Annotated in this window: 209 protein-coding genes, 5 tRNA genes and 1 riboswitch (2 of these 215 cut by a window edge); of the genes, 140 read left to right on the forward strand and 74 right to left on the reverse strand. The window is 71.3% G+C overall.

What is annotated here, in order from left to right:
- On the forward strand, positions 1-187 hold the final stretch of the coding sequence (locus HQQ88_RS11755; protein WP_123294045.1) for an ABC transporter permease. It extends 662 nt beyond the left edge of the window; the window shows 187 of its 849 coding nt (coding positions 663-849); its start codon lies off the left edge, out of view; its stop codon occupies positions 185-187.
- 70 nt (positions 188-257) lie between these two features.
- Here the strand turns inward: HQQ88_RS11755 and HQQ88_RS11760 are convergent, their stop codons facing one another.
- Both HQQ88_RS11760 and HQQ88_RS11765 read right to left on the reverse strand, forming a co-directional pair.
- Positions 258-920, reverse strand: coding sequence for a response regulator transcription factor (locus tag HQQ88_RS11760; protein WP_123294044.1), 663 nt, complete (start codon positions 918-920; stop codon positions 258-260).
- Positions 917-2,155 carry an ATP-binding protein gene (locus tag HQQ88_RS11765; protein WP_173169533.1) on the reverse strand — a complete coding sequence of 413 codons (1,239 nt, stop codon included), beginning with the start codon at positions 2,153-2,155 and terminating at the stop codon, positions 917-919. Before HQQ88_RS11765 ends, HQQ88_RS11760 begins: the two co-directional genes overlap by 4 nt.
- Positions 2,156-2,269: 114 nt before the next feature.
- On the opposite strand from HQQ88_RS11765, the gene HQQ88_RS11770 reads away from it, so the two are divergent.
- The 4 genes from HQQ88_RS11770 to HQQ88_RS20190 all read left to right on the forward strand — a co-directional run bounded on the left by HQQ88_RS11770 (position 2,270) and on the right by HQQ88_RS20190 (position 6,967).
- Positions 2,270-3,667, forward strand: a complete 1,398-nt coding sequence (locus HQQ88_RS11770) for a PspC domain-containing protein (protein ID WP_159574147.1) — start codon at positions 2,270-2,272, stop codon at positions 3,665-3,667.
- Positions 3,668-3,678: 11 nt separating this feature from the next.
- Positions 3,679-3,945 (forward strand): hypothetical protein, encoded by a 267-nt coding sequence (locus tag HQQ88_RS11775; protein ID WP_148058357.1) that lies wholly within the window; start codon positions 3,679-3,681, stop codon positions 3,943-3,945.
- 155 nt (positions 3,946-4,100) lie between these two features.
- Positions 4,101-6,002, forward strand: coding sequence for an amino acid transporter (locus tag HQQ88_RS11780; protein ID WP_216834741.1), 1,902 nt, complete (start codon positions 4,101-4,103; stop codon positions 6,000-6,002).
- On the forward strand, positions 5,999-6,967 hold the full coding sequence (locus HQQ88_RS20190; protein ID WP_173169535.1) for an EamA family transporter: 969 nt from the start codon (positions 5,999-6,001) through the stop codon (positions 6,965-6,967). Before HQQ88_RS11780 ends, HQQ88_RS20190 begins: the two co-directional genes overlap by 4 nt.
- 57 nt (positions 6,968-7,024) lie before the next feature.
- Here HQQ88_RS20190 and HQQ88_RS11790 read toward each other — a convergent pair whose 3' ends face one another.
- Positions 7,025-8,710, reverse strand: coding sequence for a long-chain-fatty-acid--CoA ligase (locus tag HQQ88_RS11790; RefSeq protein WP_173169536.1), 1,686 nt, complete (start codon positions 8,708-8,710; stop codon positions 7,025-7,027).
- A 126-nt stretch (positions 8,711-8,836) separates the two neighbouring features.
- Here HQQ88_RS11790 and HQQ88_RS11795 point away from each other — a divergent pair, with 126 nt between their 5' ends.
- Positions 8,837-9,760 (forward strand): oxygenase MpaB family protein, encoded by a 924-nt coding sequence (locus HQQ88_RS11795; RefSeq protein WP_123673206.1) that lies wholly within the window; start codon positions 8,837-8,839, stop codon positions 9,758-9,760.
- Positions 9,761-9,854: 94 nt separating this feature from the next.
- Here the strand turns inward: HQQ88_RS11795 and HQQ88_RS11800 are convergent, their stop codons facing one another.
- The 4 genes from HQQ88_RS11800 to HQQ88_RS11815 form a co-directional block, all read right to left on the reverse strand.
- Positions 9,855-10,781: an aldo/keto reductase gene (locus HQQ88_RS11800; protein ID WP_254067093.1), complete on the reverse strand. Its 927-nt coding sequence runs from the start codon at positions 10,779-10,781 to the stop codon at positions 9,855-9,857.
- A gap of 146 nt (positions 10,782-10,927) precedes the next feature.
- Positions 10,928-11,494: a TIGR03086 family metal-binding protein gene (locus HQQ88_RS11805; protein ID WP_111086825.1), complete on the reverse strand. Its 567-nt coding sequence runs from the start codon at positions 11,492-11,494 to the stop codon at positions 10,928-10,930.
- Between the two features lie 606 nt (positions 11,495-12,100).
- Complete coding sequence (locus HQQ88_RS11810) at positions 12,101-12,661, reverse strand: YceI family protein (RefSeq protein ID WP_111086826.1); 561 nt, start codon at positions 12,659-12,661, stop codon at positions 12,101-12,103.
- 109 nt (positions 12,662-12,770) lie between these two features.
- Positions 12,771-13,703, reverse strand: a complete 933-nt coding sequence (locus HQQ88_RS11815) for a hypothetical protein (protein WP_173169538.1) — start codon at positions 13,701-13,703, stop codon at positions 12,771-12,773.
- Positions 13,704-14,195: 492 nt separating this feature from the next.
- Here HQQ88_RS11815 and HQQ88_RS11820 point away from each other — a divergent pair, with 492 nt between their 5' ends.
- The 8 genes from HQQ88_RS11820 (at position 14,196) to HQQ88_RS11855 (ending at position 23,326) form a co-directional block, all read left to right on the forward strand.
- Complete coding sequence (locus HQQ88_RS11820) at positions 14,196-15,200, forward strand: aldo/keto reductase family protein (RefSeq protein WP_131845390.1); 1,005 nt, start codon at positions 14,196-14,198, stop codon at positions 15,198-15,200.
- A gap of 265 nt (positions 15,201-15,465) precedes the next feature.
- On the forward strand, positions 15,466-15,936 hold the full coding sequence (locus tag HQQ88_RS11825) for a GtrA family protein (RefSeq protein WP_235036072.1): 471 nt from the start codon (positions 15,466-15,468) through the stop codon (positions 15,934-15,936).
- Positions 15,933-17,477 carry a glycosyltransferase family 2 protein gene (locus HQQ88_RS11830; protein ID WP_173169539.1) on the forward strand — a complete coding sequence of 515 codons (1,545 nt, stop codon included), beginning with the start codon at positions 15,933-15,935 and terminating at the stop codon, positions 17,475-17,477. Before HQQ88_RS11825 ends, HQQ88_RS11830 begins: the two co-directional genes overlap by 4 nt.
- Positions 17,474-19,462 carry a glycosyltransferase family 39 protein gene (locus HQQ88_RS11835; protein ID WP_132099623.1) on the forward strand — a complete coding sequence of 663 codons (1,989 nt, stop codon included), beginning with the start codon at positions 17,474-17,476 and terminating at the stop codon, positions 19,460-19,462. The genes HQQ88_RS11830 and HQQ88_RS11835 overlap by 4 nt, the downstream gene beginning before the upstream one ends.
- A 239-nt stretch (positions 19,463-19,701) precedes the next feature.
- Positions 19,702-20,523: a DUF4397 domain-containing protein gene (locus HQQ88_RS11840; protein ID WP_123294030.1), complete on the forward strand. Its 822-nt coding sequence runs from the start codon at positions 19,702-19,704 to the stop codon at positions 20,521-20,523.
- 101 nt (positions 20,524-20,624) lie between these two features.
- Positions 20,625-21,779: a glycosyl hydrolase family 8 gene (locus HQQ88_RS11845; protein ID WP_131921632.1), complete on the forward strand. Its 1,155-nt coding sequence runs from the start codon at positions 20,625-20,627 to the stop codon at positions 21,777-21,779.
- A complete protein-coding gene (locus HQQ88_RS11850) occupies positions 21,776-22,486 on the forward strand; it encodes a class F sortase (protein WP_173169540.1) in 711 nt (236 codons plus the stop codon). Before HQQ88_RS11845 ends, HQQ88_RS11850 begins: the two co-directional genes overlap by 4 nt.
- 45 nt (positions 22,487-22,531) lie before the next feature.
- On the forward strand, positions 22,532-23,326 hold the full coding sequence (locus tag HQQ88_RS11855) for a polyprenol monophosphomannose synthase (RefSeq protein WP_123294027.1): 795 nt from the start codon (positions 22,532-22,534) through the stop codon (positions 23,324-23,326).
- 200 nt (positions 23,327-23,526) lie between these two features.
- On the opposite strand, the gene treZ is transcribed toward HQQ88_RS11855, so the two are convergent.
- Genes treZ through glgX form a run of 3 tightly spaced genes read right to left on the reverse strand, consistent with a single transcriptional unit; the run spans position 23,527 to position 30,010 of the window.
- Positions 23,527-25,281, reverse strand: a complete 1,755-nt coding sequence (gene treZ / locus HQQ88_RS11860; RefSeq protein WP_173169541.1) for a malto-oligosyltrehalose trehalohydrolase — start codon at positions 25,279-25,281, stop codon at positions 23,527-23,529.
- Positions 25,278-27,779 (reverse strand): malto-oligosyltrehalose synthase, encoded by a 2,502-nt coding sequence (gene treY, locus HQQ88_RS11865; RefSeq protein ID WP_173169542.1) that lies wholly within the window; start codon positions 27,777-27,779, stop codon positions 25,278-25,280. Before treY ends, treZ begins: the two co-directional genes overlap by 4 nt.
- The gene (gene glgX / locus HQQ88_RS11870) at positions 27,776-30,010 is read right to left on the reverse strand and encodes a glycogen debranching protein GlgX (RefSeq protein WP_123294024.1); all 2,235 of its coding nucleotides are present in this window, start codon (positions 30,008-30,010) and stop codon (positions 27,776-27,778) included. Before glgX ends, treY begins: the two co-directional genes overlap by 4 nt.
- A gap of 129 nt (positions 30,011-30,139) precedes the next feature.
- On the opposite strand from glgX, the gene HQQ88_RS11875 reads away from it, so the two are divergent.
- The 4 genes from HQQ88_RS11875 to HQQ88_RS19925 all read left to right on the forward strand — a co-directional run bounded on the left by HQQ88_RS11875 (position 30,140) and on the right by HQQ88_RS19925 (position 34,433).
- The gene (locus tag HQQ88_RS11875) at positions 30,140-30,460 is read left to right on the forward strand and encodes a hypothetical protein (RefSeq protein WP_111086838.1); all 321 of its coding nucleotides are present in this window, start codon (positions 30,140-30,142) and stop codon (positions 30,458-30,460) included.
- Positions 30,461-30,558: 98 nt separating this feature from the next.
- Positions 30,559-30,670: riboswitch (TPP riboswitch) on the forward strand.
- Complete coding sequence (locus HQQ88_RS11880; protein WP_123294023.1) at positions 30,666-31,304, forward strand: ECF transporter S component; 639 nt, start codon at positions 30,666-30,668, stop codon at positions 31,302-31,304. Its footprint overlaps the riboswitch before it by 5 nt.
- A 2-nt stretch (positions 31,305-31,306) precedes the next feature.
- Positions 31,307-33,871 (forward strand): ATP-binding cassette domain-containing protein, encoded by a 2,565-nt coding sequence (locus HQQ88_RS19570; protein ID WP_367917013.1) that lies wholly within the window; start codon positions 31,307-31,309, stop codon positions 33,869-33,871.
- Complete coding sequence (locus HQQ88_RS19925) at positions 33,864-34,433, forward strand: ATP-binding protein (protein ID WP_260215679.1); 570 nt, start codon at positions 33,864-33,866, stop codon at positions 34,431-34,433. The genes HQQ88_RS19570 and HQQ88_RS19925 overlap by 8 nt, the downstream gene beginning before the upstream one ends.
- 88 nt (positions 34,434-34,521) lie before the next feature.
- Here HQQ88_RS19925 and HQQ88_RS11895 read toward each other — a convergent pair whose 3' ends face one another.
- The gene (locus tag HQQ88_RS11895) at positions 34,522-35,901 is read right to left on the reverse strand and encodes an MFS transporter (RefSeq protein ID WP_173169544.1); all 1,380 of its coding nucleotides are present in this window, start codon (positions 35,899-35,901) and stop codon (positions 34,522-34,524) included.
- 102 nt (positions 35,902-36,003) lie between these two features.
- Between HQQ88_RS11895 and HQQ88_RS11900 the strand changes: the two genes are divergently transcribed.
- Together HQQ88_RS11900 and HQQ88_RS11905 are read left to right on the forward strand one after the other, a co-directional pair.
- Positions 36,004-37,425 (forward strand): LLM class flavin-dependent oxidoreductase, encoded by a 1,422-nt coding sequence (locus HQQ88_RS11900; protein ID WP_173169545.1) that lies wholly within the window; start codon positions 36,004-36,006, stop codon positions 37,423-37,425.
- Positions 37,422-38,687, forward strand: a complete 1,266-nt coding sequence (locus tag HQQ88_RS11905; protein WP_173169546.1) for an acyl-CoA dehydrogenase family protein — start codon at positions 37,422-37,424, stop codon at positions 38,685-38,687. Before HQQ88_RS11900 ends, HQQ88_RS11905 begins: the two co-directional genes overlap by 4 nt.
- Before the next feature lie 161 nt (positions 38,688-38,848).
- Here the strand turns inward: HQQ88_RS11905 and HQQ88_RS11910 are convergent, their stop codons facing one another.
- The 5 genes from HQQ88_RS11910 to HQQ88_RS11930 all read right to left on the reverse strand — a co-directional run bounded on the left by HQQ88_RS11910 (position 38,849) and on the right by HQQ88_RS11930 (position 42,559).
- Positions 38,849-39,193, reverse strand: a complete 345-nt coding sequence (locus HQQ88_RS11910) for a metallopeptidase family protein (RefSeq protein ID WP_254067096.1) — start codon at positions 39,191-39,193, stop codon at positions 38,849-38,851.
- A 124-nt stretch (positions 39,194-39,317) separates the two neighbouring features.
- Positions 39,318-39,393 (reverse strand) — tRNA-His (locus tag HQQ88_RS11915).
- Positions 39,394-39,468: 75 nt separating this feature from the next.
- Positions 39,469-40,107, reverse strand: a complete 639-nt coding sequence (orn, locus tag HQQ88_RS11920; protein ID WP_123294017.1) for an oligoribonuclease — start codon at positions 40,105-40,107, stop codon at positions 39,469-39,471.
- Positions 40,108-40,880: 773 nt separating this feature from the next.
- Positions 40,881-42,122, reverse strand: coding sequence for an MFS transporter (locus HQQ88_RS11925; RefSeq protein ID WP_131878453.1), 1,242 nt, complete (start codon positions 42,120-42,122; stop codon positions 40,881-40,883).
- A complete protein-coding gene (locus tag HQQ88_RS11930) occupies positions 42,119-42,559 on the reverse strand; it encodes a MarR family winged helix-turn-helix transcriptional regulator (protein WP_123294015.1) in 441 nt (146 codons plus the stop codon). Before HQQ88_RS11930 ends, HQQ88_RS11925 begins: the two co-directional genes overlap by 4 nt.
- 81 nt (positions 42,560-42,640) lie before the next feature.
- On the opposite strand from HQQ88_RS11930, the gene HQQ88_RS11935 reads away from it, so the two are divergent.
- Both HQQ88_RS11935 and HQQ88_RS11940 read left to right on the forward strand, forming a co-directional pair.
- Entirely contained in the window at positions 42,641-42,931 is a 291-nt protein-coding gene (locus tag HQQ88_RS11935; RefSeq protein ID WP_111086801.1) for an oligoribonuclease, read from the forward strand.
- A 29-nt stretch (positions 42,932-42,960) separates the two neighbouring features.
- Entirely contained in the window at positions 42,961-43,221 is a 261-nt protein-coding gene (locus tag HQQ88_RS11940; protein WP_132099630.1) for a thioredoxin family protein, read from the forward strand.
- Here HQQ88_RS11940 and HQQ88_RS11945 read toward each other — a convergent pair.
- Genes HQQ88_RS11945 through HQQ88_RS11955 form a run of 3 tightly spaced genes read right to left on the reverse strand, consistent with a single transcriptional unit; the run spans position 43,165 to position 46,405 of the window.
- Positions 43,165-44,748 (reverse strand): DUF6716 putative glycosyltransferase, encoded by a 1,584-nt coding sequence (locus HQQ88_RS11945; RefSeq protein WP_173169548.1) that lies wholly within the window; start codon positions 44,746-44,748, stop codon positions 43,165-43,167. The genes HQQ88_RS11940 and HQQ88_RS11945 overlap by 57 nt on opposite strands.
- On the reverse strand, positions 44,745-45,617 hold the full coding sequence (locus HQQ88_RS11950) for an N-acetylneuraminate synthase family protein (protein WP_123294011.1): 873 nt from the start codon (positions 45,615-45,617) through the stop codon (positions 44,745-44,747). The genes HQQ88_RS11945 and HQQ88_RS11950 overlap by 4 nt, the downstream gene beginning before the upstream one ends.
- Positions 45,614-46,405, reverse strand: a complete 792-nt coding sequence (locus HQQ88_RS11955) for an acylneuraminate cytidylyltransferase family protein (RefSeq protein WP_173169549.1) — start codon at positions 46,403-46,405, stop codon at positions 45,614-45,616. Before HQQ88_RS11955 ends, HQQ88_RS11950 begins: the two co-directional genes overlap by 4 nt.
- Before the next feature lie 112 nt (positions 46,406-46,517).
- On the opposite strand from HQQ88_RS11955, the gene HQQ88_RS11960 reads away from it, so the two are divergent.
- Positions 46,518-46,590, forward strand: a tRNA-Arg gene (locus HQQ88_RS11960).
- Positions 46,591-46,679: 89 nt separating this feature from the next.
- On the opposite strand, the gene HQQ88_RS11965 is transcribed toward HQQ88_RS11960, so the two are convergent.
- Positions 46,680-48,008 carry a hypothetical protein gene (locus tag HQQ88_RS11965; RefSeq protein WP_173169550.1) on the reverse strand — a complete coding sequence of 443 codons (1,329 nt, stop codon included), beginning with the start codon at positions 48,006-48,008 and terminating at the stop codon, positions 46,680-46,682.
- Between the two features lie 89 nt (positions 48,009-48,097).
- A complete protein-coding gene (locus HQQ88_RS11970; protein WP_111086795.1) occupies positions 48,098-48,364 on the reverse strand; it encodes a hypothetical protein in 267 nt (88 codons plus the stop codon).
- 157 nt (positions 48,365-48,521) lie between these two features.
- Between HQQ88_RS11970 and msrA the strand changes: the two genes are divergently transcribed.
- From msrA to HQQ88_RS11985, 3 genes are all read left to right on the forward strand, one after another.
- Complete coding sequence (msrA, locus tag HQQ88_RS11975; RefSeq protein ID WP_123294007.1) at positions 48,522-49,049, forward strand: peptide-methionine (S)-S-oxide reductase MsrA; 528 nt, start codon at positions 48,522-48,524, stop codon at positions 49,047-49,049.
- A gap of 37 nt (positions 49,050-49,086) precedes the next feature.
- Positions 49,087-49,290, forward strand: a complete 204-nt coding sequence (locus HQQ88_RS11980) for a methyltransferase (RefSeq protein WP_123294006.1) — start codon at positions 49,087-49,089, stop codon at positions 49,288-49,290.
- Between the two features lie 123 nt (positions 49,291-49,413).
- Positions 49,414-50,103, forward strand: coding sequence for a single-stranded DNA-binding protein (locus tag HQQ88_RS11985; RefSeq protein WP_123294005.1), 690 nt, complete (start codon positions 49,414-49,416; stop codon positions 50,101-50,103).
- A 23-nt stretch (positions 50,104-50,126) separates the two neighbouring features.
- Here the strand turns inward: HQQ88_RS11985 and HQQ88_RS11990 are convergent, their stop codons facing one another.
- Complete coding sequence (locus HQQ88_RS11990; protein ID WP_134194106.1) at positions 50,127-50,852, reverse strand: hypothetical protein; 726 nt, start codon at positions 50,850-50,852, stop codon at positions 50,127-50,129.
- A 190-nt stretch (positions 50,853-51,042) separates the two neighbouring features.
- Between HQQ88_RS11990 and ettA the strand changes: the two genes are divergently transcribed.
- Both ettA and HQQ88_RS12000 read left to right on the forward strand, forming a co-directional pair.
- On the forward strand, positions 51,043-52,728 hold the full coding sequence (ettA, locus tag HQQ88_RS11995; protein WP_111086790.1) for an energy-dependent translational throttle protein EttA: 1,686 nt from the start codon (positions 51,043-51,045) through the stop codon (positions 52,726-52,728).
- Between the two features lie 32 nt (positions 52,729-52,760).
- Entirely contained in the window at positions 52,761-53,216 is a 456-nt protein-coding gene (locus HQQ88_RS12000; protein WP_123673308.1) for a thioesterase family protein, read from the forward strand.
- Here the strand turns inward: HQQ88_RS12000 and HQQ88_RS12005 are convergent.
- Positions 53,203-54,066, reverse strand: a complete 864-nt coding sequence (locus HQQ88_RS12005; RefSeq protein ID WP_123294002.1) for an acyl-CoA thioesterase II — start codon at positions 54,064-54,066, stop codon at positions 53,203-53,205. The two genes, HQQ88_RS12000 and HQQ88_RS12005, sit on opposite strands and share 14 nt — an antisense overlap.
- A gap of 47 nt (positions 54,067-54,113) precedes the next feature.
- Here HQQ88_RS12005 and HQQ88_RS12010 point away from each other — a divergent pair, with 47 nt between their 5' ends.
- Together HQQ88_RS12010 and HQQ88_RS12015 are read left to right on the forward strand one after the other, a co-directional pair.
- Positions 54,114-54,815, forward strand: coding sequence for a hypothetical protein (locus HQQ88_RS12010; RefSeq protein WP_111086787.1), 702 nt, complete (start codon positions 54,114-54,116; stop codon positions 54,813-54,815).
- Positions 54,816-54,852: 37 nt separating this feature from the next.
- Entirely contained in the window at positions 54,853-55,695 is an 843-nt protein-coding gene (locus tag HQQ88_RS12015; protein WP_173169551.1) for an NAD-dependent epimerase/dehydratase family protein, read from the forward strand.
- Between the two features lie 180 nt (positions 55,696-55,875).
- Here the strand turns inward: HQQ88_RS12015 and HQQ88_RS12020 are convergent, their stop codons facing one another.
- The 3 genes from HQQ88_RS12020 to pepN all read right to left on the reverse strand — a co-directional run bounded on the left by HQQ88_RS12020 (position 55,876) and on the right by pepN (position 60,100).
- The gene (locus HQQ88_RS12020; RefSeq protein WP_279388202.1) at positions 55,876-56,379 is read right to left on the reverse strand and encodes a globin; all 504 of its coding nucleotides are present in this window, start codon (positions 56,377-56,379) and stop codon (positions 55,876-55,878) included.
- On the reverse strand, positions 56,376-57,443 hold the full coding sequence (locus HQQ88_RS12025) for a mechanosensitive ion channel family protein (RefSeq protein WP_123938881.1): 1,068 nt from the start codon (positions 57,441-57,443) through the stop codon (positions 56,376-56,378). Before HQQ88_RS12025 ends, HQQ88_RS12020 begins: the two co-directional genes overlap by 4 nt.
- Positions 57,444-57,520: 77 nt before the next feature.
- Positions 57,521-60,100 carry an aminopeptidase N gene (gene pepN, locus HQQ88_RS12030; RefSeq protein WP_173169552.1) on the reverse strand — a complete coding sequence of 860 codons (2,580 nt, stop codon included), beginning with the start codon at positions 60,098-60,100 and terminating at the stop codon, positions 57,521-57,523.
- A gap of 200 nt (positions 60,101-60,300) precedes the next feature.
- On the opposite strand from pepN, the gene HQQ88_RS12035 reads away from it, so the two are divergent.
- Positions 60,301-60,900 carry a DsbA family protein gene (locus HQQ88_RS12035; RefSeq protein WP_367917017.1) on the forward strand — a complete coding sequence of 200 codons (600 nt, stop codon included), beginning with the start codon at positions 60,301-60,303 and terminating at the stop codon, positions 60,898-60,900.
- Positions 60,901-60,958: 58 nt separating this feature from the next.
- On the opposite strand, the gene HQQ88_RS12040 is transcribed toward HQQ88_RS12035, so the two are convergent.
- Positions 60,959-61,486 carry a GNAT family N-acetyltransferase gene (locus tag HQQ88_RS12040; protein WP_134194110.1) on the reverse strand — a complete coding sequence of 176 codons (528 nt, stop codon included), beginning with the start codon at positions 61,484-61,486 and terminating at the stop codon, positions 60,959-60,961.
- On the opposite strand from HQQ88_RS12040, the gene HQQ88_RS12045 reads away from it, so the two are divergent.
- The 3 genes from HQQ88_RS12045 to HQQ88_RS12055 are packed head-to-tail and all read left to right on the forward strand — an operon-like array spanning position 61,485 to position 63,552.
- On the forward strand, positions 61,485-62,093 hold the full coding sequence (locus HQQ88_RS12045; RefSeq protein ID WP_123673322.1) for an XRE family transcriptional regulator: 609 nt from the start codon (positions 61,485-61,487) through the stop codon (positions 62,091-62,093). The two genes, HQQ88_RS12040 and HQQ88_RS12045, sit on opposite strands and share 2 nt — an antisense overlap.
- Positions 62,094-62,115: 22 nt before the next feature.
- Positions 62,116-62,613 (forward strand): ribose-5-phosphate isomerase, encoded by a 498-nt coding sequence (locus HQQ88_RS12050; protein ID WP_123293994.1) that lies wholly within the window; start codon positions 62,116-62,118, stop codon positions 62,611-62,613.
- 9 nt (positions 62,614-62,622) lie between these two features.
- The gene (locus tag HQQ88_RS12055) at positions 62,623-63,552 is read left to right on the forward strand and encodes an Fpg/Nei family DNA glycosylase (RefSeq protein ID WP_123293993.1); all 930 of its coding nucleotides are present in this window, start codon (positions 62,623-62,625) and stop codon (positions 63,550-63,552) included.
- A gap of 6 nt (positions 63,553-63,558) precedes the next feature.
- Here the strand turns inward: HQQ88_RS12055 and HQQ88_RS12060 are convergent, their stop codons facing one another.
- Both HQQ88_RS12060 and HQQ88_RS12065 read right to left on the reverse strand, forming a co-directional pair.
- Positions 63,559-65,028: an amidohydrolase family protein gene (locus HQQ88_RS12060; RefSeq protein WP_173169554.1), complete on the reverse strand. Its 1,470-nt coding sequence runs from the start codon at positions 65,026-65,028 to the stop codon at positions 63,559-63,561.
- On the reverse strand, positions 65,025-65,684 hold the full coding sequence (locus HQQ88_RS12065; RefSeq protein WP_123938875.1) for an FMN-binding negative transcriptional regulator: 660 nt from the start codon (positions 65,682-65,684) through the stop codon (positions 65,025-65,027). Before HQQ88_RS12065 ends, HQQ88_RS12060 begins: the two co-directional genes overlap by 4 nt.
- Before the next feature lie 158 nt (positions 65,685-65,842).
- Between HQQ88_RS12065 and HQQ88_RS12070 the strand changes: the two genes are divergently transcribed.
- The 7 genes from HQQ88_RS12070 (at position 65,843) to HQQ88_RS12100 (ending at position 74,402) form a co-directional block, all read left to right on the forward strand.
- Complete coding sequence (locus tag HQQ88_RS12070) at positions 65,843-67,429, forward strand: ABC transporter substrate-binding protein (protein WP_216834645.1); 1,587 nt, start codon at positions 65,843-65,845, stop codon at positions 67,427-67,429.
- 11 nt (positions 67,430-67,440) lie between these two features.
- Positions 67,441-68,868 carry a M14 family zinc carboxypeptidase gene (locus HQQ88_RS12075; protein WP_173169555.1) on the forward strand — a complete coding sequence of 476 codons (1,428 nt, stop codon included), beginning with the start codon at positions 67,441-67,443 and terminating at the stop codon, positions 68,866-68,868.
- Complete coding sequence (locus HQQ88_RS12080) at positions 68,868-69,809, forward strand: ABC transporter permease (RefSeq protein ID WP_123341105.1); 942 nt, start codon at positions 68,868-68,870, stop codon at positions 69,807-69,809. The genes HQQ88_RS12075 and HQQ88_RS12080 overlap by 1 nt, the downstream gene beginning before the upstream one ends.
- On the forward strand, positions 69,806-70,696 hold the full coding sequence (locus HQQ88_RS12085; RefSeq protein ID WP_111086776.1) for an ABC transporter permease: 891 nt from the start codon (positions 69,806-69,808) through the stop codon (positions 70,694-70,696). Before HQQ88_RS12080 ends, HQQ88_RS12085 begins: the two co-directional genes overlap by 4 nt.
- An 84-nt stretch (positions 70,697-70,780) precedes the next feature.
- Positions 70,781-72,190, forward strand: coding sequence for a serine hydrolase (locus tag HQQ88_RS12090; RefSeq protein WP_367917014.1), 1,410 nt, complete (start codon positions 70,781-70,783; stop codon positions 72,188-72,190).
- Positions 72,187-72,753, forward strand: coding sequence for a GbsR/MarR family transcriptional regulator (locus HQQ88_RS12095; protein ID WP_131845425.1), 567 nt, complete (start codon positions 72,187-72,189; stop codon positions 72,751-72,753). Before HQQ88_RS12090 ends, HQQ88_RS12095 begins: the two co-directional genes overlap by 4 nt.
- A complete protein-coding gene (locus HQQ88_RS12100) occupies positions 72,750-74,402 on the forward strand; it encodes an ABC transporter ATP-binding protein (RefSeq protein ID WP_173169556.1) in 1,653 nt (550 codons plus the stop codon). The genes HQQ88_RS12095 and HQQ88_RS12100 overlap by 4 nt, the downstream gene beginning before the upstream one ends.
- 49 nt (positions 74,403-74,451) lie before the next feature.
- Here HQQ88_RS12100 and HQQ88_RS12105 read toward each other — a convergent pair whose 3' ends face one another.
- Together HQQ88_RS12105 and HQQ88_RS12110 are read right to left on the reverse strand one after the other, a co-directional pair.
- The gene (locus HQQ88_RS12105) at positions 74,452-75,033 is read right to left on the reverse strand and encodes a hypothetical protein (protein WP_123938870.1); all 582 of its coding nucleotides are present in this window, start codon (positions 75,031-75,033) and stop codon (positions 74,452-74,454) included.
- Between the two features lie 101 nt (positions 75,034-75,134).
- A complete protein-coding gene (locus HQQ88_RS12110) occupies positions 75,135-75,983 on the reverse strand; it encodes a helix-turn-helix domain-containing protein (RefSeq protein WP_173169557.1) in 849 nt (282 codons plus the stop codon).
- A gap of 133 nt (positions 75,984-76,116) precedes the next feature.
- Between HQQ88_RS12110 and HQQ88_RS12115 the strand changes: the two genes are divergently transcribed.
- The 3 genes from HQQ88_RS12115 to HQQ88_RS12125 are packed head-to-tail and all read left to right on the forward strand — an operon-like array spanning position 76,117 to position 79,252.
- Entirely contained in the window at positions 76,117-77,673 is a 1,557-nt protein-coding gene (locus HQQ88_RS12115) for a sensor histidine kinase (protein WP_123293985.1), read from the forward strand.
- A gap of 39 nt (positions 77,674-77,712) precedes the next feature.
- Positions 77,713-78,375 (forward strand): response regulator transcription factor, encoded by a 663-nt coding sequence (locus tag HQQ88_RS12120; protein WP_111084503.1) that lies wholly within the window; start codon positions 77,713-77,715, stop codon positions 78,373-78,375.
- Positions 78,376-78,388: 13 nt separating this feature from the next.
- A complete protein-coding gene (locus HQQ88_RS12125) occupies positions 78,389-79,252 on the forward strand; it encodes an EamA family transporter (RefSeq protein WP_173169558.1) in 864 nt (287 codons plus the stop codon).
- A gap of 8 nt (positions 79,253-79,260) precedes the next feature.
- On the opposite strand, the gene HQQ88_RS12130 is transcribed toward HQQ88_RS12125, so the two are convergent.
- The 3 genes from HQQ88_RS12130 to HQQ88_RS12140 form a co-directional block, all read right to left on the reverse strand.
- Positions 79,261-79,413 (reverse strand): hypothetical protein, encoded by a 153-nt coding sequence (locus HQQ88_RS12130; protein WP_159572741.1) that lies wholly within the window; start codon positions 79,411-79,413, stop codon positions 79,261-79,263.
- A gap of 102 nt (positions 79,414-79,515) precedes the next feature.
- The gene (locus HQQ88_RS12135) at positions 79,516-79,848 is read right to left on the reverse strand and encodes a hypothetical protein (protein ID WP_123293983.1); all 333 of its coding nucleotides are present in this window, start codon (positions 79,846-79,848) and stop codon (positions 79,516-79,518) included.
- Positions 79,849-79,949: 101 nt separating this feature from the next.
- On the reverse strand, positions 79,950-80,981 hold the full coding sequence (locus HQQ88_RS12140) for a LacI family DNA-binding transcriptional regulator (RefSeq protein WP_173169559.1): 1,032 nt from the start codon (positions 80,979-80,981) through the stop codon (positions 79,950-79,952).
- A gap of 115 nt (positions 80,982-81,096) precedes the next feature.
- Between HQQ88_RS12140 and HQQ88_RS12145 the strand changes: the two genes are divergently transcribed.
- From HQQ88_RS12145 to HQQ88_RS12175, 7 genes are all read left to right on the forward strand, one after another.
- Positions 81,097-82,389 (forward strand): ABC transporter substrate-binding protein, encoded by a 1,293-nt coding sequence (locus tag HQQ88_RS12145; RefSeq protein ID WP_123293981.1) that lies wholly within the window; start codon positions 81,097-81,099, stop codon positions 82,387-82,389.
- Complete coding sequence (locus HQQ88_RS12150) at positions 82,389-83,267, forward strand: carbohydrate ABC transporter permease (protein WP_111084508.1); 879 nt, start codon at positions 82,389-82,391, stop codon at positions 83,265-83,267. The genes HQQ88_RS12145 and HQQ88_RS12150 overlap by 1 nt, the downstream gene beginning before the upstream one ends.
- A gap of 158 nt (positions 83,268-83,425) precedes the next feature.
- Positions 83,426-84,247: a carbohydrate ABC transporter permease gene (locus tag HQQ88_RS12155; protein WP_173169560.1), complete on the forward strand. Its 822-nt coding sequence runs from the start codon at positions 83,426-83,428 to the stop codon at positions 84,245-84,247.
- Positions 84,247-85,641, forward strand: coding sequence for a cellulase family glycosylhydrolase (locus tag HQQ88_RS12160; RefSeq protein ID WP_173169561.1), 1,395 nt, complete (start codon positions 84,247-84,249; stop codon positions 85,639-85,641). Before HQQ88_RS12155 ends, HQQ88_RS12160 begins: the two co-directional genes overlap by 1 nt.
- A gap of 32 nt (positions 85,642-85,673) precedes the next feature.
- Complete coding sequence (locus HQQ88_RS12165) at positions 85,674-88,673, forward strand: glycoside hydrolase family 38 C-terminal domain-containing protein (protein ID WP_173169562.1); 3,000 nt, start codon at positions 85,674-85,676, stop codon at positions 88,671-88,673.
- Positions 88,674-88,722: 49 nt separating this feature from the next.
- The gene (locus tag HQQ88_RS12170) at positions 88,723-89,643 is read left to right on the forward strand and encodes an endo-beta-N-acetylglucosaminidase H (RefSeq protein WP_173169563.1); all 921 of its coding nucleotides are present in this window, start codon (positions 88,723-88,725) and stop codon (positions 89,641-89,643) included.
- Positions 89,644-89,868: 225 nt separating this feature from the next.
- Positions 89,869-90,159: a DUF1905 domain-containing protein gene (locus HQQ88_RS12175; protein ID WP_173169564.1), complete on the forward strand. Its 291-nt coding sequence runs from the start codon at positions 89,869-89,871 to the stop codon at positions 90,157-90,159.
- Positions 90,160-90,262: 103 nt separating this feature from the next.
- On the opposite strand, the gene HQQ88_RS12180 is transcribed toward HQQ88_RS12175, so the two are convergent.
- A tRNA-Gly gene (locus HQQ88_RS12180) sits at positions 90,263-90,333 on the reverse strand.
- 53 nt (positions 90,334-90,386) lie between these two features.
- Here HQQ88_RS12180 and HQQ88_RS12185 point away from each other — a divergent pair.
- The 5 genes from HQQ88_RS12185 (at position 90,387) to HQQ88_RS12205 (ending at position 93,677) form a co-directional block, all read left to right on the forward strand.
- Positions 90,387-90,662, forward strand: coding sequence for a hypothetical protein (locus tag HQQ88_RS12185; RefSeq protein ID WP_131921664.1), 276 nt, complete (start codon positions 90,387-90,389; stop codon positions 90,660-90,662).
- A gap of 93 nt (positions 90,663-90,755) precedes the next feature.
- A tRNA-Pro gene (locus tag HQQ88_RS12190) sits at positions 90,756-90,832 on the forward strand.
- 52 nt (positions 90,833-90,884) lie between these two features.
- On the forward strand, positions 90,885-92,192 hold the full coding sequence (gene tig, locus HQQ88_RS12195; RefSeq protein ID WP_159572754.1) for a trigger factor: 1,308 nt from the start codon (positions 90,885-90,887) through the stop codon (positions 92,190-92,192).
- 169 nt (positions 92,193-92,361) lie between these two features.
- Complete coding sequence (locus tag HQQ88_RS12200; protein ID WP_111084515.1) at positions 92,362-92,991, forward strand: ATP-dependent Clp protease proteolytic subunit; 630 nt, start codon at positions 92,362-92,364, stop codon at positions 92,989-92,991.
- Positions 92,992-93,017: 26 nt separating this feature from the next.
- Complete coding sequence (locus HQQ88_RS12205) at positions 93,018-93,677, forward strand: ATP-dependent Clp protease proteolytic subunit (RefSeq protein WP_111075987.1); 660 nt, start codon at positions 93,018-93,020, stop codon at positions 93,675-93,677.
- A gap of 62 nt (positions 93,678-93,739) precedes the next feature.
- On the opposite strand, the gene HQQ88_RS12210 is transcribed toward HQQ88_RS12205, so the two are convergent.
- Both HQQ88_RS12210 and HQQ88_RS12215 read right to left on the reverse strand, forming a co-directional pair.
- Positions 93,740-94,345, reverse strand: a complete 606-nt coding sequence (locus HQQ88_RS12210; RefSeq protein ID WP_173169565.1) for a copper resistance CopC family protein — start codon at positions 94,343-94,345, stop codon at positions 93,740-93,742.
- A gap of 50 nt (positions 94,346-94,395) precedes the next feature.
- Positions 94,396-95,124 (reverse strand): YcnI family protein, encoded by a 729-nt coding sequence (locus HQQ88_RS12215; protein WP_123341090.1) that lies wholly within the window; start codon positions 95,122-95,124, stop codon positions 94,396-94,398.
- Positions 95,125-95,357: 233 nt separating this feature from the next.
- Here HQQ88_RS12215 and clpX point away from each other — a divergent pair, with 233 nt between their 5' ends.
- The gene (gene clpX, locus HQQ88_RS12220; RefSeq protein WP_111084519.1) at positions 95,358-96,638 is read left to right on the forward strand and encodes an ATP-dependent Clp protease ATP-binding subunit ClpX; all 1,281 of its coding nucleotides are present in this window, start codon (positions 95,358-95,360) and stop codon (positions 96,636-96,638) included.
- A 204-nt stretch (positions 96,639-96,842) separates the two neighbouring features.
- Here the strand turns inward: clpX and HQQ88_RS12225 are convergent, their stop codons facing one another.
- Together HQQ88_RS12225 and HQQ88_RS12230 are read right to left on the reverse strand one after the other, a co-directional pair.
- A complete protein-coding gene (locus HQQ88_RS12225; protein ID WP_173169566.1) occupies positions 96,843-98,867 on the reverse strand; it encodes a M3 family metallopeptidase in 2,025 nt (674 codons plus the stop codon).
- A 196-nt stretch (positions 98,868-99,063) separates the two neighbouring features.
- The gene (locus HQQ88_RS12230; protein ID WP_132099662.1) at positions 99,064-99,663 is read right to left on the reverse strand and encodes a TetR/AcrR family transcriptional regulator; all 600 of its coding nucleotides are present in this window, start codon (positions 99,661-99,663) and stop codon (positions 99,064-99,066) included.
- A gap of 122 nt (positions 99,664-99,785) precedes the next feature.
- Here HQQ88_RS12230 and HQQ88_RS12235 point away from each other — a divergent pair, with 122 nt between their 5' ends.
- Complete coding sequence (locus tag HQQ88_RS12235) at positions 99,786-100,622, forward strand: alpha/beta hydrolase (protein WP_173169567.1); 837 nt, start codon at positions 99,786-99,788, stop codon at positions 100,620-100,622.
- A gap of 81 nt (positions 100,623-100,703) precedes the next feature.
- On the opposite strand, the gene HQQ88_RS12240 is transcribed toward HQQ88_RS12235, so the two are convergent.
- Both HQQ88_RS12240 and valS read right to left on the reverse strand, forming a co-directional pair.
- Positions 100,704-100,955 (reverse strand): hypothetical protein, encoded by a 252-nt coding sequence (locus HQQ88_RS12240; protein WP_123293970.1) that lies wholly within the window; start codon positions 100,953-100,955, stop codon positions 100,704-100,706.
- A 65-nt stretch (positions 100,956-101,020) separates the two neighbouring features.
- Positions 101,021-103,615 (reverse strand): valine--tRNA ligase, encoded by a 2,595-nt coding sequence (gene valS / locus HQQ88_RS12245; RefSeq protein ID WP_254067074.1) that lies wholly within the window; start codon positions 103,613-103,615, stop codon positions 101,021-101,023.
- A gap of 266 nt (positions 103,616-103,881) precedes the next feature.
- On the opposite strand from valS, the gene proP reads away from it, so the two are divergent.
- Positions 103,882-105,468 (forward strand): glycine betaine/L-proline transporter ProP, encoded by a 1,587-nt coding sequence (proP, locus tag HQQ88_RS12250; RefSeq protein ID WP_243648893.1) that lies wholly within the window; start codon positions 103,882-103,884, stop codon positions 105,466-105,468.
- 148 nt (positions 105,469-105,616) lie between these two features.
- On the opposite strand, the gene HQQ88_RS12255 is transcribed toward proP, so the two are convergent.
- Genes HQQ88_RS12255 through HQQ88_RS12270 form a run of 4 tightly spaced genes read right to left on the reverse strand, consistent with a single transcriptional unit; the run spans position 105,617 to position 110,845 of the window.
- Positions 105,617-107,281, reverse strand: a complete 1,665-nt coding sequence (locus HQQ88_RS12255; RefSeq protein ID WP_173169568.1) for an ABC transporter ATP-binding protein — start codon at positions 107,279-107,281, stop codon at positions 105,617-105,619.
- Positions 107,278-108,171: an ABC transporter permease gene (locus HQQ88_RS12260; protein WP_173169569.1), complete on the reverse strand. Its 894-nt coding sequence runs from the start codon at positions 108,169-108,171 to the stop codon at positions 107,278-107,280. The genes HQQ88_RS12255 and HQQ88_RS12260 overlap by 4 nt, the downstream gene beginning before the upstream one ends.
- Positions 108,168-109,220, reverse strand: coding sequence for an ABC transporter permease (locus tag HQQ88_RS12265; RefSeq protein WP_254067075.1), 1,053 nt, complete (start codon positions 109,218-109,220; stop codon positions 108,168-108,170). Before HQQ88_RS12265 ends, HQQ88_RS12260 begins: the two co-directional genes overlap by 4 nt.
- A 5-nt stretch (positions 109,221-109,225) precedes the next feature.
- Positions 109,226-110,845 (reverse strand): ABC transporter substrate-binding protein, encoded by a 1,620-nt coding sequence (locus HQQ88_RS12270; protein WP_173169570.1) that lies wholly within the window; start codon positions 110,843-110,845, stop codon positions 109,226-109,228.
- Positions 110,846-110,877: 32 nt separating this feature from the next.
- Between HQQ88_RS12270 and HQQ88_RS12275 the strand changes: the two genes are divergently transcribed.
- A complete protein-coding gene (locus tag HQQ88_RS12275) occupies positions 110,878-111,477 on the forward strand; it encodes a TetR/AcrR family transcriptional regulator (protein WP_173169571.1) in 600 nt (199 codons plus the stop codon).
- Between the two features lie 23 nt (positions 111,478-111,500).
- Here the strand turns inward: HQQ88_RS12275 and HQQ88_RS12280 are convergent, their stop codons facing one another.
- Positions 111,501-112,535, reverse strand: a complete 1,035-nt coding sequence (locus tag HQQ88_RS12280; RefSeq protein WP_173169572.1) for a cation diffusion facilitator family transporter — start codon at positions 112,533-112,535, stop codon at positions 111,501-111,503.
- Between the two features lie 244 nt (positions 112,536-112,779).
- On the opposite strand from HQQ88_RS12280, the gene ileS reads away from it, so the two are divergent.
- The 5 genes from ileS to HQQ88_RS12305 are packed head-to-tail and all read left to right on the forward strand — an operon-like array spanning position 112,780 to position 119,236.
- Positions 112,780-116,034: an isoleucine--tRNA ligase gene (ileS, locus tag HQQ88_RS12285; RefSeq protein WP_173169573.1), complete on the forward strand. Its 3,255-nt coding sequence runs from the start codon at positions 112,780-112,782 to the stop codon at positions 116,032-116,034.
- Entirely contained in the window at positions 116,031-117,497 is a 1,467-nt protein-coding gene (locus tag HQQ88_RS12290; RefSeq protein WP_173169574.1) for a folylpolyglutamate synthase/dihydrofolate synthase family protein, read from the forward strand. The genes ileS and HQQ88_RS12290 overlap by 4 nt, the downstream gene beginning before the upstream one ends.
- Positions 117,494-117,910 (forward strand): DUF4233 domain-containing protein, encoded by a 417-nt coding sequence (locus HQQ88_RS12295; protein WP_131878550.1) that lies wholly within the window; start codon positions 117,494-117,496, stop codon positions 117,908-117,910. The genes HQQ88_RS12290 and HQQ88_RS12295 overlap by 4 nt, the downstream gene beginning before the upstream one ends.
- A 38-nt stretch (positions 117,911-117,948) precedes the next feature.
- A complete protein-coding gene (gene ndk, locus HQQ88_RS12300) occupies positions 117,949-118,368 on the forward strand; it encodes a nucleoside-diphosphate kinase (RefSeq protein ID WP_111084529.1) in 420 nt (139 codons plus the stop codon).
- Positions 118,369-118,387: 19 nt separating this feature from the next.
- Positions 118,388-119,236 carry a thioredoxin domain-containing protein gene (locus HQQ88_RS12305; protein WP_123673367.1) on the forward strand — a complete coding sequence of 283 codons (849 nt, stop codon included), beginning with the start codon at positions 118,388-118,390 and terminating at the stop codon, positions 119,234-119,236.
- 73 nt (positions 119,237-119,309) lie between these two features.
- Here HQQ88_RS12305 and HQQ88_RS12310 read toward each other — a convergent pair whose 3' ends face one another.
- Positions 119,310-120,161: a thioredoxin domain-containing protein gene (locus tag HQQ88_RS12310; protein ID WP_173169575.1), complete on the reverse strand. Its 852-nt coding sequence runs from the start codon at positions 120,159-120,161 to the stop codon at positions 119,310-119,312.
- Between the two features lie 122 nt (positions 120,162-120,283).
- Positions 120,284-120,886, reverse strand: a complete 603-nt coding sequence (locus tag HQQ88_RS12315) for a vitamin K epoxide reductase family protein (RefSeq protein WP_243649877.1) — start codon at positions 120,884-120,886, stop codon at positions 120,284-120,286.
- A 349-nt stretch (positions 120,887-121,235) separates the two neighbouring features.
- Here HQQ88_RS12315 and HQQ88_RS12320 point away from each other — a divergent pair, with 349 nt between their 5' ends.
- Both HQQ88_RS12320 and HQQ88_RS12325 read left to right on the forward strand, forming a co-directional pair.
- Positions 121,236-124,115 (forward strand): Rne/Rng family ribonuclease, encoded by a 2,880-nt coding sequence (locus HQQ88_RS12320; protein ID WP_173169576.1) that lies wholly within the window; start codon positions 121,236-121,238, stop codon positions 124,113-124,115.
- 275 nt (positions 124,116-124,390) lie between these two features.
- Positions 124,391-125,080 carry a hypothetical protein gene (locus HQQ88_RS12325; protein WP_173169577.1) on the forward strand — a complete coding sequence of 230 codons (690 nt, stop codon included), beginning with the start codon at positions 124,391-124,393 and terminating at the stop codon, positions 125,078-125,080.
- A 479-nt stretch (positions 125,081-125,559) separates the two neighbouring features.
- Here HQQ88_RS12325 and HQQ88_RS12330 read toward each other — a convergent pair whose 3' ends face one another.
- Positions 125,560-125,832: a DUF4031 domain-containing protein gene (locus tag HQQ88_RS12330; protein ID WP_123313478.1), complete on the reverse strand. Its 273-nt coding sequence runs from the start codon at positions 125,830-125,832 to the stop codon at positions 125,560-125,562.
- A 179-nt stretch (positions 125,833-126,011) separates the two neighbouring features.
- On the opposite strand from HQQ88_RS12330, the gene rplU reads away from it, so the two are divergent.
- From rplU to HQQ88_RS12405, 15 genes are all read left to right on the forward strand, one after another.
- Positions 126,012-126,320, forward strand: coding sequence for a 50S ribosomal protein L21 (gene rplU, locus HQQ88_RS12335; RefSeq protein ID WP_111084536.1), 309 nt, complete (start codon positions 126,012-126,014; stop codon positions 126,318-126,320).
- 12 nt (positions 126,321-126,332) lie between these two features.
- The gene (rpmA, locus tag HQQ88_RS12340; RefSeq protein ID WP_071257351.1) at positions 126,333-126,584 is read left to right on the forward strand and encodes a 50S ribosomal protein L27; all 252 of its coding nucleotides are present in this window, start codon (positions 126,333-126,335) and stop codon (positions 126,582-126,584) included.
- Between the two features lie 158 nt (positions 126,585-126,742).
- Entirely contained in the window at positions 126,743-128,329 is a 1,587-nt protein-coding gene (gene obgE / locus HQQ88_RS12345; RefSeq protein WP_123293957.1) for a GTPase ObgE, read from the forward strand.
- Positions 128,330-128,336: 7 nt separating this feature from the next.
- Positions 128,337-129,155 carry a glutamate 5-kinase gene (proB, locus tag HQQ88_RS12350; RefSeq protein WP_216834657.1) on the forward strand — a complete coding sequence of 273 codons (819 nt, stop codon included), beginning with the start codon at positions 128,337-128,339 and terminating at the stop codon, positions 129,153-129,155.
- Between the two features lie 377 nt (positions 129,156-129,532).
- Complete coding sequence (locus HQQ88_RS12355; RefSeq protein ID WP_173169578.1) at positions 129,533-130,798, forward strand: glutamate-5-semialdehyde dehydrogenase; 1,266 nt, start codon at positions 129,533-129,535, stop codon at positions 130,796-130,798.
- A gap of 41 nt (positions 130,799-130,839) precedes the next feature.
- Complete coding sequence (locus HQQ88_RS12360; protein WP_123293955.1) at positions 130,840-131,040, forward strand: hypothetical protein; 201 nt, start codon at positions 130,840-130,842, stop codon at positions 131,038-131,040.
- A gap of 10 nt (positions 131,041-131,050) precedes the next feature.
- Positions 131,051-131,650 (forward strand): nicotinate-nucleotide adenylyltransferase, encoded by a 600-nt coding sequence (nadD, locus tag HQQ88_RS12365; protein ID WP_111084540.1) that lies wholly within the window; start codon positions 131,051-131,053, stop codon positions 131,648-131,650.
- The gene (locus HQQ88_RS12370; RefSeq protein ID WP_173169579.1) at positions 131,647-133,170 is read left to right on the forward strand and encodes a hypothetical protein; all 1,524 of its coding nucleotides are present in this window, start codon (positions 131,647-131,649) and stop codon (positions 133,168-133,170) included. Before nadD ends, HQQ88_RS12370 begins: the two co-directional genes overlap by 4 nt.
- Before the next feature lie 131 nt (positions 133,171-133,301).
- Positions 133,302-133,676, forward strand: coding sequence for a ribosome silencing factor (gene rsfS, locus HQQ88_RS12375; RefSeq protein ID WP_111084542.1), 375 nt, complete (start codon positions 133,302-133,304; stop codon positions 133,674-133,676).
- 108 nt (positions 133,677-133,784) lie between these two features.
- A tRNA-Ala gene (locus tag HQQ88_RS12380) sits at positions 133,785-133,860 on the forward strand.
- A 78-nt stretch (positions 133,861-133,938) separates the two neighbouring features.
- Positions 133,939-134,862, forward strand: coding sequence for an aldose 1-epimerase family protein (locus HQQ88_RS12385; RefSeq protein WP_173169580.1), 924 nt, complete (start codon positions 133,939-133,941; stop codon positions 134,860-134,862).
- Positions 134,841-136,385: an anthranilate synthase component I family protein gene (locus HQQ88_RS12390; protein WP_173169581.1), complete on the forward strand. Its 1,545-nt coding sequence runs from the start codon at positions 134,841-134,843 to the stop codon at positions 136,383-136,385. Before HQQ88_RS12385 ends, HQQ88_RS12390 begins: the two co-directional genes overlap by 22 nt.
- A gap of 66 nt (positions 136,386-136,451) precedes the next feature.
- Complete coding sequence (locus HQQ88_RS12395) at positions 136,452-137,312, forward strand: hypothetical protein (RefSeq protein ID WP_123938836.1); 861 nt, start codon at positions 136,452-136,454, stop codon at positions 137,310-137,312.
- 34 nt (positions 137,313-137,346) lie between these two features.
- Positions 137,347-138,975, forward strand: coding sequence for a DNA polymerase Y family protein (locus HQQ88_RS12400; RefSeq protein ID WP_173169582.1), 1,629 nt, complete (start codon positions 137,347-137,349; stop codon positions 138,973-138,975).
- Between the two features lie 22 nt (positions 138,976-138,997).
- A complete protein-coding gene (locus HQQ88_RS12405) occupies positions 138,998-142,423 on the forward strand; it encodes an error-prone DNA polymerase (protein ID WP_173169583.1) in 3,426 nt (1,141 codons plus the stop codon).
- 35 nt (positions 142,424-142,458) lie between these two features.
- Here the strand turns inward: HQQ88_RS12405 and HQQ88_RS12410 are convergent, their stop codons facing one another.
- Together HQQ88_RS12410 and HQQ88_RS12415 are read right to left on the reverse strand one after the other, a co-directional pair.
- Positions 142,459-143,970, reverse strand: a complete 1,512-nt coding sequence (locus HQQ88_RS12410; protein ID WP_123293948.1) for a HAMP domain-containing sensor histidine kinase — start codon at positions 143,968-143,970, stop codon at positions 142,459-142,461.
- Positions 143,967-144,644: a response regulator transcription factor gene (locus HQQ88_RS12415; protein WP_111084549.1), complete on the reverse strand. Its 678-nt coding sequence runs from the start codon at positions 144,642-144,644 to the stop codon at positions 143,967-143,969. Before HQQ88_RS12415 ends, HQQ88_RS12410 begins: the two co-directional genes overlap by 4 nt.
- 225 nt (positions 144,645-144,869) lie before the next feature.
- Here HQQ88_RS12415 and HQQ88_RS12420 point away from each other — a divergent pair, with 225 nt between their 5' ends.
- A complete protein-coding gene (locus HQQ88_RS12420) occupies positions 144,870-145,193 on the forward strand; it encodes a hypothetical protein (RefSeq protein ID WP_123938834.1) in 324 nt (107 codons plus the stop codon).
- 6 nt (positions 145,194-145,199) lie between these two features.
- On the opposite strand, the gene HQQ88_RS12425 is transcribed toward HQQ88_RS12420, so the two are convergent.
- Complete coding sequence (locus tag HQQ88_RS12425) at positions 145,200-146,273, reverse strand: aromatic acid exporter family protein (protein ID WP_173169584.1); 1,074 nt, start codon at positions 146,271-146,273, stop codon at positions 145,200-145,202.
- Between the two features lie 80 nt (positions 146,274-146,353).
- On the opposite strand from HQQ88_RS12425, the gene HQQ88_RS12430 reads away from it, so the two are divergent.
- The gene (locus tag HQQ88_RS12430) at positions 146,354-147,598 is read left to right on the forward strand and encodes an aminoglycoside phosphotransferase family protein (RefSeq protein WP_111084551.1); all 1,245 of its coding nucleotides are present in this window, start codon (positions 146,354-146,356) and stop codon (positions 147,596-147,598) included.
- 623 nt (positions 147,599-148,221) lie between these two features.
- Positions 148,222-150,348: a DEAD/DEAH box helicase gene (locus HQQ88_RS12435; RefSeq protein WP_165901102.1), complete on the forward strand. Its 2,127-nt coding sequence runs from the start codon at positions 148,222-148,224 to the stop codon at positions 150,346-150,348.
- A 132-nt stretch (positions 150,349-150,480) separates the two neighbouring features.
- On the opposite strand, the gene HQQ88_RS12440 is transcribed toward HQQ88_RS12435, so the two are convergent.
- Positions 150,481-150,753, reverse strand: a complete 273-nt coding sequence (locus HQQ88_RS12440) for a mycoredoxin (protein WP_123293947.1) — start codon at positions 150,751-150,753, stop codon at positions 150,481-150,483.
- 68 nt (positions 150,754-150,821) lie between these two features.
- On the opposite strand from HQQ88_RS12440, the gene HQQ88_RS12445 reads away from it, so the two are divergent.
- The 3 genes from HQQ88_RS12445 to HQQ88_RS12455 are packed head-to-tail and all read left to right on the forward strand — an operon-like array spanning position 150,822 to position 153,510.
- Positions 150,822-151,148, forward strand: coding sequence for a helix-turn-helix transcriptional regulator (locus tag HQQ88_RS12445; RefSeq protein WP_173169585.1), 327 nt, complete (start codon positions 150,822-150,824; stop codon positions 151,146-151,148).
- Positions 151,145-151,984 carry a hypothetical protein gene (locus HQQ88_RS12450; RefSeq protein ID WP_173169586.1) on the forward strand — a complete coding sequence of 280 codons (840 nt, stop codon included), beginning with the start codon at positions 151,145-151,147 and terminating at the stop codon, positions 151,982-151,984. The genes HQQ88_RS12445 and HQQ88_RS12450 overlap by 4 nt, the downstream gene beginning before the upstream one ends.
- Entirely contained in the window at positions 151,981-153,510 is a 1,530-nt protein-coding gene (locus HQQ88_RS12455; protein ID WP_173169587.1) for a CYTH domain-containing protein, read from the forward strand. The genes HQQ88_RS12450 and HQQ88_RS12455 overlap by 4 nt, the downstream gene beginning before the upstream one ends.
- A gap of 83 nt (positions 153,511-153,593) precedes the next feature.
- Here HQQ88_RS12455 and HQQ88_RS12460 read toward each other — a convergent pair whose 3' ends face one another.
- The gene (locus tag HQQ88_RS12460; RefSeq protein WP_173169588.1) at positions 153,594-155,738 is read right to left on the reverse strand and encodes a S9 family peptidase; all 2,145 of its coding nucleotides are present in this window, start codon (positions 155,736-155,738) and stop codon (positions 153,594-153,596) included.
- Between the two features lie 40 nt (positions 155,739-155,778).
- Positions 155,779-157,161, reverse strand: a complete 1,383-nt coding sequence (locus tag HQQ88_RS12465; RefSeq protein WP_173169589.1) for a Fic family protein — start codon at positions 157,159-157,161, stop codon at positions 155,779-155,781.
- A 74-nt stretch (positions 157,162-157,235) separates the two neighbouring features.
- Here HQQ88_RS12465 and HQQ88_RS12470 point away from each other — a divergent pair, with 74 nt between their 5' ends.
- Positions 157,236-158,435 (forward strand): amidohydrolase, encoded by a 1,200-nt coding sequence (locus HQQ88_RS12470; RefSeq protein ID WP_173169590.1) that lies wholly within the window; start codon positions 157,236-157,238, stop codon positions 158,433-158,435.
- Between the two features lie 111 nt (positions 158,436-158,546).
- Here HQQ88_RS12470 and HQQ88_RS12475 read toward each other — a convergent pair whose 3' ends face one another.
- Both HQQ88_RS12475 and HQQ88_RS12480 read right to left on the reverse strand, forming a co-directional pair.
- Complete coding sequence (locus tag HQQ88_RS12475; RefSeq protein ID WP_173169591.1) at positions 158,547-159,437, reverse strand: aminodeoxychorismate lyase; 891 nt, start codon at positions 159,435-159,437, stop codon at positions 158,547-158,549.
- Between the two features lie 63 nt (positions 159,438-159,500).
- Positions 159,501-159,851: a tryptophan synthase subunit alpha gene (locus HQQ88_RS12480; protein ID WP_123294181.1), complete on the reverse strand. Its 351-nt coding sequence runs from the start codon at positions 159,849-159,851 to the stop codon at positions 159,501-159,503.
- Between the two features lie 64 nt (positions 159,852-159,915).
- Between HQQ88_RS12480 and HQQ88_RS12485 the strand changes: the two genes are divergently transcribed.
- Positions 159,916-160,434 (forward strand): 8-oxo-dGTP diphosphatase, encoded by a 519-nt coding sequence (locus HQQ88_RS12485; RefSeq protein WP_173169592.1) that lies wholly within the window; start codon positions 159,916-159,918, stop codon positions 160,432-160,434.
- A 6-nt stretch (positions 160,435-160,440) separates the two neighbouring features.
- Here HQQ88_RS12485 and HQQ88_RS12490 read toward each other — a convergent pair whose 3' ends face one another.
- The 3 genes from HQQ88_RS12490 to HQQ88_RS12500 all read right to left on the reverse strand — a co-directional run bounded on the left by HQQ88_RS12490 (position 160,441) and on the right by HQQ88_RS12500 (position 164,284).
- On the reverse strand, positions 160,441-160,728 hold the full coding sequence (locus tag HQQ88_RS12490) for a hypothetical protein (RefSeq protein ID WP_111084562.1): 288 nt from the start codon (positions 160,726-160,728) through the stop codon (positions 160,441-160,443).
- 229 nt (positions 160,729-160,957) lie between these two features.
- Positions 160,958-162,364: an ABC transporter permease gene (locus HQQ88_RS12495; protein ID WP_173169593.1), complete on the reverse strand. Its 1,407-nt coding sequence runs from the start codon at positions 162,362-162,364 to the stop codon at positions 160,958-160,960.
- A 231-nt stretch (positions 162,365-162,595) separates the two neighbouring features.
- Positions 162,596-164,284 (reverse strand): sodium:proton antiporter, encoded by a 1,689-nt coding sequence (locus HQQ88_RS12500; protein ID WP_173169594.1) that lies wholly within the window; start codon positions 164,282-164,284, stop codon positions 162,596-162,598.
- 117 nt (positions 164,285-164,401) lie between these two features.
- Between HQQ88_RS12500 and HQQ88_RS12505 the strand changes: the two genes are divergently transcribed.
- The 3 genes from HQQ88_RS12505 (at position 164,402) to HQQ88_RS12515 (ending at position 167,815) form a co-directional block, all read left to right on the forward strand.
- Complete coding sequence (locus HQQ88_RS12505) at positions 164,402-165,658, forward strand: inorganic phosphate transporter (protein WP_123293937.1); 1,257 nt, start codon at positions 164,402-164,404, stop codon at positions 165,656-165,658.
- A gap of 55 nt (positions 165,659-165,713) precedes the next feature.
- Positions 165,714-166,010 (forward strand): hypothetical protein, encoded by a 297-nt coding sequence (locus HQQ88_RS12510; RefSeq protein WP_123293936.1) that lies wholly within the window; start codon positions 165,714-165,716, stop codon positions 166,008-166,010.
- A gap of 314 nt (positions 166,011-166,324) precedes the next feature.
- A complete protein-coding gene (locus tag HQQ88_RS12515) occupies positions 166,325-167,815 on the forward strand; it encodes an aspartate ammonia-lyase (RefSeq protein ID WP_132099682.1) in 1,491 nt (496 codons plus the stop codon).
- A gap of 48 nt (positions 167,816-167,863) precedes the next feature.
- Here HQQ88_RS12515 and HQQ88_RS12520 read toward each other — a convergent pair whose 3' ends face one another.
- Positions 167,864-168,949: a YihY/virulence factor BrkB family protein gene (locus HQQ88_RS12520; RefSeq protein ID WP_173169595.1), complete on the reverse strand. Its 1,086-nt coding sequence runs from the start codon at positions 168,947-168,949 to the stop codon at positions 167,864-167,866.
- Positions 168,950-169,191: 242 nt separating this feature from the next.
- A complete protein-coding gene (locus tag HQQ88_RS12525; protein ID WP_173169596.1) occupies positions 169,192-170,511 on the reverse strand; it encodes an MFS transporter in 1,320 nt (439 codons plus the stop codon).
- A 69-nt stretch (positions 170,512-170,580) separates the two neighbouring features.
- On the opposite strand from HQQ88_RS12525, the gene HQQ88_RS12530 reads away from it, so the two are divergent.
- From HQQ88_RS12530 to HQQ88_RS12540, 3 genes are all read left to right on the forward strand, one after another.
- Complete coding sequence (locus tag HQQ88_RS12530) at positions 170,581-170,952, forward strand: FKBP-type peptidyl-prolyl cis-trans isomerase (RefSeq protein WP_123293932.1); 372 nt, start codon at positions 170,581-170,583, stop codon at positions 170,950-170,952.
- Positions 170,952-171,788 carry an aldo/keto reductase gene (locus HQQ88_RS12535; protein ID WP_123341052.1) on the forward strand — a complete coding sequence of 279 codons (837 nt, stop codon included), beginning with the start codon at positions 170,952-170,954 and terminating at the stop codon, positions 171,786-171,788. Before HQQ88_RS12530 ends, HQQ88_RS12535 begins: the two co-directional genes overlap by 1 nt.
- Before the next feature lie 73 nt (positions 171,789-171,861).
- Entirely contained in the window at positions 171,862-174,105 is a 2,244-nt protein-coding gene (locus tag HQQ88_RS12540) for an AAA family ATPase (protein WP_367917015.1), read from the forward strand.
- Positions 174,106-174,260: 155 nt separating this feature from the next.
- Here HQQ88_RS12540 and HQQ88_RS12545 read toward each other — a convergent pair whose 3' ends face one another.
- The 3 genes from HQQ88_RS12545 to HQQ88_RS12555 are packed head-to-tail and all read right to left on the reverse strand — an operon-like array spanning position 174,261 to position 176,748.
- Positions 174,261-174,536 carry a protealysin inhibitor emfourin gene (locus HQQ88_RS12545; RefSeq protein ID WP_173169598.1) on the reverse strand — a complete coding sequence of 92 codons (276 nt, stop codon included), beginning with the start codon at positions 174,534-174,536 and terminating at the stop codon, positions 174,261-174,263.
- 38 nt (positions 174,537-174,574) lie between these two features.
- Positions 174,575-175,624: a M4 family metallopeptidase gene (locus HQQ88_RS12550; protein WP_173169599.1), complete on the reverse strand. Its 1,050-nt coding sequence runs from the start codon at positions 175,622-175,624 to the stop codon at positions 174,575-174,577.
- A 41-nt stretch (positions 175,625-175,665) separates the two neighbouring features.
- Positions 175,666-176,748, reverse strand: a complete 1,083-nt coding sequence (locus HQQ88_RS12555; RefSeq protein ID WP_173169600.1) for a glycoside hydrolase family 6 protein — start codon at positions 176,746-176,748, stop codon at positions 175,666-175,668.
- A 116-nt stretch (positions 176,749-176,864) separates the two neighbouring features.
- On the opposite strand from HQQ88_RS12555, the gene HQQ88_RS12560 reads away from it, so the two are divergent.
- From HQQ88_RS12560 to HQQ88_RS12595, 8 genes are all read left to right on the forward strand, one after another.
- Positions 176,865-177,311, forward strand: coding sequence for a VanZ family protein (locus HQQ88_RS12560; RefSeq protein ID WP_123293926.1), 447 nt, complete (start codon positions 176,865-176,867; stop codon positions 177,309-177,311).
- A gap of 102 nt (positions 177,312-177,413) precedes the next feature.
- The gene (rpsO, locus tag HQQ88_RS12565) at positions 177,414-177,683 is read left to right on the forward strand and encodes a 30S ribosomal protein S15 (RefSeq protein WP_070416523.1); all 270 of its coding nucleotides are present in this window, start codon (positions 177,414-177,416) and stop codon (positions 177,681-177,683) included.
- Between the two features lie 137 nt (positions 177,684-177,820).
- The gene (locus tag HQQ88_RS12570) at positions 177,821-178,438 is read left to right on the forward strand and encodes a CE1759 family FMN reductase (protein ID WP_173169601.1); all 618 of its coding nucleotides are present in this window, start codon (positions 177,821-177,823) and stop codon (positions 178,436-178,438) included.
- A 126-nt stretch (positions 178,439-178,564) separates the two neighbouring features.
- A complete protein-coding gene (locus tag HQQ88_RS12575) occupies positions 178,565-178,951 on the forward strand; it encodes a hypothetical protein (RefSeq protein WP_173169602.1) in 387 nt (128 codons plus the stop codon).
- Entirely contained in the window at positions 178,948-179,907 is a 960-nt protein-coding gene (locus HQQ88_RS12580; RefSeq protein ID WP_173169603.1) for an FAD:protein FMN transferase, read from the forward strand. The genes HQQ88_RS12575 and HQQ88_RS12580 overlap by 4 nt, the downstream gene beginning before the upstream one ends.
- Positions 179,907-180,464: a ferric reductase-like transmembrane domain-containing protein gene (locus HQQ88_RS12585; RefSeq protein ID WP_133939016.1), complete on the forward strand. Its 558-nt coding sequence runs from the start codon at positions 179,907-179,909 to the stop codon at positions 180,462-180,464. The genes HQQ88_RS12580 and HQQ88_RS12585 overlap by 1 nt, the downstream gene beginning before the upstream one ends.
- Positions 180,461-181,777, forward strand: coding sequence for an NADH-ubiquinone oxidoreductase-F iron-sulfur binding region domain-containing protein (locus tag HQQ88_RS12590; protein WP_216834659.1), 1,317 nt, complete (start codon positions 180,461-180,463; stop codon positions 181,775-181,777). The genes HQQ88_RS12585 and HQQ88_RS12590 overlap by 4 nt, the downstream gene beginning before the upstream one ends.
- Positions 181,774-182,007: a ferredoxin gene (locus HQQ88_RS12595; protein WP_173169604.1), complete on the forward strand. Its 234-nt coding sequence runs from the start codon at positions 181,774-181,776 to the stop codon at positions 182,005-182,007. Before HQQ88_RS12590 ends, HQQ88_RS12595 begins: the two co-directional genes overlap by 4 nt.
- 10 nt (positions 182,008-182,017) lie before the next feature.
- Here the strand turns inward: HQQ88_RS12595 and HQQ88_RS12600 are convergent, their stop codons facing one another.
- Positions 182,018-183,232, reverse strand: coding sequence for a hypothetical protein (locus tag HQQ88_RS12600; RefSeq protein ID WP_173169605.1), 1,215 nt, complete (start codon positions 183,230-183,232; stop codon positions 182,018-182,020).
- Between the two features lie 281 nt (positions 183,233-183,513).
- On the opposite strand from HQQ88_RS12600, the gene HQQ88_RS12605 reads away from it, so the two are divergent.
- Entirely contained in the window at positions 183,514-185,781 is a 2,268-nt protein-coding gene (locus tag HQQ88_RS12605; RefSeq protein WP_123293920.1) for a polyribonucleotide nucleotidyltransferase, read from the forward strand.
- Between the two features lie 69 nt (positions 185,782-185,850).
- Here the strand turns inward: HQQ88_RS12605 and HQQ88_RS12610 are convergent, their stop codons facing one another.
- A complete protein-coding gene (locus tag HQQ88_RS12610; protein WP_123313522.1) occupies positions 185,851-186,378 on the reverse strand; it encodes a YbhB/YbcL family Raf kinase inhibitor-like protein in 528 nt (175 codons plus the stop codon).
- Between the two features lie 248 nt (positions 186,379-186,626).
- Here HQQ88_RS12610 and HQQ88_RS12615 point away from each other — a divergent pair, with 248 nt between their 5' ends.
- The gene (locus tag HQQ88_RS12615; protein ID WP_173169606.1) at positions 186,627-187,592 is read left to right on the forward strand and encodes a ferritin-like domain-containing protein; all 966 of its coding nucleotides are present in this window, start codon (positions 186,627-186,629) and stop codon (positions 187,590-187,592) included.
- A gap of 255 nt (positions 187,593-187,847) precedes the next feature.
- Here the strand turns inward: HQQ88_RS12615 and HQQ88_RS12620 are convergent, their stop codons facing one another.
- The gene (locus HQQ88_RS12620; RefSeq protein WP_123341038.1) at positions 187,848-188,495 is read right to left on the reverse strand and encodes a TetR/AcrR family transcriptional regulator; all 648 of its coding nucleotides are present in this window, start codon (positions 188,493-188,495) and stop codon (positions 187,848-187,850) included.
- Positions 188,496-188,741: 246 nt separating this feature from the next.
- Here HQQ88_RS12620 and HQQ88_RS12625 point away from each other — a divergent pair, with 246 nt between their 5' ends.
- Both HQQ88_RS12625 and HQQ88_RS12630 read left to right on the forward strand, forming a co-directional pair.
- Positions 188,742-190,076: a pitrilysin family protein gene (locus HQQ88_RS12625; protein ID WP_123293916.1), complete on the forward strand. Its 1,335-nt coding sequence runs from the start codon at positions 188,742-188,744 to the stop codon at positions 190,074-190,076.
- Between the two features lie 8 nt (positions 190,077-190,084).
- A complete protein-coding gene (locus HQQ88_RS12630; protein WP_111084585.1) occupies positions 190,085-190,687 on the forward strand; it encodes a histidine phosphatase family protein in 603 nt (200 codons plus the stop codon).
- Here the strand turns inward: HQQ88_RS12630 and HQQ88_RS12635 are convergent.
- The gene (locus HQQ88_RS12635; protein WP_173169607.1) at positions 190,684-191,175 is read right to left on the reverse strand and encodes a GNAT family N-acetyltransferase; all 492 of its coding nucleotides are present in this window, start codon (positions 191,173-191,175) and stop codon (positions 190,684-190,686) included. The genes HQQ88_RS12630 and HQQ88_RS12635 overlap by 4 nt on opposite strands.
- Positions 191,176-191,198: 23 nt before the next feature.
- On the opposite strand from HQQ88_RS12635, the gene HQQ88_RS12640 reads away from it, so the two are divergent.
- Both HQQ88_RS12640 and HQQ88_RS12645 read left to right on the forward strand, forming a co-directional pair.
- Positions 191,199-191,945 carry a 4-hydroxy-tetrahydrodipicolinate reductase gene (locus HQQ88_RS12640; RefSeq protein WP_228505012.1) on the forward strand — a complete coding sequence of 249 codons (747 nt, stop codon included), beginning with the start codon at positions 191,199-191,201 and terminating at the stop codon, positions 191,943-191,945.
- A gap of 64 nt (positions 191,946-192,009) precedes the next feature.
- Entirely contained in the window at positions 192,010-192,420 is a 411-nt protein-coding gene (locus HQQ88_RS12645; protein WP_173169675.1) for a tetratricopeptide repeat protein, read from the forward strand.
- 7 nt (positions 192,421-192,427) lie between these two features.
- Here the strand turns inward: HQQ88_RS12645 and HQQ88_RS12650 are convergent, their stop codons facing one another.
- The gene (locus HQQ88_RS12650; RefSeq protein ID WP_173169608.1) at positions 192,428-193,348 is read right to left on the reverse strand and encodes a TIGR01777 family oxidoreductase; all 921 of its coding nucleotides are present in this window, start codon (positions 193,346-193,348) and stop codon (positions 192,428-192,430) included.
- Between the two features lie 38 nt (positions 193,349-193,386).
- Here HQQ88_RS12650 and HQQ88_RS12655 point away from each other — a divergent pair, with 38 nt between their 5' ends.
- The 14 genes from HQQ88_RS12655 (at position 193,387) to dapF (ending at position 208,232) form a co-directional block, all read left to right on the forward strand.
- Positions 193,387-194,217, forward strand: a complete 831-nt coding sequence (locus HQQ88_RS12655; RefSeq protein ID WP_134194208.1) for a thymidylate synthase — start codon at positions 193,387-193,389, stop codon at positions 194,215-194,217.
- On the forward strand, positions 194,217-194,711 hold the full coding sequence (locus HQQ88_RS12660) for a dihydrofolate reductase (RefSeq protein ID WP_173169609.1): 495 nt from the start codon (positions 194,217-194,219) through the stop codon (positions 194,709-194,711). Before HQQ88_RS12655 ends, HQQ88_RS12660 begins: the two co-directional genes overlap by 1 nt.
- Positions 194,712-194,923: 212 nt before the next feature.
- Positions 194,924-195,901, forward strand: a complete 978-nt coding sequence (dapA, locus tag HQQ88_RS12665; RefSeq protein WP_111084638.1) for a 4-hydroxy-tetrahydrodipicolinate synthase — start codon at positions 194,924-194,926, stop codon at positions 195,899-195,901.
- A gap of 49 nt (positions 195,902-195,950) precedes the next feature.
- Complete coding sequence (locus HQQ88_RS12670; protein ID WP_131878632.1) at positions 195,951-197,627, forward strand: ribonuclease J; 1,677 nt, start codon at positions 195,951-195,953, stop codon at positions 197,625-197,627.
- A 110-nt stretch (positions 197,628-197,737) separates the two neighbouring features.
- Entirely contained in the window at positions 197,738-200,647 is a 2,910-nt protein-coding gene (locus HQQ88_RS12675; RefSeq protein WP_173169610.1) for a DNA translocase FtsK, read from the forward strand.
- Positions 200,644-201,312 carry a CDP-diacylglycerol--glycerol-3-phosphate 3-phosphatidyltransferase gene (pgsA, locus tag HQQ88_RS12680; RefSeq protein WP_173169677.1) on the forward strand — a complete coding sequence of 223 codons (669 nt, stop codon included), beginning with the start codon at positions 200,644-200,646 and terminating at the stop codon, positions 201,310-201,312. The genes HQQ88_RS12675 and pgsA overlap by 4 nt, the downstream gene beginning before the upstream one ends.
- Before the next feature lie 59 nt (positions 201,313-201,371).
- On the forward strand, positions 201,372-201,854 hold the full coding sequence (locus tag HQQ88_RS12685) for a CinA family protein (RefSeq protein WP_123939007.1): 483 nt from the start codon (positions 201,372-201,374) through the stop codon (positions 201,852-201,854).
- Between the two features lie 154 nt (positions 201,855-202,008).
- Complete coding sequence (locus HQQ88_RS12690) at positions 202,009-202,317, forward strand: helix-turn-helix domain-containing protein (RefSeq protein WP_027464765.1); 309 nt, start codon at positions 202,009-202,011, stop codon at positions 202,315-202,317.
- Between the two features lie 93 nt (positions 202,318-202,410).
- Positions 202,411-202,635: a DUF3046 domain-containing protein gene (locus HQQ88_RS12695; RefSeq protein WP_111084594.1), complete on the forward strand. Its 225-nt coding sequence runs from the start codon at positions 202,411-202,413 to the stop codon at positions 202,633-202,635.
- Positions 202,636-202,918: 283 nt separating this feature from the next.
- A complete protein-coding gene (gene recA / locus HQQ88_RS12700) occupies positions 202,919-203,980 on the forward strand; it encodes a recombinase RecA (RefSeq protein WP_111084595.1) in 1,062 nt (353 codons plus the stop codon).
- Positions 203,977-204,843, forward strand: a complete 867-nt coding sequence (locus HQQ88_RS20195) for a regulatory protein RecX (protein WP_123673447.1) — start codon at positions 203,977-203,979, stop codon at positions 204,841-204,843. The genes recA and HQQ88_RS20195 overlap by 4 nt, the downstream gene beginning before the upstream one ends.
- A gap of 26 nt (positions 204,844-204,869) precedes the next feature.
- Entirely contained in the window at positions 204,870-206,363 is a 1,494-nt protein-coding gene (gene miaB, locus HQQ88_RS12710) for a tRNA (N6-isopentenyl adenosine(37)-C2)-methylthiotransferase MiaB (protein ID WP_173169611.1), read from the forward strand.
- Complete coding sequence (gene miaA, locus HQQ88_RS12715; RefSeq protein WP_367917016.1) at positions 206,350-207,345, forward strand: tRNA (adenosine(37)-N6)-dimethylallyltransferase MiaA; 996 nt, start codon at positions 206,350-206,352, stop codon at positions 207,343-207,345. Before miaB ends, miaA begins: the two co-directional genes overlap by 14 nt.
- Positions 207,342-208,232: a diaminopimelate epimerase gene (gene dapF, locus HQQ88_RS12720; RefSeq protein WP_173169612.1), complete on the forward strand. Its 891-nt coding sequence runs from the start codon at positions 207,342-207,344 to the stop codon at positions 208,230-208,232. The genes miaA and dapF overlap by 4 nt, the downstream gene beginning before the upstream one ends.
- Positions 208,233-208,414: 182 nt before the next feature.
- Here the strand turns inward: dapF and HQQ88_RS12725 are convergent, their stop codons facing one another.
- Entirely contained in the window at positions 208,415-209,026 is a 612-nt protein-coding gene (locus tag HQQ88_RS12725; RefSeq protein ID WP_173169613.1) for a methyltransferase, read from the reverse strand.
- Positions 209,027-209,087: 61 nt separating this feature from the next.
- On the opposite strand from HQQ88_RS12725, the gene hflX reads away from it, so the two are divergent.
- On the forward strand, positions 209,088-210,626 hold the full coding sequence (gene hflX, locus HQQ88_RS12730; protein WP_111084601.1) for a GTPase HflX: 1,539 nt from the start codon (positions 209,088-209,090) through the stop codon (positions 210,624-210,626).
- Positions 210,627-210,790: 164 nt separating this feature from the next.
- Here hflX and lexA read toward each other — a convergent pair whose 3' ends face one another.
- Positions 210,791-211,435: a transcriptional repressor LexA gene (gene lexA / locus HQQ88_RS12735; RefSeq protein ID WP_123293903.1), complete on the reverse strand. Its 645-nt coding sequence runs from the start codon at positions 211,433-211,435 to the stop codon at positions 210,791-210,793.
- A 235-nt stretch (positions 211,436-211,670) separates the two neighbouring features.
- Between lexA and HQQ88_RS12740 the strand changes: the two genes are divergently transcribed.
- The 15 genes from HQQ88_RS12740 (at position 211,671) to HQQ88_RS12810 (ending at position 225,940) form a co-directional block, all read left to right on the forward strand.
- Complete coding sequence (locus HQQ88_RS12740) at positions 211,671-212,048, forward strand: LysM peptidoglycan-binding domain-containing protein (RefSeq protein WP_173169614.1); 378 nt, start codon at positions 211,671-211,673, stop codon at positions 212,046-212,048.
- Between the two features lie 75 nt (positions 212,049-212,123).
- Entirely contained in the window at positions 212,124-213,230 is a 1,107-nt protein-coding gene (locus HQQ88_RS12745; protein WP_173169615.1) for a histidinol-phosphate transaminase, read from the forward strand.
- A complete protein-coding gene (hisB, locus tag HQQ88_RS12750; protein ID WP_111084605.1) occupies positions 213,227-213,829 on the forward strand; it encodes an imidazoleglycerol-phosphate dehydratase HisB in 603 nt (200 codons plus the stop codon). Before HQQ88_RS12745 ends, hisB begins: the two co-directional genes overlap by 4 nt.
- Positions 213,826-214,461 (forward strand): imidazole glycerol phosphate synthase subunit HisH, encoded by a 636-nt coding sequence (gene hisH / locus HQQ88_RS12755; RefSeq protein ID WP_123341022.1) that lies wholly within the window; start codon positions 213,826-213,828, stop codon positions 214,459-214,461. Before hisB ends, hisH begins: the two co-directional genes overlap by 4 nt.
- 111 nt (positions 214,462-214,572) lie before the next feature.
- The gene (gene priA, locus HQQ88_RS12760; protein ID WP_111084607.1) at positions 214,573-215,319 is read left to right on the forward strand and encodes a bifunctional 1-(5-phosphoribosyl)-5-((5-phosphoribosylamino)methylideneamino)imidazole-4-carboxamide isomerase/phosphoribosylanthranilate isomerase PriA; all 747 of its coding nucleotides are present in this window, start codon (positions 214,573-214,575) and stop codon (positions 215,317-215,319) included.
- 4 nt (positions 215,320-215,323) lie between these two features.
- Positions 215,324-216,151 carry an SseB family protein gene (locus HQQ88_RS12765; RefSeq protein WP_173169616.1) on the forward strand — a complete coding sequence of 276 codons (828 nt, stop codon included), beginning with the start codon at positions 215,324-215,326 and terminating at the stop codon, positions 216,149-216,151.
- 124 nt (positions 216,152-216,275) lie between these two features.
- Positions 216,276-217,151 (forward strand): ParA family protein, encoded by an 876-nt coding sequence (locus HQQ88_RS12770; protein ID WP_111084609.1) that lies wholly within the window; start codon positions 216,276-216,278, stop codon positions 217,149-217,151.
- Positions 217,135-217,938 (forward strand): ScpA family protein, encoded by an 804-nt coding sequence (locus HQQ88_RS12775; protein WP_111084610.1) that lies wholly within the window; start codon positions 217,135-217,137, stop codon positions 217,936-217,938. The genes HQQ88_RS12770 and HQQ88_RS12775 overlap by 17 nt, the downstream gene beginning before the upstream one ends.
- Complete coding sequence (gene scpB / locus HQQ88_RS12780; RefSeq protein WP_216834661.1) at positions 217,928-218,659, forward strand: SMC-Scp complex subunit ScpB; 732 nt, start codon at positions 217,928-217,930, stop codon at positions 218,657-218,659. The genes HQQ88_RS12775 and scpB overlap by 11 nt, the downstream gene beginning before the upstream one ends.
- 1,297 nt (positions 218,660-219,956) lie before the next feature.
- Complete coding sequence (locus tag HQQ88_RS19585) at positions 219,957-220,748, forward strand: pseudouridine synthase (protein WP_240347709.1); 792 nt, start codon at positions 219,957-219,959, stop codon at positions 220,746-220,748.
- 116 nt (positions 220,749-220,864) lie between these two features.
- Complete coding sequence (locus HQQ88_RS12790) at positions 220,865-221,977, forward strand: prephenate dehydrogenase (protein WP_173169618.1); 1,113 nt, start codon at positions 220,865-220,867, stop codon at positions 221,975-221,977.
- Positions 221,978-222,216: 239 nt separating this feature from the next.
- A complete protein-coding gene (gene cmk, locus HQQ88_RS12795; protein ID WP_111084641.1) occupies positions 222,217-222,873 on the forward strand; it encodes a (d)CMP kinase in 657 nt (218 codons plus the stop codon).
- A gap of 108 nt (positions 222,874-222,981) precedes the next feature.
- Entirely contained in the window at positions 222,982-224,502 is a 1,521-nt protein-coding gene (gene der / locus HQQ88_RS12800; RefSeq protein WP_111084613.1) for a ribosome biogenesis GTPase Der, read from the forward strand.
- A 125-nt stretch (positions 224,503-224,627) separates the two neighbouring features.
- Complete coding sequence (locus tag HQQ88_RS12805) at positions 224,628-225,269, forward strand: hypothetical protein (protein ID WP_173169619.1); 642 nt, start codon at positions 224,628-224,630, stop codon at positions 225,267-225,269.
- 149 nt (positions 225,270-225,418) lie between these two features.
- Positions 225,419-225,940, forward strand: coding sequence for a hypothetical protein (locus HQQ88_RS12810; protein ID WP_123293894.1), 522 nt, complete (start codon positions 225,419-225,421; stop codon positions 225,938-225,940).
- Between the two features lie 104 nt (positions 225,941-226,044).
- Here the strand turns inward: HQQ88_RS12810 and HQQ88_RS12815 are convergent, their stop codons facing one another.
- Both HQQ88_RS12815 and HQQ88_RS12820 read right to left on the reverse strand, forming a co-directional pair.
- Complete coding sequence (locus HQQ88_RS12815; protein ID WP_173169620.1) at positions 226,045-228,174, reverse strand: RecQ family ATP-dependent DNA helicase; 2,130 nt, start codon at positions 228,172-228,174, stop codon at positions 226,045-226,047.
- 77 nt (positions 228,175-228,251) lie between these two features.
- Positions 228,252-228,944: the 3' portion of a hypothetical protein gene (locus HQQ88_RS12820; RefSeq protein WP_173169621.1), read on the reverse strand. It continues 789 nt past the right edge of the window; the window shows 693 of its 1,482 coding nt (coding positions 790-1,482); the start codon falls outside the window, past its right edge; its stop codon occupies positions 228,252-228,254.

Consider the following 228,944-nt stretch of genomic DNA (forward strand, 5'->3'; position numbering starts at 1 on the left):
GTGGAACCCGGTGTCGTCGCTCGTGCAGGCGGCCCGCGAGCTGTTCGGCAACGTCGGGTCGGCGCCGGTGCCGGACATCTGGACGATGCAGCACCCGATCGTGACGGTGCTGATCGGGATCGCCGTGATGCTCGTCGTGTTCGTGCCGTGGGCCGTGAACAAGTACACCCGCATCAGCGCGAAGTGAGACCGTCGGGGCGGTGAACAAGACTGCACCATCCACAGCCAGGATCAGCGCGAAGTGACCGCGTGGGCGCTCAGAGCAGCTTGCGCTGCAGCGCCCACGCCGTCAGCTCGTGCCGGTTCGACAGCTGGAGTTTCCGCAGCACGCTCGACACGTGGGTCTCGACGGTCTTCACCGAGATGAAGAGCTCCGCCGCCACCTCCTTGTAGGCGTACCCACGCGCGATGAGGCGCATCACCTCCTGCTCGCGCGCCGACAACCGGTCGAGTTCCGCGTCGTGCTGCGCGGTCTCGCCGCTCACCGCACCGAAGGCGTCGAGCACGAAGCCGGCCAGGCGGGGCGAGAACACCGCGTCGCCCTCCGCCACCCGTCGAACGGCCTCGGCCACCTCGGCGCTCGACGAACTCTTCGTGATGTACCCGCGGGCCCCGGCCCGGATCACCCGCACGACGTCGTCGGCCGCGTCGGACACGCTCAGCGCGAGGAACAGCGTGCCCGGGTGCTCGGCAGCGGACTGCGTGATCACCTCGGCGCCGCCACCGCCGGCTCCGCCGGGCAGGTGGACGTCGAGCAGGACGACACGGGGTGCGGTGGTCGCCACGAGCGTCACGGCTTCGTCGACGGTGGCGGCTTCACCCACGACCTGGAGGCCCGGTGGCAGTCCGGCGCGCACGCCGGCTCGGAAGATGGAGTGGTCGTCGACGATGGCGACGGTGAGCAGGTCGGGCTCGGTCATGCGTCCTCCTCGTGGTGAGGGTCGGTGGGCGCGAGCGGCAGCCGGAGCCGGACCTCGGTCCCGGTGCGACCGGGCCCCGGGGCGATGGTCGCCCGGCCGCCGAGCCGGTGCAGCCGCCCGGTGATCGACTCGCGCACGCCGTACCGTCCCTCGGGCACGGCGTCGGGGTCGAAGCCCGGCCCACGGTCGCGGATGCTGACCTCGACGACGTCCTGCGCGGTCTCGGCGTACACGCTGATCGTGCCGCCGGCGTGCCGGGCCGCGTTGAGCATCGCCTCGCGGGCAGCGGCGACGACACCGTCGGGCAGGTCGGTGCGCGACGGGCCGACCGCGATGACGTCGATGCGGACCGGGTACTCGGCCTCGATGTCGGCGGCGGCGTCGCGCAGTTCGGCGCCGAGGTCACGGGCCGGCTCGGTCTGCTCGGCGAACAACCACGACCGCAGTTCGCGTTCCTGCGCCCGGGCGAGCCGTGCGGCATCGGAGCCGGGCTCGGCCTTCTGCTGGATGAGCGCGAGCGTCTGCAGCACCGAGTCGTGCAGGTGCGCGGCGAGTTCGGCGCGCTCGAGGTCGCGGACCCGTGCCGCGCGCTCGTCGGCGAGGTCCCGGACGAGCCGAACGACCCAGGGCGCGACGACCACGGCGACGCCGAGCAGCACCGCGACCGCTGCGCTGAGCACCGTCCACACGTTCGGCCGGTCGCTCGTGGTGAAGAACAGCAGGATGCCGAGCACGACGAGCACCAGTGCACCGAGCGCCCGGACGACCAGGGTCGACGACGCCGCGGCCCGGACGGTGCGCAGGGCGTCGAACTGCCGCCAGGCCAGGGCAGCACCGGTGACGACCACGACGCCGGGCACGACGACCTCGAGCGGGACCTGGGTGCCGAGGCGCACGGCGACGATCGCGCCCCCGGCGGCGAGCAGTGCGAGTCCGAGCAGGATCTCCACGACGGGTGCTCGACGGCTCACGGTCGCGTCGCCGTCGCCGTCGCCGTCGCCGTTCGCACGGGGCGCCGTGAGGACGGCCTTGAGCGGTGACGTCGCGGCCACCGTCGCGCTCGGGGTGGTGGCCCACAGCCACGCGTAGAGCAGGACCCCGGCCCCGCCGCAGACGGTCAGGACCGCCGTCGCCGCCCGGACGGCCCCGAGTGGCAGACCGGTGTGCGTCGCGAACCCGCTGCAGACACCACCGAGGACCCTGGGGGTCGGGCGGGTCATCCGAGCGGTGGCCATGGGCCAATCCTGGCACTCGGGCGCCCGCACCAGCAGGGTTCGGGGCAGGGATCAGGGACCGGTCAGGGGGAACCCCGATGGTGTCCGCCACCGCGGGCCGGGATGCTGGAGACCATGACCGATCACCAGCACGACACGGCTCCCGGCCCGGCTGCCGGCACCGCCGACTCGACGGCCCGGTTCTTCGACTGGATCCGCGGACTCGACGTCGCCCGCACCGACGACCGCTGGCTCGCCGGCGTCTGCGGTGCCGTGGCCCGACGCACCGGACTCGACCCGCTCGTCGTCCGCGGCGTCGCGATCGTCGTCGCCCTGCTCGGCGGTCCGGTCTTCCTGGCGTACGCCGTCGGGTGGGCGCTGCTGCCGGACACCACGGGACGGATCCACGTCGAGCGGATGATCCGCGGCGTGCTCGACCCGGCGCTCATCGGGATCGGCGTCTTCGTGGTGCTGACCTTCGTGCCCGCGGTCCAGGGGATCTGGTGGCAGGGCGTGCCCTCGGCGTGGGGGATGCCCGGCTGGCTCGAGGCGACCCTGCGCACGGCGTGGAGCATCGCGCTCGTCGGCGGGATCGTCTGGCTGGCCGTGGTCGTCGCGCGTCGTCGCACCGACGGGCCGACGCCCGACGCTGACGCCGCCGCGGCAGCGGGGACACGGCGCGACTTCTGGACGAGCCCCGACGACCCGCGCCCGGCCGGTGGAGCCGCGTGGACGGCGGACGCGGGGGAGGCGTCGGACGCGGGCCGGGCCTCCTGGCAGTGGAACGCCCCCGGCACCCCGCAGGACCGACAGCGGCGACACGACGAGCGGATGCGCGCCGAACGGGAGCGGGCGGCCGCGTGGCGCGCGACCCGCGCCGAGCGACGGTCGAGCGCGGCGTACGTCGCCGTGTCGCTCGGGCTGGCGCTCGTCGCCGGGGCCGGCGTCGCGGTCTGGGCGCAGGCGGAGGCCTGGCCGGTGGCGGTGCTCGGCATCGCCGCGGCGGTCGCCGTGCTGGCGATCGCGACCATCGTCGCCGGGATCCGGGGACGCGACGACGGTGCCCTCGGCCTGTTCTCGACGATCGGGGTCGTCGCCCTGGTCGTCACCGGGGTGCTGCCCGCCGGCACGCAGGTCTCGCTGATCGGCGGGACCACCTGGCGGGTCGACAGCGTCGCCGCCGGGTCGGAACGGAACTACGCGATGCTCGTCGGCGGGCCGACCCTCGACCTGCGCGGCCTCGACGAGACCGACGCCGGCGGGGACGTGAACCTGTGGCTCGGCGCCGGCGGGGCCGAGGTGCTGCTGCCGACCGACGTGCCGGTCCGGGTCGAGGTGAGCGGCGTCGGGTACGGCGTCGACACCGACGGCGACTCCGGCGACGACGGCAGCGGCGGGCTGTTCGGCACGACCACCGTCGAGAACCGGGCGGCACGGTCCGCCGGTACCGATGCGGTCGGGACGACGACCGTGCACCTGTGGATCCTCGGGGGCGCCGCCGACGTGCCCCGTGCGCTGACCGTCAACGAGTGAAGGGCGAGACGATGACGAACGACGACGAGACGACCCAGACGTTCCCACCTGCGGCGCCGGTACCGGCACCGGAACCTGCGCGGGCGCGCCGTGGTGCACGCTTCGGCACGATCTTCTGGGGTGTGGTGCTGCTCGTGTTCGCGATCGCGATGGCCGTGAGCGCGATCCCGGTGTTCTCGGTCGACCCGACCACCCTGTTGCTGGCGGCCTGCCTGGCGGCCGGAGCCCTGCTGGTGGTGGCGGGGCTGGTGGCGGTGTTCACCCGGCCCCCGCGGTAGCCGGATCGGGTTGTCCACAGGGGCCGTCCGGGTGCGCGCGTGCGTCACCCGGACGGCTTAGCATCGTCCACGTGACCGCGACAGACGCCGAGCGGGCCGCCCAGCGCGACGCCACGGAGCCACCCCTCGACCGCAGCACCCGACTGCGTCGCTGGATGCTGCAGGGCGCCCACCAAGGGGCGTCCCACCAGGGTCCGCACCAGGTCGAGGTCGAGAAGACCCACCCGTGGTGGCGGGTCATGTGCCTGACCGGCGTCGACTACTTCTCGACCCTCGGGTACCAGCCGGCGATCGCGGCGCTCGCCGCCGGCCTGCTGTCGCCGATCGCCACGATCGTGCTCGTGCTCGTCACGCTGTTCGGCGCGCTGCCGGTGTACCGCCGGGTCGCGAGCGACAGCTTCCGCGGTGCCGGGTCGATCATGATGCTCGAGAAGCTCCTGCCGTGGTGGGCCGGCAAGCTCCTGGTGCTCGTCCTGCTCGGGTTCGCCGTCACCGACTTCATGATCACGATGACGCTGTCGGCGGCAGACGCCACGGCGCACATCGCCGAGAACCCGTACACGCCGCACTGGTTCACCGAGATCCCCGTCCCGCTCACCCTCGCGCTGCTGCTGTTGCTCGGCGTCGTGTTCCTCCGCGGCTTCAAGGAGGCGATCGGCATCGCGGTCGGCCTCGTCGCGGTGTTCCTCGCGCTGAACGCCGTCGTCGTGGTGGTCGCGCTCTGGCATGTCTTCGAGCACCCGATGGTCGCCAGCGACTGGTGGTCGGGGCTCACCGCGCAGCACAGCAACCCCCTCGTCATGGTCGGCATCGCGCTCGTCGTGTTCCCGAAGCTCGCGCTCGGCCTGTCCGGGTTCGAGACCGGCGTCGCGGTGATGCCGCAGGTGCGCGGTGACGCGTCGGACGACACGAGTGCCCGGCCCGAGGGTCGGATCCGCGGCACGAAGCGGCTCCTGACCGTCGCGGCCGTGATCATGAGCTCGTTCCTGATCACCTCGTCGATCGCGACGACGTTCCTCATCCCGCAGCACGAGTTCCAGCCGGGCGGCGGTGCGAACGGGCGGGCCCTGGCCTTCCTGGCGCACCAGTACCTCGGCGGGGTGTTCGGATCGATCTACGACTTCTCGACCGTCGCGATCCTGTGGTTCGCCGGCGCGAGCGCGATGGCCGGCCTGCTCAACCTGGTGCCGCGGTTCCTGCCCCGTTACGGCATGGCGCCGCAGTGGGCGCGGGCGACCCGGCCGCTCGTCATCATCTTCACGCTCATCGCCTTCCTGATCACGATCGTGTTCCGCGCGAACGTCGACGCCCAGGGCGGGGCCTACGCCACCGGCGTCCTCGTCCTGATCACGAGCGCCGCGGTCGCGGTCACCCTGTCGGCTCGTCGCCGGCAGCAGAAGAAGCGCACCATCGCGTTCGGCGTCATCTCGGTCGTGTTCGTCTACACGACGGTCGCGAACGTCATCGAGCGGCCCGACGGCGTCCGGATCGCGGCGATCTTCATCATCGCCATCGTCGTGGTGTCGCTCGTCTCGCGGGTGCGCCGGTCGTTCGAGCTCCGCGCGTCGTCGATCGAGCTGGACGCCACGGCCCGGCAGTTCGTCGAGGCCGACGCCGACCAGTTCAGCGCGGTCTGCATCATCGCGAACGAGCCGGGTGCCGGTACCGCCGAGGCGTACCGGGCGAAGGGGCGCGAGGAACGGCGCGACTCCGGCATCCCGGCGCGCGTCCCGACGATGTTCCTCGAGGTGCTGCCCGCCGACTCGTCCGACTTCGAAGAGGACCTGCTGGTCGAGGGGCACGTCGTGCACGGACACCGTGTGCTCCGGGTCCGGTCCGGCAACGTGCCGAACACCATCGCCTCGACCCTGCTCGCGATCAGGGACACCGCCGGGGTCGTCCCGAGCATCTACTTCGAGTGGAACGAGGGCAGCCCGATCCGGAACGCCCTGCGGTTCCTGTTCACCGGGGCCGGAGACGTCGCGCCCGTCACGCGCGAGGTCCTGCGCGAAGCCGAACCGGACGTCCACCGCCGGCCGTCCATCCACGTCTCGTGACGGGTCCCGCCAGCGCGCGCCGGGTCCCGACGCCCGCCGGTGGGCTCGCCGCGGTGGTCGTCGCCGCCGCGGTCTGGGGGACCACCGGCACCGCGACGCACTTCGCCCCGGGCGTCCCCGCCTTCGTCTTCGGCGCGGTCACCTTCGGGATCGGTGGACTCGTGCTCGCCGCCGTCGCCGGACGTGGCACGCTCCGCGCCGTCGCCGAGCGTCGCACGCGGGGGTGGGCGCTGCTCGGCGCAGGGGCGCTCGTCGTCTACGCGGTCGCTTTCTACGCGGCCCTCGCCGACGCGGGCGTCGCCCTCGGCACCACCATCGCCATCGGGTCGTCACCCGTGTTCGCCGGGCTCGTGGAGTGGGTGTCGGACAGGAGGCCCGTCACCGGCAGGTGGATCGTCGCCACGCTGGTGAGCGTGGCCGGCATGGTCGTCGTGACCCTGGCGCGGTCGGAACACGACGGCGGTGGTGGTGCGCTCGCGCTCGGGATCGCCAGTGCCCTGCTCGCCGGGCTCACGTATGCGCTGTACTCGTGGGCGGTGGCGCGGGGACTGCACGCGGCGGCCGGGGCGGTGTCGGTGCCCGGCGGGCCCGGGGTCGAAGCCGTCGCGGCGGGGCTGCCGAACGGCCGCGGGCTCGTCGGCGCCGTGTTCGGCATCGCTGCCGTGCCGCTCATCGTACTGGTGGTCCTCGCCGGCGCACCGTACCTCGGCGAGGGCGGCAACTGGCCGGTGTTCCTGTACCTGGCCCTGGTGCCGACGGTGCTCGGGCACTCGCTGTACGCCGTGGGGTTGCGGTCCGTCGGTGCCTCGGTCGCGACCCTGGTGTCGTTGCTCGAGCCCGTGGTCGCAGCGGTGCTCGCCGTGCTCGTCGTCGGGGAGCACCTCGGCGCGACAGGGTGGGTCGGCATCGCGCTCGTGGTGGCCGGGCTCGCCGTGCTCGCGGTGCCGGGGCGACGCCTGCGCTGACGCGCGTCGGGCACTGACGACGTCAGTCGTCAGCCGTCAGCCGTCAGCCGTCAGCCGTCAGTCGTCGGCGAGGATCTGGTCCCGCACCTTCCGCCGCAGCACCTTGCCGATCATCGAGCGCGGCAGGTCCTCGACCACGACGACCCGACGCGGCACCTTGTACGCCGCCAGCTGGTCGCGCGCCCACGCCCGCAGCGCCGCGGCGTCGAACGAGGACGGGTCCTTCGGCACGACGGCGGCGACGACCTGCTCGTTGCCGCCCTGCGTGATGCCGACGACCGCGACCTCCTTGACGCTCGGGTGCTTGAGCAGTGCGTCCTCGACCTCGGACGGCGACACGTTGAAGCCGCCCGTGATGATGAGTTCCTTCAGACGGTCGACGATCCGGACGTAGCCGTCGGCGCCGATCGCGACGATGTCGCCGGTGCGGAACCAGCCGTCGGGGGTGAAGACCTCGTCCGTGGCCTCGGCCTTGCCCCAGTAGCCGCGGAACACCTGCGGCCCGCGGACCTGCAGTTCACCGGGCTCGTCGACGCCGAGCACCTTCGTGCTGTCGTCGGGGTCGACCACGCGGGCCTCGGTGGAGGACAACGGCAGCCCGATGGAGCCGAGGCGACGCTCCGGGGACACCGGGTTCGCCATCAGCACGGGGGAGCACTCCGACAGCCCGTAGCCCTCGACCAGGTACCCGCCGGTCCGGGCTTCCCACGGTTCGACGATGTCCTGCGACAGCGGCATGGCGCCCGAGATGCCGATCTCGATGCCCTCGAGCGAGACCTTCGCCGAGTCGGCGGCGTGCTGCAGTCGGGCGTAGATCGGCGGGACGGCGGGCAGGAACGTCGGCGGGTGCTTCTTGATCGCGGTGAGCACGAGCGCCGGGTCGAACGTCGGGAACAGCACGAGCCGCGAGGCCATGCTCATCGCGAAGGTCAGGCACAGCGTGAGGCCGTAGGCGTGGAACATCGGCAACACCGCGTACACGACGTTGTCGCCCCGACGGATCTGCGGCACCCAGGCGCGAGCCTGCGCGGCGTTGGCCAGCAGGTTCCGGTGCGTGAGGACCGCGCCCTTCGGCGTGCCGGTGGTGCCCGAGGTGTACTGGATCAGGGCGATGTCGTCCGTCGACGGGCGCGGGTGCCGCTTCGACAGCTTGCGGGTGTGGACCAGGTCGTCCCACTTCGTCGTGCCGCGCACCGCGGTGGTGAGCTTCGCGCGGGACTCGCGGGCCTTCGCCACCGGCAGGGCCAGGGCGAGCCGGGTGCTGCGGGGCATCGCGCGGGTCAGGTCGACCGACACGATCGCGTCGAGCTTCACGTCGGCAGGGAAGTCCTGCAGCGTCGCGACGGACTTGTCCCAGGCGATCGCGACCTTGGCGCCGTGGTCCTCGAACTGGTGGCGGAGCTCGCGCGGCGTGTACAGCGGGTTGTGCTCGACCACGATCGCGCCGAGGCGCAGGACCGCGTAGAACGCCACGATGTGCTGCGGGCAGTTCGGCAGCACGATCGCCACCCGGTCGCCGGCACCGACGCCGAGTTTGCGGAGGCCGTTCGCCGCGCGGAGGATCTGCTCCTGCAGGTCGGCGTAGCTGGTCGTCCGCTTGAAGAACTCGAGCGCGACCCTGCCCGGGAACCGTCGCGCCGATTCCTCGACCAGGTCGATCAGGGAACCGTGCTGTTCCTCGATGTCGTGCGGGACCCCCGGGGCGTACGAGGCAAGCCAGGGACGAGGCGTGTCGATGCTCACGCGTCCCAACCTAGCGGGCCACCCCGGCGCCCGCTGGGAAGCACCGGCCGGCATCGGCCAGCATCGGGCGCCATCGGGGTGCACGAAGCCGGGCGCGCTCCCAGGGGACGGACGGACGATGACGCCATGCCCTCCGTCTCCGATGCCTTCCGCTCCCGCCTCAACGACACGTTCACCGGTGGGGCGACGAGCAAGCCGGAGTGGATCGACGAACTCGAGGACGGCACCGACGCCGGCTTCTTCGGCCCCGGTTCCGCGACGTGGGCGGTGCACGGCGGCAAGCAGACGATCGTCGCCGGGGTCCGCGCACTCCTCGTGCAGGCCCTGCACCCGGGAGCCCTCGCCGGTGTCGCCGACCACTCCCGCTACCGCGAGGACCCGTTCGGCCGCCTCGCCGGCACCATCCGCTGGATCTACACGGTCTCGCACGGCGACACCGCGACCGCCCGTGGTGCGAGCGAGTGGGTGCTGCGCCTGCACGAGCGCGTTCGCGGCCAGTACGTCGACGGCCACGGCATCGCACGCGACTACGCGGCGAACGACCCCGACCTGGCGCGCTGGGTGCACCTCGCCTTCACCGACGCGTTCCTCCGCGCTGCGCAGCGCTGGGGCGGCCCGATCCCCGGCGGTGCCGACGCCTACGTCCGCGAGTGGGCCACCGCCGGCCGGCTCATGCGCGTCGAGGACGCCCCGGAGTCCGAGGCCGAGCTCCGCGCCCAGATGGACGGGTACCTCGACCGCGGCGAACTGGCCGTCACGGCCCGCACCCGCGACGTCGTCAAGTTCATCAAGAACCCACCGCTCGCGCTGATGCTGCGGCCCGGCTACCAGGCGCTGTTCCAGGGGGCCGTCTCGACGCTCGACCCCCGCCACCGCTCGATGCTCGGCCTGCGAGCACCCGCGATCGGCCCCGTCGAACTGCCCGTCGGCCGGGCGACCGGACTCGTGCTCGACGGGATCGGTGGGGTGCTCGGCAACCAGACGGGCACCGAGCGCGCTGCGCTCGTGCGCATCGCTCGCCTCGAACGCGAGCGCGGCGCCGTCGCCTGAAACGACGGCGTGTCACGTGTCGTGGACGGGACCGGAGACGGACGGGAGGCCCGTGGCCAGCTGGCCACGGGCCTCCCGTCCGCTCGTGGGGGCGTCAGAAACCGGACGGCACCCGGGGCGTGTACGCGGACTCGAGTCGCGTCACCTCGTCGTCGGTCAGCGTGATCGCGGCGGCCGCGACCGCGTCGTAGATGTGGTGCTCCTTCGTCGCACCGACGATCGGCGCGCTCACCGCGGGCTTGCCCGCGACCCAGGCGAGGGCGATCTGCGCCATGCTCACGCAGCGCTCACTCGCGATGGACTCGACGGCGCCCACGATCGCGCGGTTCGCGTCCTCGTCCTGGCGGTAGAGCGTCTTGCCGAACTCGTCGGTGCTCGCGCGCGACCCGGAGCCCTCGGCGTCCCACGGCCGGGTGACCTTGCCGCGGGCGAGGGGGCTCCACGGGATCACGCCGACGCCGGTCGCGTGCGCGAAGGGGTGCATCTCGCGCTCTTCCTCGCGTTCGAGCAGGTTGTACTGGTCCTGCATGCTGACGAAGCGCGTCCAACCGTGCAGGTCGGCGACGTGCTGCATCTGCGCGAACTGCCACGTCCACATGCTGCTCGCGCCGAGGTAGCGGGCCTTGCCGGCCTTGACGACGTCGTGCAGGGCCTCCATCGTCTCCTCGATCGGGGTCACCGGGTCGAAGCGGTGGATCTGGTACAGGTCGACGTAGTCGGTGCCGAGACGGGTCAGCGAGGCGTCGATCTCGTGCATGATCGCTGCGCGGGAGAGCCCTGCGCCGTTCCGACCGGGCCGCATCCGGTTGAAGACCTTGGTGAGGACCTGGACGTCCTCGCGCGGGGCGAGCTCCTTGAGGAGCGTGCCGGTGATCTCCTCGCTGGAGCCGTCGGAGTACACGTTCGCCGTGTCGAAGGTGGTGATGCCGGCGTCGAACGCGCGACGGACGAAGGGGCGGGCCTCGTCGATGCCGACGCTCCACGCGTGCGAGCCACGGTCGGGGGCGCCGTAGGACATCATGCCGAGGATCACGGTGCTGATCTCGAGGCCGGAGGCGCCGAGGCGGGTGGTGTCGGTCGTCGCTGCGTTGCTCGGTGCTGCGTTGCCTGGTACTGCGGTGCTCGTCGCTGCGTTGCCTGGTGCGGCGTTGCTCGGTGCTGCGTTGGTCATGCGCTCACCTTGGCATCGCGGCCTGTGACGGCGAGCAGGCGGACCTGGAGTGGGGCGTCCTCGTCGACGTCGACCGGGGCGGCGTACAAGCCGGTCGCGGCGAGGTCCTCGATCTGCGGCTCGAAGTACTCCCACACCGCCTGCACGAGCTCGTCCGGCAGGGACTCGTCCGTGCCGGTCGCCCGCGCCAGGTCCCACGTGTGGATGGTGATGTCGCTGGTCTGCTCGGTGAGGTACTGGCCAGCTGGCACGACGTCGGTGCTGAGGTGGACGGGGGTGTCCTGCGGGGCGTTCCGCCAGGCATCGGTCGCCGCGGTCGCGAAGCGCTGCCACTCGGACACGAGGTCGTCGCCGATGGACTCGAGGTCGGCCTCGGCCTGGGCGTAGTCGCACCCGGTGAGGAGCTTCGGGATCCAGCGCTGCTCGTCGACCACGTGGGTGACGAGGTCGCGGGTGGTCCACTCGGAGTCGGGGGTGGCGGCGTCCCAGTCCGTCACGGCGGCGACGCGGCGGCCGAACTCGGCTGCCGCGAGGGCCTGCATCGCGATCCAGTCGGTGGCCATGGTGGTGCTCCTGTTCGTCGGGCTGGCGTGCGGTGCTTCGTGCGGGTGGTGCGGGTGGTGCGGGTGGTGCGTGCTTGCGGGTGGTGCGGGTGCGTGCGTGCGGGTGGTGCGTGTCGTGCGTGTGGTGCATGTCGTGCGTGTGTCGTTGTAACTCGGGGGCCGGTGTGCGGATTCCCGCGCGTGCGGGCGTGCCCCTGTCCGCTGCCCAACGCTACGCCGAGGAGCCCGGCCGAGCGGGCGAAATGCCGCAGTCGTGCGCGTACCCACCGGACGTTTCCGCCCGTTCACGCCGGCGCGGGGTCGGTGCGCACGGCACTCGCTGACACCGGAGGGGCGTGCCAGCGCGTGGTCCCTGGGCGAGCGGGCGGAATGCCGGGGTCGAGTTCGAGATGAGGCCGGTATTTCGCCCGTTCGCCCGGTTGCGCTCGCGATGGAGCACCCGCGCGCGTCGCAGCGGGCGGCGGGCGGCGGGCAGCGGGCACGCTCGGCCGCCCGAAGCACCGCGGGGACGACGAACGCCCCGGCTCCGTGGGGAGCCGGGGCGCGTGTCTCGGGTTCGGGTGGTGCTGTTCGGTGCCTTCAGTCAGGCAGCGAGTCCGAAGGGACTCAGGCCGCCTGGAGCACGAACTGGACGTCGAGGTTGATCGTCACGTCGTTGCCGAGGGTGAAGCCACCGGCCTCGAGCGCTGCGTTCCAGTTCACGCCGAACTCGGTGCGGTCGATCTTCGTGGTCGCCTCGGCGCCGAACTTGACCTGGCCGTAGCCGTCGGTCGTGAAGCCACCGAGCTCGGCCTTGAGGACGACGGGCTTGGTGACGCCGCGCAGGGTCAGGTCGCCAGCGATGTGCAGGTCGTCGCCCTTGGCCTCGATGCTCGTCGAGCGGAAGGTGAGCTGCGGGTGCTCCTCGGTGAGGAAGAAGTCGCTCGTCTTCAGGTGCTGGTCGCGCTGCTCCTGGCCGGTGTTGATCGACGCGACGTCGATGTTCGCCTCGACGGTCGACTCGAGGGGGTTCTCGGCGGTGACGACGGTGGCGTCGAACGTCTCGAACTTGCCCTTGACCTTGCTGATGGCGAGGTGGCGGACCGAGAAGGTGACCTCGGAGTGGGTGGGGTCGATCTTCCAGGTGCCGGTCTGGTAGCCGGGGATGGTCGTGGCGGTGAGCGTCATGGTGGTCCTTCTTCCGAACGAGAGTCTGTGGTGCGACGCGATCCATGCGCCTGCATCAACCTGATACTACGCCAGTGTGCACCCTTTTGGTTGAAGCGTCAACCATTGTTCACCGAAGCGTCGCGAAGCGGTGGTCGTGCGGTGCGCTGAGCCCGGCCTGCAGGAGGCGTCTCACACGCTGTACGAATCGATCGACACCTCGGCCGACGTCGTCCGCCGTGGCTCGGACCAACCACCAGTCCACGTCCTTCAAGTGCTCGCCGCGGGTGAGGTCCTTCCGGAAGGTGGCCGGGTCGGTGCGGTGGAGATCGCTCTCGTACTCGATCGCCACCCGTGCTGCGGGGTAGGCGAGGTCCACGCACGCGATCCACCTGCCGTCCACGATCACGTCGTGGTTCAGGGCGGGTTCCGGGAGTCCCTGGCGGACGAGGGTCAGCCGTGCCCTGGTCTCACCCGGGGAACGAGAACCCGGCCTGATCTCGGCGAGAGCGTGGCGCAGCTTCACGACGCCCCGGAGCCCGCGCCGCCGGCCGACTGCCAGGATCAGCTCGTCGAGGGTCGCCCATCCGAGCCACCCGACGAGGGCGTCACCCGCGATGATCAGTTCGTCGAGCGTCAACATCGTGCTCAGCGCGACGAACGTGTCCGCTGGCGTCGTCAGACGCACACCTCGGCAGGTGGTCGCACGGACCCTGCCGAGGTGGGCGCGGTGTCCGACGGCGCCGCGGACGCGAAGCGCCTGATCGACCCCGATCGTCGTGACGTGGAGCCGCGGCGAGCCCTCGAGCCGGCGGGGGAGCGGGATGCCGAGGATCGCGGCGGCCGTGACGTGGCTGAACACCTGGTCGGGGCGCAGCCGGGGAGCCAGCGCGCGGGCGCGTTCGTCGACGGTTCGCGGCGGAACCGCGGATCGGGTGCCGTGGAACGGGCGAACGAGGTCACGTGCCTCGAGGCGGCCGCGGGACACCCCTCGATGCAGTGCGTCACGGACGCGGAACGAGGCGTCCCGCAGCGCCAACGGGAGTCGGCGTCTGGCGGTCATCTCCACATCGTGGAGCCGAGCGGGCGCGACGGTGGCGAGTCGTGCCTCCAGTGTGGACGGCCCGCGATCCTGGCGCCCCTGTGGAGGAATCGCGCCGCGGCCGAGCGGGCGAAACACCGGGGTCCGGCTGCGTGGCGACCGCGGCATTTCGCCCGCTCGCGGGGGCGCCCGACGGCGCGGACCGCAGCGCTGCCCGCCCGGCCGGTCAGCGCAGCGGTCGGGACCGCGGCGACGGCGTCAGCCCGCCCATCGCGGCGAGGCTCCCGCGGTCGCGACCTCAGCGACGACGCGAGCGGGCGTATTGGCCGGGTGTCGCCGTCGGGCACGCTGGCATTTCGCCCGCTCGCGGGACGGGATCCACCCTCGCGAGATCCGCGCTCGCGGCGGCCGACCGCACCGCACCCCGCTACCCACCCCCGCCCCACCCCGCGGCGGGCGGCAGGCACTCGCGGGGCCCCTCACGTGTCGGCGGGCTCCAGTAGCGTCGGGACCATGGAATTCAGGTACCTGGGCAACTCCGGACTCAAGATCTCCGAGATCACCTACGGCAACTGGCTGACGCACGGCTCGCAGGTCGAGAACGACGTCGCCTCCCAGTGCGTGCGGGCAGCGCTCGACGCCGGCATCACCACGTTCGACACCGCGGACACGTACGCCAACACCGCCGCCGAGACCGTCCTCGGCGAAGCACTCAAGGGCGAGCGGCGTGCGGGGCTCGAGGTCTTCACGAAGGTCTACTGGCCCACCGGCCCCAAGCAGCACAACGACGTCGGACTCTCCCGCAAGCACATCCTCGAGTCGATCAACGGCTCGCTGACCCGCCTGCAGACCGACTACGTCGACCTCTACCAGGCGCACCGCTACGACCACGAGACCCCCCTCGAAGAGACCATGCAGGCCTTCGCGGACGTCGTCCGCCAGGGCAAGGCGCTCTACATCGGCGTCAGCGAGTGGAACGCCGAGCAGATCCGCGCCGGCGCCGCGCTGGCGAAGGAGCTCGGGTTCCAGCTCATCTCGAACCAGCCGCAGTACTCGATGCTGTGGCGGGTCATCGAGGGTGAGGTCGTCCCCGCCTCGAAGCAGCTCGGCCTGTCGCAGATCGTCTGGTCGCCCATCGCGCAGGGCGTGCTGACCGGCAAGTACAAGCCGGGTCAGCCCCTGCCCGAGGGTTCACGTGCCACGGACGAGAAGGGCGGCGCGGACATGATCAAGCGGTTCATGCGCGACGAGGTCCTCGAGGCCGTGCAGCGCCTGCAGCCCGTCGCCGACCAGGCTGGCCTCACGCTCGCGCAGCTCGCGATCGCGTGGACGCTGCAGAACGACAACGTCGCCAGCGCCATCGTCGGCGCGTCGCGTCCGGAGCAGGTCACCGACAACGTCAAGGCCGCGGGCGTCACGCTCGATGCCGACGCGCTCGCCGCCATCGACGAGGCGCTGGGTGACCTCCCGGAGCGCGACGCGGCCAAGACCGTGTCCCCGGCGCAGCGTCCCGCCTGAGACGCGACCCACCATCGGACGGGAGGCCCGTGGCGACGCCGCCACGGGCCTCCCGTCCGCTTTCCTGGCCACCTGCACAGACCGGTCCGGTCTGCACAGACCGTCCGTCTGTACCCCGTGTGAACAGCACGTGTCGTGGAACTGGCAGAGGCCTGGGTAAGCCCGTACCCCACCCAAACCGCAGTCGCGTTACCCCCGAATCGGGGGCATGACCCGAACTGATACCCCCGTTCTGGTGTCACCCGACACCGGTACGGTGCCGACCGTGCGACCCGGCACGGTCTCGCGCCTGCTCGCCACCGCGAGGCAACTCGCGTCGTTCGGCACGATCGGTGCCGTCTGCTTCGTCATCGATCTGGGCATCTACAACCTGCTGCGCGCCACCGTCATGCCCGACGGTCCCATCGCCGCGAAGATCGTGTCGGCCGTCGTGGCGACCGCCGTGGCGTGGATCGGCAACCGCTTCATCACGTTCCGCGCCGAGCGCCAGACCGGCCGCCGCGAGACCGTGCGCGAGGGGCTGCTCTTCGCTGCCACGAACCTGATCGGGCTCGGCATCGCCGCGGCCTGCCTGTTCGTCTCGCACTACGTCCTCGGGTTCACCTCGACCCTCGCCGACAACGTCGCCGGCAACGGCGTCGGCCTCGTGCTCGGAACCGCCTTCCGGTTCGCCGCGTACAAGGCCCTCGTCTTCCGTTCCACCGATGCTCGTCGCACGAAGGGCCTCGCCGCATGACCATCTCCGCCACGCTGCTGACGGCCGCAGGGCCGCTGCTCCAGCCGAACGAGGGGACTGCTCCGTCGAGCGTCCCGAACCGAGGGACCACCGACGTCCCGACCGGAGGCTCCGGTGCCGTCCAGCAGGCCGCGTGGTCGCTGGGTGAGTGGATCGGCTACTCCGCGCTCATCGCGATCTCCGTGCTGCTCACGATCGTCGCGCTGACGACGCTCTGGTGGATGCTGCACGCCTGGCGCTCGCGGGACGCGCTGAAGTCGACGAGCTTCAGCCAGACCCCGCGCCCGGCCGCGCACCGCTTCACCCTGCTGGTGCCCGGGCGGCACGAGCAGGAGGTCATGGGCCAGACGCTCGACATGCTCGCGAAGCAGGACCACCCCGACTTCGAGATCATCGCGATCGTCGGTGAGGACGACCCGGAGACGGATGCCGTCGTGCGCGCCGCCGCAGCCCGCCACCCCGAGCTGATCCGGGTGGTCGTCGACGACACCCTGCCGAAGAACAAGCCGAAGGCGATGAACCTGGCGCTGCAGTACGCGACCGGTGACGTCGTCGGCGTGTTCGACGCCGAGGACGAGGTCTACCCGCACCTGCTCACCCTGGTGGACTCGCGGTTCCAGGAGACCGGCGCCGACGTCGTGCAGGGCGGCGTCCAGCTGATGAACTTCAAGTCCAGCTGGTGGTCGCTCCGGAACGTCCTGGAGTACTACTTCTGGTTCCGCTCGCGCCTGCACTTCCACGCCGGCTCGAAGTTCATCCCGCTCGGCGGCAACACCGTCTTCGTGACGAAGGAACGGCTCGACTGGTCGAACGGCTGGGACGCGCACTGCCTCGCCGAGGACTGCGAGCTCGGCGTTCGCCTGTCCGCCGACGGCGCGAAGGTCGTCGTCGCGTACAGCCCCGAGGCCGTCACCCGCGAGGAGACCCCGCCGACCTTCGCCTCGCTGCTCAAGCAGCGGACGCGCTGGAACCAGGGCTTCCTGCAGGTGCTCGGCAAGGGGGAGTGGAAGAAGCTGCCGTCGTTCCGTCAGCGCTTCTTCGCCCGGTACATGCTGACCATGCCGTTCATCCAGGCGGCCACCGGTCTGCTCATCCCGCTCAGCGTCCTGATGATCCTGTTCGTCAAGGTGCCGACGGCGATCGCCCTGGTGTCGTTCATCCCGGTGGCACCGACGCTCATGCTGCTGGCCGTCGAGGTCGTCGGCCTCAACGAGTTCGGTCGCATCTACAAGGAGAAGGTCCGGTTCCGCGACTACGTGAAGCTCGTGCTCGGTCTCGTGCCGTACCAGATCTTCCTCGCCGCAGCAGCCGTCCGAGCAGTCGTCCGCCACGCCAAGGGGCAGAACGGCTGGGAGAAGACGGAGCACACGGGCCAGCACCGGAACGCCGAGCAGCCCGCCGAGGTCGTCGGCTTCGCGTCGGAGTTGACCGGGTCCGGGTCCGGGTCCGCGGGCGCGACGTCTTCGTCGTCTTCGTCTTCGTCTTCGTCTTCGTCTTCCGAGCGTGAGCTCGCCGGCACGACCACAGGAGGGACCCGATGACCGCCAGCATCACCAACACCACCGGCATCCCGATCCGCGGTGCCGTCGCGGGGAACCACACCGGCATCGGCGCCTGGTTCCGCCGGCACGCCGCGAGCCTGACGTGGCTGCTGCCCGTCGTCGCCGTCACCGTCATCGTGCAGGCCTGGAACATGTCCGGCACCCCGCAGCGGATCGACGACGAGGGTACGTACACGGCGCAGGCCTGGGCGATCATGCACCTCGGCGAGATCACGCACTACACGTACTGGTACGACCACCCGCCACTCGGCTGGATCCAGATCGCTGGCTACACCGGTCTGACCGGGGCGTTCGCGCGCTACCCGTTCGCCGTCGAGGCAGGCCGCGAGGCGATGGTCTTCTTCTCCGCCGTCTCGAGCATCCTGCTGTTCGTCCTGGCCCGCCGCCTCGGTGCCGGCCGCATCACCGCTGCCGCAGCCGGACTCGTCTTCGCGCTGTCGCCGCTCGCCCTGCAGTACCACCGCACGGTCTACATCGACAACGTCGCGACGCCGTGGTTGCTCGCCGCGTTCGTCCTCGTGCTGAGCCGTCGCCAGCAACTCGCCGGGTTCGCCGGCGCCGCTGCGTGCCTCGGCATCGCGGTGCTCTCCAAGGAGACGTACCTGCTCGCCCTGCCGTTCCTCATCTGGATGGCGATCCGTCGCGCCGACAAGAGCACCCGCCGGTACACGCTGAGCGTCGCCGGGGCCGTCCTCGTCATCATCGGCGGCGGGTACCTGCTGCTGGCCGCGGTCAAGGGCGAGCTGCTGCCGAGCAGCGGTCGGGTCAGCCTGTTCGAGGGCATCACCTACCAGCTCGGCTCGCGCTCGGCATCGGGTTCGCTGTTCGACCCGGGCAGCCTGGCCAACGCCGCCGCGTCGCAGTGGTGGGCGCTCGACCCGGTGTTCATCGTGCTCGGCTCGGCCGCCGCGGTCGTCGGGCTCTTCATGCGACGGGTCCGTCCGATCGCCGCGATGCTCGTCTTCCTGCTCGCGATGATGTTCCGCCCGAACGGGTACCTGCCGGTGCCGTACGTCATCATGCTCATCCCCTTCGCCGCCCTGCTGGTCGCCTACACGGCCGAGCGTGCCGTCCTGGCGATCGCCGGTCGGGTCCGCACCCGTACCCGCCTCGGCGCCGGGACCCGTCGTGGTCTCGGCATCACCTGGGCCGTCACCACCGCGGTCGCGCTCGTCGTGGCGGTGCCGCTCTGGGGAACACAGCTGCGCGGCTTCGTCCTGGGCAACCTCGACCTGCCGATGCAGCAGGCCGAGCAGTGGGTCGGGGACAACGTCTCGAAGTCCTCCCGACTGCTGGTGGACGACGCCATGTGGGTCGACCTCGTCGAGGACGGCTTCGCCCGGAACAACGTGGTCTGGTACTACAAGCTCGACACCGACGGAGCCGTGGAGCGGCAGTCGCCCAACGGGTGGAAGGACTCGGACTACGTCATCACGACGGACTCCATGCGGACCGGCGGCAACTCGTCGTCCGACATCCGCCAGGCGATCGAGAACTCGACGGCCGTCGCGACCTTTGGGTCCGGTGACCAGCAGGTCGAGGTCCGACGCATCCACGCCGAGGGATCGACGGCCGCACAGACCGCGATCACTCGGGCCAGCGACCTGCGGAAGACCATGGGCACCGAGCTGGCGTCGAACCCGGCGCTCCGGGCCGACGACGGCACGAAGTCGCAGTTCCGTGCGGGTCAGGTCGACTCGCGAGCGATGATCGCGCTCGGCCAGGTGCTCGCCGACCAGGACGTCCGCGTCGACCGGTTCACCCCGCTCACGGGCGAGACCGGGCAGCCGTTCCGCACCGCCGTCCTGCACACGAGCGACGCTGCCTCGGCGGAGCGCGTGGCCGCCACCCTCGAGGCGATGCCCGATTCGTTCCGGCCGGCGTCGGTCGAGCGTGAGGGTGAACGCCTCACCGTCACCTACACCCCGGCGGACCCGACCACGACCGCGACGAGCGCCTCGTGACCCGCCGCCCCGCCGCCCCGTCCGCCGAGCGGGCGAAATGCCAGGGTGCTCCGGGCGCCGACCCCGGCATTTCGCCCGCTCGCGGGGCGGCTCGCACCACCCGCACACGCGGGATCGCCGAGCGGGCGAAATGCCAGGGTGCTCCGGGCGCCGACCCCGGCATTTCGCCCGCTCGCGGGGCGGCCCGCAGCACCACCGCACACAACTCGACCAGCACCACGACCCGAAGGAGCACGACCATGACCGCACACACCCAGCGACGCCGCACCGTCGTCGTCGGCGCACTCGCAGCGACCCTCGTCGCCGCGACCGTCGGACTTGCAGCACCCCAGACCGCGTCCGCCGCGACCGCCGACGAGGGCTGGCTCCGCGTCGGCCACCTCTCGCCCGACACCAAGGGCGTCGACGTCGAACTGTCCAGCCTGTCCGGCGGCAAGACGATCTTCGAGCTCGACGACGTCACGTACGGCCAGGTCAGCAAGTACCAGGAGCTCCCGGTCGGCACCTACGTGCTGTCGATGCGGGCCTCGGACGCCCCGGACTCGACGCCGGTGATCTCCACCGACGTCAAGGTCGACAAGGGCGACGCGAGCACGGTCGTCGCGTACGGCAAGAACACCGACCTCAAGACGACGGCGTTCACCGACGACCTGCAGCAGCCCGGTGACGGCAAGGCGAAGCTCCGGCTGGTCCAGGCCGCCACCACGGCGAAGCAGGTCGACGTGAGCACCTCCGAGGGCACCGCCATCGCCGAGGGCGCGAAGTTCGGCACCGCCACCAAGTACGCCACCGTCGACTCCGGCAAGTGGACGCTCGACGTCTCGGGCAGCGGCCAGCAGGGCACCGCCAGCGTCGACCTCGCGGGCAACACGGTCTCCACCCTGTTCGTCCTCGACGACAGCAAGGGCGACCTGACGGTCGTGCCGGTCACGGACGCCGCAGCCACCGCCGCGACGCCGACCGGCGGCGTGCAGACGGGTGGCGGCGGCGCAGCCGCCGACCGTCCGATGACGGAGGCCGTCCACACGGCCATCGCAGCGCTCCGCTCGCTGTACCGCTGACGCCCTGGCCGGGAGGCACGGATCGCGTGCGCCGACACGCTCGCGTGATCCCGGCCTCCCGTCCAGTGCCATCGTCACCATCCACGGAAAGGCAGGCCAGCATGACCCGCAGGACCTGGATACCCGTCACCGCCGCAGCGGCGGTGGTCGTCGCCGTCGGCGTCGCGCTCATCGCGGTTCGCCCGTGGGGGCAGGACACCGAGGCCTCGAGCGGCTCGGTCGCCACCCCGACCTCGACCAGCGCGCCCGACGCGGCACGCTCCCCGAAGGAGCTCCGCACGGAGTTCCTCGACCGGTACGTGCAGGACGGCCGCGTCGTCCGCACCGACCAGGGCGACGACACCGTCAGCGAGGGACAGGCCTACGGGCTGCTCATCGCCTTCGCGAACGGTGACCGCGACCGGTTCGACGACATCTGGAAGTGGACGAAGACGCACATGCTGACCGACGACGACCTGCTCGCCTGGCGTTGGACGCCCGACGACGGTGTCGCCGACGAGCAGCCGGCCAGTGACGCCGACCTCGACGCCGCGCGGGCCCTGGTGCTCGCTGGCGACGCGTGGGGCGAGGACCGGTACACGGCAGCCGGCAAGCGCATCGCCTCGGCGATCCTGGAACACGAGACCGCGACCACGGAACTCGGCACGATCCTGCTGCCCGGGCCGTGGGCGGACTCCGAGCCGTACCGGTACAACGCCTCGTACGCGTCGCCGGCAGCCTTCGCGGTGCTGGCGAAGGCAACGGGCGACGACCGCTGGACCGCGCTGAACCGTGGATCGCGCGCCGCGACCGCGGCAGTGCTCGACGAGTCGCAGCTGCCGAGCGACTGGTCGCAGGTGCACGCCGACGGCACCGTCGACCCGATGCCCGCCACCGGTGGGGACCAGCGCGTGCTGTACGGCTACGACGCGATGCGGACGCCCGTCCGCTACGCCGAGGCCTGCTCCGCCGACGACCGCGCCCTGGCCGGGTCGCTCGCCCCGACCCTGCGTCGGACGACGCAGCTCGCGGCGCAGCTCGACCTGGGCGGCACCGCCGTGACCGGGGACACGAACGCCCTGGCGTACACCGCCCGGGCCGCCGCCGAGTACGCGGCCGGTTCCTCCGGTGCGGCCGCCGACGACCTGGAGCGGGCCGACCGGACGGCTGCCACCACGCCGACCTACTACGGGGACGCCTGGGCCGCCCTCGGTTCGACCATGCTCACCTCTGACGTGCTCGGCGGCTGCGCGACGACGGCCGGAGGGGCATCGTGACCGGCCGACGGTCCGCCGGGCGTGGTTCGGTGTTCGGACGTCGTGGCGTGGTGATCGGGGCTGTGCTGGCCGCGGTCGTCGTGGGCGGCGGCGTCACCGGTGTGGCGCTCGCGTCGACCGTCGGCAGCGACGGGTCGGACGGTCGGGCCGGTGCGGCGCCGTCGAGTTCGGCGTCGGCTTCGGCTTCGGCTTCTGCTTCTGCTTCTGCAGGGTCGGGCATCGAGGGGTTCCAGGACCCGGCCGTACCCGCTGCCCGATCCGCGGCGACCCCCGTCAGCGTCTCGATCCCCGCGATCGGCGTGCAGTCGAACCTCGAGGACCTGCACCGCGGCACGGCCGGCGAACTCGACCCGCCCGTCGACTGGGACAGCGCCGGGTGGTTCAGCGACGGCATCGTCCCCGGTGAGGTCGGCCCGGCAGTCATCGCCGGCCACGTCGACAGCCCGACGAGCGCCGCCGTGTTCTTCCGGCTCGACGAACTGGTCGCCGGCGACGAGATCCACGTCGCGATGTCCGACGGCAGCACCCGCACCTTCACCGTCGACCGCTCGGAACGCGCCGCCAAGTCGGCGTTCCCGACGAGCGACGTCTACGGCACCACCCCGACCCCCCAGCTCCGACTGATCACCTGCGACGGCGTGTTCGACACCGCCACCGGGCACTACACGGACAATCTGATCGTGTTCGCAGACCTCTCGTCGGACTGACCCAAACACCGACCGATACATTCGATGTGGAGCACGAGGAGCACCATGAGCGAGACCCTGGTCATCATCCCGACCTACGACGAGGCGGAGAACGTCCGTCCCATCGTCGAGCGCACGCTCGCCGCCACGGACGAGAACGTCCACGTGCTGGTCGTCGACGACAACTCGCCGGACGGCACCGGTGACATCGCCGATGCCATCGCCCGTGAGACCGACCGCGTGCACGTCATGCACCGCACGGTGAAGGACGGTCTCGGCGGCGCGTACCTGTCCGGGTTCGCCTGGGGCCTCGAGCACGGCTACGCCAAGCTCGTCGAGATGGACGCCGACGGCTCGCACCACCCCGAGTACCTGCCGTGGATGCTCGAGCTCGCGGACACGAACGACCTCGTGCTCGGGTCCCGCTGGATCAAGGGCGGCAAGGTCGAGAACTGGCCCTGGTACCGCGAACTGCTCTCCCGCGGCGGCAACCTCTACACGCGCCTGGCCCTCGGCATCGCGGTTCGCGACGCCACCGGCGGGTTCCGGGTCTTCACCTCGCGGGCGTTCGAGCGGATCGACCTGGCCGGCGTCGCGTCGAAGGGCTACTGCTTCCAGGTCGACCTGTGCTGGCGTGCCCTCGAGGCCGGTCTGCGCGTCGTCGAGACCCCGATCACGTTCACCGAGCGCGAGTTCGGCGTCTCGAAGATGAGCGGCAACATCGTGCGCGAGAGCCTGGCCCTCGTGACGAAGTGGGGCATCGACCGCCGCATCCGCGAGACCCGTTCCCTGGTCAAGGACCACCGGAAGCTGCCGTCCGTGCGCACCAACGCGCACGCCGTGGCCGACCACGCAGCCTGATCCGCTGGGTCGGGGTCGGCGCTCGGCGTCGGCGTTCGGCCCCCGGCGTCGGTACCGCGAAAGCGACAGTGTCCCGCGAACTGTTCGCGGGACACTGTCGCTTTCGCGGATCGGCCGCCCGTGGGCAAGCCCGGCCTGCCCGTGGGCAAGCCCGGCCCGCCCGTGGGCAAGCCCGGCCCGCCCGGACGGCAGCGCAGCGACTAGCGCAGCACCACCACGCCCCGCCCGCGGAACCGCACGCAGTCCGTCGCGACCTCGGCCGCTCCGAACCGGTAGAGCTCTTCGCCGGTGGCACCGGGGACCGGCACCTCGGCAGCGTCGTCGAGGAAGTTCACCACGACGTGCACGGGTGTCACGTCCGGTCCGAGCAACCCACGCGTGAGCACCAGCCACCGTCGGTTCTCGCTGAACCGCACGGCGTTCGCCTCGTACCGGTGGTCGACGAAGGCCTGGTCGGTCCGGCGCAGGGCGACGAGCACCCGGTAGGCGCGCAGGATCGCCGCACCCCGCTCGGAACTGACGTCGGCCCAGTCGAGCTTCGAGTTCGTGAACGTCGTCGGGTCCTGCGGATCCGGCACGGCCGACTCGTCCCAGCCGTGCTCCGCGAACTCGCGGATGCGGCCCTCGGCCGTCGCCTTGCCGAGCTCGGGCTCCGGGTGCGAGGTGAAGAACTGCCACGGTGTCGTCGCGGCGAACTCCTCGCCCATGAACAGCATGGGCGTGAACGGGCCCAGCAGCGTCAGTGCCGCAGCGATGACGAGGCCTTCGTCGTCGAGCGTCGCCGCCAGACGGTCGCCCGCCGCGCGGTTGCCGATCTGGTCGTGGTTCTGGTTCGTGACGACCAGGGCCGTCGCGGGGGAGGTCCCACGGTCGATCGGTTGCCCGTGGCGCCGGCCACGGAACGACGACCACGTGCCGTCGTGGAAGAACCCGTGGTCGAGCACCTTCGCGAGCGCCGACAGCGGTGCGAAGTCGGCGTAGTAACCGTTCGTCTCGCCCGTCAGCGCCACGTGCACGGCGTGGTGGAAGTCGTCGGACCACTGTCCGGCGAGCCCGTACCCGGCGGCTTCCCGCGGGCGGAACATCACCGGGTCGTTGAGGTCCGACTCGGCGATCAGGGACAGCGGACGACCGACGAAGGAACCGTAGGCGTCCGTCTCGTCGGCCATCTCGGCCAGGACGTGCGGCCGCGTGGTGTCGCGGATCGCGTGCACGGCGTCGAGCCGGAGCCCGTCGACGTGGTGGTCGCGGAACCACATGCGCACGTTGTCGAGCACGTACCGACGCACCTCGGGGTGCTCGACGTTCACCGAGTCGCCCCACGTGTTCGCGAGCCCCTGCACCAGGTACGGCCCGAACAGCGGCAGGTAGTTGCCGCTCGGCCCGAGGTGGTTGTAGACGACGTCCTGGATGACCCCCAGGCCGAGTGAGTGCGCCGTGTCGACGAAGCGGTCGTAGGCGTCGGGGCCGCCGTACGGGGCGTGCACCGCGTACCAGGCGACCCCGTCGTAGCCCCAGTTCCACTCCCCGTTCACACCGTTCACGGGCAGCAGTTCGACGAACTCGACGCCGAGTTCGACCAGGTGGTCGAGCTTCTGCGCCGCCGCGTCGAGGGTCCCCTCCGGCGTGTAGGTGCCGACGTGCATCTCGTAGATGACGGCACCGCGGGCTGGACGCCCGGTCCACGACTCGTCGGTCCACGCGAAGCGCGCGGGGTCGACGACGGCGGACGTGCCGTGCACCCCGTCCGGCTGGAAGCGACTGCGGGGGTCGGGTCGGACCGCGTCGTCGTCGCCGAGGCGGAACCCGTAGCGGGCACCGACGACCGGCATGATCGCGTCGGTCGACCACCAGTCGTCGTCGCCCCGGGTCAGCGGGTACTCGACGTCGTCGACGACCAGCCGGACGCGGTCCGGCTCGGGCGCCCAGACGGCGTAACGGTCGGGTGCGGTCATGCGTGACCCTCCAGGATGTCGATCTCCGCTTGCGCGTCGGACTCGGTCGCCGGGGTGGTCCGGGCGGTCGACCGGGAGGCCCGTCCCGCGTCGGACGCGTCGGTCACCGTGTCGGCGTGGCCGGGTTCCCCGACCGTGGCGGCCGGCACGAGCAGCGCGACCGGGTAGGTGGTGAGCAGGTCCGCGAGGGCGATGCCCCGGCTGGCCGGGAAGGTCCTGCCGGTGAGCAGGTCGACCCGGTCGACGGGGACGGCGTGCACGAGGGTGTCACCCCAGCCACCGACCCGTTCGAGGCCGATCGGCAGGCGCGTGGCGATCGTCACGGCACCGCCGCGGTCGAACGCGACGACGTGGTCCGCCGCGCTGCCCGTCGCCTCGAGCGCGAGGTACCGCGTGAAGAGCTCCGGGTGGTCGCGGCGGAGACGGAGTGCACGGGCGGTCACGAGGAGCTTCGCGGCGCCGTCGATCCCGATCGCCGGGAGGTCCTCGGGGCCGTCGTCGTCCGGGCCGTCGATCTCGGCGAGGACGTGGCGCCGCTCGGCGTAGTCCACGGCTCGGCGGTTGTCGGGGTCGACGAGGGAACGGTCCCAGAACTCGGAGCCCTGGTAGACGTCGGGGACGCCGGGAGCCGTGAGCTGCACGAGCTTCTGCGCGAGCCCGTTCGACCACCCAGCCGCGTCGATCCGTTCGTCGAGGGCATCGAGCACGGCCACCACGGCGGGCTCGTCGAACGCCGCGTCGACGAGGGCGTGCATGCGCTCCTCGAACGCCGAGTCCGGCTCCGTCCAGGTGGTGCTGTCGCCGGCTTCGCGTGATGCCTTCTCGGCGTAGGCGTGCAGCCGCTCACGACTCGCGGGACGGGCACCGACGATCGCCTGCCAGAGGAGGTCGGCGAACACGCGGTCCTCGAGCGGGACGAGGGACTGCAACCGGTCGAGCGTGTCGGCCCACTCGCTGCCGAGCTCGGCCAGGACCGCGATGCGTGCGCGGGTGTCCTCGCTGCGCTTCGTGTCGTGGGTGGTGAGCGTCGTCATGGTGTGCGGCCAGCTGCCGAGCCGGTCGCGCTGCGCCTGGTGGAAGTCGGCCACGGACACCGCGAAGACGCTCGGGTCACCACCGACCTCGCTCAGGGACGTCAAGCGGGACGTGCGGTAGAACGCCGTGTCCTCGACGCCCTTGGCCATCACCATGCCGCTCGTCTGCTGCAGGCGGATCGCGGCGGCGTTGTCCGGGTCGACGAGCGCCGGTGCGATCCGGTCGATGACGTCGTCGAGGTCGGGACGGGCCTCTGCCGCGCGTTCGAGCGCCGCGATGAGGTGGTGCGCGCCCTCGGGCAGGTAGGTGCGGTAGACGTCGAACGACGCCACGACCTCGGCGAGAGCGTCGACGAGCCGTTCGTGCGTGATCGCGTCCGCTCCGGCGGTGACCGGCGCGAGCAGTCGGGCGAGTCGCTCGACCTCGCTGCCGAGGATCCCGTCGGCGATGCCGCGGCGGGTGTCGTGCGTCAGCTGCTGCCAGTCGGCGAGCTCCGCGCCCGACGCCGCGGTCAGCGAGGGTTCGCCCGCGGGGTCGACGAGCACACGGTCCAGGACACCGAGGGCGTCGTACCCGGTCGTGCCGTCGACCGGCCAGGAGCTCGGGAGTTCCTCGCCGGGTTCGAGGATCTTCTCGACGAGGGTGTACGCACCACCGGTCAGCTCGGCGAGGTCCTGCAGGTAGCCGGCGGGGTCGTACAGTCCGTCCGGGTGGTCGATGCGCAGTCCGTCGACGAGGCCGTCGCGGAACCAGCCGCCGATGACGCCGTGCGACGCCGCGAACACCTCTGGTTCCTCGACCCGGATTGCCGCGAGGGTGTTCACCGCGAAGAACCGGCGGTAGTTCAGCTCGTGGTCCGCACGCTTCCAGTGCACGAACGCGTAGTGCTGCAGTGCGTGCACGGCCTCGACCGAGTCGCCCGGGTGGGCGGTGCCCGGCGCGGTCGGGTACGCGGTGTCGCCGACCCGGAGCACCGGGTGCTCGGCGTCGGACGTGTCGAGTGTGACCGCGTCGAGCAGCCGGTCGTCGAGGACCGGCACCCGGACCTTGCCGTCGCCGGCGTCCCAGTCGACGTCGAACGCCCAGGCGACGGGGGAGCCCTGGCCGAGTTCGAGCAGGGACCACCACCACGGGTTGACCGCCGGGGTGGCGACCCCGACGTGGTTCGGGACGACGTCGACCAGCACGCCGAGCCCGACCGCGTGCGCGGCCTCGGCGAGGACCCGGAGGGCCTCGTCGCCGCCGCGGTCGGTGTCGACGTGCGTGTGGTCGACGACGTCGTAGCCGTGGTTCGAGCCGGGCTCCGACTGCAGGACCGGCGACAGGTACAGCCAGTCGGCCCCGAGGTCGTGCACGTAGTCGACGAGGTCGCGTGCGGCGGCCAGGTCGAAGTCCGCCGAGACCTGCAGCCGGTACGTCGAGACGGGCACGCGACGCCCGGCCCCCGGCGTGACGGTCGTCATCGCGCGGTGCCGCTCGGTGCGGTGGAACCGGCCGGGTTGGCCGGGGTGACGGCGTCCTGCGGGGACCGGGGCTCGGGGGCGCCGTCGTGGTGCTGGACCTCGACCGGGGTGACCGAGACCTCGTGGTTCGGCTCGGCACGCAGGACGATCATCGAGCGCGCGGGCACGTCGAGCGGTGTGCCCGCCTCGACGATCTCGTCACGGGCACCGGGCTCGGCGGTGTCGATGCGGACCGTCCAGCCGGGTGCGTACTCCTCGGGCGGCAACGTGAACGTCACGACGTCGTCGTGGGCGTTGAAGTACGTGATGAACGCCACGTCGGTGACGCGCTCGCCGCGGGAGTCGCGCCCGCGGATGCCGTCGCCGTTCAGGTACATGCCGACGCTCTTGCCGAAACCGGAGTCCCAGTCCTCCGGCGACATCGCGTCGCCCTCGGGCGTGAGCCAGACGACGTCGGGCAGCGGCTCGTCCTGACCACGGCGCACCGGGCGCCCGTTGAAGTACCGGGTGCGACGGAACGTCGGGTGGTCGTGGCGCAGCTTGACCACGTCGGCCGTGAACTGGACGAGGTCGTCGTCCGCGGTGTCCCAGTCGATCCAGCTGAGCTCGGAGTCCTGTGCGTAGACGTTGTTGTTGCCGGACTGCGAACGGCCGAGCTCGTCACCGTGGGCGATCATCGGCACGCCCTGGCTGAGGAGCAGGGTCGCCAGGAAGTTCCGGCGTCGCTGGAGCCGCAGGGCGTTCACGGACTCGTCGTCCGTCGGACCCTCGGCGCCGGAGTTCCAGGATCGGTTGTGGCTCTCGCCGTCGTTGTTGTCCTCGCCGTTGGCGTCGTTGTGCTTCTCGTTGTAGGCGACGAGGTCGTACAGCGTGAAGCCGTCGTGGGCGGTGATGAAGTTGATGCTCGCCTTGGGCGTCCGGCCGTCGTGCTCGTACAGGTCGGCCGAGCCGGAGATGCGCGACGCGAACTCACCGAGGGTCGACGACTCGCCGCGCCAGAAGTCGCGCACGGTGTCGCGGTACTTGCCGTTCCACTCGGACCACTGGGGCGGGAAGTTGCCGACCTGGTAGCCGCCGGGGCCGACGTCCCACGGCTCGGCGATGAGCTTGACCTGCGACACGATCGGGTCCTGCTGCACGAGCTCGAAGAACGCGGACAGGCGGTCCACCTCGTAGAACTCGCGGGCGAGCGCCGAGGCGAGGTCGAAGCGGAAGCCGTCGACGTGCATCTCGGTCACCCAGTAGCGCAGCGAGTCGAGGATGAGCTGCAGCGAGTGCGGGTGCCCGACGTTGAGCGAGTTCCCGGTGCCCGTGTAGTCCATGTAGAACTTCTTGTCGTCATCGACCAAGCGGTAGTACGCCGCGTTGTCGATGCCGCGGAACGACAGCGTCGGCCCGAGGTGGTTGCCCTCGGCGGTGTGGTTGTAGACGACGTCGAGCACGACCTCGATGCCGGCGCGGTGGAGCTCCCGCACCATCGTCTTGAACTCCTGCACCTGCTGCCCCTGGTCGCCAGAGGACGAGTACGAGGAGTGCGGCGCGAAGAAGCCGATGGTGTTGTAGCCCCAGTAGTTCGACAGCCCCTTGTCCTGCAGGGTCGAGTCGTTCACGAACTGGTGCACCGGCATGAGCTCGAGCGTCGTGATGCCGAGTCGCTTCAGGTGCTCGATGACCGCGGGGTGCGAGACGCCGGCGTAGGTGCCGCGCTGCTCCTCGGGCACGTCGGGGTGGGTCTCGGTGAGGCCCTTGACGTGCGCTTCGTAGATGACCGTCTCGCCGTAGGGCGTGCGCGGTGCGCGGTCGCCCTGCCAGTCGAAGAACGGGTTGATCACGACGCCCTTCATCATGTGCGCCGCGGAGTCGTCGTCGTTCGTCGAGTCCGGGTCGCCGAACGTGTAGGCGAAGAGCGACTGGTCCCAGTCGATCTCGCCGCTCGTCGCCTTGGCGTAGGGGTCGAGCAGCAGCTTCGACGGGTTGCAGCGTGCACCGTTGTCGGGGTCGTACGGGCCGTGGACACGGAAGCCGTACTCCTGGCCGGGGCCGACGTTCGGCAGGTACGCGTGCCAGACGTAGGCGTCGACCTCGACGAGGGGGATGCACTCTTCGTTGCCGTCGGTGTCGAACAGACAGAGTTCGACGCGCTCGGCGACCTCACTGAAGAGCGCGAAGTTCGTGCCGCTTCCGTCGTAGGTCGCCCCGAGCGGGTACGGGTTGCCGGGCCAGGTGTGCAAACGGTCCTCCAGGTGATGGTCGCGCCAACATATCGGTGACACCCGTCCGCGTCCGCAGACAAGCACCAGCTGTGTACCCGTGCGCGCGTGGCCCGCCCTGTGGAGGAACGGACGAGTAGCGTCGCGCGCATGGCCAACATCGTCACGCAGATCGCAGACAAGGTACGCCCGATCGGCGTCTCCACGAACTACGGAGACCCCGTCGAGGTCGGCGACCAGACCCTCATCCCGGTGTCCCTCGGCTGGTTCGGCTTCGGGGGCGGCGGGGACGACGAGAACGGCGGCGGCGGTGGCGGCGGCGCGTCGATCCCGGTCGGCGCGTACATCCGTCGCCCCGGCAAGGACCTCGAGTTCGAGCCGAACCTCATCTCGCTCGTCGCCGTGAGCATCCCGCTCGTCTGGGTGACCGGCACCGTGCTCCGCAAACTGGTGCGCGTCCTGAAGAAGTAGCGACAAGCGGACGGGAGGCCCGTGGCGGACCCGCCACGGGCCTCCCGTCCGAAGTGTGGTCGCGACCCGTCACGCGGTCGCGACCACGTCTAGACTGCTGGGACACACACGGGAGTCCGGGACCGCCGGGCTGAGAGGGAGCGAGTGGCGCTCCGACCGTCGAACCTGATCCGGATCATGCCGGCGCAGGGAGGAGTCCAGCACCATGTCTTCTGGCACGTCATCAACCGTCCACACCGCCCCGCGGCGATCGCTGCGCTGGCGGGTCGTCGACATCGTCGTCGCGAGCGTGCTCGCGGTGGCGCTCGGCGTCGTCTTCCGGCTGTGGGAGTTCGGCTACGAACCCATCAGCGCCGTCATGGACCTCGTCCTCCCGGGCACGAAGGCCCTGTTCGGCGGAGTCTGGTTGCTCGCCGGGCCGCTCGTCGCGATCGTCGTCCGCAAGCCCGGCGCCGCGCTCTACGGCGAGATGGTCGCCGCGTCCGTCGAGGCACTGTTCGGCACGCAGTGGGGGTGGCTGACGCTCGAGGCCGGACTGGTCCAGGGACTCGGCGCCGAGATCGTCCTCGCACTCTTCCTGTACCGCGTGTACCGGCTGCCGGTCGTCGTCCTGGCGGGCGCCGCAGCCGGTCTCGCGCTCGGCATCAACGACACCGTGCTGTGGTACCCGGGTCTCGACGCCGCGTTCAAGGTCGTCTACGTCGTGTGCGCGATCGTGTCGGGTGCCGTCATCGCGGGCGCCGGCTCATGGCTGGTCGTCCGGGCGCTCGCACGCACCGGCGTGCTCTCGTCGTTCGCGGCGGGCCGGGAGCACAGCCGGCGTCGGCCGCGCGAACTGGTGTGACGGTGTCCGCTCCGTCGTCGACGTCCCCGGACGTCGTCGGCGTGCGCGCCGCGCGCATCGCGTTCCGCGACTGGGGATGGCGTTACCCCGAACGTGCCGAGTGGGCCGTCCGCGGCGTCGACCTGACCGTTGAGGCCGGGGAGCGGGTCGCGATCGTCGGGCCGTCCGGCTCCGGCAAGTCGACGCTGCTCCGGGCAGTGGCCGCCGTGCTGCCCGACGAACCCGACCCCACCGACGACACCGCTGCTTCCGTGCAGGGCTCGGTCCTGGTCGACGGTGCCGACCCCCGCGCGGTCCGCGGGCGTGTCGGCCTCGTCATGCAGGACCCCGAGGCGCACACCGTGATGTCGCGGATCGGCGACGACGTGGCCTTCGGGTGCGAGAACCTCGGCGTCCCGCGCGCCGAGACCTGGGCACGGGTGCGGTCGGCGCTCGCGGTCGTCGGGCTCGACCTGCCCCTCGACCGTTCGACCGCGATGCTCTCCGGCGGCCAGCGGCAACGACTGGCGCTCGCCGGGGTGCTCGCGATGCGGCCGGGAGCCCTCGTGCTCGACGAACCCTGCGCGAACCTCGACCCGGCCGGCGTGGCCCAGGTGCACGACGCCGTCCGCGCACTGCTCGACGAGACGGGGGCGACCCTGCTCGTGGTGGAGCACCGGATCGGCACCTGGCTCGACCTGGTCGACCGGCTCGTGCTGCTCGAGCCGGGCGGCGGGGTCGTCGCGGACGGCGCGCCTGCCGAGGTGCTCGGCCGCCACGGCGACGCGCTCACCGCGGCCGGGGTGTGGGTGCCCGGTGCCGAGCCCGAGCGTGGCGCGGCCCGCGGGCGGCCTGCTGCGGCTGCGGCTGCGGCTGCGCGAACGGGCGAAATACCCGGGTCGGCTGCCGAGGGGACCGCGGCATTTCGCCCACTCGGCGAGGGGGCCGGAGAGGTGGCGGGCGACGAGTTCCGTCCGGCTGCGCGAACGGGCGAAATGCCCGGGTCGGCTGTCGAGGGGACCGCGGCATTTCGCCCGCTCGGCGAGGGGGCGGGCACGGGAGCGGGCGCGCTGCTCGAAGCGCGGGACCTCGGGACCGCCCGGGGCAAGCGACAGCGGGTGGGAAGCGGGATCGACCTCGAACTCCGAGCCGGGCAGGTCCTGGCGATCACGGGGCCGAACGGGATCGGCAAGTCGACGCTCGGCCTCACGCTCGCGGGGCTCCTGCCTCCGGTCGCGGGGGAGCTCGCGGCCACGACGGAGCTCGCCTCAGGCCTCGACGCGGCGCCGCACACGTGGTCGAGCCGCGAACTCGCCGCTCGCATCGGCACCGTCTTCCAAGACCCCGAGCACCAGTTCGTCGCCGGCTCGGTCCGCGAGGAGATCGAGGCGGGCCCCCGCGCGATCGGTGCTGCGGACGCCGCGGGTCGGGCCGACGCGCTCCTCGGCGAGTTCGGCCTCGCCCACCTCGCCGACGCAAACCCGTTCACGCTCTCCGGCGGCGAGCAGCGACGGCTCGCCATCGCCGCGGTCGTCGCCGCGCGGCCGCCGGTCGTCGTGCTCGACGAACCGACCTCCGGGCAGGACCGGTCCACGTGGGACGCCGTCGTCCAGCACCTCGGAGCACTCGCCGACGACGGCACCACCGTCGTCGCCGTCACGCACGACCGCGACCTGATCCGGGCGCTCGACGCCGACGAGGTCGTGCTCGCGGCGGACGGCGCCCGGCGCGTGGAAGGCAACCAAGAGCGCGTGGAACGCGACCAGGGGGGTGCGACGGCGACCACCCCGGAGACGGTGCCGACGGCGGCGGGCCGAGCCGCGCCTCCAGGCCGAACCGACCGAACCGACCGAGCCGCCGTCCAACCGGTGGCCTCGCTCGTCGGCGTCCTCGCGCTCGGCGTGTGCCTCGTGCTGAGCCTGGACGTCGTGTCCGCAGCCGTCGCCCTCGCGGTCGAGCTCGCGCTGCTGCCCCTCCTGCGGCTGCCGGGGCGGACCCTGCTGCTGCGGGTGTCACCGGTCCTGGTGGCCGTGCCGCTCACGGCGGTGAGCATCGCGCTGTACGGGCGGCCCTCCGGACGGGAGTGGTTCGACTTCGGCTTCGCCCACGTCACCGACGGGTCGCTGACGCTCGCCCTGGCGACGGCGCTCCGCGTGCTCGCGGTGGGGCTGCCCGCGGTCGCGTTGTTCATCCGCGTCGACCCCACCGACCTGGCCGACGGGCTCGCGCAGGTGCTGCGGTTGCCGGCGCGGTTCGTGCTCGGGGCCCTCGCGGCCATCCGGATGATGACGCTGCTGGTGGACGACTGGCGGCAGCTCGCGATGGCGCGGCGTGCGCGGGGTCTTGCCGACACCGGACGGCTGCGGCGCGGGGCGTCGATGGCGTTCGCGCTGCTGGTCCTGGCGCTGCGACGGGCGACGACGTTGGCGGTGGCGATGGAGTCGCGCGGGTTCGGGGCTCCCGGGCGACGCACGTGGGCGCGGGTCGCCCGGTTCGCGTGGCCGGAGTGGGCGATGGTCGCGGTGCTCGTCGGGATCGGTGTCGCGTCGATCGCGGTCGCCGTGGCAGCGGGGACCTGGCGTGCGTGAGTCGGCGGACCAGGTGGACCCGGTGGACCCGTCGGGCGGCGGGGGCCTCGCCGCAGGCGTCGCCGCAGCTGCTGCCGGCGCCGCGGCAGCGTCGGGCGGACGCCTCGTGGTCCTGGTCGACGGCCGCTCCGGCACCGGCAAGACGACCCTCGGCGACCAGCTCGCGCAGCTGCTGGGGGCGCAGGTCGTGCACCTCGACGACGTCTACCCGGGGTGGGACGGACTCCGCGCGGCGGCCGGCGCCGTGGTCCGCGACGTGCTCGGGCCTCCCAGCGGGTACCGCCGGTGGGACTGGGTGGCCGACGGCCCGGCGGAGTGGACCGCGGTCGACCCCGACCGGCCGATCGTGATCGAGGGCTGCGGGGCGGTGTCCCGGGCGTCGGTGCCGCTGGCCTCGTTGGCGGTGTGGCTCGAGGCCGACGACGCAGTCCGCTGGGACCGGGCGATCGGCCGCGACGGCGACACCTTCGCGCGCGAGTGGGACCGGTGGGCGGCGCAGGAGCAGGACTTCATCGCCGCCGAGGACCCGGCGTCCCTGGCCGACGTGGTGCTGCGGACGTAGCGGACCGGCCGCCGCGAGTCTCGGGCTGGCCGCGCCGAGTCTCGGGCTGAGCGACAGTTCACGGACGCCCGGGCGCGAGAACTGTCGCTCACCGCGAGACTCGGCCCCGCGCACCGCCCCGCGCGCCGCCCCGCGCAGCGCCCCGCGCCTGCGCGACCGGGTCCACCGCGAACACCGCCGCCACGATGGTCAGCACCGCGTACACCCCGAGGTACCCGCACAGGATCCACGGCGAGCCCCCACCGAGCTCCACGAACACCGCAGCGAGCAGCGGCGTCAGCCCGACGGAGAAGATCGACCCGATCTGGTACCCGAGCGACATCCCCGAGTAGCGCCGACCGGTCGGGAACTGCTCCGCGAACCAGGCTGCCTGCGGCCCGTAGATGCTGTCGTGGAAGACGCACATCCCGATCAGGGCCACGAGCGGCAGCAGCACGAGCGGCCCGGCGTCGAGGAACACGAAGAACGGCCAGATGAGCACGGCGATGCCGACGGCCGACCAGATCGTGAGCACGCGGCGTCCCACCCGGTCGGACAGCCACCCCCAGAACGGCGTCGACACGAGCGACACCGCCGAGATGACGAGCACCGCCTGCAGCCCGGCGTCCGAACCCGACGGCCCCCGTACGGCTGCGAGGTAGGTCAGCGAGTACGTCGTCAGGATCGAGTACAGCGCCGGCTGCACCAGCCGCAGCCCGGCGGTCACCAGGATCGCGCGCGGGTGGTGTCGGATCGCCTGCCAGACCGGGAACCGCTCGACCCCGCCGGAGGCCCGCAGCTCCTGGAACACCGGAGCGTCCTGCACGCCGAGCCGGATCACCAGGCCGACGGCCACGATCACCGCGGAGAACAGGAACGGCAGCCGCCAGCCCCAGGCCAGGAACACCTCGTTGCCGAGCAGGGACCGCACCAGGGTGAACACGCCGGTCGCGAGCAGCATCCCGCCCGCCGACCCCATCTGCGTGAACGCCCCGAACAGCCCGCGGTGCCGTTCGGGTGCGTGCTCGACGGACAGCAGCGCGGACCCGCCCCACTCCGCGCCGGCGGCGACGCCCTGCAGCAGCCGCAGGAACACCAGCGCGACGACGGCACCGACCCCGATGGTCGCCGCCGACGGCACGACCCCGATCAGGGTCGACGCGATGCCCATCAGCACCAGGGACGCGACGAGCAGCTTCTTCCGTCCGATGCGGTCGCCCAGGTGTCCGGCGATCACCCCGCCGAGCGGCCGCGCGACGAAGCCGACCCCGTAGGTCGCGAACGACGCGATCACGCCGACCGCCGGCGTCGCCGACGGGAAGAAGGTGGGCGCGAACACCAGGGCGGACGCCGTCGCGTACAGGTAGAAGTCGTAGTACTCGACCGTCGTGCCCACGAACGAGGCGAGAGCGACGCGACGGCGGGTCGCGGTGGTCGACGGTGCGGCGGGACGGCCGGGAGGCGCGGTGACGGTGCTCGGGGTCGGCATGCCTCAGGAGCATGGTCGCCTCCAGGGCCGGGGGGAACACCGCGCGTAACGGAAGGTCACGTCGCTGTCGTCGGGCGGTGCCCGCCGACCACGATGGGGTGCATGAGCGATGCACCGAACCGCCCGCTGCGCTTCGCGGCCTTCGTCATGAACACGACGTCGCACATCCAGCACGGCCTCTGGCGACACCCGGACGCCCGTCAGGCCGACTTCGACGACGTCACGCTCTGGACCGACCTGGCGAGGACCCTCGAGCGCGGCAAGTTCGACGCGATGTTCTTCGCCGACGTCGTCGGGACCTACGGACCGGGACGCGGCGACTACTCGACCAACCTGCGCGAGGGGCTGCAGATCCCCTCGAACGACCCCTCGGTGCTGCTCTCCGCGCTCGCCGTGTCGACCGAGCACCTGGGCCTGGCGTTCACGTCGAGCGTCATCCAGTCGCACCCGTTCGACTTCGCCCGCAAGGTCTCCACCCTCGACCACATCACCCGGGGACGGATCGGCTGGAACGTCGTCACGAGCGCGCTCGACAGCGCCGCCCGGAACTTCGGCGCCGACCGGCTCGAGGAGCACGACGAGCGCTACGTCTGGGCCGAGGAGTACCTCGAGGTCTGCGCGAAGCTCTGGGAGGGCTCGTGGGAGGACGGCGCCGTTCTGAAGGACCCGGTGCGTGGCTACGCCGACCCCGACAAGGTGCACCGCATCGACCACCACGGGAAGCGCTACGACGTGCAGGGGCCGCACCTGAGCGCGCCGAGCCCGCAGCGGACGCCGGTGCTGTTCCAGGCCGGCTCCTCGCCCGCCGGTCGGGCCTTCGCGGCACGGAACGCCGAGGCTCAGTTCATCCTGACCTCGAACCGCGACGCCACCGAGCAGCTCATCCGCGAGACCCGCGACCTCGCCCAGGCAGCCGGGCGTCGGCGGGAGGACATCGCGTTCTTCCTCGGGCTCACCTTCGTCACCGGGTCCACCGAGGCCGAGGCGAAGGCGAAGGAAGCGGAGATCGACGAGTACCTGGCGGCCGACGGCTTCCTGGTGCACTCGAACCTCGGCTTCGACCCGGACACCGGCGAGGCCCTCGACCCGGACACCCCGCTGTCCGAGGTCCGCACCCACGCCGGGCAGTCGCACCTGCAGTGGCTCCGCGAGGCCGCCGGCGACCGCGAACCCACGATCGCCGACCTCGCCCGCCTGTCCGCCAAGCTCCGTGCCCGGGTCGTCGGCACGCCCGACCAGATCGCCGACGAACTCGCGGACTGGCAGCGCGTCGGCGTCGACGGGGTGAACGTCATCAACTGGACGCTGCCCGGCTCGTACGAGGAGTTCGTCGACCACATCGCGCCCACCCTGCAGGAGCGTGGGCTGATGCAGTCCGAGTACCGCGAGGGCACCCTGCGCGAGAAGCTCTTCGGGCACCCGCAGCTGCCGGACTCGCACCCCGCCCGGCAGTGGCGCGGCGCGTTCACGGGCGGCGCGAGCGGTGTGTCGGAGGCGGCACGTGCCGTGGAGGTGACCGCATGACGGACGCGACGACGACCGACGGGCGCACGCGGGGCCTCCCGGCCGACCGTCTGGCGACCCTGCGCGAACGCTTCGCGCCGGTGTTCGCGGCCATCCGCGAGGGCGCGGTCGAGCGGGAGCTCGCCTCCGGCACCCCCGGCGACCGGCCGCTGCCGCACGCCGAGGTCCGCGCGCTCGCCGACGCGGGGTTCGGACGGCTGCGCGTCCCCGAGGACCGCGGCGGGTTCGGCGTGACCCTGGTCGAACTCGTGCAGCTGGTGGCGGACCTGGCGGCCGCGGACTCGAACATCGCGCACCTGTGGCGAGGGCACTTCGGGTACACCGAACTCGTGCTGCTCCGGCCATCGTCGGCCGGACGGGACGAGTGGCTCCAGCGCATCGTCGACGGGGCGATCGTGGGGAACGCGACCTCGGAGCGGACCGGCACGACCCTGGCCGACATCTCGACGACGGTGACGCCGGCTGGCGATTCCCTCCGTCTCGACGGGCGGAAGTTCTACTCGACCGGCACGCTCTACGCCGACTGGATCTACCTGGCCGCGGACCGCTCGGGGGACCGCGTGACCTTCGCCGTGCCGGTCGACGCGCCGGGTGTGACGAGCGTCGACGACTGGGACGGGTTCGGCCAGCGGCTGACCGCGTCCGGCACCACGGTCTTCGAGGGCGTGCCGGTCGACCCCGCCGCGGTGTCGGCGTACAAGGACGCACCGCTCTCGCACATCCAGGCCTTCTTCCAGCTGTACCTGCTGGCCGTCCTGGCCGGCATCGGACAGGCGGTGTCCGACGATGCGGTCGCCTTCGTGCGGCCGCGGACCCGGACGTACATCCACGCGAACGCGGCGACGCCAGGGGAGGACCCGCAGGTGCTGGCGATCCTCGGTCGGTTGTCCGCCGGGGCGTTCACCGCCCGGTCGCTCGTCGTCGCTGCCGCGGGGCTGCTCGACCGGGTCGTGGCGACGAACGAGCCCGGGGTCGGGGTCGAACACGCACTGCTGGACGCCGCCGAGAACGCGGTCTACCAGGCGCAGGTCGAGATCGGGCCGCGGGTGCTGCGGTCGTGCTCCGAGCTGTTCGAGGTCGGTGGGGCGTCCGCTGCCGACCGGACGCGCGCGCTGGACCGGCACTGGCGGAACGCCCGCGTCGTGGCGTCGCACAACCCGGCCGTCTACAAGGAGCGGCTCGTGGGGGAGTACGCGCTGCACGGGCGGGGGCCGGTGGGCGCGTGGGAGAAGTACCAGGAGGTGGGGCCGACGCGGTTCTGAGGGGGCGGGGGGCTGCCCGGCGGGCGCGGGCTGTCCGGCTGCGGGCGCGGCCGCGGCGCGAGTTTTCGCGGTGAGCGACAGTTCTCGCGCTCGTGGGCCCGAGGAATGTCGCTGAGCCCGAAACTCGGGCGCCGGGTGCGCCGGGTGCGCCGGGTGGGCGCCTACGCCCAGCCGAGCTCGTGCAGCCGCTCGTCGTCGATGCCGTAGAAGTGCCCGATCTCGTGCACGAGCGTGGTGTGCACCTCGTCCTGGAGCTCCTCGACGGTGTCGCACTCGGCCAGGTGCTGCTTGCGGAACACCACGATGCGGTCGGGGAGTTCGCCGAAGCCGTACTGCCCGCGCTCGGTCGCCGCGATGCCGTCGTACACGCCGAAGAGCTCTTCGCCGTTCTCCGGTTCGTCCTCGACCACGAACACCACGTTGTCGAGCCCGTCGACCATCTCGTCGGGGAGCAGGTCGAGTTCGTCGGTCACGAGCTGCTCGAAGTCGTCGGCGGACATCTCCATCACGCAGGGATCGTCCCACACCGCCCTGACCACTCGCGGCGAAGCCGCACGGCGCCGGAGGCGCCCAGACAAACACAGAGGGAGAGCCCCGGTTGCGTCACACGCAACAGGGCTCTCCCTCGACTGGGGTGAATAACGGGTCTCGAACCCGCGACCTCCTAGACCACAACCAGGCGCTCTACCAACTGAGCTATATCCACCATGCACACACCGGCGGACCGGCGCGACCACTCAATAGTAGTACATGCTGCGGGCGGTGCCGACCACCCGTGTCGTCACTCGGCTGCCGGCTGCGCCAGGCGCGGTTCCCACTTCTCGACGACCTCGGCCTGGACGGCACGCACCTCGTCGGTGGTCGGCCCCGGCTCGGCGACGAAGCCCGCGCGGCGGTAGTACTCGAGCTCGCGGATCGACTCGAGGATGTCCGCGAGGGCCCGGTGCCCGCCGTGCTTCTCCGGCGAGTTGAAGTACACGCGCGGGAACCAGCGGCGGCAGAGCTCCTTGATGCTCGACACGTCGACGCTGCGGTAGTGCAGGTGGCCGTCGACGCGGGGCATGTACTTGGACAGGAACGCGCGGTCGGTGCCGATGGTGTTGCCGGCCAGGGGAGCGGTGCCCTCGGCGGGGACGTGCTCGAGGATGTACTCGAGCACCTGGTACTCGGCGTCCGCCAGGCTGACGCCGTTCGGGATCTCCTCGATGAGTCCCGACGTGACGTGCATGTTCGTCACGAACTCGTTCATGTTGTCGAGCGCGGACTGGTCCGGCTTGATCACGATGTCGAATCCGGGGTGCACGGGCTCGAGGTCGAAGTCGGTGATGACCACGGCCACCTCGACGAGTTCGTCGACCTCGAGGTCGAGGCCGGTCATCTCGCAGTCGATCCAGACGAGGCGGTCATTCGCGGTTGCCATGTGCACGATCCTATTCCCGGCCCGCGCGCGCCCCGTGCGCAGGTGGTGCGCGGCCGGTGCGCGGCCGCGTCCGCAGTCGCGTCCGCGGCTGGTGCGCGCTGGTGCGCGGTCGCGTCCCCGAACCCGCGAGCGGGCGAAATGCCCGGGTCGCGTCGCGAGGCACCCTGGTGTTTCGCCCGCTCGCGGGCGCGGCGGTGCCGGAGGTGCGTGGGGCCGTGGTGGTGACCGCCTGGAGGCCCGGTGGCGGTCCGCTGGGCGGGCGTCGGGCCTCCCGGCTGGTCGCGTCCAGCGCGCGCACCGTGAGCGGGCGAAATGCCGGGGTTGCGCGGCGGGGTGGCGGGGTATTTCGCCCGCTCGGCGAGACGCTCGGGAGGGGCTGCGCTGCGGCCACTCCGCGCCAGCGCGAGCGGGCGAAATACCCGGGCCGCGTCGGGAGGCACCCGGGTGTTTCGCCCGCTCGCGGAGGCGGAGGGGCCGTGGTGGTGACTGCCTGGAGGCCCGGTGGCGGACTGTCGGACTGGCGCCGCGCCTCCAGGCTGGTCGCGCCCAGTGCGCAGAGCGCGAGCGGGCGGAATACCCGGGTCGCGTTTCAGGGGACCCAGGCATTCCGCCCGCTCGCGGCCAGCTGGGCGGACGACGGCGGGCGGACGTGGTCGCGCCCAGTGCGCAGAGCGCGAGCGGGCGAAATGCCCGGGCCGCGTCTGGAGACACCCGGGTGTTTCGCCCGCTCGCGCAAGAGGGGGCGGGGCGTGGAAGGGAAGGGCGCGGGGGAGCTAGGACATCTCGCCGGCGCCGATCGCCTCGGCCTCGACGCGCTCCGGCTCGGCACCGTCGTCCACGCGGCGCAGGACCTTCGTGGTGCAGAGGATCACGACGAACGCGACGGCGACGGACGCTCCGGCGAAGACGTAGGCGGCCGAGGGGGCGTACGCGTCGGCGAGCAGGGTCGCGACGGGCGGGGCGATGGCGCCGCCGATGAAGCGGACGGCGGAGTAGGCGCTCGAGGCGACCGAGCGGGGCAGGTCCGTGGCCTCCATGACGCACTCCGTGAGCACCGTGTTCAGCACACCGAGCACGAGTCCACCGATGATGACGCAGATGATGAGGCCGACCTGCGAGTCCACGACGACGGCCGCGGCGAAGAGGTCGAGTGCCAGCAGGGGCAGCGCGATCTTCAGCACCGTCGTCCTGCGGAGACGGGCGGTGAGCATCGGGGCGACCCAGACGGAGGTGATCGCGAGACCGAGGCCCCAGCCGAAGAACGTGAAGCCGATGCCGAGCGCACCGAAGCCGAGCGGGAACGGCGTGTAGGCGAGCAGGACGAAGAAGCCGATGTTGTAGAACAGCGCGGTCGCGGCGAGTGCGGCGAGCGCGGGACGGCCGAGGGCGCGGAAGGGCGCCGAGAGCTTCGTGGGCGTGGGCTTCTCGAGGCTGCCGGTCTTGAGGAGCGCCACGATCGCGATGAACGCGACGGCCATCAGGGTGGTGACACCGAAGAACGGGCCGCGCCAGCTCACCGACCCCAGCAGCCCGCCGACGAGGGGGCCGACGGCGATGCCGAGCCCGAGCGCTGCCTCGTACAGGATGATCGCCGAGGCGGTCCCGCCCGACGCTGCACCGACGATGGTCGCCAGGGCGGTGGAGATGAAGAGCGCGTTGCCGAGGCCCCAGCCGGCGCGGAAGTCGATGATGCTCCACACGCTGTTCGACGTCGCGGCGAGGACCGAGAACACGACGATGAGCGCCAGACCGATGAGCAGGGTGCGCTTCGCGCCGATGCGGCTCGAGACCCAGCTCGTGAAGAACATCGCGACGCCGGTGACGGCCAGGTAGCTCGTGAAGAGCAGTTCGGTCTGCGCCGGGGTCGCCTTGAGCGATCCAGCGATCGCGGGGAGGATCGGGTCGACGAGGCCGATGCCCATGAAGGCGACGACGCAGGCGAAGGCGATCGCCCAGACCGCTGAGGACTGCTTGAGGATGGAGCCGGACTGGCCGGCAGGTGCGTGGGCGTTCACGCGGTGGTCTCCGTTCTGGTGGTCGTACGCTGGGCGATCAGGACGGACGCGTGGTGCAGCACGTCCCAGTCGTCGTCGGTGAGGTCGGCGAACAACGGGCCGACCGTGTCGGTGAGCGTGGCGCGCCAGGCGGTGAGCCGGGCGCGGCCCGCGTCGGTGATCTCGATGAGCTGGCCGCGGGAGTCGTCGGGGTCGACGCTCCGCGTGACCAGGCCGTCGGCGAGCATGCCCGTGACGAGCCGGGTCATCGTGGGTTGCGCCACGCGCGAGGCGGCCGCCAGCTCACCGAGCCGGAGCGGCTCGTCGGACTCGAGGATGCCGAGCGTGCGCCAGACCGCGGCCGACGTGGTGTTGCCCGTCGACTGCGCGGCGCTGCGGATCAGGCGGTTGACGGAGACGAGGAGCGTCTCGATCGTCTGCGCACGCGTTGTTTCCATAGCTGAAGTATATAGCAATGCTATGCATTGCGCAACAGGCCGCACCAGGCCGCAACAGGCACCGCCTGGTAGAAGGGATGCATGAGCGACATCACCATCCACGAAGGCGACGAGTACACCGCGATCTTCCACGGCGGACCCTTCGACGGCACGACCGACACCCGCACCGCGACGAGCGACGCGCTGGACGACGAGGTCACGGTGTTCGCTGACGTCGAGGGCCTGCAGACGGCCTTCACCTACCGCGCCACCAAGTCCCGTCAGGTCCTCGACCAGACCTCGGTCGAGTTCACCTACGAGCCGGGGGAGTCCGACCCGGTGGACGACCTCGCCGACCGTGGCGACCGCAGCGGCGAGTTCGACCGGGAGTAGAACCCCGCGCCGCCGCGTTGCACGGTCACATGCAGCTCGACCTCTGGACGTCCGCCTTCTGTGCGCCGTGCGCCGCCGCCCGCCGGGTGTCGGCCGAGGCGTCGGCGCTCGTCCCCGGGCTCGCCGTGACCGAACGCGACGTGGCGTCGTACCCCGACGACGCAGAGGACCTCGGCATCCGTTCCACGCCCACGATCATCGTGCGGCGGGATGACGGTGCCGAGGTCTTCCGTTCACCCGGGGTCCCCACCCGCGACCAGCTCCTGCTGGCGATCGCCAAGGCCCTCTGACCCGGCGCCCGCAGTGCGGTCGCCGCCCGCCGCGCTGACGGCGGCCGCCACGCGCTCGCCGCCCGCGCCGCCCGCCACCCGCTGCGACGTCGGCGCCGCCACCACGACCGGCTCCGGCGGGTCGACCAGCGCCCTGGCCTTCCGCGCCAGCCGCTTCGTCGTCCGGATCGGCGCCCCGATCAGGAGCGCGAGCCAGCCCAGCGCTGAGCGATCCGCTCCGCCCAGGGCGTTCTTCCGCTCCCAGGCCCGGCGCAGCACACCGCCCCGGCTGCGGCGTGCGGGTTCCCGGTCGAAGAGCGTCCCGGCGTCCCGCCGCACCATGAGCTCCGTGAGTCGGCGCTGCCAGTCGTCGTCCGACGCCGGGTGGAAGTAGTTGTCCTGCATCCAGCTCGGTCGGACCGTGCCGAACCGGCCGTCCACCAGGTCGACCGAGTCGCCCTCGAGGCCGCTCGACACGAACACCTCGTTGATGAGGTGGCGGCCGATGCCGAAGTCCGTCAGCGTCAGCGCGGGCACACCACGTGCGGCCGCTTCGAGCACCGCCGTCGAGCTGATCGTCACGAGGGCCACCGCACGGTCGAGGTGTTCGGCCATCGGCCCGCTCTCGACCACCAGGTTCGCCGGTGCGTCGGCCGGCACGAGGTCGGGGTAGGGGTGTTCCTCGCGGTGCGTCTGGTGTTCGCCGGCGGCCGCGCGGGTCTTGATCACGACGCGCCACTCCGGGTGCTGCCGTGCGGTCGCGACGAGCCACTCCACGACGAGGGCCCGGTCGACGCGCTCCAGCGGGACGCTCGGCTGGGCAGCGAAGACGACGGCGTCGCGGACGGGCTCATCGGGCGCGCCGGTGCTGGCGCTGGCGGGCGCGCCCGTGCTGGCGCTCGCAGTCGCGCCCGTGCTGGCGCTGGCGCTCGCGCTCCGGGCGAAGGGCAGGGTGGCGAGCGCGAGGTGCGGCTCGACACCGCCTTCGATCGCCATCTCCTCGTACGCCCGCACCTCGCGGTGGCTGTGCAGCACGAACAGGTCGGCCCGCGCACGGAAGAAGATGCCCTTCCACTTCGCCGGGAACGAGATGCCCGGCAGGCCGGACACCAGCACCGGCCGGTCCGGGATCCGGCGGTGCACCTCGTCGATGACGAGTTCGGCGACCGGGCCGATCAGGGACACGAGGACGGCGTCGGGCGGATCGACGCGGAGCTCCTCGACGACGGCATCGACGTCCTTCGGCGACGGCGGAGCCGTCCGCAGGTGCGCGAGTCGTGCGTCGAGCCCGCGGAACGCCGAGCGCAGCTGCTTCGTGCTGGCCGAACGCGGCGTCGCGACGGTCCGCAGGTCGAGGTCCCAGCCGGCCGGCGCCGTCGCGAGCAGGTGGGCGCCCCACTTGGCGAACGAGTCGGTGTCGACCAGGGCGACCACACGTCGGCCGCGGGGTGACGGGCCGGACGGGAGGCGCGCCTCCCGTCCGACGGTCGACGCACCCCCGTCAGCCGGCACGTCCAGGGCGCCGGTCTCGTCGACCGGGCCGCTCACGCGCCGACGCGGCGCAGCTTCGCGAGCGGCGCCCGCTCGCCGGGGAAGATCCGCTTCACCCCGTCACCGAGCGCGGTCTCGATGATGCGGATGTCCCGCGCCAGGGTCTTCAGGCCGTGCGGCTCCAGCGATGCCGCGTGGTCCGAGCCCCACATCGTGCGGTCGAGCGTGATGTGCCGTTCGACCGCGGTGGCGCCGAGGGCGACGGCGGCGATCGAGATCTGCAGGCCCGGCTCGTGGCCGGAGTACCCGACGGGCACGCCCGAGTAGCGGTGCGCGAGGGTGTCGATCATGCGCAGGTTCGCCTCCTCGGCGGGGAGCGGGTACGTCGACGTGGCGTGCATGAGCACGAGGCGGTCGGTTCCGAGGGCGTCCACGGCGGCGTCGATCTGCTCGAGCGTCGACATGCCCGTCGACAGGATGACGGGCTTGCCAGTGGCGGCGACGGCCGCGAGCATCCCGAGGTCGGTCACCGACGCCGAGGCGATCTTGTACGCGACGACGTTGAGGTCCTCGAGGAAGTCCACCGACGGCTCGTCCCAGGGCGAGGCGAACCAGTCCAGGCCGCGCAGCGTCGCGTGGTCGCCGATCTCGATGTACTGGTCGCGGTCGAACTCGACGCGGTAACGGTACTCCAGGTAGGTCATCTCGCCCCACGGGGTGCTGCGGGGCGTGTTCTTCATGTGCTCGGGCGTGGAGATCGCCGGGGTGCGCTTCTGGAACTTGACGGCCTGCAGTCCGGCGTCGGCGGCGACGTCGATGAGCTGCTTGGCGATGTCGACGTCACCGTTGTGGTTGAGGCCGATCTCGCCGATGAGGTACGCGGGGTGGCCCGCGCCGATCGTGGACGTGCCGATGGTGACGGTCATGGTGCTCCGTTCAGTGCGGGGGCTGCCCGCGTCGGGGATGGGTCGTGGTCCGGGGCGTGGATCGGAACGGCGGCTGCGCGGGCGTCGGCCGTGGCGTCGGCCGTGGCTTCGGCCGTGGCGTCGGCCGTGATGAGGTCGGTCTCGTCGTCGATGTCGATCGCGCCGGCGGGGTCGACGGCGATGAGTTCGACGCGGCCGTGGAAGCGGTGCCGGTGCTGCCGGAAGCCGTCGGTCCGCATGACGTACGAGGCGCCGGTCTCGCGGTACTCGGCCGCGCGGTCCTGGCGACGCGGACGGGTGGCCGCGTCGTGGTTCACGGCGACGGCGGAACCGTCGTCGGCGATGCGCCACAGGAACGCGTGCGACGGCGCTGCGGCGAACACGACGTCGGCGTGCCCCTCCGCGACCCGCCGGATCGCCGTGTCGAGGTCGTCCGGGTCGATGAACGGCGAGGTCGCCTGCAGGAACACCAGGACCTCGGGCAGCGCATCGCCGGCGGCCTCGAGTTCGTCGAGCACGTGGAGCAGCGCGGACTCCGACGACGCCTGGTCGCCCGCGAGGTCGGCCGGCCGACGGACCACGTCGGCACCGGCGGCGCGGGCCTCGGCGGCGATGGCGTCACCGTCGGTCGTGACGACCACGGCGTCGATCAGTGCTGCGCTGCGTGCCGACTCCACGGCCCGGCGGACGAGCGACCGACCTCCGACCGTCCGGAGGTTCTTGCCCGGGATGCCCTTCGAGCCGGCGCGTGCGGGGACGACGGCGAGGACGGTGGCAGAGGAGTGCATCTCCCGGACGGTACGAAGCGCGGGTGTCCCGGAGGCGAACTGCGGGCAGACGACGGCCGAACCGTTCCGGAACCGCTCGAGCGGCGGGTCCCGGTTAGAATCGACGTCGCTCGCCTCCGTAGCTCAGTGGATAGAGCAGGTGGTTTCTACCCACCGTGCCGCGGGTTCGATTCCTGCCGGGGGCACGACGCGAACGGGCCGCCATCCGATCGGATGGCGGCCCGTTGCTCGTTCGTGGGGGTGCTGGATGCTGCGTGCTGCTTGTCCGCGCCCGCTACTCGTCGTCGTCCGCGGCGCGGCGGCGGAGTTCGGAGGCGCTGATCGGCTGAGTGTGCGTCGCCTCGGACGTCTCGTCCGCGTCCGTGGGCTCTGCCGGCGCCTGGGTGATGCGGGTCGGGATCGACGTCGTGTTCGTCGTGCCCGGGGTCTCGACCCTCGGAGCAGGAGCGGACGCCGGGGTCGTCGGTGCGCCCGGGGTGGTCGGTGTCCCCGGGGCCGTCGGGACGTCGTTGGCGGGCGTCCGGTTGACGTGGGCGTCGGCCGAGGTCGGCGCCGGTGTCGCGACGGTGGACGGCGCGGGACGGTCGGTGCCGCGGGCCGGGGTCACCCGGTCGGTGTCGCCGAAGGCCTTGGTGACGGCGTCGTCGTCCACCACCTCGGTGTCGTCGGTGCCGCGGCTCGGGGTCGAGCGTGCGGGTGACGTGGGCGTTCCGAGTGCCGGGCGCACGGGCGGTGCGGCCTCGTCACCGTAGACGCGGGTGGTGTTCTCGCCGTACGAGCGGGTGACGTTGGCGTCCGACCCACCGCGGTTCACCGAGAACCCGGGTCCTGCCGTGGGAGCGGCGGCAGCGGGGGCGGACCCGGCGGCGGCAGCTGCGGCAGCGGGGGCGCCACCGGCGGGGGCCGACCCGGCGTTGGCCGGGGCCGACGGCGCGGAGGCGGGCGTGCCTCCTGGACGCTGTGCCGGACGCAGGGACGTCGTCGTCGGCGTCGGGCGCTCGACGGGAGCGGCCTGAGCGGGCGCTGCCGGGGTCTGCGGTCGGGCGGCGCCGTTCTGGTCGGCGTTCCAGTCCTGCTGGCGCTTGATCAGGTCGGCGTCCGGGTCGGGGGACTCGAACTTCCAGCGCTCGAGGTCGGCCTTGAAGAGCTTGCGAGCGCGGCCCGGACGGGCCTGCCACTCGAGCAGGCGGTCGCGGAACTCGGCGAGCGACTGGTCGGCCTGGAAGCTGAAGGTCGACGAGTTCTTCTTGATGTCGGCGATCTCGTGCTGTGCCCAGTTGGCGGCGAGGGGCGCACCCTGCACGGGGAGCAGCCGGAGCCGGATGTCGGCATCCTCTGCCAGGTGGTCCGCGTAGCCGCGTTCGTCGTGCCCGAGCGAACCCCAAGCAGCGGCCTTGCGCGCCGCGGAGATGATCGCCGCGACGGCGGCGTTCTTCGACTCGCGCTCCTGCAGGGCGACGACCCGTTTGGTCGCACCCCGTCCGATGAGCGCCGCGATCACGCCGGCGACGACGATGGCGACGAAGGGGATCACGGCACCCGAGATCACCCGCCACCCGTCGTCGGACGAAGTCCAGTCGGTCAGGTCGTTCCACCAGTCCATGCGCGCACCATACTCACGAAACGGTCAGGCCCCGGGGAGGACGAACGGCGTTCCGCGCATCCGACCCGAGATGATTCCAATCTGGAACATCATGACCAACGGAGGCAGTCCACGGCGTCGTCGGCGGACCACACGTTCGGCAGCTCGACGAACCGACGCTCGGTGGCGACGTAGCGACGGGCGCGGTAGGCGGTGTCACCGGCGACGTCGATGCGGTCGACGTAGCCGACGATCTCGCCGTTGGCGCGGGTCACGCGGCTCAGGTCGTCGCGGACGTCGAGGATGCGGTAGTCGCCGCGCGACCGGGAGAGCGGGACGGTGCGGATCCGCAGTGCGGGTTCGGTCGTGGTCTGCATCGTGGCCTCCTGGTCGGTGTGGTCTCGACGCTACGGGCCACCACCGACACGCCGGGGCTCTGCCGACGCACCGTGGACGGCGGGACGGGCGGTGCGTGCTGTGGAGGAGATGTCCCCTTCCGGCCCCGCCCGGATGTCGGCGAGGTAGGTTGTGGCCATGACCACGTTCGTGCTCGCAGGTGGGTGTTTCTGGTGTCTCGATGCCGTGTACCGCACGCTCCAGGGTGTGCAGGACGTCGAGTCCGGCTACATCGGCGGTCGGGTGGAGAACCCGTCGTACGAGTTGGTGTGCACGGGGTCCACCGGTCACGCCGAGGCCGTCGCGGTCACCTTCGACGAGACGGTGATCCCGGCCGAGGTCATCCTCGACGTCTTCTTCACGCTGCACGACCCGCGGCAGCTGAACCGGCAGGGCGCTGACGTCGGCACGCAGTACCGCTCGGCGATGTTCCCGGCGGACGACGCGCAGCGCGCGCTCTTCGAGCAGGCGATCCAGCGCGCATCCGACATCTGGGACGGCGGGATCGTCACCACGATCGAGCCGCTCACGACGTTCTACGCGGCGGAGGAGTACCACCAGGACTTCTTCGCGAAGAACCCCGGTCAGGGCTACTGCCTCGCAGTGGCGCTGCCGAAGGTGAACAAGGTCCGCAAGGCCTACAGTCAGTACATCCTGGCGTCCTGATCCTCGGGCGTCGGGGCCACAAGGAGGTGGTCGAACGATGACGAACAACACCGGGACCTGGGTCGCGATCGGTCCGGCGGGTGCGGTGGGCAGCATCCACCGTGCCGCGGACGGCTTCCAGGTCGAGCTCTACGGACGAGGGCGCGCCGGCGGGCTCTACCCGTCGCTCGAGTCGGCGAAGGGCGCGGTCCACGCTGCGCTCGGCCCGCTCGCGGCGCGGCCCGAGTTCCGAGCGCACTAGCGGTCCAGGGCCGGACAGGAGGCCCGGGGGACTCGTCCTCCACAGGTCGCCTGATCGGGTCCACACGCCACAGATCGAGCCCGGGGCTGCTTCCGCAGCCCCGGGCTCGATGACGATCGACGCATGAACGACATCATCACCGTCTGCGGAATCGTCGCCACGGAACCCCGTCACCTCGTCACCGAGACCGGCATCGCCATCACGAGCCTGCGGCTCGCCTCACCGTCACGTCGATGGGACCGGGCCAGCGCGGCCTGGGTCAACGGTGCGACCAACTGGTACACCGTCACCGCGTTCCGCTCCCTCGCGTCGAACGTGTTCAAGTCCCTGAAGAAGGGCGACCGCATCGTCGTCTCCGGCCGCGTCCGGATCCGCACCTGGGAGCGCGACGGCCGCGGTGGAACGTCGGTCGAGATCGACGCCGACGGCATCGGGCACGACCTGGCGTGGGGCATCAGCAACTGGGTCCGGGTGCCGCGCCAGGTGAACGACACGACGTCGGGGCACGGCGGGGTGCGGGGCGTCGATCCCCGGACCGGCGAGGTGCACGGCGGCGGGCTGGGCGCCGCTCCTGCGCTCGACGGTCCGCGGCACGAGCACGACACCGAGCACGAGGCCGAGGCTGGTGCCGGGGCCCACCGCGAGGACGAGGACGCAGCCGGGACGGATCACGGGACCGGGGCCGGGATCGACGACGGACTCGACGAAGCCGACCCGGTCGGGCCGTCGGAGCGCATGCTCGAACAGGACGGTGCCGCGTTCGACCCCGAGTCGCCGGATGACGACGGACCCCTCGCCCGGGTCGCCGCGTGAGTCCGGTCAGACCCGCCGGACGGTCACCACTTCTGCGCGATCATCGCGATGCCGGACACCTGCTCGGTGTCCCAGTTCCCACCGCGCGGCAGCCCGGCGACCCGGCCGTCGATCTTGAAGGTCGCGCCCTGGATCCTCGGCTTGTTCGTCTGCGTCGCCTTCAGCCCGCGGAACGAGAAGCTCGTGTTCCACGTGCCGTTCAGGCCGGTCTGGCCCTTCCGGTCGCCGACGGTGATGCGCGTGTTCTGCACGGTCGAGTGCACGACGTCGCCGTTCAGTCGGGCGTTCGCCTCGGCGTTGAAGAACAGCCGGCCGTCCAGGTTGAGCTTGAGGGTGCCGATCGTCTTGTGGTTCACGATCATCGTCGCGACGTCGTTCTTGTACCAGCGCATCCCGATCGGCGTGAGCTTGTTCGTCGCCGGACCGAGGTAACCGTAGGTGAACTTGCCGTTCTGCACGCGCTCCCAGATGTAGCGCGGCTTGCCCTTGCTCTCGGGGGACCCCTTGTCCGACTGGATGCCGAAGGAGTAGGCGTTGTTGTGGGCGTCGTGGACGTTGATGTACGACGAGTAGCCCGTGCCGGACCCGTTGGCGCTGATGCTCGCCGTGTAGAGCAGGTACGGGTCGCCCTTCGGGACGGCACCGGCGGCCGATGCCGGCGCGGCCGGTGCGACGAGGGCGACGGTGAGCGCGATCGCTCCGACGAAGGGGAGCGCGAGTCGGCGCAGTCGTGTGGCGTGCCTGGTCATGGTTGTCATCCCGTCCGTGATCCTGGATCGGTCCGCGTCGTGGTGAGCGACGGTCCCCGAGGTGGTTGGCGAGGACAACCTACGTCGTCGCCAGGGATCCCGACAGACCCCCGTCCCGCCGGGTGCGCGAAGCGGCGATCCCGTTCCGGGCGCGCGACGCACCGACGGGGTCACTACACTTGGGGCCGATATGGCTGAGTACATCTACCAGATGGTCCGCGCCCGCAAGGCGGTCGGCGACAAGCTGATCCTCGACGACGTCACGATGTCGTTCCTCCCCGGCGCCAAGATCGGCGTCGTGGGACCGAACGGTGCGGGCAAGTCGACGATCCTGAAGATCATGGCCGGTCTCGACCAGCCGTCGAACGGTGAGGCGAAGCTCACGCCGGGCTTCACCGTCGGCATCCTCATGCAGGAGCCGGAGCTCGACGAGACGAAGACCGTCCTCGAGAACGTCCAGGAAGGCGTCGGCGAGATCCACGCGAAGCTCGCCCGCTTCAACGAGATCTCCGCACTGATGGCCGAGCCCGACGCCGACTTCGACGCGCTCCTCGCCGAGATGGGCACGCTGCAGGAAGAGATCGACGCCGCCGACGCGTGGGACCTCGACTCGCAGCTCGAGCAGGCCATGGCCGCGCTCCAGTGCCCCCCGGGGGACGAGCTCGTCACGCACCTGTCCGGCGGTGAGAAGCGTCGCGTCGCGCTCTGCAAGCTCCTGCTCCAGAAGCCCGACCTGCTGCTGCTCGACGAGCCCACCAACCACCTGGACGCCGAGAGCGTGCAGTGGCTCGAGCAGCACCTGCAGCAGTACCACGGTGCCGTCCTGGCCGTGACCCACGACCGGTACTTCCTGGACCACGTCGCCCAGTGGATCGCCGAGGTCGACCGTGGTCGCCTCTACCCGTACGAGGGCAACTACTCGACGTACCTCGAGAAGAAGCGTGCGCGCCTCGAGGTGCAGGGCAAGAAGGACGCGAAGCTCGCGAAGCGCCTGTCCTCCGAGCTCGACTGGGTCCGCAGCAACACCAAGGGTCGTCAGGCGAAGTCGAAGGCCCGTCTCGCCCGGTACGAAGAGATGGTCACCGAGGCCGAGCGCACCCGCAAGCTCGACTTCGAGGAGATCGTGATCCCCGTGGGCCCGCGTCTGGGCTCGCAGGTCATCGACGCCGAGAAGCTGCACAAGCAGTTCGGTGAGCGCGTCATCATCGGTGACCTGTCGTTCACGCTGCCCCGCAACGGCATCGTCGGCGTCATCGGCCCGAACGGTGTCGGCAAGACGACGCTGTTCAAGACGATCGTCGGGCTCGAGCCCCTCGACGGCGGCACGCTGAAGATCGGCGACACCGTCGACATCTCGTACGTCGACCAGAGCCGTGGCGGCATCGACCCGAACAAGAACCTGTGGGAGGTCGTGTCCGACGGGCTCGACTACATCCAGGTCGGCAAGACCGAGATCCCGTCCCGCGCCTACGTCTCGCAGTTCGGGTTCAAGGGCCCGGACCAGCAGAAGCGTGCCGGCATCCTGTCCGGTGGTGAGCGCAACCGTCTGAACCTCGCGCTGACGCTCAAGCAGGGCGGCAACCTGCTGCTCCTCGACGAGCCGACGAACGACCTGGACGTCGAGACCCTCGGCAGCCTCGAGAACGCCCTGCTCGAGTACCCCGGTTGCGCCGTGGTCATCACCCACGACCGGTGGTTCCTCGACCGCATCGCGACCCACATCCTGGCGTGGGAAGGCCTCAACGAGGACGGCACGCCGAACTGGTACTGGTTCGAGGGCAACTTCGAGGCGTACGAGGAGAACAAGATCGAGCGCCTCGGTGCCGACGCCGCGAAGCCCGGGCGCGCGACGTACCGCAAGCTCACCCGCGACTGACCCGCGTGGCGAGACTGCACGCTCCCATCCGCATGCGGTGGAGCGACATCGACGCCTACGGACACGTCAACAACTCCGCGATGCTGCGCCTGCTCGAAGAGGCGCGCATCGTGGGGTTCTGGGGTCCGGACGCGGGTGAGCTGTCGGCGGACGGCAGCCTGCCCGAGCCGATCATCGACGGTCGGCCGGGCTCCGGCACGATGACAGTGATCGCCGGACAGCGCCTCGAGTACCTCGCGTCGATCCCGTACCTGCGCCAACCGCTCGACATCCAGATGTGGATCGGGCGGCTCGGTGGGGCGAGCGTCGACGTGTCGTACGAGGTCTGGTCGCCGGTCGGGCAGCAGCCGGCCGAGCTCTACACCCGGGCGACGACCGCGCTCGTCATGGTGGACGCCGCCACGAACCGACCTCGGCGGCTGACCGCGGCCGAGCGTGCGGCGTGCGAGCAGTACCTCGAGGCCCCGGTGGAGTTCAGCCGCCCGTAGGGACCCGCATCATGCCCTCCTGCGCCACGGTCGCCAGCAGGCGTCCGTCGCGGGAGAACATCCGGCCGAACGCGAGCCCCCGGCCGCCCTGGGCGCTGGGGGACTCCTGCGTGTACAGGATCCACTCGTCGGCCCGACCGTCGCGGTGCCACCACATCGCGTGGTCGAGGCTGGCGCTCTTCACGCCGGGCGTGCCCCAGGCGACGCCGTGCCGCCGCATGATCGGTTCGAGGATCGACAGGTCGCTGGCGTACCCGAGGACCGCACGGTGCAGCGCCGGGTCGTCCGGCAGGTCGCCCTGCACACGGAACCAGACCGCCTGGTGCGGCACGTGCTCGCCCTGCACGTCGACGAACACCGGTCCCTCGACGTGCCGCAGGTCGATCGAGCGCTCGGCCCAGGCCTTGGCGACGGGGTGGTCGATGGTGGACAGGATCGACGCGGCGGACGGCAGCGACTCCGGTGACGGCGTGTCCACCGGGTACGGGTCCTGGTGCTCGACCCCGGTGTCCGGCACCTGGAACGACGCGATCATCGAGAAGATCGGAACTCCGCGCTGGTAGGCCTGCACGCGCCGTGTCGCGAAGGACCGGCCGTCGTGGATGCGTTCGACGCCGAAGGTGATCGGCACGTCGATGTCGCCGGGGCGCAGGAAGTACCCGTGCATCGAGTGGATGTCACGCCCCTCGATGGTGGCCTGCGCAGCGACGATGCACTGGGCGAGCACCTGGCCGCCGAACACCCGCCCGCCGGGGGACCAGTGGTTCGCGCCGGTGAGGATCGTCTCTCCCGTGCTCGCACCGGTGTCCTCGAGTCGGAGTGTCCGCAGGAAGTCGGGTTCGCCGTTCACGTGGTGCAGTCTACGAACACAGGGTGCGCCGGTAGGATCGGTTCGACATGGGCACCTCGTTCACGCTTCCCGACGCCGCCTCCCTCGGGGACCTCCGCACGTACCTCGGACGTGCCGCTCGGATCGAGGACGGTTCGGTCCGGTTCATCGCCGACTCCGGTGTCCTCGCGGTCTACACGGCGATCCTGTACCCCCTCGGACTCCTCGACGAGCTGCCGACGGTGCTCGGCCTCCGCACGTTCTCGCTCACCGAGCCCGCGACGATCGACGCCGTGGTGCCGCTGCAGTCCCTGCTCGAGCGGCTCCGGCTCCTCGCCGAGGCACAGGACGCCGAGCACGCCGACGGCGCCGACCCGACGCGGGCCACCCCGATCGAGGTCGAGCTCCCGCACGAGGTCCACACCGTGACGTGGGCGGCGATCTCCCCGCCCCGTGGCGGATGGGTGCCGCTGCCCGACGTCTCGCCGGAGCTGCTGCGCCGCGCCACCCGTGACGGCATCGCCGAGGTCGCGGACGCCGTCCCGACCAACGCGGGCGAGGCGATCATCCGCAAGGTGCGATCCGAGGTCTGGGGCCGTCCGGTGCCGGGCATCGAGCACCTGCCCGCTGGTGCAGGCTTCGCGGGGGAGAGCCTCGGCTTCCTCGGGCACGACCCGGTCCGCCTGTTCGAGACGGGTCCGTGGAGCCGTCTGACGACGTCGCGCGGGCACGTGCTCGTCAAACGCCGCGCCTGGACCCTGAACCTGTAGCGAACGTCACGTCCTGGCCAGGTGGTTGGCTGGCCGCATGCACGTCTTGCTCACCGGTGCGTCCGGGTACATCGGTTCCTCTGTCCTCCGCGCCCTCGTCGCCCACGGGCACGGGGTGACCGCCATCGTCCGCTCCGACGAGAAGGCGCAGCACGTGCGTGACGCCGGTGGGCACGCCATCGTCGGGGACGTCACCGACACCGAGGTCGTCGAACGACTGGTGCACGAGACCGATGGCGTCGTCCACACGGCGTCCGCGCCCGACGTCGACCCGGACTTCACCGCGACGGTCCTTCGCGCGTCCGCCGGCACACCGAAGCCGTTCGTGCACACCGGCGGCATCTTCACGTTCGGCAACTCGACGGACATCTCCGAGCAGTCGCCGATCGATCCGCCCGAGCTGACGTCGTGGCGCACGGCGAACGAGGCTGCCGTGCGGGCGAGCGACGTGCGGACCACGATCGTCGCCCCGGGCATCGTGTACGGGCGAGGTGCCGGCATCCCCGCGATGTTCGTCAGCGACGGCACCCAGCCGGTCACGCTGGTCGGTGACGGCTCGCAGCGCTGGACCACGGTGCACGTCGACGACCTCGGCGAGCTCTACGTCCTCGCGCTGGAGCGTGCCGAGCAGGACGGGTACATCGTCGCCGCGACCGGGGACAACCCGACGGTGCGCGAACTCGCCGAAGCGGGGGCGCACGGCGCACCGGTCGTGGCCGAGAGCGTCGATGCTTCGCGCGAGCGACTCGGTGGGGCCTTCGCCGACGCGCTGCTCCTGCACCAGGAGGCGTCCGGAGCCCACGCCCGCTCCGCCTTCGGCTGGAACCCGACGCACCCGTCCCTGGTCCAGGACCTCGCCACCGGCTCGTACGCGCGCTGAGGACGACGAACGGCCCTCGACGACGGCGTCAGCGCCGCCGAGGTTCCACTACACGCCGCGCGCCGTTCGCTGAGGTTCCACGAACGGCACGAGGCGGCGCCGAGATGTGCAGATTTCGGAACCTGGGCGGCAGTCGGAACCTGGGCGGCAGTCGGAACCTGCGCGGCTGAAGAGCAGGCGTCAGTCGAAGGTGTTCGTCATGGCGTGCGCGGCGCGGTCGAGGTACGCCCAGAGCTCGGCCTCGTCGAGGGGTGCGAGCTGCAGGGACTCGACGGCCTCGCGCATGTGGTGCAGCCAGCGCTCGCGGGCCTCGGACGTGATGCGGAACGGGTTGTGCCGCATCCGGAGCCGGGGGTGTCCGCGTTCCTCGCTGTAGGTGCCCGGCCCGCCCCAGTACTGCTGCAGGAAGGCCGACAGGCGCCAGATCGCGCCCTCGAGGTCGTCGGCCGGGTACATCGGCCAGATGACGTCGTCCTGCTGCACGCCCTCGTAGAAGCGGCGCACGAGCCGGTCGAAGGTCGGGGCGCCACCGATGCGGTCGAAGAGCGATCCGGTGGCCGAGACCCCGTGCTCGCCGACCCGCAGCGTGATCGGCTGTGCCGGAACACCCGGCACGCCGGGCACGCCGGGCATGCCGAGGCCAGCCCCGCCGGGACCGCTGCTCGGAGGTGTGGGATCGGTCACTGGGGGTCCTTCCCGCCGTCGTGGTGGTCGTCGGTCCGGATGGGTTGCCCGAGCACGTTGCGCTTGGGGCGGCGCGGCTTGGTCGGTGCCGGGGTGGGACGCGTCTGCACCGACCGCAGCCCGTTGATCGAGGTCGCGTTCTCCCAGCCCTCGGGCATGATCATCGCCATCGCCGGCAGGGTGACTCCGATCTCGTCGACGGCGTGCTTCAGGCGGGCGCGGAGTTCGCGGCCGACGACGTCGAGTTCGGAGGCGCGGGTCTTCACGACGAGGCGGAACACCATGCCGTCGGGGGAGACCGACTGCAGCCCCCAGATCTCGGGCTTCTCGACGATGCGCTGGCGCCAGCGGGGCTCCTGCGACATGGTGACGGCGGCCGCGAGCAGGGCGTCCTGCACGGCGTCGATGTCGGTGTCGTAGGGGACGGTGATGTCGACGAGGACGCGCGACCAGCCCTGGGACAGGTTGCCGACGCGCAGGATCTGCCCGTTCGGCACGAACCACAGGATCCCGTTGACGTCACGCACCTGCATGACACGGAGTCCGACGTTCTCGACGACGCCGGTGGCCTGCCCGGTGTCGACGACGTCGCCGACGCCGGCCTGGTCCTCGAGGATCATGAAGATGCCGGAGAGCAGGTCCTTCACGATCGACTGCGCGCCGACGGCGAGGCCCGCGGCGACGAGCGACGCGCCACCGACGATGCCGACGGCGGCGTTCGGCACCAGGAGCGGGATGATCACGACCAGGGCGATCACCACGACGATGACCGTGGCCAGGTTCTGCAGGACACTCCCGAGTGTGCGGGTGCGCTGCACGACGCGTGCGGTCTGCACCGGCGACGCGATGAGCGCCTGCGTGTCGGTCGCTCCCTGTCGCTTCTTGACGCCGGAGACAACGCGGTCGACGACCTGACGGATCACTCGGCGCAGGATCAGCCGGAGGATGATCGCGACGAGGATCGTGATCACGATGACGATCGCGTCGTGCCAGGTGGTGACGAAGTCGGTGAAGGCGTTGGAGACGGCCTTCGTGGTCTCATCGGTGGTTGCAGCGAGGCTCATGATCCGGTCGATGCTAGAGGGCGGGGCCTCGGCGTTCCATGAGGAACGCCAAGACCCCGCCGATCAGTCACTCGAGCTCAGGCGTCGGCAGCCTGCACCCGGAGCGCACGCTCCGTGCCCGCGACGCTCTCGGACACGATGCGCCGCAGCGCCGGGGTCTCCGGGTGCGCCTCGAGCCACGCGTGGGCGGCGTCGCGGAGCTCGGCCGACGCGAGCGGCGCCGGGTAGAGGCCCGAGACGATGGTGTCGGCCATGTGGTAGCTGCGCTCGGCCCAGATGCGGGTGAGTACCTCGAAGTACTTCGGCACGAGGCCTTCGAGCACGACGGGGCTGTTCACGTGCTGGAACCCGACCGTGGTCTGGCGCACGATCGCGTTCGGCAGCTCGGAGGAGTCGACGAGCGATGCGAAGGCGGCCAGCTTGCCCTCGGCGGTCGGGATCGTCGCACGGGCGCGGGCCGCGGCCTGCTCACCCGACGCGGTCTTGTCGGCCGCGAGTTCGGCGTCGACCTCGGCATCGGAGGCGGCACCGGCGAGCACGAGGCCCTCGAGCAGCTCCCAGCGCAGGTCGGTGTCGATCTCGAGCCCGTTCAGTGTGACCGAACCGTCGCGCAGCCCCTGCAGGGTGGCGACGTGCTCGGGTGTCGACGCGATCTGCGCGAAGAACTTCACGAACTGGAACTGGGCGTCCGAGCCGGCCTCGGCCGAGGCCGCGAGCTGCCAGAGCGTCTCGCCCACCGTGCGGACCGTGGCGTCGACCTTCGACGGCGCCACGTAGTTGCGCGTCGTCAGGAGCAGCTGCGACAGGGTCGTGCGGATGGTCGTCGACTCGGACTCGGTCGCGATGTTGCCGAGCGCGAGCCGGACGTAGTCGCTGGCGGGCGATTCGGCGTCGCGCGTGGCGTCCCACATCGCACCCCACACGATGGAGCGGGCGAGCGGGTTCGCGATGGCCGCGAGGTGCTCGATCGCCGTCGTGCGGGACTGCTCGTCGAGACGGATCTTGGCGTAGGCCAGGTCGTCGTCGTTGAGGAGCACGAGGTCGCCGCGCTGCACGCCGACGAGCTCGGGGACCTCGGTGCGTGCGCCGTCGACGTCGATCTCGACGCGGTGCACGCGCTCGAGCTTGCCGCCGGACGACGCGGTGTCGGCACCGAACGGCGCGGAGTCGTCCGTCCCGAAGGAGTAGACGCCGATGGCCAGACGGTGCGGGCGGAGCGTCGGGTAGTCGGCCGGCGCTTCCTGCAGGACGGAGAACGAGGTGATCGCGCCGGACGCGTCGACCTCGATCTCCGGGCGGAGCGTGTTGACGCCCGCGGTCTCGAGCCAGAGCTTCGACCACTCGGACAGGTCACGGCCGCTGGTGGCCTCGAGCTCGACGAGCAGGTCGCGCAGCTCGGTGTTCGAGTGGTGGTGCTTCTTGAAGTAGGCCGAGACGCCGGCGAAGAACGCGTCGATGCCGACCCACGCCACGAGCTGCTTCAGGACGGAACCGCCCTTGGCGTACGTGATGCCGTCGAAGTTGACCTGGACGTCCTCGAGGTCGTTGATCGTCGCGACGATCGGGTGGGTCGAGGGCAGCTGGTCCTGGCGGTATGCCCAGGACTTCTCCATCGCCTGGAACGTGGTCCAGGCCTCGGTCCACTCGGTGGCCTCGGCGGTGGCGATCGTGGAGGCCCACTCGGCGAACGACTCGTTCAGCCACAGGTCGTTCCACCACTTCATGGTGACGAGGTCGCCGAACCACATGTGGGCGAGCTCGTGCAGGATCGTGACGACCCGGCGCTCCTTGATGGCGTCGGTCACCTTCGAGCGGAAGACGTAGGTCTCGGTGAACGTGACCGCGCCCGCGTTCTCCATCGCGCCGGCGTTGAACTCCGGCACGAAGAGCTGGTCGTACTTCTCGAACGGGTACGGGACGTCGAACTTCTCCTCGTAGTAGGCGAAGCCCTTCTTCGTGGTCTCGAAGACGTACTCGGGGTCGAGGTACTCGGCCAGCGACTTGCGCGCGAAGACGCCGAGCGGGATGGTGCGGCCGTCGCTGCTCGTGAGTTCGTCGCGGACGACCTCGTACGGGCCGGCGATGAGCGCGGTGATGTAGCTCGAGATGGTCGCGGTGGGCGGGAAGGCCCAGGTTGCGTTCTCACCGTCGACGTGGGGCTCGGGCGTCGGGGAGTTCGACACGACCTGCCACCGTGACGGCGCCGTCACGGTGAAGGAGAACTGTGCCTTGAGGTCGGGCTGCTCGAACACCGCGAACATGCGGCGCGAGTCGGGGACCTCGAACTGGGAGTACAGGTACACCTCGTCGTCCACGGGGTCGACGAAGCGGTGCAGGCCCTCGCCGGTGTTCGTGTACAGCGCGTCGCTGACGACCACGAGCTCGTTCTGCTCCTGCAGGTCGTCGAGCTGGATGCGGACGCCGTCGTTCACCGCGGCAACGTCGAGCGCCGTGTCGTTCAGGGTGACGGAGTGCACGGTCTTCGTGATCGCGTCGATGAACGTGGACGCACCGGCGGTCGCGGTGAAGCGCACGCGGGTGGTGCTGCCGAACGTCTCGGCGCCGCGGGTCAGGTCGAGCTCGACGTCGTACGTCTGCACGCTGACGATGCCGGCACGTTCCTGGGCTTCGGTTCTGGTGAGGTTCTCTCCGGGCACGCAACGCTCCATCTTCGCTGAGGACGCGGACGATCGTGGTCCGCGAGGGGGAGTCCCGGCACGGCGTCGTGCACCGGCGGGACGGTCATCCCCAGCCTAGCGACGCCGCGTACGCTCGGAGCGTGAGCGAGACGACTGTGGACAAGACGACGGAACACACGACGGAACACACGACGGAACACCCGACCGAACGCACCACCGTGGAGTTCTGGTTCGACCCGAACTGCCCCTGGGCCTGGATGACGAGCCGCTGGGTGGGCGAGGTCGCCGAGCACCGCGACCTCGACGTCACGTGGAAGGTGATGAGCCTGTTCGTCCTGAACGAGGACCAGGACATCCCCGACGAGTACCGCGAGCGCATCCACAAGGGGCAGCTCTACCCGCGCATCGTCACGGCGGCGCGGCTCCGGCTCGGCCAGGACATCGTCAAGCCGCTCTACGACGCCCTCGGTGAGCACATCCACCACCGCCAGGAGCAGGACCCCGACCAGGTGGTCCCCGCCGTGCTCGCGGAACTCGGCCTCGACGCCGACCTGCTCGACTACGCCTGGACGGACGAGGTCGACGCCGCCGTGCGTGTCAGCCACCAGGACGGCATCGACCGCGTCGGACAGGACGTCGGCACGCCCGTCATCGCCGTCGCCGGCACCGCGTTCTTCGGCCCGGTCATCTCCCCGGCACCCAAGGGCCAGGAAGCGCTCGACCTGTGGGACGGCGTCGTCGCCGTGGCGAAGTACCCCGGCTTCTTCGAGCTCAAGCGCTCGCGCACCGTCGGCCCGGTCTTCGACACCACCGCCTGACGCTCCGGCAAGCGGACGGGAGGCGCGGCTCGCCCCCGCCCCCGCCCCTCGGCTCGCGTCAGGCGAGGGGCAGGCGCATGAGCGTCAGGTCCAGCCAGCGGTCGAACTTGCGTCCGACCTCGGGCACGACCGCGACCGTGCTGAACCCGAGCTTCTCGTGCAGCGCGATCGACCCGGTGTTCGTGCTGCAGATCCCGGCCATCATGACGTGCCGGCCCTCGGCGGTCGCCCGCTCGACGAGCGACCGCATCAGGGTCGAGGCGATGCCCCGACCGCGGAACGACTCGACCACGTAGACGCTGTGCTCGACGGTCAGCCGGTACCCGTGGTGCGGCCGCCACTGCGAGTACGTGGCGTACCCGGCCACGGTGCCGCCGACCTCGGCGACGAGCACCGGGTACCCGTCGCCCTGCCGCTCGGCCAGCCAGCCGTCGAAGTAGGCGCGGGGGTGCGGGGTCTCCTGCCAGATGGCGGTGGAGTGCAGCACGGCGTCGACGTGCAGGGCGTGCACGACGTCGAGGTCGCCGGGTCCGCAATCGCGCACCACGACCGGATCCGTCCCGCTCGTCGCATATGCTGTCGTCATGTCTCACATCGTAGACGACGAGCCGGGTCTCGCGGAACGTGCCCTCGGCGAGCGCCTCCAGCGCCTGCGCACCGAACGCAAGTGGAGCCTCACCGAGCTCGCCGAGGAGTCCGGTGTCTCCCGCGCGATGATCAACCGCGTCGAGCGCGGGGTGTCGAGCCCCACCGCGACGATCCTCGGCCGGCTCTCCGGCGCCTTCGGCCTGACGATCTCGCAGCTCCTCGACGAGGCCCTCGAGCACGAGGTGCCCAGGGCGACCGACCCCGACGACGCACGCGGCATCCAACGCGGCGCGACCGCGGAGTCCTGGACCGATCCCGACACCGGGTACCGCCGCCGTCCGGTCTCGAGTGCGGCGTTCCCCGCGGACGTCACCGAGGTGCGCCTCCCGGCCGGCCGCGAAGTGGCCTACCCGGCGTCCGCCTACGCGTTCCTGCGGCACTGCATCTGGGTGGTCGACGGCGTGCTCGAGCTCGTCGTCGGCGGCGAGCCGACGCGGCTCGCCGCGGGGGACCGGATCGAGCTCGGTGACCCCGCCGACGTGGTCTACCGGAACCCGGGCGAGGGGCCCACGCGGTACGTCGTCGTGGTGGTCCGGGGGCAGTAGTCGCAGGAATAGGATCGGTTCCATGCGCATCCACCTCGGAACGGACCACGCCGGCCTCGAGTTCAACCAGACCCTCGCAACGCACCTGACCGAAGCCGGTCACGAGGTCGTGGACCACGGACCGACCGAGTACGACGCGCTCGACGACTACCCCTCGTTCTGCATCAACGCCGCGCACGCCGTGGTGCAGGACCAGCGAGCCGGCGTCCAGGCGCTCGGCGTCGTGTTCGGCGGCTCCGGCAACGGTGAGCAGATCGCCGCGAACAAGGTCGAGGGCGTCCGCGCAGCGCTCGTCTGGAACGAGTCGACCGCACTCCTCGCACGCCAGCACAACGACGCCAACGTCATCTCGATCGGTGCGCGCCAGCACACCGAGGACGAAGCGATCCGCTTCGTCGACCTGTTCATCGCCGAGCCGTTCTCGGGCGAGGAGCGTCACGCGCGCCGCATCGCGCAGCTGGCCGAGTACGAGCAGACGGGGCACATCGCCGGCAAGCAGATCGACGGCTCGGCCGAGTAGACAGGTCCCATGCCCGAGGGTCACTCCGTCCACCGAATCGCCAACCAGTTCACCCGGCACTTCGTCGGCAAGCGCTGCGAGGTGTCCAGTCCGCAGGGGCGGTTCGCCGCCGGGGCCGCTCAGCTCGACGGCAAGCGGATGATCGCCGCCCGTGCCGTGGCGAAGCAGATGTTCCTCGAGTTCGAGGGCGACCTGTTCCTGCGCGTCCACCTCGGGCTCTACGGCGCGTGGGACTTCGCCGGCGACCTGTCGACCGCCACGGCGCTGTCCGCCGACGACGACGGCGAGGAGTCCCTCACGTCGATCGGCGCACCCCGACTGGCGCGGTACCGGATGGCCGAGCAGGAGAAGGTCGAGGACCCGATCGAGTCCTTCCCGCCGGACCCCGTCGGCCAGGTGCGCGTCCGGATCCTGACCGAGGACACCGTCGCCGACCTGCGCGGCCCGACGGCCTGCGTGGTGGAGACCCCGGCCGAGGTGCAGCGTGCCCTCGACAAGCTCGGCCCCGACCCGATGAACGACGACGGTCCCGAGGCCGAGAAGACGTTCGTGGACAACGTCCGGAAGCGGAACGTCGCCATCGGCCAGCTGCTCATGGACCAGTCCGTGGTGAGCGGCATCGGCAACATCTACCGGGCCGAACTGCTGTTCCGGCAGCGCATCGACCCGTACAAGGTCGGCAAGAAGATCACCGTCAAGCAGGCGAAGGCGCTGTGGGCGGACTGGTCGAAGCTGCTGCACGACGGCGTCCGCGACGGCCTGATGATGACGATGGACGGCCTGTCCGACGCCGAGTACAAGAAGGCGCAGCGGTCGCGCAAGGACCGGCACTGGGTCTACCACCGCCAGGGTGAGCCCTGCCGGGTGTGCGGCACCGAGATCCGGGTGGCCGACATGGCCGGTCGGAAGCTCTACTGGTGCCCGAAGGACCAGAAGTAGCGCGCTTCAGAGCTCTGAGTACGTGAACCGTCCGGCGATCGCGGTCGCGAGCACCCGCATCGACCGCAACGAGGACGACGACGCCGCCAGCGGGTCCGACTCGACGAGCACCAGGTCTGCGACGTCGCCGACCGCGACGCTGACCCGACCGTCCGTGGACCCCTGCCACGCGGCGAGCGCGGAGAGCCGTTCGGCGGGGTGCCACGGGTCGCGGCCGTCCCGGTCGCGTCCGACGGCCGCGGCCATCGAGATCCACGGGTCGAGCGGCGCGACGGGGGCGTCCGACCCGAGCAGCAGCCGGGCGCCGGCTCGGGCGAGCGACGCGAACGCGAAGGCACGGTCGGTGCGACCGGCCCAGTGCCGGTCGGCGATGTCGCGGTCGTCCATGGCGTGCTCGGGCTGCACCGAGGCGGCCACCCCGAGCCTGGCGAACCGGTCGACGTCGGTGTCGACGAGCAGTTGCGCGTGCTCGATGGTGCCGCGGGCGCCGACGGCTTCGAAGACGTCGAGCGCGAGGGTGTTCGCGCGGTCGCCGATGGCGTGGATGGCGGGGACGAGTCCGGCGTCGACGGCTCGGCGGGTGATCGCGACGAGGTCGTCGAACTCCCACGCCAGCACGCCGGAGCCGTCGGTCATGGCTGCGGTCCGGGTGCCGAGCGAGCCGTCGGTGACGACCTTGAACGGCCCCATCGTGAGCAGGCCGCGGGTCCGGTCCACGACGTCGCCGGTGCGGAGTCCGCGGTAGATCGCCGCGTCGAGTTCGGCCGGGTAGACGCCGGACGCCACCCGGAGTGCGTCGGTGCCGGCGTGGATCCGGCGCGCCCAGCGGTCGAGGCCGAAGCGCATCTCGAGGTCGACGATGCCCGTCACACCGCGCGCGGCAGCGGCCTCCGCGGCGTCGGCGACGTACCCGTCGAGCAGGTCGTCCGGCACCTGCGAGAGCGCACCGGTCACGTCGAAGGCGTCCTGCTCGCGCAGGATCCCGTCGTCACCCGCCTCGAGCGGCCGGCCGACGAGTGCGGAGAAGTGCGCGAGCGCGAGGGCGTTGCACCAGACGGCGTGCAGGTCACCGCTGATGACGACGGTCGGGAGGCCCGGTGCGGCCTGGTCGAGCAGCTCGCGTCGTGCGGGGGTCGGCCACAACCCGTCGCGGTAGCCGTGTCCGATCAGCACGCGGTCCGGCACCCCGGTCCGCGCGACCGCGGCGAGGAGGTCGGCGGTCGACTCCGCGGAGTCGCAGCCGGAGACGTCGACGCGGCGGCGCACCAGCGCCCACTGGTCGAAGTGCGTGTGGTGGTCGCGGAGGCCGGGGCCGAGCCAGGCGCCGGCGGCGTCGACGACCTCGGTGTCGGGGCCGGCGGGGTCGAGCGTGCCGGCCGGCGCGATCTCGGTGACCAGGCCGTCGGTGATGCGGACGTCGGCAGGGGCCCCGGAGGTGCCCACCCTGCGGACGGTGCGGAGCAGGATCTCGGTCATCGCGCCTCCCGGCTGTCCGTCGTGGGCCCGACGGACCGGACCCGCTCCATCTCGTCGGCGAGCGCCGGCGACGCGTAGGGGCCGTCGCCGCGCAGCCCCGCGATGATGCGGTCGACGACCTCGGGGGCCTTGTTCTGGGAGAGCTTCGCGCGGGCGTCGAACCGGGTGACCCGGATCCGGATGCCGACGGTGCCCTTCGCCATCCGGCGCGCGGTCTCCTCGTCGATCTCGAGGGACACCGGCTCGGGCATGACGCGCTCGAAGTGGTCGACGAGCTCGCCGAGCACCCGGAAGTTCTCGTCGTCGGACAGCAGCTCCGGCGTGCCCCACAGGTGGGCGGTCACGTGGTTCCAGGTCGGGACGAACTGCTCGGGCGGATACCAGGCGGGGGAGACGTAGCCGTGCGGACCCTGCACCACGACCAGGACCTCATGGCGGCCGAGTTCGTGCGCGAGTTCGTCGGGGCGGCCGACGTGCGAGACGAGGACGACCTGGTCGGGGTCGTCGTCCGGCCCCGGTGTCTCGAGCAGGAACGGGTAGTGCGACGCGACGATCCCGGCGTCGGTGTGCGACACGATCGTGGCCCACGGGTTGCCGGCGACGAGGCGCTTGACCTCGTCGACGTCCGTCATCAGGAAGTGGGGTGTGTGCCGCATGGTCCGAGCGTGGCACACGGCCCCGGTCGAGCGCGACACCTGTCGTTTCGCAAGTGTTTCAGAACGGTAAAAGTTTCAGAGTTCATTGAAAGAAGCATTGTGCCGGGTGCTCGAACGGGCCTAGCTTCACTCATCAACGACGACCCGAGGAGACCCCCATGCGACGCAGGACCATCGCCGCCCTGGCCACGGCAGCCACACTGGCGCTCGTGGTGACCGGCTGTTCGGCGAGCGGCACGGCCGACTCCGCCGGCGGATCGAGCCTGGTGTACGCCACCGGCGAGCCCGACCACCTGACGCCCGGACGACAGACCGTCGCGTTCGACCAGGTGCAGAGCCTGTTCGCACCGCTGACGCAGACCGACGCGAAGGGCGAGCTCCACGACGTCGCCGCGAAGAGCGTCGAGAGCGACGACGCCACCACGTGGACCATCACCCTCCGGGACGGCTGGACGTTCCAGAACGGCGAGGCCGTCACCCCGGAGAGCTACGTGAAGGCCTGGAACCACGTCGCCTACGGCCCCAACGCGTGGGAGAACAGCGGGCAGCTCGCCGCGATCGTCGGGTACACGGACCTCAACCCGGCGAAGGGCACCCCGAAGACGAAGGAGATGTCGGGGCTGCAGGTCACCGGCAAGGACACCTTCACGGTGACGCTCACCCACGCCGACAGCCAGTTCCCGCTGCAGCTCAGCCAGGCCCAGACGGCGTTCTACCCGATGCCGTCGGCCGCCTACGAGGACCTGAAGGCGTACGACGAGAAGCCGATCGGGAACGGCCCCTACGAGATGCAGTCGGCGTGGAAGGCGGACAAGGAGTTCACCGTCACCGCGTGGAAGGACTACGAGGGCACGAAGCCGGTCACCAAGGACGTCACGTTCCGGAGCTACTCCGACATGAACACCGCCTACACCGACGTCCTCGCGGGCAACGCCGACGTGCTGTTCCTGCCGACCGACAAGATGACGAGCGCGAAGGCCGACTTCGGCGACCGACTGCACTCCTTCGACGCCCCCGGCATCGACTACCTCGGCTTCCCGCTCTGGGACGACCGGTACTCCGACCCCGACGTCCGTCGCGCGATCTCGATGTCGATCGACCGCGACGAGGTGAACACGGCAATCTACGGCGGCCTGTACGAACCGGCCACCGCACTCACGCCCCCGTCGATGTCCGGCACCGAAGAGGGCATCTGCGGCGACGCGTGCGAGTTCGACCCCGCGGCGGCGAAGCAGCTCCTGGCGAAGTCCGGCGGCTTCGACGGCACGATCACGCTCGTCTACCCCGGCGGCAGCGGCCTCGACTCGCTCTACGAGGCGTACGCCAACCAGATCCGGCAGAACCTGGGCGTCGACACCGTCGCGAAGGCCACCACCGACTGGGCCTCGTACTACTCCGAGCTGACGGACAAGAAGGTCGCCGGCCCGCACTTCGGTCACTGGGGTGCGCTGTACATCAGTCAGCAGAACACCCTCCGCGCCCTGTTCACCCTGGCCGGAGGCTGCTCGCCCTGCACCGGGTACTACCAGTCCGACACCGTCGACGCGCTGCTGGCGAAGGCCGACTCCGCCGGCTCGCAGGACGAGGCGAACGAGTACTACACGAAGACGCAGGAGGCCGTGCTCGAGGACTTCCCCGTCGTCCCGACCTTCTTCGACAAGTACTCGTACGTCACGAGTGACAAGGTCACGAAGCTCCCCGCGGTCGCCGGCAGCCCGGTCGTCGCGCAGATCGCCGTGAAGTAGGGCACCACCACATGGACCAGCGCACCATCCTCCGCCTGGCGGCCGAGGTCCCCGACCACGACGGCTTCCCGCTCGTCGACGACCTGCACGCCCGGTTCGACGCGCTCGCAGCGTCCCACCCGGACCAGGTCACGGTCACCCGGATCGGCACCAGCCGGCTCGGCGAACCACTGCACTCCTACCGGATCGGCACCGGGTCGCACGGCGCCGTCGTGGTCGGCGGCGTGCACCCGAACGAACCGATCGGTTCGTGGACGGCCCTGCACCTCGCCGAGACGGTGCTCACCGACGACGACGCCCGTGCGCTCGACGTCACCTGGCACATCGTCCCGACGATCGACCCGGACGGCATGCGGCTCAACGAGGCGTGGTTCCACGACCCGCACGACCGGGTGTTCTACTCGCGGCACTTCTACCGCCCGGCACCGGACAGCCAGGTGGAGTGGACGTTCCCGAACAGCCACAAGTCGGTGTACTTCGACCAGGTGCTGCCGGAGACGCTCGCGTTCATGCGGCTCATCGACGACACCGAGCCGGACCTGCTGGTGTCGCTGCACAACGGCGAGATGGGCGGGGTCTACTACTACCTGTCCGAGGACCTGCCCGACGTCGTCGACACCCTGCACGCGGTCCCCGCCGCGCTCGGGCTGCCGCTCGACACCGGGGAGCCCGAGTCGCCGTTCCTGCGCGAACTCGCCCCCGCGGTGTTCGCGATGGACGGGATCGAGACCGCGTACGACTACCTCGAAGGACTCGGGGTCGACCCGGGCGAGCACATCCACGGTGCGTCGAGTGCGGCGTGGGCGATGCGGCACGGAGCACTGTGCATGGTGGCCGAACTGCCGTACTGGAGCCACCCGGACGCCGACGACCAGACCTCGACCGACGAGTCCTACGCCGACCTGCTGCGGCGCTGCTCCGCCGAGCTCGGCGCCTCGGGCGAGGAACTCCAGCAGCTGCTCGACGAGGCGTCTCCGATGCTGTCGATCGCGTCGCCGTTCCTCGAGGCATCGCGGGCCTTCGTGCCGATGCTCGTCGGCACGGCGGACACCGACCGCCGCCGGGCCGACCGCGAGCCGGCCGACCGGCGGGCCACCGTCGCGGAGCGCTTCGGCTGCGAGGACCTGGTCCGCTGCTTCCGGCTGCGCTACGGCGGCATGCTGCTCCGCGCGTTCGAGGCGGAGACCACCGCCGGTACGGCGTCCGCGCCGCTCCGGCGCCTGCGCGACCGCCTGGCGGAGCGCTACGCGCACTGGCAGGCGGACGCCGCCACCGAGGCGGACCCGATCCCGGTGCGGAAACTGGTGGGGGTGCAGTACGGGGCGATCCTCGCCTGCGCGAGCCACGTCGCCGAAGGCGACGACGGAAGGCACAGTGCGGACCCGACCCGCGCCTCCCGTCCGCCCCTGGTCACCACGAGCAGGTCGGGAGGCGCGTGATGCGTCCGACGCTCGCCGTCGGTCGTCGGCTCGGCGGCCTGGCCATCGTGTTCCTCGGGGTGACGTTCCTCATCTACGCGATGACGTTCGCGCTGCCCGGTGACCCGATCCGGGCGCTCGGCGGCGACCGGCCGCTCAGCGACGCGGTCGTCCGCACGCTCCGGGCCGAGTACCACCTGGACCAGCCGCTCTGGCTGCAGTACGTGCAGTACCTCGGCGGACTGTTCCGCGGCGACTTCGGCACCGACTTCAACGGGCAGTCCGTCGGCGAGCAGATGGCCTCGCGGTGGCCCGTCACGATCACCCTGGCGCTCACCGCGTGGGCCCTCGAGATCGTCCTGGGCATCGGGCTCGGGGTGCTCTCCGCCCTGAAGCGCGGGACCGCCCTCGACAAGACGGTGCTGGTCGGCACCATCGTCGTCGGTGCGATCCCGGTGTTCGTCCTCGGCGTCGCCCTGCAGCTCGTGTTCTCGGTGCGGCTGCACTGGTTCCCGGTCGCCGGCGTCACCGCGGGCTGGCCGACGGCGTACATCCTGCCGGCGTTCGTCATCGCGCTCTTCGGCCTCGCAGCGGTGTCCCGGCTCACCCGCACCTCGATGATCGAGACGCTCGACGCCGACTACGTCCGGACCGCACGGGCCAAGGGGCTCGCACCCGGTCGGATCGTCGGCGTGCACGTGATGCGGAACTCGCTCATCCCCACCGCCACCTACCTGGCGACCGACCTCGGGTACCTGATGGGCGGCACCGTGATCATCGAGGGCATCTTCAACCTGCCCGGCGTCGGGAACCTGCTGTTCCAGGGCATCCGGTCGCACGAGGGCGCCGTCGTCGTCGGCATCTCGACCGCGCTCATCCTGGTGTTCCTCGTCACGAGCGTGCTCGTCGACCTGCTGCACGCCGCCCTCGACCCCCGCGTCCGGACCGGAGCAGCCGCATGACCACCTCAGCGCTCAGCGCCACCGTCGAACCCGTCGTCGGCGGTCGCCGCCGACCCCTGTTGGCCGCGGCCCGGACCCCCGGCTTCTGGGTCCCCGCTTCGGTCCTGGTCGTCGTGCTGCTCGTCGCGTCGTTCCCGCAGCTGTTCGCCGGACTGTTCGGCCACGGCGACCCCCGGGTGTGCGACCTCGGGCAGAGCGGCGCCTCGCCGACCAGCGGGCACCCGTTCGGCTTCGACCTGCAGGGCTGCGACGTGTACGCCAACGTCGTGTACGGCACCCGGTCGTCGATCGCCGTCGCGGTGCTCACCACCGTGCTCGCCGGCATGGTCGCGGTCGTCGTCGGGACGATCGCCGGCATGGTCGGCGGCTGGGTCGACGCCGTGCTCGCCCGCCTGACCGACGTGTTCCTCGGCTTCCCGTTCCTGCTCGGCGCCGTCGTGGTGCTCAACAGCGTGGGGGAGCGGTCCGTGCTGACGGTGTCGCTCGTGCTCGCGCTGTTCGGGTGGCCGACGATGGCCCGGCTCGTGCGGTCGAGCGTCCGCAGCGTGCGGAACGCCGAGTTCGTGCTCGCCGCCCGCACGATGGGGCTGTCCACCTGGCGGATCACCACCCGGTACGTGCTGCCGTCGTCGATCTCGCCGCTGCTCGTGCTCGCGACCATCACCGTCGGCGGCGTCATCGTGTCCGAGTCGTCGCTGACCTACCTCGGCATCGGGCTCGAGAGCCCGGCGATCTCGTGGGGGCTGCAGCTCTCCGCCGCGACGTCGCAGTTCCTCCGCGCCCCGCACATGCTCATCGCACCCGCGGCGTTCCTCGCCGTCACGGTGCTCTCCGTCATCGCGCTCGGCGACACGCTGCGCGCCGCGCTCGACCCGCGTCGGCGCTGACCGGCACGGTGCACGCCGCGTCGCGGTGGGCACCGTCGCGACCGACGCGCCAGACTCGAACCACCGCCCTTCGAAAGGACCACCGTGACCGACACCCTCTCCGCGTACCGGAAGACCCTGCCCTACATCCACGAGTGGGTGTCGTACAAGGTCTGGCAGCTGCGGGTGCCGGGCGTGCAGGTCGCCATCGGGTTCGGCGGCGAGGTGCTGTTCGACGAGGCCTGGGGCTACGCCGACGTCGAGGCCGGGCGTCGCCTGACCACCACCGACCTGTTCCGCATCGCCTCGCACTCGAAGACCTTCACCGCGACGGCACTGCTCCAGCTCGCCGAGCGCGGGTCGCTCCGGCTCGACGACACCGTCGGCACGTACGTCCCGGCGCTGGTCCACGGCGGCTCCCCGCTCGCCGACGCCACGATCCGTGAGCTCATGGAGATGGGCGCCGGGGTCATCCGCGACGGCCACGACGGCGACTACTGGTCGCTTCTGCGCCCGTTCCCCGACGAGCAGGAGCTGCTGGCACTCGTGCTCGACCGCGGCCAGAAGGTCCCCACCGGGTCGTCGTTCAACTACTCGAACCTCGGCTACTCGCTGCTCGGGCTCGTCATCGCCGCGGTCTCCGGGCAGTCCTACAACGACTTCGTCCGCGAGTCGATCACCGAACCCCTGGGCCTGCGGAACACCGGCCCGGACTGGGACCCCACGCGCGCCGACGACTTCGTGGTCGGGTACACCGGGTTCCACACCGCGCGGCAGCGGCAGCGCATCGACCACGTGGACACCCACGCCATGGCCGCCGCCACCGGGTTCCACGGCACCGCCTCCGACCTGGTCAAGTACTTCTCGCAGCACGTCATCGGGGCCGGCAGCCTGCTCGACGACCACTCGAAGCGACTCGCGCAGCGCAAGGCCTGGAGCGCCACCGACGACCCGGCCGCCCGCGGCTACGGCGCCGGGTTCATCGTCGACCGCATCGGCGGCCGCGACGTCCGCGGCCACTCGGGCGGGTTCCCCGGGCACATCACGCAGTCGCTGTTCGACCCGGCGTCCGGACTCGTCGTGTCCGTCATGACGAGCGCCGCCGCCGGGCCCGCCACCCTCATCGCCACCGCCGTCGTGCAGATGCTCGACGCCGCGGCGGACACGTCCGCGCCGGGCACCCCCGTGCCCGACGACGTCGACACCGCCGCGTACACCGGACGCTTCGCCAACCCGTGGGGCGTCAGCGACATCGCCCGCATCGGCGACCGGCTCGTCGAGGTCGACCCGTCCGGACCCGAACCGCTCGACACCCCGACCCGGCTCGAGGTCGTCGACGCGGACACGCTCCGGATGACGCACGGCAACCGCTTCGGCTCGGTCGACGAGGACATCACCTTCACGCGCGACGCCGACGGCGCCGTCCGGTCGATCCGCGCCGGCGGTGGCATGACCGAGGAACCGTGGACGATCCCGACCGAGTCGCCCGAGGTCGCGGCAGGGCTGGCACCGTGAGCGACGTCGACGGTCGGGGCGTCGGTGTCGGGCACGACGACGTCGTGCTCGAACCCGAGCGTCAGGCGTTCGTCGAGGAGTTCGCCCTCATGCTCAACGACGGTGCGGGCATGGCGCTCACCGACGCCCGCGTGCTCGGCTACCTCATGATGACCCGCGCGCCGCACTCGTCGTCCGCCGATCTCCAACGCGCGCTCGGCGCCAGCTCGGGTTCGGTCTCGATGGCGACGCGCCGGCTCGTCGACTCCGGGTTCGTGAAGCGGCAGATCGTCGCCGGCGAGCGCAGCCACTACTTCCGCGCCGAGGCCGACGTCTGGGGCTCCTGGCTCGCCGGGGAACGGAAGTACCTCGACCGGCAGCGCGACATCATCGGACACGGCCTGGCGGTGGTCGAGCACGCCGGCCGCACCGGGGCGGGCGACGTCGACGCCGAGGTCCGCGAGCGCCTGCTCAACGGCCGCGACTACATGCAGTGGTTGCAGGGCCACCACCACAAGATGCTCGAGGACTGGGAGGCGTTCAAGGCCGCCCGCGACCGCACCGACCGCTCGGAGACCCCATGACCGACGTCCTGACCGTCGACCACCTGTCCGTGACCTTCGACGTCGACGGCGCCGAGGTCCGCGCGGTCGACGACGCCTCGTTCACCGTCGGCCGCGGCGAGGTCGTCGCCGTCGTCGGGGAGTCCGGATCCGGCAAGAGCATGACCGCGATGACGGCGATGGGGATCGCGCCGGACGGCGCGCGGTCCTCCGGCAGCATCCGGCTCGGCGACCTCGAGGTGCTCGGCACCGACGAGCGCACCCTGCGCGGGGTCCGCGGCCGCAGCGTGTCGATGATCTTCCAGGACCCGTCGGCCGCGCTCAACCCGGTGTTCACGGTCGGGTTCCAGCTGGCCGAGGCCGTCCGCCGCGCCGACGCGTCGCACGACCGCGCCGCCGTCCGGCACCGTTCGCTCGAACTCCTGCGTGCCGTCGAGGTGCCGGAACCCGAACGCCGGCTCGGCCAGTACCCGCACGAGCTCTCCGGCGGACAGGCGCAGCGGGTGATGATCGCGATGGCGCTCGCCGCCGACCCCGACCTGCTCATCGCCGACGAGCCGACGACCGCACTCGACGTCACGGTGCAGGCCGAGGTGCTCGACGTCCTGCGTGCGCTGCGCGGACGCACCGGCACCGCGATCCTCCTCATCACCCACGACATGGGCGTCGTCGCCGACATCGCCGACCGCGTGGTCGTCATGCGCCGCGGTCGCGTCGTCGAGACGGGCACCGTCGCCGCGGTCTTCGCCGCACCGTCCGCCGACTACACCCGTGACCTGCTCGCTGCGGTCCCACGCATGGGCACCGAGGTCGGCCGGGAGGCGCGGGTCGACCCCGTCACGGAGGCTCCATCGATCGTCCTCGACGTCCGGCACCTCGTGGTCGAGTACGGCGGTGCACTGCGCGGGCGGTTCCGCGCGGTCGACGACGTGTCGTTCACGGTCGGTCGCGGTGAGATCGTCGGACTCGTGGGCGAGTCCGGCAGCGGCAAGACCACCATCGGCCGCGCCGCCGTGGGGCTCGCACCGATCACGTCCGGTTCGGTCGTCGTCGAGGGCACCGACGTGGCAGTCGCCCGGCGAGCAGCGCGCCGGGAGATGCGGCGACACGTCGGCGTGGTCTTCCAGAACCCGCTCCGGTCGCTCAACCCGCGCTACACGGTCGGACAGACCGTCGCCGAGCCGCTCCGGCAGATCCTGCGCCTGCCGTCGGCCCAGATCGACGAACGGGTGGACCGGCTGCTCGCCGACGTCGGCCTGGACGGCGGGTACCGCGAGCGCTTCCCGCACGAGCTCTCCGGCGGACAACGGCAGCGCGTCGCGATCGCCCGCGCCGTCGCACTCGACCCCGCACTGCTCATCGCCGACGAGCCGACGAGCGCCCTCGACGTCTCGGTGCAGGCCCGGGTGCTCGACGTCTTCCGTGAGCTGCAGGAACGCCTCGGCTTCGCGTGCCTGTTCGTCACCCACGACCTCGCCGTGGTCGACACGCTGTGCGACCGGGTCGTCGTGCTGCACGGCGGGAAGGTCGCCGAGCAGGGGAGTCGCGACGCCATCCTCCGGTCGCCGCAGGACCCCTACACGCGTCGACTCATCCAGGCCGCGCCGGTGCCGGACCCGGACGAGCAGGCAGTGCGCCGATCCGAGCGCCTGGCGGCACGGGCCGGCTGACGGGCGCTCGCCGGCTCAGCGGCCCTGCGGTCTCAGCGTCGTTGCGGAGTCAGCGCACCTCGGCCGAGGCCCAGAGCGCGTTCACGCCCCGGCCCACCGGACGCAGGAGCGGGACCGCGACGAGCACCGTCGCCGCCAGGTAGGCCACGGTCTGCAGCAGCCCCGGGACGGAGAACGCGATGCCGAGTGCCTCCTGCGGCAGCGCCGTGAGGAGCACCGCGTTCGACAGCAGCGCGCTGACGAACCACAGCGACGCCGCCACGGTGACGACCCAGCCGAAGGCCCGCTGCGCGCCGTCCTCGTTCCGTACGGTCAGCACGCCGAACGCCACGAGTGCACCCTGCGCGACGACGACGAGCACCGCGGTGGCCCAACCCGGCGCCGGCCACAGGAGCGCGAACGCCAGGACCGACACCGCGAACGCGAGCGCCCGTCGGTCCTTCGCCCGCACCGCCGCGACGAGCACGACCGCACCCGCCAGCCCGGCCACCACCGTGGCGACGAGGAGCAGTCCGTTCGGCAGGTCCCACGGCGCGAGCCAAATCGTCCCCACCAGTCCACGCGCCCCGAACACGACGGCTGCGACGACCGCCGCGGCCGAGACCACCCGAACCCCCGTGATGTTCTGCATGCCCGCACACTACGCGCAGCCCGCGCGACGGGGAAAGCATGTTCTGTCCGGGCGGCTGACGGTCCTGGTTCGCGAACCGCGGGATTCGTGAACCAGAACCGTCAGAACCTCCGAGGGAGGTCGGTCTCCGGTGCGCGGACCCGCTGCAGCGCGCGTCGCATGGAGGCGGTGGTGCTGAAGCCGAAGCGTGCAGCGACCTCGGCGGGACGGTCACCCCGGGTGAGTGCACTCCGGACGCCGAGGCTCCGGAACCACCGTCCGAGCTGGGCCGGCGTGCAGCCCGTGGTCTCGGTGCACCGACGCTCGAGGGTGCGCGGAGACAGGCCGACGCCGTCGAGCAGGTCCGCAGTCGAGTGCCCGCCCGCCGGGTCGAAGAGCCGGTCGAGGACCCTCGCCAGGCTGTTGTCGCGCAGCAAGGGCGGTGGGTTGTCGTGGAGCACGGTCGTGACCACGAGTCGCGCGAGCGCATCCTGCTGCACGCCGTGCCACCGGCCGCCGTCGAGGTGACCGACGTGACGCAGCGCCAGCACGACGTCGGCCGATGGGAAGCCCGCGGGCTGGGTGGTGGCGATCGGCGGGAGCGCGAGGACCTCGGCAGCGAGTGGCCCCAGCTTCGCCGATCCGACGACGACGCCGGTGTCGGCGAACAGGGCCTCGTGCGGGAAGTCGTACGAAGGAGCAGTTCGAGGCGGACCGTGCCGCTCGGGGTCGGAGCCGATCGACGTCGTCGGGTGCTGCTCGACCAGTGCGGCTCCACCAGCCTCGATGAACACGAGTGTGTCGTCGCGGTGGAGCCAGACCGGCCGGTGCCGGGTCGCAACCCAGGCGTGCGTACCGTCCGGATCGAGATCGAGATCGAGCGTCCAGCGGTCGTCGTCGGATCGGATCTCCTCGCCGGGGCCGACCTCGAGGCCGACGGCGTCGATCAGTGCTCGGAGTGCGTCGCCCATCACCACGAGCATGTCCTGCGGGCCGTCCCGCGACGATCGGCCTCGGGAGATCTGTGGAGAGGGGGGATAACCCCACCCGGGGTGGGGAGGGGGCAGGATGGGGGAACGGCCCCGTGATCGCGAGGCTGGAGTCATGACCGACACCGACCGCCTCGACCAGGCGCGAACCGTCCCGCTGGACGACGTCACGCCCTCGCCCGACCAGGCCCAGACCGTCCCGCTGGGCGACTCCGTCCCACCTGGAGCCACCAAGCCGATGCCGCAGTACCCGCGACAGCACGACCAGCAGACGCCGCCGGCGTCGTGGGGAGCAACCCCGCCGAACGGATCGGCACCGGGTGGCGGCCGGGGCGGCAGCGCGGGCTCCGGCATGACCGCCGGCGCGTTCTACCGTGAGTCGTGGAAGCGCCTGCCGCGCGACTTCGGCTACATGGCCCTGACCGGGGTGCTGCTCTGCACGCTCTACTTCGCGTTCCCCGCGGCGATCTTCGGCGGCGGCTTCCGCGACCTGTTCAACCCGTTCGTGCTGCTGATGTTCTTCATCGCGCTGTTCGTGGCGCGGTGGCTCGGACAGTTCGAGAAGCTCCGCATCGGATGGGCAGACCGGCGTCCGATCCGCCCGGTGGACTGGACGCCCCGCTGGCAGCAGAACTGGTGGACGCGCACCGGTTCCGCGGTCGCCAACCCGCACTACTGGCTCTACCTGCTGCACGCAGCGGTCGTCTACCCGCTCGTCGCGCTCTTCACCGTGGGCGCCGGCGTCCTGCTGCTCGCCGGGTTCCTCTGGCCCGTCGGGCTCGCGGTGGTCGCGTTCGCGAACGGACTGAGTGCGCAGTACTTCGGGTGGGACATGACCTCCGTCGTCGGGTTCGGGTTCCTCGGGTTGCTGTCGATGGCCGCCTCGGTCGTGCTGTTCCCGCTCTGGGCCCGTGGCTCGGTCATCGCGCACTACTGGGTGGACTTCGGTCTGCTCGGCGGGTTCCGTGCCGAGCAGCTCGAGCAGCGCGTCGCCGGACTCCAGGCCTCCCGTGCCGGTGCCGTGACCGCCGAGGGTCAGGCCCTGCGCCAGATCGAGCGCGACCTGCACGACGGCCCCCAGCAGCGCCTGGTGCGGCTCCGGATGGACCTGTCGGCAGCGGAACGCGCGTTCGAGAAGGACCCGCAGAAGGCGAAGCAGCTGATCGGCGAGGCCTCCGAGCACGCGCAGGACGCCCTCGACGAACTGCGTGCGCTGTCCCGCGGGTTCGCCCCGCCGATCCTGCTCGACCGCGGGCTCGTGGCGGCCCTCGAAGCGCTCGTCGCCCGCACCCCGATCCCGGTCGGCCTCGACGTCCGCCTGCCCGAGGGCCTCGAGCTCGCGACGGAGATCCAGCGCAACGTGTACTTCACCGTGAGCGAGCTCCTGACGAACACCATGAAGCACGCCGGTGCCACGACCGCCGGGGTGTACCTCGGCCTCGTGGTCGACGCCTCCGGGCTCTGGTACCTGACCGTCAGCGTGACCGACGACGGCCGCGGCGGAGCACGACCCCAGCAGGGCCACGGCATCGAGGGCCTGATCGGCCGGATGCGCGCGCTCGACGGCGACCTGGTCGTCGCGAGCCCCGAGGGCGGCCCGACCGAGGCCACGGCGCGGATCCCGCTCGGTGCCCTGAACGGCGTCCCCACGACGGCGAACCCGCGGTCGTGACCCCACGGGAGCGCCCGCGCTCCCACTAGGCTGGTCGGCATGACAGACGGCCCGGATGCAGCACGCATCCGGGCCGTCGTCGTCGACGACGCCGTCCTGCTGCGCGAGGGCCTTGCCCGCGTGCTCGACGAAGCCGGCATCGACGTCATCGGTCAGTACGCCGACGCCCGCGCGTTCCTCGCGACGCTGCCGGACGGCGCTCCCGACGTCGTCGTCATGGACGTCCGGATGCCGCCGACCTTCACCGACGAAGGCGTCCGCGCCGCCGTCGAGACCCGCCGGATCGCCCCGCGCACCGGGGTCCTGCTCCTCTCGCAGTACGTCGAGGCCACCTACGCCGAAGACGTCCTCGCCGCCGGTGCGACGGGCATCGGCTACCTGCTCAAGGACCGCGTCACCCGGCTCGAGGAGATCGACGACGCCGTTCGTCGGATCGCGGCCGGTGGCACCGTGCTCGACCCCGAGGTCGTCACGCAGCTGATGAGCCGACGGCGCGACCCACTCGCCGCGCTCACCCCGCGCGAACGCGACGTGCTCGGCCTGATGGCCGAGGGTCGCACGAACGCGGCCATCGCCCGCGCCCTCGTCATCGGCACCGGCGCCGTCGAGAAGCACGTGTCGAGCATCTTCGGCAAGCTCGCGCTCGAGGACACCGGCGAGGACCACCGCCGCGTCCTCGCCGTGCTCGCCTACCTCGGATGAGCCGGTCCCGCGGATGAACCAGGCCCGCGGTACCGACCGGATCCCGGCTCCGCTGCTCGCCCTCACCGCGATGGTGTCCGTCCAGCTCGGGGCCGCGATCGCGAAGACCCACTTCGACGACGTCGGCGCGGTCGGGGCCGCGACGCTCCGGCTCGTCATCGGCGCGGTGGTGCTCGCGCTGGTCGTCCGTCCTCGCATCAGGCACTGGACCCGCGCGCAGTGGCTCGGCGCGGTCGGCCTCGGGCTGGCGCTCGGCGGGATGAACGTCTTCATCTACCTGTCGTTCGCGAGCATCCCGATCGGCGTCGCGGTGACGATCGAGTTCCTCGGCCCGCTCGCCCTGTCCCTCGTGCACACCCGGCGGTGGCGGGACGCGCTCTGGGCCGCCCTGGCGCTCGCCGGCGTCGTGCTGCTCGGGGTCGGCCCGAGCGCCGTGACCGAGGTCGGCGGCGTGGTCTGGGCCGTGCTCGCGGCGGCGTGCTGGGCGGGCTACATCGTGATGAACCGGCACGTCGGCGCCGCGATCCCGGGTGTCGACGGCCTGGTGGTGTCGATGGTGGTCGCGATGCTCGTGTCGCTGCCGTTCGGGTTCCCGTCCGCTGTCGACGGCGTGGTCCGCGAACCGGTGCTGCTGCTCGTCTTCGGCGCCGTCGCCGTGCTGTCGAGCGTGCTGCCCTACGCCCTCGAGATGCTGGCGCTGCGGCGGATGCCGACGCGGGTGTTCGGCGTGCTGCAGAGTCTCGGCCCGGCGATCGCCGCGCTGGCCGGCCTCGTGGTGCTCAGCGAGGGACTGTCCGTGCTGGAGACGGTGGCGCTGGTGTGCGTCACCGCTGCCAGCGTCGGCGTCACGCTGTCCGCGCGCCGCCGACGCCGCTGAACGACCGTCTACTCGTCGCCGAGGAAGTCGGCGTACGTGGGTTCCGTGTGCTCGCCCGACAGCAGGGCCGGATCGTTGACCCGTGCCTCGACGTAGGCGCTGATGACCTCGGGCGGGGTGAGCACGTGGGCGACCCAGGACGGCACCGCTGTGTTCTTCATGGTGCCTCCTCGTCCCGGAGCGGCACTCGAACGAATGCCTCGATCAGTGAGTTACTTGCCGAACCGGTGTTCGCTAAACCATCCTCGGGGTGCGAGCAGAAGTCAACGCGCTGCGTTCTGCGGACTCCGCATCGCGCGTTCCGCCTGGTCGGCGCGCAGGGTGCGGTGCTTCACGGCCGACCGCCACACCCAGGCGTCCGCCTGCTGTCCGAACTGCGCCCACTCGACCATGACGGCATCACGGGTCCAGCTCTTCGCGAAGGCCTTCACCCGGACGTGGAAGGTCGGGAACTGGATCCACGCCCAGACCGGCACGGGCGTGACGGCGTGGCAGACGTCGGGCCCACGGGCGTCCTCGGACAGCGAGTAGGCGCGCGGACGTTCGACCTCCGGGTGTTCCGGGGGCTGCCACCGGTTCTCGCGACGCCGTCCCACGACGGTATTCGAACGTGTGTTCGAACGGGAGTCAAGTCCGCCGCGCGCCGTGGACCTCGGCCGGACACCTGCTGGGCGTGTCGGATGGTGTCGACGGCGGGTCAGGACCCCGCGCGTGCCGTCGACTCCCGGACGCTGAGGGTCAGTGGTGGCCCGGGGCGTGACGGCAACGGGGCATCGGCGTCGATCTGCGCGCGCAGGAGCGTCGCCGCGCGCTGTCCGAGCTCCACGGTGTCGCGGGTCAGCGAGGTGATGGACGGCCGGACGAGCTGGATCATCGCCGAGTCGTCGAAGGACACGATCGAGACGTCGGTCGGCACCGCGACGCCCATCTCGCTCGCGACCCCGAGTCCGGCGACCGCCAGGACGTCGTTGTCGTACACGATCGCCGTCGGCCGACTGCTGCGGGACAGCAGGGTCCGGGTCGCACTCGCGCCGGCCTCGGCCGAGTAGTCGGTCGGGATCGACACGGCGTCCGTGAGCCCCTCGGTCGCCGCGAAGGCCCGGACGCGGCCGATCCGCATGGCGGTGTGCTCGAACTCGGGGCGCCCGGCGACGTGCGCGATGCGCCGGTGCCCGAGCGCGTGCAGGTACCGCAGGACCGTGTCGGTCGCGTCGCCGTCGTCGATCCACACGCTCGGTGCGGAGCCCTCGGGTGAGGGGTGGGAGCCGACGACGACCGTGGGCATGCCGAGTTCGGCGAGCAGGGTGAGCCGGTCGTCGTCGCGCCGCGGGTCGATGACGACGACGCCGTCGACCCGGTGCCCGCGCCACCAGGCCCGGTAGGTCTCGAGTTCCTCGGCCGCGTCGCGTGCCACGAGCAGGTTCATCCCGACGTGGGTGCCGGCGAGCCCGAGCTGGATGCCGGAGATCAGGTCGCCGAAGAACGACTCGGTGCCGAGCGTGCGGGCCGGCCGGTTCAGCACGAAGCCGATCGAGCCAGCCTTCGCGCCGCCCAGGGCGCGCGCTGCGGTGTGCGGTTGCCAGTCGAGTTCGCGAGCGATCGCGCGGACGCGTTCGCGGGTCTCGTCGGACACGCCGGGGCGGTCGTTGAGGGCGAACGAGACCGCACTGACGGACACGCCGGCACGCGCGGCGATGTCGGAGATCGTCGTTCGACGGTTCGTGGCCATAGGCTTGACTATAGCGTTTTAGTCCTCCATAGTCACTGCCACAAGCGGGTTCAGGGACAGGAACTGAACCGGTTCAGCACGATGACCACGCAGGATGACGAGGGAGTCAGACGCCATGAGGACCACCACACGTGCGACGAGGAGCCGCGCCGCAGCGCTGCTCGCAGGAGCTGCCGCCACGGCACTCGTCCTGACGGGCTGCTCGAGCGGCGGCAACGCGGCCGACACCGGCAGCGGGGAGATCAGCGGGTCGATCACGCTGCAGACGTGGGCGCTCACGCCGACGTACACGGGCTACCTGAACGGGGTGATCGCCGACTTCGAGAAGGCCCACCCCGACGCGAAGGTCAAGCTGCAGGACCAGCCAGGCGACGGCTACGCCGACAAGGTGCTCAGCCAGGCGTCGTCGAACTCGCTGCCCGACGTCATCAACCTGCCGCCGGACATCGCCCTGCCGCTCGCGAAGCGCGGGTTCCTGCAGGACGTCGCGAAGGACGACACCAAGCTCGCGAGCACGTACGTCGCCGGCGCGCTCGATTCCTACAAGTACAAGGGCGTCGACGGCACGTTCGGGTACCCCTGGTACCTCAACACCGACGTCGACTACTGGAACGCGACGATGTTCGCGAAGTGCGGCCTCGACGCGAAGAACCCGCCGAAGACCACCGACGAGCTGTTCACGCAGGCGAAGACCATGCACGAGAACTGCCCGACCGACTACCTGATGAGCCGGAAGCCCGGTCTCGGCGACTTCACCCTCGCCGGCGTGAAGGTCCTCAACGCGGACGGCACGAAGTTCACCTTTGCCGACTCGTCGAAGGCCGCCGACCTGATCGAGCGCTACAAGGACGCGTACCAGGACGGCTACATGCCCTCGAACGTGCTGAACAGCGACTACCTCGGCAACTCGACGCTGTTCACGCAGCAGAAGGTCGCCTGGACCACGGGCGGCGCCACCTCGCTCGCCGACTTCGAGAAGAACAACCCGTCGCTCAAGGGCAAGGTCACCGTCAGCCCGGCCCTCGACACCCCGCCGCTCTACGTGCAGGGCCTGTCGGTGTCCGCCAAGTCGAAGCACCTCGCCACCGCCGAGGCGTTCGCGAAGTTCATGACGAACGCGGAGAACCAAGAGGCGTTCGCGCACAAGGTCAACATCTTCCCGTCGACCACGTCGTCGCAGTCCGACCCGTACTTCTCGAAGGACGACGGCACCGTCAACGGCGAGGCCCGTGTCCTGGCGAACGAGGCCCTGAAGACCGCGAAGGTCCTCAACCCGGTCGAGGCGAACTCCGCGATGACGGACTTCCTCGACCAGCAGATCGCCCTCGCCATGAAGGGCCAGGTCGCGCCGGAGAAGGCGCTGCAGACGGCCCAGACCAAGATGAACAGCCTGCTGGCCAACGGCTGATGCGCGCCAACCGCTGGTTCACGCCCTGGCTGCTCGTCCTGCCGGCCCTCGTCTGGCTCGTCGCGTTCAGCCTCTGGCCGTCGATCAACACCGTCCGGCTGTCGTTCACGAACGCCAGCCCGCTGGGGGGCGTGAGCCAGTGGGTCGGGCTCAAGAACTTCGAGACCCTGCTCGCCGATCCGCAGGTGTGGGAGGCGCTGCTCAACAGCGTCATCTACATGGCGATCTGCCTGCCCCTGCTGACCGTGCTGCCGCTGCTCATCGCGGTGCTCGTCCAGCAGAAGCTGCCGGGGATCGCGTTCTTCCGCACGGCGTTCTACACGCCGGTCATCGCGTCGGCCGTGGTCGTCGGGCTCATCTGGACCTGGATCCTCGACGACCGCGGCGTCATCAACGAGATGGCGCAGGCGCTCGGCGTCGTGCAGGGCAGCGTCCCGTTCCTGACCGACCGGTGGCTGCTGCTCCTCAGCGCGATCAGCCTGACGGTCTGGAAGGGCCTCGGCTACTACATGATCATCTTCCTCGCGGCCCTCGGGAACGTCGGCAAGGACCTGCACGAAGCGGCCGCCCTCGACGGCGCCGGATCGGTGCGGCGGTTCTGGTCGGTCACCATGCCGGGGGTCCGCGGCACCATGACGCTCGTCGGGATCCTGGTGTGCGTCTCCGCGCTCCGGGTGTTCAGCGAGCTCTACATCCTCACCAACGGCACCGGTGGACCCGGCGGGCAGGACAACTCGCTCGTCATGCTCATCCAGCAGTACGCCCGCGGCTTCACCGGCAACCTCGGCTACGCGTCCGCCCTGAGCCTCCTGCTCTTCGTCGTGACACTGATCCCGATGCTCGCCCTCGCGCGGATGAACAGCAAGGCGGACAAGTGACGAACACGACGACCACCGAACCCGCCCTGGGCGGGGCGCGCGGTGCAGCCAGCCCGACGCCGGAAGTGACGGGCGCGACGGACGCGGGACGGGCCTCCCGGCCGAACGGACGGGACGGACGAGACGGACGCAAGCGCCGTCGCGCGGTCTGGGGTGTCATGTCCACCCGCGAGAAGGTCGTGCGCTACGTCCTGCTCATCGTGGTGCTCTTCATCACGATCGGCCCGTTCCTGTGGCAGCTGTCCACCTCGCTCAAGGGCGCCGGCGAGGACATCTACACCGCGAACCCGTCGTTCATCCCGACCGAGCCGACCATCGAGAACTACCTCAAGGTGGCCGCCGCGATCCCGGTCTGGCGCTACATCGGCAACTCGCTGCTCGTCGCCGCGATCGACGTGTTCGGCAACATCGTCTTCGCGACGCTCGCCGGCTTCGCTCTGGCGCGGCTGCAGTGGCGGCACCGCAAGCTCGTGCTCGGACTGTTCCTCGCCACCCTCGTCCTGCCCGGCGAGGCGACGATCATCTCGCAGTTCGTCACCGTCAAGGACCTCGGCCTCGCCGACAACCTGGTCGGCGTCGCCCTGCCCGGCATGATCGCCGCACTGAACGTGCTGCTCATGTTCAACGCGTTCCGGCAGATCCCCGAGGAGATCGACCAGGCCGCGGTGATGGACGGTGCGAACGCGATGCAGCGGCTGCGGTACATCTCGCTCCCCGCCGTGCAGGGGACGATCGCCGTCATCGCGATCTTCTCGTTCATCGGGGCGTGGGACGACTTCCTGTGGCCACTCATCGTGCTGCAGTCGCCGGAGAACCTCACCCTGACCGTCGGGTTGCAGTACCTGCAGGGCACGTTCGCGACCGACCAGCGCATGATCGCCGCCGGCACCATGATCGCGTTCATCCCGATCGCCGTGATCTTCGCCGTCCTGCAGCGGTTCTTCTTCAAGGGCATCGAAGAGGGCGGTGTGAAGGGCTGATGCGCTTCGGGGTCAACTACACGCCCTCGGTCGGCTGGTTCCACTCGTGGCTCGACTTCTCACCGTCGGACACCGCCAGGGACCTCGAGGCGATCGCCTCGCTCGGCGCCGACCACGTGCGGATCTTCCCGCTCTGGCCGGTGGTCCAGCCGAACCGCACCCTCATCCGGGCGTCGGCACTGCAGGACGTCGCGACGGTCGTGGACATCGCCGGCTCGTTCGGACTCGACGTCAACGTCGACGCCCTGCAGGGGCACCTGTCGAGCTTCGACTTCGTGCCGTCGTGGCTGGACAGCTGGCACCGTCGGAACATGTTCACCGACCAGGACGTCGTCGCGTCGACCGCGGCGTACGTCCGGGCGCTCGCCGCAGCGGTCGCGGACAAGCCGAACCTGCTCGGCATCACCATCGGCAACGAGGTGAACCAGTTCGCGCACGAGCCGCACCCCGCCCCGCACGACATCACGGCGGACCAGGGGCACGCGTGGGCGGCGGAGATGGTCGCGGCGGCACGGTCCGGGCTCGCGTCCGGTCCGTCCGGTTCGGCAGGTCCGGACGGTTCGTCCGGCCGGGAGGCCCGGCTCGACTCGTCCGCGTCGGCTCCGTCCGGCAGCGGGTCGCGTCCACGGCCGCTGGTCACCGTCGCGCAGTACGACGCGGCCTGGTACGACGACGCGCAGCCGTTCGGACCGGAGCACGCGGCGGACCACGGTGACGCCACCGTCACGCACTCGTGGGTGTTCAACGGCTCGGCGGCCCTGCACGGCGCACTCGGACCGGGATCGGTGCGGCATGGGGAGTACCTGCTCCAGCTCGCCGCCGCGTGGAACCGCGACCCCGCACGGCCGAACTGGCTGCAGGAGGTCGGGGCGCCCACCAACGTCGTCGATCCCGCCGACGCCGCCTCGTTCACCGAGCAGACCATCCGGCACGTGCTCGGGGCGCAGCAGGTGCTCGGTGTCACGTGGTGGTGCTCGCACGACGTCGCCAGGTCGCTCGCCGACTTCCCGGAGCTCGAGTACGACCTCGGGCTCTTCACCAACGACGGCCGGATCAAGCCCGCCGGCGAGGCCTTCGCGGCCGTCGCACGGTCCGGCGCCACCGACACCGCTGCTGCGCCGCCGGCCACGGCGCTCGTGCTCGACGACGTGCTGCCCGACGGCTCGGACCGACACGGGATGCGTGCCGACTGCGCCCCCGGCGGACGGTTCGCCGCCGCCTGGCTCGCGGTCGCGTCGGCGGAACCGGACGGTCGCGGCCCGCAGGTCGTCCTGCGGTCCCGGCTCGGCGACACCGGGATGCTCGCCGCCCGTGGCATCGATCGCTGCGTCGACGTGCCCACCGAGCTCGACTCCACGTCCATCCGCGTCGCGCACCCCGCGACCACGCGCTGACCAGCGCCCACGCCCCGACCCTGGAAGGCCCCATGCACGACGACATCCCCCTCACCACCGGACGGGCCCGCCGGGTCCTCGACGAGCGCATCACGCCGGCGGTGCACGCCACCGCCGTGCCGTTGGAGACCGCGTGGCACGAGCTGCCCGGTGAGCCCGTCCCGCCGACCGAGGGCCTGCAGCTCACCTTCGAACCGTACGAGGTCGGCACGCCCTGGGGTGCGGCCTGGGGGACGACGTGGTTCCGGCTCACCGGGACGGTGCCGGCCGAGTGGGCCGGTCGCCGGGTCGAGGCCGTGATCGACCTCGGCTTCGACAAGAACATGCCCGGGTTCCAGTGCGAGGGCCTCGTGTACCTGGCCGACGGCACGCCGGTGAAGTCGATCAACCCGCGCAACCAGTGGGTGCTGCTGACGGAACGGGCCGAAGGCGGGGAGACGATCGAGCTCTTCGTCGAGGCGGCGTCGAACCCCGTCCTGCTCGACTACCACCCCTTCCTCGTCACGCACGAGGGCGACATCCAGACCTCGTCGTCGAAGCGGCTGTACACCTCGCGCCGGATGGACCTCGCCGTGTTCGAGTCCGAGGTGCACGAGCTCGCGCTCGACATCGACGTCCTGCTCGAACTGCAGGCCGAGCTGCCCGAGGGACCGCGACGGATGCGGATCCTGCAGGCTCTCGACGACGCCCTCGACGCGCTCGACCTGCAGCACATCCCGGAGACCGCCGGGGACGCCCGTGCGGCGCTCGCCGAGGTGCTCGCCGCCCCCGCAGAATCCTCGGCGCACACGATCTCGGCGATCGGCCACGCCCACATCGACTCCGCCTGGCTCTGGCCGGTCCGCGAGACGATCCGCAAGGTCGCTCGCACCACCTCGACGATGACCGAGCTCATCGACCAGACCGACGACTTCCTGTACGGCATGTCGAGCGCGCAGCAGTACGCCTGGATCAAGGAACACCGCCCCGAGGTCTACGCCCGGGTGCAGGCCGCCGTCGAGGCCGGACGGTTCCTGCCGATCGGCGGCATGTGGGTCGAGTCCGACACCGTGATGCCGACCGGCGAGAGCATCGTCCGCCAGTTCTCGCAGGGGCAGCGGTTCTTCGAGCGCGAGTTCGGCATCCGGCCCAAGGGCGTCTGGCTGCCGGACAGCTTCGGGTACTCGCCGGCGCTGCCGCAGCTCATGCGCCGTGCGGGCTTCGAGTGGTTCTTCACGCAGAAGATCTCGTGGAACCAGGTCAACAAGTTCCCGCACCACACGTTCCTGTGGGAGGGCATCGACGGCTCACGGGTGTTCTCGCACTTCCCGTCGATGGACACCTACAACTCGCGCCTGTCCGGCAGCGAGGTCGCGAAGGCCTCCCGCCAGTTCCGTGAGAACCGGCTCGCCACGGGCTCGATCGCCCCGGTCGGCTGGGGCGATGGCGGCGGCGGCACGACCCGCGAGATGACCGGCACGGCTTCACGCCTCGCCGACCTCGAGGGCAGCGCGAAGGTCCGCTGGGAGCACCCCGACACGTTCTTCGACCGTGCGAAGTCCGAGCTGACCGACCCGCCGGTGTGGGTGGGGGAGCTGTACCTCGAGCTGCACCGCGCCACCCTGACCAGCCAGCACGGCACCAAGCAGGGCAACCGCCGGTGCGAACAGCTCCTCATCGAGGCCGAGCTCTGGGCCACGACCGCCGCCGCACGCAGCGACTTCGCCTACCCGTACGACGAGCTCGACGCCCTGTGGCAGCAGGTGCTGCTCCAGCAGTTCCACGACATCCTGCCGGGCACCTCGATCGCCTGGGTGCACCGCGAAGCCGAGGCGAAGTACGCCGAGACGGCCGCGGCGCTGACCGCGATCATCGGCCAGGCGCTCTCGGCGCTCGCCGGTGCAGGAGACGCGGCCGTCGTCGTGAACCCGGCCCCGTTCCTCCAGGCCGGCGCACCCGCGCAGGGCGCGGTCCTGGCGACCGACGTGGCGGAACCGACCGCTGTCACGCTGACGGAGCAGGACGGCGGGTACGTGCTGGCGAACGAGCTGGTGCGGGTGACGGTCACCGACCAGGGACTCGTCACGAGCGCCGTCGACCTGGCCAGCGGGCGCGAGGCGATCGCCGCCGGGCAGGCCGCGAACCTGCTGCAGCTGCACCAGGACTTCCCGAACATGTGGGACGCGTGGGACGTCGACCGGTACTACCGGAACCGGGTCGAGGACCTGGTGGACGTCTCGTCGCTCGAGGCCTCGGTCGACGACGCCGGTGTCGCCCGGGTCGTCGTGTCGCGGTCCTTCGGCGACTCGACCGTGCGACAGGAGATCGTCCTCGCACCGGACTCCCGCACGCTCGAGTTCGACCAGACGACCGACTGGCACGAGACCGAGAAGTTCCTCAAGGTCGCGTTCCCGCTCGACGTCCGCGCTGAGCACACCGTCGCCGAGACGCAGTTCGGGGCGCAGAAGCGGGTGACGCACACGAACACCTCGTGGGAGGCCGCGAAGTTCGAGACGTCGATGCACCGCTACGTGCTGGTGTCCGAGCCGGGCTTCGGCGTCGCGCTCGTGAACGACTCGATCCACGGGTTCGACACCACCCGCGACGCCGTCGACGGGCACGTCACCACCACCGTGCGGCTGTCCCTGCTGCGGGCACCGCGGTTCCCCGACCCCGAGACCGACCAGGGCGTGCAGACGCACCGGTACGGCATCGTCATCGGGACGGACCAGCTCGGAGCCACCGCGGCCGGCGTCCGGATGAACGCCGGCGGGCGGACCGTCACCGGGGCGCACGGGTTCGCGCCGCTCGTGCGGGTGTCCGGCGGGGTCATGCTGTCGAGCGTCAAGCTCGCCGACGACCGCTCCGGCGACCTGGTCGTGCGGGTGTACGAGCCGGTGGGGCGGCGGGGGACCGGCGGGATCGAGGTCGACGGGCCGTTCGGACCGGCTGCCGAGGTCACCCTGCTCGAAGAGCCGTTGACCGACACGGATGCGTCGTCGTTCGCCGTCGACGCGTACGAGGTGCGGACCTTCCGGTTCCCGCGCGTCTGAGACCCCGGTCGGCGACCGCCGGCCGGTTCATCACTCGAAGAGGAGTGTCATGAAGAAGTCCATGAAGTTCGGGATCGTGGCGGCAATCGCCGCGATGGTGGCGACGCCACTGGTGCCGTCAGCCGCGACCGCAGCACCGACCGCTGCTGCAGCCGCCGCCGGCACTGCCGCCGCGACGAAGTCGGGGCCGACGAGCATCGCCTACGTCGAGGTCAACAACGACCAGCTCGCGAACGTCGGCCGCTACACGCTGTCCGGCGGTGCGAACGCCTTCGACGTCGCGATCATCTTCGCGGCGAACATCAACTGGAACGGCTCCAAGGCAGTTCTGGTCAACAACGACAAGGTGCAGGCGACCCTCGACAACGCTGCCACGCAGATCAAGCCGCTGCAGGCGAAGGGCATCAAGGTGTCGCTGTCGGTCCTCGGCAACCACCAGGGTGCGGGCATCGCCAACTTCCCGACCCAGGCCGCGGCGTCGGACTTCGCGTCCCAGATCGCCGCCACCGTGTCGAAGTACGGACTCGACGGCGTCGACCTCGACGACGAGTACTCCGACTACGGCGCGAACGGCACCCCGCAGCCGAACCAGCAGTCGATCGGCTGGCTCATCACCGCGCTGCGTGCCCAGATGCCCGGCAAGCTCATCTCGTTCTACGACATCGGCCCGGCCTCGTCCTCGCTGTCGTCGTCGAGCAGCACCGTCGGCTCGAAGCTCGACTACGCCTGGAACCCCTACTACGGCACGTACTCGGCGCCGTCGATCCCGGGGCTCGGCAAGGACCGGTTGTCCGCTGCGGCGGTGGACATCCAGAACACCTCGCAGTCGACGGCGGTGTCGCTCGCGCAGCGCACGAAGGCGGACGGGTACGGCGTCTTCATGACGTACAACCTGCCGGGAGGTGACAAGTCCGCCTACGTCTCCGCCCTGACGCAGAAGCTCTACGGTCAGGCCGCGACGTACCGCTGACGCGTTCGCGCTGACGGCAGCTCGCGCCCCGTGCTCCCCGGTTCCGGCCTGGAAACACGGGGCGCGTCCGTCGTCCACGTCCCGCTGGCTCCGAGGAGGCACCAGTTCCTCCTCGCGCTTGACGGTTCCGGTTCGCAGATCCCGGTGATCGTGAACCGGAACCGTCACGGACCGAGATCGGAACCCGGTCCGGCGCGCTCGACGACGCGGCCGTACGATCGCGACATGGAGCTCGAGTTCCGCGGTGAGGTGATCGAGTGGCGCGGCCCGTCACCGTTCTTCTTCGCCGTCGTGCCGCCGGACGCCGCCGAGGTCATCGCCGACCTCGCGCGGATGCTCACCTACGGCTGGGGTGTGATCCCTGCCCGGGTGACGATCGGCGCCGTGACCTGGACCACCTCGTTGTTCCCGAAGGACGGCGGGTACCTCGTGCCGTTGCGTGCGGCGGAGCGCAAGCGTGCCCGGGTGGAACTCGGCGACGCCCCGCAGATCACGCTCGAACTCGGCAGTCCCTGACGACGCACGGTGCGCGCGTGTTCGCCCCGTGCGACGTTGATCGCTCGGTGCGCCGGAACAACCTCGCACCGAGCGTGTAACCGCGCACCAGCTGAAGCAAGAGAGGGGATGACGGGAATCGAACCCGCGTGGCCAGTTTGGAAGACTGGGGCTCTACCATTGAGCTACATCCCCGCGCTGCGCACGTGTCGCAGCCCGACCATCGTAGCGGACGAACGAGTACCGACATGCCACCCCGTGTGATGCTCCCGCCGACCGACGCCGATGCGCGGCGGATCAAGCGGTCGCGGGTGGTCTCGTACGCGCTGGTGGTCCTCGCCGCGATCGTGTTCTCGATGCGCCCGGAGCTGTTCGGCGATCCGCAGTCGCAGCCCGCGCACGCCCTGCTGCACGTGTGGCGGATCGTCGTCGGCATCGTGCTCGCTGTCGCGGCGCTCGGGGTTCAGGTGGTGGTCGGCGTGCGGTGGCGCAACGGCCTGCGACGCGCCGCAGCGGACGAGTGACGTCCCTCCCGGGAACCGCGCACCGGGGGACCGCTAGACTCATCGGCGTCGCATGCGCCCTTCGGCGCGCGCGGACACCCTGGCCCAGTCAAACGGGGCGTAGCTCAGCTTGGTAGAGCGCCCGCTTTGGGAGCGGGAGGTCGCAGGTTCAACTCCTGTCGCCCCGACCAGGTCCTCGAGAACCATCGACCACACGAACGTCAACCAACAGGAGAACATCCCGTGGCCACCAGCACCGTCGACAAGGTGAGCGACACCCGCGTCAAGCTCACCGTGAACGTGACGCCGGAAGATCTCAAGCCGAGCATCGACCACGCGTACAAGCACATCGCCGAGCAGATCAACATCCCCGGCTTCCGCAAGGGCAAGGTCCCGCCGGCGATCGTCGACCAGCGCGTCGGCCGTGGCGAGGTCCTGAACCACGCCGTCGGTGACGCCATCGACAACTTCTACCGCCAGGCGGTCGAAGAGCAGGAGCTGCGCATCCTCGGCCGTGCCGAGGCCGACGTCGCCGAACTGCCGAACCTCGCCGACTTCGCGGGCGACCTCGTCCTCACCTTCGAGGTCGACGTCCGTCCCGAGTTCGACCTGCCGGACTACTCCGCGTACGAGCTCACCGTCGACGCCGTCGAGGTGTCGGACGACGAGATCGAAGAGGAGCTGCAGAACCTGCGCACCCGCTTCGGCACGCTCGTGACCGTCGACCGTCCGGCGAAGACCGGCGACTTCGCGCAGATCGACCTGACCGCCAGCATCGGCGACGACGAGGTCGACTCGGCCACCGGCGTCTCCTACGAGATCGGCTCCGGCGACCTGCTCGAGGGCATCGACGAGGCGCTCGAGTCGCTGACCGCCGGCGAGTCGACGAACTTCGAGTCGAAGCTCGTCGGTGGCGACCGCGAGGGCGAGACCGCCCAGATCGCCGTCACCGTCACCGCCGTCAAGGAGCGCGAGCTCCCCGAGGCCGACGACGAGTTCGCCCAGATCGCCAGCCAGTTCGACACGATCGACGAGCTCAAGGCGGACCTGAAGGAGCAGATCGCGAAGTCCAAGACCTTCGGTCAGGGCGCCGCGGCTCGCGACAAGCTCGTCGAGAAGCTCATCGAGGACGTCAACATCCCGATCTCGGAGCAGCTCATCGAGGACGAGGTGCACCGTCACCTCGAGCAGGAGAACCGCCTCGAGGACGACGAGCACCGCAAGGAGGTCTCCGAGTCCAGCGAGAAGGCCTTCCGCTCGCAGATCCTCCTCGACTCCATCGCCGAGAAGGAGGAGATCCAGGTCTCCCAGGAGGAACTGACCCAGTACCTCATCCAGGCTGCTGCGCAGTACGGCATGGAGCCGGCCGAGTTCATCAAGGTCATCGACCAGAACGGCCAGATCCCGGGCATGGTCGGCGAGGTCGCCCGCTCGAAGGCGGTCGCGACCGTCCTGTCGAAGGTGACCGTCAAGGACACCAACGGCGACGCAGTCGACCTGTCCGCCTTCACGGCGGGCGTCGCGCAGGCCCCTGCTGAGGACGCCGAGTAACGAACTCGACGCCACCAGCGATACAGACGGGAGGCACGGTGCCAGCTGGCACCGTGCCTCCCGTCTCGTCTTTTCCGCACCACCGCATTGCTGTCGGCGAACACACGCGAAGTGGTGCGTTGCAACCGATAAGTTCGACAACAAGCGACAACTGAACGGGAGCTTTTCCATGGCCGAAGCAACACTGAACCCCAGTGTTTTTGACCGCCTTCTGAGAGACCGGATCGTGTGGCTCGGCTCCGAGGTCCGCGACGACAACTCGAACGAGATCGCAGCCAAGCTGCTGCTGCTCGCCGCCGAGGACCCTGAGAAGGACATCTACCTCTACATCAACTCGCCCGGTGGCTCGATCACCGCCGGTATGGCGATCTACGACACGATGCAGTTCGTCCCGAACGACATCGTCACCGTGGGCATCGGCCTGGCCGCGTCGATGGGACAGTTCCTGCTGTCCTCCGGCACGCCGGGCAAGCGCTACATCACGCCGAACGCCCGCGTCCTGCTGCACCAGCCGTCCGGCGGGTTCGGCGGCACCGCTGCCGACATCCAGACGCAGGCCAAGGTCATCCTCGACATGAAGCAGCGCATGGCGGAGCTCACGGCCGAGCAGACCGGCAAGTCGATCGAGCAGGTCCTCAAGGACAACGACCGCGACAACTGGTTCAGCGCGCAGGAAGCCCTCGAGTACGGCTTCGTCGACCACCTGCGTGCCTCGTCGGCCGAGGTCGTCGGCGGTGGTGGCACCGTCGGTGACGGCGCGACGCCGACCGCGGCTGCCGACCCCGACGCCCAGTCCTGACCCCCACCGAAGAAAAGGAAACGAGAATGCATCTCCCAATGCTCGGTGGCGCGCAGAACGTCCCGGCTCCCTCTGATCGGTACATCCTGCCGAGCTTCGAGGAGCGCACGGCCTACGGCTACAAGCGCCAGGACCCGTACGCGAAGCTCTTCGAGGACCGCATCGTGTTCCTCGGTGTCCAGGTCGACGACGCGTCGGCTGACGACGTCATGGCCCAGCTGCTCGTGCTCGAGTCGATGGACCCCGACCGCGACATCGTCATGTACATCAACTCGCCCGGTGGCTCGTTCACCGCGATGACGGCGATCTACGACACGATGCAGTACATCCGTCCGCAGATCCAGACGGTCTGCCTCGGTCAGGCTGCCTCGGCCGCGTCGGTGCTCCTCGCCGGTGGCACGCCGGGCAAGCGTCTGGCTCTGCCGAACGCCCGCGTGCTCATCCACCAGCCCGCTGTCCAGCAGGGTGGCGGCCAGGCGTCGGACATCGAGATCCAGGCGGCGGAGATCCTCCGCATGCGCACCTGGCTCGAGGAGACGCTGTCGAAGCACTCCAACAAGACGCCGGCGGAGATCAACCACGACATCGAGCGCGACAAGATCATGTCCGCGCAGGAAGCCGTGGAGTACGGCCTGATCGACCAGGTCCTCACCAGCCGCAAGAACCTGCCGGCGCTCGTCAAGTAGCACCAGCAGGAACGACGAAGGCCCCGCACCGATCGGTGTGGGGCCTTCGTCGTGCGGCGGTGTCAGTCTTCGGTGTCGTCCGTCTCGGGCGCGGGGCGGTGCCGCAGGAGCAGCAGGACCGCGACGACCGCGGCGACGAGGACGACGCCTCCGGCGCCGATCCAGAGCGCGTCGGTCGCGGCCGAGTCGGTGTCGCCAGAGGCGGTGCCGGTGGTGGCGGCCGCGGTGGAGTCGTCTCCCGCGGTGGCGCAGGTCGGCGGCGTGGTCGATCCCGAGGCCGCGGAGAAGCCGGACGGGGCCTTCCACGTGAAGGCGTACTCGTCGGAGACGGTGTGGCCGTCGGCGGAGACGATCTGCCACTCGACGGTGTAATTCCCCGAGTCGCCGAGGGCGGCGGGCGTGGTCATCGAGGGGCCGTCGATGTCGACGCAGCCGTCCTCGTAGTACTTCCCGTCCGGGCCCACGACCCGGAAGGCGAAGCCAGAACCGGAGTCGCCGATGTCGAGCAGCTTGTCGTTCGTGGTGATCTCGAACGCCTTCGGCAGGCTCGTGAGTGTGCCGCCGACCTCCGGGGTGGACGCGATCAGGTAGTTGTGCGCGCTGGCGGGACCCGCGAGCCCGAGGACCGCACCGCCCGCGATCGCGACGGCCGCGGCGGACCCGGCCACGAGCCTCCAGGCAGAGGACCGCAGCCGAGTCCGACGCGAGCCGCGTTGCGTCACTTGGCGGAGCTCCGACGACGCGTGCCGGCGACGGCGACGACCAGGGCGACGGCGCCGAGCACCAGACCGCCCAGGCCGAGGAAGCGGCCGACCAGGTCGGGGTCCGCGGGGGTCGTCGAGCCGGCTGCGGCCTCGGCGGTCGGGGTGGTGGCGACCGGGTCACCGTCGTCGTCCGTGGCCTCGGCCGCGGTCAGCGTGATCGAGGGGGCCGGGTGCTCGGGCTCGGCCTCGCCGGCCTGCTGCTCCTGGTTCCACTCGACCGAGCCCTTCTCGCAGGTCTGGATCGCGGGGAACTCGACGAGGTCGCCGGCCTTGCCGTCCGGCAGCGAGAAGGAGAGGGCGAAGGTGTCGCGCTCGTCGGCGGGGAGCGGGGTCTTCGCGGTGTAGGTGATGCTCGTGACGCGCTCGGCGGCGTCCTCGGCGTGCTCACCGTCGGCCGCGGCGGAGGGGCTCGTGTACGGCTCGGTCGCCTTCGTGATCTTCCAGTTCGGGTTCACGGTGGGGGTGACCTCGATGACGGACTCCGGCACCTGGAACTCGATCTTCGTGGTGGGGGAGCCGTCGCAGCCGTGCGGGACCGAGAAGGTCGCCGTGGTGTACGAGTTCGCGGCGGTCGAGGTGGCCGTCGCGGACACGTGCGCGCTGGCTGCGCCGGCGGTGCCGAGGACGATGACGGCCACGGCGCCGAGGGTGACGGCGCCGCCGGCGGCGAGACGCTTCTGCATGGGGATCCTTCGATGGTCGGGACGGTGTTTCTACAACTTGTAGAGAAGACTGGATCACGGTAGCAGGCCCGAACGCCCTGGGCGAACGCGCGCGCGAAATCCCGCGGCGCCGCACGGTCGGTGTCACCGGTTGCGGTTAGGCTCGTGTCCACGACGAGGTGCCCACCAGCAGCGGTGCACCAGCGGCCGGTGCGAGTGCGCGGGCCGGCACGTCCAACCAGGGAGGCACGGCAATGGCACGCATCGGAGAGAGCGGGGACCTCCTCAAGTGCTCCTTCTGCGGCAAGAGCCAGAAGCAGGTCCAGCAGTTGATCGCCGGTCCGGGTGTCTACATCTGCGACGAGTGCGTCGAGCTGTGCAACGAGATCATCGAGGAGCGTCTGGCGGAAGCCGGCGAGGACACCTCGAGCGGTGACTTCGAACTGCCGAAGCCGCGCGAGATCTTCGACTTCCTGCAGGAGTACGTCATCGGGCAGGACCCGGCGAAGCGCGCCCTCGCCGTGGCCGTCTACAACCACTACAAGCGCATCCGGGCGCAGGGGCAGATCACCGCTGCCGAAGACCGCGACGACATCGAGATCGCGAAGTCGAACATCCTGCTCATCGGCCCGACCGGCTGCGGCAAGACCTACCTGGCGCAGACCCTGGCGAAGCGCCTCAACGTGCCGTTCGCCGTCGCCGACGCCACCGCCCTGACCGAGGCCGGCTACGTCGGTGAAGACGTCGAGAACATCCTGCTCAAGCTGATCCAGGCCGCCGACTACGACGTCAAGCGGGCCGAGACCGGCATCATCTACATCGACGAGGTCGACAAGATCGCCCGCAAGGCCGAGAACCCGTCGATCACGCGCGACGTCTCCGGCGAAGGCGTGCAGCAGGCACTGCTCAAGATCCTCGAGGGCACCGTCGCGTCGGTCCCGCCGCAGGGTGGTCGCAAGCACCCGCACCAGGAGTTCATCCAGATCGACACGACGAACGTCCTGTTCATCGTGGCCGGTGCGTTCGCCGGGCTCGAGGACATCGTGTCCTCGCGCGTCGGCAAGCGGGGGATCGGCTTCGGGGCGCCGCTGCACAGTGCGACCGACCACCAGGACCTGTACTCCGAGGTCCTGCCGGAAGACCTGCACAAGTTCGGCCTGATCCCCGAGTTCATCGGTCGTCTGCCCGTCGTCACCACGGTGTCGCAGCTCGACCAGGCAGCGCTCATGCAGATCCTGACCGAGCCGAAGAACGCGCTGATCAAGCAGTACCAGCGGATGTTCCAGATCGACGGCGTCGAGCTCGAGTTCGACCAGGGTGCGCTCGAGGCGATCGCCGACCTGGCCGTGCTGCGCCAGACCGGTGCCCGTGGTCTGCGCGCCATCCTCGAAGAGGTCCTCGGCCCGGTGATGTTCGACGTCCCGTCCGACGACGACGTCGCCCGCGTGGTGATCACCCGCGAGTCCGTGCTCGAGAACGCGGCGCCGACCATCGTGCCCCGGCCGCGGGCGAAGCGCGTCGAGAAGTCGGCGTAGCGCCCCGCTCGCGACGAAGCCCCGCACCGGATCGGTGCGGGGCTTCGTCGTGGTGGGGCGGTCGGCGCGGTCCGCGGATCGACGTCTGGTTCTTCCCATGACGGCTGCGATGGAAAGTGGGATCGGGCGTAGCTGGTCGGAAGTTCCGAACAGGTACGCCCGATTCGCCGCGGTACGCCCGGAAGCGCCCGGTCCCCGCGCGCCCTACTCGAGGCCGCGGCGACGCAGCAGCGGCCCGACCTCGGCGTCGCGCCCGCGGAAGTCGCGGTACGCCTCGAGCGGGTCCTTCGCGCCGCCGACACCCAGCAGCCGTGATGCGAACCGACGGCCGGCCTCCCGGGAGAGCCCGCCGTTGTCGCGGAACCACTCGACCGTGTCGGCGTCGAGCACCTCCGACCAGATGTACCCGTAGTACCCGGCGTCGTACCCGCCCGAGAACGTGTGCGCGAAGTACGTCGACGAGTAGCGCGGGGGCACGGCCTCGACGGCGATGCCGGCGGCGGCGAGGGCGTTCCGCTCGAAGTCCTCGACGGACGTGACCGCAGCGGCGTCGGCGGAGGACAGCCGGTGCCACGCCTGGTCGAGCAACGCCGCGGCCAGGTACTCCGTCGTGCCGAAGCCCTCGTTGAAGCCCTCGGACTCGCTCAGGCCCAGGACGAGCTCGGGCGGCAGCGGGGCACCGGTCTCGTGGTGCTTCGCGTAGTTCGCCAGGACCGACGGCCACGACACCCACATCTCGTTCACCTGGCTCGGGAACTCGACGAAGTCGCGCTCGACGTTCGTGCCGGAGAACCGGGGGTAGCTGGTTCGGGCGATCAGGCCGTGCAGCGCGTGGCCGAACTCGTGGAAGAGCGTCTCGACCTCGTCCTGGATGAGCAGCGTCGGCGACCCGGGGGCCGGCTTCGCGACGTTGAGGTTGTTCACCACGACGGGCAGCGTGCCGAGCAGCTCGGACTGCTCGACCACGGGGTTCATCCACGCGCCGCCGCGCTTGCCGTCGCGTGTGTACAGGTCGAGCAGGTAGAGCCCGACGGGTTCGTCGTCGTCGCCGGTGACCTCGAAGACACGGACCTCGTCGTTGTAGCCGTGCAGGTCCGGGCGCTCGGTGAAGGTCAGGCCGTAGAGGGCGCCCGCGGCGTGGAAGACACCGTCGTGCAGGACCCGGTCGGCCTCGAAGTACGGTCGGAGCGCGGAGCTGTCCGCGGCGAACTGCTCGCCGCGCAGGATCTCGGTGGCGTACGCCCAGTCCCACGACTCGATGTCGAACCCGACCGTGCGGGACCGGACGGCCCGCTCGTCGTCGGCGTTCCGGGCTGCAGCGCCGACGAGCGACGACAGCAGGCCGTCGACAGCTTCGGGGGTCTTCGCCGTCTCGTCGGCAGTGACGACCGCGGCGTGGTTCGGGAACCCGAGCAGTTCGGCCCGCTCGGCACGGAGCCGGACGATGCGCAGCAGGACCTCGCGGTTGTCGTACTGGTTGCCGCGGCGGCCGCGGGCGAGCGAGGCGCGCATGATCCGCTCGCGCAGGCCGCGGTTCGCGAGCGACGGCAGCCACGGGTGGCCGGTGTAGAGCGGCAGGGTGATGAGCCAGCCCTCGAGGCCGCGGTCCGCAGCGGAACCGGCAGCGGCGGACTTCGCACCGTCGTCGAGTCCCTCGAGCTCGGCTTCGTCGGTCACGTGCACGGCGGAGTCGTTGGTGTCCTCGAGCAGGTTGCGCTCGAAGGTGGTCGTGAGCGTCGACAGCTCCTGGTTGATCGCGGTCAGGCGCTCCTTGCCGGCGTCGTCGAGCCCGGCGCCCGCCAGGGTCATCTCGGCGTGGGTGCGTTCGACCAGGCGGAGCGCTTCGCCCTCGAGCCCGGCGGCTGCGGCGCCGTCGAGCACGGACTGCACGCGGGCGTAGAGCCGGGAGTCCAGCGTGATCGCGTCGCGGTGGGCGGCGAGCAACGGCGAGACCTCGGCCTCGAGGTCGTGCAGCTCCGGCGTCGAGTCCGCCGACGACAGCGTGAAGAACACGTGACTGACACGGGTCAGCAGCTGCCCGGAGCGCTCGAGGGCGATGAGGGTGTTCTCGACCGTCGGTGCGTGCGGATCGGTGGCGATGGCCTCGACCTCGGCGCGCTGCTCGGCCATGCCGGCCTCGAAGGCCGGTCGGTAGTGCTCGAGTCGCACGTCGCCGAAGGGCGGCAGGGCGTAGGGGAGGGTGCTCGGGACGTCGAACGGGGTTGCCATGGCAACCACCCTACGGACGTCGCGCCGCGACGGGGCGGACGGGAGGCCCGTGGCGGCCCCGCCCCGCGCCTCCCCTCCGCCCTGTGGGTGCGTTCCTTCCCATCGCGACCGGACTGGAAAGCGGAATCGGGCGTACCTGGTCGGAAGAACCGACCAGGTACGCCCGGAACAACCAGGTACGCCCGGAACGACCAGGTCAGCGGGACGGCCCCGTCGCGGCGTCGATCAGCGTCGACGCGGCACGGCGGGCGTGCGCTGCAGGTTCCGTGGTGCCGGCGATGGCAGCAGTGGTCTGCGCGCCCTCGGCGAGCAGGGCGAGCTGTGCGGCGAGTTCCTCGGCACGGTCCGGATCGGCGACGACCTCGGCGGTGAGCTCCTGCACGAACCGCTGGAACGAGTCCTTGTGGTCGCGGGCGATCTCGGCGACCGCGGGCGAGGTCGCGCCGAGCTCCCCGAAGGCGTTGATGAACCCGCAGCCGCGGAACGTGTCGTCGCCGAACCACGACTCGAGGAAGTCGTACACGGCGAGCAGCTTGTCGCGCGGGGTCGTGGCCGCCTCGACCGCACCGTGCACGCCGCGCTCCCAGAGGTCGTGGCGCCCGGACAGGACGGCCGCGATGAGCTGCTCCTTGCCCGGGAAGGCCGCGTAGAGCTTCTTCAGCGAGACGCCTGCGCCGGTGCGGATCTCGTCCATGCCGACGGACTGGATGCCGCGCGCGTAGAACAGCTGGTCGGCGACGTCCACGATGTGTGCGCGGACGTCGGCGTCGACCGTGCTGATGGTGCTGGTTGCCATGACGTACCCCGTTCGCTGCGTGTTCACCGTTCCCGAGTTGCGCCGGGAACGATCGTTCTCTAGTGTAAGGCACATCGACAGAGAACGAACGTTCTCCGCGAGGCTCAGGGAAGGAAACGATCATGGGTGCCATCACCGTCGGAACCGAGAACAGCGTCGACATCGAACTCCACTACGAGGACAAGGGAACCGGTCAGCCGATCGTGCTGATCCACGGCTTCCCCCTCGACGGCAACTCGTGGGAGGGCCAGACCCCGGCCCTGCTCGAGGCCGGCCACCGCGTGATCACGTACGACCGCCGCGGCTTCGGGCAGTCCTCGCAGCCGAGCACCGGCTACGACTACGACACCTTCGCCGACGACCTGCACACCGTCCTCGAGACCCTCGACCTGCGCGACGTGATCCTGGTCGGCTTCTCGATGGGCACCGGCGAGATCGCCCGCTACATCGGCCGCCACGGACAGGACCGGATCGCGAAGGTCGCGTTCCTCGCCTCGCTCGAGCCCTTCCTGGCCATCACCGACGACAACCCGGACGGCGCCGGCCCGATGTCGTTCTTCGAGGGCATCGCGGCTGATGTGAAGAAGGACCGGTACGCGTACTTCACGAACTTCTACCAGGACTTCTTCAACCTGTCGGAGAACCTCGGCTCGCGCATCTCGGAAGAGGCCGTCCGCAACGCCTGGAACATCGCCGCCGGCTCGGGTGCGATCGCGTCCGCTGCAGCACCGCTGACCTGGCCGACCGACTTCCGTCAGGACATCCCGAAGGTGACCGTCCCGGCGCTCATCGTGCACGGCACGGCGGACAACATCCTGCCGATCGACGCCACCGGTCGCCGCTTCACCAAGGCCCTGCCGGCCGCGAAGTACGTCGAGATCGAGGGTGCCCCGCACGGCCTGCTCACCACGCACACCGCCGAGGTGAACGAGGTCCTGCTCACCTGGCTCGCCGAGTAGCCGCTCGCATCGTGAGCAGAAATGGTCGGGTTCCCACCGGGGACCCGACCATTTCTGCTCACCGAGCGACCTCGCCCCGCGTCAGTCCTCTTCCGCGGCGTCGTCGGGGTTCGTGACCTGCGCGTGCCCGGCATCGTCGAGGTGGATCGAGGTGCCGTCGTCGAGCTCGACGATCGGCTTGCCCTCGAGGAACGTCAGGGTCCAGCCCCAGGTCCCCGTGTCGACCGACTCGGCCGCCAGTTCGTCCTCGACGCCGCGCACGGCGACGACCATCGCCTCGGGCAGTCGCGCAGGCGGCTCCCCACCCACGCTCCATCGTGTGCCCAACTGCATCCGTGCCTCCTGTCCGGTGGTGGACGGGCCGGGTCGCCGAGGCGACCCGGCCCGGACGACCGACGTTACGCCTGCTGTTCCGCCAGCTCGATCTCGGTGACGGCGAGCTCGTCGCCGTCGACGAACGACAGGTTCTCGATGCGGCCGACGGCCGCCAGGTCGACCGCCGCGCGCTCGATGAGCGTCCGTGTCTCGGCCGGCGCCGCGACGACGGCACGCGTGACGGGCGTCTTCTGGGACGCCTTCGCCGACGTCTTCGCGCCGCGGATCCCGATGAGCGCCTGTCCGACGGCCGCGAGCAGCCCGGTGGGGGCCGCGTCGGTGGGCAGGTCGGCAGCGGTCGGCCAGGAGGCCCGGTGCACGCTGGTCTCGTGGGTCCAGGCCCACACCTCTTCCGTCGCGTACGGGAGGAACGGTGCCAGCAGTCGGAGCAGCACGTCGATCGCGCCGCGCAGCGCCAGGACCGCGCTCGCCTGGGTCTCGTGCGTCGCGTCGGCCGCCGTGCCGTAGGCACGTTCCTTCACGAGCTCGAGGTAGTCGTCGCAGAAGGTCCAGAAGAACCGCTCCGTGATCTCGAGCGCGCGGGCGTGGTCGAAGCCGTCGAACGCGGCGGTCGCCTGCTCGACGACCGCACCGAGCTCGGCGAGCATGTCGACGTCGAGCGCCTCGGTCACGCTCGTGGCGCCCTCGGGCAGCGGGAAGCCGTAGACGAACTTCGCGGCGTTGAGCACCTTGATCGCCAGACGACGACCGACCTTGATCTGCTTCGGGTTCTGCGGGTCGAACGCCGCATCGGTGCCGAGCTTCGACGAGGCCGCCCAGTAGCGGACCGCGTCGGCGCCGTGCTGCTCGAGGATCGACAGCGGCGTGACGACGTTGCCCTTCGACTTCGACATCTTCTTGCGGTCGGGGTCGACGATGAAGCCGGAGATGCTCGCGTGCTTCCACGGCACGGTGTCCGCTTCGAGCTGGCTGCGGAGCACCGTCGTGAAGAGCCACGTGCGGATGATGTCCTGCGCCTGCGGGCGGACGTCGTACGGGTACACCAGGTCGTACAGCGCCGGGTCGGTCTCCCATTTGCCCGCGAGCTGCGGGGTGAGCGACGAGGTGGCCCAGGTGTCCATGACGTCGAGCTCGCCCTGGAACCCGCCGGCCATGCCGCGCTGGTCCTCGGAGTAGCCGGGTGCCGGGTCCGACGACGGGTCGACGGGCAGCTGCGCCTCGGTCGGGACGATCGGCTGGTCGAACACCGGGTTGCCGTCGGCGTCGAGCGGGTACCAGACCGGGATCGGCACGCCGAAGAAGCGCTGGCGCGAGATGAGCCAGTCGCCGGACAGGCCACCCACCCAGTTGTCGTAGCGGACGCGCATGAAGTCGGGGTGGAACGCGATCTCCTCGCCGCGGGCGCGGAGCGTCGTCTTCAGGGCTTCGTCGCGGGCGCCGTTGACGATGTACCACTGGCGGGTCGAGACGATCTCGAGGGGCTTGTCGCCCTTCTCGAAGAACTTCACCGGGTGGTTGATCGTCTTGACGTCGCCGACGAGCTCGCCGGACTCGGTCAGGGCGTCCACGACGACCTTCTTCGCCGAGAACACGGTCTTGCCGGCCATCTCGGCGTAGAGCGCCTTGCCGGTCGCCGACTCGATCCACGCGGGCTCGTCGGAACGGACACGGCCGTCGAAGCCGAGGATCGCGCGGTTCGGCAGCTGCAGCTCGCGCCACCAGACCACGTCGGTGGTGTCGCCGAAGGTGCAGACCATCGCGATGCCGGCACCCTTGTCCTTCTGCGCCAGGTGGTGCGCGAGCACCGGGACCTCGACGTCGAACAGGGGCGAGCGGACCGTGGTGCCGAACAGGTCCTGGAACCGCTCGTCGTCGGGGTGTGCGACGAGGGCGACGCACGCCGGCAGCAGCTCGGGTCGGGTCGTCTGGATCACGACGTCGTCGCCGCCGTCCGCACGGTGGAACGCGATGCCGTGGTACGCGCCGGGCATCTCCTTGTCCTCGAGCTCGGCCTGCGCGACCGCGGTGCGGAACGTGACGTCCCACAGGGTCGGGGCGTCGGCCTGGTAGGCCTCGCCGCGCTCGAGGTTGCGGAGGAAGGCACGCTGCGCGCTCGCCCGCGAGGTGTCGTCGATGGTGCGGTACGACTGCGTCCAGTCCACCGACAGCCCGAGGGTGCGGAAGAGCTCCTCGAACTGCTGCTCGTCCTGCACCGTGAGCTGGTCGCACAGCGCGATGAAGTTGCGGCGCGAGATCGGCAGCTGGTCGGCGGCCTTCGACGACTTGCCGTCGCCGCCCTCGAACGGCGGCGTGAAGTCGGGGTCGTAGGGGAGCGTCGGGTCGCAGCGGACGCCGTAGTAGTTCTGCACGCGGCGCTCGGTCGGCAGGCCGTTGTCGTCCCAGCCCATCGGGTAGAAGACGTGCTTGCCCCGCATGCGCTCGAACCGCGCCTTGAGGTCGGTGTGCGTGTACGAGAAGACGTGCCCGATGTGCAGCGACCCGGAGGCGGTCGGCGGCGGGGTGTCGATGGAGTAGACGGCGTCGCGGTGGCCGGCGGCGTCACGGTCGAAGCGGTAGGTGCCGTCCTGCTCCCAGACCGGCCCCCAGACCTGCTCGAGTCCGTCGACGCTGGGCTTCTCGGGCATGGGCTTGGTCATGGCTGCGCCTTCCGTGCGTGTGTGCGGCACCGAGTCCGTGATGAGGTGCCTGAGTGTCCCCGCTCGATGCGAGGTGCCCCAATCGTAGCGGGCGGGACCGACGCGGCTCACGAGTGCTGGGAGCGGCGATTACCACACCGACCTGTCGGACACGCCGGAGACCTGGTAGTCTGTCGGAGTTTGTCCGGCGAGCGCGGGTTCGCAGGAACTGCACCGTTGCCGTCCGCCGGACGCCCGAAGGACGCACCGCACACCGGAGGAACGACTTGGCACCGAACGACGCACCCCACCCGCACGGCGATCGGCCGTTGCCGCACGGCGACCGACCGCTGCGCTCGAAGGGCGCTGCGAAGCGCGCTCGGCGCAAGCTGACGAAGGACGACGTCACCGTCGTCGAGGAGTCGCTGCTCAAGCGCGCCGTGGCGGCCGCCGCCCTCGGCAACGCGATGGAGTGGTTCGACTTCGGCATCTTCGCGTACCTGACCGTCACGATCTCGCAGGTCTTCCTGCCGCAGGGCGACCCCGCCGCGAACATCGTCGCGACCTTCGGGTTCTTCGCCGCGGCGTTCATCGTCCGACCGATCGGTGGCGCCGTCTTCGGTCCGATCGGCGACCGGATCGGCCGGCAGAAGGTCCTCGCGCTGACGATGATCCTGATGGCCGCCGGCACGCTGATGATCGGCCTGATCCCGTCGTACGACTCGATCGGCTTCTGGGCTCCGGTCCTGCTGCTCGTGGCCCGCTTCGTGCAGGGCTTCTCGACCGGCGGTGAGTACGGCGGCGCCGCGACCTTCATCGCCGAGTACTCGCCCGACAAGCGCCGTGGGTTCATGGGCTCGTGGCTCGAGTTCGGCACCCTGGCCGGCTACGTGCTCGGCGCGTCGATCGTCACCGGCCTGCAGTTCGGCCTGTCCGAGGACGCCCTGCTCAGCTGGGGCTGGCGCATCCCGTTCATCATCGCGGGCCCGCTCGGCCTGATCGGGCTGTACCTCCGCCTCAAGCTCGAGGAGACCCCGGCCTTCCAGAAGCAGCAGGAGCAGGCCGCCGAGCGCGAGGGGCAGAAGACCCCGTTCCTCAAGCTCTTCGCCGAGAACTGGCGCGCGCTCATCATCTGCATCGGCCTGGTCCTGGTCTTCAACGTGACCGACTACATGCTGCTGTCTTACATGCCGACCTACCTCGAGCAGAACCTCGGTCAGAACGCCACGTTCGGCCTCATCCTGATCGTCGTCGTGATGCTGCTCATGATGGTCGTCATCACGTTCGGTGGCCGGCTGTCCGACAAGTTCGGTCGTCGCCCGGTGCTCGCCGCCGGCTGCATCGGCTTCATCCTGCTGTCCTGGCCGGCCCTCAAGCTCGTCCAGACCGGCACGGGCGTCGGGGTGTTCTCCGGCCTGCTCATCCTCGGTGTCGTGCTCGTCACGTTCACCTCGACCATGCCGTCGACGCTGCCCGCGCTGTTCCCGACGATCATCCGCTACGGCGCGCTCGCGATCGCGTTCAACGTCTCGGTGTCGCTGTTCGGTGGCACGACCCCGCTCGCGACCTCGGCGCTCATCAACGCCGCGAAGGACGCCGGCTACGGCTGGGCCGAGGACATCCCGGCCTTCTACCTGATGCTGGCCGCCGTCATTGGGCTCGTCGCGGTGTACTTCACCAAGGAGACCGCCGCCACCCCGCTCATGGGCTCCGGCCCGACGGTCGGTTCCGAGGACGAGGTCGCCGGCGTGATCGACGACTACAACGACCCGAACTCGGAGTTCGCGCAGTCCGACTGGGCGAAGGAGTTCGCGACGAGTGAGATCCCGATCATCTCGGGTGACGCGGCGAAGAAGGAGTCCGCCGACTCCTGACCACGGGGCCGCCCCGCGGCAACCCGGACTGGAGGCCCGGTGCACGTCCGCCACGGACGCGCACCGGGCCTCCGATCACGTTCAGGGCCGTGGGTGACGTCACGCGCGCAGCGACAGTTCGCGGACGCGGCACCGCGCGAACTGTCGCTCAGTCCGTGAAGTCGGCTGCGGGGCCCGCCACCAGCCGCTCCGCGGCCTGCAGCAGGTGCGCGGTCACGGGGTGCGCCGGGCGCGCGAACACCGTCGCGGCGGGGCCGTGCTCGACGACGGCGCCCCGGTGCACGACGAGCACGTCGTCGGCCATCCGGCGCACGGCCCGCAGGTCGTGCGACACGAACACCATCGCCACGCCGGTGTCGTCGCGGAGCCGCTCGAGCAGGGTCAGCACGGCGTCCTGCACGGTGGCGTCGAGGGCGGTGACCGGCTCGTCGAGGACGATCACCTCCGGGTCGGTGGCCAACGCCCGGGCGATCGCGAGTCGCTGCCGTTGCCCACCGGACAGGGTCAGCGGCGACCGCGGCCGGAGCGCCGGGTCGAGGTCGACCTGTCGCAGGGCTGCGTCCACCCGGGCGGCGAGGGAGCCACGGGCGCGGCGGTCGTCGCCCCGCGAGAACGCGTCGGCGAGGACCCGTTCGACCGACCACCGCTCGTCGAACGTGGCACCGGGGTCCTGCACGACGGCCGCGACGCGGTGGCGTCGGGGTCGTCGGTCGTGTTCGGGGAGTGGCACCCAGGGCGCTCCGTCGAGTGCGACGGTGCCGGCGTCGGGCGTCTCGAGCCCGAGCAGCATCCGCGCCAGGGTGGTCTTGCCCGACCCCGAGGCGCCGATCACCCCGAGCACCCGCCCGCGGTCGAGCCCGAACGACACGTCGTCGACGGCGCGGACGCCCTCGTACCCGCGCGCGAGGCCCGCGGCGACGAGGACGCCCCTCGCACCGTGCGAGGTCGCCTCTGTTCCGTGCGGGGTTCCGTGTTCCGTGCGATCCGCAGCGCCTCGCACCATGTCCGGAACCTCGCACCGGACGACAGCATCGCGGCGGGACCTCGCACCGTGCGCCGCGCGCACCAGGGCCTGCGTCGCGGCGTGCTGCGGATCCTGCAACACTGAGGCGACCGGGCCCTGCTCGACGATCCGGCCCTCGTGCATGACGGCCACCCGGTCGGCCCACCCCGCGACGAGCCCGAGGTCGTGCGTGATCACGAGCAGCCCCGCCCCGCGCCGCTGCGCCACCCGCAGCTGCTCCATCACGGTGACCGCGACCCCGGCGTCCAGTGCGGTCGTGGGCTCGTCGGCGACCACGAGCGCCGGCGACCCGATGGTGGCCGCGGCGATGAGGGCCCGCTGCCGCATCCCGCCCGACAGCGTGCCGGCGAGTCGTCCGTCGGTCGCGATGTCCGGGTCGAGGCCCACCGCGCGCAGGGCATCGCGCACGGCGTCCACGCGCTCGGCCGCACCCATCTCGGTGTGCAGGCGAAGGCTGTCGGCGACCTCGCGTCCGACGGGACGCAGCGGGTCCAACGCGCCCAGGGCCTCCTGGCCGACGTAGCCGACCCGAGACCCGCGCACCTGGCGCCACCGACGATCGGAGAACGCGCGGACGTCGAGGCCGGCGACGGTGAAGGCGTCGGCGCGGACGGCGGAGCCGGGTGCGGACAGGCCGAGTGCGGCGCGGGCGGTGACGGTCTTGCCGGAGCCGGACGCGCCGACCAGGGCGACGCACTCGCCGGCGTCGACCCGCAGGGCGACGTCGTGCACGATCGGTGTGCCCGCGATGGCGACGTGCAGCGCCTGGACCTCGAGGACGGTGGTCATCGGACGACTCCTGTTCGGCGGATCGCGCGACCGAGCACGGTGACGGCGGTCGCGAGCACCACGACGGCGAGCCCGGGGAAGGTGCTCATCCACGGTGCGGTCTGCAGGTAGGTCCGGCCGTCGGCGAGCATCGCGCCCCACTCCGGAGCCGGGGGTGGTGTGCCGACGCCGAGGTAGCTCAGCGCCGAGGCCCAGACGATCGCCTGGCCGACACCGAGCGTGGCGACCGCGACGACGGGCCAGAGTGCGGTGGGCAGGACGTGCCGGACCACGATGCGGACGGGGGAGCGGCCGAGCAGCACGGCGGTCTCGACGACCTGCGACGACCGGGCCGCGCGGACCAGACCACGGACGATGCGGGCGTAGCCGGGGGCGGTGGCGAAGCCGACGGCGAGCACGGCGGGCACCGGGCCGGGGCCGGTGACGGCGATGACCACCAGGGCGACGAGCAGCAGCGGCAGGGCGAAGGCGACCTCGGTGACGCGGCCGATCACGGCGTCGAGCAGTCGGCCGATGCGCCCGGCGCCGGCGCCCAGTCCGGCGACGACCCCGAGCACGACGCCGGTCCCGCCGCCGATCAGGGTCGCGGCGACACCGACCACGAGCGAGGCCCGCGTGCCGGCGACGACCCGGGACAGGACGTCGCGGCCGGATTCATCGGTGCCGAAGGGGTGCGCGCCGCTCGGCGCGAGGAGCGCCTCCGACGGGTGCACGGCGAGCGGGTCCGCGCCGCCGAGCAGCGCCGGCCAGGCGGCCGCCACGACGGCGAGCAGGACCACGGCGCCCGCGACGGCTCCGGGGACGCCGAGGGCGCGGGGACCGCGTCCGGCTGCCGGGCGTCCGTCGGCGGACCGGTCGGTCGGGAGGCTCGGCTCGGCGATGCCGCTCACCGTGCCGCCGCCTCGGGGCCGGGTCCACGGCGTCGCGCGGCGCGCGGGGTGCGCGGGCGCGGGGCGCCGGCGCGCGGGCCTCCGGCGCGCGGGCCTCCGGCGCGCGGGGCGCCGGTGCGCCGGCCTCCGGTGCGCGGGTCGACGACACGTTCGACGAGGTCCGCGACCGCGAGCACCACGACGTAGGCGGCGGCGGACACCAGCGCGATGCCGGCGACGAGCGGCATGTCCCGCTGCGTCACCGCGGTCACCAGGGCGCGACCGATGCCGGGCAGCGCGAACACGGACTCGACGACGACGGCGCCGGACACGAGGGACCCGAACGCCCAGGCGGACAGGGCGATGCCGGGCAGCGCCGCGTGGCGGAGCAGGTGCCGGGCGAACAGCCCGAGGCGGGTCTCACCACGGCCCCGCGCGGCGAGGGCGAAGGCGGACCGTTGCGCATCGACGACCCCGTCGCGCACGGTCTCGGCCAGGTACCCGGCGACCGGGACGGCCACCGTCAGCACCGGGAGCACCCAGCCGCGCACCGTGCCGTCGCTGACCGCGGGCACCCAACCGAGGGCGCTCGCGAACACCACGATGAGCACGCTGCCGAGCCAGAAGTGCGGCATCACGCTCGCGGTGATGCTCAGCGCGCTCGTCAGCCCGGCTGCGAACCGACCGCGCTGCGTCGACCACCACGCCGCGAGGATCGCCAGGACCCAGGCGACGACGAGGCCGGCCACCGCCAGGGTGAGCGTGACGGGCAGCTGCTGGCCGAGCAGCGTCGCGACCGGGGTGCGGAAGGCGTACGAGTCACCGAGCTGCAGGGTGGCGAGGCGTCCGAGGAACACCGCGTACTGCACGAGCACCGGCTGGTCGAGGCCGTACTCGTGCCGGACCTGGGCGACGGCCTCGGCGGAGGCCTGCGAGCCCGGACCACCGAGGATCGCGAGTGCGGGGTCGCCGGGGATGAGCCGAATCGCGACGAACACGATCGTCGCGACGGCCCAGAGCACGCCGATCCCGCCCGCGAGCCGTCGGACGGCCCACCACACCCAGGGCATCCGTGTCAGCGGTCGATCCAGGCCGTGCCGAACCAGGGCGTGGACACCGAGGTCGTCTGGATGCCGTGCACGGCCGAGCGCACCAGGAAGTGGTTCTGCTGGTCGTAGAGGGGCAGCACGGTGTCGCTCGCCAGGATCGTCTTCTGCGCCTGCTCGTACAGGTCGGCGCGCTCGTCGGCGTCCGAGGTGCGGGCCGCCTGCTCGAGCAGGGTGTCGAGTGCGGGGTCGTCGAGCTGCGCGAGGTTCGCGAAGTACCCGGACGGTGCCGGCTCGATGCTCGCGCTGTCGTACAGGATGCGCAGGACGTCGGGGCCGACCTTCGTGTACGGGGCGCTGACCACGTCGTACTCGTTCGCCGCGAGGGCCGCGTACCAGCTGGACAGGTCGAGTTCGTCGAGCACGACCTTGAACCCGACGGCCTTCTCGGACGCCTGGATCTGCTGGAACAGGCTGCGCTCGGCCGGCACCGACTGGTTCGTCGACACCGGGAACGTCACGGTGAGCTGCTGGCCGTCCTTGACGCGGATGCCGTCCGACCCGACCTTCCAGCCGGCGTCGTCGAGCAGCTGCTTCGCCTTCGTCGGGGAGTAGTCGAACCGGCTCTTCTCGGAGTAGGCCAGCGGTTCGGCACTCGAGAGCACGGAGTACGAGCGCTTCGCGGTGCCGAGGAACAGCGACTGCAGGCCGGGGTCGATCTCGGCACCCGCGATGAACGCCTGCCGCACGGCCTCGTCACGGAACACGCCGTGGCCGGAGTTCAACTCGAGGCGGTTCGAGGCACCGGGGCGCGGGGCGTCGAGGTCGCGGATGGCGCCCTTCGCCGACGCCGCCTTGAGCTGGTCGGGCTGCGCGTTGTCGATGACGTCGACCTGGCCGGACTGCAGCGCCGCGTAGCGCGACGTCGAGTCGGGCAGGAACCGCCACGTGATGCCGGACAGGCGCGGCTTCGTCTTCCCCCAGTGGTCGCTGTTCTTCGTCAGGGTGACGCGGTCGCCGTGCTTCCACCCGGTGACCTCGAACGGGCCGGTGCCGACGGGCGACTCGCAGTTCGTCGCCTGCTTGCGCTCGAGTGCCTTCGGGGACTCCATGCCGACCCACGGCTGCGAGAAGGACTCGAGCAGCGCGCTGTCCGGACGGCTCAGCGAGAGCGTCACGGTGTGGTCGTCGGTGGCCGTCGCCTTCGTGATGGACTGCAGCGCGAGGTACCCGGTGCTCGACGCGGTGGCCGGGTCCTGCACGTGCTCGATGTTCGCCACGACGGCGGCGGCGTCGAACGGGGTGCCGTCGGTGAAGGTGACGTCGTCGCGCAGCGTGAAGGTGAGGGTCTTGCCGTCGTCGCTCGTGGTCCACTTCGTCGCGAGCTCGGGCGTCGGCTCGCCGTCCTCGAGTCCGACGAGCTCCTCGATGTACTGCGTCGCCAGGAGCGCTTGCGGGTAGTTGCCGCCGACGTGCGGGTCGAGGCAGGTGGGCTCGGCGTCGCCGGAGGCGTACGTCAGGGTCCCGCCGCTCACGGGCTTGCTGCTCGTGGTGCTCGTCCCGGCGCCGCTGCACCCCGCGAGGACGAGGACGACGGCGGTGGCGCTCGCGACGGCGGCGACGGTTTTCTGTACTGAGTCCAAGATCATGGCTGGACGAGTCTAGCGGTTTACTGGGGCCCATGGACGAACCGATCCGCCGCGGTGGCCGCCCTCGACGCTCGAGCGCCGAGGTCCTCGCGGACGCCGCTGCCGAGCTGTTCCTCGAGCAGGGGTACGGACGCACCACGGTCGACCAGATCGCCGTGCGTGCGGGGGTCAGCCGCGCGACGTTCTTCAACTACTTCACGGCGAAGTCGGACGTGATGTGGCTCGAGCTCGACGCCGCGGTCGCGGGGCTGCCCGGGTACCTGGCGGCCTCGACCGAACCCAGTCCGGTGCGTGCGGTGGAGCAGGCCCTGCTCGCCGCGGCCCGGGCCCACGACCCCGAGCGGGTGCCGTGGGCGGTCGCGCAGGCCGAGGTGATGGGCATCGGCTCCGAGCTCGTCGCCGGGGTCGCCGTCCGGGTGATGGCGCAGCACGGGGCCGTCGCCGCCTTCGTGGCCGGGCGCACGGGGGAGCAGCCGGGGTCGCTCTGGCCGCAGACGGTCTCGGGTGCGGTGCTCGGGGCGGCTGCTGCGGCGTTCGGGGTGTGGGTCGCCGACGGGGTGGCCCGACGACCGCTCGTCGAGTACGTCGCGGCGGCGCTGACCCCGGTGGTCGCCGGCCTCGACGCGCGCTGACGCCGACGACGCTCGCCCGCGCGTCAGTCGGTGCGCAGCGTCCCGGCGCCGCCGGCGGCCACGTCCGAGACCGTCCCGTCGCGCACCACCTCGGGCACCTCGTCGCTCGTCGGCCGCAGCGAGGCATCGCCCGGGTAGCTCAGCGTCAGCACGGCTTCCTCGATGTACGGGCTGTCCTCGAGCGACTTCTCGACGTCGCGCAACCGCACCGCGACGTGCTCCTCGTTCTCGTTGCCCGTCAGGTCGACGGCCGCGACGAGGTACACCCGCGACGGTCCGACGAACTCCAGGTGCAGGTAGGTGACTCGTTCGATCTGCGAGCGGCCGAGCAGCTCGACGAGCACGGCGTTCTCGAGCTCGGGCGATGTGCTCTCGCCGAGCAGGAAGCGGCGGTTGCGGTCGATGAGGATGATCGCCACGACCCCGAGCAGCACGCCGATCGCGATGGAACCGATCGCGTCGAAGATCGCCAGGCCGGTGATCTGGTGCAGGAACACCCCGAGGAACGCGACGACGAGGCCGATGAGCGCAGCGGCGTCCTCGGCGAACACGGCCCGCAGCGTCGGGTTCGAGGACTGCAGCACGTGGCGCAGCACCGGGACCTTGCGCTTCGTCGCCGCTCCGTGCGCCTGGCGGTAGGCCTGCAGGAAGCTCGTGCCCTCGAGGCAGAACGACAGCGCGAGCACGATGTAGTTGAGCAGGACGTCCTCGGCCGGACCCGTCTCGCCGAGCTCGGAGATGCCGTGGTAGATCGACACGATGGCGCCGGCGGTGAACAGCCCGAACGCGGCGAACATCGACCAGATGTAGGTCTCGCGGCCGTACCCGAGCGGGTGTGCGGTGTCGCGCTTCCGCGCGCCCCGTCGTTCGGCGACGAGCAGGAAGATCTCGTTGCCGGTGTCCGCCCACGAGTGCGCCGCCTCGGCCACCATCGAGGCCGAACCCGAGATGAGCGACGCGATGGTCTTCGCGATCGCGACGAGCAGGTTCGCGCCGAAGGCGATGATGACGGTGAGGGAGGACTCCGGGCGTTCGCCGGAGGCAGAGTCGTCGGGCATCCCTCCAGCATGCTCCCGTCCGCTAAACTCGTGTCACACGAGCGTCGATCCGGCCATCACCGGGGAGCTCCCGGAAGAACGCGGTCCGCGCGAGCGGCTCGTCAGTAGAACCGGGCGGACCGGGCCGCACCGAACCCGAACACGAGCGGTCGTGACGTGCGGACAGCACGGCGTGGCAAGCGAGGTGGTACCGCGGAGCGTGCTCCGTCCTCGTGGAGATCGAGCGAACCCACAAGGAGTCCCGGTGCCGTACCCGTTGAACGCCGATGCCGATGGCGTCGTCCCCTCGCCGTCTTTCCCCGCCGTCGAGCGGGGGATCCTCGCCTTCTGGAAGGGCGACGACACGTTCCAGGCGTCCATCGACCAGCGCCAGGGCTGCGACGAGTGGACCTTCTACGACGGCCCGCCGTTCGCGAACGGCCTGCCGCACTACGGTCACCTGCTGACCGGGTACGCGAAGGACGTCTTCCCGCGCTACCAGACCATGCGCGGCAAGCAGGTGCACCGCCGCTTCGGCTGGGACACCCACGGGCTGCCCGCCGAGCTCGAGGCGATGCGCCAGCTCGGCATCACCGAGAAGCACGAGATCGACGAGATGGGCGTCGACGTGTTCAACGCCGCCGCCAAGAAGTCCGTGCTGCAGTACACCGACGAGTGGCAGCAGTACGTCACCCGCCAGGCGCGCTGGGTCGACTTCGAGGACGACTACAAGACGCTCGACACGACGTTCATGGAGAGCGTGCTGTGGGCGTGGAAGCAGCTCTGGGACAAGGGCCTGGCGTACGAGGGCTTCCGGGTCCTGCCGTACTGCTGGAACGACCAGACGCCGCTGTCGAACCACGAGCTGCGCATGGACGACGACGTCTACAAGATGCGCCAGGACCAGTCCGTCACGGTGTCGTTCCCGCTGCAGGGTGCGCGCGCCGAGTCGCTCGGGCTGGCCGGCGTGCGTGCGCTCGCCTGGACGACGACCCCTTGGACCCTGCCCACGAACGCCGCGCTGGCCGTCGGGCCTGCGGTCTCGTACGTGGTGATCCCTGCGGGGCCGGGAGGCGCGGCTGACGGTGCCGACGCCGGTTCCGTCTCGTACCTGTTGGCTTCGGACACCGTGGCCGCCTACGCGAAGGACCTCGGCTACGAGACGGCCGAGGACGCCGCTGCCGCGGTCGTCCGCACCCTGACGGGTGCGGAGCTCGACGGCGTCGAGTACGAGCGCCTGTTCGACTTCCTCGCCGATGCCGAGGGCATGGAGCACGCCTGGCGTATCCTGGTCGCCGACTACGTCGAGACCGGCGAGGGCACCGGCATCGTGCACCAGGCCCCGGCCTACGGTGCCGACGACCAGGTGGTCTGTGCTGCCGCCGGCATCCCCGTGGTGCTCTCCCTCGACGAGGGCGGGGTCTTCACCTCGCAGTTCGGCGAGGTCGCCGGCATGCTCTGGTCCGACGCGAACAAGCCGCTGACCAAGGCCGTCCGCGACGCCGGTCGTCTGCTCCGCCAGGCGTCCTACGAGCACAGCTACCCGCACTGCTGGCGGTGCCGGAAACCCCTCATCTACAAGGCCGTGTCGTCGTGGTTCGTGCGGGTCACCGACTTCCGCGACCGCATGGGCGAGCTCAACCAGGACATCAACTGGGTGCCGGAGAACGTCAAGGACGGCCAGTTCGGAAAGTGGGTCGGCAACGCCATCGACTGGTCGGTGTCGCGCAACCGCTACTTCGGCACGCCGATCCCGGTGTGGCAGTCCGACGATCCCGAGTACCCGCGCACCGACGTGTACGGCTCGCTCGAGGACATCGAGCGCGACTTCGGCCGCCTGCCGCTGAACGCCGACGGCGAGGTCGACCTGCACCGCCCGTTCATCGACGACCTGACCCGCCCGAACCCCGACGACCCCACGGGGAACTCGACGATGCGCCGGATCACCGACGTGTTCGACGTCTGGTTCGACTCCGGGTCGATGCCGTACGCCCAGGTGCACTACCCGTTCGAGAACCGGGAGTGGTTCGAGTCGCACAACCCGGCCGACTTCATCGTCGAGTACATCGGGCAGACCCGCGGCTGGTTCTACGTCATGCACGTGCTGTCCACCGCGCTGTTCGACCGACCGGCCTTCAAGAACGTCATCAGCCACGGCATCGTCCTCGGCTCGGACGGTCAGAAGATGTCGAAGTCGCTGCGGAACTACCCGGACGTCTCCGAGGTGTTCGACCGCGACGGCGCCGACGCCATGCGCTGGTTCCTGATGTCCTCGTCGGTGATCCGCGGCGGCAACCTCGTCGTCACCGAAGAGGGCATCCGCCAGGGCGTCCGCGAGTTCATGCTCCCGCTGTGGTCGACGTACTACTTCTTCACCCTCTACGCGAACGCATCGGGTGAGTCGGGGTACCAGGCCACCCGTCGAACGGACAGCACCGACGTCCTCGACCGGTACCTGCTCGCGAAGACCCGGGTGCTCGTGTCCGACGTGCAGCAGCACCTCGACGCGCTCGACACCCCGCTCGCGGCCCAGGCCGTCCGTGACTTCGCCGACGTGCTGACGAACTGGTACGTCCGCCGGTCGCGCGACAAGTTCTGGACCGGGGCCGACGGTGCGGCCGGGGACGACGCCCGTGCGGCCTTCGACACCCTGTACACGGTGCTCGAGACCCTGACGCGCGTCGCGGCCCCGCTCGCCCCGCTCGTCACCGAGGAGATCTGGAAGGGCCTGACCGGCGGTCGGAGCGTGCACCTGACGGACTTCCCCGACGCGGCCGAGTTCCCCGCCGACGACGCCCTCGTCGCGGCGATGGACCGCGTGCGCGACGTCGCCTCGAAGGGCCTCGCGCTCCGCAAGGCGACCGGCAAGCGCGTCCGGCTGCCGCTCGCCACGCTCACCCTCGTGGTGCCGGACCCGGCGGCGGTCGAACCGTTCGCCGACATCCTGCGCGACGAGCTCAACGTCAAGCGGGTCGTGCTCGAGGCGCAGGCCGAGGAGTCACTGGCGCAGTACGGCATCGAGCGGAAGCTGACCGTCAACGCCCGCGTCGCCGGCCCCCGGATCGGCAAGCAGGTGCAGCAGGTGATCCCGGCCGCCAAGAAGGGCGACTGGACCGCGACCGAGTCCGGCGTCACCGTCGGCGGTGTCGACCTGGTCGAGGGCGAGTACACGCTCGACCTCACCGTCGCCGACCCGTCGGTCGCCGTGGCGTTCCTCGACGAGGGCGGCTTCGTGGTGCTCGACACCGTGACCACGCCCGAGCTCGAGGCCGAGGGGCTCGCCCGCGACGTCGTCCGTGCCGTCCAGCAGGCCCGGCGCGACGCCGACCTGGACGTCAGCGACCGCATCGTCCTGACCCTCGGGGTCGACGAGGCCGCCGACGCGTCGGTGCGCACCCACCAGCAGCTCATCGCGGGGGAGACCCTGGCGACGAGCGTCGAGATCGTGCCCCTCGGGGCAGGCGCCACCACCGATGTCGGTGACGGCGCGAAGGTGACCGTGGAGGTGTCACGCGCATGAGCGACGACGACCAGTACGACGAGCACGACCAGCACGACCAGCACGACGAGGACGGCATCCGGATCCCGGTGGGCCCGTCCGGAGACGCTCCGGTCGAGGCCGTGCCGTACGGCGGTGACGACGACGAGGTCAAGCGCGTCGAGGCCGCCCTGTACGCCCGGATCGGTGAGCAGTCGCCCGAGCACCGCCTGACCGCGACCCGTCGCGCCGTCGAGCTGCTCGGGGACCCGCACCTGGCGTACCCGGTGATCCACATCACCGGCACGAACGGCAAGACGTCCACCGCGCGCACGACCGAGAGCATCGTCCGTGCCCACGGTCTGCGCACCGGCCTGATGACGAGCCCGCACCTGGTGTCGATCCGGGAGCGCATCGTCATCGACGGGCAGCCGATCGAGCCGAGCCGGCTCGTCGAGAACTGGGACGACATCGCCCCGGTCCTCGAACTGACCGACCAGGAGCTCACCGCCAAGGGCGAGCTCCCGCTCACCTTCTTCGAGGCACTGACCGTCCTGGCCCTGGCGTGCTTCGCCGAGGCGCCCGTCGACGTCGCCGTGATCGAGGTCGGCATGGGCGGCGAGTGGGACTCCACCAACGTCGTGCAGAGCCAGGTCGCGGTGTTCACGCCGATCGCCATCGACCACGCGAAGCAGCTCGGCAGCACGGTGGCGGAGATCGCGCGGACCAAGTCCGGGATCATCAAGCCGTCGTCCGCCGTGGTGTCGAGCGAGCAGGTCCCCGAGGCACTCGTCGAACTCGAGCGTGCCGCCGAGCTCACCGAGTCGACCCTCGCGGTCGAGGGCACCGGTTTCAGCGTCTTGGACGTGACGCCGGCGGTGGGCGGTCAGCTCATCACCGTGCAGGGGATCGCCGGCCGCTACGACGACCTGTTCCTGCCGCTGTTCGGGCGGCACCAGGCGCACAACGCGGCCGTGGCGATCGCCGCGGTCGAGTCGTTCCTCGGTCGGGGCACCCAGGCGCTCGACGAGGACGTCCTGTCCGAGGGCCTCGCCGGTGCCACCAGCCCCGGTCGCCTCCAGCCGATCGCCACCGACCCGACCGTCGTGGTCGACGCGGCGCACAACCCGCACGGTGCCAAGGCCCTGGCCGAGGCCCTGCCGGTGGCCTTCCCGTCCGAGCACGTCGTCGGCGTCGTCGGGATCCTCGGCGACAAGGACGCCCGCGGGTTCGTCCGCGCGCTGAAGGGCACCGTCGAGACCTTCGTCGTCACGCAGCCCCCGGGGGAGCGTGCCCTCGACGCGGACGCCTTCGCGAAGGTCGTCGTGGACGAGGTCGGCGCGGACCGTGTCGTCGTCGAACCGTCGCTCGCCGCCGCGCTGCAGCAGGCACGCGACCTGGCGGACGAGGCGGACGCCGAGGACGCCCTCGTGCTCGTCGCGGGCTCCATCGTGATGGTGGGTGCGGTCATGGACCTGGTCCACCGGGAAGGCGAGACGAAGTGACGAACGCACCCAGGGCCTCCCGGCCGGGACGCGCACCGCGCACCCGGAAGCCGCGACGCGACCGCGGGGCGCAGGAGAGCCTGCTGTCGATCGCGCTCGTGCTCGAGGCGATCATGTTCTTCTTCCCGATGCTCGTCGTGTTCGGCAAGGGGACCCTGCCGCCGGCCCTGGCGTTCGGCGGCGGCATCGGTGCGATGGTCGTGCTGGCGCTGGCCTCACGTCTGACCGGCAACCCCGCCGGTGTAGGGTTCGGGTGGCTGCTGCAGGCGGCCATCCTCGCCACCGGGTTCATCGAACCGTTCATGTTCGCGGTCGCCGTGGTGTTCCTGGCGCTGTGGGTCTTCTGCTTCGTCAAGGGCGGTCAGCTCGACCGCCAGAACGCCGCGCGCCGGGCCGCCACGGGCGAGGACTGACCACCCCTCCGATCCCGCGAACACACTAGGAGTACTGCGTGTCCGACCTCGAAGAGACCCTCGTCCTCGTCAAGCCCGACGGCGTCGCCCGCCAGCTCACCGGTGAGATCCTCCGCCGCATCGAGTCGAAGGGCTACGAGATCGTCGACCTGAAGATGCTCACCGCGCCGCGCGACCTGTTGGACGCGCACTACGAGGAGCACCAGGGCAAGCCGTTCTTCGAGCCGCTCGTCGAGTTCATGCAGTCCGGTCCGGTCGTCGCCGTGCGCGTCGCCGGCAACGGCGTGATCGCCGGCTTCCGGTCGCTCGCCGGCACCACCGACCCCACCAGCGCCGCGCCGGGCACCATCCGTGGCGACCTCGGTCGCGACTGGGGCCTCAAGGTGCAGCAGAACCTGGTGCACGGGTCGGACAGCACCGAGTCGTCGGCGCGCGAGCTCGCGCTCTGGTTCGCCTGAGACGCCGGGGGAACGACTCGTGACGAACAACGACCGACCCACCAAGAACGAGCGTCGCCAGCACGCGCGTGAGGTCTCGCGCCAGCGCGCCGACGCCGAGAAGCGTCGCAAGCGCCGCAACAAGTGGTTCCTGCAGGGCGGTATCGGCCTGGGCATCATCGCGATCGCCGCGATCATCACGCTCGTCGTGGTGAACGTGAACAACGCGCCCGCCGTGTCCGCTGCCGGGCCGAAGAACATGGCCACCGGCGCGATCCAGTTCACCGGCGAGGGCGGCGAGGTCACCCCGGTGACCACGAAGGCCGTCACCGCGAAGGGCACCCCGTCGGCAGTCCCGACGTCGAACACCGACGGTGCGGTCGCGGTCACCGAGTACGTCGACTGGGCCTGCCCGGTCTGCAAGCAGTTCGAGGCCGCCTACGCCGACCAGATCCTGGACAAGGTGAAGTCGGGCGACGCGACGCTGGCCATCCAGCCGGTGTCGATCCTCGACCGCAGCTACCAGAGCTCGCGCTACGCCAGCCGGGCCGCGAACGCCGCGATGTGCGTCGCGAACTACGCGCCGGACAAGTTCCTGGACGTCCAGACGCAGTTCTTCGACAACCAGCCCACCGAGGGCACCTCGGGCCTGACGAACGCCGAGATCGCGAAGCTCGTGAAGGCGGGCGGCGCGACCGGGTCGAACGTCTCCGAGTGCCTGTCGACCGAGCAGTTCAAGGGCTGGGTGACGAAGTCCACCAAGCTCGTCACCGCGGACGAGGCACTGCAGGGCACGCAGGGCTTCGGCACGCCGACCGTGGTCGTGAACGGCAAGCGCCTCGACGACCTCAGCACGGTCATCACCGCGATCGACGCCGCGGCGAAGTAGCACCACCTGCACGAGCGAAGGCCCCCGCTTCCATCCGGAAGCGGGGGCCTTCGCTCGTCGCGCTGCCTCGTGCCTACGCGGCGCCACCGTTCTGCTCGACGAAGGACGCGAAGGCGTCGGTGTCGGTCAGGGAGCCGGTGAACTGCTTGCCGTTGACGATGATCGTCGGGGTGCTCGTCACCTTGTCGAGCGACGAGTTCGGGATCGGGTCGTTCATCACCCGGTTCGTGGCGTCGGCGACCCACCCGGCGAAGTGCTGGCCGGTGATGCACGAGGCGACCTTGCTGTTCGTCGCGCCGGCGTCCTTCGCCAGGGACGCGAGCTCGTCGTTCGTCAGGCCCTTGGTGCTCTCGGACGGCTGGTTCTCGTAGAGCGACGTGTTGTACGCCAGGAACGCGTCCGGGTCGTAGTTCGCCACACAGGCGGCCGCGGCGGCGGAGCGGGTGGAGTACTTCGACCCGAGCGACACCCGGTCGAGCAGGTTGAACGGGTGCAGTTCGAGCGTCGCGGAGCCGGCCTTCACCCACTGCTCGATCTGGTCCATCTGCGCTGTCTCGAACTGGTTGCAGTACGGGCACATGTAGTCCGAGTACACGGTGATGTTCGCCACCGAGTCGTCCTGCTCCGTCGCCGTCGGGGTCCCACCGTCGGGTGTCGCCTTGGTCTCGACGGGCACGATCTCGCCGCTCTGGCCGGTGAACAGGATGCCGTCGCTCGCCATGTTCCGCGGCCCGGGCCCCGCGGGTTGCACCGAGTTCGCGATCACCAGGACGACCACGGCGACGACCGCCAAGCTGCCGACGATGATGCCGCTGATCCCGAGCGTCTTGTTGCGGCGACGTCGCGCCTGCTCCCGCACCCGGGCTTCGCGAGCGCGCTCTCGGGCGGCGTCGCGACGGACCTTCTTGCTCTCGTTCTCGCTCATCGAGATCGAGCGTAGGTGCTGCCCGGAGGCCGATCGGGCGTCCTGCCTGGGAAGCCCCCAGGAATTCGGTGACGCGTCATCGATGCATCATGGGTGCCGCATCGGGGACGCCCAGCAGTGGATCAGAAGACCGTCAGGATGGTCGGGAACTTGATGATGATCGTCACGATGATGAACAGGTAGTTCGCCAGCGGGAACGCCCAGCAGAACGGGAGCAGTGCCCGGCCGACTCGCTGGGTGCGGGCACCGAAGCGGCCCTGCGCGGCGTTCCAGATCGTGAACACCCAGAACATCGGGATCGTCATCGACCACACGAGCATGCACCACGGGCACAGCGCGCCGATGAACCAGACGGTCTGGGTGAAGAGCCACGTCACGAAGACCCACGCCAGGAACACGCCGGCGTTGAACGCGATCCAGAACCACCGCGAACCGTTGCGGAAGCCCGCGAGCATCATCACCGCGACGGCGATCGGCGCCACGAAGCCCATCACGCCGAGCAGTGGGTTCGGGAACCCGAACAAGTGGCCCTGCCAGCTCGCCATCACGTCCGAGCAGCTGATGAACGGGTTCACGTCGCACGAGAGCACCGTGTCGGGGTCGGCGTACTTCTTGAACTCGTCGAGCACCAGGGAGAAGGACCCGTACAGGCCGACGAACCCGGTGATCAAGAGGAAGACGGCCATCGCGATCGGACGACGGGGGGCAGGCGCTGACGTGCTCACGCCGTCATCATCGCATGCGGCTTCCGGTCCTTTCCGGGAGCGGCGTGCGATACTGGCCGGAGGTCGTGCGGGCAACCGCAGACCGAAGAGAGCTTTCCGGGCAGTGCCCCACGGGGCAGTGTCCGGACGATCAGGTGCGGTGAGAGCGCACCGTGGTCGGGACAGCGTCACTCCGACGCCGAGCCGACCCGGGCCGGGTGCCCGGACCGGAACGGCAGCGGACGCAACGAGAAGTTGACGCAGACCGATCACGAAGACAGCGAGCGCGGGGCGTCGACGCCACCGCCACAACCAAAGAATTCCCGCCGCCTGACAAGGGTGCGAGTGGGGCCGAGGAGTGCGCCAGTCCATGGTGGAGCAGAACAACGACAACACGACCAACGACGAGAACGCCCCGAAGCGTCGGACCCGCCTGTTCGGCGGACGCCGCGCCCGGTCGTCCGGCCAGCAGGTCACGGCCGACGCCGTGCAGGTGCCGGCCGTCGACGAGCCCCTCGCGCTGACGGACGGGGCACCGGCGGACGGGGCACGGGCAGAAGCCGTGTCCGTCGCGGTCGAGGCCGTCTCCGCGCAGAGCGCCGAGCCGGACGACGTGAGCACGCTGACCGGCGACCTGCCGGTGGTCACGGCCGAGCCGACCGAGCCCGCAGCCGACGTGGCGGAGCCGAGTGGTGCCTCCCGTCCGACCGAGACCGAGCCGACGGCCGAGGCGAGCGAACCCGCCGCCCCAGCCGAGCCGTTCGTCCCGAAGGCGACGAGCACGCTCAGCCTGATCTTCCACGCTCCCGTCCTGCCGGAGCTGCCGCGCCGTGCCGCGCGGTACGAGCGCGACGAGGACGACCGCTACGAGCGCTCCGACCGCTTGGAGCGCGAGGACCGGTTCGACCGCGATGACCGGTACGACTCCGAGGACCGCGAGGAGCAGGGCGGATCCCGCCGGCGCTCGCGTCGTCGGGGGAGCAGCGCCGACCGCGAGGCCCGTGCGCCGCGTGAGCCGCGCGACCACCAGGAGCCCCGCCGCCGCGAGCCCGAGCTCATCACCGAGCCGCAGCGCATCAAGGGCTCGACCCGGCTCGAGGCGAAGAAGCAGCGCCGCCGCGACGGCCGTGACGCCGGACGCCGCCGCCAGGTCGTGAGCGAGGACGAGTTCCTCGCCCGCCGCGAGAGCGTCGACCGCCAGATGATCGTGCGCTCCAGCTCGTCGACCATCGAGATCGGCGTGCTCGAGGACGGCATCCTCGCCGAGCACTACATCACCAAGTCCGAGAACGTGTCGCTGATCGGCAACGTCTACCTCGGCAAGGTGCAGAACGTCCTGCCGTCGATGGAGGCCGCCTTCGTCGACATCGGCCGCGGCCGCAACGCCGTGCTGTACGCCGGCGAGGTCGACTGGAACTCGGTCGACACCAGCCACGGCCGTCGCATCGAGGCCGCGCTCAAGCCGGGCGACAAGGTCCTGGTCCAGGTCACGAAGGACCCCGTCGGCCACAAGGGCGCCCGCCTGACCAGCCAGGTCTCGCTGCCCGGTCGCTACCTGGTCTACGTGCCGAACGGCTCGATGAACGGGATCTCGCGCAAGCTGCCCGACACCGAGCGTGCGCGCCTGAAGAAGATCCTGAAAGAGGTCCTGCCGGAGCACGCGGGCGTCATCGTGCGCACCGCTGCCGAAGGTGCGACCGAGGAGCAGCTCACCCGCGACGTGCAGCGCCTGACCAGCCAGTGGGAGGCCATCCAGAAGAAGGTCGCCGGTGGCCAGGCCCCGGTGATGCTGCACTCGGAGCCGGACCTGCTCGTCAAGATCGTGCGTGACGTCTTCAACGAGGACTTCACGAAGCTCATCATCGACGGCGAGGCCGCCGGCGGCACCATCGACGAGTACCTGTCGGCCGTCGCGCCCGACCTGAAGGACCGCGTCGTCCGCTACGAGGGCCCGGACTCCTTCGAGGAGTACCGCCTGAACGAGCAGATCGACAAGGCGCTCGACCGCAAGGTCTGGCTGCCCTCCGGTGGTTCGCTCGTCATCGACCGCACCGAGGCCATGACGGTCGTCGACGTCAACACGGGCAAGTTCGTCGGCTCCGGGGGCAACCTCGAGGAGACGGTCACGAAGAACAACCTCGAGGCCGCCGAGGAACTCGTCCGCCAGCTCCGCCTGCGCGACATCGGCGGCATCATCGTCGTCGACTTCATCGACATGGTGCTCGAGGAGAACCGCGACCTCGTGCTCCGTCGCCTGATCGAGTGCCTGAGCCGCGACCGCACGAAGCACCAGGTCGCCGAGGTCACCTCGCTCGGCCTCGTGCAGATGACCCGCAAGAAGATCGGCGTCGGCCTGCGCGAGTCGCTCGACGAGGTCAACGCGAAGGTCAACGACAACAACGCCGACCCGGGCCCGAGCAAGGGGCGTCGCAAGGGACGCAGCGGTGCCGGTGGCAACGGTAACGGCAGCAACGGCAACGGTGGCAACGGGCACGGCAACGGCGGGGGCAACTCCGGCGGTGGCTCGGGTTCCGGTTCGTCGAACGGGCAGTCGAGCCAGGCGCACCAGATCACCGACGACGTGAAGAGCGCGCTGTCGCGGATCGCCGCCTCGACGATCCCGCACGAGGACTCGCCGGCATCGCCGACCTCGGCGGAGGCACCGACCTCGGCCGACGTCCCCGCGGCGACGTCCGCGTCCGACGACTCCGGATCGGGCGAACAGCCCAGCGGGTCGAAGCGTCGGCGCCGTGGTGGCCGTGGTGGACGGAGCGGTGAGCAGTCGAACGCTGCCGCGACCGAAGCCACCGAGGTCGCCGAGTCGGCGCCCGTCGCAGTCGAGGCGGAGGCCGCTGTCGAGCCGAAGCAGGCCGAGCCGAAGCGCGACCAGCCGAAGCAGGCTGCGCCGAAGCAGGCGGTCGCCGAGGCTGCTGCTCCTGCCGCCGAGCCGAAGGCCAAGGCCCCGGCCCGCCGTCGGGTCAGCTCCAGCGCGACGGTGACCCCGACCGACAACACGGTCGCGATCCTGGACATCCCGCTCAACGCCGCCCCGAAGCGCGAGCCGCGTCAGGTCGCCCCGGACGCCGAGTCGCTGTTGGACTCCGTGCTCCAGGCGCTGCCCGAGCCGAAGCAGCCGGGTCAGGGTCGTTCGCGGTCCCGCCGGGTGTCGTCGCCGAGCATCAGTGCCCCGGCCACGACCGAGGGTGCAGCCGGCGAGGACACCGACGGCTCCGTCATCCTGGGGAACTGAGCATGACGAACCCCGGTGACCCGCAGCAGGGTCGTGGGTACTACGGTGCAGGCTGGCAGCAGCCCGCACCGCCCGGACCCGGGGGAGCCGGCGGTTCCGCGCCGCCGTACGGTGGGCAGCCTGGTGGGCAGCCGCCGTACGGTGGGCAACCTGGCGGGCAGCCTGTTGGGCAGCCGCCGCACGGCGTCCAGCCCACTGCCGGGGTGCCCTACGCCCCGCCGCGACCGCCGCGTGCACCGGCTGATCCACGTCGGGCCTTCGCGCCCGGCGCCTCGGTGAACAACACCGCCGGGGCGCTCATCGCCGTGGTGTCCCTCGTGCTGGTCGAGTTCGTGTCCGGCATCGTCGGGCTCATCGGGACGTCGCTCGTCGTCAGCCCGTTCGCGCACTACGGCGCGGGGGCCAGCCTGGTCGGCAGCTTCATCGCCTCGGTGTTCCTGGCGCCGTTCCCGTTCTACGCGGGGGCGTTCCTGGCGCTGGCGTTCCTGACGCCGATCGCCCGCCGCAGTCCGCTGCCGACCGTGCTGCTCCGTGCGGTGCTCGCCGGGGCTGCCGGGACGATCGCCCTCGCGCTCGTCGGTGTCTTCACGGGGGCGTTCGGCGCGATCACCTCGGGCGGGTCGCGCCTGGTCATCGACGTCGTCACGAACCCGCTCCGCAACGGCGTGCCGTTCACGGTGATGCTCCTGGCGAGTGCGACCGCGGCGTGGCTGTGGCTCGGGCGCCCGCGACGGAACCGTGGCCCCGCGCCGACGTCCGGCCTGCCGGGGACGGTACGGCCCGCCGACGCCGTCCCGCCCGCGACCGTGCAGCCGGGGCCGCAGCAGCCGCAGCAAGGCCCGTACGGACAGGGTCTGGTCCAGCCGGACCCCCACGGGCAGTACGGCGGCCAGTACGGCGCACAGCCCCGTCCGGACCAGCAGCAGCCGCCGGCAGCCCCCTGGGGCGGTCCAGCGCCCCGCTGACCTCGCGTCGTCGCTCGTGCGGGCGTGCGGGCGCTGCACGGTGCGAGGTTGACCACATCGTGCGGCCTTCGTACCTCGCACCGTGTGGCCAACCTCGCACCGTGCGCACATGCCCGAAACGCGACCGCGGTCATGCACGGTCCTGCGCGGTGCGGCGTCCGCCTGTCGCCGCACCGTGCGAGGTTCTCCGGGCGGTGCAGCGGCCGCGGCACGGTGCGAGCCTCTGGCGACGCACCGTGCTGCCGACCTCGCACGCTGTGGGCAACCTCGCACGGTGCGCACGTGCCCGAGACGCAACCTCGCACCGTGCGCACGTGCCCGAGACGCGGCCCCGCACCGTGCGACAGGACGGGCGTGGCAGGCGTGCGCCGGCCCTCCTGTCCGTACCGTGCGAGGTTCCGGACGCCGTGGGAGCCGGCGTGCGCCGCACCGAGTCCAGAACCTCGCACCATGCGTGCCGGACGCACGTGCGCGGCGCGTCAGTGGGCGCGCTTGTCGCGCTGCGCCACACGCAGGCCGCTGCGGATGAGCCGCAGCACGAGCTCCCGACCGGACACCGCAGAGGCCCCCGCGGCGACCAGTTCGTCGTACTTCGCGAGCGGCACGTCGTAGTGGTCGTGGTCGAACGCACGACGCGGCACACCGGCGCGTGCAGCGAACGCGTGGAGTTCCGCGTAGGATTCATCACTGACGAGGTGCGACCACAGAGTGTCGTGAGCGGGCCACGTCGGTGGGTCGATCAACACGGTCACCGTGCAATCGTACGTGTGTCGCCGTTTGACCGGACCCATGGGGATCGAGTATTCTCGATCCCTGGTGTCAGCGGGCCGTTCTGCCTGCGTCGCCGATCGGGCCCGGCCTTCCGGGAGCCGCTCGTGCAGAAGTGGGCACCCGAGACTTCCCTCAAGCAGAGTTACGTAAGGATTTCCACGTGGTTTACGCAGTAGTGCGCGCCGGCGGCCGTCAGGAAAAGGTCGAGGTCGGCACCATCCTGACCGTCGACCGTGTCAAGGCGGACGACAAGGGCAACATCGACCTCGCCCCCGTGCTCCTCGTGGACGGTGACAAGATCACGTCGGCGGCTTCCGAGCTCGTCAACGTGACCGTCACCGCCGAGGTGCTCGACGACCTGCGCGGTCCGAAGGTCATCATCCAGAAGTTCAAGAACAAGACCGGGTACAAGAAGCGCCAGGGTTTCCGCGCTGAACTGACCCGCGTCAAGATCACCAAGATCGCGTAAGGGAGTCAGCTCATGGCACACAAGAAGGGTGCGAGTTCCACTCGCAACGGTCGTGACTCGAACGCACAGCGCCTCGGCGTGAAGCGCTTCGGTGGCGAGGTCGTCAACGCCGGTGAGATCATCATCCGCCAGCGTGGCACCCACTTCCACCCGGGCGCCAACGTCGGCCGCGGTGGCGACGACACGCTGTTCGCCCTCTCGGCCGGTTCGGTCGAGTTCGGCACCAAGGGTGGCCGCAAGGTCATCAACATCGTCAACGCGTAGTCGCGACGATCAGCTTCAGCGGGAGGGGCGGGCCGAGTGCCCGCCCCTCCTTCGCTTTTCCCGCCGACGGATCACGTCGGCACAACGCGCCAACGGATCACGTCGGCACAACGCGCTGACGGATCTCGTCGGCGCAACGATCTTCCAGGAGTGGAACCATGGCGACCTTCGTCGACCGCGTGACCCTGCACCTCAGCGCGGGGAAGGGCGGCAACGGTTGCGTCTCGGTCCGCCGTGAGAAGTTCAAGCCCCTCGCCGGGCCCGACGGTGGCAACGGCGGTGACGGCGGCGACATCGTGCTCGTGGCCGACCCGCAGGTCACCACGTTGCTCGGCTACCACCGCTCGCCGCACCGTTCGTCCAAGAACGGTCAGCCGGGCATGGGCGACCACCGCAGCGGCGTCAGCGGCGAGGTCCAGGAGCTCCCGCTCCCGATCGGCACCGTCGTGTACGACGAGGCCGGCGAGGTCATCGCCGACCTGACCGAGCCCGGCATGCGCGTCGTCGTGGCCCCCGGTGGCCAGGGCGGCCTCGGCAACGCGGCGCTCTCCACCACCAAGCGCAAGGCCCCCGGCTTCGCGCTCCTCGGCACCGAGGGCTGGGCGGGTGACATCAGCCTCGAGCTGAAGACCATCGCCGACGTCGCCCTCGTCGGGTTCCCGAGCGCCGGCAAGTCCTCGCTCATCGCAGCGATCTCGGCCGCGAAGCCGAAGATCGCCGACTACCCCTTCACCACGCTCACCCCGAACCTCGGCGTCGTCGAGTCGGGCGAGAGCCGCTTCACGGTCGCGGACGTCCCCGGGCTGATCGAGGGCGCGTCGGAGGGCAAGGGCCTCGGCCTCGAGTTCCTGCGGCACGTCGAGCGCTGCGAAGCCCTGCTGCACGTCATCGACTGCGCGACGATGGACCCGGGCCGCGACCCGATCAGCGACCTCGACGTCATCCTCGGCGAGCTCGAGCGCTACCCGGTCCCCGAGGGCCAGGTGCCGCTGCTCGAGCGTCCGCAGCTCATCGCGCTCAACAAGATCGACGTACCGGACGCCGCGGAGCTCGCCGAGTTCGTCACCGCCGAGCTCGAGGGCCGTGGCTACCGCGTGTTCCCGATCTCCACGGCGTCGCACAAGGGTCTGCGTGAGCTGACCTTCGCGTTGGCCGAGGTCGTCGAGCAGGGTCGTGCCAAGCGCGCGGCCGAGCCCGTCGTCGAGCGCATCGTCATCCGCCCCCGTGCGGTCAACGACCAGGGCTTCACGGTCCGTGCCGAGGGCGGCGAGGAGCACCGCTTCTTCCGCGTCCGCGGCGCGAAGCCGGAGCGCTGGATCCAGCAGACTGACTTCACCAACGAAGAGGCGATCGGGTTCCTGGCCGACCGGCTCGCGAAGCTCGGCGTCGAGGACGGCCTGTTCAAGGCCGGCGCGGTCGCCGGTTCGACCGTCGTGATCGGTGGCGACGGCGGCATGGTCTTCGACTGGGAGCCGACGCTCACGTCCACCGCGGAGCTCATCACGAGCGCGCGCGGGACCGACGCCCGCATCGGTGCGACCTCGCGTCCGACCCGCAACGAGCGTCGCGAGGAGTACTTCGAGCGGATGGACGCCAAGGCCGCCGCACGTGCGGAGCTCGAGCAGGAGCGTGTGTCCGGCCTCTGGGTGAACGACGAGGTCGTCACCAGCGACGACCTCGAGACCGGCGACCCCGAGACCGGCGTCGAGACCGGCGACTTCGAGACCAGCGACCAGAAGGACTGACCGCGGCATGACCGACACGACCGCCCGCACCGACCTCGGACCCGTCACCCGGCGAGAGGACATCCCGCGTGCGCGGCGGATCGTGGTCAAGGTCGGCTCGTCCTCGGTCAGCGGTGACGCCGCCGGCCAGATCGGTCCGCTGGTGGACGCCCTGGCCAGCGCCTACGGCCGTGGCACCGAGGTCGTGCTCGTGTCGTCCGGTGCGATCGCGACCGGGTTCCCGTTCCTCGGGCTCGAGGGCCGTCCCGACGACCTCGCCACGCAGCAGGCGGCGGCGGCCACCGGCCAGAACGTCCTGATGTTCCGGTACCAGAAGGAACTCGACCGGCACCGGGTCGTCGCGGCGCAGATCCTGCTGACCGCCGGCGACCTGCAGAACCCCACGCACCGGGTCAACGCGCAGCGCGCCATCGACCGGCTGCTCGCCCTGCGGGTGCTGCCGATCGTGAACGAGAACGACACGGTCGCCACGCACGAGATCCGCTTCGGCGACAACGACCGGCTCGCCGCCCTGGTGGCGCGGCTGCTCGGTGCCGACGCCCTGGTGCTGCTGTCCGACGTCGAGGCCCTGTACACGAAGCCTCCGGAGCAGCCCGGCGCCGAGCGCATCGACGAGGTACCGTTCGGCGACGAGCTGGCCGGCGTCACCTTCGGCTCCGTCGGCAAGTCCGGCGTGGGGACCGGGGGAGCAGGGACCAAGGTCGCGGCTGCGCGGCTCGCGGCCGAGTCGGGCACGTCGGTCCTGGTGACCGCCACGGCCCTCGTCGACCGCGCCCTGTCGGGCGAGCACGTCGGCACCTGGTTCCACGCCGCGCCGCGTCCCTGACACGGGTCGGACGCGCTCGGAGCGGTCACGACTCGCCGCCGGGACGGCGCCGACCGGTCAGGGACCGTCGGCGCGGGCGTCGCGGAGCGACGATCGGCGACCGCTCGCGTGGCGCAGGACGACGTGTCGTGACCGGTCGGCGTGGTGAACGCGACCGCCTGGAGGCCCGGCGCGGGTCCCGGGGACCGGTGCCGGGCCTCCAGGCGGTCACGACGCACCGACGGACTGCGTCGAACGGTCGGGACCGGTCGACGGGGTCGGCGCGAGGCGACGCGGTGCGACCGCTCGGCGGTCGTGGTGCAACGTGTCGTGACCGGTCGGCCGGCGAGACGGCGTCAGGCCCGTCACGGGCCGACGAGCGGACCTAGAATCGGTCCATGTCGTCGATCGCGCCCGCCCCGACCCTGACCGACACGCTCGTGGCTGCCCGCACCGCCTCGTCGGCGCTGGCGACCGCGACGACGGCGGTCAAGGACGCCGCCCTGGTGGCGATCGCCGCCGGGGTCCGTGCTGCCACCGACGAGATCGTCGCCGCGAACCACGGTGACCTGGTCGCGGGTGAGGAGAGCGGCCTGTCCTCCGGTCTCGTCGACCGACTCCGGCTCGACCCCGCACGCATCGAGGCGCTGGCCACGGCCGTCGAGGACGTCGTCGGCCTGCAGGACCCGGTGGGGGAGCACCTGCGGGGCTCGCTGCTGCCGAACGGCCTGCAGCTCACCCAGGTGCGGGTGCCGTTCGGGGTCGTCGGTGCCATCTACGAGGCACGACCGAACGTCACGGTCGACATCGCCTCGCTCGCGCTGAAGTCCGGCAACGCGGTCGTGCTCCGCGGGGGATCGGCGGCCCAGCGGACGAACGCCGTGCTCGTGGCCCGCATCCAGGACGCCGTCGAGTCGGTCGGCCTGCCGCGCGAGCTCGTGCAGACCATCGACGAGTTCGGCCGTGCCGGAGCCACCGAGCTCATGCGCGCCCGCGGCCTGGTCGACGTGCTCATCCCGCGCGGCAGCGCCTCGCTCATCCAGACCGTCGTCACCGAGTCGCAGGTGCCCGTGATCGAGACCGGTGCCGGCGTGGTGCACGTGTTCCTCGACGCGTCGGCCCCCGAGCAGCGCGCCGTCGACATCGTCCTGAACAGCAAGGTGCAGCGGCCGAGCGTCTGCAACGCCCTCGAGACCCTCCTGGTGCACGAGCGGGCGGCCGAGCGGCTGCTGCCCGTGCTCGCGGACCGGCTCCGTGCCTCCGGTGTCACGCTGCGCGGCGACGACGCCACGCGGGCGATCGTGCCGGGCGTGCTGCGCGCCACCGACGAGGACTGGGCGACCGAGTCGATGGACCTCGACCTGTCGATCCGCGTCGTGCCGGACGTCGACGCCGCGATGGCACACATCGCGCGCTGGTCCACCCACCACACCGAGTCGATCGTCACGAACGACGTCGACACGGCCGAACGGTTCCTGGCGGCGGTCGACTCGGCGGTCGTGATGGTGAACGCGTCGACGCGCTTCACCGACGGCGGGGAGTTCGGCTTCGGCGCCGAGGTGGGCATCTCGACGCAGAAGCTGCACGCGCGTGGCCCGATGGGGCTGCCGGAGCTCACGAGCACCAAGTGGATCGTGCGCGGGAACGGCCAGATCCGCGGCTAGACTGAACGGCGTCTTTCCCCGACCGAACGGAGCACCGAACGATGACCTTCCTCGCAGAAGCTGCGGAGCACGCCTCCGGGGCCCCGGCGTTCGTGTTCCCGCTCGTCGGCGCGCTGTTCTTCATCTTCCTGGGCTTCGTCACCTGGAGCTTCCGCGACGTGGCCTACCGCCACTCGCAGAAGTTCGAGGCCACCCGCCACCACGAGACGGGTGTCGACGAGTTCGGTCACACCAAGAGCTGAACTGCACGCGATGCTCGAGAGCACCGGACGACCGCGCATCGGGGTGATGGGCGGCACGTTCGACCCCATCCACCACGGTCACCTCGTCGCGGCGTCCGAGGTCGCTCGGGCGTTCGACCTGGACGAGGTCGTGTTCGTCCCCACCGGTCAGCCGTACATGAAGTCCGGCGTCACGGATGCCGAGCACCGCTACCTGATGACGGTCATCGCGACCGCGTCCAACCCGATGTTCACGGTGAGCCGCGTCGACATCGACCGCCCCGGCCCGACGTACACGGTCGACACGCTCCGCGACCTGCACGAACAGCGGCCTGACGCGCAGCTCGTCTTCATCTCGGGCGCAGACGCCGTTCAGCAGATTGTCGACTGGAAAGACCATGATGGTCTCTGGGACCTCGCGCACTTCGTCGCCGTGACGCGTCCGGGACACGACCTGAGCATCAGCGGACTCCCCGAGCGAGACGTAAGCTTGCTCGAAGTCCCCGCACTGGCCATCTCGTCGACCGACTGCCGCGACCGGGTGAGACGTGGTTCCCCCGTCTGGTACCTGGTCCCCGACGGGGTCGTCCAGTACATCTCCAAGCACCACCTGTATCGGAGCGTTGCATGAGTTCGTCCGACGCGCAGCCGCCCCTGTCGCGGCGCCAGGCGCGCGAGCGGGAGCGTGCCGCAGCAGCCGGTTCGCAGCCCGCGACGCCGCCGCCGACCGTCGCCGCACCCGCCGAGTCGACGGAACCCCGTCCTCGGCCCGGTTCGCACGTGGCACCCGCTCCCGGCGGTCCGGCCCAGTCCTCCGCTCCGGCGTCCGCCGCGACGGGCACGTCGGCACCGACGGGCACGCCGGCCTCGGCGCCCTCCGTGCCGGTGACCTCCGTCCCTGCAGCCGGGGTGTCGCCGTTCCCGCCCGCCTCGGCGACCGAGATCGTGCCCGGCAGTGGTGGTCTGACCCGCCGCCAGATCCGCCAGCAGCGCGCCGCCGAGAACCAGGCGGTCCTGCCGGTCCCGCTGCAGAACCCCACGCCGCAGTCCTCCGACCGCACCGTCGAGGACGTCCTCGGCTCGGTCGACACCATCGAGCCGACCTCGGGCCCGCGCGCCGCGGACGAGCCGTCCGGTTCCGAGACCCCCACGGTGCTCGACGAGGCAGCGGTCGCCCAGGCCACCGAGGCGGACGGGTCGCCCGACGCCATCGAGCCGCTCGACGAAGCCGCTGCGCACGCCGAGGAGCCCCGGCGCCACCGGTCGACGTGGTCGCCTCCCGCCGACGACGCTTCCGAAGTACAGCCCGAAGCCGGGGCCGCAGACGAGGCTCCCGCAGGGACGTCCAGCGACCAGACGGGCACCGACGAGACGGGTACCGACGAGACGGGCAGCGACGCGACTGGCACTCACGAGACGGGCACCGACGAGACGCAGGCCGACGCCGTCGCACCGGTCGACGTCGCTGCGCCCGAGCACCCCTCGGCCACGCCGCTCCCGGGGATCCCGGACGGCGCGCCGTCGACCCCGGCGGTGTTCCCGCTGTCCCTCGACCCCGAGGACGACGACACCAACGAGGTCCCGATCCCGGAGCCCGCACGGACCGACCCTCCGAAGGTCCCCGCGTCCTTCCAGCGGCCGGCCGAGCCGAAGCCGATGACGACGGCCTTCGAGCCGCCCGTCGGGCACTGGTCGCAGCAGGCGCACGGCTCGAACGACGCCGAGGTGCACGACGACTCGACCGGCACCCGCCGGATCGCGGTCACCGACACCAACGCGATCATCCTGCCGAACTCGGCCCTGGCCGACCCGACCGGAGCACTGAACGCGACGGGCGAGGTGATCCTCACCGGGTCCATCGACCTGCCCGCGTCGCTGTCCTCGACGGGGTCGCACCGACCGATCGACGGTGCCGAGGTCGACCGCCTGCTCGAGCAGCACGACGAGCAGCCGGAGACCGACGCCAGCCCGGTGCGCGCCAGCCGCGCGGTGTCCAGCCACACCTCGACCCGACAGGTCGTCCTCGCCGCCGCGAAGCCGAAGGAGTCGCGCACGCCGCTCATCCTCGGCGTCACGGTCGGCGCCGTCGGTGTCGCCGCAGCCGCGGTCATCATCGTCGCGCTCGTCACGACCCACACCTTCGGCGGCTGACGCCCCGACCCGAACCACCGATCCCGACACCTGCGTCGGCCGCGGCCTGGCCGCGCGTCGGCGGGGTGGCTTATGATCGTGACCCATCAAGCGATCCGGCTCCCTGCCGGGTCGACGACCGGAAGGAATCCGTGACCGCCTCCACTCGCGCACTGGAACTCGTGCAGGCCGCCGCTCTCGCGGCGGACGCCAAGCAGGCCGAGGACCTCGTCGCGCTCGATGTGACCGGGCCGTTGCAGCTCACGGACGTGTTCCTGCTCGCAACCGGTCGGAACGAGCGCAACGTGCAGTCCATCGCCGATGCGGTCGAGGAGCGCCTCCTCGAGCTCGGCGCCAAGACCCTCCGCCGCGAAGGCCGGAGCGAGGGCCGCTGGGTCCTCATCGACGTCGGCGACATCGTGGTGCACGTCTTCCACGACGAGGACCGCCAGTACTACTCGCTCGAGCGGCTCTGGGCAGACTGCCCGACCATCCCGCTCGAGCTCCCGGTGGACCACACCGCCTGATCAGCGACGCGCCCGGGTGACGGCTTCGATTTCGTTGCCCGGCGTTCGCATGGTGTACGCTTCTATGGTGCCTCCGGGGAACCGGTCGGCACGGAAGCAACACAATCTGGGTCTGTGGCGCAGCTGGTAGCGCACCTGCATGGCATGCAGGGGGTCAGGGGTTCGAGTCCCCTCAGATCCACCAACAACCCCCGTCGTTCCCCGGAACGGCGGGGGTTTCCTCGTGGTGCGGGTGGCCGCACGTGCCCGATACGCTGAGCGCATGAGCAACGATGCGCCGCTGTCCGGAACCCCGCTGACGATCTCCGCCGCCGGGTACACGGCCGACATCGCCACGGTCGGTGCGACGCTGCGGACCCTGCGGCACGAGGGTCGCGACCTGATCGTGCCGTTCGCCGCGGACGAGGTCCGACCGGCGTTCCGCGGTGCCGTCCTCGCTCCGTGGCCGAACCGCGTGGTCGACGGCGAGTACTCGTTCGGCGGTGTCGACCACGAGCTCGCGCTCACCGAACCGGCACGGCACCACGCCCTGCACGGGCTGGTCGCCTGGACCGACTTCCGGGTCGAGGCGCAGGAGTCCGACCGCGTGGTGCTCGCCACCACCGTGCAGGCCCAGGCGGGCTACCCGTACCGCGTCGAGGTCCTGGTCGAGTACCGGCTGGACGACGCCGGGCTGCACACGACGATCACCGGCACGAACTCCGGCGCGGACGACGCCCCGTGGGGGACGGGCCCGCACCCGTACCTGGTCGCCGGCGCCGGCACGGTCGACGACTGGGCCCTCACCCTGCCCGCGGCCGAGGTGCTCGAGGTCACGCCGGACCGGTTGATCCCGACCGACCTGGTCCCCGTGCACGACGAGTTCGACCTGCGCACCGCCACACGCATCGGCGACCGGTTCATCGACCACGCCTTCACCGGCTTCGACCGCGACGCCGACGGGGTCGCGACCATCGCCCTGACCGCGGCGGACGGCCGGGGTGTCCGCGCGACCTTCGGTCCGGAGTGCCCGTGGGTGCAGGTGCACACGGCCGACCACGTGGTCCCCGAGTACCACCGCGCCGGGCTGGCGGTCGAGCCGATGACGTGCGCCCCCGACGCCTTCAACGACGGTGTCGACCGCGATCTCGTGGTGCTCGCCCCCGGTGCGTCCCACGCCGCCGCATGGACGATCTCCGCGATCTGACCGGTCCGTCGGCCGGCGCCCGCATCGAGGTCCGCCGGCTCGATCCGGTCCCCGACCTCGGCGCGCTGGCCGCCGCGGTCGAGGGCGACCTGGTGTGGCTCGACTCCGCGCTGCCGGACGGCGCACCCGACGCCGCTCGACCACGGGCGCGATGGTCGGTGCTGACGTGGGCGGACGGGCCGTTCCGTGCCCGGTTCCGCCACCAGGACCGGCAGGCGTCCGTCGAGGTCGCCGCGCCCGCTGCCGGCTGGTTCGGCTCGTCGTCCTCCGACGACCTTCCGGCCTTCACCGTGCTGGCCGACCTCCTCGCGCGGACGCCGCAGCTGCCCGAGCCGATCGCCGGCTGCGGCTTCGCACTCGGCTGGGTCGGGTTCCTCGGGTACGAGCTCGGTCGCGAGTCCGGCGGCCCGGACCACACCGCCGACGGCCACGCCGACGCCGACCTGCGGTTCGTGGACCGTGCCGTGGTCGTCGACCACACCGGCGGCGCCTGGGCGCTGACGCTCGTCGCCGACGCGGAGCCGGCGGCCAGCGCGCAGAACCGGGCGTGGCTCGAGACGGTGACCGGGTCGCCGTCGCCGGCCGACGTGGCGGACGCGGCCACGGGCCTCCCGGCCGGGGTGTCGTCAGCGGTCGGACGCACGTCGCGAGCTGACCACGAACGCGCCGTCGACGCGTGCCGCGCCGAGATCCGCGAGGGCAACGCGTTCCAGGTCTGTCTCACCACCTCCTTCTCCGTGCCGGGCAGGGGCCGGGAGGCCCGGGTCGGCCCCGGCACGGACCCGCACCTGGATGAGTACCTCCAGATGCGGGCGTCGGACCCCGTCCCGTTCGGTGCGTACCTGCGGCTCGGCCCGCTGCGCGTGGCGAGCCGGTCGCCGGAGCGGTTCCTGCGGATCGCCGCGGACCGCACCGTGCTGGCGGAACCGATCAAGGGCACGCGGCGACGACTCGCCGACGCTGCCGCCGACGCGGCCGTGCGGGACGAACTCGCGGTGAGCGCCAAGGACCGTGCCGAGAACGTGATGATCGTGGACCTGCTGCGGAACGACCTGCTGCGGACGGCGATCCCCGGGTCGGTGCACGTCGAACGGCTGTGCGCGGTCGAGACCTACGCGAGCGTGCACCAGATGGTGTCGACGATCGGCGCCGTGCTGCCGTCGGGGACGTCGCCGGCGGACGTGGTGCGGGCGGCGTTCCCACCGGGGTCGATGACCGGCGCGCCGAAGATCAGCGCGATGGCGATCGCCGACCGGCTCGAGGGCGCGCCGCGCGGGGTGTACTCGGGGGTGATCGGGTACTTCTCGGCGAGCGGGGCGGTCGACCTGTCGGTGGTCATCCGGACACTGGTGACGGTGGTGGACGCCTCGGGCGGCGGGGTGGGTGCGGTCGAGGTCCGGTCGCGGACGCTCGGGGCCGGGGGAGCGGTGACGTGGTCGTCGGTGGCGGCGGACGAGGCGGACGAGGTCGTGACGAAGACGCGGTCCGTGCTCGGCGCGGTCGGTGCGGTGGCGACGTGGTGAGCTGACCGAACACGCGTTCGACCCGATTGTCCACGGATGTCGGACGCGATTGACATCATCGAACACATGTTCGAATATGAGGGCATGCAGACGGCGGCGGCACTCCGGTCGCCCGGCCCGGACCGGGTCGGGCGGGGCGGTGCTGCGCGCGGGGGTTCGGGTGCTGCGCGCGCGGGCGCAGGTGCTGCGCGTGGGGGCGGCGCGGGCGCTGCGGACCACCTCGGTGACGCCCGGGCGGCGCTCGACCGCATCACGTCCCTGCGGTCCCGGGTCACCGACATGGAGTCCACCCGTGTCGACACCGCTGGGCTCCCGACCGCCTCCGCTCTCGAGCCGCTGCTGCCCGGCGGTGCGATCCGGGTCGGTGGCACCTACGCCGTCCCCGAGTCGGTGCTGCTCGCGATCACCATGCTGCAGGCGGCCTCGGCGTCCGGTGCGTGGTGCGCGGTCGTCGGGGTGCCGTCCTTCGGGATCGAGGCCGCGGCCGCCGCGGGGATCGACCTCGAGCGGCTCGTGCTCGTCCCCGATCCGGGCGACCAGTGGCTCGCGGTGACCGCGGCGATGGCGGACGTCGCCCAGATCGTCCTCACCCGACCGCTCGGCCGGGTGGTACCGGGCGACGTCGCCCGCCTGTCGGCCCGGCTCCGGCAACGCGGCGGGGCCCTCGTCGCGCTCGGGTCCTGGCCAGGCGCGGACGTCACGCTGCGGATCACGTCGTCGGTGTGGAGCGGCATCGGTCAGGGCCACGGGCACCTGACCGAGCGTCGCGCCACCGTGACGGCGACCGGTCGTGCGGGTGCGGTGCGCCCCACCAGCGCCGAACTGCTCCTGCCCGCGGCCGACGGCACGGTCCGGACGGCGACCCCCGTGCCGTCGGTGGGGTCCGGCGACACCCGGGTGCTGCGACCCGTGGCGGTGGCGTCGTGATCGCCGGAGTGCTGCTGTGCGTGGCGGTGGCGTCGTGATCGCGCCTGGGCGTGTCCGGGCCGACGCGATCGCCCGCGGCGGGGCGCTGCCCGAGCCGCCGCCGACCCGGACCATCGTGCTCTGGTGCCCGGACTGGCCGGTGATCGCGGCAGCCCGCGCGGCCGGGGCACCGCCGGAGCAGCCCTTCGCCGTGGTCGCGAAGGGCCTGGTGTTCGCGAGCTCCGCGTCCGCACGGCAGCACGGCGTCGTCCGGGGCCTCCGGGTGCGCGAGGCACAGGCGCGCTGTCCGGAGCTCGTCGTGCAGCCCTACGACGACGCCCTCGACCACCGCGCGTTCGAACCCGTCATCCGCGCGGTCGAGGCCGCCGTCCCCGGGGTCGAGGTACTGCGGCCCGGCACCCTCGCCCTGCGTGCCCGGGGACCGGCGCGGTACTACGGCGGCGAGCGGGCGGCCGCGGCGACCCTGGCGGGGATCGCGGCCGACCACGGTGCCCCGGCGGTGCGGGCCGGTGTGGCGGACACCCCGTTCGCGGCGGAGCAGGCAGCACGGGCCCGGCCGGTGCGTCCCGGCGAACGGGTACGGATCGTGCCGGTCTCCGGCTCGTCGGACTTCCTGGCGGCCCTGCCCCTCGGTGCGCTCGGCGACCCCGAGCTCGCGACGGTGCTCGACCGGCTCGGCATCACCACGCTGGGCGCGTTCGCGTCGCTCAGTGACGAGCAGGTCCGCGACCGGTTCGGGGTCGCCGGGGCGTTCCTGCACCGGCTGGCCGGCGGACGCGACCCACGGGAGATCTCGGCACGCGCGATCCCGCCCGAGCTCCGGATCGAGGCCGCCTTCGAACCCCCGCTCGACCGTGCCGACCAGATCGCGTTCGCGTTCCGGCGCTCCGCCGACGACTTCGCCGCACGCCTCCGCGCCGCGGGGCTGGTCGCGACGACCATCCGGGTGGGGATCGTCGACGAGCGGGACATCCTGCTCGAACGCACGTGGGCGCACCCCCGGTGGTTCGACGCCGCCGACGTCGTCGACCGGGTGCGGTGGCAGCTCGCCGGCGGGGTCGACCCGACCGGGCTCGAGGCCCCCGTCACCTCGGTCGTGCTCGAGCCGGTCGCCGTCGACGACATGGCGAACCACGAACGCGGACTCTGGGGCTCCGGGCCGGACGAGCGCGTTCACCACGGGCTGGCGCGGATCCAGGGCATGGTCGGGCACGACGGGGTGGTGAGCCCGCGAGTCGGTGGTGGTCGGACCCTGTCCGAGCGGGTGGTGCTCGTGCCGTGGGGCGACGCCCCGCCCGGCGGCGAGCGTGCCCTGGCCACCGTGCGCGACCGACCGTGGCCCGGCAAACTGCCCGGGCCGCCGCCCGCCACCGTCCTCGAGCGTCCCCGGCCGGTCGACGTGGTCTCCGGCGACGGCGCGAGCGTCGACGTCGACGACCGCGGCGTGCTGTCCGGCGCGCCCGAACGCTTCCGCGCCGAGGGGGACCGGGGCGGCGGGTTCGCACCCGTCACGGCCTGGGCGGGCCCCTGGCCGCTCGTCGTGCGGTGGTGGGAGTCCGGCGGCCGACGACTGCACCGACTGCAGCTCGTCGACGCCGAGGGCCGTGCCTGGTACCTGGTGCTGGCCGACCACCGGTGGTGGGCGGAGGCGATCGCCACGTGAACCGATCCAGGAGCAGGACCTGATGGGCTACAGCAACCCACCCGTGCCGTGGTCGCAGTTCGAGCGCGCCCTGTCGGACAAGCGCAGTCCGGGGACGGCGAAGGCCGGCGACGGCGGGGACAGCCCGGCGTGGTCGCGCAAGCGCGAGCCGTACGTGCCCACGGACCAGCCGGCGGCTGCGGACGACGGCCCTCCGGTCGTGCCGTACGCCGAGCTGCACGCGCACTCGGCCTTCAGCTTCCTCGACGGCGCCAGCCAGCCCGAGCAACTGTTCGAGGAAGCCGCACGGCTGCGCCTGCACGCCCTCGCCCTCACCGACCACGACGGCTTCTACGGTGCCGCCCGGATGGCCGAGGTCGCCGAGGCGTACCCGCAGGTCGGCACCGTCTACGGCACCGAGCTCTCGCTGGGCCTGACCGAACCGCAGAACGGCGTCCCCGATCCCGAGGGCTCCCACCTGCTCCTGCTCGCCGACGGGCAGGACGGCTACCACCGGCTCGCGGGCGCGGTGACGAGTGCGCACCTCGCGGCCGGGTCCGAGAAGGGCAGCCCGCGCTACGACCTCGACGAGCTCGCGGGACGGGCCGACGGACACTGGCGGGTGCTCACCGGGTGCCGGAAGGGCACCGTCCGGCAGGCGCTCGAGCAGGGTGGGGAGTCCGCGGCGGAGACCGCGCTGCGCGTGCTGCTCGACCGCTTCGGGCGCAGCAACGTCGTGGTGGAGCTCCTCGACCACGGCGACCCGCTCGACAGTGCGCGGAACGACGTGCTCGCGACCCTCGCCGAGCGGTACACGCTGCCCCTGGTCGCGACCGGCAACGTCCACTACGCCACCCCCGACCGGTTCCCGGTGGCGACGGCGCTGGCCGCGGTCCGGGCCCGGCGCAGCCTCGACGAGATCGACGGGTGGCTGCCGGCCGCCGACACCGCGCACCTGCGCTCCGGCGCCGAGATGACCCGGCGGTTCGGGCGGTACCCGGGGGCGATCGGGAACACCGTCGCGCTGGCCGACGAACTCGGGTTCCGCCTGCGCACGGTCAAGCCCGGGCTGCCCGACCTCGACGTGCCGGACGGCCACACCGCGATGTCCTGGTTGCGGGAGCTCACCTGGAAGGGTGCCCGTCGGCTCTACCCCGGCAGCGCCGACGGCGTGGACCCGCAGAAGCGCGAGCGCATCGAACGCGAGCTCGCGGTGATCGAGGACAAGAACTTCCCCGGCTACTTCCTGATCGTGCGCGACATGGTGCAGTACGCCCGCGGCCGGGGGATCCTCTGCCAGGGGCGGGGCTCCGCCGCGAACTCCGCGGTCTGCTACCTGCTCGAGATCACCGCGGTGGACTCGATCCGCTACGGCCTGCCGTTCGAGCGGTTCCTGTCGGCGATGCGCGACGAAGAACCCGACATCGACGTCGACTTCGACTCGGACCGCCGCGAAGAGGTGATCCAGTACGTCTACGAGAAGTACGGCCGGTACAACGCCGCCCAGGTCGCGAACGTCATCACGTACCGCCCGAAGGGTGCCGTCCGCGACATGGCGAAGGCCCTCGGCCACAGCCCGGGGCAGCAGGACGCCTGGTCGAAGCAGGTCGAACGGTGGGGCTCGGTGACCGAGAGCCAGGACCACGACATCCCGCCGGCGGTCGTCGGGCTGGCGAGCGACGTCCTGGGCTTCCCACGCCACCTCGGCATCCACTCGGGCGGCATGGTGCTCACCGACCGGCCGGTGGGCGAGGTCGTGCCGATCGAGCACGCGCGGATGGACGGCCGCACGGTGCTGCAGTGGGACAAGGACGACTGCGCCTTCATGGGGCTCGTGAAGTTCGACATGCTCGGCCTCGGCATGCTCGCGGCGCTGCAGTACTCGTTCGACCTGGCGGCGGAGCACTGCGGGGAACGCTGGGAGATGCACTCCATGCCGAAGGAGGAACAGGGCGTCTACGACCAGCTCTGCCGAGCCGACACCATCGGGGTGTTCCAGGTGGAGTCCCGCGCGCAGATGGGCACCCTGCCCCGGCTGCTCCCACGACGGTTCTACGACCTGGTGATCGAGGTCGCCCTCGTCCGCCCCGGCCCGATCCAGGGCGGTGCCGTGCACCCCTACATCCGGCGTCGGACCGGCGAGGAGCCGATCACCTACATCCACCCGTCGCTCGAACCGGTGCTCGAACGCACCCTCGGCGTGCCGCTGTTCCAGGAGCAGCTCATGCAGATGGCGATCGCGGTCGGCAACTGCTCGGGCGACGACGCCGACCTGCTCCGGCGGGCGATGGGGTCGAAGCGCGGCCACGAGAAGATCGACCGGCTGCGCGACAAGCTCTACGCGGGCATGTCGGACAACGGCATCCACGGCGAGGACGCCGACGCGATCTACGCGAAGATCCAGGCGTTCGCGAACTTCGGCTTCGCGGAGAGCCACTCGATCAGCTTCGCCCTGATCGTCTACGCGAGCGCCTGGATGCGCCTGCACTACCCGGGGGCGTTCCTGGCCGCGCTGCTCCGGGCGCAGCCGATGGGGTTCTACTCACCGCAGACCCTGGTCGCCGACGCCCGTCGGCACGGCGTCCAGGTGCTCCGACCGGACATCCTCCGCTCGGGTGTCGACGCCACGCTCGAACCGCTCGGCGACGACCAGGTGGTGCCCCCGTGCGGTGACGACGCCTGCCTGCACACCGAGCAGCCGCCGGTGCTGCCCTTCGACAAGGCACTGCCCGACGACACCGCACGGCACCGCCGCGACGGCGCGTTCGCGGTCCGGCTCGGACTCGCCGAGGTCGCCTCGCTCAGCCGGAAGAGCGCCGAGAAGATCGTCGCCGAGCGTGACGCGAACGGTCCCTTCGTCGACATGTCCGACCTGGCCCGCCGGGTGGGGCTGACGACGGCGCAGCTCGAGGCGCTCGCCGCCGCCGACGCCTTCGCCCCGTTCGACATCGACCGCCGCGGGGCGATGTGGTCGGCGGCGCAGGCCGCTGCGGAGCGCGCCGACCAGCTGCCGGACACGCAGGTCGTCGTCCAACCGCCGCTGTTCGGGCAGATGACGAGCGGCGACGTCCTGATCGCCGACATGTGGTCGACGGGCATGACGACCGACGACCACCCCGTCCGGCACGTGCGCGACCGGCTCGCCGCTCGCCGGGTGCTCAGCGTGCAGGACACCGCGACGGCCGAGACCGGGCGGCGGGTCGAGATCGGCGGGATCGTCACGCACCGGCAGCGTCCGGCGACGGCATCGGGTATCACGTTCATGAACGTCGAGGACGAGACCGGGCTGGTCAACGTCATCTGCAGCGTCGGGGTGTGGGGCCGCTACCGCCGGGTCGCCCGGGAATCCCCGGCGGTGATCGTCCGCGGCATCCTCGAGCGGTCGCCCGACGGCGTGGTCAACCTGGTGGCTGACCGGATCGAGCACCTGTCGCTGTCCGTGCGCACGCGGTCGCGGGACTTCCAGTAGTGGTCGCGGGCGACGGGCGCGGAGCGGGTGCGCGGCTACTCGACCTCGGGCAGTCGCACCGTGACCTCGAGTCCGCCGGAGCGCACGTTCCGCAGCGACGCCGTCCCGCCGGCACGTTCGGCCACCGCACGGACGATCGCGAGCCCCAGCCCGGATCCACCCGGCAGGGCGATCGCACCGGTGGCCGGATCGGGGTTCGGGCGCGACTTCCGGGCCTCGTCCGGTCGGGTGAACCGGTCGAACGCCACCGGGATGAACGACTCGGGGACACCGGGGCCGTCGTCGGTGACCTGCAGGACGCCCTCGCCGCCGGTGCTGCGCCAGGACACGAAGATGCCGCCACCGCGGGGGAGCGCCGACACCGCGTTGCCCGCGATGTTCGTGACGAGCTGCGCCATGCCACCGGTGTCGAGCCGGTAGCGGGGTTCGTGGGTCCCACCGCCGATGCCGGGCCCGGAGCCACCGACGGCCACCGGGGCCTCGAGGTCGAAGTCGACGGTGACGTCCTTGGCCGATGCGATGAGCCGGACCCGGTCGACGGCCGCCATGACCTCGTCACCGAGGTCGGACCAGGCGGTCTCCGGGCGCTGGTCGCCGTCCTGTTCCCGCCGTTCGGACTCCTCGATCCGCGACAGCGCGAGCAGGTCGTTCGCCAACCGGGAGAGCCGGGCGACGCTGTGCTTGGCGCGCTCGATGTGGGCAGCCAGGGCGGCGGCGTCGTCACCGTCGAGCGACGCCAGGTCGAGCTGGGTGGTGAGGATGGCAAGCGGTGTGCGGAGCTCGTGGCTGGCGTCGGACACCATCTGTCGTTCCCGCTCGGTGGCCTGGCGCGTGCGGGCGAGGAAGGCGTTGAGGGTCGTGGCGAGGGACGCGAGTTCGTCCTGCGCGGGGCCGACGGGCAGCTCGGCCCGTTCGGGCGCGACCGACAGCCGCTCGGCCTCACGGCGCATCCGGTTGACGGGACGGAGTGCCGCGGTCGCCAGGATCCACGAAGCGACGCCGAAGGCGAGCAGGATCGCGACGCCGGTGAGCGACAGGGTCGAGGTGAGGTCGTCGACCACGATCGCCTCGGCCTGCGAGTTCCGGGCGGCGACGACCGTCCACCGGCCGGCCTGGTTCACGGGGTGTTCGACGACCACGCGGTACTCGGACCCGGACACCCGGATGATCGAGGTGCCGGCCGGAGTGGAGGTCAGGCTGCCGAGAGCGCTCTCCACCCGGGTGGGCATCGTCGAGAGCACGATGTCGCCGGACGGTGAGACCACGGCGACGAGCTGCGCGTTGCCCGGCGGGGACAGGTCGGGATCGCTGTCCACCTCGAGCGTGGCGACGTACGGGTCGGCGTCGGCGTCCAACAGGGTGCGGGTCGCACTCGCGACGACGCTGACCACCTGGAACCGCATCACCAGCACGAGCAGCACGATCACGACCGCGGCGATCGCCGTCGAGCCGATCGTGATCCGTGCCCGCAGCGACAGCAGGCGCAGGGGGCGGACCAGACCGCGTCGTGGGCGGTCCGGCCCCGGGCGAGCGGAGGCCCCGCTCACGCCCCGAGCAGATCCAGGCGGTACCCGCGGCCGCGCACGGTGGCGATCGCGACGGTGGCCTCATGAGCGACGAGCTTCTTGCGGAGGTACGAGATGTACTGCTCGACGACGTTCGGGTCGACGTGCTGCGAGCCGTCCCAGACCTCTTCGAGGATCTTCGGCCGGTCGACCACGCTGCCGGCGGAGCGCGCCAGCAGGCGAAGCAGCGCGAACTCGGTCGGGCTGACGGCGACGCGCTGGCCCTTGATCGAGATGCGACGGGCCTCGGAGTCGATCGACACGTCGCCGACCTCGATCGTGCGGGGTGCCCCGGCGGACTCGCGGCGACCGAGGGCGCGGAGCCGGGCGGTGAGCTCGGCGAACGCGAACGGCTTGGTGAGGTAGTCGTCCGCGCCGGCGTCGAGGCCGAACACGCGGTCGTCCACGGCATCGCGCGCGGTGACGAGCAGGATCCGCACGGGGTCCTCGCGCTCGCGGATGCGTCGTGCGAGCTCGAACCCGGACATGCCGGGCATCATCACGTCCACGACGGCCAGGTCGAACGCCTGCTCGCCGAGGGCGATGAGCGCCTCGACCCCGTTCTCCACCGCCGTCACGCGGTACCCCTCGGCAGCGAGACCGCGCTCCATCAGGGCACGCATCTCGTCGTCGTCCTCGACCACCAACAGCCGCATAGTGGACCTCCTCGGACCCATCGTGGCATCGAACGGGCGCGGAGGGTCGATGCCCGGGCCGAACTCACTGAATCTCGTCACAGGAGCGGGTACCGTGGCTGCCAGGCCACCGGGCAGAACGGTCTGTCCCGCGTTCTAGGGACATGAGGACTTCTTGCTTCATTGGTAGGATCACCTGGCGGACAGCGCTTACCCGAAGGGCGGTCCGTTGCACCAGGGGGCACCATGAACGACCCGATCGACCACGCGTCCGTCGACCACCCGGCCATCGTCCGTCTCCGCGCGGAGCTCGATGCCGCGTGGAAGGGCATCGGCGCACTCGGCCAGATGGAGGGCGTCCGCCGCGACCGCGTGGTCGCCGAACTGCGGACGGCCGTCCCCGACGTGGCGAGCCGCGCGGCGCGCGAAGTCGGCACCGAGGCCGTCGTCGCGGAGATCAGCCGGTTCGCCGACGTGGGCGTGCCCGGCACCGATCCCGCCGTGCCGGCCGCGGTGATCTGGGACGACGTCGTGCAGACGGCGGCCGAAGCCGCGCGCGCCACGCGCTGACCGGCGTCAGTCGTCCTCGCCGAGCAGCTCCTCGCGCACGCGTCGGACGTCCTCGAGCAGGGCGCCGATGAGCACCCAGTGCCGTGAGTTCGGTTGCACGATCTCCATCGGCGCGGTCAGCGCGGGTTCGGCGGTCGCCACCCGGGCATCGTCCCGACCGGCACCCGCGGCGAACGACGGGTCCAGCCGCGTCGACTCGACCCGTGCGCTCAGCGCGCGGACGTCCGAGCCGATCCGGGCCACCTCGGTCGCGATGCCGCCGACCACCGGATCGGCGCGCAGGTCTGGTGCGGTGTTGTCGTGGATCGCCCGGGTCATGCCGGTGACGCGCGTGACCAGGACGCGCAGGTGCTCGGTGATGGCGACGTCGCGGTCGAGGATGGTGCGGTGCCGGCCGCCGCGCGGGTTCATCGTCAGCGACTCGCGGGCCGCGTTGAGGGATGCCTCGGTCTTCGCGTGCTGCTGACGGAGCGCGCGGGCCCGCACCAGGGCGTCCTGCCACCGGTCGCGGTCCCACCCCTCGGTCAGGCCGATCGCGACGCGTTCGAAGGCCACTGCGGTGTCGCGGGCGAGTCGGGCGACGGCGAGGTGCGCCGGCTCGAGCAGGACCGGCGGGATGATCAGGGCGTTCACGACGAGGGCGACGACCGCACCGATCACGGTCTCGAGGATCCGGTCGGCCGAGTAGTTCGGCGTGACGACCCCCGCGGTGAGCACGAGCATCCCGCTGATGCTGACCTGGGTGGCCGAGGTCGGGGTCAGCCGGAGCACCCAGGCGATGAGGATGGCGAGCACGACCACGAGCAGGACGACCCACACCGAATCGCCGAGCAGCAGGTGGAACCCGGTGGCGAGCAGCACGCCGAGCACGACACCGGCGCTCCGCTCGAGGCCCTTGACGAACGACTGGTTGATGCTCGGCTGCACGACGAGCAGCGCGGCGATCGCGGCGAAGGTCGGGAACGGTCCCTGGATCAGCAGCCGGCACAGCAGCACCGCCGCGACGACCGCGACCGCGGTCTTCACGACCTGCAGGAACGGCGTGCGACTGGAGCTGCGGAGACGCGCGACCGGGTTCACCTCGACCACGCTAGCCACCGCCCGCACGCCGAGCCGTGCACGAACGCGACGAAAACGTTCGGACACGGTTGACTGATGTCGTGTGGCCCAACCATGAGCGCGTCATCCCGCAGGCCTTCGCCGGCTCCGGGACCTCCGTCGTGGCCGCACGGGCGCACTCCGTCGAGCCGTCGGGCAACGGCTACCTGTACGGCTACGAGGTCGACACGGTCGACCGGAACGGCCAGCGCGCCACCGTCCTGACGTACGTCGACACCGGCGGCGCGCACGACCAGAACAGTGCGATCGTCACCGATCCCGCGACCGGCGAACCCGTCTCGGTGTGGGCGTACCCGAACGACCCGGGTCTGCCGGTGCTGCCGCAGGTGACCTACCGCGACGCGGTCGCCGAGCTCCTGACGACGCTCGGCATGCCGGTCACCGACCCGGTGCTCACTGTGGCCGCGTACCGACCGGGCAAGCGTGCGGTGGTGCGGGTGGACGCCCCCGAGCGCACTCTGTTCCTGAAGATCGTCCGTCCGCACCGGGTCGCGCCGATCGTGAAGTCGCACGAGCAGTTCGTGGCGGCGGGCCTGCCGGTGCCCCGGGTGCTGTCCAGTCGCGGCGACGGGCTCCTCGTGCTCGAGCGGATCCGCGGCGTGCCGGCCGGCAGTCGCATCCTCGACATCGCCGACGACCCGCGGTTCGTCGCGTCGCTGGCCGCCCTGAGCGGTCGGGTCGCGACCGTCCCGATGACCCAGCAGGCCCGTGCCGACGCCATGGACCACGCCGACTGGCACCGCCGCACGCTCATCGCCGCGTTGCCGCAGGACGCCGACGAGATCGACCGCCTGTACGACGCCATCGGCCGCCGGTCGATCGGCTGGACGAGCGCGACGAAGCAGGTCGTGCACGGCGACCTGCACCTCGAGCAGGTCTTCGTCGACGAGGACGAGCCCTGGCGCATCTCCGGCCTGCTGGACATCGACACCGCGGGGTGGGGCTTCCCGGTCCGCGACATCGGGGCGGTCGTCGCCCACCTGGTCGTCACCGGCCTCTGGCACCGATCGCGCGGAGACGCCGACCGCGGAGCCGCGGCCGAGCGCCTCGCCGACGCGATCGCTCGCGACTGGGTCGCCCGCAACCCGCGCGAGGCCGACCGCATCGGGCCCGCCATCGGTGCCCAGCTGCTCGCCCACGCCGGCGGCCAGGCGACCACCGGCTCCGCGAACGGCATCCAGACCGCCGAGCAGCTCCTCGCGGCGACGCGGGCCGCGTTGGCCGAGGCTGCTCCGGTCCTGCCGGCGGCCGGCCTGGTCCGCCCGCGGTCCGCGCCCCGCGTCTGACGGCTCGCGGCCCCCGTCGCGAAAACGACAGATCTGCGCGGAACGTTGGCGGCAATCTGTCGCTTTGGCGGGGTGGTCGGCGTGGGGATCCGGGATCTGTCGCTTTGGCGGGGTGGTCGGCGTGTGGACCCGGGATCTGTCGCGTCGGCGGGGTGGACGCGACCGGCGTCGGACGGGAGGCCCGTGGCGGGCCCGCACCGTGCCTCCCGGCCGTCACGCGGGGCATTCCAGGAGGCGCGACGCGCGCGGGCGACGAGGAGTCGCCTCTGTCGGGGGTCGGGGAGTAAACTGAGCGCGCACGCACCGCGTTCCCGCGTGCCGCGTCGATTCCGGACGCAGCCGTCGATCACTTGATCGACGCGGGAACCGGGCCGTGACCGCCCCGCGGGGGCGTCACGTGCGTGTGACGACGCCGGATCCCGGCGCGGACCGTCGCACCCGGCGCCGAGCAGGCGCTCGCGGTGGAACGGTCCGCGGGACTCCACCGGACGTCCCGAAGCGGGGACCGGCGATGCGGTGGGCCACGGTGGCCCGCAGCCGAACCGGAGCCGTGTCAGGCCCCGGTGCAGGACTTCCGCCCCACGGGCGGCTCGCCCCGATGCGTGGGCGGAACAGGAGGAGCGTTGGCTCGATCAGGCACCCGGCGAGCTGCCGGCGGGACGCGGACCGCGTCACGTCGGACGAGGCCGCTGGACAACGACGGCGTGATCCCCGTCCTCGCCCGCGCGGTGCGCGAGGTCGAGGCGGCGGCGCAGCGCGGACCGCTCAAGGCGACGAACCGGACGAAGTTCCAGGCCGTCGCACTGCTCATGCGCGAGGAGCGCGCACGGGTGAAGGGCGACACCGACCTCACCGACTCGCAGCGCGCCGAGCAGCTCAAGCGGCTCGACGGCGTCGCGACGATCCTGGCGAAGACCGCGGCCCGCGACACCAGCGTCATCCAGCTGCTGGCAGAAGAGGTGCAGGTCTCCGAGGCGACCCGCGCCGTCAAGCGCGACATGATGATCGCCGGCGGCATGGAGCTGCAGCCGGAGGACCTCGTCATCGCGGCGGAACCCACCCCGGTCGCCGAGACCCCGGTGCGCGCGGTCACCCCGCAGGCGGTCGTGCAGCGTCAGCTCGCCAACCCGTTCCTGCCGCCGGACTTCGCACTCGCCGACCAGCCGGTCGCGCACCCGCGTCGCCTGGCGAACTGGGAGCTCTTCGGGCCGCTGTTCAAGTCGTTCGAGTACGGCGCAGGCGGGGGAGCGGCGACGATGCCGCTGCCCGAGCCGACCTCGCTGCACTCTCGCTCGGGCACCACGCTGATGAAGCACCAGGCCGAACTGGTCGCCGCCGCGTCGCAGGGGCACCGCACGTTCCTGCTCGCCGACGAGCCGGGCCTCGGCAAGACGGCGCAGTCGCTGCTCGCCGCCGACGCCGCGAACGCGTTCCCGCTGCTCGTCGTCGTGCCGAACGTCGTCAAGACGAACTGGGCGCGCGAAGCCGAACGCTGGGTGCCGAACCACCGCGCCACCGTCATCCACGGGGACGGCAACGACCTCGACGGGTTCGCCGACATCATCATCGTGAACTACGAGATCCTCGACCGGCACGCCGGCTGGCTCGGGGGCTTCGGCTTCAAGGGCATGGTCGTCGACGAGGCGCACTTCATCAAGAACAAGGACTCGCAGCGCGCCCGCTTCGTGCTCCAGATCGCCGACCGCATCCGGCAGCGCACCGCAGCACCGCTGCTCATGGCGCTGACGGGCACCCCGCTCATCAACTCGGTCGAGGACTTCCGCACCATCTGGGAGTACCTCGGCTGGATCGACGACAAGAAGCCCCGCGCGAAGCTCATGAACGAGCTCGAGGAGATCGGGCTGACCCCCGCCGACCAGGGCTTCTTCGTCGAGGCCCGTCGTGCCGTCATCGACCAGGGCATCGTCCGACGCCGCAAGGTCGACGTCGCCGCGGACATCCCGGCCCGCCGGATCGCCGACATCCCCGTCGAGCTCGACGGCGACGAGGGCCGCTCCATCCGCGACGCCGAGCGCGAGCTCACCGCGAAGCTCGTCCGCCGGTACCACCAGGCGCTCGACGCCCGCACCGGGCAGGACCCGGTCGTCGGCATCGACCACAAGCTCGTCCGGCAGGTCGCCCGCTGGGAGCTCGAGGACCAGGACGCCTCGTCGACCGGCGAGAACGTGTTCTCGATGGTCCGACGCATCGGTCGCGCCAAGGCCCAGCTCGCAGCGGACTACGCCGCGCAACTCGCGTCGAACGTCGGCAAGGTCGTGTTCTTCGCGAAGCACCTCGACGTGATGGACCAGGCGGAAGAGGTCTTCGCTCGACGGGGCCTGCGCACCGCCACGATCCGCGGCGACCAGACGGCCACGCAGCGCACGGCGCAGATCGACTCGTTCGTGAACGACCCCGACGTCGCCGTGATCGTCTGCTCGCTCACCGCGGCCGGCGTGGGCCTGAACCTGCAGGTGGCGTCCAACGTCGTGCTCGCCGAGCTGTCGTGGACGAGCGCCGAGCAGACCCAGGCGATCGACCGGGTGCACCGCATCGGGCAGGAAGAGCCCGTCACCGCGTGGCGCATCATCGCCGCGCAGACGATCGACACCAAGATCGCCGAGCTCATCGACTCGAAGGCGTCCCTGGCCGCCCGCGCGCTCGACGGCTCGGACGAGGAACTCGTCGACTCCGGCGACATCCAGCTCGACGCCATGGCCGCGCTGCTGACCGAGGCGCTCGGGGGCTAGGGACCGCGTCGCGCGGCGCGCACCCGTTCAGCACAACCAAAGTCCGTCCGAACCACGTGATCACGCGGTTCGGACGGACTTCGGTTGTGCGGGGCTCCGCCGCTCAGATGCGTGTGTGCGGTACTTCGCCGCTCAGATGCGGGACTGCACCTCGGCCAGCGACGGGTTCGTCGCGGTGCTGCCGTCGGGGAACACGAGCGTCGGAACGGTCTGGTTGCCGCCGTTGACCTCGGCGACGAGTTCCGCCGTGCCCGGGGTCTGCTCGATGTCGACCTCGGTGAAGGGCACGCCGGCCTTCGTCATCTGGTTCTTCAACCGGGCGCAGTAGCCGCACCACGTGGTCGTGAACATCGTGACGCCGCCGGCTTCGGGGGTGAACTGCTCGCGGGTGATCGTGTCGCTCATGGCGCCAGGCTAACCCCGCTTTCTGGACGGCCTTGACGCGCTTATCCGATATAGCTAGGTTAAGCCGCATGGATCCGATCCAACGCATCACCGCCCCGACGCTCGACGTGCTCGACGCACTGCTGACCGTCGACGGTCCGGCATGGGGGCTGCTCGTCATCAAGGCCACCGGGCGCCAGGCCGGCACCGTCTACCCGATCCTCGAGCGACTCGAGCGGCAGGGGTGGATCACGTCGTCGTGGGACGACGAGACCCGCCGGCCGGGGCCGCGTCGTCGGCTCTACGAGTTCACGCCCGACGGGGTCGACGCCGCACGCGACCTCGTCGCCGCGGGTCCGTCCGCCGCGACGCCCGCTCGTCCGGCTCGCTCGGCCCACCGGCCGGTGACCTCGTGAGCGCGCTCGACCGGGCGCTCGTGGGGGTCGCCGTCGCCGTCTCACCCGCAGCACACCGCGCCGCCCGCCGCGAGCAGTGGCTCGCCGACGTGCGCGATGCCCACGAACTCGACCTCTCGCCGACCGCACTCGCGTTCGGCGCGTTCACCACGGCGCTGTTCCACCGACGCGCCGGCCACCGTTCCACCTGGGGGGACACCATGACCGCACTGCCGACACCCGTCCGTTCTGCACCGCACACCATCCGCACGATCCCGGTCCTCATCGCGCTCGCGGTGCTGTCCTACGTCGTCTCGGTGGGCGTCCTCGCACTCCTGCAGCGGTACAACGGCCTGCCGGAGGCGCGCCTCGTCTTCGACATGGTCGGGATCGGGCTCGCGGTGGTGCCGGGCGCCGCTGTCGCGACGAGCGTCCTGCTGGTGTCGGACGTCGCACGCCGCCGCCGGGTCCTCGGCGCCGTTGCCGTGTTCGCCATCGCCGCAGTGTGGTGGGCGATCACGAGCGGTTCCCTCAACGTCCCCGTGTACGTCCCGGTCCAGGTCGGCGTCATCGCGGCTGGGCTGCTCGCGGTCTGGCTCGTGGTGCTCCGCCGACCGGTGTGGACGTACTCGCTCCTCGTCCTGCCCGTCGTCGCTGCCGTGCTGGTGTTCCCGCTCGCAGAAGCAGCGAACGGCTCGGGGATCCCGTACTCCGCGATGGCGCTGGTGTCGTGGATCGGGCAGCTCGTCCCGTTCCTGGTCGCCGTCGTCGGAGCCGTGGTGGCGTCACGGTTCTCCACCGATGCGCCCGCGGTGGTCGAGGCGCACGGTGAAGCCCTGGTAGACAAGACCGTGTGAGTGACACCCACCTCGAGATCGAGCGCACCTACGACCTGCCAGAGGGCGGTGCCCTGCCCGACCTCGTCGGTGCCGGTGGCATCCTCCGCACCGAGCACCAGGAGCCGTTCGAGCTCGATGCGACGTACTGGGACACCGAGCGGTACGACCTGGTGGCGGCGCGGGTCACGGTCCGCCGGCGGACCGGTGGCCCCGACGCCGGGTGGCACATCAAGCGCTCCGAGTCGGACACGGTCCGCCACGAGCAGCACTTCCCGCTGACCGACGACGCCGACACGGTGCCGACCGAGGTCCTCGCGGCGCTCTTCACCGAGCGCCGCGGCCGTGGCCTGCGCCCCGTGGTCCGCATCTCGACCACCCGCACCGTGACCCGCCTGCTCGACGAGGACGGCGACCAGGTCGCCGAGCTCGCCGACGACCAGGTGACCGCGCAGCGCCTCGACGATGACGCTCCCGAAACGCCGCGCACCTGGCGCGAGGTCGAGGTCGAGGCCGTCGCCGACGTCGACCCGCAGGTCGCGCACGAGCTCTTCGCGGTCCTCGACGCGCGCTTCGCGGCCGTCGGCGCCGGCCCCGCCGCCGTCGCGTCCAAGCTGGCACGCGGGCTGGCAGGAGCACCGGCACCGCGCCTCCAGACCGAGGAGAAGCCGGACAAGGGCACGACCGCACGCGTCCTCGCGAAGCGACTGCGGAAGCTGCGCGCTGCGCTGCTCGGCCAGGAATCGCGGCTCCGCTCCGGCGACGCGGCCGACCTCCGGCAGACGGCTGAGACCGCCCTCGAGATCGCGTCGATCCTCGGCGCCTACCGTCCGGCGTTCGCCGCCGGCGACACCGTCGACCGCGCCGCCGAGGCGGCCGACGGCCTGGCTGCCGTGACCGCACGCGCAGCACTCAACGAGTACCTGATCGACCGGTTGCCGCGCGCGTCGACCCCGGCGCAGGACGACCTGGTCGACTCCATGACCCGCGAACGCATCCTGGCCTCGACCCGTGAACGCCGCGACCAGTCGGTGCGGGACGTCGTCGCGTTCGTGCACGGTGAGCCGTTCCTCGAGCTGCTCGACGCGCTCGACGACGCCGTCGAACGGCCGACCCCGACCGAGTGGTCGCTCCGATCGCCGAAGAAGGTCGCGCAGGACGTCGGCGCCGTCGTGAAGCCGCACATCCGCGAGCTCGTCCGGGCCGCGGTCGCCGACGACACCTCGGACACCGCCGCCGAGCGCGAGGCCGCCGACCGTGCGACCACCGAAGCCGCCTGGCAGGGCACGATGCGGGCGCGGATGGCGATGGACGTCCTCGGCGACGACGCGTTCCCGCACGCGCTCTGGAAGCGGATCGGCAGCGCGGCCGACGTGCTGACCGAGCGGGTCCGATCGCTGCACGCCCTCGACGCGCTGCGGACCAACGCGGCGATCGCCGAACGCGGTGGCGAGGACACGTTCGGGTACGGCGTGCTCGCGGGGGACCGGGTGCGCCTGGCCGAGGAGTCCTACGACGAGGCGGTGCACGCGCTCAACCGCGTGTGAGCCGCACGCCGCGGGCGCTCGCTTCGTGAGCAGAATTGGTCGGGTGCCTGAGGCCAACCCGACCATTTCTGCTCACGAAGTCATCAGGCGGCGGGCGCCTCGTCGGCCAGCCCGAGCACGTCGAGCAACCAAGCGAGCTCGAACGCCCGCTCCTTCCACGAGGCGTACCGACCACTCACGCCACCGTGGCCCGCGGACATCTCGGTCTTCAGCAGCACCGGCGCCCCGACCTCGCGCAGCTTCGCGGTCCACTTCGCCGGCTCGACGTAGAGCACACGGGTGTCGTTGATCGACGTCACGGCGAGGATCCGTGGGTACTGCACGTCGTCGCGGACGTTCTCGTACGGGGTGTACTCGCTCATGTAGCGGTAGACCTCGGCGTCGTGCAGCGGGTCGCCCCACTCGTCCCACTCGATGACGGTCAGGGGCAGGTCGGGGTCGAGGATGCTCGTGAGCGCGTCGACGAACGGCACCGCGGCGACGATCCCGGCGAACCGGTCCGGTGCGATGTTCGCCACCGCACCCATCAGGAGCCCACCGGCGCTGCCGCCCTCGGCCACGAGCCGGTCCGCGGTGGTGCGGCCGGACTCGATCAGGTGGTCGGCGACCGCGACGAAGTCGGTGAACGTGTTCTTCTTCGTCAGGGTCTTGCCGTTCTCGTACCAGTGGCGACCCATCTCGCCGCCACCGCGCACGTGGGCGACCGCGAAGACGACGCCGCGGTCGAGCATCGACAGACGCATGACGCTGAAGCCCGGGTCGATCGAGTGCTCGTACGAGCCGTAGCCGTACAGGTGGAGCGGCGAGGGGGTGTCCGCGTCGACGGCGTCGCGCCGCCAGACGAGCGAGATCGGCACGCGGGTGCCGTCCGCCGCCGTGGCCCAGTCGCGCTCCTGCGCGTAGTCGGCGGGGTCGTAGCCGCCGAGCACCGGCTGGCGCTTCAGGACCGTCACCTCGCCGGTCCCCAGGTCCAGGTCGCTGACCTCGGACGGCGTGACGAACGAGGTGAACCCGATGCGGAGCGTCGGCTGGTCCCACTCGGGGTTGCCGCCGAGGCCGGCCGAGAACAGTGCTTCGTCGAACGGGACCTCGTGCGCGTCGCCGTACTCGTCACCCTCGATGGGGATGATCGCGATGCGGGGGAGTGCCTCGGAGCGGTACTCGAGCGCGAGGTGCCCGGCGAAGGCGTCGACGGACTCGATGCGGCGCTCGGTGTGGTGCGCCACGACGACCCGGCGGTCGCGCTCGGACGTGGGGTCGTCGGCGGGGACGTCGACGAGCTCGAAGTTCTCGGCACCGTCGTTGTGCAGCACCAGGAAGCGGTCGCTGCCGCCGACGATGGCGTGCTCGATCTCGTACTCGACGCCGTCGCGTCGTGGCCACACGACCTGGAACTCGCCGGTCGGGTCGGCGGCGTCGAGCACCAGGGCCTCGGACGTGATCTTCGACCCGAGCTCGATGACGATGTACTGCGACGACCGGGTGACGCCGACGCCGACCCAGTAGCGGTCGTCGGGTTCCTCGAAGACCAGGACGTCGTCGGACGCTGCCGTGCCGACGGCGTGCCGCCAGATCTTGTCCGGACGCCACGACTCGTCGACGGTCGGGTAGAAGACGTACCGGCCGGCCGGGTCGAAGGTCGCGCCCGCCCCGGTGTTCGGGATGGCGTCGCCGAGGTCGGTGCCGGAGGCCAGGTCGCGCACGTGCAGGGTGTACCGCTCGTCGCCCTCGACGTCGATGCCGTAGACCAGGCGGGTGCCGTCGTCGCTGATGTCGTAGGTGCCGAGGGAGAAGAACTCGTGGCCGTCGGCCAGGGCGTTGCCGTCGAGGACGACCTGCTCGCCGGGGAGGGTCGACTCGCCCTCGACGACGGCCGGCGGGGTCCAGTCGTCCGGACCGGCGATCGGCGCACGGCAGTGCACGCCGTACTGGCTGCCCTCGGCCGTGCGGGTGAAGTACCACCAGTCGCCCATGCGCACCGGCACTGAGAGGTCGGTCTCCTGCACACGGTTCTTGACCTCGGCGAAGACGCGGTCGCGCAGCGGGGCGAGGTGGTCGGTGGCGGCGTCGGTGTAGGCGTTCTCGGCCTCGAGGTACGCCAGGGTGTCCGGCGACTCCTTGTCACGCAGCCACTCGTAGTCGTCGACGAAGTCGATGCCGTGGTGGGTCCGCGTCACGGGCCGCTTGGCGGCGGTGGGCGGGGTGGCCTGGGAGTGCTCGGTGCTCACCGTCCCACCCTATGCGCACGGCCCCGTGGCGAGCCGGGCGTCACGCCGCCCGGAACCGGTCGGACCGCGTCCGCCCGACCGCCCCGCCCGGAACCGGTCGCGCCGCGTCCGCCGGCCGCCCCGCCCCGAACCGATCGGACCGCGTCCGACCGGCCACCCCCGCGCGGACCCGCTGCTCGAAGGCCTCGAGCTCGTCCACGACGGCCGGTGCGACCCAGGCACGGTCACGCCGCCGCTCGGTGACCGGACGCAGCACTCCGGCGCGCACGAGGTCTGCGGCCACGGAGCCGGCCAGGTCCTCGTCGACAGGTCCGCCGTCGACACCGGCGAGGAGGTCCTGCAGTCGGGCCTCGGTCAGGACCGGGTCGTCGGAGAGCGCCCGCCCGACGACGGCGTGGGCTCTCGTGGCACACGGACCCGCCATCCGGTCGGCCGCGTGCTCGTCGAGCAGCAGGGCGGTCACGGTCGCCTCGTCGCACACGGTGCCGATGGCGATCGCGACATCTGCCACGAGGGCGTCCACGACCCCGTCGCGGTACCGCTCGAGGTGCCGGAAGTACCGGCCCCGATCCGCGGCGAGCGCGGTGGCGATCGGCGCGGTCACCGTCGTCGTGACGCCCCGGCGTCGCAGCACGGCGCTGATCAGCGCACGTCCGATCCGGCCGTTGCCGTCGGTGAACGGGTGGATCGACTCGAACTGGGCGTGCCCGATCGCGGCCTGGGCGATCGGGTGCAGGTCCGTCCGGTGCAGGAACGCGAACAGGTCGGCCATGAGGGGCGCGACGAGCTCCGGCGGCGGCGGGACGTACGTCGCCAGCCGCGGGGTGTCACCGCCACCGATCCAGTTCTGGACGCTGCGGTAGCGCCCGGCGTACTGCCCGTCGACCGGGTCGTCGCGCATGAGCAGCCGGTGCGCCTCGAGCAGCGCGGCCTCGGTGATCACGCCCGTGTCCGCTGCCGCGACCAACCCCTCGATCGCTCCGGCGGCGCGGACGACGACGGTCGCACTCGGATTCGCGCGGATGCCCACGAGGGCTCGGGCGCAGTCGTCGAGCGACGCGGACTCGTCCTCGATCCGCGACGAGGCGACGGCCTCGGTCCGACCGATCACCGACCCGAGCGAGGCGAGCCGGGAACCGTGGTGGACGTCGAGCGACCGGAGCGCCGCGGCTGCGCGGTCGAGCAGCGCCTCGGTCCGGGCATCGGGCTCCCACCGAGCACGAGCGATCCGGGGCGGGAGCGACACCCGGACGGACGTGGTCATCCGATCGGCGCGGGAACCCCGGTGGGCGCTGCGCCACGGACGCTCCGCGCTGCCGTGCACGGGCCATCCGCGGTGCACGAGCACGCCGCTGTGCGCGGTCTGGCCCCCGAGCGCGGTCGAGCCGTCGTGGACGTCCGGGGTCTCGTTCCGATGCACCATGCCGGGAGCGTAGGGACCCCCGGACGCCCGACGCCAGGAATTCGTATTTCGCCGGTCCGCGTAGCGTTGGTGGCATGAGCAACTCCTTCGCGATCACCGGTGCCCACGTCGTCCCCGTCTCCGCCCCCGCCTTCGACGGCGGCGCGGTCGTCGTCGAGGACGGCCGCATCACCGCGATCGGCCCGGACGTCACACCGCCCCCGGGGATCACCGTCGTGGACGCAGCCGGTGCGTGGCTCGTCCCCGGGTTCGTCGAGTCGCACGGCCACGTCGGCATCCACGAGGAGGCGAACGGCGAGGCCGGCAACGACACGAACGAGATGACCGGCCCGAACATGGCCGGGGTCCGTGCGATCGACGCGATCGACATCGACGACGAGGGCTTCCGCGACGCGCTCGCCGGGGGCATCACGAGCATCGTCGTGAAGCCGGGGTCCGGCAACCCGATCGGCGGCCAGACCGTCGCCATCAAGACCTGGGGCGGGCGCACCGTCGACGAACAGCTCATCTCGGACTCGGTGAGCATCAAGAGCGCGCTCGGCGAGAACCCGAAGCGGGTGTACGGCGGCAAGGGCCAGACGCCGTCGACGCGCCTCGGCGTCGCGAAGATCATCCGTGACGCCTTCGTCGAGGCCCAGAACTACCGTGCCGCCCGTGACGCCGCCGCCGCGAAGGGTGAGCCGTTCGCGCGTGACCTGACGAAGGAGGCACTCGTCCGGGTCCTCGACGGCGAACTCGTCTGGGACCAGCACACCCACCGCCACGACGACATCGCGACCGCCATCCGGCTGTCCGAGGAGTTTGGCTACCGACTCGTCGTGAACCACGGCACCGAGGCGCACAAGATCGCCAGCCTGCTCGCCGAGAAGGACATCCCGGTCATCTACGGCCCGCTGTTCACGAGCCGCTCGAAGGTGGAGCTCCGTGACCGCGGCATCCCGAACCTCGCCACCATCGCCGCCGCCGGCGTCCGGGTCGCGATCACCACCGACGCCCCCGTCGTGCCGGTCGGCATGCTCGTCGACCAGGCCACCGCCGCGGTGAAGGAGGGCCTGCCCGCCCAGACCGCGCTCGAGGCGCTCACCGTCAACCCGGCCGAGTTCCTGGGCTTCGGTGACCGCGTCGGCCGGCTGGCCGCGGGCTACGACGCCGACCTCGTGCTCTGGGACGGTGACCCGCTCGACGCGACCAGCCGCGCGACCCGCGTCTGGATCGACGGCCGCCAGGTCTTCGAGTGGGCGGACGGCGTCGGCGTCACCACCCCGCGCTGGTAGCGGGGGAGAGCCAGGAGGCCCGGATCGCGACGTGTCCGCACGTCGCGATCCGGGCCTCCCGTTCGTGGCGCCGGGGGCGCTGGGCAGTGACGGCCAGCGGACCCGGCCGGCTCAGACCTCGCGCGCCAGCAGGAATTCGTTGATGCGGTCCGTCAGATCCGCGTCGACCGCACGGGCGTCGCCGTTCACGGAGCGGATCGGCGCCGCCTGCCGGACGCTCGACACGAGCCAGAGTGCGTCGGCGGCCTGCAGGTCGGCGAGCGTGACGAGTTCGTAGGCGGTGTCGATGCCCTCCTGCTCGGCGAAGCGGAAGACGTCGGCCTGCGTCGTGCCGGCCAGGATCCCGATGTCGGTGCGCGGCGTGACGAGCCGGTCGCCGACCTTCAGGATCAGGTTCGCGCGCGTGCCCTCGAGCACGTAGCCGTCGCTCGACACGAACAGGGCGTCGTCGGCACCGCGCCGGGCGGCCTCGCGCAGGGCGGCCATGTTGACCGCGTACGAAAGGGTCTTCGCGCCCTGCAGCAGCCACGGCGAGGTGCGCTCGACGTCGTGTCGGTAGCCGCGGTCCAGCACGACGACGGAGATGCCCTCGGTGCGTGCGGCGGTCGAGTCGACGGACGGCGCGGCGTACACCCAGCCGGTGGGTCGGTCGGTGCCCTCGACGCCACGGGTCAGGACGGTCTTCGCGAAGGCCTCGCGGACCGGGTCGAGCCGGGCGCAGACGGCCTCGATCGCCTGCCGCCACGCGTCGGGGTCCGGCGCGGGCAGGTCGAGCATCGCGGCGGAGCGGCCGAACCGGTCGAGGTGCGCCTCGAGGGCCTGCGGACGACCGTCGACCACCGTGATCGTCTCGAACACGCCGTCACCCCGGGTGATGCCGAGGTCCTGTACCTGCAGGTGCTCCTCGAGCGGCTTCGCCCAGGTGAAGGCGTCCGCTGCGGGGTCGTGCGGCGCGGCGTCGCGGGAGGGCTGGTTGAGGATCGCGAGCACGGTTTCGGTCATGCGCCCATCCAACCGCACGCGCGTCCGCGCACGTTGTGCGTGGGCGCGCTTCGTGCGTGGGCGTCAGCTCGCGTCGGGCAGGGCGCCCATGAGCTTCCACACCGCCTGGGTGAGCTCGGGGTGCTGCAGCGCGATCCGGCGCAACCGGTGGTACTCCTCGCCGAGGACGGTGCCCTGACCGGACGCGGGGTGCATCGACCACTGGGCGTGCCGCTTGCCGATCGCGGCGTCGAGGTCGACCGCGTCGGCCCGGAGGATGAGCACGACCTGCTCGTCCACCGTGGGGAGCGTCGGCATGAACTCCCACGGGTCCTCGCCCTGGCGGCTCCGGTGCTCGACGAGCATCGAGATCTCCTCGGCAGCCTCGGCGCGCAGCACTTCGAGGCTGCGCCCGGTCCTGCGGGGCTCAGCCATGGTGCCCCCGCAGCACGCCTGCCATGGGAAGAGCGTACGACACATCTTCGGCCAGACTGGACGGGTGACCCCGCGCGACGAGAGCAAGTCCCAGCACCCCCGAGTGGTCGTTGTCTACCTGCTGCGCGACGGCGCGAGCGGGCCAGAGGTCCTGCTCGGGGAGAAGCGCCGTGGCCTCGGCACCGGCCGGCTGGTCGGCCCGGGCGGCAAGCGCGAGCCCGGTGAGACGGCGGTCGAGACCGCCGTGCGCGAGGTGCGCGAAGAGGTCGGCCTGCGGCTCGACACGGTCGACCTGGAGGCCCGTGGCACGTTGGACTACCGGTTCCCGTACCGGCCGTCCTGGTCCCAGGTCTCGGACGTCTTCGTGTGCCGCCGCTGGCAGGGCAGCCCGTCGGGCTCCGACGAGCTCGAACCGCGGTGGATCCCGGTCGCCGACGTCCCCTACGAGGCGATGTGGGACGACGCGAAGTACTGGCTGCCGGCGGTGCTCCGTGGGGGTGCGGTGCGTGCACGCTTCACGTTCGCCGACGACGACGCGACGGTCGCGGGCTTCACCGGGACGGGTGTCGAGACCCCCGCGTAGAGCGGGTCAGCGGGTCTGCTGGGTGCGGGTGCTGCCGGTGCGTGCTTCCTCGGCGGCGGCGATGACCTCGGCGTCCCCGCTGCGACCACCGAGGGGTCGGACGAAGAAGTCGATGATCCCGAACACGATCGCGCCGACCATGGCGAACATCGCCCAGCCGACGAAGAGCCCGGCGGTGTTCCGGCCGTCGGCGGGTGCGAGCACGATGCTCGCGACGTAGAAGCCGACCGTCAGCACGAGGAGCACGACGACGACGGTGACGAGGACGCGGTGCCAGGTGATGCGGGGGTTCATGCCCCCAGGATACGCGCCGCCGACGCCTCACCGGTCCGCGTGCCGGCACGGACGATGCACGTGCATCATGCGACAGAGCACGCGTCGTTCGACTGGCGCATCGTCGGAACATGCGCACGCAGTCGATGCATGTGCATCATGCGACAGAGCACGCGTCGTTCGACTGGTGCATCGTCGGAACTTGCGCACGCATTCGGTCTGCGCGAGCGGCGCGATCGTCAGGAACGAGCTACCGGTCCGCGTGCCGGCCGTGCGCCGGCTCGTCCCCGGCATCGACGCGAGCCGACGTGTCGGACCGAGCCGGGGCCCTGGAGCCCTCGGCGCGTGGGACGGGACGCGTGCGTGGTCCGGTCCCCGCGCCTCCCGGTCGCTGCACCGGGCCGGTGCGGTCCCCGGTCCGCTGCACGGGGATGCGGCCGGTGGGGGTGGTCTCGGTCTCGAGGCCGTCGCGGCCGCCGGTGAAGACGTCACCGCCGACGCGGGCGTCCTCCCAGTCGTCGTCACTCAGGACGCTGAGGGTGCCCGTCTCGGTGGACTCGAGGCCGTGGCGCTCGAGCTCGGCGTCGCGTTCCTTGCCGAGGAACTCGCGGTTCGCGGTGTTGGCGTCCTGGAACATCGTCGTCCGGCCGGTGACGATGGCGCGGATGCGCCGCCGTTCCCACCACTTCTTGCCGAAGTACATGAGCACGAGGCCGACCGCGGCGTAGCAGCCCATCGTGATCAGGCCGCGGGCCGGGCCGGGGCCGACGCCGTAGATCTGGTGCTTGATCATGTCGACCATGCTGGAACCGACGACGACGTTGTTGAGCCAGGCGAACGGCTCCGGCATGAACCACTTCGGGTACGCCCCGCCGGACGACGGCATCGACAGGAACACGAAGCAGATCATGGCGGGGGCGGCGATGAACCGGCCGACGAAGTAGCTCAGCCCGTTGACGGCGAGACCGATCGCGACGATCCACCCCCACGCGATGAGCACGAGCTGGATCCAGTGGCCGTGGATGGCGCCGACGACCGGACCGGCGAGCGTGTTCGTGATGAGGGAGATGACGAGGCCGCCGACGACGATGACGGTCATGCGGGTGCGGTGCCGGAGCGGGCCACCCATGATCCCGATGAACATCGCGACCATGTAGCCGCCGATGCACCAGGCGAGCATCACGTACATCGGCACGGTGCCGTACTCGTCCCACGCGGGCAGGGGAGCGAGCTCGGTGATCTTCGGGGTCGCGACGCCGATCCCGGTCAGGACCGCGGTCAGTGTCGCCGGTACGAGGCTCGCGACCTGGAACTGGTGGGCGCTCGCCTTGAAGAACTCGTTCGTCGCGGGGTCGTAGGCGACCGCCATCGAGCCGGCGATGACGTCACGCTTCGCCGCGGCCAGGGAGTCGTAGGTGTGGAACACGAACTCGCCCGGCAACGCCTTCTGCACGGCGGCGACGAGTGTCGGGTCGCTGCCGACCAGGGCGATCGGGACGTCGTGCGGGTGCGGTGCGTGGAACGCGAAGACGTAGCAGAGGCAGAAGCCGACGATGAAGAACAGCGGCATCCAGAGCTGCAGGCCGATGAGCTGGAGCGAGGGGTGCAACGTCGAGTACCAGCGGCGGTACGCACCGTGCTGCTGCGGTGCCGGCACGGGTGCCTGTCGGCGCGGAGCCGGTCGGGTGGAACCGGCGACCTTCGCGCCGCGACGGGGCTTGGTCCCGCGGGCCGAGGGCCGGGTGCTGCGTGGCTTCGGGGCCGACGTCGGCCGGGACCCTCCGGGACGTTCCGGGGTGTCGTCGTTCCTGTTGACGTCGTTCCGCGGCGTGCTCACTCGGCGCTGTGCTCCTGTTCTCGGACGGAGCGCCAGGATACGCCGAGGCCCTCAGGAGCGGCTGCGTGACGCCTGCGCCGAGTCCATCGCGAGTTCTTCGGCATCGAGGGTCACGAGCACGCGGCGCATGACCTCTTCGTCGAGATTGCCCTTCTCGCGCTCCTCGAGCACGATCTCGCGTCGTCGGTCGAGCAGCTCGCGCCGGATGTCCTGGATCTGCGAGCCACGCAGGCGCATCGGGGCGTTGCGCTCCTCGACCTCTTCTTCCAGGGCGTCCTGCCGGAACGTCTCGACCTGCCGCTCGAGCCGTGCCTTCAGCCGGTTCACCACGGAGTCGACGGCGACGGCGCCGTACTGCTTCGACCAGTCCGGACGTCGCTTCTCGAGCAGCTCGATGGCGGCCTCGGTCGTGCGCTGGTTCAGCCGCATCTCGCTCCGGACGTCCTCTTCGCCCTCGGCCGGGTCCTGCACCTTGAGTGCACGGATGACGAAGGGCAGGGTCAGGCCCTGCAGCAGCAGGGTGCCGACGGTCACGAAGAACGCGATGATGAAGATCGTGTCCTGTGCGGGGATCTGCGTCGGGCTCGCGACCACGGACACCGCGGCGGCGAGGGTCACCACGCCGCGCATGCCGGTCCACGAGATGACGGTGAGCTCGCGCCAGTTGAGCTTCGGCTCGGCCGTCCCGCGCATCCACCGCAGTGACGGGTGGCCCCGGGAGAGCTTGATGCGCAGCGGACGGAGCCATCGCCCGTTGAAGCGGTTGCGCACGTACGACTCGAAGATGAAGAGGGGCCGCACCAGGATCACGACGCCGAGCACTACGGCCGCGGCGGTGAGTGTCTGGCCGAGACTCCGTTCGCTCTCGACCAGGTCCTGCACCACGGTGTTGAGCTGCAGGCCGATCAGGGCGAAGACGAAGCCCTCGAGGATGACGTCGATGCTGGTCCAGAGCGGGCGCTCCTGCAGGCGGGTGGCGTAGCCCTCCTTCGGCGAGTTGTAGCCGATGTACAGGCCGGCCGTGACGACCGCGATGACGCCGGAGCCGGAGAGGTCCTCGGCCAGGATGTACGCGACGAAGGGCAGCAGGATGCTCATGATCGTCTCGACCACGGGGTCGTTGAGCCGCATCCGGATCCAGTGCACGACGACGCCGAGCACGATGCCGACGGCCAGGCCGACGCCGATCGCCAGGCCGAAGATGCCGAGGTCCTGCCAGATGGTGAGCGACGTCCCCGCGATGATCAGGGTGAACACGCGCACCAGGGTCAGGGACGCGGCGTCGTTGATCAGGCTCTCGCCGGACAGCACCGTCATCACCCGGCGGGGGAGCCCGAGCTTGCGACCGATCGCGGCGGCGGACACGGCGTCCGGCGGGGCGACGATCGCACCGAGCAGGATCGCCGCGGGCAGGGTCATGTCCGGGATCAGGAAGTACGCCACCGCGCCGACCACGAGTGCCGTCACGATGACCAGGAAGATGCCGAGACGCCGGATCTGCTTGATCGACGTCCGGAAGCTCTGCCACGACACGTCGAGCGCCGCCGAGTAGAGCAGCGGCGGCAGGATCACCGTCAGGATCACCTCGGAGTCGATCTCCATCGCGGGGAGTCCCGGCAGGAACGACGCTGCGAGCGCGACCGCCGTCACGAGCAGGGGAGCGGGGAGTCCCTTCGCCCGTGCGAACCCGGTCACCGCGAGCGATCCGACCAACAGGAGGAGGAGCTCGACGGTGTCCATGGGACTCATTCTCGCATCGGCATGGTTCCGAATCTGAACGAGTCTGAAGCTCCGGTGAACAGCAGGTTGCCGATCAGGTTTGCTCCGGAGGCCGTCGATGGGGAACACTGGCCCGCGGTGGACATCACACTCATAGTCGTCCTGGTCATCGCGTTGGCCCTCTTCTTCGACTTCACAAACGGTTTTCACGACACCGCCAACGCGATGGCGACTCCGATCGCGACCGGGGCCATGAAGCCCAAGGTCGCGGTCACGGTCGCCGCGGTGCTCAACCTCGTCGGTGCGTTCCTCAGCACCGCGGTGGCGACCTCGATCTCGCACGGCCTCATCAACGAGGGCCCGGGCGGCGTCGCGATCTCACCGGAGATGATTTTCGCGGGGCTCATCGGAGCGGTCGTGTGGAACATGATCACGTGGCTCCGCGGGCTGCCCTCGTCGTCGTCGCACGCGCTGTTCGGCGGACTGATCGGGGCCGCGATCGTCGGCGCCGGGTTCCAGTCCGTGAACTACGTCGCGCTGCTGACGGTCGTCATCATCCCGGCCTTCGCGTCCCCGGTGATCGCGTCGCTCGTGTCGTTCCTGTCGACACGCATCGCGTACCGGATCACGAAGCGCCCGGTCTTCCCGAACGAGCGCGGTGGCTTCCGTGTCGGGCAGATCTTCACCTCGTCGATGGTGTCGCTCGCCCACGGCACGAACGACGCCCAGAAGACGATGGGTGTCATCACGCTGACGCTGATCGCCTCCGGGGCGCAGTCGTCGAACCAGGGCGTGCAGTTCTGGGTCGTCGTCGCCTGTGCCCTGGCGATCGCGCTCGGCACCTACACGGGCGGGTGGCGCATCATCCGCACGCTCGGGTCCGGCATCACCGAGATCCGGGCCACCCAGGGCTTCGCCGCCGAGGCCTCGACCGCCGCGACGATCCTGGCGTCCAGCCACCTCGGCTTCGCGCTCTCGACCACGCAGGTGTCCTCCGGCTCGATCATCGGCGCCGGACTCGGTCGCCGCGGCTCGAAGATCCAGTGGTCCACCGCCGGCAAGATCGTCATCGCCTGGTTCATCACGCTGCCCGCCGCCGCAGCCGTGGGCGCGGTGGCTTCGGGCATCGCACGCCTGGGCGTCATCGGCCTCGTGATCGACGCCATCGTCGGCGCCGCCGTGATCCTCGGCCTGTACCTGTGGTCGCTCCGGAAGCCGCACGAGGGTGCCTCGGCCATCGAGGTCGACGTCGCCGCGAACGCCGTGTACACCCGCAAGGAACTGCGCGACCTGCAGCGCAAGAAGCGCGCCGACGCCGTTGCCGACCGCCGCGCCGCACTGAGCCGCGAGCGCACGCTCCGCCGCATGGCCGCACGCAAGGGAGGCCGTCGCTGATGGGAATCGCGCTTGACGGACGCCGTTTCGCATTCCTCACGGTGGGAGATCGCTGATGGGTATCGACTGGTTCGCGTTCGTCACCGTGGCGCTCGTCGCCGTGGTCTCGTCGTGCTTCGTCGTCGCCGTGTACTCCGTCGGTCTCCGGTTCTGGAGCGCCGCGGACACCCGCGCGGGCAAGTTCACCGTGAAGGACGACGGCACGATCGGTCCGGCGACCGCCGGGTTCCCGAACCCCGCCGGAGCGACGACCGCGGTGCGTGCCTTCCGTGCGCTCGCGATCCTCTGCTACGCGGTCTGCGGCGCCGTCGTGCTGTACGGCATCTACCTCATCGTCCCCCAGTTCCACTGACGCGGGGCGCGCGCGACGCGCGCTTCGTGAGCAGGAATGGTCGGGTGCGTTCCGGCGACTCGACCATTCCTGCTCACCATCCACGGGCACGCGATCGCTCGCGTCCACCGGACGGGAGGCCCGTGGCGGCCTGGCACCGTGCCTCCCGTCCGGCTGGGAGTGGGCGGCGCTGTCGCGACGCGCGTTTCGTGAGCAGAAATGGTCGGGTGCGTTCCGGCGACCCGACCATTCCTGCTCACCATGTGCGCGCCCCCGCCCGGCACACCCCGAGCTCGCTCCCGGACCGGCCGGACGGACTGGGCTAGCCTCGACGTGTGACCGGCAACGAAGCAGCACAGGCCCCCACCGGGGCGCAGACCCGTACCGAGAGCGACTCGCTGGGGTCGCGCGAGGTCCCGATCGACGCCTACTGGGGCATCAACACCCTGCGGGCCTTGGAGAACTTCCCGATCACCTCGGTGCCGATCTCGGTGTACCCGGACCTCATCGAGGCGCTCGCCACCGTCAAGCAGGCGGCTGCGCGGGCGAACCGGGCGATCGGGGTCCTCGACGACGAGCGTGCCGACGCCATCGACCGTGCTGCGCAGGAGGTGCGGGACGGCGCCCTGCGTGAGCAGTTCGTCGTCGACATCGTGCAGGGCGGTGCCGGTACGAGCACGAACATGAACACGAACGAGGTCCTGGCGAACCGGGCCCTCGAGCTCCTCGGCCGCGAGCGGGGCGACTACGGGTACCTGCACCCGATCGACCACGTGAACCGCAGCCAGTCGACGAACGACACCTACCCGACGAGCATCAAGATCGCGATGATCTTCTCCGCCCGGCGGCTCATCGAGCAGCTCGAGCAGCTCTCCGCGGCGTTCGCCGAGCGCGGGAACGCCTTCGCCGACGTGCTCAAGGTCGGCCGCACGCAGCTGCAGGACGCCGTGCCGATGACCCTCGGGCAGGAGTTCACCGGCTTCTCGCACACGATCCAGGAGGACGCCGACCTGCTCCGCAAGGTCCTGCCGCTGCTGGCCGAGATGAACCTCGGCGCGACGGCGATCGGCACCGGGATCACCGCGGACCCGCTCTACCGCGACGAGGTCCGCCGGCAGCTGCAGGACGCCAGCGGCATCGACGTCGTGACGGCACCGGACCTGATCGAGGCGACGAGTGACGCCGGCGCCTTCATGACGCTGTCCGGCACGGTGAAGCGCAGTGCCGCGAAGCTCTCGAAGATCTGCAACGACCTGCGGCTGCTCGCGTCCGGGCCGCAGGCGGGACTCGGCGAGATCACCCTGCCGGCGCGCCAGGCGGGCTCGTCGATCATGCCGGGCAAGGTGAACCCGGTGATCCCCGAGGTCGTGAACCAGATCGCGTTCGCCGTGGTCGGCGCCGACACCACCGTGACGATGGCGGCCGAGGGCGGTCAGCTCCAGCTCAACGCGTTCGAGCCGATCATCGCGCACTCGATCCTGCAGTCGCTGCAGTGGATGTCACGGGGCTGTGCGACGTTGCGCGAGCACTGCGTGACGGGCATCGAGGCGAACGAGGCGAAGCTCGCGGCGCAGGTCGACACGAACGTCGGGGTGGTCACTGCTCTGACCCCGTACATCGGCTACGCGGCTGCGGCGTCGATCGCGCACACCGCGCTGACCACGTCGACGCCGATCTCGACGCTCGTCGTGGCCGCCGGCCTGATGGACGAGGACCAGGTGCAGCGCGTGCTGAGCCCGGCGCGGCTGTCCGGCATCGAGCTCGCGACCGGTGCGATCCCGGTGGTCACCGAGGAGATGCTGGACCGAGCGGCGCGCGAGCGCTGACGAGCAACCAGCGCGACCAGCGCATCCAGCGCATCCAGCGCGACCACCTCAGGGCATCGGCGCCTCGCCGACGCGTACCTGCTGGGCCACGTCGCGCAGGTGTTCCTGCGCCGGAGTCGGCTCGGCGTCCTCGTCGGCGGCGACCTGGGCCGCGGTGGTCCGGACGTTCCGCGCCGCGGCGATGTCGGCGTCCCGCCAGCGGGCGAGCGTGAAGTTGCGCGTGACGTCGCGCAGCGGCAACCGGATCGACTCGTCGGCCTCGATGCCGGCCAGGAGCTGCCGCATCCGGATCACCTCGGAGTCGAGCTCACCGCCGACCACGAGCACGAAGTTCGAGATGTACAGGTAGACGAGCAGCAGGATCCCGCCGCCGAGCCACCCGTACGCACGGTTGCCGCCGCCGATCGTCTCGACGTAGACGGCGAAGCCGAGGGTCGCGAGCGCCCAGGTGACGATGGCGAACGCGGCACCGGCGGACACCCACCGCAGCTGCGGCGTCTTCACGTTGGGCGTCGCGTAGTACAGGACCGCGACCATCACGACGAGGTCGGCAGCGAGCACGGGCCACTTCACGACGTTCCACACGTCGTCGATCCACGGCGCCCAGCCGAACGACGCGACGATCGCCGCCGAGATCGTCGGGGTGCCGAGCAGGATCACGATCGCGATCGCCCCGCCCGCCATCACGAGCAGGGTCACGAGGAGCATCATGCTGCGGAACTTCCAGATCCGCCGACCCTCCTCGACCTCGTACGAGGTGTTCATCGCCCGCCCGAACGCCGTCGCGTACCCGGACAGCGACCACAGCGTCAGCACGACGCCGGTCGCGAAGCCGAGCCACGGGTTGTCGAGGGTCAGCAGCTGGCGCAGCGGGGTCTCGAGGTGCTCGGCCGTCTCCGGGCGCAGGATGAACCCGAGCACACCGATGATGTCGGCCAGGCTGTCGCCCTTGCGGTCGACGATCGACAGTGCGGAGACCACGGTCAGCGCGGTGGGGAACACGGTCAGCAGCGCGAAGAACGTCAGCGACGCGGCCGCGTCGACGACGCGGTGCCGGATGACCGAGTGGTAGGTGCGCCGGACGACGGCGCGGACTCCCGTCCGCTGGAGATCGCGCGATGCGCTGTCCGGCATGCGTTGTACGGTACCCGACACGTGACGTCACGCCGTGCCGTGCCGTGGTCGCGCCGCGGGGCGGACGGGAGGCCCGTGGCGGCGCCGCCCCGCGCCTCCCGTCCGCCCGTGGTCGCGTCGACCCCGTCAGAGCGACACGATCCCGCCACGGTCTGCCGTCCGTCTCGCGAAAGCGACAGACGCCCGCGGAAGGTTCGCGCAGATCTGTCGCTTTCGCGGGAGGGCCTGCGGCCGCTCGCCGTTCAGTTGGCGTGGGGGTGCAGGGCGTCGTAGCGGCGGAAGGAGGGGACGAGGCGGAGGAGCAGCGCGACGAGCGCCATGATGAGCACGCCGCCGATGATCGGCGGGTACGCGATGCCGGCCGCGACGACCAGGCCGGCGTACAGGTCACCGAGCCGCGGACCGCCGGTGACCACGACGATGAAGATGCCCTGCAGCCGCCCGCGCATGCCGTCCGGCGACGCCGCCTGCAGGATCGTGTTCCGGAACACCGAGCTGACGTTGTCCGCACCGCCGGCCGCCGCCAGGAACAGCGCCGCCAACCCGAGCGCGGGCAGGATCCCGACCGAGAACGACTCGCCCGAGCGTCCGCCGAGCACGTGCGCGAGCGCGATGACGACGCCGAACGCCGCGATCGCGCCGCCGTACGCGGTGATGGCCCAGCCGACCGCCTCGCCCTGGCGGCGCACGTGCCCGAGCGGACCGGAGAAGACACTCGACAGCAGCGCGCCGATCGCGTAGGCGGCCGTGAGGGTGCCGACGGTGATCGATCCGCCGCCGATCACGAGCGCCCCGATCGCGGGGAACAGGACGCGGGGCTGGCCGAACGTCATCGCGACGATGTCGAGCACGAACGTCATGGTGATGTTGCGCGACCTCCGCAGAAACCGCGCGCCCTCGACCAGGGAGCTCAGCCCCGGACGGAGAGCACCGTGGTCGGCCGCCATCCGCGGCAGCGTGAACACCCCGAGGAACGCGAAGGTGAACAGGACGACGTCGATCGTGTAGGTCGGCGCGAACCCGACGCTCGCGATCAGGACGCCGGCGACAGCCGGTCCGACGGTGACCTGGAACCCGGAGGCGATCCCGCCCAGGGCGCTCGCCGCGGGCAGCAGGTCGGTGCCGACGAGTCGCGGGACGATCGCCGAGCGCGAGGCGTTGCTCACGGTCGCCGCGACGGCGTTCACGGTCGCCAGGACGTAGAGCAGTGCGACGCTGTGCAGTCCGAGCCACGAGTGGGTGGCGATGAGGGCGACCGCGACCCAGGCGATGATCGACGACACGAGTGCGACGGTGCGGCGGTCGAAGGCGTCGGCGAGCATGCCGCCGTACAGGCCGGCGACCACCATCGGCAGCAGGGCGATGACCCCCACGAGCGCCACCGCGAAGGTGGAGTGCGTGATCTCGTACACCTCGAGCCCGACCGCCACCGTGGTCATCTGCGTGCCGATCCCGGCGATCGCGGTGCCCGCCCAGAGCCGGGCGAAGGCGGGGGATCGGCGGAGCGGGGTGAGGTCGGCGAGCAGGCGGCGGCGCGGCGGTGCGGGAGTGGGTCGTGTCACGGTGGAACCATTCTGCGGCCTGGGTGGCCGTTGCGTCTGCCGTTGCCGCGCTCTGGTTGACTGGATCGCATGACTGACCTCAACAGCAAGCCCGAGTTCGACGCGCCCGAGGGCCCGGCCCCCACCGATCTCGTCATCACCGACATCGTCGAGGGTTCCGGCGAGGAAGCGTCCGCCGGCTCGACCGTCAAGGTGCACTACGCCGGCGTCGAGTACGAGACCGGCGAGGAGTTCGACAGCTCGTGGAACCGCGGTGAGCCCATCGACTTCCCGCTCGCAGCGCTCGTGCGCGGCTGGCAGGAGGGCATCCCCGGCATGAAGGTCGGCGGTCGCCGCAAGCTCGTCGTCCCGCCGGAGCTCGCCTACGGACCCGCCGGTGGTGGCCACTTCCTGTCCGGCAAGACCCTGATCTTCGTGATCGACCTGCTCGGGGTGCGCTGATGCAGGTCGGTGCCCCGACCATCGAGCTGAACGACGGCCACCGGTTCCCGGAGCTCGGCCTCGGCACCTACGGCCTGAACGGCGACGAGGGTGCGGCCGCGGTCGGCACCGCCATCGCGAGCGGCTACCGGCTGCTCGACACCGCACTGAACTACGGCAACGAAGACGCCGTCGGCCGTGCCGTCCGCGAGTCCGACGTCGCGCGTGAGGACCTCGTCGTCACGTCGAAGCTCCCCGGCCGCCACCACGGCTACGACGAGGCGCACCGCTCGATCGACGAGACCCTGGGCAACCTCGGGCTCGACCACGTCGACCTGTACCTGATCCACTGGCCGAACCCGTCGGTGGACAAGTTCGTCGACACGTGGAAGGCGTTCGTCGACCTGCGCGACAGCGGCAAGGTCCGCTCGATCGGTGTCTCGAACTTCACTCCGGAGCACCTGCGCCGCATCATCGACGCGACCGGTGTCGCCCCGGCCGTGAACCAGGTCGAGCTGCACCCGTACTTCCCGCAGGCAGAACTGCGGAAGGTGCACCAGGAGCTCGGCATCGTGACCGAGAGCTGGAGCCCGCTCGCCGTGCGGTCGGAGCTCCTCACCGAGCAGCCGATCACCGACGCCGCAGCGGCCCACGGCGTGACTCCCGGCCAGGTCGTGCTGCGGTGGCACGTCCAGCTCGGTGCCGTGCCGGTGCCGAAGTCGGCCGACGCCACCCGGCAGCGCGAGAACCTCGACGTGTTCGGCTTCGAGCTGACCGATGCCGAGGTGCAGGCCATCTCCGGCCTCGAGCGCGGCCGGCTCTGGGACGCAGACCCGGACACGCACGAAGAGATGTGACCGACGATCCTTCGGGAACTGCGGGCCTCCAGCGGGCAGTACACTGGATTCCCCTCTTCCCGAAGGGTTGCGTGTGTCCGAACCGACCGAGATCGACCGCGAGCGCGGCTACGTGGACGGCCTCTTCCGCCGTCTCGACGAGCTGACCGCCGAGGCCGAGCAGCGTCTCGCCGAGACCCGTCGTCAGGCGGTCGGCGGGAACCACCAGAGCCGCAGCGAGCGCGACGCGTACGCCCGACTCTACGAAGACACCGTGGCGACGCTCGAGCGCGTGGGGGACCGTCTGGTCTTCGGCCGGCTCGAGGTCTCCGAGCCCGACAGCTCCGAGGAGGCCTTCCGCTACATCGGCCGCGTGGGCCTGCGTGACGCCGACCACCGCCCACTCCTGCTCGACTGGCGTGTGCCCGGTGCCAGCGCGTTCTACCAGGCCACCGCGGCGCACCCGATGGGCATGCGCTCGCGTCGCCACCTGTCGCTCGAGGGCCGTCGGGTGGTCGGCGTCGAGGACGAGGTGTTCGACGCCTCGCTCTACGACGACGAGCGCACCCACCTGCAGGGCGAGGGGGCGCTGCTGGCCGCGGTGACCGCCGAGCGCACCGGCCGGATGACCGACATCGTCGCCACCATCCAGGGCGAGCAGGACCGCATCATCCGTTCCCCGCTCGAGGGCGTGCTGATCGTGCAGGGCGGCCCCGGTACCGGCAAGACCGCCGTGGCGCTGCACCGTGCCGCGTACCTGCTGTACTCGTACCGCGAGCGGCTGCGGGGCTCCGGCGTCCTGATGGTCGGCCCGTCGCCGGCGTTCCTGACCTACATCGAGCAGGTCCTGCCGTCGCTCGGTGAGACCGGCGTCGTGATGGCCTCGCTCGGTTCGCTCTACCCGGGGGTGCACGCGACGACGCACGACCCCCGCGACGTCGCCGCCGTGAAGGGCTCCGCGCAGACGGCCGCACTCCTGCGCCGCGCCGTGCGCTCCCGCCAGGTGGTGCCGACCGAGTCGGTGACGCTCGACGTCGAGGGTGAGCGGCTCGTCGTGACGCCGCAGCTCGTGGCCGACGCGATGAAGCGCGCCCAGGACCGCGGCAAGCCCCACAACGCCGCGCGCGTGACGTTCAACAAGCTCGCGCTCGACGCGATGACCCGGCTGCTCGCCGAACAGCTGCGCGAGCGCGGCACGACGGTGGACGAGGCCGACGAGAAGGTCCTGCGCGAGGACATCCGGAGCTCCTACGACGCCCGGGTGCTGCTCAACACCGCGTGGCTGCCGCTGCCGCCGGAGAAGTTCCTCGAGGACCTGTACGCCCGTCCGAAGTGGCTCGCCTCGCTGACCCCGGACTGGACCCCGGAGCGCCGTGCCCTGCTGCAGCGCGCACGCGGTGCTGCCTGGACGGTCGAGGACGTCCCCCTGCTCGACGAGGCCGCCGAACTGCTCGGCCCGTTCGACCCGACCGGCGGCGCCGCCAAGCGCGCGGCGAAGGCCAGCCGGAACCGTGACATCGAGAACGCGCGGCAGGCGATCGAGAACATGGGCGTCGAGGGCATCGTCACCGCCGAACAGGTCGCCGGCTCGTTCGCCGAGGGCGGCGACCCCCGCTCGACCGCGGAGCGTGCCGCCGACGACCGCGAGTGGACCTACGGGCACATCGTGGTCGACGAGGCGCAGGAGCTCTCACCGATGCAGTGGCGCGTGCTCGCCCGCCGCAACCCGCTGCGCTCCTTCACGATCGTCGGCGACATGGCGCAGGGCTCCTCGCCCGGGGCCGCGCGCACCTGGGACGACGTGCTCGGCGCGCTCGCCCGCCGACGCCGTGGCCGGGCACCGCTCGTGCCGCTCGACCACCGCATCGAGCAGCTCACCGTGAACTACCGCACCCCGCGGTCGATCGTCGAGGCCGCCGGCGTCTTCGCCGACGGTGCCGGCCTGACCGTCACCCGCAACGAGGCCGTGCGCGACGGCGACCCCGTCGAGCGCGTCCGCGTCGCCCGCGCCGACCTGCTCGACACGGTCGTGTCGGTCGCCGACGCCGAACGGTCGCGGATCGGTGCCGGCACCATCGGCGTGATCGTCCCGGAGTCCGAGGTCGACGCCGTCCGGCAGCGGCTCACGCGCACCGAGGCCGACGTGCGCGGGCTCGCCTCGCCGCACGCCGGGTCGCTCACGGTGCTGACGGGCGCGGACGCCAAGGGCCTCGAGTTCGACGGCGTGCTGCTCGTCGACCCCGACCGGGTCGGTGCCGACGCTGCGCGCCCGGCGGCCGCGGTCTACGTCGCGATGACCCGTCCGACGCGGCGCCTGACGGTCATCGACGTCGACTGAGGGGTCGCGTTCGCGCATCGCGCGCGGCCACTTCGTGAGCAGAAATGGTCGAGTTCGCCGCGCGGAGGCGACCATTCGTGCTCACGATCCGCGGCGGTCCGGCCGGCGCGGGGCGGACGGGAGGCCCGTGGTGGCTCCGGCACGGGCCTGCCGTCTCAGGACTGGTCGCCTGCAGAGCGGACGCGCGCGACGAGGTCGGCCCACGCGCCGTCGAGACGGCGGCCCGGGATCGTCACGGTCGTGCGCTCGACGGTGATCGTCCACGTGAAGTCGTCGGGGACCGGCGGCCCGGCCGTCGCCGTCGCGGGGGTCCGGGGGAGCGCGTCGACGACCTCGGACCACGCCGCGGGGTCGGCGCTCGTGGCGGTGTCGACCCGCCAGTGCCGCGTGGTACCGGCGAAGCCCCCGGAACGACGGACCTCGATGCGCATGCTCCCGACCGTACGCCGGTGCGTGGCGCTCGATCGTCTCAGTCGAGGACGCCCACCGTGCGCCAGGCATCCTGCACCGCGGTGTGCTCCGCGGAACCGGCGCCGAACCGGGACCCAGCGGCGTCGATCGTCACGGCGGCGAACCCGGCGAAGTCGATCGAGGCGGTGACGGCGTCCGAGGTCAGGGCGTCCCACCACACGGCACCGGCGCCCTGCCAGGCGTACCCGCCGATCGCGGTCGCCGCCAGGAAGAACGCGTGGTTCGGGATGCCGGAGTTCGTGTGCACCCCACCGGCGTCGTCGGTCGTCACGACGAAGTCGGCCATCGTCGCGGGCTGCGGGTCCTTGCCGAGCACCGGGTCGTCGTAGGCGGTACCCGGGGACCGCATCGAGCGCAGAGCGTCGCCGTGCACGGCATCGGTGAAGAGCCCCTCGCCGATGAGCCAGCTCGCCTGCTCGGCGGTCTGCCCGGCCGCGTACTGGGCGACGAGGGAGCCGAACACGTCGCTGATCGACTCGTTGAGCGCCCCGGACTGCCCCTGGTAGGTCAGGTCGGCGGTGTACTGCGTGACGCCGTGCGCCAGCTCGTGCCCGATGACGTCGAGCGCGATGGTGAAGCGCCGGAAGACCTCGTCGTCGCCGTCGCCGAACACCATCCGGCTGCCGTCCCAGTAGGCGTTGTCGTAGTCCTGCCCGAAGTGGACCGTGGCGTCGAGGGGGAGTCCGGCACCGTCGATCGACACCCGGCCGAAGACGTCGAGCCAGAAGGCATGGGTCGCGCCGAGGCCCGCGTACGCCTCGTCGACGGCCGCGTCACCGGTGTCGGGGTCGCCTTCGCTCCGGACGATCGTGCCGGGCAGGGTCGTCGCGCCGCGGGCGTCGGCGATCGTGCGCTGGGGCGACCGGTCGACCGTGCCGCTGACACGGCGAGGGGCGACCAGGTGCTGGTGCTTCGGGCTCTGCACGAGCTCGAGGGACGCCAGTGCGGTGCGCGCGGCCGACGCCGCGCGGGGGAACTCTGCCGCCTGGGCCACGGCGTGGAGCAGGTAGGGCGGGACGACGGAGCGCCGGCTGTCGGTCGGGGTCATGCGCTCATGCAACCACCGGGCACCGACACCCCGGCACCGGCTCAGTCGCGCTTGCGGTTCTCGACCAGGCCGAGCGCGTAGGACTCCCACCACTGCCCGGCGGCCGGTCCACCGTTGCACGTGCCGTCGCTGAGCCCCGGCGTCTTGACCCAGAGCAGGGCGTCGAGCCGGCTCGATCCGCCGGTGACGTGCGGTGCCTGGCCGAGACCCGCACCCTCGGGGTTGCACCACGTCCCGCGCCAGCCCTGACCGTTCCGGGAGACGTCGATGACGAAGTGCGGATCCCCACCGATCGCGTCGGCGAGTTCGTCGGCGTAGGCGCGTTCCTGGTCGACGCGGTAGAAGTTCGACACGTTCGTGAAGAAGCCCTGCACCTCGTCGACACCCGCCTGACGCAGCCAGTCGGCCATCGTCGCGGTCGGGACACGGTTCTCGTTGCCGCCGTCGAGGTACACCGTCAGTCCGTGCCCGGTCAGGGCGTCCACGGCCTTGCGGAGCAGGGGGAGTCGGGAGTCGCGGAGGCGCTCGCAGTTCTGGATCTGTGCGATCGCGTCCGGTTCGACGAGCACGACGGCCTTCGAGCCGGCCATCGCGCGGACGGCGGAGCGGACCCACGGCAGGTACGCGTCGTCGGTGGTGCCGCCCTTCGAGTAGCTGCCGCAGTCGCGGTCCGGCACGGTGTACAGCACGAACACCGGGGTGGCCCGCTGCTGCTCGGCGTTCCGGACGACGGTGCGGATCGTCGTGCGCGTCTCGGACCGCGAGGTGTTCGTGAGCCAGGTCGCGATCGGCTGGTCGGCGATACGGGCGATCTGCGCCGCGGTGTCGTCGTGTCCGGCGGCGCGGGCCTGGCGCTCGCGGATGCCCGGCTGGTTCACGTCCGACGGCTGGTGCGCGAGGCCGCCGGGGAACGCCTGCTCCGCGGTCTTCCGCGTCACGACGTCCCGTCCGCTCTTCGGCGGGTCGGCATCCGGGCCGCCGCCGTGCGGCACGACGACCACGAGCGCCGTCACGACCGCCGCGACACCGACGACCGCGGCCGCGATCCACAGCCACTGACGTCGCGCGGACGCACGCTTCCCCTGGTGCTCCGGCATCCGGCGGTCCTCCTTGTTCGCACCCATGCTGACAGGTGCGGGGGAGTCCTGACCAGGACACCGGGGTGTTCGTTCAGGTCGGCCGACGGCTTCTGCCAGGAGCGCTCCAGCGACCCCGCAGGACGGTGTTGCAGAATACCGGGATGTTCCGTCGACTCCTCCTCCTCGCCGTGACCGCGGCGTACGCCTGGGTGATCTGGCGGATGACGCTGACCCCGCAGGTCTTCACCTCGGCACAGAACTCGTTCGTGCTGCACGCGATCGCCTGGGTGCAGCAGCTGCCGCACGGCACCTGGTTCACGTACGAGCGCACCGAGTTCCTGGCCAACATCGCGATGTTCGTGCCGGTCGGCATGCTCGCCGCACTCTGGCTGCCGCGGCGCTGGTGGATCCTCGGGGCCCTGGTCGCGGTCGCCCTGTCGACCGGCATCGAGTTCGCGCAGGCCACCTACCTGCCCTACCGGGTCGCCGACCCCCGCGACGTGCTGTCGAACGGCCTCGGCGGACTGCTCGGCGCGACGCTCGTCGGACTCGTCCGCAGTCTGCTGCCGGCGCCCCGGCGTCGTCGCCTGCGCGCCAGGACCGCCTAGGACTCTGGTAGTCTTGCGCGGTTGCCGTCGAACGGCCGCGGACAAAGAGCGCTCGTGCATCAGGCACGGGCACCGCGCAACGGACTGAAAGGGGATCTACGCATGGCACTTGACGCGAAGGTCAAGCAGGAGATCATCGAAGAGTACGCGACCCACCCGGGCGACACCGGTTCCCCCGAGGTCCAGGTCGCCGTTCTGACGCGTCGTATCAACGACCTGAACGAGCACCTCAAGGAGCACAAGCACGACCACCACTCGCGTCGTGGTCTGCTGCTCATGGTCGGTCAGCGTCGCCGTCTCCTCGGTTACCTCTCCGACGTCGACATCGCCCGCTACCGTGCGCTCATCGAGCGCCTCGGCCTGCGCCGCTAGTCGACGCCTCACGGCTTGACTGAACGCCCCGGTCCTCCTCGCGAGGACCGGGGCGTTCTCCGTTCCCGGGAATGGTTGCGCGCGGCGTGCGGTTCGGTACGATGTTCATGCAAACGCATCGAAAGTCGGGAACCACCATGACCACCATCGCCGTCGTCTCCGCCGGACTCTCCGAGCCCAGCTCCACCCGCCTGCTCGCCGACCGCCTGGGCGAGGCCGCCGTCGCCGCGCTCGTCGCCGAGGGCACGCCCGCGCACGTCCTGCACGTCGAGCTCCGGCCGCTCGCGCACGAGATCACCGACGCGATGCTCACCGGCTTCGCGGCGCCCGCGCTGTCCGCCGCCACGGCCGCGGTGGTCGAGGCCGACGCCGTCGCCTTCGTCACGCCGATCTTCACGGCCGGCGTCAGCGGTCTCGCGAAGTCGTTCCTCGACGTCCTCGACAAGGACGCGCTCGCCGACCTGCCCGTCCTGCTCGGCGCCACGGGCGGGACCTCGCGGCACTCGCTCGCCATCGACCACGCCCTGCGTCCGGTGTTCGCCTACCTCCGTGCAGCGGTGGTGCCGACCGGCGTGTTCGCCGCGACCGACGACTGGGGGAGCGACGGCGACGCCGCGGCCCTGGACGGACGCATCCGCCGGGCCGGAGCGGACCTGGCCTGGGCGATCCGGGCCTCCCGGCGGGCCCCGCAGGAAGCCGACGCGCTCCCCACGTCCGTTGACTTCGCGAGCCTGCTCGGTGGCCTCGGTCACTGACCCGGACCGCTGACCCCGTGGCGCGCTCTTAGGCGGACCACAGGGTTCGTGGGGTCGGAGTGCGGCCGGCTGGCGGCTCGCTCATCGGTGGGCTCGGGAACCTCGTCATGACGACGAGGAGGACCGATGGACACCAGAGGCAACGGCAAGCGATCCGCGCGGGTCACGAGTGCGCTCGTGAGCCTGGGCGGACTCGCGGTCGCAACGGTCACGGGTGCCGGGCTGTGGTTCGGGCACGAGCAGGCCAGCACGACGACGACCGACACGTCCACGAGCACGAGCACCACGACGGACTCCGGTTCGGGTACCGGGACGTCGAGCGACGCCACCACCGACTCCGGGTCCTCGTCCTCCTCGTCGTCGTCGAACGGCTCGTCGACCGACTCGTCGAACGGCTCGTCGAACGGCTCGTCGACCGACTCGTCGACCGACAGCGGCACGAGCAGCAATGACACCGGCGTCTCGCAGGGCACCACCGGTGGGTCGTCCGACACGACGACGACGGGATCGTGACCGTGCGCGCCGCCGCCGAGTGGGACCTCTGGACCACCACCGCCCGGGTCGTCCTCGACCACCGCGACCGCCGCCACCTCGCCGCCGCCGAGTCCTGCGTCCGCGAGGTCACGGCCGCCGTGGACGCCGCGTGCAGCCGGTTCCGCGACGACTCCGAGCTCCTGTCCCGCGCCGACGACCTGGTGCGCGGCACCGAGGTCTCGCCGTTGCTGGCGACGCTCGTGCACCAGGCCGTCGACGCCGCACGGCTGTCCGACGGGGACGTCGACCCGACGCTCGGCCGACGGATGGTGTCCCTCGGGTACGACGCCGCGTTCGCCGACGCGCCTCCGGTCCCGTCACCCGACGCCGTGGCCCGATCGCTCGACGACCGCCCGGCGTGGCAGCGGATCCTGCTGTCCGGCACGTTCCTGCGGGTCCCCGAGGGCGTCACGCTCGACCTCGGTGCCACGGCGAAGGCCGCCGCCGCGGACATGGCGGCCGCGAGCATCACCGCGCGGCTCGGCATCGGCGCCCTCGTCTCGCTCGGCGGGGACGTCGCCACGGCCGGCCCGGACCCCTCCGGCGGCTGGCAGGTGCGCGTGCAGGACCTGGCGGACGACCCCGTCGACCACGTCCGCATCGCCTCCGGGTGGTCCGTCGCGACCTCGAGCACGCAGAAGCGCCGCTGGGAGCAGGACGGGACCGCGCGGCACCACATCCTCGATCCCCGGTGGGGCCTGCCCGCCGACCCGGTGTGGCGGTCGGTGACGGTCGTCGCCCCCTCGTGCACCACCGCCAACACGATGACCACCGCCGCCGTCGTCCGGGGGCACGGCGCCGTGGAGTGGCTCCGGCAGAGCGGCCGTGCGGCCCGGCTCGTCGCGGCCGACGGCTCGGTGCTGCGGCTCGGCGGCTGGCCGGAGGACCAGGCTGCCGACGGTTCCGTCACCGTCGACGGGGCGGACGCCGCCTGATGGACACCGCGCTCTGGGTGATCGGCCGCGGCACGGGCGTCGCCGCCGTCGTGCTCCTGACCCTGACGGTCCTGCTCGGCATCGTGACCCGCGGCGGCCGACCGTTCCCCGGCCTGCCGCGGTTCGGCGTGCAGCTCGTGCACCGGGACGTCGCCCTCGCGTCCACCGTGTTCGTGGCCGTGCACGTGGTGACGCTGCTGCTCGACACCGAGGCCGAACTGCGCCTGCTGGACGCCGTCGTGCCGTTCATCGGCGCGTACCGCTGGTTCTGGCTCGGGCTCGGCACCCTGGCGGTGGACCTGCTCGTGGTGCTCGTCGTCACGGGGATGCTCCGCCGGGTGATCGGTCCGCGGGTGTTCCGCGCCGTGCACTGGGCCGCCTACGCCATGTGGCCGATCGCGATGGCGCACGCGATCGGCACCGGGACCGACGGCACGTCCGCCTGGTTCCTGGTGGTCGCCGGGGTCTGCGCCGCCGCCGTCCTCGGCGCCGTGGCCTGGCGCTGCACGGCCGGCGTCACCGCGTTCCGTCCGACCCCGAAGGAGGCCCTCCGATGACCCTGGCCCACCCGCTCACCATGCCACCACCGACCGGCACGCAGCGACTCCTCGCCGCCCCCGGCCCAGGGCTCGACGCCCACCTCCGCACGCACGGGCCGCTGCCGCACGTGGGACCCGGGATCATCAACGAGATCGGTCTCGCCGGGGTCGACGGCCGCGGCGGAGCCGGGTTCCCGCTCGCCCGCAAGCTCGACGCCGTGGCGGGCCGGACCCGGCGCGGCAGCCGCGGTGCCCCCATCGTCATCGCCAACGGCGCCGAGGGGGAACCCGCCAGCCGCAAGGACGCCGTCCTGCTCGAACGCGCACCCCACCTGGTGCTCGACGGCATCGTCGTCGCGGCGCTCGCGATCGGTGCGACCGAGGCCGTGGTCGCCACGAGCGCGCGGCTCGCCGACCGGGTCCGGCAGGCACTCGCCGAACGCACCGACGGCCGGCGCGGCACCGGCACCGACCCGGTCGCCATCGAGGTCCGAGCTCTGCCCCACACCAGCTTCGTCGCCGGGCAGGCCACGGCACTCGCCTCGGCCGTCGCCGGAGGACGAGGCCTGCCGGAGGACCGCGTCGTGCGGCTCGCCGACCGTGGCCCGAGCGGTCGCCCGACCCTCGTGTCGAACGTCGAGACCCTCGCGCAGGCGGCCCTCGTCGCACGGTACGGGGCGGCGTGGGCGCGGAGCGTCGGCAGCGCGAGTGCTCCCGGCACCCGTCTCGTGACGGTCAGCGACGTGACCGACCCGGCCGGTGCCGTGGTGCTGGAGACCGCCGGGGGTGCGCCGCTCGGGCAGCTGCTGGGGGCCTCCCGGCTGTCGGCGGCCGACCCGCGACGGACGCGAGCCGTCCTGCTCGGCGGGTGGGGCGGCACCTGGGTGCCGGCCGCAGCGCTCGACGCGCCCTTCGACGTCGACGGGCTCGCACCGTGGGGTGCGGCGCCCGGGGCGGGCGTGCTGGCCGTGCTCGACGACCGGACCTGTCCGGTCGGGGTCACCGCAGGCCTCGCCGCGGCGCTCGCCGGGGCGTCCGCCGGCCGCTGCGGGCCGTGCGTGAACGGGTTGCCGCGGATCGCCGACGTGGTCGCCGACCTGGCCTCCGGGCGTCGGGCGGGCGACCTGGCCGGCGAGGTCCGGCGGATCGCTGCCCTGGTCGACGGACGCGGGGCCTGCCATCACCCGGACGGCGTCGCGCGGATGGTGCGGAGCGCCCTCGACGTGTTCCACGACGACGTGCAGGCGCACCTGCGGGGCGCGTGCCTGGTCGGGCCCGGTGCGGCCGGGTCCGGCTCGGCGGGGTCCGGCTCGGTCGGGGGACTCCGATGACCGCCGCCGCAGGTCCCGTCGTGCTGCACGTCGACTGGACCCGCTGCCGGGGACGCGGCCTGTGCACCGAACTGTTCGCCGAGCGGCTGGCGCGCGACGAGTGGGGCTACCCGATCGCACGGGACGGCGGCGGCACCCGCGACGTGCCGGTGCGGCCGGACGAACGCGCCGCCGCTGCGGACGCGGTGGCGATGTGCCCGCTGCAGGCGTTGCGGCTGGTGGAACAGTGAGCGGTCGTGCTCAGTACCAGTGCGGGTTGACGCTCATCTCGTGGCCCCACGCACCGCACGGCGACCCGTAGGCGCTCTTGATGTAGGCGAGTCCCCAGTTGATCTGCGTGTTCGCGTTCGTCCGCCAGTCCGCCCCGGCCGCCGACATCTTGTCAGCGGGCAGGGACTGCGGGATGCCGTAGGCACTGCTCGAGGCGTTCAGCGCGTTCGCCCGCCAGCCGGACTCCTGCGTCCACAGCGACACCAGGCAGGAGAACTGGTCGTCGCCCCAACCGTACGAGCCCAGGGCGCTCCGCGCGTAGGCCTGCGCGGCCGCGGGGTCCACGACGACACCGCCGGTGCTCGGGTAGCTCGTGCCCGTACCGCCGCCGGCGTTGGTGCTCCCGCCGCTGCCGGTGTCGGCGCTCGCCGAGGCTGCTGCCGCCGCCTGTGCCGCGGCGGCCGCCGCACGCTTGCGCTGCTGTTCGGCCTTCTGCGCCGCCACCTTCTGCCCGAGCTCGTACCCGGCGGCCTGCTTCGCGGTGGTGTCCCGGAGCGACGCGAGCTGCGCGTACAGCTCGTCGCTGTGCTGCTCGGTCGACTCGACCGCGGCGTTCGCCACGGCCTCGGCGGACTTCGCCGCCGCGGACCGTTCCTCGGCCGCCTGCGCACGCGTCGCGCGTTCGGTCTCGGCGCGTTCGGCCTGTTCGTGCAGTGACGATGCCGTTCCGGCCGCGACGGACGCCTCGTCCATCACGCCGGACCACGTGGACGACAGCTGGTCGAGCGCGCCCAGCTGGTAGAGCAGCTGGTCGGGGTTCCCCGCGGTCGCGATCCGGGTGGTCATCTGGTTCGTGCTGCCGTCGCGGTACAGGTTCGCCGCCAGCTGCCCGGCGCGTGTCTGCGCGCGCTCGGCCGTCTCGGACGCGCGGTGCGCCTGGGCCTGGAGGCTCGTGGCGGCCTGGGTGGCCTCCGCCAGCTCCGCCTCGGCCGCGTCCGCCTTCGACGAGGCCGTCAGCGCGGCCTGCGACTTCGCCGCCGCCTCGTCCTGCGCCGACTGCAGCGCGGCCTGCACCTTGGTGACCTCGGCGCGCTTGGCGGTCTCGTTCCCCTTGGCCCGCTGCACGTCCTGCCAGGTCGGGTACTCCGTCGCGGACGCCGGGACAGCGGTGAGGACCGGGGCGACGAGCGCGCCGACGACCACGGCGGCCGCGACGAGCACGCCCCGCGAGGGGGTGAGACGCATGGCAGCAGGTTACCGAGGCTCGCCCGGCCGTCAGCGAGCCGCGCCGCCGATTCCCTGTGGACTGGTAAAGTCCATCGTGTCCGAGGACCGTTTCCCCGGATGTTCGACACAACACTGCGCAGGCCGGGCACGGAGCTGGTCATCGGTGGTGGCTCGCGGGCCGGAACGGTTTCCCGAGTGCTTCTACTGCTGGCCAGACATGCGTCCGGAACGATCGGCGCGCACGCACCATCGAGTGCCGTCGCCACGGCCTGCCGAACACACATCAAGGAGGCACCCTTTTGGAGGGTCCCGAGATCAAGTTCGCCGAAGCCGTCATCGACAACGGCAAGTACGGCAAGCGCACCGTCCGGTTCGAGACCGGTCGGCTCGCACAGCAGGCGCAGGGCGCGGTCGCCGCGTACCTCGACGAGGAAACGATGCTCCTCTCGGCCACCAGCGCCGGCAAGCACCCGCGTGAAGGATTCGACTTCTTCCCGCTGACCGTCGACGTCGAGGAGCGCTCCTACGCCGCCGGCAAGATCCCCGGTTCGTTCTTCCGCCGCGAAGGCCGCCCGTCGACCGAGGCCATCCTGGTCTGCCGACTCATCGACCGGCCGCTGCGCCCGTCGTTCGTCGACGGCCTGCGCAACGAGGTCCAGATCGTCATCACCGTCCTGAGCATCGCTCCGGACGAGTTCTACGACGCGCTGGCCATCAACGCCGCGTCCGCGTCGACGCAGATCTCCGGTCTGCCGTTCTCCGGCCCGATCGCCGGTGTGCGCCTCGCGCTGATCGGCGAACAGTGGGTCGCGTTCCCGAAGGCATCGCAGCTCGCCGACGCCGTCTTCGACCTCACGGTCGCCGGCCGTGTCGTCACCGACGAGGCGGGCAACGAGGACGTCGCCATCATGATGGTCGAAGCCGAGGCCACCGAGCACAGCTGGGAGCTCATCCAGGGCGGCGCCACCAAGCCCGACGAGGCCGTCGTCGCGCAGGGTCTCGAGGCGGCCAAGCCGTTCCTCAAGTCCCTCGTCGACGCCCAGGCGAAGCTCGCCGCGCAGTCCGCCAAGGAGATCCAGGACTACCCGGTCTTCCCGCCGTACGCGCCCGAGGTCTACTCGGCCGTCGAGGCCATCGCGCTCTCCGAGCTCGGTGACGTCTACAAGATCGCCGCCAAGACCGAGCGCCAGGACGCCGACGACGCACTCAAGTCGCGCGTCAAGGAGGCCATCGCGGCGAAGGTGTCGGCGGGCGAACTGCCCGACGTCGCCAACTCGCAGGTCAGCGCCGCGTACAAGTCGGTCACGAAGAAGGTCGTCCGCGGCCGCATCCTGACCGAGCAGGTCCGCATGGACGGCCGAGGTCTGGCCGACATCCGTCCGCTCGACGCCGAGGTCGCCGTGATCCCGCGCGTCCACGGTTCGGCGATCTTCCAGCGCGGCGAGACGCAGATCCTCGGCGTCACCACGCTGAACATGCTCAAGATGGAGCAGCAGATCGACTCGCTGTCGCCCGTCACGAAGAAGCGCTACCTGCACCACTACAACTTCCCGCCCTACTCGACCGGTGAGACCGGCCGTGTGGGTTCGCCGAAGCGTCGCGAGATCGGGCACGGCTTCCTCGCCGAGCGCGCCCTCGTGCCGGTGCTGCCGACGCGTGAAGAGTTCCCGTACGCCATCCGTCAGGTCTCCGAGGCGCTCAGCTCCAACGGCTCGACCTCGATGGGTTCCGTCTGCGCCTCGACCCTCTCGCTGCTCAACGCCGGTGTGCCCCTCAAGGCCCCGGTCGCCGGCATCGCGATGGGCCTGGTGTCCGACACCGTCGACGGTCAGACCCGCTACGCGGCACTGACCGACATCCTCGGTGCCGAGGACGCCCTCGGCGACATGGACTTCAAGGTCGCCGGTACCTCGGAGTTCGTCACCGCGATCCAGCTCGACACCAAGCTCGACGGCATCCCGTCGACGGTGCTCGACGCGGCGCTGAAGCAGGCCAAGGAGGCCCGCTCGGCCATCCTCGGTGTGCTGAACGAGGCGATCGACGCCCCCGACGAGATGGCGGACACCGCTCCTCGCGTCATCTCGGTGCAGATCCCCGTCGACAAGATCGGCGAGCTGATCGGCCCGAAGGGCAAGACGATCAACGGCATCCAGGACGAGACCGGTGCCGACATCTCGATCGAGGACAACGGCACCGTCTACATCGGTGCCGTCGACGGACCGTCGGCCGAGGCCGCTCGTGCGTCGGTCAACGCGATCGCGAACCCGACCAACCCGGAGATCGGGGACCAGTTCCTCGGCACCGTCGTGAAGATCGCCACGTTCGGCGCCTTCGTGTCGCTGCTCCCGGGCCGTGACGGTCTGCTCCACGTCTCCGAGGTGCGCAAGCTCGCCGGTGGCAAGCGTGTGGAGAACGTCGAGGACGTCCTGGGCGTCGGCCAGAAGGTCCTGGTCGAGGTCACCAAGGTGGACGACCGCGGCAAGCTGTCGCTCGCGCCGGTCGTCGCCGAGGAGTCGGACACCGACTCCAGCGGTGCCCGCGAGGAGTCGACGGACGCCACCGTCTGATCCACCCCTGGCACACGAACGGCCGTCGTCCCTTCCGGGGCGACGGCCGTTCGTCGTTGCGGGGTCGTCCTACGCGGCGGGGGTCTCCTGCGTGCCGACGAGCTGCGCGCGACCGAGCAGGTGCTCGCGCAGCACGAACCCGACGACCGCGGGGGTCGCGTCGGCCGGCGCCTCGAGCAGCGGCACGTCGAGGGCGCTCAGCGTGAAGAAGTAGCGGTGCACGCCGTGGCCCGCGGGCGGAGCGGCGCCGAGGAACGTGTCGGTGCCGAACTCGTTGCGGCGGCGGAGTGCCTCGGCCGGCAGCAGGGCGTCGTCGGTGCCGGCGCCGGCGGGCAGCGAGGTCGCCGAGCCCGGGATGTCGGTCAGGCTCCAGTGCCAGAAGCCCGAACCGGTCGGGGCGTCGGGGTCGTACACGGTGAGCACGAAGCTCTTCGTGCCCTCGGGAGCGCCGGACCACTCGAGTGCGGGAGAGCGGTCCTCGCCTCCCGCGTCGGTGCCGCGCGCCGAGGTCGGCAGCTCGCCGCCGTCGGTGAAGTCGGGGCTGGTCAGGGTGAACGAGGGGACCTCGGGGAGGTTCCAGTTGGGGTCGTTGGCCATGCGCCCAGCCAACACCCACCGCCTCGGCGGCCGCCCGACGCGGCGGCCCGACGCGGCCGCCCGACGCGGCCGCCCGGTGCGGTGGCCCTGTCCGAACTCCGCCGAATGACCGGGAACGGTGGAGGCACCCCCCTGTTCGGGGGTATCTTCGCCGCACGATCGACCATCCCGCCGATCGCGGCTCGACCGACCCGTTTCCCTGCAGCGTCGGTGGGGTCCCGTGCTGCCAGCACGACATGAGGACAACGATGTTCGACAAGCGTTTCATCCACCACGCCATCGATCGCAGCGCCGAGAACGCGCTCGACCGACGACGGTTCTTCGCAGCCGCCGGCGTCGCCGGCGCCTCAGCCGGCATCGCCGCGCTCGGCTCGTCGGCGCTCACCACCGACCGCGCCGCCGCCACCCCGGAAGAGGACGGTGCCGTCTCCGACGCCGCCATCCTCAACTTCGCCCTGAACCTCGAGTACCTCGAGGCCGAGTTCTACCTGCGTGCCGTGTTCGGCGCGGGCCTCGCCGACAGCATGATCACCGGCATCGACCCGCAGGGGCCGGTGATCGGTGGCAAGAAGGTGCCGTTCAAGACCGCGGCCATCCGCGGCATCGCCACCGAGATCGCGAACGACGAGCGCGCGCACGTGGCGTTCCTCCGATCCGCCCTCGGCGGTGCGACGGTCTCACGTCCGAAGATCGACCTCGTGTCGAGCTTCACCGCGGCGGCGCGCGCTGCGGGTGTGGTCGGCCCGACCGGCACCTTCGACCCGTTCGCCAGCGAGGAGAACTTCCTGCTCGGGGCGTACATCTTCGAGGACGTCGGGGTCACCGCCTACAAGGGAGCCGCGCCGCTCATCACCAGCAAGACGTACCTCAGTGCCGCGGCGGGCATCCTCGCCGTCGAGGCCTACCACGCCGGGATCATCCGGTCGAAGCTCTCGGACAAGGGGTTGCAGGTGCCGGCGAACAAGATCTCCGACGCCCGTGACTCGCTCGACGGTCCGACCGACGACGACCAGGGGGTGACGACCCGGTCGGGAGCGGTGAACCTCGTGCCGACGGACGCGAACTCGCTCGCCTACGGCCGCACCGCGGAGCGTGTCCTGAACGTGGTGTTCCTGAACCCGAACCAGATCGACAAGGGCGGGTTCTTCCCGGACGGCGTCAACGGGTCGATCGTCGCGAGCGGCAACCCCGGGAGCGCCACCGGACCGGCCTGATCCGCGCGACGCGACCGGTCGCGGTGAGCGCGACCACACGGGCGGACGGGAGGCACGGTGCCAGCTGGCACCGTGCCTCCCGTCCGCTCGTGGTCGCGCCGGGCTGGCGCCGACGGCTGACGCGACAAGGTCGACGTCGTGCGACATCGGGGATGTCGTTCGTGCGCGCCTGCGACTGTTGCGGCCGCGGTGGAGCGACAAAGCCGACGTCGTACGACATCGGGGGTGTCGTTCTGCGTCGACGGCAGCCGGGCGTCAGGCGGCGAGGACGCGGTCGACGACGCGACCGAGCGCTGCCGTCGCCGCGATGGCGTCACCGGCGTAGGCGCCGGCCATCGCACCGTCGCGCGCGAGCATGAGCTCGTCGGCACCGTCGCCCGGCAGCTGGTGGCCGGACTCCTGCAGCAGGGTGGCGAGCCGGTCGGTGTACCAGTCGCGGTGGGTGGCGACCACCTCGCGCACGGGGTCGCGGGGGTCGTGGTACTCGGCGGCGGCGTTGAGGAACGCGCACCCGCGGAAGTCGGGGTCGTTGACCTCGTCCGCAAGGGCGGCGACCCACGCGCGGACCGCTGCGGCGGAGGAGCCGGCGTCGGTGACGAGCTGTTCCAGGCGTTCCTGCACCCGCTCGTGCTGCGTGCGGATGTAGGCGAGGATCAGGTTGTCCTTCGACCCGTAGTGCTTGTAGAACGTCGCCTTCGTGACGCTCGCCTCGGAGATGAGGCGGTCGACGCCGACGCTGTGGATGCCCTCTTCGTAGAAGAGTCGCGTGGCCGTCTCGAGGATGCGGACCTTCGCGCCGCCGGAGCGGGGAGTCGGGGGGACGCTCGACCCGTCCGGCGACGCGAGGTTCGTGCTCGGACCAGGGAGACGCTGGACGGCCGGTTGGGGGGAATCGACCGTCACAGCGTGGCTCCTTGGTTCATCGGCTCCGCGGACGAGTGGGGGGACTCGTGGCCGCGAGGACTGATGTCCCGAGCCGCCGGATCGGAACTTAGGGGGGCTTTCGATCCGGCGTGAACGACTGTACCACAAGGAGGACAGACAGACGAGTCGGTCTGTCCGCAATTTCTGTACCCCTCTTCGAGTGACAGTCCGTGGGCCTGTGGAAACTGGGCGGTGGGCTCCGGAGCATCAGTAGGCTCGTCTGCGATGAACCAGCCAGTGCCACTGCCGCTCGGGGCCCCGGACACGTCCTTCCTGACGTCCGGAGGAGCCTTCGTCCGCCGCACCGTGCTGCCGTCGGGTGTCCGTGTGCTGACCGAAGCCGTGCCCGGTGCCGCTTCGACGAGCATCGGGTTCTGGGTCGGCGTCGGTTCGCGCGACGAACGCGACGGCCAGTTCGGATCGACCCACTTCCTCGAGCACCTGCTGTTCAAGGGCACCGAGACCCGGTCGGCGCTCGACATCGCGATCGCGTTCGACTCGGTCGGCGGCGAGCACAACGCCGCGACGGCCAAGGAGTACACCTGCTACTACGCACGGGTGCGGGACGCCGACGTCCCGATGGCCGTGCAGGTCATCGGTGACATGGTGACCGGCTCGGTGCTCGACCCGGAGGCGTTCGCCGTCGAGCGCGGCGTCATCCTCGAAGAACTCGCGATGGCCGCCGACGACCCGGCCGACGTCGCGGGTGAAGCGTTCTTCGCCGCGGCCTTCGGCGGACACGCGCTCGGTCGCCCGATCGGCGGGACCCCGGACAGCATCCGCGCGGTCCAGCGGGACGAGGTCCTGGCCCACTACCGCGAGCACTACGCACCGAACGGCATCGTCGTGACCGCCGCCGGTGCCGTCGACCACGACCGGTTCTGCGACGCGGTCGCCGCGGTGTTCCACGACGCCCCGCACGCCGAGCCGCTCGCGCGCCGGACGCCGCAGACCGTCGCCGACCCCATCGAGCCGAAGCTGTCGGTGGTCCACCGTCCGACGGAACAGGTCAGCATGCTGCGCGGCTCGCAGGGACTCGACCTGCGCGACGACCGCCGGCCGTCCCTCAGCGTCCTGAACGCCGTGCTCGGCGGGGGCATGAGCTCCCGGCTCTTCCAAGAGGTCCGCGAGCGACGCGGCCTCGCCTACGCGGTGTCGTCCTTCGCGCCCGCCTACCTCGACAACGGCGCCTTCGGCGTCTACGCGGGCTGTGCGCCCGACAACGTCCCCGGGGTCATCGAGATCATCGACGCCGAGTTCCGCCGCATGGTGGACGACGGCATCACCGACGACGAGCTCCGCCGTGCCAAGGGCCAGATCGAGGGCGCCCTGACGCTCTCGCTCGAGGACTCCGACGCCCGGATGACCCGCCTCGGCCGGTCCGAGCTCGGCACCGGGGAGTACACCGACCTGTCGACCGCACTGGAGCGTGTCGACCGGGTCACCACCGACGGCGTGCTCGAACTCGCCCGCGACCTCCTGACCCGCCCGACGATCACGTCGGTGGTCGGGGCGGTCCAGCAGGACGAGCTCGCCGCAGCGATCGGGATGGGCAGCTGAGCACGGACATGTCGCACTACCTGTACCTCGTCCGGCACGGCGAACACCAGGACGCCGAGCACGGCCTCCGCGACGGCAAGCTGTCGGAACGCGGCAAGCGCCAGGCCATGCTCGTCGCCGACCGTCTCGGCGGGCTGCCGTTCGACGGCGTGTACCACTCCCCGTTGGAGGCCCCGAGCGAGACCGCCGCGTTCCTGGCGCAGCGACTGCCGTCGATCCAGCCCGAACCGTCGACGCTGCTGTTCGACTGCGTCCCCTCCGGCCCGACCCCGGACATGCCCCACGCCTACCAGGGCTGGTACGGCGGCGTGACGGAAGAGGAGATCATCGCCGGCCAGGCGCAGATGGGCGACGCCGTCTCCGAGTGGTTCACCCCGGCGCGCGAGGACCGGCACGACCTGCTCATCACCCACAACGCCGTGATCGGCTGGTTCGTGCGCGAGGCGTTCCAGGCGCCCGAGTGGCGCTGGATGGGCACGAACGTCGCGCACACCGCGCTGACGATCATCCGGATCCGTTCCGCGAAGCCGGCCGAGGTGGTCGCGCTGAACGACCTGGCCCACCTGCCGGTGGAGCTCCGCACCGGGCTGCCGGTCGACCAGCCCGTCTAGCGGGAGACCGGCTTGCGGAACCAGGTGGTCGCGTTCGGATTGTCGTTGAACGGCGCGACACGGTCGTAACCCCGGCTGCGGTACATCGCGCCCGCCGCGACGAGCGAGTCGTTCGTGTCCAGCACGATGCTCGTCGCCCCCAGCGCGGCGCCTTCCCGTTCGAGCGCGTCCATCAGCGCCGTGGCCACGCCCTTGCCCCGTCCCGCCGGGGTGACGAAGACGTGCTTGACCTCGAACCGGACGTCCGTGGTGGTCGCGTCGGGGTCGTCCGCGATCCGCCGAAGGCCGCCGCAGCCGACCGCGACCCCGCCGCCGTACGCCACCGCGAAGACCCCGTTCGGCGGCATGAACTCCGCCGCCGGGGTGCGCTTCCGCGAGTACGCGCCCTGCGCACTGGGGAACGTCGCCTCGCGCTCGTCGAGGTACGCGTCGAGCAGGACGTCGACCTCGGGCAGATCGGCCGGCACGGTCCTGACCTCGACTGACATGCGTCGATCCTAGGATGGACCGCATGGTCACTCCCGTCGCCGTCGTCGGCGCCACCGGTCGTCTCGGGGGCCTCGTGGCCTCCGTCGTCGAGGAACTCCCGGAGTTCGAGCTCGTCGCCCGCCTGTCGTCGAAGGACGGTGCCCACGAAGCACCGCCGTCGGTGTTCGGCGGTGCCGCGCTCGTCGTGGACGTGACGGTGCCGGCGCTCAGCCCCGCGATCGTCGAGAACGCGCTGTCGAGCGGGGCGAACGTCCTCGTCGGCACGTCCGGGTGGTCCGCCGACCGTCTCGCGAAGCTCCGCACCGCCCTGCAGGAGCGTCCCGACCAGGGCGTCCTCGTGGTGCCGAACTTCTCGATCGGGTCGGTGCTCGGCACTCACCTGGCCACCATCGCGGCGCCGTGGTTCCCCTCCGTCGAGATCGTCGAGACGCACCACGCCGGCAAGATCGACTCGCCGTCCGGCACCGCGGTGCGCACCGCCGAGCTCATCGCCGAGGCCCGTCGCGACGTCGGCCCGGTCGAGGCCCCGCACGTCGACCAGCGCGCCCGCGGCCAGCAGGTGGCGAGCGTGCCGATCCACTCGCTCCGGTTGCCCGGGGTGAAGGCCGTGCAGGACGTCCTGCTCAGCGGCCCCGGCGAGACCCTGACGATCCGGCACGACACCAACGACGACGTCGCCTACGTCGCCGGGATCCGTGCGGCGTTGTCCGCCCTCGGATCCGCCCGCGGGCTCACCGTGGGCCTCGGCAGCGTCCTCGGCATCGGCTGACCCGGTGGGACGTGCAGCGCGTGCCGGCCGCGCGATCCGGTCGCCGTTCTGGGGAGCAGCGCTGATGACCCTGCTGCTGGCGCTCTACATCGTGCTCGTCGGGCAACGGGCCGTGGCGTTCATCGCCACCGGCATCCCGATCGGGATCGGCATCGGCGTCGCCCTGTTCGTCGTCGCCGCGATCGGGGCGCTGTTGCTCGTGCTCGAGTTCCGCTTCGGCATCCGGATCACCCGGCTCGGCTCCCGGCTCGAGGCCGAGGGCGGTGCACCGGAGGACGTCGTGCCCGTGCGTCCGTCCGGCCGTCCGACGCGCGAGGCCGCAGACGAGCTCTTCCCGCAGTACAAGGCCGCTGTCGAGCAGGACCCGGCGGACTGGCGCGCCTGGTACCGGCTCGGGGTCGTCTACGACGCCGCGGGGGACCGCAAGCGCGCTCGCGCCGCGATGCGCACGGCCCTGACGCGGTCGAGCGCCTGAGACCCGGTCAGAGGACCGCGTCGACGGCGTCCACCGCACGCGTGTACCGGAACACGTAGCCGGACTCGAGCAGCTTCGTCGGCACCATCCGCTGACTCGACAGCAGCATCTCGTCGGCGGCGTCCTGCAGCGCCAGGCGCAGCGCGAACTCCGGGATCCGGAACAGGTACGGCCGGTGCAGGTCCTCGGCGACGCGCTTCGTGATGCGGTCGGCGACGACGGCTTCCGGCCCGGCGAGGTTGACCGGCCCGCTGACCCCGGACGCCGACGGGCTCGTCGCCAGGTGCACGATCGCCCCGACCTCGTCCTCGAGCGCGATCCACGGCCAGTGCTGCCCGCCGGTGCCGAGGCGACCGCCGAGCCCAGCCCGGGTGAGCGGGATGAGGGGTGCGAGCGCGCCGCCGCCCTCGCCGATCACGATGCCCGTGCGCAGGATGACGACCCGGACGCCCTCCGGAGCCGCGTTCGCCGCGGCCTCCCACGCGGTGCAGACCTCGGCGAGGAACCCGGTCCCGGGTACCGCGTCGTCCTGCAGGACGTCCGCCGGACGGTCGCCGTACACGCCGGACGCCGACCCGGACAGGAACAGTGCCGGGGGAGTGCTGGCGTGCCGCATCGCCTCGACCAGGGTGTCGGTCGCGTCGACGCGGGAGCGCCGGATCTCCTCGCGGTACTTCGCGGTCCATGGCAGTTTGCCGATGTTCGCCCCCGCCAGGTTGATCACCACGTCGGCACCGTCGACGATGGCCGGGTCGAGCGGCCGGCGACCCGGAGCCCAGCGGAACTCGGTGGCCGTGTGCGGCTCGCGCCGGACGAGCGTGGTCACGTGGTGGCCCGCCTCGCGCAGCGCGCGGACGAGCGGGGTGCCGATGAAACCGGACGCGCCGGCGATCAGGATCGAGAGGGGCTCTGCCGCCGTGTCTGCCATGCCGGCAACGCTACTCACGCCGACGTAGGCTTCTGTGTGTGAGCGACAGCGAGACCGTGCAGCCCGACCCCACCGTGCCGACCCCGTACGAGGACCTGCTCCGCCGGGTCCTGACCGAGGGCACGCCGAAGGGTGACCGCACCGGCACCGGGACCCGCAGCCTGTTCGGCGCGCAGCTCCGCTACGACCTGTCGAAGGGCTTCCCGCTCGTGTCCACGAAGCGCGTGCACTTCAAATCGATCGCGTACGAGCTGCTCTGGTTCCTGCGCGGCGACGGCAACGCCACCTGGCTGCAGGAGCACGGTGTCCGGATCTGGAACGAGTGGGCGGACGAGGACGGCGACCTCGGCCCCGTCTACGGCGTGCAGTGGCGCTCGTGGCCGACCCCGTCCGGCGAGCACGTCGACCAGATCGCCCAGGTCATCGACCAGATCCGCACGAACCCGGACAGCCGCCGGCTCATCGTCTCGGCGTGGAACGTCGCCGAGATCCCGGACATGGCGCTCGCGCCGTGCCACGCGTTCTTCCAGTTCTACGTCAACGACGGCAAGCTCTCGTGCCAGCTCTACCAGCGCAGCGCCGACATGTTCCTCGGCGTCCCGTTCAACATCGCCTCGTACGCGCTGCTCACCCACATGATCGCCGCGCAGACCGGGCTCGAGGTCGGCGACTTCGTCTGGACCGGCGGCGACTGCCACGTCTACGACAACCACGTCGAGCAGGTCGAGGAGCAGCTGTCCCGCACGGCGTACGCCCTGCCGACGCTCGAGCTCGCGCCTCGCGACTCGATCGACGACTACGAGTACGAGGACTTCACCGTCGTCGGCTACCACCACCACCCGGCGATCAAGGGCGCGGTCGCCGTCTGATGATCGGCATGGTCTGGGCCCGGTCGACCGACGGGGTCATCGGGGCTGACGGCGGCATGCCGTGGCACGTGCCCGAGGACCTCGCGCACTTCAAGCAGGTCACGGGCGACGCCACGGTGCTCATGGGCCGTCGCACCTGGGAGTCCTTGCCGGAACGCTTCCGTCCGCTGCCCGGTCGCCGCAACGTGGTGCTCACCCGCGACGCGTCCTGGACCGCCGACGGCGCCGAGGTCGTGCAGGACCTCCGAGCCGCGCTCGACGGTGCCGACGGTGCCGCCAGCCCCGTCTGGGTCATCGGCGGCGGCCAGGTCTACGCCGCGGCGCTGGACCGTGCCGACCGGGTGTCCGAGACCGTCATCGACGTCGATGTGCCCGGCGACACCGTCGCACCGACGCTCGGCGAGCCGGCCGGCTGGACGCTCACCGACGAGGGCCCGTGGCAGGTGTCCCGCACCGGGACCCGTTACCGCTTCCTCGAGTGGCGCCGCGCGTAGCGCAGCACAACCAAAGTGCGTGCGAACCACGCGTTCCCGTGGTTCGCGATGACTTTGGTTGTGCGGACGGCCGCGGGCGGCCCTGGACGCACCCGCGACACCGGGCGTGAGCGGCAGGACGGACGTGATCCGGGCCTCCCGTCCGCGCCGCAGGCAGGCGACCGTCCACCCGGACGGCGGCCATCGCGCCCATCCCCGGTACGCTGGTGCCCGTGTCCCCGCGTGAGAATCCCTTCGGTCAGGTCCTCGTCGCCCTCGTGACCCCGTTCACGGCCGACGGCGAGGTCGACTGGCCCGGCGTCGAGCAGCACATCGACGACTGCATCACCGCCGGCGCCGACGGCATCGTCGTCACCGGGACGACCGGCGAGACCAGCACCCTGACCGACCCCGAGAAGCTCCGTCTGGTCGAGGTCGGCAAGTCCGTCGCCGCCGGCCGCGCGAAGATCATCACGGGTGGCGGGTCGAACGAGACCGCGCACGCGATCCACCTGTACAAGCAGAGCGAGAAGGCCGGCGCGGACGGTGTGATGATCGTCACGCCGTACTACAACAAGCCGACCCAGTCGGGTGTGCTCACCCACTTCCGGATGATCGCCGACGCCACCGACCTGCCGGTGATCCTGTACGACATCCCGGGGCGCACCGGCATCCCGATCACGTACGAGACGATCGTGCGGGCGTCGCACCACCCGAACATCCTCGCCGTGAAGGACGCCAAGGGCGACTTCGCCGAGGTGTCCCGCGTGCTCAACAACACCGACCTCATGTACTTCTCCGGCGACGACACCAACGTGCTCCCGCACCTGTCGATCGGCGCGACGGGCCTGATCGGCGTCACCGCGAACATCACGAGCACGCCGTACCGCACCATCATCGACGCCGTGAACCGCGGCGACCTGGCGACCGCCACCGCCGAGCACAAGCGCGTCGAGCCCCTCGTCCGCGCCGTGATGACCCACGTGCCCGGCACGGTCGCGGCGAAGTACATCCTCCACGGGCTCGGTCGCATCGGCAGCCCGCGCGTCCGTCTGCCGCTCGTCGGCCCCGAGGACTCCGAGGCGTACGCCATCGAGACCTCGCTCGAAGCCGTGCGCGACGTGCCCGGCGCCGACTTCTCGAACTTCCGCCCCGACCGCAACGCTGCGGCCGGCGGCGCACTGCCAAAGGTGCCAGGCACCACCCGCTAGCGAACACCGCGGCGCGCTCCTCGCGCGTCGCCTGAATCCGTAGGACCGAATGCCCACACAAGTCTCCACACCGCAGCCGCTCGAACCCGGCACCCTCCGCGTCATCCCCATCGGGGGACTCGGCGAGATCGGTCGCAACATGACCGTCTACGAGTACGAGGGCAAGCTCCTCATCGTCGACGCCGGCGTGCTCTTCCCCGAGGAGCACCAGCCCGGGGTCGACCTGATCCTGCCGGACTTCGCGCCGATCCGTGACCGTCTCGACGACGTCCTCGGTGTCGTGCTCACGCACGGCCACGAGGACCACATCGGTGCCGTCCCGTACCTGCTGAAGCTCCGCGACGACATCCCGCTGATCGGCTCCACGCTGACCCTCGCGCTCGTCGAGGCGAAGCTCAAGGAACACCGGATCAAGCCGTACACGCTCGTCGTGGCCGAGGACCAGACCGAGCAGCTCGGCCCGTTCCACCTCGAGTTCGTGGCCGTGAACCACTCCATCCCGGACGCCCTCGCCGTCGCGATCACGACCCCCGCCGGTCGTGTCCTGCACACGGGTGACTTCAAGATGGACCAGCTCCCGCTGGACGACCGCATCACCGACCTCCGTGCGTTCGCCCGTCTGGGCGAGGCCGGCGTCGACCTGTTCCTGCCGGACTCCACGAACGCCGACGTGCCGGGCTTCACCGCCCCCGAGCGCGACATCGGCCCGGTGCTCGAGAACATCATCACGCGCGCCCGCAAGAAGGTCGTCGTGGCGAGCTTCTCGTCGCACGTGCACCGTGTGCAGCAGGTCCTCGACGCAGCCGCGGCCGCGAACCGCAAGGTCGCGTTCATGGGGCGCTCGATGATCCGCAACATGACCATCGCCGCCGACCTCGGCTACCTCCGCGTGCCCGAGAACGTCCTCATCGACACCAAGAAGGCGAAGAACGTCCCCGACGACCAGATCGTCTACATGTCGACTGGGTCGCAGGGCGAGCCGATGGCCGTGCTCGCGCGCATGGCGAACCTCGAGCACCAGATCGAGATCGGCGAGGGCGACACCGTCATCCTCGCCTCGTCGCTGATCCCGGGCAACGAGAACGCCGTGTACCGCGTCATCGACGGGCTGACGAAGCTCGGCGCGAAGGTCGTGCACAAGGGCAACGCCAAGGTGCACGTCTCCGGACACGCCTCGGCCGGCGAACTGCTCTACTGCTACAACATCCTGCGTCCGCGCAACGTCCTGCCCGTGCACGGCGAACACCGCCACCTGTACGCGAACGCCGACCTGGCGATCCAGACGGGTGTGCCGCCGCGCAACGTGATCCTCGGGCAGGACGGCATCGTCGTCGACCTGAAGGACGGCGTCGCGACGGTCGCCGGGCAGCTCGACATCGGCTACGTGTACGTCGACGGCTCGACCGTGGGCGAGATCACCGATGCCGACCTCAAGGACCGCCGCGTGCTGTCCGAAGAGGGCTTCATCTCGGTCTTCGCCGCGGTGGACTTCACCACCGGCCAGTGCGTCATCGGCCCGGAGATCCAGTCGCGCGGCTTCGCCGAGGACGACTCCGTGTTCGACGACGTCCGTCCGCAGATCGCCAAGGCGATCGCCGAGGCTGCCGCGAACGGTACGCGCGACTCGCACGCGTTCGCGCAGGTCGTCCGCCGCACGGTCGGCCGCTGGGTCAACACCAAGCACCGCCGTCGTCCGATGATCGTCCCGGTGGTCATCGAGGCGTAGCGCGTCGGTCGCGTTCATCGCGGTCGACCGGGAGGCCCGTCCAGCGTCCTTCACGGATGCTGCGGCGGGCCTCCCTTGGTTTGTCCTGGGAGGGGATTAGGGTTCTGCCCATGGCCGGAGGCACCAAGTCGACCACGCGCTCGCGCGCGTCCACGTCGTCCCGTGGGAACGGGACGCGCGGTTCGTCGCGCACCCAGGCCACGACGAAGAAGCTGCCGCAAGCGGCACCGACACCGGTGTTCCGCGAGCAGAACCCGCTCGTGACGTTCTGGCTCGCGATGGCGCACGGCGTCGGCGCGATGTTCCGACTGCTCGGCAAGGAGTCCCTCGAGAAGGACCAGCGGCGTGACGGGTTCCCGTTCCTGCTGTTCGTGCTGGCCATCGCCGGTGCGGTCGTCGAGTGGCTCAACCCGACGAACGGGGTGTCGGTCGCCCTCGACGCGTACACGTTCGGCGGGCTGTTCGGCCGGTTGGCGTTCGCTCTGCCGGTGATCATGATCGTCTTCGCCGGATGGCTGTTCCGGCACCCGGCCTCGGTGCACGACAACACCCGGATCGGCATCGGCCTCGGGATCCTGCTCGTCGCGATCGCCTCGCTCTGCCACGTCTTCGGCGGGCAGCCGAGCGCAGCGGACGGCATGCCCGCCCTGGCTGCGGCCGGCGGTGTGCTCGGCTGGGTCGTGATCGGCTGGCTCGTCACGATCGCGACCGCCTGGGTCGCGGTCCCGGTGGCGATCGTGCTGCTCGTGCTCTCCCTCTTCATCATCACCAAGACGCCGCCGAACAAGGTCGGGCGTCGGCTGCACGAGCTGTACGCGTACCTGTTCGGAGCGCCGGCCCCGGCCGCCGAGCCCGAGGTCGAAGCGGCAGCAACGGCACCCGCCGCCCGCACCAAGACGACCAAGCGCGGCAAGAAGGGCGACACCGACTTCCAGCTGTTCGACGACCTCGGCTTCGGCGAGGAGCAGGCCGCTGCCGACGGTGACGCCGGCGGCGACAACGTGCCGTGGTGGCGGCGGAACAAGTCCGGGCGCGAAGAGGACCCGGCGTACGACAGCCCCGTCCTGCCCCCGGCCACCGGTGTCGCACCGACGGCCCCGCCCGCCGCGGCGGCTGCACCCGCTGCCCCGGTGGTCAACCCCAACGCGGGCGCTGCGGCCGGTCTCGTGGACCTGACGCCGGCCGAACCCGCGTCGGTCAACCTCAACGACTCCGTCGAACAGGACCTGCAGGTCGCCGAGCAGGCCCTGCGGGACTTCGGCACCGACGTCCCCGCGCGTCCGGAGCCGACCGCGGCGATCCGCCCCGCGGTGCCCGACGTGGTCGCGGCACCCCTCGTCGAGGACCCCGTCGTCGACGAGCCCGAGGAACTCTCCGCGGCGGCGACCGACGACGACCCGTCGAAGCCGTACCGCCTGCCGGCTGCGACCACCCTGAGCTCCGGCACCCCCTCGGTCGCCCGCAGCCAGGCGAACGACGACATCGTCGCCGCCATCACCGGCGTGCTGACGGAGTTCAAGGTCGACGCGAAGGTCACCGGGTTCTCCCGCGGTCCGACGGTCACCCGCTACGAGATCGAGCTCGGCCCGGGTGTCAAAGTCGAGCGCGTCACGGCGCTGTCGAAGAACCTGTCCTACGCGGTGGCCTCCAACGAGGTCCGGATCCTCTCGCCGATCCCGGGCAAGAGCGCCATCGGCGTCGAGATCCCGAACTCCGACCGCGAGATCGTGTCCCTCGGCGACGTGCTGCGCTCGAACGCGGCGCGGAAGTCGAAGCACCCGATGACGATCGGCGTCGGCAAGGACGTCGAGGGCGGCTTCGTCGTCGCGAACCTGGCGAAGATGCCGCACCTGCTCGTCGCCGGTTCGACCGGTTCCGGCAAGTCGGTCTTCATCAACTCGATGATCACGTCGCTGCTCATGCGGGCGAAGCCGTCCGAGGTCCGCATGGTCCTGGTCGACCCGAAGCGCGTCGAGCTCTCGATCTACGCGGGTGTCCCGCACCTCATCACGCCCATCATCACGAACCCGAAGAAGGCGGCCGAAGCGCTGCAGTGGGTCGTGAAGGAGATGGACATGCGGTACGACGACCTGGCGTCGTTCGGGTTCCGCCACGTCGACGACTTCAACCAGGCGATCGAGAACAACGAGATCGTCCTGCCCGCGGGCAGCGAGCGGAAGCTCAAGCCGTACCCGTACCTGCTCGTCGTCGTCGACGAGCTCGCGGATCTCATGCTCGTCGCCCCGCGCGACGTCGAGGAGTCCATCGTCCGCATCACCCAGCTCGCCCGTGCCGCCGGCATCCACCTGGTGCTCGCGACGCAGCGTCCGTCGGTGGACGTCATCACCGGCCTGATCAAGGCGAACGTGCCGTCCCGCATCGCCTTCGCGGTGACGAGCGTCACGGACTCCCGTGTCATCCTCGACCAGCCCGGCGCGGACAAGCTCATCGGTCAGGGCGACGCGCTCTTCCTGCCGATGGGATCGTCGAAGTCCCTGCGAGTGCAGGGCGCTTGGGTGCAGGAGGGCGAGGTCGCCGAGGTCGTCCAGCACGTCACCCGCCAGGCCCAGCCCGAGTACCGCCAGGACGTCCAGGCCGTGGTCGAGCGCAAGGAGATCGACGCCGACATCGGCGACGACCTCGAACTGCTGCTCGCGGCGGTCGAACAGGTCGTCTCGACGCAGTTCGGCTCGACCTCGATGCTGCAGCGCAAGCTCCGGGTCGGCTTCGCCAAGGCCGGTCGCCTGATGGACCTGATGGAGTCCCGCGACATCGTCGGGCCGTCCGAGGGTTCGAAGGCCCGCGACGTGCTCGTCACCACCGACCAGCTGCCCGCGGTGCTCGCGAAGCTCCGCGGCGAGGAGCCACCGGCCGCTCCGGCGCCCGTGGCCCCCGTCCCCGGCCCGGGTGACGACGGAGACCGCTACGGCGCCGACCCCGTGGGCGACATGACCCGCGGGTACGATGAAGTGCACGACGAGCCCGATGAGGACGCGTGGGGACTGACGGGCAGGGAGTGAAGGCGATGACCGCCTCGGACGGCACGGAGACGACGGACGGCGCCACGACACACGGCGCGAAGTTCCCCTGGCGCGGGCGACTGCTCCGCAAGGGTCCCGGCCCCGCATCGACGGCGAACGTCGCGAACATCATCACCGTGGTGCGCATCCTGATGGCGCCGCTGTTCTTCGTGCTGCTCCTCGCCGACGCCGGCGACGACGGCCCGCTGCGCATCTGGGCGGCGATCGTCTTCGTCGTCGCGATCGTGACCGACAGCGCCGACGGCATCATCGCCCGGCGGCAGAACCTGGTCACCGACTTCGGCAAGCTCGTCGACCCGATCGCCGACAAGGTCCTGATCGGCGGCGCGCTCGTCGCCCTGTCGATCCTGGCCGAGCTGCCCTGGTACGTGACGGTGCTCATCATGGTGCGCGAGATCGGCATCACGGTGTTCCGCTTCGCGGTGCTGTCGGACCGGGTGATCCCGGCCAGCCGTGGCGGCAAGATCAAGACCGTGCTGCAGGCCGTCGCCCTGACGTCGGCACTCTTCCCGTGGTGGGAGCTCGTCGGTGACTGGGCGCACTGGGTGAACGTGGTGCTGATGAGCGCCGCCTTCCTGGCGACCGTGCTCAGCGGCATCGACTACCTGTACCAGGCGTGGAAGCACAACCGGACCACCGCGTGACGCAGGCCGACGACGCGGCCGGCGCCGTGCCTCCCGGCCCTGCCGACACGGTCGACGCGATCGCGCAGCACCTGGTCGCCGACCTGACGCGTCGCGGTGAGACCGTCGCCGTGGCGGAGTCGCTCACCGGCGGGTTGGTGGTGTCGACGCTCGTCGGTGTTCCGGGGGCGAGCGCCGTGGTGCGCGGGGGAGTCGTGGCCTACGCGACGCCCGTCAAGCACACCGTGCTCGGGGTGTCGTCGGCGTTGCTGGCGGCCAACGGGGCCGTCGATCCCGAGGTCGCGCGGCAGATGGCGGCCGGTGTCCGCATCGCGCTGTCCGTCGATGGTGAGCCGGCGACGTGGGGGATCAGCACGACCGGTGTCGCCGGGCCGGACCCGCAGGACGGCAAGCCGGTCGGCACCGTCTACGTCGGCATCGCGTCGGCGGACGGCGCCACTGCCTGGGAACTCCACCTCGACGGGGACCGCGGTGCAATCCGCACGGCGTCCGTCTCCGAACTCCTGACACGGATGTCGTCCGTGGTCCGGGGCCGGGAATAGGTCCCGTTTCCACTGGGTTACATCTCACGCAATCTCCAGCAGGACGGCAGCCAGCCTGGTTAGCATGCTTCAACCGGCAACGCTAAAGTTGCTGAACCCGAACTCGATCCTCCGGATCGGGCGGGCGCGGAGACGACAGAGAGGAGGAGTTCTCATGGTTCTCGTTCGTCAGGAAATCGGCGATGTGCTTCGGGACTTTCGCTTGCAGAAGGGCCGGACCCTCCGTCAGGTCGCGTCCAAGGCCAGTGTGGCTCTCGGGTACCTCAGTGAGGTCGAGCGTGGTCAGAAAGAGGCCAGCTCGGAGATCCTCGCGTCCGTCGCGGACGCGCTGGACACCCCCATCTCCACGATCATGCGCGAGGTGGGCGACCGCCTCGCGATCGTCGAGGGACTCACTCCCGTCCCCGACACGCTCCCGGACGACCTCGTCGCCGAGTTCGACAACGACCTCGCGGTGCGCTGAGCGCCTCGCACTGACCGCCCCCGCCGGAACCTCCCGGCGGGGGCGTTCTGCGTCCGGGGCGCTGTGTGTTCGGGGACGCTTTAGGCTTGTCGGATGCGGGTGAGTGAGTTCTGGCGTGCCGTCGACCAGGTGTTCGGCGAGGCCTACGGGTCCGTGGTCAGCCGTGACGTCGTGCTCGAGGACCTCGGTGGCCGCTCGGCCGTGGACGCCCTCGCCGCCGGCATCGACGCCCGCCGGGTGTGGGACGCCCTCTGTGACTCGCAGGACGTCCCGCTCGACCGGCGGCACGGCAAGGGGTTGGCCGAGCCGCAGAACTGAGGCGTCCCGCGCGCATCCGCGCCGCCGTCATCGCCCGAAACTGTGTTCGGCGTGTTGCTCGAACGGGTGTTCGATCGGTGGTACGTTCCTCCACAGCGGCGTCGCCCGGGTGCTCCATCCACAGATCGCCTGACCGTCGGCAGTGATGTCGGTGGCCAGCCATAGGTTGATGGACATCGGGAACAGCCCGAAGCCTTGTCGCAGAACCATCGGCCTTGCACCACCGGCCGGCGTGGACGCGACAGCCTACAGGCGGCCGAACACGAGCACGAAGGAGCACCCCATGCCATCACCGGCAGACCGCGAAAAGGCCCTCGAGACCGCACTCGCACAGATCGACAGGCAGTTCGGCAAGGGTGCGATCATGCGCCTCGGTTCGGACGAACGCGCCCCCGTCAACGTCATCCAGACCGGGTCGGTGGCGCTCGACGTCGCGCTCGGCATCGGGGGACTGCCCCGCGGCCGCATCGTCGAGATCTACGGCCCGGAGTCCTCGGGCAAGACGACCCTCACCATCCACGCCATCGCCAACGCCCAGCGCGCCGGTGGCATCGCGGCCTTCATCGACGCCGAGCACGCGCTCGACCCGGAGTACGCCAAGAAGCTCGGTGTCGACATCGACGCCCTGCTCGTGTCGCAGCCGGACACCGCCGAGCAGGCGCTCGAGATCGCGGACATGCTCGTCCGCTCCGGCTCGATCGACCTCATCGTGATCGACTCGGTCGCAGCACTGGTGCCGCGCGCCGAGATCGAGGGCGAGATGGGTGACTCCCACGTCGGTCTGCAGGCCCGCCTCATGTCCCAGGCGCTGCGCAAGCTCGCCGGTGGGCTGAACCAGACGCAGACCACGATGATCTTCATCAACCAGCTGCGCGAGAAGATCGGCGTGTTCTTCGGTTCCCCGGAGACCACCTCGGGCGGTAAGGCACTGAAGTTCTACGCGTCCGTCCGCCTCGACATCCGTCGCATCGAGACGCTCAAGAGCGGCACCGACGCGGTGGGCAACCGCACGCGTGTCAAGGTCGTCAAGAACAAGATGGCGCCGCCCTTCAAGCAGGCCGAGTTCGACATCCTGTACGGCGTCGGCATCTCGCGCGAAGGCTCGCTGCTCGACTTCGGTGTCGACCACGGCATCGTCAAGAAGTCGGGTGCCTGGTACACCTACGACGGCGACCAGCTCGGGCAGGGCAAGGAGAACTCGCGTTCCTTCCTGATCCAGAACCCCGACACGGCGGCGGAGATCGAGGGCAAGATCCTCGCCAAGCTCGGCGTCGGTGGCGCCAAGGCGGAAGAGGCTCCGGTCGAGTCGATCGCGCCGAAGCTCGCGGAGCGCAAGGGCGCGTGAGCACCGACCACGACGACGACGGCCTCGCACCGGTCACCGACCTGTTCGGTGCGAGGTCCCGTCGCCGGGCCCCGGCAGCTGCGGAGCCCACCCCCGAACCCGAGCAGACGGTGCCCAGCATTCCGGAGCCCGTGCTCGAAGACGATGCGGACACCCCCGTCCCGTTGCCCATCCGTGGGCCGCGTGCCCAGGCCGACTGGGTCTCGCCGGTCATCGGCGACGGTTCCGGCCGGACCGCGCGGGCCGAGCAGGACGGCTACGACGACGACGGGGCGGACGCCACGACGGCGTCGGTCTTCTCGATCGCCGGTGGCGAAGAACTCGACCCTGCGGATGCCCCGCGTCCCCTGGACGAGCAACGCGCCGACGCCGAGCGGCTCAGCATGCGGGCGCTCGGCCGCAAGGGCGTGAGCGAGTCCGAGATGCGGACACTGCTCACCCAGCAAGACCTCGACCCCGACGTGGTCGAGCACGAGATCGAACGCCTGACCCGCGTCGGGCTGCTCGACGACGTCGCCCTCGCCACCGACCTGGTGGACCGCTTGCACGCCCGCAAGGGTCTGGGGCGGCAGGGCGTGGTCACCGAGCTGCGTCGTCGTGGCATCGACCAGATCGCGATCGACACCGCGCTCGACGAAGCTGCGGACGACGAAGACGACGAGTTCATCCGCGCCCAGGAGCTCGCCGACAAGCGTGCGCCGCAGATGCGCGGGCTCGACCGTGCGACCGCCGAGCGTCGGTTGTCGGGGTTCCTGATGCGCAAGGGCTACGGCTCGGGCGTGGTGCGGATCGCCGTCCAGCGGGCCCTCGACGGCGGCGGACGCCGGCCTCCGACGGGCCGCGGGACCGTGCGCTTCGAGTAGTCGCCCCGACCTACACTGGGACGACCATGGCCACCGTCGCAGCGCGCCAGCGCACCTACGAAGTCCGCACCTACGGGTGCCAGATGAACGTGCACGACTCCGAGCGGCTGAGCGGGTCGCTGCAGGCGGCGGGCTACACGGCGGCGGACGGCGAGCAGGCCGACGTCGTCGTGATCAACACCTGTGCGGTGCGCGAGAACGCGGACAACCGTCTGTACGGCAACCTCGGACAGCTCGCCGGCATCAAGCGCGACCACCCCGGCATGCAGATCGCCGTCGGTGGGTGCCTGGCGCAGAAGGACAAGAACGTCATCCTCGAGAAGGCGCCGTGGGTGGACGTGGTCTTCGGCACGCACAACATGGGCTCGTTGCCGACGCTGCTCGAACGTGCGCGGCACAACGACGAGGCGCAGATCGAGATCCTCGAAGCGCTCGACGTGTTCCCGTCGACGCTGCCGACCAAGCGCGACTCGACCCACAGTGGGTGGGTGTCGATCTCGGTCGGGTGCAACAACACGTGCACGTTCTGCATCGTCCCGTCGCTTCGCGGCAAGGAGAAGGACCGTCGCCCGGGTGACGTCCTGGCCGAGATCCAGGCGCTCGTCGACGACGGTGCGATCGAGGTCACGCTGCTCGGGCAGAACGTGAACTCGTACGGGGTCGAGTTCGGCGACCGGCAGGCGTTCGGCAAGCTGCTGCGCGCGGCCGGCACGATCGAGGGCCTCGAGCGCATCCGTTTCACGAGCCCGCACCCGGCAGCCTTCACCGACGACGTCATCGACGCCATGACCGAGACCCCGAACGTCATGCCGCAGCTGCACATGCCGTTGCAGTCCGGGTCCGACCGGGTCCTCAAGGCCATGCGGCGGAGCTACCGGAGCGAGCGGTTCCTCGGCATCCTCGACCGGGTTCGCGCCAAGATCCCGAACGCGGCGATCTCGACCGACATCATCGTCGGGTTCCCGGGCGAGACGGAAGAGGACTTCGCGGACACCCTCCGCGTCGTCGAGCAGGCACGGTTCGCCAGCGCCTTCACGTTCCAGTACTCGATCCGCCCCGGCACCCCGGCGGCGACGATGGACGACCAGCTGCCGAAGCACGTCGTGCAGGAGCGGTACGAGCGGCTCGTCGCGCTGCAGGAACGGATCACCGCGGAAGAGAACGCCGCGCAGGTCGGCCGGAGCGTCGAGGTCCTCGTCGCGACGGGCGAGGGGCGGAAGGACGACGCCACCCGCCGGTTGTCCGGACGCGCGGAAGACTCGCGGCTCGTGCACTTCGCCGTGCCGGAGGGCTCCGCGGTCCCGCGACCCGGCGACGTCGTGACGGTCGAGATCACCCGAGCGGCCCCGCACTTCCTGATCGCCGACGACGACGCTCCACTGCGCATCCGACGCACCCGAGCGGGCGACGCCTGGGACCGCGCCGAGGCCGAGAGCTGCGGCGTGCCGACCCCGGCGGCGCCCGGCGACGGTCCGCGCCCGGTGTCGCTCGGGCTGCCCACGCTCCGTGTCGGGCGCTGACGCCCCCGTCGGGGACGGCCCCGAGCGCGACCCGGCCCAGCACCGCGGGCTCGATGCCTCCCACGCTGATCTGATCGCCGTCGTCGGGGCGACCGGAACGGGCAAGTCCGACCTCGGGATCGCGATCGCCGAACGCCTCCGCGCCGCCGGCCGGAACGCCGAGATCGTCAACGCGGACGCCATGCAGCTGTACCGGGGTATGGACATCGGCACCGCGAAGCTGTCGTTCGACGAACGGCACGGCATCCCGCACCACCAACTCGACGTGCTCGACGTCACCGACGAGGCGAGCGTCGCCGCGTACCAGGTGGCTGCCCGAGCCGACGTGGACCGGATCCAGGCGGACGGCGGCGTCGCCGTGCTCGTCGGGGGCAGCGGGCTCTACGTGTCCTCCGTCCTGTTCGACCTGGCGTTCCCCGGCACCGACCCGGGACTCCGCGCGCAGCTCGAGCGCGAGCACGACGAGCTCGGTCCGGGCATCCTGCTCGAGCGGCTCCGCGGCCTGGACCCGGCGGCCGCAGCGACGATCGATGCACGCAACCCACGGCGGTTGATCCGGGCACTCGAGATCGCGAGCCGGTCCGAGGTCGTGACCCCGAGCCTCCCGTCCGCGCCCCGCGCCTGGCGACCGTCCCGCATCCTGCACCTGCGACGGGATCGTGAGCAGCTGGTCGCGGCGCTGCACGCGCGTGCGGCGGGGATGTTCGCCGCCGGACTCGTCGACGAGGTCGCGGCTCTGCGCGAGCAGGGCATCGAGCAAGGGAAGACCGCGCGGGCCGCGATCGGGTACTCGCAGGCGCTCGACGTGCTGCGGGGGACCTCCACGATCGAGGCCGCGGTCGAGGCGACCGGGATCGCGACGCGCAAGTACGCCCGACGGCAGGTGTCCTGGTTCCGCCGCTACACCGACGCCGAGACCCTCGACGTCACCGGAGCCGACCGCGGGGACCTGTCGGAACTGGCCCGTAGGATCGTCCCGTGACCGAGCTGCACTTCACCAAGGGCCAGGGGACCGGCAACGACTTCGTCCTGTTCGCCGACCCCGACGCCACCGTCGACCTGACCCCCGAGCGGATCCGCGCGATCGCGGACCGACGCTTCGGCGTGGGCGGCGACGGCGTGATCCGTGCGGTGCGGTCCGAAGCGATCCCCGAAGGACGCGCCCTGGTGGCCGTCGAACCCGCGGCGACGTGGTTCATGGACTACCACAACGCCGACGGCACGGTCGCCGAGATGTGCGGTAACGGGATCCGGGTGTTCGCGCGGTACCTGACCGAGTCCGGCCTGGTCGAGCTCGCACCCGGCGAGACCCTGACCGTCGGCAGCCGCAAGGGCCTGGTGGACGTCCAGCGGACCACGAACGGCTTCGCTGCCGACCTCGGCCGGTGGGGGCTGGGCATCGAGGACGGCGGCTCGGACGACGTCATGGTGCGCGCCAAGAACCTCGACGGCGCCCGGCCCGGCATCGGCATCGACGTCGGCAACCCCCACGTGGTCGTCGCCGTCGCGACCGAGGACGAACTCGCCGACCTCGACCTGACCTTCCTGCCCGTGCTCGACCCGGCGCCCGAGCACGGCGCCAACGTCGAGTTCGTGCTGCCCGGCGATCCCCTGATCAACGACGGCGTCGGCGAGATCACGATGCGGGTCCACGAGCGGGGCAGTGGCGAGACGCTGTCGTGCGGCACCGGCGCGGTGGCTGCGGCCCTCGCGACGCGGTACTGGGTCGGGTCCGGTGCGCCGGACACCTGGCGCGTGCGGGTTCCCGGTGGCGTCGTGACGGTGCGGATGTTCGCGGCGGAGGACGGCGAGCACGTGTCGCTGTCCGGGCCCGCCGAGCTCGTGTTCTCCGGGGACCTGACGGTCTGACGCGGGGCGCGTGGGCCGCGGGCCGCGTGGGCCGCGTGGGCCGCGGGGCGCGCTTCGCTTCGTGAGCAGAAATGGTCGGGTGCGCTGCGGCGACTCGACCATTTCTGCTCACGAAGTGGCGCGGGCGGCGCGGCGCGGCGCGGGCGGCGCGCGGCGCCCGGCGCGGCGCGCCGCGCGCCCGCCTACGCAGTCCGGCGCACGCGGATGACGCGGAACCCCTTGTCGGTGGACGCCCGCGCGACGTGGAACCCGGCCCCGAGCGCACCGACGAGCCACTTCTGCAGCGAGTCACCCCCGAGGTCCTTCGACACCACGAGCCAGGCGTCGCCCTCGACCTCGAGCCGGGGCAGCCACGTCAGCAGGATCTCGTGGAGTTCGTCCTTGCCGACGCGGATCGGCGGATTCGACCAGATCGTCCGGAACCGCAGGTCGTCCGGGACGTCGTCGGGCAGGGCGATGGTGACGTTCGACGCACCCGCGGCCTCGGCGTTGGTCCGCGCCAGACCGAGCACCCGTTCGTTGACGTCGACGCCCCACACCGACGCATTAGGGGAGTGCAGCGCCATCGTGATCGCGATCGGGCCCCAGCCGCAGCCGACGTCGAGCAGGGCGCCGTCGTGCGCGGGCGGCGGGACGGAACCGAGCAGCACGCGGGTGCCGCGGTCGAGGCCGTCCGGGCTGAAGACCCCTGCGGCCGTGGTCAGCGTGAGCGACCGGCCGGCGAGGGTGACGTCGATCTGGCGTTCGCGGGTGTCCGATGACGGGTTCGCGGAGAAGTAGTGGTCGTTCGCCATGGATGAACCGTAGCGGGAACCCGGTGTGTCCGAGGCCCGCCGGAGGTACCCTGTGGACAGGATGACGGATACCCATCAGCAGAACGACCAGACCAACGACGACAGCGCAGACGGTGTCGTCGAACGGGTGTTGCGCAACGCCGACCGACGCGCAGCATCGTCCATCTTCGCCCCCGCCCAGGCGATCCAGACCCGCTCGGTCGACGAGCACGGGTGGGACGGCGACGGCGACCAGTACGACCGTGAGGACCGGGCGGCCCTGCGCCGCGTCGCCGGCCTCTCCACCGAGCTCGAGGACGTCACCGAGGTCGAGTACCGCCAGCTGCGGCTCGAGCAGGTCGTCCTGATCGGCGTGTACCCGCACGGTGACGCGCAGGACGCCGAGAACTCCCTGCGGGAGCTGTCCGCCCTGGCCGAGACGGCCGGCGCGGTGGTCCTCGACGGGCTCCTCCAGCGTCGACCGAACCCCGACCCGGCGACCTACCTCGGCAAGGGCAAAGCAGAAGAGCTCGCGATGGTCGTCAAGGCCACCGGCGCCGACACGGTGATCGCGGACACCGAGCTCGCCCCGTCGCAGCGCCGCGCGCTCGAGGACGTGGTGAAGGTGAAGGTCATCGACCGCACGGCCGTGATCCTCGACATCTTCAGCCAGCACGCGAAGACCCGAGAGGGCAAGGCCCAGGTCGAGCTCGCGCAACTCCAGTACCTGCTGCCCCGACTGCGCGGCTGGGGTGACTCGATGTCCCGGCAGGCCGGTGGTCAGGTCTCCGGCGGTGCGGGCATGGGTTCGCGTGGTCCCGGTGAGACGAAGATCGAGCTCGACCGTCGTCGCATCCACACCCGCATGTCGAAACTCCGCCGCCAGATCGCCGGGTTCCGCCCCGCGCGCGAGGCGAAGCGTGCCGACCGTCACCGCAACGAGGTGCCGAGCGTCGCGATCGCCGGCTACACGAACGCGGGCAAGTCCTCGCTCCTGAACCGTCTGACGAGCGCCGGCGTGCTGGTGCAGAACCAGCTGTTCGCGACGCTGGACGCCACGGTCCGCCGGACCGAGAGCACCAAGGGCAGGGAGTTCACCTTCGTGGACACGGTCGGCTTCGTCCGGAACCTGCCGCACCAGCTGGTCGAGGCGTTCCGCTCCACCCTCGAGGAGGTCGGCGAGGCCGACGTCATCGTGCACGTGGTCGACGGCTCGCACCCCGACCCCGGGGCGCAGCTCGCGACCGTGCGCGAGGTCATCGGCGACGTCGGCGCGCACGACATCCCCGAGATCGTCGTGTTCAACAAGGCCGACCTGATCGACGACGCACAGCGCCTCGTCCTGATCGGGCTCGCGTCGGACGCCGTCTTCGTGTCGGCCCGCACGGGCGAGGGTATTCCGGAGCTGCTCCGCACCATCGAGGAGCGCCTGCCGGAGCCCGACGTCGAGCTCACGGTGGTCGTGCCCTACGACCGGGGGGACCTCGTCTCCACGCTGCACGACGCGGGCGCGGTCGACTCCGTCGACTACGTCGAGGACGGCACCCGCCTACGCGTGCGCGTCTTCCAGCGGCAGGTCGCGGAGCTCGATCCGTACGTGGTCGCGCCCGTCACGTCCTGACGGCCGGTACCAGCTGACGGCCGGGAGGCCCGCCCAGCGTCCGTCGGGCGGGTTCCTTCCGGCCGCGGTTCCGTTCAACGCCGCACAACCGCAATCGGCTCGGACCACGAGATCTCGTGGTTCGAGCCGATTTCGGTTGTGCTCCGGTCAGTGCCCGACGCGGGTCAGAGGGAGCGGAGGACCGCGACGACCTTGCCGAGCACCGAGGCCGCGTCGCCGAGGATCGGCTCGAACGCGGTGTTGCGCGGGAGCAGCCACGTGTGGCCGTCGCGCTGGCGGAAGACCTTGACGGTGGCTTCTTCGTCGAGCATCGCGGCGACGATGTCACCGTTCTCGGCGGTCTGCTGCGCACGGACGACCACCCAGTCGCCGTCGCAGATCGCGGCGTCGATCATCGACTCGCCGACGACCTTGAGCATGAAGAGGTCGCCCGAGCCGACGAGCTGCCGGGGGAGCGGGACGATCTCGTCGACGTGCTGCTCCGCCGTGATCGGGACACCGGCGGCGATCCGGCCGACCAGCGGCACGAGCGTGGTGGCGTCGACATCGGGTCCGGTGACGTCCGGCGTGGGCTCGTCGACCAGGACCTCGAGGGCACGGGGACGGTTCGGGTCGCGGCGGATCCAGCCGCCGAGCTCGAGCTGGCCGAGCTGGTGGGACACGCTCGACAGCGAGGAGAGCCCGGCTGCGTCGCCGATCTCGCGCATGCTCGGCGGGTAACCCCGCGAAGCGATGGACGCACGGATGGCGTCGAGGATCGTCTGCTGCTTCGCGGTCAGCGGCTTCTGGCCCCGCAGTTCGTCCACCACGTCGTCTCGCTTTCGTCGGTGCTGAGCGGCCGTGGCGGGAATGTCGGTGGTCCCCGTTTGACTTGTCCCAGTCGATCGAAACAGTATCCGACCGGTCAACCCCGGACAAACACCTGTTCGAGCGTGTCGCAAGAAAACCCCGCAGAAATCCTCTCCCAGGACTTGTGCGTCGTCTGATTCGAAACTATGTTCGGTACACGACTTCGGTTCACCCGAACGGGAAGGCAAGAACGACATGAGCACCATCGCCATCGCTGACATCCAGCGCACCGCGGCCCCCGCCGTGCGCGTCCGCCTGCGCCTGACGCGCCGCGGCCGCATCGTCTTCACGACGCTCGCCGCGCTCCCCCTCCTCATCGTCGTCGCCTTCTTCGTCCTGAACGGCGGCCAGGCGTCCGCCGGTGACGCCGCCGCTGGTGGCACCCGGACGCAGTTCGACACGGTCACGATCCAGCCGGGCGAGACGCTCTGGCAGCTGGCCGAGGACACCGCGCCGAACGCCGACCCGCGCGACTTCGTGCAGGACGTCATCAGCCTCAACGCCCTCGACGGCTCCGGGCTGCAGGCCGGCGAGCAGATCGCCATCCCGACGAAGTACACCTCCGGCCAGTAGCAGCCGGACGTGGTCGTGGGCAGTCCCGTCCGGACGGCTGGTCGTCCAGTGGCCACAGCGGCCTACGATGGATCGGTGGCATTCACGCTGGAAGACCTCCCGATCCGAGACGACCTCCGCGGTCAGAGTCCCTACGGCGCTCCGCAGAAGCACGTCCGCGTCCAGCTGAACGTCAACGAGAACACGCATCCCGTGCCGGACGACGTGGCGGACGACATCGTCGCCTCGATCCGTCAGGCGCTCGCGACGGTGAACCGCTACCCGGACCGCGAGTTCACGGAGCTCCGCGAGTCGCTCGCCGGGTACCTCGGCCACGGCCTGTCGGCAGAACAGCTGTGGGCGGCGAACGGCTCGAACGAGGTCCTCCAGCAGCTGTTGCAGGCCTTCGGTGGCCCGGGGCGTTCCGTCCTCGGGTTCCCGCCCACCTACTCGATGCACTCGATCCTGGCGTCCGGCACCGGCACGACCTGGATCCCGGCGGAGCGCGACGACGAGTTCCGCATCTCACCCGAGACCGTCGTGGCGGCGATCGAGCAGCACCGTCCGGACATCGTGTTCCTGTGCGGGCCGAACAACCCCACGGGCACACCGCTGCCGATCGAGACGATCGAGGCCGCGTACGCCGCGACCGACGGCATCGTGATGGTGGACGAGGCCTACGCCGAGTTCATGCCGGCCGACGTGCCGAGTGCCCTCACGCTGCTGCCCGGGCGGGAGCGGCTCGTGGTCTCCCGGACCATGAGCAAGGCGTTCGCGTTCGCCGGTGCACGGGTCGGCTACATGGCGGCACACCCCGCCGTGATCGACGCCGTCCGCCTCGTCCGGCTGCCGTACCACCTGTCTGTCCTGACGCAGGCGGCCGCCATCGCCGCACTACGCCACGCGCCCGAGATGCTCGCGATGGTCGACGACATCAAGCAGCAGCGCGACCGGATGGTGACCGAGCTGCAGGCCATGGGCTACCGGACGTACGAGACGTGGTCGAACTTCGTCCTGTTCGGCGGGGTCGCCGACCCGCACGCCGCGTTCGAGTCGCTGCTCGAGCGGGACGTCATCGTGCGCGACCTCGGCATCCCGAACCACCTGCGGGTGAGTGCCGGCACCGAAGAGGAGACCACCGCGTTCCTCGACGCCATGCGGCAGGTCGCCGCCGAGCAGCCGCCGGTTAGGGTTGGGGCATGACCGCCCGTACCGCCTCGATCAGCCGCAGCACGAGCGAATCGAGTGTCGAACTCGAGCTCGACCTCGACGGCACCGGCTCGTCCGACATCTCGACGAGCGTGCCGTTCTTCGACCACATGCTGACCGCGTTCAGCAAGCACTCGCTCATCGACCTGCGCGTGCGCTCGACCGGTGACACCGACATCGACGTGCACCACACGGTCGAGGACACCGGCATCGTGCTCGGGCAGGCGCTCAAGCAGGCCCTCGGCGACCGGTCCGGCATCGGCCGGTACGGCGACGCCCTCGTGCCCCTCGACGAAGCGCTGGCCCAGGCGGTCGTCGACGTCTCCGGGCGTCCGTTCCTCGTGCACTCGGGTGAGCCCGAAGGGTTCGAGTTCCACCGCATCGGCGGCCACTTCACCGGGTCGATGATCCGCCACGTGTTCGAGGCGATCACGTTCAACGCGGGCATCACCGTGCACGTCCGGGTGCTCGGTGGCCGCGACCCGCACCACATCGCGGAAGCCGAGTTCAAGGCGTTCGCGCGTGCGATGCGCAAGGCGGTCGAGCTCGACCCGCGCGTCGACGGCATCCCCTCCACCAAGGGCGCACTGTGACCGCGAAGCCGAACGTCGTCGTCCTCGACTACGGGTCGGGCAACGTCCACTCGGCCGCCAAGGCTCTCGAGCGGGCCGGAGCCGAGGTCACGCTGACCTCCGACAAGCAGGCGGCGCTCCGTGCCGACGGCCTGCTCGTGCCCGGGGTCGGGGCGTTCGCCGCGGTCATCGACCAGCTCGAGGGCGTCCAGGGCGGCGAGATCGTCGACCACCGTCTGGCCGGTGGCCGTCCGGTGCTCGGCATCTGCGTCGGCATGCAGGTGCTGTTCTCACGCGGCATCGAACGCGGAGCCGACGTCGAGGGCCTGGGACAGTGGCCCGGCACCGTCGAGCAGCTCCAGGCCGAGGTCCTGCCGCACATGGGCTGGAACACCGTCCAGGCACCGGAGAACTCCGTGCTGTTCGACGGGCTGCACGACGAGCGGTTCTACTTCGTGCACTCGTACGGCGTGACCGACTTCCCGCTCGACGCCTACGGGCCGTTCCGCGCTCCCGGCCTGACGTGGGCCGAGCACGGGCAGCGGTTCATCGCCGCGGTCGAGAACGGGCCGCTCACCGCGACCCAGTTCCACCCCGAGAAGTCCGGCGAGCCGGGCATCCGCCTGCTGACCAACTGGGTGCGCTCGCTCTGAACCCGGCCCGCGACGGGCGCGACGGCGCCGCCGGACGCGCCACGGGCCTCCAGGCCGAACCCCGCACCTTCACCACCGCACCTTCACCACCGTGACGAAACCGACAGGACCATGACCGACCTCACCGACACCTCGCCCCTCGTCCTGCTGCCTGCCGTCGACGTGGTCGACGGCCAGGCCGTCCGGCTGACCCAGGGCGAGGCGGGGAGCGAGACCGGCTACGGCGACCCCGTCGCCGCCGCGCGCACCTGGCGTGACCAGGGCGCGGAGTGGATCCACCTGGTGGACCTCGACGCAGCGTTCGGTCGGGGCGACAACCGCAAGGTCATCGCGCACGCGATCCGCGAGGTCGACGGGGTCTCGGTCGAGCTGTCGGGCGGCATCCGCGACGACGCCTCGCTCGAAGCCGCGCTGGCCACCGGCGCTGCCCGGGTCAACCTCGGCACGGCGGCGCTCGAGAACCCGGACTGGGCCGCTCGGGTGATCGGCGAGTACGGCGAGCAGATCGCCGTCGGGCTCGACGTGCGTGGCACGACCCTCGCCAGCCGTGGCTGGACCGAGGACGCCGGCGACCTGTGGGAGGTCCTCGACCGGCTCGAGGCCGCGGGGTGCGCCCGGTACGTCGTCACCGACGTCACGAAGGACGGCACGCTGCAGGGCCCGAACGTCGAGCTGCTGCGCCAGGTGTGCGACCGGACCGACCAGCCCGTCGTGGCCTCTGGTGGGATCTCGACGCTCGACGACCTGCGGGCACTGCGGGAGCTCGTGCCGTTCGGGCTCGAGGGCGCGATCATCGGCAAGGCGCTGTACTCCGGGGCGTTCACGCTGCCGGCCGCACTCGACATCGCCTCGGAGTAGCGGCGTGGCGGGGATCTCGAACGGGCGCGGAACCGGCCCCGAAGCGGCAACCGGTCCCGACGACGCGCACACCCCGGGTGGCGCGGCGGACTCGGCCGGGTTCACGTGGGAAGGCCGCACGTTCGACCACCACGACACCGCGTTCGCCGACGACGACGGGCTGGCCGACCCGGCGCTGACCGCGGCGATCGCGGGCGTGGCCGCCGGTGCATCGCAGGCGGCAGTCGTTCATGCACTGCGCACCGCCCGGCTGCTCATCCCGCTCATCGCCGAGGCCGGCGACCTCGGCGAGACCGACGCCGGCAAGCTCGTGGACAAGACCCAGGAGCTCTCGATCGTGACGGTCGCCGGCCCGGACGGGCGGAGCGTGATGCCAGCGTTCACCTCGGTCGACGCGATGCACGCCTGGGACGCCGATGCCCGGCCCGTGCCCGTCGAGTCACGCCGGGTGGCGATGGCCGCGGCGAGCGAGGAGACGCAGCTCGTCGTGCTCGACCCGAAGTCGGCGACCGAGTTCGTGCTGCGCCGTCCTGCGGTGTGGGCGCTCGGCCAGGATCTGCCGTGGACTCCGTGCTTCGAGGACCCCGAGGTCGCTCAGGCGTTCGCCGACTCGGTCGTGGGGGAGCGCAGCGTCGCCCGTGTCGAACTGACCCCCGGTGACCCGGTCGGACGCTTCGCCGGCCCGGAGCTGACCGTCGGACTGGCGTTGCACCCCGGGCTCGACCGCGAGCAGGTCGGCGAGCTCGTCGGACGCCTGCAGCAGCGGTGGTCGACGGACGCCGTCATCGCCGAACGCGTCGACAGCATGCGCGTGGCCCTGCGGGCAGCCTGAGCGGCGACCGCGTCGGCCACGCACCCGGCCACGAGCAACGCCGACCCGGCCACGAGCAACGCAGACCCGGCCGCGCGCGGCGGTGCGGCCCCGGGCCGGCCGACGTCGCCGGTACGATGGCCGGGTGAGCACGAACCCGACGACCAACCCCACCGGCGCGACCTCCATCGGTCCGACGGGTCGTCCTGTCCGGGAGTTCCCCGTGCCCGAGGAACTCGACAGCACCGGCCCCGCGCGCATCATCGCCCTCTGCAACCAGAAGGGCGGCGTCGGCAAGACCACCACGGCGATCAACCTCGGTGCAGCCCTGGCGGAGTACGGCCGCAAGGTCTTGGCCGTCGACTTCGACCCGCAGGGTGCGCTCTCCGCGGGCCTCGGTGTCCGCACGCACGACATCCACACCGTCTACGACCTGCTGATGGGCGCCGTGAAGGACCCGATCCAGGTCATCCAACCGACGAACACTCCGGGGCTCGACGTGATCCCGGCGAACATCGACCTGTCCGCGGCCGAGGTGCACCTGGTCAACGAGGTCGCCCGCGAGCAGATCCTGGCGAGCGTGCTGCGCAAGGTCGCGAACGACTACGACGTGATCCTGGTCGACTGCCAGCCGTCGCTCGGCCTGCTCACCGTCAACGCCCTGACCGCGGCGCACGGCGTGCTGATCCCGCTCGAGTGCGAGTTCTTCGCCCTGCGCGGTGTCGCCCTGCTCATCGAGACGATCGACAAGGTGCGCGACCGCCTCAACCCGGCGCTGACGCTCGACGGCATCCTGCCCACCATGTACGACTCGCGCACCCTGCACTCGCGCGAGGTCATGGAGCGCGTCGTCGACACCTTCGACGACCGGGTCCTCGACACCGTCATCGGGCGCACCGTGAAGTTCCCGGACGCCACGGTCTCCGCTCGACCGATCACCCAGACGGCGCCGGACCACGCCGCCGCCCACGCCTACCGGCAGCTCGCACGAGAGCTCGTCCAGCGTGGCGCCGTCGCCTGAGTCGGGGTTCCGGGTCCGACTCACCAACTTCGACGGCCCGTTCGACCTCCTGCTGTCGCTCATCACGAAGCACGAGCTCGACATCACCGAGGTCTCGCTCGGCGCGGTCACTGGCGAGTTCATCCAGTACGTGCGTCAGGCCGAGTCGGCGGACGAACTCGACGAGGCGAGCGAGTTCCTCGTCGTCGCCGCCACCCTGCTCGACCTGAAGATCGTCGGGCTGCTGCCGCAGGGTGAGCTCGTCGACGCCGAGGACGTCGCCCTGCTCGAGGCCCGCGACCTGCTGTTCGCACGGCTGCTGCAGTACCGGGCGTTCAAGCAGGCCGCCGACTGGTTCGGCGAACGCTGGGGTGTGGAGTCGCGTCGGCACGTCCGGAGCGTCCGGCTCGAGGAACGGTTCCGCGCCCGCACGCCCGAGCTCGTGTGGACGCTCTCGGTGCAGGACTTCGCCGCACTGGCAGCGCTGGCGTTCGCCCCGCGGGAGATCCCGACGGTCGGACTCGACCACCTGCACGCGCCGCTCATCAGCATCCGCGAACAGGCCGCGATCGTCGTCTCGATCCTGCGGACACGCGACGGCGAGGGGGTCTCGTTCCGCGAACTGGTCGCGGGCGTCGACCAGACGGGTATCGTGGTGGCTCGCTTCCTCGCGATCCTGGAGCTGTACCGGAACGCATCGATCTCGTTCGAACAACTCGAGCCGCTCGGGGAACTCACGCTCCGATGGACCGCCGAGGACTGGTCCGACGAGAGCCTCGCCAACCTGGGAGCCGACTATGACGGATGACGTGCACGACACGTCCAGCGCCGAACCCGGCGGCGCCGACGAGATGGCCGACGCCCGCGCGATCGAGCACGAGATCCACGCGCGCGCCGAGCACGACCACGACCACGAGCACGAGCACGAGCACGACCGCGCCCCGCAGGCGCACCCGGCGATCCCGATCGACCGCCAGCTCGAGGCGATCCTGATGATCGCGGACGAGCCCCAGTCGCTCGTCGCGCTCGGCGCCGCCGTGAACGCCCCCGTCCCCGCCGTCCGCCAAGCCGTCGAACGCCTCGTCGCGGACTTCGACGGCGTCGACGGCACCACCCGCCGCGGGTTCGAACTCCGCGAGGTCGGCGGCGGCTGGCGCTTCTACGTCCGCCAGGACCTGGACGCCGTCGTCGAGCAGTTCGTCGAGGCCGAGCGCCCCTCGCGCCTGTCGCAGGCCGCGCTCGAGACCCTCGCGGTCGTCGCCTACAAGCAACCGATCACGCGATCCCAGATCGCGTCGATCCGCGCCGTCAACGTCGACGGCGTCGTCCGAACGCTGGTCGCGCGCGGTCTCATCGAGGAGTCGTTCACCGACTCCGAGACCGGCGCCATCAACTACGTCACGTCCGATCTGCTCCTGCAGCAGCTCGGCATCAACTCGCTCGACGAGCTGCCGCTCATCTCGCCCCTCCTGGACGACGGTGCGGACGGCTTCGGGCAGAACGAAGGGATCCCCGATGGCCGGGTTTGACGACCGGGGGCGCGGCGCGCCCCGAGACCGAGACGACCGCAACGGACGCTCAGGAGGCCCGGATCGCCCCGGGCGTTCGGCTCCCGGCCGCGGCGGGGCCGGCTCCAGTGCCGGTGGCCGCTCTGGCGGGTACGGTCGCGACGACCGCGGGGGCGCACGTCCGCCGCGTGACGACGACCGTCGTGGCGGCTACCAGTCGCGCGACGACCGCGGTGGCGACCGTGGTGGGTACCGGGGTCGCGATGACCGTAGTTCCGCGCCGCGTGATGACCGTGGTGGCTACCGGGGTCGTGACGACCGCAGCTCGGCTCCGCGTGACGACCGTGGCGGGTACCGGGGCAACTCGGCTCCGCGTGATGACCGTGGTGGGTACCGCGGCCGTGACGACCGTGCCGGCGGCGGCAACCGTGGCGGGTACCGCGGGAACTCCGCGCCGCGCGATGACCGTGGTGGCTACCGCGGGCGCGATGACCGCAGCTCGGCTCCGCGCGATGACCGCGGTGGCTACCGCGGGAACTCCGCGCCGCGTGACGATCGCGGTGGCTACCGGGGTCGCGACGACCGCAGCTCGGCCCCGCGTGACGACCGTGGTGGCTACCGGGGCAACTCGGCGCCGCGCGACGACCGCGGTGGGTACCGGGGTCGCGACGACCGCAGTTCGGCTCCGCGTGATGACCGCGGTGGGTACCGGGGTCGCGATGACCGCAGCTCGGCTCCGCGTGATGACCGTGGTGGGTACCGGGGTCGCGATGACCGCAGCTCGGCACCCCGCGACAACCGTGACGACCGTGGTGGGTACCGGGGTCGCGATGACCGCAGCTCGGCCCCCCGCGACAACCGTGACGACCGTGGCGGGTACCGGGGTCGCGATGACCGCACCTCGGCACCCCGCGACAACCGTGACGACCGTGGTGGCTACCGTGGCCGCGACGACCGCAGCGCCGCGCCGCGTGACGACCGTGGTGGGTACCGCGGTCGTGACGACCGCAGCTCGGCACCCCGCGACAACCGCGACAGCCGCGAGGACCGCCGCGGCCCCGACGGCCAGCAGAGCCGCGTGTGGCACAACGGCCGCCGGTACGTCGGCGGTACCACGAGCGTCCGCAACAGCGACCGCCCCGGCAAGGGCGGCAACAGCGCCGGCAACCGCACCACGCCGAAGCCGAGCGGTGAGCGCGACAGCCACGGTGCTCCGGTGGAGGGCACGCCCGAACGCCCGATCATCGAAGACTGGGACGCGGCGGACGGGACGACGTCTGCCGGGGCCGAGCCGGGCCTCCAGGCAGAGGGGGAGCGCCTGCAGAAGGTGATCGCCGCTGCGGGCGTGGCATCTCGTCGCGTCGCGGAGAACCTGATCGTCGAGGGCCGCGTGACGGTCAACGGGCAGGTGGTGGACGCCCTCGGGCGTCGTGTCGACCCCGCGACGGACGCGATCTCGGTCGACGGCGTGCCGGTGCAGATCGACTCCTCGCGGCGGTACATCGTGCTGAACAAGCCGACCGGTGTCGTCTCGAGCCTGCAGGACGAGCGCGGTCGCCGCGACCTGACCGAGTTCGTGGACCGCTACGAGGAGCGGCTGTTCAACGTCGGTCGCCTGGACACCGAGACCTCCGGGCTGCTCGTCCTGACGAACGACGGCGACCTGGCACACGTGCTCGCGCACCCGTCGTTCGGCGTGCAGAAGACCTACATCGCGAAGGTGCACGGCAACGTGAACCCGGCCGTGGTGCAGCGTCTGACCGAGGGCGTCGAGCTCGAGGACGGTCCGATCAAGGCTGACAAGGTGCGGTTGCTCGAGTCCTCGCGGGGTGAGTCGCTCGTCGAGATCACGCTGCACTCCGGCCGCAATCGGATCGTCCGTCGCATGCTCGAGGCCGTCGACCACCCGGTCCTCGAACTCGTCCGCCGGTCGTTCGGGCCGCTGCACCTCGGCAGCCTGCCGCCGGGCAAGATGCGCGAGCTGGGCACGGTCGAGGTCGGGAAGCTGCTCGGCACCGTCCGCGACGCGAAGCCCTCCGCTCGTGACGACCGCGACGTCGCCCTCGACCAGGGCGACGACGACGAGTGGGACGACGAGACCGCGGACTGACCGCGGACTGACCGCGACCGGTCTGCGACCGGCCATCTGGCCCTGACCGACGCCCGCGTGTCGGTCGGCCCCCGGGCGTCGACCGATGCCCGGGTGTCGGTCGGTAGGCTTGCCCGGTGACCGACCTGACCCCACCCGACATCGACCGCCGCGTGCGCGGCCCGGTGCGGGTCGTCGGCACCGGGCTCCTCGGCACCTCGATCGGTCTGGCGCTGCGCGAGAAGGGGGTCGACGTCGTCCTCGAGGACGTCTCACCCGGCGCGTTGGCGCTCGCCGTCGACTACGGGGCCGGCCGGCGGCCCGAACCCGGCGACCAGCCGGAACTCGTGGTGGTGGCGGTCCCGCCGGACGTCGTGGCGACCGTCGTCGCCCGCGAACTGTCCGCGTACCCGGACGCCATCGTGACCGACGTCGCGAGCGTCAAGGCCGGACCGTTGGCCGAGCTCGTGGCAGCCGGCGCCGAGGTCACCCGGTACATCGGGTCGCACCCGATGGCCGGTCGTGAACGCAGTGGACCGAGCGCCGCCCGCGCCGACCTGTTCGTCGGCAGCCCCTGGGTGATCGCCGGACACGACGCCATCAGCTACCAGCGCGCCGCCGTGGTCGAAGACCTCGCGCTCGACGTCGGTGCGACCGTCGTGCCGATGGACCCGGCGTCGCACGACCTGGCCGTGGCCTACGTCTCGCACGTGCCGCAGCTCGTGTCGACGTTGATGGCCTCGCGGCTGCGTGACGCCCCGGACGGGTCCCTCGGCCTGGCGGGCGGTGGTGTCCGCGACGTCACCCGTGTCGCCGCGAGCGACCCCGGCCTGTGGGTGCAGATCATCGGCGCGAACGCGGCCAACGTGCGGCGGGTGCTGTCCGACCTGCGCGACGAGCTGAGCGGCGTGATCGGGGCACTCGACGACCCCGCCGCCGCCGGGGCTCCGCGGACCCTGGCCGAGACGATCGCCGCCGGCAACCGCGGTGTCGAACGGCTGCCCGGCAAGCACGGCACCACCAAGCGCTTCGCCCAGGTGGTCGTCCTCGTCGACGACACCCCCGGGCAGATCGCCGCGCTCCTGACGTTCATCGGGGAGATCGGCATCAACCTCGAGGACATGCGCCTCGAGCACTCACCGGGCGCGCAGATCGGCATCGTCGAGGTGTCGGTCCTGCCCGAGCAGGAACAGCGACTCGTCGAGGAACTCGAGGGTCGCGGATGGAGGATCGCAGCAGCATGGGCCTGAACGACACGAACGCAGCGACGAACGACTCCGGTGTTACCGCCGACTCCGGCGTGACCGGCGGGCCGGACGGTCCGGACTCCGGTCTGCCGACCCCGACCCCCGGTGACGGCGCCCGCGGTGGCGCGGACGGCGGCCCGCTCGGCGGTCCGGCCGGCGGCCTCGGCGAGCCCGGCGGCGAGCCCGGTTCGACCAGCGCACCGGTGCCGGCCGGTCTCACCGACGGTGCCTACGTCGCGAAGATCGTCATCGCGGTCGACGGCCCCGCGGGCAGCGGCAAGTCGAGCGTCTCCCGCGCGGCCGCCCGTGCCCTCGGCTACGGCTACCAGGACACCGGCGCCGCCTACCGCGCCCTCGCCTGGCACGCCCTGCAGCAGCGGGTCGACCTCGACGACGCGGCGGCGATCCTGGCGAGCTGGGACACCTTCGACTACGCCATCGGCACCGACCCCGACGACTACTACGTGCGCGTGGGGGAGACCGACGTCACCGACGCGATCCGCACCCCGGACGTGACGGGCGCGGTGGCCCACATCGCGAAGCTCCCCGACGTCCGACACCGCCTCGTGCAGCTGTTCCGGAACGTCATGCGGAAGACCGACGCACCGGGCATCATCACCGAGGGTCGGGACATCACCACGGTGGTCGCACCCGACGCCGAGGTCCGGATCCTGCTGACGGCCGACGAGTCCGTTAGAATGGCCCGGCGCTCGGCGGAGGTCACGACCCAGTCGGCCGCAGAGACCTCCGCCGCACTCGCTCGTCGAGACGCGGCGGACGCGAAGGTCGTCGACTTCATGAACGCCGCAGACGGCGTCACGACGCTCGACTCCACCGACCTCGACTTCGACCAGACCGTGCAGGCGGTCGTCGACCTGGCCCGCGCGGCCACGCACTGACGCACGACCGGACGGCCTCGGCCGCCTGGTCACACCACGGCCGGATCTCCGGCCCGGCCGGGAACGGCCACCGACACCGCGGCTCCGGCCGCTCGCGAGGAACCCACCATGGCTCAGTTGGACAACCCGGACAACGACGACTTCCCCCAGTACGACGACGCCCTCGGCGAGCGGCTCGCCGGACTCGACGAGGCCGAGGCCGAGCAGCGCGCGACCGCGCTCCGCGCCGGACTCGAGGAGTACGACCTCGAGGACGAGGACCTCGCGCTGCTCGAGGCCGGTCAGGTCGGCGAGGACGGCGTCCACTACCTGCCCGCCTACCCGGTGCTCGCGATCGTCGGCCGCCCGAACGTCGGCAAGTCCGCGCTCGTCAACCGCATCCTCGGTCGTCGCGAGGCCGTCGTGCAGGACGTCCCCGGCGTCACGCGTGACCGCGTCAGCTACAAGGCCGACTGGAACGACAAGCGCTTCACGCTCGTCGACACCGGCGGCTGGGAGCCCGGCGCTGAGGGCATCAACGCCTCGGTCGCCGCGCAGGCCGAGGTCGCGATCGACCTCGCCGACGCCGTGCTGTTCGTCGTCGACGTCACGGTCGGCATCACCGCCACCGACGAGCACGTCGTCAAGATGCTCCGCGGCACCGACCGCCCCGTCATCGTCGTCGCGAACAAGGCCGACGACGAGCGCCGCGAACTCGACGCCTACGAGCTCTGGAACCTGGGGCTCGGCGAGCCGCACCCGGTGTCGGCCCTGCACGGCCGTGGCGTTGCGGACCTGCTCGACCTCATCATCAAGACGCTGCCCGACACCTCGGCCGTCGCCAAGCAGGAGGTCGGTGGCCCCCGCCGCGTCGCCATCCTCGGCCGCCCGAACGTCGGCAAGAGCTCGCTGCTCAACAAGGCCGCCGGTGAAGAGCGCGTCGTCGTGAACGACATCGCCGGCACCACCCGCGACCCGGTGGACGAGCAGATCGAGCTCGGCGGCAAGGTGTGGCGCTTCGTCGACACCGCCGGCATCCGGAAGCGCGTCCACATGCAGCAGGGCGCCGACTTCTACGCCTCGCTCCGCACCACCGCCGCGCTCGAGAAGGCCGAGGTCGCCGTCGTCGTCCTCGACGTCACCGAGCCCGTCTCCGTGCAGGACCTGCGCATCATCGACCTGGTGCTCGAGTCGGGCCGTGCGCTCGTCCTGGCCTACAACAAGTGGGACCTGCTCGACGACGAACGCCGCCGCTACCTCGAGCGCGAGATCGAGCAGGACCTGGCGCACGTCGCCTGGGCCCCGCGCGTGAACATCTCCGCCCGCACCGGCCGCCACCTCGAGAAGCTCGTGCCGGCGCTCGAGACGGCCCTCGCGTCGTGGGACACCCGCATCCCGACGGGCAAGGTCAACGCCTTCATCGCCGAGCTCGTCCAGGAGCACCCCCACCCCGTGCGCGGCGGCAAGCAGCCCCGCATCCTGTTCGGGACCCAGGCGTCGAGCCAGCCGCCGACCTTCGTGCTCTTCACGTCGGCGTTCCTCGACCCACAGTACCGACGGTTCATCACCCGTCGACTCCGCGAGGTCTGGGGCTTCTCCGGTACCCCGATCAACGTCAACATGCGCGTGCGCGAGCGCCGGAAGCGCTGAGTCGCAGCTCCGTCACACACAACGCGTCCCGTCTGCACGGGGCGCGTTGTGCGTTGGCGTTGGCGTTCGCGTTCGGCCGGGAGGCCCGGAGCGCGTCCGCAGCGTCGGCGCGGCATCATGGGACCGTGCGCATCGGGCGGTGGGGAACGGATCGACGTCGGCTCGCCCTGGTGGGTGCCCTCGTCGCCGTGGTCGTCGTCGGCTCGGTGTCACTCTGGACGGTCTCGCACGCACCGTCCGAGGACGACACCGTCACCCGCTCCGACCGTGCGGCGCCCGTGCCCGAGCCCGCGCAGTCGCCCGCGGAGGGGCTGCGACCCTCGAACGGCCTCGGCGTGCCCCTGCCCGAGGCATCCCCGGCCGTGCAACCCGTCGATTCGTCGCCGATCGAGCCGTGGTGGCGCCGCGTCCCGCCGGTCTCCGGGGACATCGTCGGCATCGACGGCGCCGCTGCCTCGGGACACGTCCACATCGCGGCGAACACGGGTGACGCGACCCTCGCGGTCGACATCTCGCGCCTGAAGACGGGCACGAGCGGCCCCGTCGACGTCGTGTTGTCCGGTGGGACCGTCACCGGAGGCAAGGACCCGGAGTGGACGCCGGCGGGGGAGTCCTTCGACGTCTTCCAGGCCGCCGGCGTCGAGCAGGGGCTGACCGTCGTGCTGAGCGACCCGTGGACCCTGCCCGACGAGGTCCGCTCCCTCGTCCTGCTCGATGCGGCGACCGGCACCGTGCTCGGTGGCGCGGCGCTGGTGCCGAGCGACTGAGCCGGCTGGGCAGCCCTGCGCCGACCCGGAACGACATCGTCGACGTCGTGCGACCTCGAGGACGTCGTTCGGGGTCGGGGTCGGGGTCGGGGTTGGGGTCGGCGACGGCGCGGTACGCCGGCGGTCGCTCGATGCGGCACGATGTACTGGTGACGCAGCGCAACGACGGACTCGGTGGCCTCGCCGACCGTCTGTGGTGCCGGCTGCGGCTCGACCGGCTGGCCGGAGGTCGCCAGGGCGGGTACGTCATCCGCCAGGACATGCTCGAGCACCCCGACACCGTGCGCTCCTTCCGGTGGATCCGGTGGCTGCTCGTCGCGGAGACGATCGTCGGACTCGCCGCCATCGTCGTGGCCGTGCTGCTGACGCGCGCGGGGGAGACCGTGCCGTGGGCGGTGTGGTTCCGGGCGACGGTCGTGCTGCTCATCACGCTGACGCTCTACGTGTTCGCGTGGCGGGCACAGCTCGGGTACTACTGGGCGTACCAGCGGGTGCGGTTGTTCAGTCGGATCTTCCCGATCGTGACGCTCATCGTGGCGGCGATCCCCGGGCTGTACCCGTTCTGGATGGTGATCGAGCAGATCGTGTTCTCGCTGCTCATGATCGGCATCGGCGACGTGCTCACCACCGACCACATGCGCGCCACGTTCCCCAAACCCGCCCGCCGCTAGCGCAGCCGGCCCCTCCGCACCACCCTTGCGACAGACCACGCGTCGATCGACTCGTGGACTGTCGCGGAACCGGTGCGGCGGCGGGCGGCGGGCGGCGGGCAGCGCTACGCGACGGTGGCCAGCGCGAAGGGCAGCACGGCGGCGGCCCCGGCACGCCGGAGCTCGCGGCCCGCGACGGTCATCGTCCACCGGCTGTCGACCAGGTCGTCGACGAGCAGCACCGGGCCCTCGTGGGACTGCAACGCCGCAGCGAGCTCGGGTCCGACCTGGAACGTGTCCCAGACGCCCGACAACCGGTACGCGCTGTTCGTCGCACCGTCGCCGCGGGGTGTGCCGCCGTTCCGGTCGAGCGTGCCGAGGAACTGCAGCCGTCCGATCGTCGACAGGGCCTGGGCGAGCGACCCCACGAGCTGCGGCCGCGACCGCGAGGACATCGCGACGACCCCGGTCGGCCGGGTCTCCCACGGCCAGTCCTTGAGCGCCCGGACACAGCCGTCGACGAGCTCGCGGGAGATCGGGGCATCGGGCGTGGACGGCGAGAACAGCGCACGGAGCGGCCCGCCCCAGCCGAGGTCGGTCAGACGAGCCACTGCACGGCCGGGCTGCACGAGCTCGTCGGCGCCGATCTTGCCCCGTACCGAGACTCCGAGCGACGACATGCCCGACGGCCACTGGGCACGCGGCGCGATCTCGACTCCGACCTTGTCGAGCGCGGCAGCCGCACCGGACGAATCGGTGTCGGACACGGCGGTCGGGAACCACGCCCCGGCGCAGTTGTCGCACCGGCCGCAGGGCTCCGCGGACGGGTCGTCGAGGTCCTGCTGCAACAGCTGCATGCGGCAGGCCGAGGTGGACTCGTAGTCGAGCATCGAAGCGGCCTCGGCGGAACGCGCCGCGGCGACCCGCTCGTACCGCGGGGCGTCGTACTGCCACGGCTGCCCGGTGGAGACCCAGCCGCCGGTGACGCGTCGGACCGCCCCGTCGACGTCGAGCACCTTGAGCAGGAGTTCGAGGGTGGAGCGCTTGATGTCGACAAGACCCTCGAGCGCGACCGTCGACATCGCGGTGTCGGTGGACAGGGCGCCGAGCACGGCGGAGGCCCGGGCCTCGGTCGGCATCGACGCGCTCGCGAAGTACTGCCAGATCTCACGGTCCTCACGCCCGGGCAGCAGCAGCACGTCGGCGTTGTCGGTGGCACGACCCGCACGACCGATCTGCTGGTAGTAGGCGACGGGGGACGACGGAGCGCCCACGTGCACGACGAACCCGAGATCCGGCTTGTCGAACCCCATGCCGAGCGCGCTCGTGGCGACCAGGGCCTTCAGCTCGTTGCCCTTGAGCTGCTGCTCGAGCTGCTCCCGCTCGTCGGTGTCGGTGCGCCCCGTGTAGGCCCGGACGGCGTACCCGTTGTCGCGGAGCAGGCGGGCGATGTCCTCGGCAGCCGAGACCGTGAGCGTGTAGATGATGCCGCTGCCGGGCAGGTCGCCGAGGTGCGCGAGCAGCCAGCCGAGCCGCTGCCGGGCGTCAGGCAGCGTCAGCACCCCGAGCCGCAGCGATGCCCGGGCGAGCGACCCGCGGATCGTGAACACCGGGTCGGCCGGGCCGGCGGTCAGCTGTTCGGCGACGTCCTCGACCACGCGCTCGTTCGCCGTCGCGGTGGTCGCCAGGACGGGGACCCCGTGGGGGAGGGACCGGATGAGTTCGGCCAACCGCCGGTAGTCCGGTCGGAAGTCGTGGCCCCAGTCCGAGATGCAGTGCGCCTCGTCGACCACGAGCATGCCCATCCGGGCGATCAGGGTCGGCATCTGCTCGTCGCGGAACTTCGGGTTGTTCAGGCGCTCGGGGGAGACGAGGAGCACGTCGACCTCGTCACGGGCGAGCGCCGCCTGGGTCTCACCCCACTCGTGTGCGTTCGCCGAGTTGATCGACACCGCACGGACCCCCGCGCGGGCAGCCGCAGCCACCTGGTCACGCATCAGGGCGAGCAGCGGCGACACCAGGACGGTCGGGCCACCACCACGGCGCCGGAGCAGCAGCGTCGCGAGGAAGTACACGGCGGACTTGCCCCACCCGGTGCGCTGCACGACCAGGGCACGCTGTCGGTGCTCGACCAGGGCGGAGATCGCCTCGAGCTGGCCGGGGTGGAAGACCACGTCGGGGCGCCCCGTGAGCGCAGCGAGCGCCTGCTGTGCCTCGGCGGCGATGTCTGCAGAAGGCGGGGCGGTGGTTTCCATACCCCCATGCTGTCAGGAGCATCCGACGAAACGGAGGCACCGCCTCCCGTCTGTGGACAACGCTGACAGGCGAGCCGCTACTGGTAGGTGACCAACGACGGCGTCGGGTGCACGTCCTGCATGGTCTGCGACGGCGTCAGCATGGGCGTGTCCTCGTCATAGAAGTTCTTCCAGCCCCAGTGCAGGCCCTCGGGAGCACCCTCGTGCAGCGCCTTCCAGGTCGCCTGCTTGTCCGGCTGCGACCCCTGCCCGTCCACGTGCACGAGCATGTCGAGCTCCGGATGGGTCTTCAGCGCCGACCGGTCCTGGATCATCGAGAGCCGGAACTGGTGCAGCACGAGCGCCTTCGGCGGCAGCCCCTCCTTCTTGACGAGCGATGCGAGCCACGAGGACACCTCGTTCACCTCGGACGCCGACACGCTGCCGATCTGTTCGAGCGGCACCTGGTCCTTCGTCAGCCGCCACTCCGGGTCGAGCGCGAGCCACACCCCGGGCTTCTTCAGCAGCGACTCGTACTTCTTGGCCTGCGACAGGAAGTCCGAGCGGCCCGGCTGCAGGTCGATGATCACGGGCATGTCGGCGTCGTGCGCCGCGTCGACGTAGGGCTCGAGCGTCGACACCGGCAGCTCGGTCGAGTAGTCGCCGTCCGCCCCGGCGTCCCCCGCGGCGACGGTCGCGATGACCTCCATCGCGGGCGTCACCAGCTCGTCGGACTCGGCCCGGTACGGCTTCGCGACCTGCTCGGCACGCTGGACGGTGGCCTCCGGCCC

It is taken from the genome of Curtobacterium sp. VKM Ac-2861, from assembly GCF_013204965.1.
GTDB lineage: Bacteria > Actinomycetota > Actinomycetes > Actinomycetales > Microbacteriaceae > Curtobacterium.

Bases quoted from the DNA above. Each gene is read 5' to 3' on its own strand.
- HQQ88_RS12630 (WP_111084585.1), top strand. From the start codon at position 190,085: ATGTCGCACTACCTGTACCTCGTCCGGCACGGCGAACACCAGGACGCC.
- HQQ88_RS12100 (WP_173169556.1), top strand. From the start codon at position 72,750: ATGACCGACGTCCTGACCGTCGACCACCTGTCCGTGACCTTCGACGTC.
- HQQ88_RS11875 (WP_111086838.1), top strand. From the start codon at position 30,140: ATGGCCAACATCGTCACGCAGATCGCAGACAAGGTACGCCCGATCGGC.
- HQQ88_RS11910 (WP_254067096.1), bottom strand. From the start codon at position 39,193: ATGGAGATGTCCGCCGACGACTTCGAGCAGCTCGTGACCGACGAACTC.
- HQQ88_RS12255 (WP_173169568.1), bottom strand. From the start codon at position 107,281: ATGACCACCGTCCTCGAGGTCCAGGCGCTGCACGTCGCCATCGCGGGC.
- HQQ88_RS12440 (WP_123293947.1), bottom strand. From the start codon at position 150,753: ATGAGCGACACGATCACCCGCGAGCAGTTCACCCCCGAAGCCGGCGGC.
- HQQ88_RS11820 (WP_131845390.1), top strand. From the start codon at position 14,196: ATGGAATTCAGGTACCTGGGCAACTCCGGACTCAAGATCTCCGAGATC.
- HQQ88_RS12690 (WP_027464765.1), top strand. From the start codon at position 202,009: ATGGTTCTCGTTCGTCAGGAAATCGGCGATGTGCTTCGGGACTTTCGC.
- HQQ88_RS12235 (WP_173169567.1), top strand. From the start codon at position 99,786: ATGGGTGCCATCACCGTCGGAACCGAGAACAGCGTCGACATCGAACTC.
- HQQ88_RS11985 (WP_123294005.1), top strand. From the start codon at position 49,414: ATGAACGACATCATCACCGTCTGCGGAATCGTCGCCACGGAACCCCGT.
- HQQ88_RS12060 (WP_173169554.1), bottom strand. From the start codon at position 65,028: ATGACCGAGATCCTGCTCCGCACCGTCCGCAGGGTGGGCACCTCCGGG.
- HQQ88_RS12115 (WP_123293985.1), top strand. From the start codon at position 76,117: ATGACCGACACCGACCGCCTCGACCAGGCGCGAACCGTCCCGCTGGAC.
- hisB (WP_111084605.1), top strand. From the start codon at position 213,227: ATGACCGCCCGTACCGCCTCGATCAGCCGCAGCACGAGCGAATCGAGT.
- HQQ88_RS12105 (WP_123938870.1), bottom strand. From the start codon at position 75,033: ATGCAGAACATCACGGGGGTTCGGGTGGTCTCGGCCGCGGCGGTCGTC.
- HQQ88_RS11990 (WP_134194106.1), bottom strand. From the start codon at position 50,852: ATGACCAGGCACGCCACACGACTGCGCCGACTCGCGCTCCCCTTCGTC.
- HQQ88_RS12585 (WP_133939016.1), top strand. From the start codon at position 179,907: ATGGACACCGCGCTCTGGGTGATCGGCCGCGGCACGGGCGTCGCCGCC.
- HQQ88_RS12270 (WP_173169570.1), bottom strand. From the start codon at position 110,845: ATGATCTTGGACTCAGTACAGAAAACCGTCGCCGCCGTCGCGAGCGCC.
- HQQ88_RS12660 (WP_173169609.1), top strand. From the start codon at position 194,217: ATGATCGGCATGGTCTGGGCCCGGTCGACCGACGGGGTCATCGGGGCT.
- clpX (WP_111084519.1), top strand. From the start codon at position 95,358: ATGGCACGCATCGGAGAGAGCGGGGACCTCCTCAAGTGCTCCTTCTGC.
- msrA (WP_123294007.1), top strand. From the start codon at position 48,522: ATGACCACGTTCGTGCTCGCAGGTGGGTGTTTCTGGTGTCTCGATGCC.
- HQQ88_RS12290 (WP_173169574.1), top strand. From the start codon at position 116,031: ATGAGCGACGACGACCAGTACGACGAGCACGACCAGCACGACCAGCAC.
- HQQ88_RS12480 (WP_123294181.1), bottom strand. From the start codon at position 159,851: ATGGCTGAGCCCCGCAGGACCGGGCGCAGCCTCGAAGTGCTGCGCGCC.
- HQQ88_RS12600 (WP_173169605.1), bottom strand. From the start codon at position 183,232: ATGCGTCTCACCCCCTCGCGGGGCGTGCTCGTCGCGGCCGCCGTGGTC.
- HQQ88_RS12445 (WP_173169585.1), top strand. From the start codon at position 150,822: ATGGATCCGATCCAACGCATCACCGCCCCGACGCTCGACGTGCTCGAC.
- der (WP_111084613.1), top strand. From the start codon at position 222,982: ATGGCTCAGTTGGACAACCCGGACAACGACGACTTCCCCCAGTACGAC.
- HQQ88_RS11970 (WP_111086795.1), bottom strand. From the start codon at position 48,364: ATGCAGACCACGACCGAACCCGCACTGCGGATCCGCACCGTCCCGCTC.
- HQQ88_RS12130 (WP_159572741.1), bottom strand. From the start codon at position 79,413: ATGAAGAACACAGCGGTGCCGTCCTGGGTCGCCCACGTGCTCACCCCG.
- HQQ88_RS12025 (WP_123938881.1), bottom strand. From the start codon at position 57,443: ATGAGCCTCGCTGCAACCACCGATGAGACCACGAAGGCCGTCTCCAAC.
- HQQ88_RS12075 (WP_173169555.1), top strand. From the start codon at position 67,441: ATGGACCAGCGCACCATCCTCCGCCTGGCGGCCGAGGTCCCCGACCAC.
- HQQ88_RS12125 (WP_173169558.1), top strand. From the start codon at position 78,389: ATGAACCAGGCCCGCGGTACCGACCGGATCCCGGCTCCGCTGCTCGCC.
- HQQ88_RS12635 (WP_173169607.1), bottom strand. From the start codon at position 191,175: ATGTCAGTCGAGGTCAGGACCGTGCCGGCCGATCTGCCCGAGGTCGAC.
- HQQ88_RS12320 (WP_173169576.1), top strand. From the start codon at position 121,236: ATGGTGGAGCAGAACAACGACAACACGACCAACGACGAGAACGCCCCG.
- HQQ88_RS12145 (WP_123293981.1), top strand. From the start codon at position 81,097: ATGAGGACCACCACACGTGCGACGAGGAGCCGCGCCGCAGCGCTGCTC.
- HQQ88_RS11765 (WP_173169533.1), bottom strand. From the start codon at position 2,155: ATGGCCACCGCTCGGATGACCCGCCCGACCCCCAGGGTCCTCGGTGGT.
- HQQ88_RS12185 (WP_131921664.1), top strand. From the start codon at position 90,387: ATGCCACCCCGTGTGATGCTCCCGCCGACCGACGCCGATGCGCGGCGG.
- HQQ88_RS12370 (WP_173169579.1), top strand. From the start codon at position 131,647: ATGAGTTCGTCCGACGCGCAGCCGCCCCTGTCGCGGCGCCAGGCGCGC.
- HQQ88_RS12570 (WP_173169601.1), top strand. From the start codon at position 177,821: ATGACCACCATCGCCGTCGTCTCCGCCGGACTCTCCGAGCCCAGCTCC.
- HQQ88_RS12230 (WP_132099662.1), bottom strand. From the start codon at position 99,663: ATGGCAACCAGCACCATCAGCACGGTCGACGCCGACGTCCGCGCACAC.
- proB (WP_216834657.1), top strand. From the start codon at position 128,337: ATGACCGACACGACCGCCCGCACCGACCTCGGACCCGTCACCCGGCGA.
- scpB (WP_216834661.1), top strand. From the start codon at position 217,928: ATGACGGATGACGTGCACGACACGTCCAGCGCCGAACCCGGCGGCGCC.
- HQQ88_RS12065 (WP_123938875.1), bottom strand. From the start codon at position 65,684: ATGCGGCACACACCCCACTTCCTGATGACGGACGTCGACGAGGTCAAG.
- HQQ88_RS12510 (WP_123293936.1), top strand. From the start codon at position 165,714: ATGGGTATCGACTGGTTCGCGTTCGTCACCGTGGCGCTCGTCGCCGTG.
- HQQ88_RS12390 (WP_173169581.1), top strand. From the start codon at position 134,841: ATGGACGATCTCCGCGATCTGACCGGTCCGTCGGCCGGCGCCCGCATC.
- HQQ88_RS12240 (WP_123293970.1), bottom strand. From the start codon at position 100,955: ATGCAGTTGGGCACACGATGGAGCGTGGGTGGGGAGCCGCCTGCGCGA.
- HQQ88_RS12110 (WP_173169557.1), bottom strand. From the start codon at position 75,983: ATGGGCGACGCACTCCGAGCACTGATCGACGCCGTCGGCCTCGAGGTC.
- HQQ88_RS12015 (WP_173169551.1), top strand. From the start codon at position 54,853: ATGCACGTCTTGCTCACCGGTGCGTCCGGGTACATCGGTTCCTCTGTC.
- HQQ88_RS12040 (WP_134194110.1), bottom strand. From the start codon at position 61,486: ATGACGACAGCATATGCGACGAGCGGGACGGATCCGGTCGTGGTGCGC.
- HQQ88_RS12205 (WP_111075987.1), top strand. From the start codon at position 93,018: ATGCATCTCCCAATGCTCGGTGGCGCGCAGAACGTCCCGGCTCCCTCT.
- HQQ88_RS12555 (WP_173169600.1), bottom strand. From the start codon at position 176,748: ATGGGTGCGAACAAGGAGGACCGCCGGATGCCGGAGCACCAGGGGAAG.
- HQQ88_RS12815 (WP_173169620.1), bottom strand. From the start codon at position 228,174: ATGGAAACCACCGCCCCGCCTTCTGCAGACATCGCCGCCGAGGCACAG.
- HQQ88_RS12385 (WP_173169580.1), top strand. From the start codon at position 133,939: ATGAGCAACGATGCGCCGCTGTCCGGAACCCCGCTGACGATCTCCGCC.
- HQQ88_RS12640 (WP_228505012.1), top strand. From the start codon at position 191,199: ATGGTCACTCCCGTCGCCGTCGTCGGCGCCACCGGTCGTCTCGGGGGC.
- HQQ88_RS12155 (WP_173169560.1), top strand. From the start codon at position 83,426: ATGTCCACCCGCGAGAAGGTCGTGCGCTACGTCCTGCTCATCGTGGTG.
- HQQ88_RS12265 (WP_254067075.1), bottom strand. From the start codon at position 109,220: ATGCCCTGGGTGTGGTGGGCCGTCCGACGGCTCGCGGGCGGGATCGGC.
- obgE (WP_123293957.1), top strand. From the start codon at position 126,743: ATGGCGACCTTCGTCGACCGCGTGACCCTGCACCTCAGCGCGGGGAAG.
- HQQ88_RS12280 (WP_173169572.1), bottom strand. From the start codon at position 112,535: ATGCCCGACGACTCTGCCTCCGGCGAACGCCCGGAGTCCTCCCTCACC.
- HQQ88_RS12275 (WP_173169571.1), top strand. From the start codon at position 110,878: ATGGACGAACCGATCCGCCGCGGTGGCCGCCCTCGACGCTCGAGCGCC.
- valS (WP_254067074.1), bottom strand. From the start codon at position 103,615: ATGACCAAGCCCATGCCCGAGAAGCCCAGCGTCGACGGACTCGAGCAG.
- HQQ88_RS11810 (WP_111086826.1), bottom strand. From the start codon at position 12,661: ATGACGCTCACCGCCACGACCATCCCCGGCTACCAGACCGGCACCTGG.
- HQQ88_RS12165 (WP_173169562.1), top strand. From the start codon at position 85,674: ATGCACGACGACATCCCCCTCACCACCGGACGGGCCCGCCGGGTCCTC.
- rpsO (WP_070416523.1), top strand. From the start codon at position 177,414: ATGGCACTTGACGCGAAGGTCAAGCAGGAGATCATCGAAGAGTACGCG.
- HQQ88_RS12670 (WP_131878632.1), top strand. From the start codon at position 195,951: ATGCCCACACAAGTCTCCACACCGCAGCCGCTCGAACCCGGCACCCTC.
- HQQ88_RS12675 (WP_173169610.1), top strand. From the start codon at position 197,738: ATGGCCGGAGGCACCAAGTCGACCACGCGCTCGCGCGCGTCCACGTCG.
- HQQ88_RS12395 (WP_123938836.1), top strand. From the start codon at position 136,452: ATGTTCGAATATGAGGGCATGCAGACGGCGGCGGCACTCCGGTCGCCC.
- HQQ88_RS12215 (WP_123341090.1), bottom strand. From the start codon at position 95,124: ATGCAGAAGCGTCTCGCCGCCGGCGGCGCCGTCACCCTCGGCGCCGTG.
- HQQ88_RS12120 (WP_111084503.1), top strand. From the start codon at position 77,713: ATGACAGACGGCCCGGATGCAGCACGCATCCGGGCCGTCGTCGTCGAC.
- priA (WP_111084607.1), top strand. From the start codon at position 214,573: ATGACCGACCTCACCGACACCTCGCCCCTCGTCCTGCTGCCTGCCGTC.
- HQQ88_RS12520 (WP_173169595.1), bottom strand. From the start codon at position 168,949: ATGCCGGACAGCGCATCGCGCGATCTCCAGCGGACGGGAGTCCGCGCC.
- HQQ88_RS12645 (WP_173169675.1), top strand. From the start codon at position 192,010: ATGACCCTGCTGCTGGCGCTCTACATCGTGCTCGTCGGGCAACGGGCC.
- treY (WP_173169542.1), bottom strand. From the start codon at position 27,779: ATGACGACCGTCACGCCGGGGGCCGGGCGTCGCGTGCCCGTCTCGACG.
- HQQ88_RS12575 (WP_173169602.1), top strand. From the start codon at position 178,565: ATGGACACCAGAGGCAACGGCAAGCGATCCGCGCGGGTCACGAGTGCG.
- HQQ88_RS12695 (WP_111084594.1), top strand. From the start codon at position 202,411: ATGCGGGTGAGTGAGTTCTGGCGTGCCGTCGACCAGGTGTTCGGCGAG.
- HQQ88_RS12650 (WP_173169608.1), bottom strand. From the start codon at position 193,348: ATGGCAGACACGGCGGCAGAGCCCCTCTCGATCCTGATCGCCGGCGCG.
- HQQ88_RS11935 (WP_111086801.1), top strand. From the start codon at position 42,641: ATGAGCGACATCACCATCCACGAAGGCGACGAGTACACCGCGATCTTC.
- HQQ88_RS11900 (WP_173169545.1), top strand. From the start codon at position 36,004: ATGAGCGATGCACCGAACCGCCCGCTGCGCTTCGCGGCCTTCGTCATG.
- HQQ88_RS12475 (WP_173169591.1), bottom strand. From the start codon at position 159,437: ATGACCGAAACCGTGCTCGCGATCCTCAACCAGCCCTCCCGCGACGCC.
- HQQ88_RS12500 (WP_173169594.1), bottom strand. From the start codon at position 164,284: ATGGACACCGTCGAGCTCCTCCTCCTGTTGGTCGGATCGCTCGCGGTG.
- HQQ88_RS12140 (WP_173169559.1), bottom strand. From the start codon at position 80,981: ATGGCCACGAACCGTCGAACGACGATCTCCGACATCGCCGCGCGTGCC.
- HQQ88_RS11845 (WP_131921632.1), top strand. From the start codon at position 20,625: ATGACCCGCAGGACCTGGATACCCGTCACCGCCGCAGCGGCGGTGGTC.
- HQQ88_RS12160 (WP_173169561.1), top strand. From the start codon at position 84,247: ATGCGCTTCGGGGTCAACTACACGCCCTCGGTCGGCTGGTTCCACTCG.
- nadD (WP_111084540.1), top strand. From the start codon at position 131,051: ATGCTCGAGAGCACCGGACGACCGCGCATCGGGGTGATGGGCGGCACG.
- HQQ88_RS12420 (WP_123938834.1), top strand. From the start codon at position 144,870: ATGAACGACCCGATCGACCACGCGTCCGTCGACCACCCGGCCATCGTC.
- HQQ88_RS11980 (WP_123294006.1), top strand. From the start codon at position 49,087: ATGACGAACAACACCGGGACCTGGGTCGCGATCGGTCCGGCGGGTGCG.
- HQQ88_RS12070 (WP_216834645.1), top strand. From the start codon at position 65,843: ATGCGACGCAGGACCATCGCCGCCCTGGCCACGGCAGCCACACTGGCG.
- treZ (WP_173169541.1), bottom strand. From the start codon at position 25,281: ATGACCGCACCCGACCGTTACGCCGTCTGGGCGCCCGAGCCGGACCGC.
- HQQ88_RS12010 (WP_111086787.1), top strand. From the start codon at position 54,114: ATGGGCACCTCGTTCACGCTTCCCGACGCCGCCTCCCTCGGGGACCTC.
- HQQ88_RS12545 (WP_173169598.1), bottom strand. From the start codon at position 174,536: ATGCGCATCGAGGTCCGTCGTTCCGGGGGCTTCGCCGGTACCACGCGG.
- HQQ88_RS12085 (WP_111086776.1), top strand. From the start codon at position 69,806: ATGACCACCTCAGCGCTCAGCGCCACCGTCGAACCCGTCGTCGGCGGT.
- HQQ88_RS12055 (WP_123293993.1), top strand. From the start codon at position 62,623: ATGCCCGAGGGTCACTCCGTCCACCGAATCGCCAACCAGTTCACCCGG.
- HQQ88_RS11940 (WP_132099630.1), top strand. From the start codon at position 42,961: ATGCAGCTCGACCTCTGGACGTCCGCCTTCTGTGCGCCGTGCGCCGCC.
- ettA (WP_111086790.1), top strand. From the start codon at position 51,043: ATGGCTGAGTACATCTACCAGATGGTCCGCGCCCGCAAGGCGGTCGGC.
- HQQ88_RS12490 (WP_111084562.1), bottom strand. From the start codon at position 160,728: ATGAACCCCCGCATCACCTGGCACCGCGTCCTCGTCACCGTCGTCGTC.
- HQQ88_RS11760 (WP_123294044.1), bottom strand. From the start codon at position 920: ATGACCGAGCCCGACCTGCTCACCGTCGCCATCGTCGACGACCACTCC.
- HQQ88_RS12530 (WP_123293932.1), top strand. From the start codon at position 170,581: ATGACTGACCTCAACAGCAAGCCCGAGTTCGACGCGCCCGAGGGCCCG.
- HQQ88_RS12470 (WP_173169590.1), top strand. From the start codon at position 157,236: ATGAGCAACTCCTTCGCGATCACCGGTGCCCACGTCGTCCCCGTCTCC.
- HQQ88_RS12405 (WP_173169583.1), top strand. From the start codon at position 138,998: ATGGGCTACAGCAACCCACCCGTGCCGTGGTCGCAGTTCGAGCGCGCC.
- recA (WP_111084595.1), top strand. From the start codon at position 202,919: ATGCCATCACCGGCAGACCGCGAAAAGGCCCTCGAGACCGCACTCGCA.
- HQQ88_RS12050 (WP_123293994.1), top strand. From the start codon at position 62,116: ATGCGCATCCACCTCGGAACGGACCACGCCGGCCTCGAGTTCAACCAG.
- HQQ88_RS12595 (WP_173169604.1), top strand. From the start codon at position 181,774: ATGACCGCCGCCGCAGGTCCCGTCGTGCTGCACGTCGACTGGACCCGC.
- HQQ88_RS12225 (WP_173169566.1), bottom strand. From the start codon at position 98,867: ATGGCAACCCCGTTCGACGTCCCGAGCACCCTCCCCTACGCCCTGCCG.
- HQQ88_RS12725 (WP_173169613.1), bottom strand. From the start codon at position 209,026: ATGGCGAACGACCACTACTTCTCCGCGAACCCGTCATCGGACACCCGC.
- HQQ88_RS11795 (WP_123673206.1), top strand. From the start codon at position 8,837: ATGCCCTCCGTCTCCGATGCCTTCCGCTCCCGCCTCAACGACACGTTC.
- HQQ88_RS12310 (WP_173169575.1), bottom strand. From the start codon at position 120,161: ATGAGCGAGAACGAGAGCAAGAAGGTCCGTCGCGACGCCGCCCGAGAG.
- HQQ88_RS12045 (WP_123673322.1), top strand. From the start codon at position 61,485: ATGTCTCACATCGTAGACGACGAGCCGGGTCTCGCGGAACGTGCCCTC.
- HQQ88_RS11830 (WP_173169539.1), top strand. From the start codon at position 15,933: ATGACCATCTCCGCCACGCTGCTGACGGCCGCAGGGCCGCTGCTCCAG.
- hflX (WP_111084601.1), top strand. From the start codon at position 209,088: ATGACGGATACCCATCAGCAGAACGACCAGACCAACGACGACAGCGCA.
- HQQ88_RS11855 (WP_123294027.1), top strand. From the start codon at position 22,532: ATGAGCGAGACCCTGGTCATCATCCCGACCTACGACGAGGCGGAGAAC.
- HQQ88_RS11930 (WP_123294015.1), bottom strand. From the start codon at position 42,559: ATGGAAACAACGCGTGCGCAGACGATCGAGACGCTCCTCGTCTCCGTC.
- HQQ88_RS12615 (WP_173169606.1), top strand. From the start codon at position 186,627: ATGTTCGACAAGCGTTTCATCCACCACGCCATCGATCGCAGCGCCGAG.
- HQQ88_RS11905 (WP_173169546.1), top strand. From the start codon at position 37,422: ATGACGGACGCGACGACGACCGACGGGCGCACGCGGGGCCTCCCGGCC.
- HQQ88_RS12170 (WP_173169563.1), top strand. From the start codon at position 88,723: ATGAAGAAGTCCATGAAGTTCGGGATCGTGGCGGCAATCGCCGCGATG.
- HQQ88_RS11805 (WP_111086825.1), bottom strand. From the start codon at position 11,494: ATGGCCACCGACTGGATCGCGATGCAGGCCCTCGCGGCAGCCGAGTTC.
- HQQ88_RS11775 (WP_148058357.1), top strand. From the start codon at position 3,679: ATGACGAACGACGACGAGACGACCCAGACGTTCCCACCTGCGGCGCCG.
- rpmA (WP_071257351.1), top strand. From the start codon at position 126,333: ATGGCACACAAGAAGGGTGCGAGTTCCACTCGCAACGGTCGTGACTCG.
- HQQ88_RS11840 (WP_123294030.1), top strand. From the start codon at position 19,702: ATGACCGCACACACCCAGCGACGCCGCACCGTCGTCGTCGGCGCACTC.
- HQQ88_RS12625 (WP_123293916.1), top strand. From the start codon at position 188,742: ATGAACCAGCCAGTGCCACTGCCGCTCGGGGCCCCGGACACGTCCTTC.
- HQQ88_RS11895 (WP_173169544.1), bottom strand. From the start codon at position 35,901: ATGCCGACCCCGAGCACCGTCACCGCGCCTCCCGGCCGTCCCGCCGCA.
- HQQ88_RS12000 (WP_123673308.1), top strand. From the start codon at position 52,761: ATGCGGTGGAGCGACATCGACGCCTACGGACACGTCAACAACTCCGCG.
- HQQ88_RS11955 (WP_173169549.1), bottom strand. From the start codon at position 46,405: ATGCACTCCTCTGCCACCGTCCTCGCCGTCGTCCCCGCACGCGCCGGC.
- HQQ88_RS12550 (WP_173169599.1), bottom strand. From the start codon at position 175,624: ATGACCCCGACCGACAGCCGGCGCTCCGTCGTCCCGCCCTACCTGCTC.
- HQQ88_RS12415 (WP_111084549.1), bottom strand. From the start codon at position 144,644: ATGCGGCTGTTGGTGGTCGAGGACGACGACGAGATGCGTGCCCTGATG.
- HQQ88_RS11950 (WP_123294011.1), bottom strand. From the start codon at position 45,617: ATGACCGTCACCATCGGCACGTCCACGATCGGCGCGGGCCACCCCGCG.
- miaB (WP_173169611.1), top strand. From the start codon at position 204,870: ATGGCCACCGTCGCAGCGCGCCAGCGCACCTACGAAGTCCGCACCTAC.
- HQQ88_RS11835 (WP_132099623.1), top strand. From the start codon at position 17,474: ATGACCGCCAGCATCACCAACACCACCGGCATCCCGATCCGCGGTGCC.
- orn (WP_123294017.1), bottom strand. From the start codon at position 40,107: ATGGCAACCGCGAATGACCGCCTCGTCTGGATCGACTGCGAGATGACC.
- HQQ88_RS12150 (WP_111084508.1), top strand. From the start codon at position 82,389: ATGCGCGCCAACCGCTGGTTCACGCCCTGGCTGCTCGTCCTGCCGGCC.
- HQQ88_RS12560 (WP_123293926.1), top strand. From the start codon at position 176,865: ATGTTCCGTCGACTCCTCCTCCTCGCCGTGACCGCGGCGTACGCCTGG.
- HQQ88_RS12080 (WP_123341105.1), top strand. From the start codon at position 68,868: ATGCGTCCGACGCTCGCCGTCGGTCGTCGGCTCGGCGGCCTGGCCATC.
- HQQ88_RS12200 (WP_111084515.1), top strand. From the start codon at position 92,362: ATGGCCGAAGCAACACTGAACCCCAGTGTTTTTGACCGCCTTCTGAGA.
- HQQ88_RS12465 (WP_173169589.1), bottom strand. From the start codon at position 157,161: ATGGTGCATCGGAACGAGACCCCGGACGTCCACGACGGCTCGACCGCG.
- HQQ88_RS12360 (WP_123293955.1), top strand. From the start codon at position 130,840: ATGACCTTCCTCGCAGAAGCTGCGGAGCACGCCTCCGGGGCCCCGGCG.
- HQQ88_RS12355 (WP_173169578.1), top strand. From the start codon at position 129,533: ATGTCGTCGATCGCGCCCGCCCCGACCCTGACCGACACGCTCGTGGCT.
- HQQ88_RS11780 (WP_216834741.1), top strand. From the start codon at position 4,101: ATGCTGCAGGGCGCCCACCAAGGGGCGTCCCACCAGGGTCCGCACCAG.
- HQQ88_RS11965 (WP_173169550.1), bottom strand. From the start codon at position 48,008: ATGGACTGGTGGAACGACCTGACCGACTGGACTTCGTCCGACGACGGG.
- HQQ88_RS12590 (WP_216834659.1), top strand. From the start codon at position 180,461: ATGACCCTGGCCCACCCGCTCACCATGCCACCACCGACCGGCACGCAG.
- HQQ88_RS11770 (WP_159574147.1), top strand. From the start codon at position 2,270: ATGACCGATCACCAGCACGACACGGCTCCCGGCCCGGCTGCCGGCACC.
- HQQ88_RS12535 (WP_123341052.1), top strand. From the start codon at position 170,952: ATGCAGGTCGGTGCCCCGACCATCGAGCTGAACGACGGCCACCGGTTC.
- HQQ88_RS11800 (WP_254067093.1), bottom strand. From the start codon at position 10,781: ATGATGTCCTACGGCGCCCCCGACCGTGGCTCGCACGCGTGGAGCGTC.
- HQQ88_RS11815 (WP_173169538.1), bottom strand. From the start codon at position 13,703: ATGACCGCCAGACGCCGACTCCCGTTGGCGCTGCGGGACGCCTCGTTC.
- HQQ88_RS11880 (WP_123294023.1), top strand. From the start codon at position 30,666: ATGTCTTCTGGCACGTCATCAACCGTCCACACCGCCCCGCGGCGATCG.
- HQQ88_RS12175 (WP_173169564.1), top strand. From the start codon at position 89,869: ATGGAGCTCGAGTTCCGCGGTGAGGTGATCGAGTGGCGCGGCCCGTCA.
- HQQ88_RS12610 (WP_123313522.1), bottom strand. From the start codon at position 186,378: ATGGCCAACGACCCCAACTGGAACCTCCCCGAGGTCCCCTCGTTCACC.
- HQQ88_RS12740 (WP_173169614.1), top strand. From the start codon at position 211,671: ATGAGCACCATCGCCATCGCTGACATCCAGCGCACCGCGGCCCCCGCC.